This window comes from Burkholderia cepacia (assembly GCF_001718835.1).
GTDB lineage: Bacteria > Pseudomonadota > Gammaproteobacteria > Burkholderiales > Burkholderiaceae > Burkholderia > Burkholderia cepacia_F.
This window is the reverse complement of record NZ_CP013444.1, coordinates 1669568-1897838: the sequence shown is the minus strand read 5'-3', so window position 1 is coordinate 1897838 and position 228271 is coordinate 1669568. Positions and strand designations below refer to the sequence as shown.

Here is a 228271-nt window from a genome sequence, read left to right as displayed (position 1 = left end):
CAAGGCGGCCGGCAAGGCGCCGGGCATTCTCAGCGCGGATGAGGCGGCCGCGCGGCGTTATCTGGAAGCGGGAGCGCTGTTCGTCGCGGTCGGGGTCGATACGACGCTGCTGGCGAGGAGTGCGGAGCGGTTGGCGGGGCAGTTCAAGGGGAAACCGTCCGACGCCGCGAAGCAGGGCGACGGCACATACTGAAGGCGCGGCGAATCGAATGTCGCCGTGACGCGCTACGCGGCGTCGCCCCGGCGTCCGTCGTGTCCGGCTTCCATATACCGCCCCGGCGTCGTCCCCAACGCGCGCCGGAACATGTCGATGAACGCGCTCACGTTGTCGTAGCCGAGATCGAGCGCGATCGTCGTCACCGGCACGCCGTCGGCCACCTTCTCCAACGCGCGCAGCAGCCTCGCCTGCTGACGCCACTGCGCGAACGTCAGCCCCGTCTCGGCCACGAAGCGGCGGCTCAGCGTGCGCGGCGCGATGCCTGCCCACGCGGCCCATTCGTCGAGGCGGCGGTTGTCCGCGAGATCGGCGCTCAACGCGTCGGTGATCCGTCCGACCCGCGGATCGCGCGGGCGCGGCAGGCCGAGCGTGACCGGCGGCGATGCCGCGATCTCGTCGAGGATCACTTCCGCCACGCGCGTTTGCGCCGCGTCGAGCGCGCCGCCGCGCCAGCTTGCCGCGCGCCGTACCGCCTCGCGCAACAGCGCGGAGGTGCGGATCGCGCGCGGCGCCGGCGGCAGCGATTCGCAGCGCGGTTCCGCAACGAACACGCTCCAGCCGCAGAACGGCCCGAACGAGCGCAGCGAATGCACGCAATGCGGCGGAATCCAGATCGCATGGATCGCCGGCACGACCCAGTCCTGGTCGTCGAGGCCGATCGTCAGCAACCCGCTCAGCGCGCCGACGAGCTGGCCGCGCGCATGGCGATGCGGCGCGGTCACGCGTGCGTCGCGCTGCGTCAGCTCGGCGGCGGCGACAAACGGGCCGTCGGAAGAGCTCACGAGGCCGGCGGGAAGAAGCGGATCGTCAGGCATGGCTGGAATTCGGTATCGAATGGCCGTTATACCGGAGATCGGCCGTGTTCGCATCCGTACACTGGGTGCTCGCTCAACACTTCAGGAGGGCCGCGCGATGCGAGCCGACGAAATGCTTCCCGACCACCTCAATCAGCTCGACCTCAACGGCACGACGATCCGCAAGGGCAGCGTGGGCGCCTTTCTCGCGAATGCGCGGGTGCTCACCGACCCGCATGCGGACGAGGCCGAGCGCTCCCGCGCGGCGGCTGATGCCGCCGACGCGTTGCCCGCGCTGCGGGCGCTCGGCCTGTTCGACGTGTTCGAGATCCGCGACGCCGCGTTGCGGGCGTGGGTCGATGCGCGGTGATGGCGCGGGTCATCTGAAGGAGCACCCATGAAAGCAGCAGTCGTCAACGGGGCGGGCGAGCGCCCCGTTCATGCCGAGTTCGAATCGCCGCACGCGTTACCCGGCCACCGGCTGGTCGACGTGACGGCGTCCGCGCTTAGCCGGATCGCGCAGGCCCGCGCGTCCGGTTCGCACTATTCGTCGGCGGGCGGCTTTCCGTTCGTCGCGGGCGTCGATGGCACGGGGCGCCTCGAAGACGGCCGGCGCGTCTATTTCCTCGGCCCGCTTGCGCCGTTCGGCGCGATGGCCGAACGCACGATCGCGCCCGATACGCGGTGCGTGCCGCTGCCGGATACGCTCGACGATGTCACGGCGGCGGCGATCGCGATTCCCGGGATGTCGTCGTGGGCGGCGCTGACCGAGCGTGCGCGCCTCGCGGCCGGGGAGACGGTGCTCGTCAACGGTGCGACGGGCACATCCGGGCGGCTGGCGGTGCGGATTGCGAAGCATCTCGGCGCCGCGAAGGTGATCGCGACGGGCCGCAACGCGGCGGTGCTGACGGCGTTGCAATCGGCCGGCGCGGATGCCGTCGTGTCGCTGCAGCAGGACGACACGCATCTGGCGCGTGCGCTCGAACCGCATTTCCGCGCGGGCGTGGATGTCGTGCTCGACTATCTGTGGGGCGCCAGCGCATGTGCACTGCTGGTGACGGCGGCGAAGGCGACGCCCGAGGGCCGCCGGCTGCGTTTCGTGCAGATCGGCTCGATCGGCGGCGCGGACGTGCTGCTGCCGGGTGCCGTGCTGCGGGCGACCGCGATCGAACTGATGGGCAGCGGCATCGGCAGCATTGCGCTGCCGCGCCTGCTGGACGCGGCGCGTGCGGTGTTCGACGCGGTCGAGCCGGCGCGCCTGCATATCGACGTGCAAGCCGTCCCGCTGGCGGATGTCGACCGGTATTGGGATGACGTGAACGCGCTCGTCCGTCCGGTGTTCGTGATGCGCAGGGATGCGTGACGAAGCGGCGCAGCCGGTTCGCGATGTTGCCGACCGGCTGCGCCGTCAAGCTCAGAACCGCTGCTGAATCCCCGCCGTGACGCCGACCTGCGTGGTGCCGTAGCCCACGAAATCGCGCGACACGCCGACCTTCTGGTCGTGCTTCGCGATCGCGAACGCGCCGGCCGCGTACAGCACGGTGCGCTTCGACAGCGCGTAGTTCGCGCGCAACGACACGAGTGTCGGATCGGCATCGCTGCCGCCCTTGATGTTCTGGTGATAGACGGCCGCGATCAGCGAGAACGCCGGCGTGAACTGGTACGAGCCGCCGAGCCAGTACGTGTCGCTCAACTGGTTCGCCGCCGTGGTGCGGAACGTGCGCTTGTAGTTGCGATAGCCGGCCATCGTCTTCAGGTTGCCGAAGTCGTAGCTCAGGCCCGCGTGGATGCCCTGGATGTAGTTGACGGTATCGGCCGGCGTGACGCTGTCGGCCGCGCCGTTCTGCCGGTCGAACGTGACCACCGCCGCGAACGGGCCTTTCTCGTAGCCGACCGCGAAATCGTATTTGGAGCTGGTCTTCACGCTGCCCGGCACATTGCCGAAGCCGTACAGCGCGCCGAACTTGAACCCGCTGAATTCGCCGTCGTAGCGCACCGCGTTCGACGAGCGCGTGAACATGCCGTCCTTGCGGCCGCCCGTCGCCGTCGACGCCGACGCCCACGAGTAGTTCTGCGCGTACCCCATCGGGTCGAAGGGCAGCATGTAATCGTAGGTGACGGTGTAGTTGCGGCCGAGCGTCAGTTCGCCCCATTTGCTTTTCAGGCCGACCGTCGCGCGGCGCGCGAAGATCGAGTCGGGGCCGTCGTCGAGCGCGCCGTTCGCGAGATCGATCCCGCTTTCGAGGCGGAACACGGCCTTCAGCCCGCCGCCGAGATCCTCGACGCCGCGCAGGCCCCAGCGCGACGTGTTCTTGTTGCCCGACTTCAGCTTGACCGAGCTGCCGCCCTCCGGCGCCGCGTGGTTCGTGTATTCGATGCCGGCATCCATGATCCCGTACATCGTGACCGACGACTGCGCGTGCGCGGCGGATGCGGCGATGCAGGCCGCGGCGGCCGATCCCGTGAGGACTACTGTGCGAATCGAACGTTCTGCGCGTGACTTCATTGACGGTGTCTCCTTGGTTCTTGTGGGTGAGGGAAATCGTGGCGCGCACGGCGCCTCGGCGGATGCCGGGCGACATCCGCCGAGGTCGGCCGCCGCGCTCGGGTCAGCCCGCTTTCGCGAACGCCCAGCAGTCGTTGGTCGGGAATTCGATCCAGTGCTTGCCCGCTGCACGCGGCACGTGGCCGAAGGCGCGCAAGCGCATCTCGCCGCAATGGAACAGGTATTCCCAGCGATCGCCGAGATACATCGACGTGACGAGGTCGGCCTGCAGCCGGTTCGCGCCCGGGCCGTCGGCGACCTGCACGCGTTCGAGGCGGATCACGGCCTGCGCGTCCTGGCCCGGCGCGAACGTGTCGCGGGCGAGGGCCTGCAGTTCCCAGCCGTCGCCGGCGAGCGTCACGCGTTCGCCGTCGACGGCCGCGACGCGCGCGTCGATCCGGTTGTTGCTGCCCATGAACTCGGCCGTGTACAGCGAGCGCGGCGCGCCGTACAGCTCGGCCGGCGTGCCTTCCTGCTCGATGCGGCCGTTGCGCAGCAGCAGGATGCGGTCGGACATCGCCATCGCCTCGGTCTGGTCGTGCGTCACGCACAGGGCCGACAGCCCGAGCGACACGATCAGCTCGCGCAGCCACGCGCGCGCTTCCTCGCGCAGCTTCGCGTCGAGGTTCGACAGCGGCTCGTCGAGCAGGATCACCGGCGGGTTGTAGACGAGCGCGCGCGCGATCGCGACGCGCTGCTGCTGGCCGCCCGACAGCTGATGCGGGAAGCGTTCCGCGAGATGGCCGAGGCCGAGCTGGTCGAGCGCGGTCTGCACGCGGCGCTTCTGTTCGGCCGGCGCGACGCGGCGCAGCTTCAGTCCGTAGCCGACGTTGTCGGCGACGGTGCGGTGCGGCCACAGCGCGTAGGACTGGAACACGAGGCCGAGCGAGCGCTGCTCGACGGGCAGGTCGACGCGCTGCGCGCCGTCGAAGAACACGCGGTCGTCGAGCTGGATGCGGCCGTCGGACGGCTGTTCGAGGCCGGCCACCGCGCGCAGCAGCGTGGTCTTGCCGCTGCCCGACGCGCCGAGCAGGCACACGACTTCGCCGGCCTTCAGTTCGAACGACACGCCCTTGAGGATCGGATTGGCGCCGTAGCTCAGATGCAGGTCGTCGACGATGAGCTTATCCATGAAGTTTCACTCCGAAGCGCAGGGCCACGCCGAGACCGGCGCCGACCATCGCGATGTTGATGACAGAAAGCGCGGCGACCTGGTCGACGGCGCCGGTCGCCCACAGCGACACGAGCAGCGCGCCGATCACTTCGGTGCCGGGCGACAGCAGATAGACGGCCGTCGAGTATTCGCGCTCGAAGATCATGAAGATCAGCAGCCACGCGGCGAGCAGGCCGAAGCGCACGAGCGGCAGCGTCACGTCGAGCGACACGCGGCTGCGGGTCGCGCCGACGCTGCGGCCGGCTTCCTCGAGTTCGGGGCCGACCTGCAGCAGCGCGCTCTGGATGAGCCGCATCCCGTACGCGAGCCACACGACCGTGTACGCGATCCAGATGCTCCACATCGAGTTCTTCAGCTCGCGCAGGCCGGGCACGAACAGGAAGATCCACAGGAACGCGAGGCCGGCGAGCAGGCCGGGCACCGCGCGCGGCAGCAGCACGAGGTAGTCGAGCAGCTTGGTCGCCCAGTCGGGGCGGCGGTGGCCGGCGAACGCGACGAGCGAGTAGAAACCGATCGCGAGCGCGCCGCCGATCACGCCGATGCCGAGCGTGTTGACGATCGCGCGCACCAGGTTGTCCTGCTCGAACAGCTCGATGAAGTTCGACAGCGTGAGCACCTCGGCGAGCGCGACGCCTTCGCCCCAGTTGGTCACGAACGCGCGCAGCACGATGCCCGAGATCGGGACGATCACGGTCAGCATCAGCCACAGCACGACGATCGCGAGCGCAACCCAGCGCCACACGCCGAGCGGCAGCACCGTCGTACGGCCGGCCTTGCCCTTCACGGTGACGAAGCGGTTCGCCGTCTTCAGCAGCCGGCGCTGCAGCAGCACGAGCGGGAACGTGATCGCGACGATGCACACCGCGACCGCGGCCATCAGGTGATACGACGGCACGCCGAGCTTGTTGGTCAGCTTGTACAGGTAGGTCGCGAGCACGAGGTGGCCTTCCGGGTCGCCGAGCACGAGCGGCAGCCCGAACACCTCGAAGCCGAGAAAGAACACGAGCACGCCGGCGAACAGCAGCGCGGGCATCGTCATCGGCAGGCTCACGTCGAGTGCGACGCGGAACGGGCGGGCGCCCGTCACGCGCGCGGCTTCCTCGACGTCCGAGCCGAGGTTGCGCAGCGCGGCCGACGAATACAGGTACACGTGCGGCACGTGCGTGAGGCCGACGATCACCGTGATCGCGAAGATCGAGTACACGTTCCAGGGCACGTTCTGCACCCCGAACAGTTCCTTGAACCACACCGAATAGAAGCCGACCGGGCCGGCCGCGACCACGTAGCCGAACGCGAGCACCATCGGCGACACGAACACGGGCGTGAGCAGCAGCGGTTCGAGCCAGCGGCGGCCGGGCAGGTCGGTGCGCACCATCAGGAACGCGAGGATGCCGCCGAGCGGGATCGAGATGAACAGCATCCCGCCGGCGATGATGAACGAGTTCTTCACGGCCGACCAGAAGTCGGGATCGCTGAAGACGAAGCGGAAACCGTCGATGCCGAGCGTCCTGTTCGCATCGAAGAACGGCGCGGACAGCAGGCTCTGGAACAGGATGAAGCCGAGCGGCAGCGCGACGGCGATGGTGAGTACCGCGACGACGATCCAGCGCAGCATGCCGGCGAGCGGCTGCAGGCTGCTGGCGCGCAGCGCGGGAATCGCGCCGCCGCCGGTCTGCGGTACGGCCGGCGGGGTGCCGGAGGTGCTGGTTGAAAGCATGAGTTCGCCCCTGCGGCCCGCGGGCCGCATCAAGAGAGTCGTCGGGAAGGGGGGCGCGTCGCCCGCGAAGCGGGGGCGACGCGCTATGCGGCGATCAGCTCTTGATCGCCTGCTGCCATTGCTTCAGGAACGCGAGCCGCTTCGACTGGTCCAGGTAGACGAGCAGGCCGGTGCCGATCTGGATCGGCTTCAGCGAATCGCCGAGTTCCTTCGTGAGGCTCGCGGCCGACGTCTCGCCGGTCACGTCGGTGCGGATCGCGTACAGGTTCGCCTGGTTCGCGATGATGGTCTGGCCGCGCTTCGACAGCAGGTAGTCCACCCACAGCTTCGCGGCGTTCGGGTTCTTCGCCTTCTTCGAGATGGTGGCGAGGCGGCTCACGATCTGCGTGTAGTCCTTCGGAAACACATAGCCGATCGATTTGTCCTTCTTCGCCTTCGCGTATGCATACGAACCGATGATGTTGTAGCCGATCAGGTTCTCGCCCGACGAGATGCGCTCCATCATCGCGCCGGTGCTCGACTGCAGCTTCGGGCCCGTCGCGCCGATCGCCTTCACGAGTTCCCACGTGACCTTCTCGTTCAGGTGCGCGTCCTGCGTCAGCGCGTTGAAGCCGACGCCGGATTTCTCGACGTCGTACGTCGTGAGCTTGCCCTTGAACCTGTCCGGTTGCGACCCGATCAGCTTGATCAGCTCGGCGCGCGTCTTCGGTACTTCGTTTTCGGGGATCAGGCGCTTGTTGTAGACGATCGCGAGCGGCTCGAACGTCGTGCCGTACGCCTGCTTCTGGTATTGGGCCCATTGCGGCACGTTCGGGCTTTCGGGCGAATCGTACGACGCCATCAGGCCGTCGTTGACGAGCTTGACCTGCAGGTCCATCGCCGAGCTCCACAGCACGTCGGCGCTGGTGCTGCTCGCCGCGTTCTCGCTGATGTAGCGGTTGTACAGCTCGGTGCTGTTCATGTCGTTGTACTCGACCTTCACGCCGTACAGGCTTTCGAAGTCCTTGATCAGCGGGCGCACGAGGCCCGTATCGGTCGTCGAGTAGACGATCAGCTTGCCTTCCTTCTTCGCGGCGTCGATCACGCCCTGGTAACTCCCCGGATACCCGGCCGGAACCTGCGCCCAGGCGGCGCCGGCAACGATCGACAGGATGGCGGCGAGGTGCTTCGGTGCAAACGGCATGTCTTCCTCCAGTTACGTCTAGGTGTTGTTCGAATGACGCGGATGTTAATTGCGGCGCACTTTCAGCCCGCTTTCATTTCGGTTCACAATCGCGTCGTTCGTGTCATGGATTTCCCGAGGTCGGCGCGAGCAGCCTGGCGAGCAGCCGGCCGCCATGCCGCGCCTGCGCGGCGGTCAACGCCGCGTAGCCGACGATCACGCCCGCCGCGAGTTCGGCGCTGCGGCAGAATCCGCGGATTGGCTGCAGCGACACGCCGGCAGCCTGGGCCCGCGCGACGTACGACGCGTCGTCCGTCCCGGGCGGCAGCCACAGCACGAAATGAAAGCCCGCGTGTTCGCCGGACACCGCGTACCGTCCGCCGGCGTGTTTCGCCAACTGGTCGAGCACGATGTCGCGCCGCTGGCGGTAGGCGTGACGCGCGGCGCGCAGGTGCTTCGCAAAATCGCCGTGCGCGATGAAGCGGGCCAGCGCCAGCTGGGGCGCCACGCCGACCGAGCGCGCGGTCGCGTGCCACACGGCCGACAGCGCCGGCCGCAGTGCCGCCGGCACGACCATGAAACCGATGCGCAGCCCCGAGAACAGCGTCTTGTTGAACGAGCCGCAGTAGATCACGCGATCGCACGCGTCGAGCGATTTCAGCGCGGGCAGCGGGGCGGTCTGGTAGCTGAATTCGCCGTCGTAGTCGTCTTCGACGATCCACGCGCGGTTGCGCTGCGCCCAGTCGAGCAGTTCGAGCCGGCGCGACACCGACATCGTGACGCCGAGCGGCGCCTGGTGGGCGGGCGTCACGTAGGCCGCGCGCGCATCGGGAAACCGGTCCAGCGACGCGGTGTCGATGCCTTCCCGATCGACCGGCACGTCGATCACGGTTGCGCCCGCGATCGTGAAGATCTGCCAGGCCGACGCGTAACCGGGGTCCTCCATCAGCACCGTCGAGCCGGGCGTGAGCAGCGTGCGCGCGACGAGGTCGATCGAATGCCGGATGCCGGTCGTGATGAAGATGTCGACGGCGCTGCACGGGATGCCGCGATATTCGCGCAGGTAGGCGGCGATTTCGTCGCGCAGGCTCTCGACGCCCTGCGCCGGCGTCGCCCCGAGGTCGTTCGCCGTCGCGGCAAGCAGGCTGGCCCCGAGCGCCTTCTTCCATTGCTGCATCGGCAGCAGGCCGGGGTCGGCAAGCCGCGCGACGAACGGGACGCCCGGGCGCACCGCATGTTCCGGCGCGGCCGTGTCGGCCGCTGCTGCCGGCTCGGGGGCCGCGACGGAGGGGCGGGGGCCGCTCTCCCGCGACTGCGCGGCCGCGCGCAGGTAGCTGTCCGGCACCACCGCGCATACCCGCGATCCCGACCCCTGCGCGCGGGCGATGTAGCCCTCCGAGCACAGCCGGTCGTACGCCGCTTCGACGGTTCCCCGGGCGACACCCCAGCGTGCCGCGAGGGTGCGGCTGGACGGGAGCGGGCTGTCGCCGGGGAGCAGGCGTTTCAGGATCGCTTCGCGCAGTGCGTCGGCGATGCACTCCTGCTTCGACTGCGGATTGCCCGTGGACAGCCCGGCAGGGCACGGCAGATCGAGCGGAATCGCGGCTTTGCCTCGCGCCATAGTGGTCCAGTCAGTGTCGAATTTAATGGCCCTTCAGCTTATATCACTTTCCCCCTAGATTCTTGCCGGTGACATTCCGAAACTGCTGGAGATGGATACGCCGTATGAAGACCCGCTCGTTGCCCCAGTGGGGCTGGCTGTTCCTGTTGATGCTCGTCGTGTGCCTGCCGCGCGTCACGATCGACGCGTACCTGCCGTCGCTGCCTGCGATGGCCGATGCGCTGCACGGCACCGACGCGCAGTTGCAGCTCACGCTGACCCTCTACATGGCCGGTTATGCGCTGTCGATGCTGGTGTCGGGGCCGTTGTCCGACCGTTACGGCCGTCGCCCCGTCCTGATCGGCGGCCTGTGCGTCTACGTGGTCGCGAGCGTCGCCTGCGCGTGCTCGACCGGCATCGCGGCGATCGTCGCCGCACGCATCTTCCAGGCATTGGGCGGCTGCTGCGGCACGGTGGTCGGGCGGGTGATCGTGCGCGAGCGCTTCCCGGCCGCGATGCAGGCCACGATGCTGGGCCGGATCTCGGCCGGCATGGCGCTGTCGCCCGTGATTGCGCCGCTGGCCGGCAGCGTGCTGGCCGAGTGGCTCGGATGGCGCGGCGTGTTCGCGTGGCTCGCGGCAGGGGGGCTCGTCGCGGCGGCGATGGTGCTGCGCTACCTGCCGGAGACCCGCGAAAGCGACGCGCGGCCGGCGCCGGGCACGGGGCTCCTGCGGACCTACGCGGGCCTGCTGCGCGAGCGCCGTTTCCTGCGCTACTCGCTCGCGATCAGTTTCGCGTACTGCACGTACTACCCGTTCATCGCGGAATCGTCGACGCTGTTCCAGCGGCAGCGAGGCGTATCCGGCCCGGTATATGCCGCGATCTTCGGCCTGACCGTGCTCGGCTACCTGATCGGATCGAGCGTGTTCCGGCGCAGCAGCGGCCGATGGAAAGCCGATTCAGTGATCGCGGCGGCGGCCTGCATCAACGTGGCCGGGGCCGTCATGCTGTGGGCCGGTGGCGCCATCGCGCCCGCGTCCGCCGCGGCCATCGTCGTCCCGATGTTCTTCGTGATGCTCGCCGTCGGGATCGCGATCCCGGCCTGCCAGTTCGCGGTGATGCAGCCGTACACGACGATCGCCGGGACGGCGTCCGGGCTGTTCTTCTTTATCCAGATGGCGATCACGGCCGCGTGCGGCGGCGTGCTGGCGTGGCTGTCGGACGGCACCGCGCGCCCGATGATCGTCGTCACGGCCGGGGCGAGCGTCGCGTTCCTGGCGGTGGTGGTCGGCCTGCGCGAGCGCAACGCCGGGCCGGCCGGCGGCGCCGATGCGGAGAAGGCGGAGGCGGCCGGCTGACGCGCGATACCGGTGTTTCCGCGAGGCGTCGCGATGGAAAGGATCATGTAATGTAGCGGCCTGTCGCTGACCTTACCGGAATCCCCATGCGTGTGCTGCTCGTCGAAGACAATCCGAACCTCGCCCAGTCGCTGAGCGACGCGCTGAGCGCGGCGCGCTTCGCGGTCGATCACATGGCCGACGGCGAGGCGGCCGACCACGTGCTGCGCACGCAGGATTACGCGCTGGTGATCCTCGATCTCGGGCTGCCGAAGCTCGACGGGCTGGAGGTGCTGCGGCGGCTGCGCGCGCGGCGCAATCCGGTGCCGGTGCTGATCCTGACCGCGCACGGATCGGTCGAGGATCGCGTGAAGGGGCTCGATCTCGGCGCCGACGACTATCTCGCGAAGCCGTTCGAGCTGACCGAACTGGAGGCGCGCGCCCGCGCGCTGATCCGCCGCAGCCTCGGCCACGAGCATTCGCGGGTCGAATGCGGGCCGCTTTCGTACGACAGCATCGACCGCAGCTTCCATCTCGCGGGCGAGCCGCTGTCGCTCACGCCGCGCGAGCGCTCGGTGCTCGAGGTGCTGATCCTGCGCAACGGCCGTGCGATCAACAAGGAAACGCTGTCGGAGAAGATTTTCGGGCTCGACGAGTCGGTCAACGCCGATGCGATCGAGATCTACGTATACCGGCTGCGCAAGAAGCTCGAGAACACGGGGGTCGCGATCGTCACGCTGCGCGGGCTCGGCTATCTGCTCGAGGCGAAGGCTGAATGACGCGGCCGAACCTGCGCACGCAGGTCGCGCTGTGGTTGCTGCTGCCGCTGCTCGGCCTGCTCGCGCTCGACTCGTGGCTCACGTACCAGCGCGCGATGAACGCCGCGCACGTCGCGTTCGACCGCACGCTGTCGTCGTCGCTGAAGTCGATCCGCGAAGGCGTGCGGCTCAACGACGGCGAGATCGAGGTCGACCTGCCGTATCTCGCGCTCGAAATGCTCGAATCGAGCGACGGCGGCAAGGTCTACTACCTGATCCGCGAGGACAACGGACACACGGTCACCGGCTACCCGGACCTGCCGCTGCCGCAAGGGCGGGACGCGGGTGACGGCGCGCTGTTCGTCACGCGCCACTACGACGTCATCTATCGCGGCGAGCAATTGCGGATGGCCGCGCTGCGCATCCCGGTGCACGACGTGCCGACCGCGCAGTCGCGCATCGTGTGGGTGATGGTCGGCGAGACGATCGAGGCGCGCCAGGCGCTCGCACGCGAGATCCTCGTCGGGTCGCTGCTGCAGGAAGGGCTGCTCGTCGTGCTGGCGCTCGGCATCGTGTGGCTCGGCGTCGGGCGCGGGCTGCGGCCGCTGAACCGGTTGTCGGCGACGGTCGCCGCGCGCAGCGAGGACGATACGACGCCGCTTGATACCGGCGCGATGCCGAGCGAACTCGCGCCGCTCGTCGAGTCGATCAACCAGTACATCGGCCGCACGCAGCGGATGCAGGTCGCGCGTCGCCGCTTCTTCGCGGACGCGGCCCATCAACTGAAGACGCCGCTCGCGGCCGTGCAGGCGGGCGTCGAGCTCGCGCTGCGGCCCGACGAGCAGCCGCGCGCGAGCGGGCACCTGCGGCGCGCGAACGGCGCGGTGCGGCAGGCCGCGAAGATCGTCCAGCAACTGCTGTCGCTGTCGCGGCTCGATTCGGACAGCGGCCACGCGGTTGCCCACCAGCCGGTCGCGCTGCACCGGCTCGCGCGCAGCGTGACGCTCGACTGGTCGCCGGTCGCACGCGCGCGCGACATCGATCTCGGCTTCGAGCACGAGGCCGACGTCGACGTGCACGGGCAACCCGACCTGCTCGGCGAGATGATCGGCAACCTGATCGACAACGCGATCCGTTATGCGGGCGATCGGGCGGTGATTACCGTACGCGTGTCGCGCGAAGGGGCGCATGCGCGGCTCGACGTGATCGACAACGGGCCGGGCGTGCCGGCGGACGAGCGCGACGCGGTGTTCGAGCGCTTCCATCGCGGCAGCAAGACGCAGACGGTCGAAGGGACGGGGCTCGGGCTGTCGATCGTGCGAGAGATCGCGCGCGTGCATCAGGGGAGGGTCGCGCTGAGTGATGCGGCGGGCGGCGGGTTGATCGTCACCGTGACGCTGCCCGTGCTGCGCGAGGTGGCGTAGCGGGGGGCCCGCCGGGCAGCATCCGCCTTCAGTCGCCGAACCCGATCTCCGCTTCCAGCGACTGGCCGACTTCGAGAAAACGCCCCGCGCCGCGCACGACGATCGCGTTGATGCCGAACGTCAGCTCGCCGCCGAAGTTCGGGTTCGCGCGATAGGTCTGCATCGTGTCGGTCGGCTCGTGCGGCCACGCGGGATCGGGCGCGCCGGTGACCTGGTCGATCGTCGGCATCGGGCAGCGCGTGCACGGCTTCACGAAACGCAGCCGCACCGGCGTGTCGCCGTCGGCGTCGAGGTGCTCGACGAAATCCTCTTCGTACGCATCGAGATCCGACACCACGATGTTCGGCCGGAAGCGGTTCATCGGAATCGCCGGTGCACCCTTGGCGGTGAGCCGCGCGTTCAGGTCGTCGAGCGACGACTGGCCGATCACGAGCAGCGGGTAGCCGTCCGCGAAGCGTGTGCGTATCGATCTCGCCGGTCCATTTACGGTTGCAGCCGCGGCGCGCGTCGGGCGCGAAGCGCGCGAGCTTCGCGGGCGTGGCGAGGAATTCGGTGAGCCAGACGGCCGTTTCAGCGCCCGTGTCGATCGCATCGACGGTGTCGCGCCACACGGTCGCGGCCATTTTCGGCGTTTGCGCCGACGCTTCGCCATCGAGCGGCGTGCGCAGCTCGGGCATGCCGGGTGCGTTCAGCACCAGCGCGTCGCCGTCGAATGCGGGCTGCACGAGCGCGAGGCGTGGGTGCGTGCGCTGCGTGATCATCTCGCCGGCCGGGTCGGTCACCATCCAGTGACGGTCGTATGCGAGCCCGGTGTCGAGCAGCAGCGCGCGGCGCAGCGCGATGCCGGCGCAGGATTTGATCGGATAGACGAAGAGTTCGGCGATGGCTGGCATGGTGCTGGCTTCGACCGACGGGGAAAGTCAAAGCGCGATTGTGCCAGATCGCTTTGTTGCACGTTGGCGCAACCTCGTCAGGCCGGCAGCGGAAAGCCGCGATCGAACGTGGTACGCACGTCGAGCGGCTGGCGCAGCAGCCCCGCCTTCAGGTAGAAGTCGGCGGTGCGCTGCTGTTCGGCGACGACCGTCGCGTCGATCGGCAACCAGCGCGTGTTGCGGCGCTCGAACTGCAGCTTCGCGGCTGCCGGCGGAATGCCGATGATGCGCGCGAGCGCCGCCGAATACGCGTCGGCATGCCGGTACGACCATGCCTGCGCGCGCACGACGCGCCGCAGGAAATCGTGCAGCACGTCGCGCCTGGACGCGATCGCCGCGTCGGTCGCCGCGATGTAGCTCAGGCCGGACCACAGCCCGCGGCCGCTGACGAGCACGCGCGCGCGCCCGCTCGTTTCCGCGAGTGCGGTATAGGGCTCCCAGGTCGCCCACGCATCGATCGAACCGGTTGCGAGCGCAAGCATCGTATCGGCCGGCGGCAGGAAGCGGAACGAAACGGCGTCGGGAGGCAGGCCGGCCGCGTCGAGCGCCTTCAGCGTGACGAAATGCCCGATCGAGCCGCGCGTGGTGCCGATGCGCCTGCCCTTGAGGTCGGCGGCGGTCTTCAGCGGCGCGTCCGGCCGCACGACGACGGCAGTGCCGTACGGGTCGGAGCGGTTCGCGCCGATCACCTTGATGCGTGCGCCCGACGCGAGCGCGAAGATCACCGGCGCGTCGCCGATCGGCCCGCAGTCGACGGCGGCCGCATTGAGCGCTTCGGCGAGCGGCGCGGCGGCCGGGAACTCGGTCCACGCGATGTCGTACGCCAGGCCGTTCAGTTCGCCGGCTGCTTCCAGCAGCGCGCGCAGCCCGCCTTTCTGGTCGCCCGCGCGCAGCAGCGGCCGCGTGCCCGATTGCGCGCGCAGGGTGGCCGGGGCCGCGGCGAGCGTTGCGCAGGCAGCGGCTTGGGTCAGGAAATGGCGTCGGGTCGGATTCATCGTGGGGCTCGGTCAGTCGGGAAGGAGTCCGGTCGCGGCGGTGGCGCGCTCGTCAATGCGGGAGTCCGGCCTGTACGTCGCGCACGGGCTCCGTGTCGACGCGCAGCAGCAGCGCGGTCAGCGGATCGCCGCCGGCGGCCGGCGCGGCGGAACGCGTGGGATCGGACGCGCTGCACAGCAGGTCGGCATCCGACCAGCCCGCGCTGCCCGGCAACGCGCGCGCCCGCAGCCAGCCGCGGCGATCGGCGAGGAGCTGCGTGCCGCCGAGCGCATCGGGCGGCGTCCCCGCGATCGTCGCGAAAGCCAGCCACGCGCCGGGCGTCGCGGCGACGCAATCCGCCCGCCCTGCGACGGCCGGGACGGCGGCCGGTTCCTGCGCGACCACGAGCGTCTGCCAGCGCGCGTCCTCGGCCGGCGGCGGCGCGCCGCGCGAGAGCGCGACGACCCGCACGCGCTGGCCTGCGCGCCAGCGATCGAGCGGCAGCGTCGCGGGCTGCCCGCCGCAGCGCACGTCGAGCGCCGGCAGCGGGACGGGCACGGGCCACGCGCCTTTCGCCTGCGCGCCGCTGCCCGCGGCGAGCGCTTTCAGGTAGCCGAGCACGGCCCAGGTGTCGCGGGGCCCGAGCGTCGCGGCGAAGCCGGGCATCGATTCGGCGCCGTGCGCATCGCGCATCCCGTGCCGCACGCGCCAGGCCAGCTCGCCGTCGAGGCGGCGGGCGAGCAGCGTGCCGGCGAAGGTCGGCGGCCAGTGCGCGAGCGACGCGGCGAGCGGCCCTTCGCCGCGCCCGTCGGCGCCGTGGCACGCCGCGCAATGACGGTCGTACAGTCGCGCGCCATGCACCACGCTCGCCACCGAAAACGGCGCGGGATCGCGCTGGAAACTCGTCGGCACGGCGGGCGAAAGCCACAGCGCGGCCGGCGGCCACGGCGCGCACCATGCGGCGAGCAGCGCCGCGCCCAGCGCGACGATGCGATGCCTGCGCGAAACAAGCGCGATGAACGCGAGCATTGCTGCGAGCGTTACCAGCCCGAACGCGATCGCGAGCTGCCGCGTCAGGCCCGCATCGATGCGCAGCGTCTCGATCGCGATCCGCCGCGTCCATGGCCACGCGGCCTGGCCGTCCGCATCGGCGCTCAGGCCGACGGCGTGCAGCAGCCGTGCGAAAGTCGATTGCAGTCGATACAGCGCTTGCAGGAACGCGAGCGACCATTCGGGGAACGGCGGCGCGCTCATCGGCGGCGCGCCCCGGGCAATGCGGCGCCGCGCATCTACCAGCTCGCATCGAGCCCGAGATGCCGCAACGCGTCGTGACGCAGCTCGGCGAGGCGCGGGTCGCCGCGATGGCGCGGATAGGGCAGCTCGACGCGCAACTCGGCGACGATCCGCGCGGGACGCGGCCCGAACACGATCACGCGCTGCGCGAGGAACAGCGCTTCCTCGACATCGTGCGTGACGAGCAACGCAGAGAAACCGTCGCGTTGCCACAGTGCGGTGAGTTCGGCCTGCATCGTGAGCCGGGTGAGCGAATCGAGCTTGCCGAGCGGCTCGTCGAGAATCAGCAGGCGCGGATCGTTGACGAGCGCGCGGGCCAGCGCGACCCGCTGCGCCATCCCGCCGGAAAGCTGATGCGGGAACACGTTCGAGAATTCCTGCAGGCCGACGCGCGCGAGCGCATCGTCGACGCGATGCTGCGACGACACCCGCGCCACGCCGCGCGCCTCGAGGCCGAGCGCGACGTTCGCGCGCACCCGCCGCCACGGGTACAGCGTCGGGTCCTGGAACACGACGATGCGCGACGGATCGGGTTGCTCGATCGGCACGCCGTCCTGCGCGATTCCGCCCTGCCGCGCGGCGTCGAGGCCCGCGACGAGGCGCAGCAGCGTCGATTTCCCGCAGCCGCTCGGGCCGAGCAGCGCGACGAATTCGCCGGCCGCGACCGACAGCGTGACGTCGTCGAGCACGGGCAGCGGGCCGCCGGGGCCGTCGAACGCATGGCTCACGCGGCGGATGTCGATGCGCGCGCCGCGCGGCGCCGTGACGGCAGACGCGGCGGGCGAAGCGGAAGCGGACGATTCGAGTACGGCGGCGCTCACCATTTGACGGTTCCTTTCTGCCACGCGAGCACGCGGTCGCGCACCGCGAACAGCAGCGCGATCAGCCCGGAAAACAGCAGCGCCATCACGATCAGCGCCGCATACATGTTCACGTACGATGCCCAGCCCTGCGCCCAGCTCAGGTACCAGCCGAGCCCGGACTTGACGCCCATCATCTCGGCGACGACCAGCACCGTGAACGATGCGCTCAGCCCCATGAAGATGCCGACGAACACGTGCGGCAGCGCGGCCGGAATCGCGACGCGCAGCACGAGGAAGCGCGCGTTCGCGCCGAGCGTGCGGGCGACGTCGTAATACTGCTTGTTGACGCTCGCGACGCCGGACCACGTCAGCACCGCGACCGGGAAGCCGGTGGCGAGCGCGATCAGGAACGCGGCGGCGGAATAGCTCGACGGGAAGAAGTAGAACGTGAGCGGCAACAGCGCGGTGGCCGGCACGGGGCCGAGCACGCGCAGCACCGGATGCACCCAGTAGCCGATCCGGCGCGACCAGCCGATCGACACGCCGACCGCGAAACCGACCGCGACGCCGTACGCAAAGCCGAGCGCGAGCAGCTTCAGCGTGTTGCCGGCGCTGCCGAGGAGGCGCGGCCAGTCGTCGACGTAGACCTCGATCAGGGCCTGCGGCGGCGCGAAGAACGGCGTCGGCAGCCAGCCGGTTTTCGCGGTGACGATTTCCCACGCGGCGAGCACGAGCGGCAGCGCGACGAGCCACGGGCCGGCCGGGCGCACGCGCGCGAGCGGCGCGCGCAGCGCGGCCAGGCGCGGGCCGAGCGCCGCCAGCGCGAGCAGCCACGCGGCGATCGTCCACGCGGCCGTGCCGAACGTGTCCGTGTACGCCCAGTCGCTGAAGCCGACGACGCGGTTCGGCCACAGCTGCGTGAGGGCGCCGAGCGCGGCCCAGGCGAGCGCGGCGGCGATGCCGGTCGGCCAGGTGCGCGCGCGGCGCGCTTCGGCCGCCGCCTGGGCGGTTTCGCACGTGGAGCAGGCGACGCGGGATGCCGGCGCAGCGACGTGCGTACCGGCCGGAGCCGACGTGGCGTGCGCCACGGAAACCTGTTCGATCGTCGACATCGCGTCACCCAAGCACGTTCGCATAGACCTGCTGCGCGAAGCGCTGCGGGTCGGTGCTCTTCTTCAGCACGCTGATGCGGCGGAAATCGTCCGCATAGAACGCGATCTCCTGCTGCAGGTCGACGTTGGTCGGGTGGTGCGTGTAGGTGAGCGTCGCGTAGAGCTTGCGCAGGTCCTCGGGGCTGATCTTCGGCGAATACTTCGCGAACACCTTCGCGGCTTCGTTCGGGTTGTCGTGCGTGGACTCGGTGGCCTGCACGATCGAGCGCGCGAGTGCGGCGGCGGACGGCCGGTCGTTGCGCACGAGGTCGCCGCGCGCGCCGATCACGCAGCAGACCTTGCGTGCGTATTCGCCGGACAGGTTCGTCGCGAGTTCGGTATACGCGCCGTTGCTGCGCTTTTCGAGCAGGTAGAGGTTCGGGTCGCCGTCGGCGATCGCGTGGATCTCGCCCTTGTCGACCGCGACGCCGAGCAGGTCGGCCGGATACTGCCGCCACGTGATGTCGCGCTCGGGATCGATCCCGTTCTTCGCGAGCAGGATCGAGAAGAAATGCTTGCCGGGCGCGGCCAGGTCGCTGACGCCGACCGTCTTGCCCTTCAGCGCCTGCAGCGTCGTGACGCCGGCTGCCTTCGCGCCGAGCAGCCGCACGCAGCCGCCGTGCGAGCTGCCGATGATCTTCACGTCGAAGCCGGCTTCGAGCGGCTTCAGCCAGCGGTGGATCATCCCGACCGCCGCATCGGCCTTGCCGGTCGCAATCGATTCGAGCAACTGGTCGGTCGAGCCGCTGTAGTTGATCAGTTCGACCTTCAGGCCGTTCTTCTCGAAGAAGCCGCGCTCCTGCGCGACGACGATCGGCGTCAGGCAGAACGCGTTCTGGTTCCACGCGAACGTGAGCTTCTTCAGCGGCGGCGCGGACCAGGCCTTGCGGCCAAGCGTGAGCGCGGGCGCGGCGAGCGCGGCGGCGCCGGCCGCGCGCAGCAGGCGGCGGCGCTGGTCGTCATGCGCATCGTGCGTCTTGGGCGCGGGGGCGGCGGGGTGTGTCATCGGCAGGTCTCCGGTCGTGCGGGGTGATGCGTGACGCTCAGTCGAGCAGGTCGGGTTCGTCGGCGACGACGCGCGCGAACAGGCTGTCGAACGCATGCAGCGCGCCCTCGGGGCCGCCGATCTGGCCGTGCGTGTGGCGCGCGGTGGCGTGATCGATCGGTTGCGGCGTGCCGGCCGCCTCGGCCAGCAACTGCGTGTGCGCGGCGTTGTCGAGCGCGATGTACCACCATGCGGCGGCCTCGACCGTCGGGCCGGCGGTCAGGATGCCGTGGTTCTTCAGGATCGCGCCCTTGTGCGTGGTGCCGTCCGGTTTCGCAAGCGCATCGGCGATCCGTGCGCCTTCGCTCGTGTCGACGACCATCCCCGTGAAGTCGTCGAACAGCGCGTGGTCTTCATAGAACACGCACGCGTCCTGCGTGAGCGGATCGAGCGGACGGCCGAGCGTCGACCACGCCTTGCCGTACGTCGAATGCGTATGCGCGGCGGCGACGATGTGCGGATGCGCGTCGTGGATTGCCGCATGGATCGCGAACGCGGCCTTGTTCAGCGGCCGCGTGCCGATCGCGGTTTCGCCGCGCGCGTTGACGAGCAGCAGGTCGGACACCTTGATCTGCGAGAAATGCACGCCGAGCGGGTTCACCCAGAAGTGGTCGGGCAGTTCGGGGTCGCGTGCGGTGATGTGGCCGGCGAGCCCCTGTGCGAAGCCCAAGCGTGCGAACACGCGGAACGCGGCCGCGAGCCGCTCCTGACGGTGACGGCGCTCGGCGGCGACGTCGATGCGCGGCGCGGGCGGATCGAACCAGAAATGCTGGCGCGGCGACGCGGCGAGCGCGAGGCCCGACGCAGTGCGTTCGAGTGCGGACGGAACGGCGGACATCGTCAGGGTCTCCCGGGTTGCGTCAGGCCGCGCGGCGCGCCGCGTCGCGTGCGGCGACGGCGCCGCGCACGCGCGGAATCAGTTCGCGGCCGTAGTCGATCGCATCTTCCAGCGGATCGAAGCCGCGGATCAGGAACGTCGTGACGCCGAGGTCGTAGTAGTCGAGCAGCGCATCGGCGACCTGTTCGGGCGTGCCGACCAGCGCCGTCGAATTCGAACGCGCGCCGGTGAGCTTCGCGATCTCGGTCCACAGCCGCTTGTCGACGCGCGAACCGCGTTCGGCCGCGGCCAGCAGGCGGCGCGCGCCTTCGCTTTGCTGCGGGCCGCCGGCGCCGAGGCCGGCCGCTTCGCGCAGCCGGCGTGTTTCGTCGAGGATGCGGTGCGCACGCGCCCACGCTTCGTCCTCGGTCGCGGCGAGGATCGGGCGGAACGACACGGAGAAACGCACCTGCCGGCCGTGCTTCGCGGCTTCGGCGCGCACGCGGGTCGTCAGGTCGCGCACCTGGTCGAGCGATTCGCCCCACAGCGCATAGACGTCCGCGTGCTTGCCGGCCACGGCGAGCGCGGCTTCCGATGCGCCGCCGAAATAGATCGGCACATGCGGCTTCTGGTGGGGCCGCACGTCGGAATAGCCCTGGCGGAAGCGGTAATGCGCGCCGTCGTGATCGAACGGCTGCGCCTCGGTCCAGATCCGCCGCAGGATGCCGAGGTACTCGTCGGTGCGCGCATAACGCGCGTCATGGTCGAGGAAATCGCCGTCGCGCTGCTGCTCGCTGTCCGAGCCGCCGGAGATGAAGTGCACGGCGAGCCGGCCGCGGCAGAACTGGTCGAGCGTCGCGATCTGCCGCGCGGCGAGCGTCGGCGCGGTGAAGCCCGGGCGATGCGCGAGCATGAAGTGGATGCGCTCGGTCGCGGCCGCCGCGAACGCGATCGTCAGCGTCGCCGACGGGCCGGTCGAGTGATGCGGCACGAGGATCCGGTCGAAGCCGGCCGTCTCGTGGGCGCGGGCAAAGTCGCGCACGTAGCCGGGATCGACCGCCGGGCCGGACGGCGGGTGGATTTCCGACTGCTTCTGGCTCTGGATCATGCCGATGAATTCGACGCTCATCTGGGTCTCCGCTGGGTCTTCCGGTACAGGGCTCCGGCAACGGGCCGGACTGGAGCGCAGATTAACGTCGCGATCATGCGGGATGGAAATAATCAATCCCGATTTGAATATCAGATTTGCATGGTTTGATCGATCGGGCGGCGCGCCTACGCTTGGCGTTCGCGCTCCGCTTGCGCCTTTTCCTTTTCGATGGAATCCGTTTCGATGCCTGCCCGCCTTGCCGTTTCCCCGCCACCGTTACAGCCGCAGCTGCAGCCGTTGTCGTTGCGGCACCTGCCCGCCGCCGACGGCTACGCCGACGCGCGCATTGCCGCGCTGCTCGAGCGCCTCGCGCCGGAACTTGCCGCCGATGCGGCGCGTAACGACGCCGACGGCCGTTTTCCGCACGAGAACTTCGCGCGGCTGCATCGCGCGGGGCTGATCGGGCAGGTCGTGCCGCGCGAGCATGGCGGTGCCGGTGCGACGCTCGCACAGGCGAGCCGGATCGTCGCCGCCGTCGCGCGGGCCGATCCGGCCACCGCGCTGGTGCTGACGATGACCTATCTGCAACATCGCGCGCTCGGCCGGGCCGACAACCGCTGGCCCGCGCAGGTGCGGCGCGCGGTGTTCGACAGCGCGGTCGCGCACGGTGCGCTGATCAACGCGCTGCGGGTCGAGCCCGCGCTCGGTTCGCCGTCGCGCGGCGGCCTGCCGGAAACGGTTGCACGGCGCGACGGCGACGGCTGGCGGCTGTCCGGCCACAAGCTGTACAGCACCGGGATTCCGGCGCTGCGCTGGCTGGCCGTGTGGGCGCGCACCGACGAACCGGCGCCGCGGGTCGGCGTGTTCCTGGTGCCGCGCGACCGCGATGCGGACGGCGATCGCATCCGCGTGATCGAAAGCTGGAATCACCTCGGCCTGCGTGCGTCGGGCAGCCACGAGGTCGTGTTCGACGACGTCCGGCTGCCGGCCGATTACGCGGTCGACGTACGCGCACCGGACGCATGGGCCGTGTCGGCGGCGAGCCACGTGGACCTCGACGCGCAGGCCGACCAGCAGGCGTGGATGGTCGCGCTGCTCGGCAGCCTGTATGACGCGGTGGCGCGCGCGTCGCGCGACTGGCTGGTCGGGTTCGTGACGACGCGTGCGCCGAGCGGGTTGGGCGCACCGCTCGCGACGCTGCCGCGCGTGCAGGAAGCGGTCGGCGAAATCGAGGGCTGGCTGCACGCGAATCGCGTGCTGCTCGACGACGCGATCGCGCGCGCCGACGCCGGCGCGCCGCTCTCACTGACGACGAGCGGACTGGTCAAGCGCACCGTGACCGAGCACGCGATCCGTGCGGTCGAGCAGGCGCTGAAGCTGTCGGGCAATCACGGGCTGAGCCGCGCCAATCCGCTCGAACGCCACTATCGCGACGTGCTGTGCAGTCGCGTGCATACGCCGCAGGACGACGCGATCGCGGTGGCGGCGGGGCGTGCGGTGCTCGACGCGGCGCGGGAGGCGGAAGGCGGTGCGCAACGGGAAGCGCGTGCGCGGCGGCGCGGCGGCGCGTAAGCCGCGCATGGCAGCCGTTGCCGGCGAGATGGCCGGGCCGGGCGTGAGCTTACGCAGCCTTGTCGTTCGCGTGCGCGGGCAGGCTGAACGCGGCGAGCGCCTGTTCGGCCACCGCTGCGAGCGGCGCGCCGAAGCGGGCCGCATCGTGCCGGCGCAGCAACCACAGATCGATGTGCGGCTTGAAATCGGCGAGCGGCACGATGTCGAGCGCGTCGCGCAGCGGGCTGCCTTCGACGAGCGGCAGCGGCATCAGCCCGATGCCGAAGCCGTTCGCGACGCTCTGCAGTTGCAGGTCGCGGCCGTAGGTGTCGAGCGTGACCGGCATCGGCAGGCCCTGCGCGTCGAGCGCGCGCCGCAGGCCCGCGCGAAAGCCGCAGCCGTCGGGATTGAGCACCCAGCCATGTGCGTGGCAATCGGCGAGCCGGTAGCTGCGGCGCGGCCAGTCGCCCTTGCGGCCGACCGCGACGAGCCGCGTGGCCAGCAGCCGTTCGCCGTCGACCTGTGCCGGCAGCACCATCTCGCGCGCGAGGAACACGAGCGCCGCATCGAGTTCGCGGCGGGCGACGCGCTCGACGAGCATGCCGCCCCACGCGGTCGTGACCTGCGTCGCGAGCGCGGGCCACTGCGCGGCGAGTTCGGCGATCAGCGCGGGCAGCATCAGTTCGCCGAGGCCCTGCGTGAGCCCGATCCGGAACTCGCCGGCGGGCGGCTGCTCGCCGGCCGTCAGCTCGCGCAGCGCATCGACTTCGCGCAGGATCGCGCGACACTGCTCGAAGACCTGCCGGCCGATGTCGGTCGGGCGCGGCGGCTTCGTGTTGCGATCGAGCAGGGTCACGCCGAGCGCTTCCTCGAGATTCTGGACGCGCCGCGTGATCGCGGGCTGCGTCATCCCGAGCTCGGCCGCGGCCTGGCTCAGGGTCTGGCAGCGGACGACCGCTGCAAAAGCGTCGATATCGCTAATTTTCATGTTTGTTCTGCATGGTCTTTCGGGTGCATCATGACGATCCATCATATTCGAGGAGCCAGCCGATGAGTACGCTTTCGTTGCATCAGACGCCGCTGCGTCCGTTCGTCGACGGACTGGGCGCGCTGCTCGCGTCCGGCGCGGACGAAGCGCGCATCCTCGACGAGGGCGGTGCGCTGCTCGCCGCCCTCGTCGAACACGACGACTGGTTGCCCGACGCGTTCGCGCAGCCCGACCCCGCGCGCTACCGGCAGTACCTGCTGCATCTCGACCCGGACGAGCGGTTCTCGGTCGTCAGCTTCGTGTGGGGGCCCGGCCAGACGACGCCGATCCACAACCACACGGTGTGGGGGCTGATCGGGATGCTGCGCGGCGGCGAATTCTCGCAGCCGTACCGGTTCGACGCGCAGGGGCGGCCGGCGCCGGCAGGCGACGCGGTCCGGCTCGCGCCGGGCGAGATCGAGGCCGTGTCGCCGCGCATCGGCGACGTCCATCGCGTGACCAACGCGTTCGCCGATCAGGTATCGATCAGCATCCACGTGTACGGCGCGAACATCGGCAAGGTCGAGCGTGCGGTGTACCTGGACGACGGCACCGTGAAACCCTTCGTGTCGGGCTATTCGAATGCGTGACGCGCCGCGTGGCCGAGGATTCCATTCACTTCTTTCACCGACTTCATCCGACATCGTGACGCAACCCGCTGATTCCCCCCAATGCTTCGCCGCCGCGTCGTACCAGGATGTGCGCGCGCGCCTGCTTGCCCGCGACGAGATCGCACTGATCGACGTACGCGAGGAAGATCCGTACGCGCAGGGCCATCCGCTGTGGGCCGCCAACTTTCCGCTGTCGAAACTCGAACTCGACGCGTGGACGCGGATTCCGCGCCGCGACACGCCGATCGTCGTATTCGGCGAAGCGGGCGGCGAGGATCTCGCGCCGCGCGCGGCCGCGAAGCTCGCGCAACTCGGCTACACCGACGTGCGGCTGCTCGACGGCGGCCTCGCGGGCTGGCTCGCGGCGGGCGGCGAACTGTTCATCGACGTGAACGTGCCGAGCAAGTCGTTCGGCGAATGGGTCGAGGCCGAGCGGCATACGCCGTCGCTGTCCGCGCAGGAGGTGCAGGCGCTGATCGACGCGCAGGCCGATGTCGTGATCGTCGACGCGCGCCGTTTCGACGAATACCAGACGATGAACATCCCGACCTCGACGAGCGTGCCCGGCGCGGAACTCGTGCTGCGCGTGCGCGCGCTCGCGCCGAACCCGGCGACGCAGGTCGTCGTCAACTGCGCGGGCCGCACGCGCAGCATCATCGGCACGCAGTCGCTCGTCAACGCGGGGCTGCCGAATCCGGTCGCGGCGCTGCGCAACGGCACGATCGGCTGGACGCTCGCGGGCCAGACGCTCGAGCGGGGTGCCGCGCGGCGCTTTCCGGACGACATCGACGCGACGCAGCGCGACGAAGCGCGCCGCGCCGCGCGCGCGGTGGCCGAACGCGCGGGCGTGCCGCGCATCGCGCTCGCCGACGTCGCCGCGCTCGACGAACCGGGCCGCACGCTGTACCGCTTCGACGTGCGCACGCCGGAGGAATACGAAGCCGGCCACCTGCCGGGTTTCCTGAGCACGCCGGGCGGCCAGCTCGTGCAGGAGACCGACCATCATGCGGCCGTGCGCGGCGCGCGGATCGTGCTCGCCGACGACGACGGCGTGCGCGCCGACATGACCGCGTCGTGGCTCGCGCAGATGGGCTGGGACGTGCGTGTCGTCGAGCCGGCCGGCGCGGCCGCTTTCGGCGAGCGCGGCCAGCCGCCGCGCGACGTGCCGGCGACGCCGGCCGTGGCGGAGGTATCGCCCGCGACGCTCGCGGGCTGGCTGAAGGAGGCGGCGCCCGGCGAGCTGGCGATCGTCGACGTGACGGCCAGCGCGAACTACGTGAAGCGCCATATCCCGGGCGCGTGGTTCGCCGTGCGTGCGCAGCTGCGCGACGCGCTCGCGGCGATTCCGGCCGCGAAGCGTTATGTGTTCACGTGCGGGTCGAGCCTGCTCGCGCGTTTTGCGGCGGACGACGCGCGTGCGCTGCTGCCCGCGTCGGCGCAGATCGTGGTGCTGGCCGGCGGCACCGCGGCGTGGATCGACGCCGGGCTGCCGCTCGAAAGCGGCGAGACGCATCTCGCCTCGCCGCGCGTCGACCGCTACCGGCGCCCGTACGAAGGCACCGACAACGCGGCGGCCGCGATGCAGGCGTATCTCGACTGGGAATACGGGCTGGTCGACCAGTTGAAGCGGGACGGCACGCACCACTTCAACGTGATCTGACGCACGGTGGCGCGGCGTTCAACGCTGGAACGTATCGACGGCCGTGCGGCCGACGGCCGGATCGTCGGTGAAGAAGCCGTCGATGCCCGCGCGCAGGTACGCCTGGATCTCGCGCACCGAGCCTGCCGTGTTGCGCGTGGCCGGCGTGCCGCCGTCCTTCAGCGACGCGGGCAGGAAGTTGTTCTCCGGGCGGAACGTATACGGATGCACGACGAGGCCGGCCTCGTGCGCGTAGCGCACGTACGGCGTCGGCTGCTGCAGCGTGCCGTCCGCGGCGACCGCGATGATCGACGTCTTGTACGGGCCGACGCCGTTCGCATAGGTCGCGACCTCGCGCATGCCGTCGCGCGTCGACAGGTCGCCGTAGGTGCGCTTGTCGTTCGCCTTCACGAAGTCGTACGGGCGCTGGCCGGCTTCGTCCATCAGCTGCACGAGCTTCCAGTTCGGCTGGCTCGACTTGATCCGGTTGCGGATCGCCTTCAGGTTCGCGACCTCGAACGACTGGATGTAGACGGTCGCGGTGCGGGCCGTGTACGAATCCTTCAGCAGTGCATCGACGAGGCGGTCCTCGAGCGGCAGGCCGATCGACTGGAAGTAGGTCGGGTGCTTGGTTTCCGGATACAGGTGGATCGTGCGGCCGGTCTGTGCGGACATCTGCTTCGCGAGCGCGACGATTTCGTCGAACGTCGGAATCTCGAACTGGTCGTTGTACGCGGTGTTCGCGGGGCGGACCTGCGGAATGCGCTCGCGGGCGCGCAGCGTCTTCAGCTCGGCGAGCGTGAAATCCTCGGTGAACCAGCCCGTCAGCTGCGCGCCGTCGATCGTCTTGGTCGCCTTGCGGCTCGCGAATTGCGGCAGCGTCGACACGTTCGTCGTGCCCGAGATTTCGTTCTCGTGCCGCGCGACGAGCACGCCGTCGCGGGTCGACACGAGATCGGGCTCGATCACGTCCGCGCCGTCCTCGATCGCCTTGCGGTACGACGCGAGCGTGTGTTCGGGGCGCAGCGCGCTCGCGCCGCGATGGCCGACCACCTGGACCTTCGCGGCAATCGGCTGGGTGGGGTCCCGGGTGATTTCGTCGCCGCCGCAGCCGGCGAGCACGAACGTGGCGGCGCAGGCAACGGGGACGCAGCGGAGGGCGAACGAGCGCTTGAAGAGCATGTCGGTGAACCTTCGAAACGGAAATGACGGATGTCGGGGCGCCCCGCGCGCGATGTGCGCGGGCGTGCACACGATGCCGAACGGGACGCGATCGTCTCATCGGATCATTACATCTATATTACTCGTCGCTTTCTGGCCGATTCGTGCCGCGCCGGCTGGCCGGTGGGCAGGTCTTGCGCCGGATGCACTAAACTTGCGGGAATTTTGCATCGCCGTGCCGGGCGGACCGCCGGCCGCGCCGGGCGATGCGGCGACTCGCGGACGGGGGCGGGCGCCGGCCGCCGTGCGCGTCCGGCCCGCGCTCCGGCCGAATTTCCCGGACCCATGACGACTCGAACCGATTCCGCCTACCTGCTCGGCGACCTGCTGAAGAACGTTTCCCGCTCCTTCTACCTGACGCTGCGCGTGCTGCCCGACGGCATGCGCGACCCGGTCGGCCTCGCGTACCTGCTCGCGCGCGCGGCCGACACGATCGCCGATACGGCGCTCGTCGCGCCCGATCGCCGGGCGGCGCTGCTGACGCAGCTGCGGGAGAACATCGAGCAGCTCGGCGACGGCGTCGCGCTGTCGCGTGCGCTCGAGGACGTGACGCGGATGCAGACCGATTCGCACGAGCACGTGCTGCTCGGCTCGATGGTGCCGATGCTCGCGCTGCTGCGCGCGCAGCCGGACGCCGATCGCGCGTCGATCCGCAAGGTCGTCGCGACGCTGACGGCGGGGATGGTATTCGACCTGCGCACGTTCCCCGACGAGCAGTCGGGGCGGGTCGCGTCGCTGCGGACGCGCGAGCTGCTCGACCGCTACACCTACCTCGTCGCCGGCTGCGTGGGCGAGTTCTGGACCGACATGACGGGCATGCACACGCCGGCCGCGCGCGGCTGGAACCTGCCGGACATGGTCGGGAAGGGCATCCGCTTCGGCAAGGCGCTGCAGATGACCAACATCCTGCGCGACTGCGCGAAAGACCTGCGCATCGGCCGCTGCTACCTGCCGCAAGAGGTGCTGGATGCGCATGGGCTCCGCGTGCCGGACCTGCTTGCGCCGGACGCGTCGGCGCGCGCGCGCGGCGTGCTGGTCGACCTGCTGCGCGTGACGCTGGATCAGTACCGCGACGCGTGCCTGTATGCCGTTGCGATCCCGCGCCGCTTCGTGCGGCTGCGGCTGGCATGCCTGTGGCCGATCATGATCGGCCTCGAAACGCTCGAGCTGCTGGCCGGCCATGACGCGTGGCTCGATCCGGCGAAGCCGGCCAAGGTGCCGAGAAAGCGCGTCTACCGGATCATGGCGTCGTCGCTCGCGCTGGTCGGCTCGAACACGGCGATTCGCGCGCGGGTGACGCGCCTCATCGACGCGGTCGACGCGTCGATCAGGACGGCGGCCCGTTCCTGATCAATGGGGAAGGCGCCGGCGCGAGGTCACGCCGGCGTTTCCATTCGCCCCGGTGCAATGCCGGGCGCCAGCGCTTCGCCATCCGCAGCATTCCGACTCACGCAACACCGCAGTGCAACGTTTCGGTTGTCGAAATACGTTTGCCACATTCGTCAGCCATCCTGCGCGGCCATGCGAAACGCAATGAAAGCCTGCGTCGGCCGATTCGTCAGACGAGCCGGGCACGCAGGCGTCTGACGACGTGAGACGTGCGCGGCGCGCACGTAAAAATGTAAAGCTAGGGTTTTCACCGGGAAACGCCTGAAACCGGTGCCAGTCGTGCCGTTGCCGGCGATTCCTAACTGTTTGGTGAACCCGTGCGTTGCGTCGATCATACGATGACCGACTGCACATGTTGGGAAATGATTGGTAATCCGTCAGAATCGCGTCGGCATGTACTCGCACATGTGTCACTCATAAAACCACACCAGAAAAGAAATCATTCTTTGAGGACGGAGAATCAATGAAAAAGCGCGTCGCTTTCGCCATGACGGCAGCGGGCCTTGCAGCCGCTACCGCCGCCCACGCCCAGAGCAGCGTGACCCTGTACGGTATCGTCGATAACGGTATCGCGTACCAAAACAACGCAGCGGCGAAGACCGGCGATACGTCGGGCGGCCACTCGAAAGTGTCGATGTCCACCGGCGTGTGGGCAGGCAGCCGCTTCGGCCTGAAGGGCAGCGAAGATCTCGGCGGCGGCACGAAGGCGGTGTTCCAGCTCGAAGCAGGCGTGAAGACCACCGACGGTACGTCTACGTTCTCGAACGGCATCTTCACGCGCCAGGCGTGGGTTGGCCTGACCAACAGCACGTACGGTACGCTGACGGCCGGCCGTCAGTACACCGCGTACTACACGCTGCTGTCGCCGTACAGCCCGACGACCTGGCTGACCGGCTATTACGGCGCGCACCCGGGCGATATCGATTCGCTGGATACCAGCTACCGCGCGAACAATTCGCTCGTCTACATGTCGCCGAAGTTCTACGGCTTCACGGTCGGCGGTTCGTACTCGTTCGGCGGCGTCGCAGGCGCGACGAACCGCGGCTCGACGTGGAGCGCGGCGATCCAGTACCTGAACGGCCCGGCAGGCATCGCGGTCGGCTACCAGCGAGTCAACAACTCGGCGCTGGGCGGTGGGGTCTGGGGTAAGGACTCGACGGCCCAGAACGGCCTGACGGCGGCTGGTGACGGCAACGAGCCGGCCCAGTCGGCGATCAACAATGGCTACCAGTTCGCACAGTCGCAACAGCGCCTGGCCGTCACGGCTGGCTACCAGTTCTCGCCGGCGTGGGACATTTCGGCGTCGTACTCGAATGTTCAATACATTCCGGGCACCAATTCGTTCTTCCACAACACGGCGATCTTCAACACGGCTGGCGCCGTGCTGCACTGGAAGCCGGTCGCTCAGTGGGACTTCGCGGCAGGCTACTCGTACACGGCGGCAACGCAGTCGAACGGCATCACGAGCTCGGCCAAGTACCACCAGGTCACGGTGTCGCAGTACTACAGCCTGTCGAAGCGCACGGGCCTGTACGCAGTTGAGGCTTACCAGCACTCCAGCGGTAACACGCTCAACGCCAAGGGCACCGCGATCGTCCAGGCAACGACCGCGATCGGCGACGGTGTTGCTGCTGGCGCAGGCCAGAACCAGATCGGCGTCGGCGTCGGCATGATCCACCGCTTCTGATGTCGCGCGGCGCGCGAGCGCCGCTTGCGGCATGCGGTATGAAAACCGGCCTGCGGGCCGGTTTTTTTTCGTGCGTCCGGCAGGGCGCACTCGCTCCGGCCATGCGCGCCGTCATCGCGCATCATCCTCCATCCGGCTTCCCCCCAGCGCCTGAAACAGCGCCGCCGTATCGGCAAGCCGGTCGGCCTGCGCGCGCGTACGGTCGAGCGCCGTCTGCAGTGCCTGCCGCTGTGCATCGAGCCAGCCGAATTCGCTGAGCCCGCCCGCAGCATAGCGGTCGGCCGAAATCGCATTGCCGGCTTCGGCTTCACGCGCGGCCACGTCGCGCGACTGCAGCGCGGCCGCGTCGTGCTCGACTGCGCGCATTGCGTCGGCCACCTGCTGCAGCGCCTCGAGCACGGTTTCCCGGTAACTCGCGAACGCGGCGTCGTAGGCCGCTTCGGCCGCCCGTTTCTTCGCGCGCAGTTCACCGCCGTGAAAGAGCGGTTGCGTCAGGTTCAGCCCGATGTTCCAGATGTTCAGGCCGTTCACGATGTCTGCGATGCGCGTGCGCTCCGAGCCCGCGCCGGCCGAGATCGCGAAGCGCGGATACAGGTTCGCGGTGGCCACGCCGACATTCGCGCTCGCCTGGTGCAGCACGGCTTCGGCGGCGCGGATGTCGGGCCGTTCGCGCGCGAGCGTCGACGGCAGCGCGACGGGCAGCGTGCGAGGCAGCGCGAGCGCGTCGAGCGGCACGTCGGGCAGGTCCGCGTCGGACGGCGGCGCGCCGAGCAGGATCGCGAGCCGGTGGCCGGACTGCGCGAGGCGGGTCGCGAGCGATGGCAGCGACGCCTGTGTCTGTGCGAGCAGCGCACGCTGCGCATGCACGTCTGCGAGCGGCACGCCGCCCGCTGCGTGGCGCGCTTCGACGATGCGCAACTGCCGCGTCTGCGCGTCGATCAGCTGCCGCGTGAGCGCAACCTGCTGCGCGAGCGACGCGCGCAGGATCGCGGTGGCGACGACGTTGCCCGCGAGCGTCAGGCGTGCGGCGTCGAGCGTATAGGCCTGGTAGTCGACCTGCGCGCGCAGCGCCTCGAGCGCGCGCCGGTTGCCGCCGAACACGTCGAGCACGTACGACACGCTCACCGACGCGTCATACAGCGTGAACGGCCCCGGCGACGGCACATTGGCCGGCAGCCCGAACGCCGCGATGTCGACTTGCTCGCGCGTGCCGGACAGCTTCGCGTCGATGCTCGGCAGCCGTGTCGCGCCGGCTTCGGCGACGTAGCTCTGCCGCGCCTCGTCGAGCCGCGCGCGGGCTTCGGCAAGCGTCGGGCTGTGCCGCAGCGCGTCGTCGACGAGCCGGTTCAACGCCGCGGAGCCGAATTGCGTCCACCACCGCGGCGGCGCGTGCGCGGCGTTCGAGAAGGTCTGCGCGGTGCCGGCCGCGCCGCTCGCGGCGGCCGTCGTCGCCGGCGGTTCGCCGCGCGTGTAGCGCTGCGTCGGCGGCGCGGCCGGCGGGTTGAAGTCGGGGCCGACCGCGCATCCGGCGAGCAGCGAAACGGCGATGGAGGCGGCAACGGCGACGCCGCATGCGGCAGGACGGGCGCGGCGCGGGGCGGGCGGCGTCGTCATGCTTCTAGTCGAGCGTGCGCCGGTAGAAGCGCAACGCGATGCCCATCACGACGACGGTGAACAGCGCGACCGGCCACACGGATGGCCACAGGTCGCTCCAGCCGTTCCCTTTCAGCAGGATGCCGCGCACGAGGCGGTTGAAGTAGGTGAGCGGCAGCAGGTTGCCGATGAATTGCGCCCACTTCGGCATCCCGGCGAACGGGAACATGAAGCCCGACAGCAGGATGTTCGGCAGGAAGTAGAACACGGCGAGCTGCATCGCCTGCAACTGGTTCTGCGCGAGCGACGACAGCGTGATGCCGACGGTCAGGTTCGCGGCGATGAACAGCAGCGCGGACAGGTAGATCGCGAATGCGCCGCCGACGAACGGCACCTCGAACACGAAGCGCGCGGCCGCGAGAATGATCGACACCTGGATCAGCCCGATCAGCACGTACGGAACGATCTTGCCCGTCATCACCTCGAGCGGCCGCACGGGCGTCGCGAGCAGGTTTTCCATCGTGCCGCGCTCGCGTTCGCGCGTGATCGCGAGGCCCGTCATCATCACCATCGTCATCGTCAGGATCACGCCCATCAGGCCCGGCACGACGTTGTACTGCGTGATGCCCTCGGGGTTGTAGAGCCGGTGCAGCACGACGTCGAAGGCGGCCGGCCGGCCGTTCAGGTGCGCGAGCGGGCCGGTCAGGTCCTTGTCCGCGACCGGCTGCACGAGGCCGGCGAGCGCGCCGATCGCCGAAGCGGTCGCGACGGGATCGGTCGCGTCCGCCTCGACGAGCAGCGACGGACGCTCGCCGCGCAGCAGCCGGCGCGAGAAGTCTGCCGGCACGTTCAATACGAACAGCACGTCGCCGCGCGCGAGCGCACGATGGCCGGCCGCTTCGTCGGGCAGCGTCCCGACGATGTCGAAGTACGCGGAATTGCGCATCGCGGCGACGAAGCTGCGCGCGAACGGGCTCGCGTCGGCGACGATCACCGCGGTCGGCAGGTGCTTCGGATCGGTGTTGATCGCGAAGCCGAACAGCGCGAGCTGGATGATCGGCACGCCGACGATCATCGCGAACGTCACGCGGTCGCGGCGCAGCTGCAGGAACTCCTTCAGCACGATGCTCCACCAGCGCGCGACCGAGAACGCATCGCGCAAGCGCGCCCACGCGTTCATGACGACGCTCCGCCGGGCGGCGCGGATGCGCGGCCCATCATGTAGATGAACACGTCCTCGAGGCCGGTGTCGATCGGCGCGACCTGCAGCGCGGCGGGCCCGCCGGCCTGCGCCGCGACCTGCGCGAGCGTCGCGTCGAGCCGCGCGCGATCGCGGCCGCTCACGTGCAGCGCCGAACCGAACACGACCGTCTGGTCGACGCCCGGCATCGTGCGCAGTCGCGCGGACAGTTCGGCCAGGTGCCCGCCGGTGATCGCGCGGGTCGCGAGCCCCTGCGACGCGACGATCTCCGCCGACGTGCCCTGCGCGAGCAGCTCGCCGTACGCGATGTACGCGAGCTTGTGGCAGCGTTCGGCTTCGTCCATGTAGTGCGTGCTGACGAGCACCGAGATCCCCTGTGCGGCCAGCCGGTGCAGTTCTTCCCAGAAGTCGCGGCGCGCGGCCGGGTCGACGCCGGCCGTGGGCTCGTCGAGCAGCAGCAGGGCCGGCTCGTGCAGCATGCAGGCGGCCAGCGCGAGGCGCTGCTTCCAGCCGCCCGACAGCGCGCCCGTGAGCTGGTCGGCGCGGCTCGCGAGGCCGAGCCCGTCGAGGGCGCGCGCGACGGCCGCCTTGCGGTCGGGCATCCCGTACACGCGCGCGACGAAGTCGAGGTTCTCGCGGATCGACAGGTCTTCCCAGTACGAGAAGCGCTGCGTCATGTAACCGACGCGCCGCTTGATCTGCGCGCTGTCGCGCACGATGTCGTAGCCGAGGCAGGTGCCGCTGCCCGAGTCGGGCGTGAGCAACCCGCACATCATCCGGATCGACGTGGTCTTGCCGCTGCCGTTCGGCCCGAGAAAGCCGAAGATCTCGCCGCGCGCGACGCGCAGCGACACGTCCTTCACGACATGCTTGTCGCCGAAACGCTTGTTCAGGCGATCGACGTCGATCGCGTACGGGGCGGAGGGCGCGTTCACGGCACCCTCACGGCGACGGGCTGGCCCGGATGCAGCTTCGGCGCGTCGGCCACGGCCGGGCGCGCCTCGATCATGAACACGAGCTTGCTCCGGCTCTCGTTGCTGTAGATCACGGGCGGCGTGTATTCGGCTTCGCTCGACACGTAGGTGATGCGCGCGGGCACGTCGGCCGCGCAGCCGTCGCAGCGGATCGCGACGGTGCGCCCCGCAGCGAGCGATGCGATGGCGGCCTCGGGCACGAAGAAGCGCACCTTCAGGTTTTGCGGCGGCAGCATCTGCACGACCGGATTGCCGGCCTGCACCCATTCGCCGACACGGTACAGCGTGTCGTACACGCGTCCGGCGACGGGGGCGGCGACGCGCTTCTGGTCGAGTTTCCATTGCGCTTCGGCCACGGCCGCCTGCGCGGCATCGACCTGCGCGGCCTGCGCGGCGACCTGCTGCGCGCGGCCCGGCAGGCGCGCGACGTCGACCTGGCTGCGCAGCTCGCGCACCTGGGCGGCGCTCGTGCGCGCCGCCGTGCGGGAATCGTCGAGCTGCTGCGCCGAAATGCCGCCGGCCCGGTATTGCCGTTCGTCGCGCGCGAGCTGGTCGGCGGCCTTGCCGGCCTGCGCGAGGGCCTGGGCCAGCTGCGCTTTCGTGACGTTCACTTCCGGCGGGCGTTTGCCCGTCCGCAGGTCGGCAAGCTGCGCGCGGGCGGCCGCGAGCTGGTGCTGCGCCTGCAGCAGCGCGGCGGTTTCGCTGACGGCCTCGAGCGCGAACGCGGGCGTGTTCGCGGCGACGCTCTGGCCGCGCTGCACGGCGAGCTGCGTCAGCGTGCCCGATTGCGACGACGACAGGTACACGAATTCGCCTTCGACGTAGCCCTGGTAAGTAGCGCGCTCGTCGGCGCGCTGCCCGCAGGCGGCGAGCGCGATGCCGGCGGCCAGCAGGAGCGACGTGGCGCGCATCGCGTTCACGATCGCCTTCCTGAGCGGGGTGGCGGCTGCATGCCCGAACCGAGCAGCGCGCGGACGTGCCGGTGCAGCACGTCGCGGTCGATCGGCGGCATGCCGCGTGCGCTTTGCCACAGTTTCGCGGTCGCGAGCGGCAGCATCACCAGCGCGACGATCGAATGGAACAGGAATGCGGGTTCGAGCGCGGGGTTCAGCGTGCCGGCCTGCTGCGCGCCGCGGATGCGTTCGGCGAAGCGCCCGACATGATCGAGCGGAATGCGCCGGACCATCCGTTCGCGCAGCAGCCCGCCTTCGTGGACGATCTCCCGCAGCCAGATCGACGGCAGCCACGGCATGCGGTGCGTGACGTCGAAGAAGCGGTCGACGAGTTCGCCGACGAGCGCGAACGGATCGTCGTCGATCTGCGGCGCGGTCGGTCGCCACACGAACGCGATCGCCTGTGCGAGCCGTTCCTCGACGATCGCGTCGAGCAACCGCTCCCGATTCGTGAAGTAGTAGTGGACCATCGCCGACGTGACGCCCGCGGCGGCGGCGATCTGCGCGACGGTCGTCGCGGCGATGCCGCGCTCGGCGAACAGCTGCATCGCCACGTCGAGCATGTGGTCGCGCAGGTCGAAATCGTGGACCGACGGGCGGCGCCCGCGCGGCCTGGCGACGGTGGATTTCGCGTTCATGAAGTCGACGCTAATTGATGAGTTAGTTAATTTCAAGGAAGGGTTTTCGACGAAGTTGACGGTCGTCAGGCGGAGTGCGAAGCGGGGCGCGGGTGTGCGGGGCGGGGGCGGGGCGGTGTGGTGGGGGACGGTGTGGGAATGAAGGGAGCGGCTACGGAAATGTGGCGGTTCCGGTTCCGGCGGGTCAGCGACATCCGTTGACGATCCAGCCGCTGAACGTCATCGGTGCGGCTCCTTGCCATCGGCGCGGATTCTTTGCGCGGTGCGAGGCATGCCGTGGGTGACGATGCGGCCGGGATTCTGCCAAGCCCGTCGTCCGATCGTGAACTGCCCCAGGCGGGTCGCTTCAAAGCGGCAGTCGAACGGTATCGACGACCGCGATCGTGTGCAGTATTCACGATTGGCACCTTGTCTAAAACCACGTCGCACCTATCCCAATAAAGTCACGTCCTGCTTCGAATTGACATTCTGAATACATTATGAAAATTTTAATTCGGGAGTGTTTTTTTAATATATTCCTTGGCTTGATTGTGGGAAATTGAGACTTCGCTCATCGATTTGATCATCTCTGACAATACGCAGTACCTCGCGTCTGCTACGATCGCGTCACGGATAGAGGAAATCGATTGCACGCGGTGCGTCTGAAGCGTGCAATCGCGACGTGCATGAGAAAAAATATCGTCGTCCTAATTCTCATCGCGATCCAGATTAACGGCGTCCGGCGAAATGGACGTTGAATCCAATCGAAATCTGAAGCAGAGGCGCGATCCGCGTCGAACGAAGAATGAACAAGAATCGCTATCGGGTGGTGTTCAATCGCGCGCGGGGTGCGATGATTGTCGTTCAAGAAAACGGTAATGCGCCACGTGCGGCCGGAATTGCGCATGGATCGATTGCCTTGCTCGAATCGCGACGATTTCGCGTCGTATGTGGGCCCATCGCGATGGCCGCTGCATTGCTGTTTGGTGTGCCGCTGCCGAGTATCGCGCAAATCGCGCCGACGCCGGGCACCAACACGCACGTCATCCAGACGCAAAATGGCCTGCCGCAGGTGAATATCGCTGCGCCTTCGGGAGCTGGCGTGTCCGTGAATACGTACAACCAGTTCGATGTCCAGAAAAACGGCGCGATTCTGAACAACTCATCGACGATTGTTCAAACGCAGCAGGCGGGCTATATCAACGGCAACCCGAACTTTGGCCCGGGCCAGTCTGCGCGGATCATCGTCAACCAGGTCAACAGCCCGAACCCCTCTCAATTGCGAGGCTATGTCGAGGTCGCGGGTAGCCGCGCCGAAGTTGTCCTGGCGAACCCGTCCGGCATCGTCGTCGATGGCGGGGGATTCATCAATACAAGCCGTGCGACGTTGACGACAGGCCAGCCGTACTACGGCGCCGATGGTTCGCTCGGCGGGTTCAACGTAACCCGTGGCCTGATTTCCGTGCAAGGGGCGGGTCTCAATGCCGCAAATGTCGATCAGGTCGACCTGATTTCCCGTGCCGTGCAAGCGAACGCGGCAATTTACGCGAAAAACCTGAACGTGATCGCAGGCGCGGCTCAGGTCAATCACGACACGCTTGCCGCGATGCCGATCGCCGGCGATGGCGCTGCACCCGCCATTGCGATCGACGTGAGCCAACTCGGCGGGATGTATAGCAACCGCATCCTCCTCGTATCGAACGAGAACGGGGTGGGTGTCGCAAACGCCGGAACGATTGCCGCACAAGCGGGCGATCTGACGCTGCAGTCGAATGGCCAACTGGTATTGACTGGCAAGACGACTGCCAGCGGTAACCTTACCGCAACCGCGAACAGTATTCAAAATTCCGGCACGACGTACGCACAGCAGAACGTCAATGTATCGACCGGCGGCGCGTTGTCGAACAGCGGCACGCTTGCGGCGCAGGAAAATACGACGGTCAACGCGGGCAGCGTCAATTCGACGGGAACGCTCGGCGCAGGCGTCAATAACGACGGTTCCGTCGGAAAGGGCGGCGACCTGAATTTGTCGAGCACGGGCCAGCTGACGGCGACCGGTCAGAACGTCGCAGGCGGCAACGCGTCGATTTCTGGTGGCGTTGTCAATCTTTCCGGCAGTCAAACGGCTGCAAACGGCCATCTCTCGCTGAACGCGAACGCGGGCGACCTAAACCTTTCCAATGCGACGACGAGCGCACAGGGTGCGGTCAATGCCAATGCGGCGGGTGCGTTGATCAATGATCACGGCAGCCTGTCAAGCGGCAGTCATGCAACGCTCGCTGCGGGCAGCATTTCGAACCAAGGCGGCAAGGTATCGACGCAAGGTCCGCTGACTGTGCAGTCGTCCGGCCAATTCGACAATCGGGGCGGCACGCTCGTATCGGAAGACTCGATGCAGGTGCACGGCGGCGCGCTCGCGAATAACCAAGGGACGATACAAAGCGCAGGCGGAGTGAATATTTCCGGAGCGTCGTTGGACAATTCGGCGGGGCGCGTCACGTCGTTGAACGGCGACGGCCTGTCGATCACAACGACCGGGCAACTGATCAACGCGAGCGGTACGACCTCAACCGGCGCGCAAGGCGGAGTGATCGGCGGTAACGGTGGCGTCAACGTACAAGGCGGCACCATCGTCAATCAAGGCGTCATCACGGCCAATACGGACCTGCACGTGACCGGGCAAGCCGTTGACAACTCGGGCGGCTCGCTGAAGGCAGCACAATCCGTGACGGTCGATGCGGGCGCGCGGTTGTCGAACGCGAACGGCACGATCGTCGGTCAGTCGGCGACCGTGAATGGCACCACGATCGACAACAGCGGTGGCACGGTACAAGCGACGCAGGTTGCGTTGAATGGTATCGATCTTGTCAATCACAACGGCGTCATCACGCAGACCGGGACCGGTCCGATCGCGGTTAATGTCTCCGGTACGCTCGATAATTCGCAAGGCGGCACGCTGCAGACCAACAGCACGGACTTGACGCTCGCATCGGCTACGTTGCTGAACGATGGCGGCACGATCACGCATGGCGGATCAGGCGTGCTGATGGTGAAGCCGGGCAACCGCACAGGTGCTTTCAGCAATGTCGGTGGCTCCGTCGTTACCAATGGGCAGGCCGCTGTTCAAGCAGATTCATGGAACAACGCGCAAGGGACTTTCGCGGCGCGTCACGGCATTGTCGCGAACATCGCGGGCGATCTGGCGAACTCGCAAGGCTTGATTCGCTCGCAAGCGGGTATGTCGTTGACGAGCGGCGGCAGGCTGGACAACCAGAACGGGAAAATTGCAGCGGGCACCGATGCTCGTCCGGATACGAGCATGCTGAATGTACACGCAGCAACGATTCAGAATTCGGGCGGGCTGATTGCGGATTTTGGGACCGGCGCGACATCGGTACAAGGCGGCAGTCAACTGCTCAACAGCGCAGGCACGATCACCGGTAACGGTGACGTGACCGCGCAAGCTGCTTCGATCGTCAATACGAATGGAGCGCAGATGAGCGGGGCGAACGTTCAGGTGCGTAGCGATACGCTCGACAACACCGATAGCAAAATCGGCAACGTCGCCGATGGCAATGTCGACATCGCAACGACCGGCGCGATTACGAACACGAACGGGAAAATCGGTGCGACGCACGACTTGTCGGTATCGGCCAGCACGCTGCTTGGTGGCGGCACGTACAGTGCGGCCCATGATGCGTCGCTGAATCTGCAGGGCGATTTTTCGAGCACGCCGGCATACCAATTCAGCGCGGGTCATGATCTCGCGTTCACGTTGCCCGGCACGTTCACCAACAGTGCGGGCCTGCAATCGGTCAACAACCTGTCCATCCACGCAGGCGATATCGTGAACAGCGGCGCAATCGCGGCCGGGAATCTGCTGAAAACGCATTCGAATACGCTGACGAATACCGGCGTGATGGTCGGGGGCAGTGCTTCGCTCGTTGCCGACAGCACACTGTCGAACATCGGTCCGACCGCGTTGATTGGCGCATCGGATAGCAACGGCACGCTCGAACTGCTATCGCGGGATATCGAAAACCGTGACGATACGACTGCGGCGGACGCGATGGCGCAGACGGCCATTTACGGCTTGGGCAAGGTCGTGTTGGCCGGTGGCAAGGATGCGAACGGGAATTACACGCATGCAGCACTGATCCGTAACCAGTCTGCGTTGATCCAATCCGGCGGTGATATGGAATTGCATGCCGATCAGGTGACGAACACGCGTCGCGTGATGACGACGACCGGCTATACCAACAACGTCGATCCGGCGTGGCTGCAACAGCTTGGCATCAGCATGTCCGGTTGCGCGGCCTATTTCACGGACGCATGCAACGGCGCATATGATGTTCCGGGGATTGATCTTGCAAAGGCTGATCCTTCTGTCATCGAACAATTGAGGAAGCAAATCGGCGGAATCTTTATTGATCCGCCCCATGAAGGCCAATGGAATAGCAGGTATCAACGCACGACCTATACAGGTGTCGCGACTGCGAATACGGTAAAAGACATCAGTCCTGCTGGCCAAATTGTTTCGGGCGGAAAACTCGGAGCATCGTCGGTTGGCACGCTTCAAAACTATTGGAGCAATATTGCCGCTGTCAATGGCATCGAAATGCCTGCGAATTACGATGCGGACGGCTGGAAAGCATCGGGGCAGCAAGCGCCAGGTCTGACAGTCACTTATTCGGGGCATTATCACTACAACAACTACGACAACAGTGAACACGACTGGACCTATTCATTCTGCGATAAAGGATGTAATGGTCCGGCCGATGTGAAGGAATTCAAGATTCCCGATTATCAATCGACGCTCGTCACGAATGGCACGTTGTCTGGTACGGGCGTGAGCATCAACAACACCGCAGGCAACGCGTCGATTCCGTCGCTTGGATTGGTGGCCGGTCAGTCGTTGCCCGTCAATTCCGGCGCGGTGCACGGCACCACGCCGACGATGGTCAATCCGGTGATCGCGAGTGCGACTGCGCTCAACGTCCTGAACAATCTCACCCTTGCGCAAGGCGGGCTGTTCAAGCCAACCATTGCGCCGAATGCACCGTACGTCATCGAGACCAATCCGGCGTTCACGAACCAAAAGAATTTCATTTCGAGCGATTATTTCTTCCAGCAGATCGGCGTTGACCTGACGCACATTCCGAAGCGGCTCGGCGACGGCTTTTACGAGCAGCAGTTGGTACGCAATGAAATTACGTCGTTGACGGGCAAGGCCGTGTTGGGACCGTACACGGATACGCAGTCGATGTACGAATCGCTGATGGCGGCCGGTGCATCGCTGTCGAAGTCGCTCAGCCTTCCGCTCGGCATGAGCCTGTCGCCTGAACAGGTTTCGCAACTGACGAGCAACGTGATCCTGATGGAGACGCGCGTCGTTGGCGGACAGTCGGTCTTGGTGCCGGTCGTCTATCTGGCAAAAGCCAGTCAGGAAAACTGGCATGGTCCGCTGATCGCGGCGAACGACATCGATCTCAAGAACGCACAAACGTTCACGAACAGCGGCACGATGAAGGCGGCGAATACGCTGTCGGTGGAAGGCAAGCAGATCGACAACGCATTCGGCGCGCTGCAAAGCGGCGGCTTGATGAAGCTGACGACGACGGGCGACGTCGATCTGACATCCGCGAACGTGAAGGCCGGCAGTTTGCAGCTCGACGCCGGCAAGGACCTGATTCTCGATACCGCAGCAAAAACCGTCAAGCAAGTCAACGACACGGGCGCAACGCGCATCACGACGACGCTCGGGCCGCAGGCGAAAATCGATGTAGCAGGCAATGCGGCGATCGTGACTGGAGGGAATTTCCAGCAGAACGCGGGAGACCTGAACGTCGGCGGCAATTTGGGGATGCAGGTCGGGGGCAACTGGAATCTCGGTGCGCAGCAGACTGGCGAGCACACGGTCGTGCATCGCGCCAATGGTGTGTCGGACGTGGACGTCAATCAGGCGGTCGGCAGTTCCGTGAAGGTCGGCGGCGTGTCGCAAATCGGCGTCGGCGGCGACCTGACGGCGAAGGGCGCGCAGATCGATCTTGGGCAAGGTGGCACGGTGGCCGTGAAGGGCGATGTGTCGCTTGGTGCGGCGAGCGCAACGTCCACCATCAACAGCAATAGTTCCAGCAGCAGTCGTGGCCGCAGTTCGGCCGCGACCCTGCATGCGGTGAATGAAACCGTGACCGGGACGACGCTCAAGGGCGGCGACACGGTCAATATCGTGTCGGGCAAGGATATAACGCTCTCCGGTAGCACGCTCAGCCTCGACAAGGGCAACGCGAACCTGCTGGCGGCCGGCGATGTGAACGTCGGCGCGGCAACCGAGACGCACGAATACAGTTCGCATGAAACGCATAGCCGTAGCGGCGTGTTGAGCGGAACGAAGATCGCAAGCGGGATCGATCAGACGATGACGCTCAATCGCGGCAGTCTGGTATCGGCGGACGGCGTGAACATTGTCAGCGGAAAGGACGTCAATGTTCAGGGCAGCACCATCGTCGGAACGAACGACGTGACGCTCACGGCAGCGCGTAACGTGACGGTTACGACGTCGCAGGACACCTTGCAGTCATCGAGCTATTACAACAAGAAGGAATCCGGGCTGATGTCGGGCGGCGGACTGTCGGTGTCGGTGGGCAGCAGTTCGCTGAAGACGACCAGCCAGACGACCGAGGTGTCGAACAACGCCAGCACGATCGGTTCGCTGAAGGGTAACCTGAGCATCACGGCTGGCAACGATCTGCACGTGACGGGCAGCGACCTGATCGCAGCGAAGAATCTCAGTGGGGCAGGCGCGAACGTGACGATTGACTCGGCGCAGGACAAGAACCACCGCGGTGAAACGCAGGAAGTCTCCAAGAGCGGCCTGACGCTGGCACTGAAGGCACCGGTGATCGACGCGATATCGAACGCTGTGGGTCAATCGCGTGCGTCCAGCAATAGCCAGGACGGCCGGGCAGCCGCGCTGCACGGGATGGCCGCGGCCAGCGCGGCATGGGACGCGAACGTTGCCGCGGGCGATGTGGTCCGGGCGCTGGGGGCGGGAGAGACACCTCAGTTCAAGGTCGAAGTCAGCGTCGGCAGCAGTCACAGCAAGAGCGCATTCTCCGAAGACAGCGTGACGAATCGCGGCTCCAGCGTCGCCGCGGGTGGAACGGCGGCGTTTGCGGCGACCGGCAATGGTCAGCCGGGCAGCGGCAATGTGATGATCGTTGGTTCGAACGTGAACGCAAACGACGTGATCCTGGCAGCGAAGAATCAGGTCAATATCGTCAATACGACCGATACGGATTCGACGCGCAGCACGAACGAGTCGAAGAGCGCGAGCGTGGGGGTGTCCGTCGGCACGGGCGGGTTCGGTGTTTCCGCGGCGATGTCGAAGGCCAACGGCGACGGCAACAGCGATCTGGCCACGCAGAACAATAGCCATGTAAGCGCAGCAAACAATGTGACGATCATCTCGGGCGGCGATACGAACATCATCGGCTCGAACGTGAAGGGCAATCAGGTGAACGCCGATGTGGGCGGGAATCTGAACATCGTCAGCGTGCAGGATACGCTGTCGAGCGCGGCGCATCAGTCGAGTTCGGGCGGCGGCTTCAGCGTCAGTCAGGGCGGCGCAAGTGCGAACTTCAGCCAGAGCAAGGGCAATGCGTCGGGCAGCTATGCGGGCGTCAACGAACAGGCCGGGATTCACGCGGGCGATGGCGGTTTCAATATCAACGTCACCGGTAATACCGACCTGAAAGGCGGACTGATCGCGAGCGACGCGGACGCGTCGAAGAACTCGCTGACGACAGGTTCGCTGTCCTTCTCGGACGTCCAGAACCAGTCGCACTACGATGCGAGCTCGAGCGGCTTCAGTGCGGGCGCGACGACCGGCGACGGTGGAATGAACTACAGCACGCACGGCAGCGCGTCGGGCAAGAATGCCGGCGGCGCCGCGCCCATGCTTGGGCAGAACGACAGCGGCAGTGATAGCGCGACGACGAAGAGCGGCGTGAGTGCGGGGACGGTGACGATCACGGACTCGGCGAACCAGAAGCAGGACGTCGCCAGCTTGAATCGCGATACGACGAACACGAACGGAGCGGTCGCCAAACTTCCGGACATGCAGAATCTCTTGAGCAATCAAGCGGACATGATGGCTGCGGCCAGCGCGGCGGGTGAAGTGGTGTCGCGCCGGATCGGGGACTATGCGGACAAGATGATGAAAGATGCCGCGGCGAATGGCGACCAGGCAGGTGTTGACGCGTGGAAGGAAGGCGGAGCGAACCGCGCGCTGATGCAAGGTGCCGGCGCGGCGCTGGTGACTGGACTGGCGGGCGGTAATGCAGTAGGTGGCGCAGCCGGTGCGGCAATTGCGTCGATCGCGTCCGGCAAGCTGAACGAGCTGAGCAGCGGGATTGCAGGCAGCGATCCGACCGGCAATGCCAATATGAATCAGGCGCTGGGTAACATCGTGGCGAACGCGCTTGCGACGGGGGCTGGAGTGGCTGTGGGTGGGGAATCGGGGGCGTTCTCGGGATACAACGTGGATCGGTTTAATCGGCAGTTGCACGATAATGAGAAGGACGCGATCGCGGAGAAAGCAGGTAAGGACAAGGCCGAGCAAGAGAAGCTGACGCGCGCGGCGTGCTACGTGGTGAAGTGCTGGTCGGAGTATCCGGAGGGGAGCGAGGCACGGAACAAGAACTTCGTGAGCGAGGTCGAGGCATCGCAATTGAAGCCGCAACTGGATTGGGTGAATCAGCAGAAGGAAGCGGGGTTGTTCGAGTACACGCCGTGGCAGAAGGCTGGTGATGCGTTGAAGAACGATCCGGTTGGTGTGGCGAAGGATACGGCGAAGATCGTTGTTGGTGGTGTGACGGTAAAGACGGGAGCGGGACTTTGTACAAGCGGTCTGGGTTGTGCTCTCGGCGGTGGAGGAATGATCGTTTTTGGATTGGGTGATATGGCAGAAGGTGCGGATGGTCTTTACAACCGTTACAACGGCATCAGTTCTCCTGGAGTGAATCCTTTGCGGTATGGGTTTAATGAGGCATTGCCTGCTGGTTGGGGGGATGTCGCATATGATGGGTTGAATCTGGTAGCCGCGATTGTGGCCTTGAAAGCGCCAGTCCCGCTCAAGATGGGTAATGCTGATGGTCTGAATCGTCCGGGGGCGATGTTTGGCGTGACCGTGCCGCGTATCAATAACAACACCTTGATTCCATTCATTAACCAAGCGGCGCCCTACGGGACGACGCAGGGCATTCTTCTGTTTGGAGTTGGTTCGAAGGGAGCAACGGTCATCAATGACATTCGCCACGCAGGAGAGCAGAAATGAATTGGCGACGACTCTATGCGACGGCTCAAATATGGTTCATGGTTTTCCTAGTATCGGTTTTTAGTACGGGGTGCTATACGGTCATCGTGATTGGTATCTGTCGGAAACTGATGGGGCTGAGTGATGGCATCTCTGTATTTGCTATAGGCCTTCCATTCTTTATTGTTCTTCTGGTTTTACATATTCGATTGTTGCCGAAGCCGTTGCGCAAGGTCGGGATGCTGAGCGACGATCCGGAGAAATTCGGTCCCTGGTTCAAGTCTGACCGCAAGATCTGAACGACCGAGGCCGGCTGTTGCCGGGCTCGGTGTTTATGAACGCTTGGAATGAAGGCGACGTCGAGGCCGTCGTTCAGCGGCGAATTGTTCGTCGTGGTGGATGCGATCCTGTGAGCTCGCCCCCGAAAAACGAATTCCTTGCTGAGCGTTTAAACTCAAGCAAGGAGAGTCAAGAAGATGAACAAGACGAAGCGAGCGGATGACCAATTCGATTTCAACGGGCAAGACGAGCGCGGACGACCGGTCGCGCCGGTTGCCGGTCAAGCCGCCGGCGCCCGGCACGCCGGGCCCGGCGCCAGCCCCTACTGATCCATCGCCGACTTGAGCGGCATATTCTCCCCCGTCAACCCGAACACGACGATCTGCGCGGGTTCGGTCGCGCTTGCGTTGCGCGACACCTGGTGGCGCGAGCCGGGCGCCTCGTACCAGCCTTCGCCGGCGCGATAACGGTGCAGCGGGCCGCCGTTCACCTGCGACAGCACTTCGCCCTTCGACACGACCGCGAACACCGAGCCGAGGTGCCGGTGGGCTTCCGAAGCCTGGCCGGGCGCATAGTCGACGGTCGCGACGACCGCGAGCTTGCCGGGCGCTTCCGGCACGGCCTGCTGCATGACGGAGCGCACATTGTCGCCGCCGTCGTGCGCGTGCGCGGCCGGCATCGTCGCGCCCAGCACGAGCGCGGCGCACGCGGCGGCGCGCATGAAAACGTTGCGAGTCATGGCCGCCTCCTTACTCGGGCATCTTGCGGAACGCGATCGCGAAGCGGTTCCACGAGTTGATCGTCGCGATCAGCATCGACAGGTCGAACAGCTCCTCGTCGGTGAAGTGCGGCTTCACGGCCTCCCAGACGGCGTCGGGCACGTGGTTGTCGGCCACCAGCGTCAACGCCTCGGTCCATTCCAGCGCCGCGCGTTCGCGCTCGGTGAAGAACGGCGTTTCGCGCCACACGACGACGGTCGCGAGACGGCGGTCGGTTTCGCCGCCCTTGCGTGCGTCGGTCGTGTGCATGTCGACGCAGAACGCGCAGCCGTTGATCTGCGACGCGCGCAGGCGGACGAGTTCGGCGAGCGGCTTCTCGATCGAGCTTTTTGCGATGAAGTCCTCGGCGTTGCGCATCACCTTGATGGCGTTCGGGCTGGCGGTATAGAAGTTCAGGCGCGGTTGCATGGCAGGTCCTTTTTCGGTTGGAGCGCACGGTGGCGCGACAGGACCCAGATTAACGAGTGGACTGGCCTGCTGGAATAACCAATTTTAGGTAAATCGAGGTAGCCAATGACGCCTGGTTACCCGGCCGCGCGCAGCAGCGCGGCGAGCTTCGCAAGCGCCGTGTCGATGCGCAGCGCGTCGATCCCGCCATAGCCGAACAGCAGGCCGGCCTGGCGCGGCGCGTCGACGTGGAAGGCGGCGATGCCGTACAGCCCGATGTCGTGCGCGCGCGCCGCGGCGATCAGCGCGGCTTCGTCGACACCGGCCCTGAGGCGCGCGGCGAGGTGGATGCCGGCGGTCGGCACGATCGCATCGAACCACGGCGCGAGTTCGCCGCGCAGATGCGCGATCAGCACCTTGCGACGCGCGTCGTAGTGCTTCTGCACGCGCTTGAGGTGCCGTGCGAAGTCGCCTTCGAGCATGAAGCGGGCGAGCGCCGCCTGCGTCAGCGTGCAGGTGTGCCAGTCGACGATCTGCTTCGCCTTGGCCAGCGCGCCGCGCAGCGCGCGCGGCGGAATCGCGTAGCCGATCCGCAGCTCCGGAAAGATCGTCTTCGAGAACGTGCCGACATACGCGACGAGCCCGGTGCGGTCGAGGCTCTTCAGCGACTCCACCGGCCGGCCCTCGAAGCGGAACTCGCCGTCGTAATCGTCCTCGATGATCACGGCGCGGCGGCGCTGCGCCCATTCGAGCAGCGCAACGCGCCGGTCGAGCGTCATCGGCATCCCGAGCGGGAACTGGTGCGACGGCGTCACGTAGACGAGGCGCGCGTCGTCGGGCAACCGTTCCGTGACGAGGCCGTGCGCGTCGACCGGCACGCCGATCACCGTCGCACCGAGCGACGCGAACGCGGCACGCGCGGGCGGATAGCCGGGATCCTCGACCGCGACCACATCGCCGGGCCGCACGACGACGCGGGCGATCAGGTCGAGCGCCTGTTGCGCGCCTTGCGTGACGAGCACGTCGTCCCAGCCGCACGCGACCGCGCGGCTGAACGCGACGTAGCGCGCGATCGCCCCGCGCAACTGCGGATCGCCGGCCGGGTCGTGATATTGGGCCGGGCCGCGCATCTGTTGGCGCAGCGCGTGATGCAGGCAGCGCCGCCATGCGTCGAACGGGAACAGCGTCTTGTCGGTCACGCCGCCGCGGAAGTCGAAGCCGGGCGCATCCTGCGGCGTGGGCATCGCGAGCGCGTCGGGCAGGTCGTTCCATATCGCGCGCGCGGTCGGCGCGTCGGCCGGCCGGCGGTCCGCGGCGATCGCCGGCACGGCCGCGGCCGGCTCGTGCGGCACGCGCGCGAGGCCGTCGGCGACGAACGTGCCGTCGCCTGCGCGCGTATTCAGGTAGCCCTCGGCCACCAGGCGCTCGAACGCGTCGAGCGTCGTCTTGCGCGAGACGCCGAGCTGTTTCGCGAGGTCGCGCGTCGACGGCAGCCGCGCGCCGCCGGCGAGGCGCCCGTCGACAATCGCGGTGCGCAGTTGCCGGAAGATCTGCCCCGTCAGGTCGTGACGGCCTTCGATGCGGATCGCGATGTCCATCGCAGTGGATACCTCGTTCGGGGTGGTTTTGCCTGAATCGGCATGCCGCCAGTATGCCGGCTGAAGGGCCGCGCGTCGCGGATTGGACCGGCATGCACGGCTGCCTTACGATCACGATTCCGATCACGACGTCCCCAGGCCGGAGCGTGTCCATGTTGTCTGAAGAAGAATTCGCGCTGCTCGACGCGATCCGCGCCACCGGCAGCCTGTCGCGTGCGGCCGCGCGGCTCGGCAAGGCGCCGTCGACGGTGTCGCACGCGGCGCGCCAGCTCGAAACACGCTTCGACGCGCTGCTGTTCGACCGGCGCGGCTACCGGCTGCAGCTCACGCCGGCCGGACAGCTGCTGACCGACGAGGCGGCGCGGCTGGCGCTGGACGTCGCGCGGCTGACGCAGCGCGTGCGGCAGGTCGCGAGCGGCTGGGAAGACCGGCTGTGGATCGTCAGCGACGAGGTGCTGGAGTTCGACACGCTGTTGCCCGTCGTCCACGCGTTCGATGCGCTCGATTCGGGCGTGTCGTTGCGTTTCACGCACGAAGTGCTCGGCGGTACCTGGGAAGCGCTGCGCGACGGCCGCGCGGACCTGGTGGTCGGCGCGACCAACGAGCCGCCGGCGATTCCCGGCTTCAAGTGGTTCGAGCTGGGGGCGATGGAGTGGGTGTTCGCGGTATCGCCGCGCCATCCGCTGGCCGCCGTGAGCGGTGCGCTGACGCGGGATGCGATCGGCGCGCACCGGGCGGTCGTCGTCGCCGATTCGTCGCGGCGCGCGGCCGGCCGCGCGTATGGCCTGCTCGGCGGGCAGGCCGTGCTGGCGGTGCCGTCGATGCGCGCGAAGATCCTCGCGCAGCGCGATGGCCTGGGCGTCGGCTGGGTGCCGCGACGGCGCGTGGCGTCGCTGCTCGCACGCGGCGAGCTCGTCGAAAGACAGACGGCCGATCCGCGCGAGCCGAACCGGCTGTATGTCGCGTGGCACGGCGACCGGGACGGCCGGGCGCTGCAATGGTGGCTCGAGCAGCTCCGTGCGCCGCGCCTCGCGCAGCGGCTGCTCGACGGCATCGACGTCGTGCCGTGACGGCGTGCGGCGCCGGCCGGAACACGTTCGATGGATTCGAACGTTTTCGTCGCGCGAGTCGTACGGCAGCGGGCGGCTTCACGCGCACCATGCGTTCACGGTCATTCACCGAAATCACTGGAGAACATCATGCAACGCTTCGAAGGAAAGACGGTCCTCGTCACGGGCGGCAACAGCGGCATCGGCCTGGCGGCCGCCACGGCATTCGCGGCCGAAGGCGCGCGGGTCATCATCACCGGGCGCGACGTGGAGGCGCTCGCCGCCGCGCAACGCACGCTCGGCGACGGTGCGCTCGCGATCCGCAACGAGGCCGGCAGCGTCGCGTCGGCCCGCGCGCTGGCCGATGCGATCGCGTCGGCGGGGGCGCGGCTCGACACCGTGTTCATCAACGCGGGCGTCGCGAAACTCGCGCCGCTCGCCGACAGCGACGAGGCCATGTGGGATCTCGTGTTCAACACCAACGTGAAGGGCGCGTATTTCCAGATCCAGTCGCTGGTGCCGCTGCTGAACCGTGGCGCGTCGATCGTGATCAACGGCTCGATCAACGCGCACATCGGGATGCCCGGCTCGTCGGTGTATGCGGCGAGCAAGGCGGCCGTCAATTCGTTCGCGAAGACGTTGTCGACGGAACTGCTGCCGCACGGCGTGCGCGTGAACGTCGTGAGCCCGGGGCCCGTGCAGACGCCGCTCTACGGCAAGCTCGGGCTCGATGCGGCCACGCTCGACGAGACGGCCGACAAGATCAAGGGGCTCGTTCCGATCGGCCGGTTCGGCACGCCGGACGAGATCGCGTCGACGGTGCTGCATCTCAGCGCGCCGGAATCCGCGTTCATCGTCGGCGCGGAGATCATCGCGTCGGGCGGGATGGGCCTGCTTTGAGCGGCTGACGGCGGGCGCCCGCCGTCAGCCGGCGCGTTCGCGCGGCTAGCGCGGCGCGTCGCAAGCACGGCCGGCATCGTCCGGCCCCGCGAGGTTCGTCACCGTCAGCCCGCCGAACGTCGCGCGGCCGTGCTCGGCGAACACGGCGACACGGTCGGCATCGCCGGGCGGGAAGATCAGGTCGGTGAGCGCCACGCGGCCGCCGTTCGCGAACACTTCGACCGAGCCGCGATCGACGACGATCTCGAGCCGCAACAGCCCGTGCTCGAGCGGCAGGTTCACGATGTGCTGCCGGCTGAATGCGTTGGAGAAATTCGCTTCGCCGGATTGCGACCGGTCGAGCGTCAGCGTGCGCTTCGCGGTGTCGTACACGATCCGGGTGCCGACCGAGCCGTCCGCCGAGCGCCGCACGACGAGCCCCGCGCGCGCGGCCGACCGCGGCGTGAGCGTCAGCGTGATCCGCTGCACCGTGCCGCGCGTCGCGGCCGGCAGTTCACGCGTCGCCGACGCGACGCTCACGTCGCCGAGATGCGTCGCGGGCCGGCCGTCCGCCCATGCGTCGAACGCGGCGGCCGGCGCGACGACGAGCGTCGGTTCGCCGTCGATCGTTTTCAGCGCGAACGCGCGCGGCAGCGTCATCGCGCCGCGCCACGGCGCGGTCGGCACTTTCGCCGCGTAGTCCCAGTTGTTCATCCACGCGATCGCGACCGGTCGTGAGCCGGGCGCGCCCGAGAAGGTGCCGGCTGCGTAAAAGTCCGCGCCATGGTCGACCCAGCGGAACTGCGCGGGATCGGAGCCGGCGGGAGCGACGCGATCCGGCGTAAACGTGCGGCCGTCGAAGTGGCCGACGAAATACATCGCGCCCGAGCCGCCGGCGATCGACCACGGGTTGACGTTGACGATCATGACCCACCGTGTTCGTGCGGGGTCGCCGTCGAGCGGCAGCGGCACGAGGTCGGGCATTTCCCACAGCGCGCCGTCGTGCGGCACGCCCGGCAGCGTGAAGTCGCTCAGGAAATTCCAGTGGATCAGGTCGTCCGAGCGATAGAGCTTCACGACGTGCGCATCGGCGACGACCGTCGTCATCAGCCAGTAGCCGCCCGGCGCATACCACGACACTTTCGGATCGCGAAATTGTTTCGATTCCGGGGCGAGCGTCAGCACCGGATTGCGTGCGTAAGGTTGCCACGTCGTGCCGTGATCGAGGCTGTACGCGAGCGACTGCGCCTGAGTGCCCGGCGCGTGTCCGGAGCCCGCCTTGTACACGCTTGTATAAAGCGCAACGAGCGGCGTGCGGCCGGGCGTGCCCAGGCCGGACGTATTGCGGGTGTCGGCGACGATCGAGCCGGAGAAGATTTCCTCCGTCGCGTTCGCGCGCATCGCGACCGGCTGCTCGCGCCAGTGGACGAGATCGGTGCTCGTCGCGTGGCCCCACGACATGTTGCCCCAGTCGTTGCCGAGCGGATTGTGTTGGTAGAACAGGTGATAGCGTCCGTTGTCGTAGACGAGCCCGTTCGGGTCGTTCATCCAGTTGCGCTGCGGCGTGTAATGGAGCGCGGGTCGCCATTGCGGCGTGCCGTCGGCGACGGGCGCGGTGCAGGGGGCGACGTAGGGCGCGGCGGCGTGCGCGCCGGCCGTGCACGCGAGCAGCAGCGCCGCGTGGAAGGGAAAACGGGGTAGCGTGAATCTCATGCGTGGTTCCAGGCTGCGTCCGGCGAAGCGGACCGCCGCGCGCTGCGGGCCGGATGCGGATTGGCGGCGCGGCGCGCGGCAGGCAGAGGGTGACGGCACGCGCGCGCACGGGACACGCCCGATACGCGCGCGCTGCGCGTGACTGCGCGCGGCCGTCGTCAGTGGCCGGGGCCCTGCGCGGGCAGGTTCGCCGGAATGTCGCCGTAGCCGCCGAGTCCGCCGCGCCCATACGTGCGATCGACCGCCGTCGACGTTCCGTTGATGCCGATCTTCACCGTCGGCGCGAGCGTGCCGCCGCGACGCGGGCCGATCGCATCGATGAACGACTCGACGAGGCCGCCCGGCATCACGTAGTGCGAATACGACTGGAATTCGCGCGGGTTCTGGTTCGGATCCTGCGAATACGGCGCGCCGGCCGGCGCGGAGAAGTCGGTCGGGTTGCCGAGCACGAGGCCGCTGCCGCCGTTCAGCGGCAGGAAGTCGCTGCGGATGCCGTTGCCGACGAAGCCGTACACGCCGTCCGGGCCGTCGACGCCGGCCGCCATCGTCGTGCGGTGGCTGATCGTGAACAGGTAGTATTTGCCGTCCTTCAGGTAGATCTGCGGGCGCTCGGTCTGGTCGTCGACGCAGTTCGCCGACAGGATCGGCGGCAGGAACTTCCACTCGGTCAATTGCGGGTTCGTCGCGACCGCCAGGCCGACATTGGCCTTTTGATACACTGCGCCCGCATTCATCACGGCGTTGAGATCTTCCCGGTACGGATCGTTCGGCGCGTAGCCGAGATCGGCTTCGGTGCAGGACCGTGCGCCGCGCGGGCCGCCCGTGTTGCCCTCGAAGACCATGTAGGTCTTGCCCGGGTGCGCGGGATCGGTGAACACGAACGGATCGCGGAACGAGAAGTAGGTGTTCTGCTGGCCGGTCTGGTAGTAGTTGCCGTCCGGTTGCAGCAGCGCCTTGTGGTCGTCGAAGCCGGAGAACCACACATGCTTGTCGTCGGCGTGGATGTGGCCGTCGGCGCGCGTGATGATCGCCTGCGGCGGCGTGATGTCCGCGCCGCCGGGTGCCGAGCGGTTGAACGACGTCGCGGTGTAGTACAGGCTGACGTTGTCGCCCTGCGTGAGGCGCGCGGAGCCCGACCATTCGGCGTTGTTGGTCATCGGTGCGGTGCCGAACACCTTGACGCTGGCGCCGTCGGGGAACAGGTGGCCGCCCCAGGTCCAGCCGCCGTTCGCGGGACGCTGCGACGCGGGGATGCCGGCACGGCGATAGAAGAAGCCGATGCGCGCATGGACGTGACGGTCGTCGAACGTGTAGCCCGCGTGCGGATCGGCGGTGAGCGAGAAGATCACCTCCCAGCCCTTGTAGCTGAGCTGGTTCGCGCGCAGGTCGGCCAGCGGCCAGGTATCCCAGACCCACACGTTCGAATTGATCAGCGGGAAATCCTGCGGGATGTCCGGCATCGTCAGCGCCTGCGGCAGCGAGTTTCTGTCGGCGCCGGCGGTGTGCGACTGCGCGACGATCTGGCGGATGTCCGCACGCGTCCAGCGCATCGTGAAGTTGCCTTCGGGATCGTAGGCCTGCTGCGTATGGGGCGTGGGCTGAGGGGCGCCGGCGGTCTGCGCGTGTGCAACGACGGCGAAGGCCGCGAAGGCGGCAAGTGCGCCGCCAGCGAGGAGCAAACGTTTGCCCTGGGGCGAGCGAAAAAAGGGAAAGTATGTCATCTCGGCGTTGTTTCGTTTCGTTTGACGGTGAAAGGGAACGGCTGAAGGTGGCATCGATGTCCAAACCGGTTTGGATGCTATTTCAAACCGGTTTGGAACGCAAAAGATATTTATTTGACGGTAATCGTTACCAATTGGAAATAATTACCCGGCCGGAGGCGGCCGGGTGGACTGGCGAATGCGAGGAGTGACGGTGAAGGTGAATCTGAAGGCGCTGTCGGACGCGCTCGGGCTGTCGCGGACGACGGTCAGCCGCGCGCTGAACGGTTATGACGACGTCAGCGAGGCAACGCGCGAACGGGTGATGAAGGCCGCGCGCGAGATGGGCTATGTGGCGGATCCGACCGCGCGCCGGCTGGCGACCGGTCGGGCCGACATGATCGGGATCGTCTATCCGTTCGGCGCGGGCGATCTCGGCGATCCGCGTTTCGGCGAGGTCGTCGCGGGCATTACCGAGCGGCTTGCGGAACGCAATCTCGATTTCATCATCGCGTCGGCGCGGCCGAACGCGGAACTGGACACCTATCGGCGCATCGTCGACGGCAAACTCGTCGACGGCCTGATCGTCGCGCGTACGCGGGTCGACGATCCGCGCCTCGCGTTCCTGGCGTCGCGCGGGTTTCCGTATGTCGCGTACGGCCGCACCGAGCGCACGGAACCGTACGCGTGGTTCGACTTCGACAACGCGGCCGGCGCGAAGGCGGCCGTCGAGCGGCTGATCGGGTTCGGGCACCGGCGCATTGCGATGATCAGCGCGCCGCTTGCCCTGAATTTCGCCGCGCAGCGCCGCGCGGGCTTCGACGCCGCGCTGCGCGAAGCCGGCATCGAGCCGGATCCGGCGCTGCTCGTCGAGTGCCCGTTCACGCACGACGGCGGGCTGCAGGCGGTGCGGGCGCTGCTCGCGCGTGCCGAGCGGCCGACGGCGCTGCTGGTCGACAACAACATCGCGGGCGGCGGCGCGTTTCGGGCGCTCGTGGACAGCGGGCTGCGCCTGGGCGAGGACATGTCGCTGATCGTCTACGACGGCGTGCCGCCGGACCTCGCGCACCCGCATCGCGTGACGGCGGTCGTGCAGCCGACCGGCCACGCGTCGGGGCGCTCGCTCGCGGAACTGATGCTCGGGATGATCGACGGCGGCGGCCGCGGACAGCGGCTCGAAATGCCGGTCGTCGAAGCAGGGGACACGGACGGGCCGCCGCGCGGAAATCCATGACGACCATAAGGTCGTATCTCCATTTTTCTAGACGACTGGTCTAATCGGCGGCTATCATCCAGCCTGTCGAATGCAGCGGCGCCCGTTCGGCGCGGCTGCCGAGGTGAGGCACCGGGGCGCAGGCGGACTTGCGCGATGTCATCGGGCTTCATTGCGGGACGCGCCGAGACGACTGGTCTAATAGAGAGTTCGCATGCAGGCCCTCGCTGACGCGGACCGCACGTCGACGTGCCATATTTGATTGACGGGCAGGCGCACGATGCGCGGCCCTGTTTCCACCCTTTCGAAGGAGTGTCCGATCATGAAGATTCTGGTTGTCCTGACCTCGCACGACACGCTCGGCGACACCGGCAAGAAGACCGGCTTCTGGCTCGAGGAACTGGCCGCGCCGTACTACGCGTTCAAGGATGCAGGCGTCGAGCTGACGCTCGCATCGCCGAAGGGCGGCCAGCCGCCGCTCGACCCGAAAAGCAGCGATCCGGCCGCCCAGACCGACGCGACGCGCCGCTTCGAAGCGGACGCGGCCGCGAAAGCCGAGCTGGCCGCCACGCGCAAGCTGGCCGACGTGTCCGTGGACGACTACGACGCCGTGTTCTACCCGGGCGGCCATGGCCCGCTGTGGGATCTCGCCGAGGACCTGCATTCGATCGGCCTGATCGAGCGCGCGCTGGCGGCCGGCAAGCCGGTGGCGGCCGTCTGCCACGCGCCGGGCGTGCTGCGTCACGTGAAGAATCCGCAGACCGGCGAATCGGTCGTGCGCGGCAAGCGCGTGACGGGCTTCACCAACAGCGAGGAAGCGGCCGTCGAACTGACGGAAGTCGTGCCGTTCCTCGTCGAGGACATGCTGAAGACCAACGGCGCGCAATTCGAGCGCAGCGCCGACTGGGTGCCGCATGTCGTCACCGACGGGCTGCTGATCACGGGGCAGAACCCCGCGTCGTCGGAGCCTGCCGCCGAGGCGCTGCTCGCGCAGCTCAAGCGCGCGTAGCCTCCCGCGCGGCGCCGAACGTTGCGGCGCCGCCCGTTTTCGTCGCCCGCCGGCCCGCGCCGGCGGGCATCCCGGATCGTTTCGCCGCGCGTTGCGCGGCGGGCCGTACCCGTGCTGTCGTTTTGCAGAACCAAGCAAAGGAGCCGTGGATGTCTGCCCTGTTCGAACCGTTCAAACTCAAGGATGTCACGCTGCGCAACCGCGTCGCGGTGCCGCCGATGTGCCAGTACGTCGCCGAGGACGGCGTCGTCAACGACTGGCATCACGTGCATCTGGCCGGCATCGCGCGCGGCGGCGCGGGCCTCGTGATCGCCGAGGCGACGGCCGTGTCGCCGGAAGGGCGCATCACGCCGGGTTGCGCGGGGTTGTGGACCGATGCGCAGGCCGAAGCGTTCGCGCCGTCGGTCGCGGCGATCAAGGCGGCCGGCGCGGTGCCGGGCATCCAGATCGCGCACGCGGGCCGCAAGGCGAGCGCGAACCGCCCATGGGAAGGCGACGACCATATCGCCGACGGCGATCCGCGCGGCTGGCAGACCATCGCGCCGTCGGCCGTGCCGTTCGGCGCGCACCTGGCGAAAGTGCCGCGTGAAATGACGCACGACGACATCGCCCGCGTGCAGGCCGATTTCGTCGCATCGGCGAAGCGTGCGCGCGATCTCGGCTTCGAATGGCTCGAGTTGCACTTTGCGCACGGTTATCTCGGCCAGAGCTTCTTCTCGGTGCATTCGAACCACCGCACCGACGAATATGGCGGTTCGGCCGAGAATCGCGGCCGCTTCCTCGTCGACACGCTGGCGGCCGTGCGCAAGGTCTGGCCCGAGCACCTGCCGCTGACCGCGCGCCTGGGCGTGATCGAATACGACGGCCGCGACGAACAGACGCTCGCCGAGTCGATCGCGCTCACGCAGCGGCTGAAGCAGGAAGGGCTCGACATGCTGAGCGTGTCGGTCGGTTTCTCGACGCCGGACGCGCAGATTCCATGGGGCCCGGCATTCCTCGCGCCGGTCGCGGAACGCGTGCGCCGCGAGGCCGGGCTGCCGGTGTCGTCCGCATGGGGGATCGACACGCCGCAACTCGCGAACCGCGTGGTGGCGGAAGAGCAGCTCGATCTCGTGATGGTCGGCCGCGCGCACCTCGCCGACCCGCACTGGCCGTACTACGCGGCCAAGCAACTCGGCGTCGAGCGTCCGTCGTGGACGCTGCCCGCGCCGTACGCACACTGGCTCGAACGCTACAAGCTCGCGGCCAAGGCGGCCTGACCCCGGGCGCGCCGCCGCGCGGCGGGCCGGTACGATCGGCCGGCCGCTTGCGATGGCTGATCCGGCACCGACGCCGATAGAATGGCGGTTCGCGCGACGCACGTCGCCTGCGCGAACCGCCGTTTTTCTTTCGACCGAGGGCTCATGGGCGCAAACGTACCGCCGTCTTCCGATTCCGCCGCGCGTCCGGGCGCGCAACAGATCGCGCGGGTGGTCCTCTATGCGGGACTGCTGGCGCTCGCGCTGTGGGTGATCCGCGATTTCATTCCCGCCATCGCATGGGCCTGCGTGATCGCCATCTCGATGTGGCCGATGCTGAAGCGCTTCGAATCGCACCGGCTGTTCCGCGAGCGGCCGACCGTCGTCGCGACCGTCATCACGGCGGCGATCTCGTTGCTGGTCGTGCTGCCGGTGGCCGTCGCGGCGACCCAGGCGATCGGGCAGGCGCACGACCTGCGCGAGTGGTTGCGCACGATCCAGGACAACGGCATCCCGGTGCCGGACGTGGTCGCCCGGCTGCCGGTCGGCGCGCCGCAGGTCGCCGCGTGGTGGCAGGCCCATCTCGGGCATCCGCTGCATGCGGCGAGCGCGATGCACGGCGTCAACAGCGAGAAATTCCTCGCGTTCGGGCGGCAGTTCGGCACGAAGCTCGCGCACGGGCTGCTCGAATTCGGCTTCATGCTCGTCACGCTGTTCGTGATCCTGCGCGCCGGCCACAAGCTGTCGGGGAGCTTGCTGCAGGGCGCGCGGCGCGCATTCGGGCGCAACGGCGCGGAGCTGATCGAGCGGATGGTCGCGGCCGTGTTCGGCACGGTGACGGGGCTCGTCGTCGTCGGGCTCGGCGAGGGCGCGCTGCTCGGCATCGCGTATGCGCTGGCGGGCGTGCCGCATGCGGCGTTGCTCGGCCTCGTCACGGCGATCGCCGCGATGCTGCCGTTCTGCGCGCCGGTCGTGTTCTGCGGCGCGGCGCTCTGGCTGTTCGTGCAGGGCGCGACCATGTGGGCCGTCGTGGTGGCCGTGCTCGGGTTCGTCGTCGTGTTCGTCGCCGAGCACTTCGTGCGGCCGGTGCTGATCGGCAGCTCCGCGCGGCTGCCGTTCCTGCTCGTGCTGTTCGGCATCCTCGGCGGCGCCGAGACATTCGGCCTGATCGGGCTGTTCGTCGGCCCCGCGCTGATGACGGTGCTGACGATGTTGTGGGCCGAGTGGATCGCGTGACGAGCGGCGGGCCGCGTCGTGCGGCCGCAACGGCGCCGCAACATTGCTTCACGATTCGCGCGGGCGGCGAGCCGCGCCGTTGCGGGCTCTGGCACGCATCTTCAAAAAAGTTTTTCGATCCGGACCCAAAGGTCGAGTAGCATGAGGCTTTCGATCGCGCCGGCGCGGCGCAGCAGATTTCCTCGAGCATGCGATTGATTTCGATGGCCCGTCCCGCAGCGACGCTGTCCCTGGCGGCGGGCTGCCTGATGATCAGCGGCTGCGCGTGGTTTGAAGCGCTGCTGCCGTTTTCGTATTCGCGCCTGCCGGTGCCGAGGGCCGCGTCCGCGCGCGGCGCGACGCGCGCCGATGTCGTTCGCGCCGGCGGCAATCCGCGCAGCGTGTGGATGGTCCGCAACGGCAGCGGCGTCTGCTACAACTACCGGCTCGACCACGGCGACCAGTATCGGTCGTATTTCGTCGTGTTCGACAGGGCCGGCGTCGTCACGCAACACGGCTTCGATTCGTGCATGAACGCCGACCGCAAGGGGCTGCTGCAGACGAAGAAGGTCGGCGCGCGGTAGCGCGCCCGGCGGCCGTCACGCGATCGTGTCGACCACGCCGCCGTCCACCCGCAACGCGGCGCCCGTCGTCGCAGAAGCGAGCGGCGAGCACACGTAGACGACCAGGTTCGCGACTTCCTCGGGCGTCGCCGGCCGCTGGATGATCGAGCTCGAGCGATGGTTGCGCACGAATTCCACGGCCACGTCTTCGACGCTGCGGCCGGTTTCGTCGGCCGTTTCCTTCAGCAGCGCCCGCACGCCGTCCGACATCGTCGGCCCCGGCAGCACCGAATTGACGGTCACGCGGGTGCCGGCCGCGAGCTTCGCGAGGCCGCGCGCGATCGACAGCTGTGCGGTTTTCGTGAATCCGTAATGGATCATGTCGACTGGGATGTTCAAGCCCGATTCCGACGAAATGAACACGACGCGCCCCCAGTCGCGCTCGAGCATCCCCTTCAGGTAATGCCGCGCGAGACGCACGCCGGACATCACGTTGGTCTGGAAATAGTGGTCCCACTCGGCGTCGTCGATGTCGAAGAACGCCTTCAGGCCGTAGATGCCCGCGTTGTTGACGAGGATGTCGGCCTGCGGCATGGCGCGCGTCACGCGTGCGGCGCCGTCCGCGTCGGACAGGTCGGCGGCGACGCCTTCGACGGTCGCGCCCGGCGCTGCGCGGCGCAGGTGCGCGAGCGCGGACTGCACCGACGCGTCGCTGCGGCCGTTGACGACGACGCGCGCACCGGCGCGCGCGAGCCCTTCGGCAATCGCGAGCCCGATGCCGGCGGTGGAGGCGGTGACGACCGCGGTCTTGCCTTTCAGATCGATATGCATACGTGTGAAGTGCGATGGGTGGAAGGAAGCCGCCGGGCCTGCCGCGGCGGGCGGAATTCAAAGCTTAGGCGAAACCGCGCGATTCGGTAGGGCCTGGTCACGCGATTGCTTCGGCCGGGGCGGTCCTGTACCGTATGCGCTCGCCGTCCGAACCGGGAGCCCGCCGCGTGAGCCGTACCGCCAACCGATCCGTCGTACCGTCGCCGTTCTGGCGCGATGCCGCGCTGCCGTTCATCGAGGCGCGTACCGTCGACGACGGCCGCGCGATCTGCTACGCGAAGCACACGCACGACACGTTTTCGGTGGGCGCGATCGTCGGCGGCACGAGCACCTACGTGAACGGCGCGACGAACGAGCACGTCGGGCGCGGCGTGCTGGTGATCATCGATCCGGAACAGGTGCATGCGTGCAATCCGTACGGCCCCGATGCGTGGGCGTACCGGATGGTCTATGTCGACGTGCCGTGGCTCGCGCGGCTGCAGCATTCGCTGGGCCGCGATCCGAACCGCGATTTTCACGGCTTTTCGCCGAAGTTGACCGAACGGCGCGACCTGTTCGCGCAATTCGGCGGCTTCTACCGGACGCTCGTCGCGCCCGGCATCGATCCGCTCGGCAAGGAGAGCGCGGCGGTCGAATTCTTCACGACGCTGCACGACGCGCTCGACCCGGCCGCGCCGCGCGCGCCGTGCGCCGCCGACAATGCGAAGCTCGCGCGCGCGGCGGATTACATTGCCGCGCATTGCCGCGAGGGCGTCACGCTCGATGCGATCTGCGCGGCCGCCGATTTGTCGCCGTCGTACCTGATCCGCGCGTTCAACGCGCGCTACGGCATGACGCCGCATGCGTTCCTGATCGACCGTCGCGTGCAGTACGGCCGCACGGAGCTGCGCCGCGGCCGGCCGATCGCCGACGTCGCACTCGACGCGGGCTTTGCCGACCAGGCGCATTTCCAGCGCGCGTTCCGGCGGATCGCGGCCGCGACGCCTGGGCAGTATCGCGGCGCGGTCGGCGCTTCGCGAACAGCTGGCTAGGCGCGGCCGGCTAGGCGTCGAGCAGAAAGAGCGCGCTGCCCGCGAGCAGCAGCGCCATCAGCCGGTTGAACACGCGCATGCGCCGCGCGTTCGCGAGCCGGTGCCGCAGCGACGCGCCCGCATATGCCCAGCACGCGATCGACGCGAAACAGATCACGAGATACAGCGCGGCGAACTGCCAGACCTGCGCGCGGTCGCCGTCGGCCGCATACGCGCCCATCGCGGCCACGCACGCGAGCCACGCCTTCGGGTTCAGCCACTGCATCGCCGCGCCGGCCGCCGCCGACGGGCCGGCAATCTGCGCGCCCGGCGCGTCCGGCGCGAGCCGGCCATCGTCGAGCGCGAGCCGCAGCGCCATGTACAGCAGGAACGCGATCCCCGACCACTGCGTGGCGGTCGTCAGCACGGGCCAGCGCGCGAGCGCCGCGTGCAGCCCGAGGCCGATCAGCAGGAACAGCGCGACGAAGCCGAGCGTCGCGCCGGCCGCATAGCGCAGGCTCGCGCCGAGGCCGTGGCGCGCGCCCGCGCTGAGCGCGACGATGTTGACGGGACCGGGGGTGATCGACGAGGCGAGCGCGAATGCCGCCATCGAAACCAGCATGCTCATCGGATGTCTCCATGCGAAATGTCGAAAGTCGCATCGAGGCTAAAGGAGCGGGGCGGGCAGGTATTGAAGAAAACTGCCCTCGGCGGATGGCGCGACGTTCCCGACGGCCGTCAGTGCAATGCGCGCGGCGCGTGCGCCGTGGGTATGCCGGTCGCGCGGGCCGGCTCCGCGGCGAGCGGTTCGCCGGCCGCGCACGGCTGCGCCGCGACGGAAAACCCGAACGTGTTGATGCCGCCCGAACACGCGACGAATACGCTGCCGCCGTGCATCTCGGCGACGGCCTTGACGATCGACAGCCCGAGCCCGTGGTTCTCCTTGCTGTTCGCGCGGGCTTCCTCGAGCCGGTAGAAGCGCTCGAACACGTGCGAACGCCGGGCGGGGTCGATCGGCTCGCCGGGGTTCGCGACGGCCATCTCGACGAGCGTGTCGCGGCGCACGATCGTCACGCTGACCGTCGCGCCGGGCGACGAATGCTGGATCGCGTTGATCAGCAGGTTCGTCATCGCGCGGCGGAACAGCGACGGATCGACGGCCGCGCGCGCATCGCCGTGCAGTTCGGCGCGCAACTGCGCCTCGTCGAGCGGGATTTCGAGGAAGTCGAGCATGCGCCGCACCTCGTCGGCGAGCGACACGTCCTTCAGGTCGGTCGCCCGTTCGCCGCGGTCGCTGCGCGACAGGAACAGCATGTCGTTGATGATCACGCGCAGCCGCTCGAATTCCTCGAGGTTCGACTGCAGCGTCTGCTGCATCCGCTCGACCGTGCGGTCGCGGCTGGTCAGCGCGACCTGGGTCTGGCCGATCAGGATGCTGATCGGCGTGCGCAGTTCGTGCGCGACGTCCGCGTTGAAGGCCTCGAGCCGCGCGTAGGTCTGCTGGATGCGATCGAGCGCGCCGTTGAACGACGTGGCGAGGTCGCGCAGCTCGGCCGGCAGCGCGTCGGTGTGCAGCCGCTGGCGGCGGTTCGCGAGGCTGATGGCCGATGCATCCTGCGACAGCCGGTCGAGCGGCGCGAGCCCGAAGCGGGCCACCGCGCGGCTCAGCAGCAGCGTGATGATCGTCGCGATCGCGATCAGCCCGGCGAGCGTCCAGCCGAAGCGGCGCAGCATCCGCTGCGTGCGCTCGCACGAACTGGCGACGATCAGCCTCAGCGTCGGCCGCTCGCCGTTGCCGGCCACCGTCACGGTCTTCGTCATCACGTCGTAGCTGCTGTCGTTCAGCGCGTAGCGCTGGAATGCGCCGAACGGCGCGCCGACGGGCACGCCGTCGACCGGCTTGCCGAAGCGGAAATCCGGATTCGTGCTGTCGACCTGATAGCGCGTCGAGCCGTCGGGCGGTTCGAGATCGGCGAGTTTTTCCTGCATGAGGCGCCCGCGCTCGGGCGTGAGCGCGTGCGACACGATCATCTCGGCGACCTTGGTGCGCGTATCGAGCGTCGCGCGCAGCTCGGCGAACAGCTGCCGCTCCATCATCACGAACAGCCCGCAGCCCACCAGCGTGAACACGAGCAGCGACACGATGCCGAACATCGCCGACAGCCGCAGGACGATCGAGCGTTTCATGCCGGCCTCTCGGTATCGCCGTCCTCGCGCGCCTCGAGCACGTAACCCATGCCGCGGATCGTGTGCAGCAGCTTGTCCGTGAACGGGCCGTCGAGCTTCGCGCGCAGGCGCTTGATCGCCGTCTCGACGACGTTCGCGTTGCTGTCGAAGTTCACGTCCCACACGAGTTCGGCGATGGTCGTCTTCGACAGCACCTCGCCGCTGCGCCGCGCGAGCACGCCGAGCAGCTGGAATTCCTGCGCGGTCAGGTCGAGCCGCGCGCCGTCGCGGGTCGCGCGGCGGCCGATCAGGTCGACCCGCAGGTCGCCGATCGAGATCAGCGTCGATTCCTGCACGCGCGCGCGGCGCGTCAGCGCGCGCAGCCGTTCGATCAGCTCGAGGAACGAGAACGGCTTGGTCAGGTAGTCGTCGGCGCCGCCGCGCAAGCCCCGCACGCGGTCGTCGACGCGGTCGCGCGCGGTCAGCATGATGACGGGCGTCTGCTTCTGCGCGCGCAACGCGCGCAGCACGCCGAAGCCGTCCAGCTTCGGCAGCATCACGTCGAGCACGACCACGTCGTAGTCGAATTCGACGGCTTTCCACGCGCCGTCCTCGCCGTCGAGCGCGGTATCGACGACCCAGCCTTCCTCGGTCAGGCCGCTCTTCAGGTATTCGACGACTTTCGGTTCGTCTTCGACGATCAGGACTTTCATGTCAGGGTCCGTTGTCTGGTTAGTGTGAGCCCGCCGCCGGGGCTGCAGCCTCGACCGCGGCCGCCGCGTCGCCGTCCCAGCCGCCGCCGAGCGCCTTCGCGAGAAACACGACGAGCGCCGCGCGCTGGCCCTGGATCTGCACGGCCTGGCGCTCGCTCGTCAGCAACTGCTGCTCGGCCGTCAGCACGTCGATGAACGGCGTCAGGCCGCCCGCGTAGCGATCCTGCGCGAGCGACACGAGCTTGCGCGCGTCGTCGACGGCCGCGGAGGCCTGCTGCGCGGCCTCGGCGAGCACCGACAATCCCGTGACCGCATTCTGCACCTCCTGGAACGCGGTGAGTACGGCCTGCCGGTAGCCGGCCTGCGCGGCGACATAACCGGCCTGCGCGAAATCGACGCCGGCCTTCAGCTTGCCGCCTTCGAACAGCGGCTGGGCGAGCGACCCGCCGACCGACCACAGCAACGCCGGCACGGTGAACAGGCCGGCGAAGCGCGTCGCGTCCCAGCCGATGTCGGGCGACAGCATGATGCGCGGGAAATACGCGGCGCGCGCGACGCCGATCTGCGCATTCGCGGCGGCCATCGCGCGCTCGGCCGACGCGACGTCGGGGCGCCGCTGCAGCACGTCGCTCGGCAGGCCGGTCGGCAGCGCCGGCGCGTTGATCGGCACGACGCGCGGCGCGATCGAGAAGGTGGGGGCCGGCGTGCCGACCAGCGTCGCGATCGCGGTTTCGACCTGCGCGCGCTGCTGGAGCAGCAACTGCGCCTGGGTGCGCGTCGCGTCGAGCTGCGCGCGCTGCTGCAGCAGGTCGAGGCCCGACACCGCGCCGAGGTCGTGGCGCGCGCTCACGTAGTCGAGCGCCTTCTGCTGCAGGTCGATCGAGCGCCTGACGACGTCGATCTCGGTGTCGAATTCGCGCAGCGCGAAATAGCTCGACGCGAGATCGGCGGTCAGCACGAGCCGCGCGTTCGCGAAATCGTCGCGCGCCTGTTCGGTGGTGGCCTGCGCGGATTCGACGCTGCGCCGCACGCGGCCGAAAAGGTCGAGCTCGTAGCTGACGCTCGCGCCGACCTGCACGTCGTTCTGCACGGTCGACATGCTCTGCGTCGCGTAGCTGGTCTGCGGTCGGTCGGCCGAGATCTTGAAGCGCTGGCCGCTCGCGTTCAGGCCGACGGCCGGATACTGCGCCGAGGCGACCGACGCGAGCGTCGCCTTCGCCTGGTCGTAGCGCGCGGCGACGGCCTTCAGGTTCTGGTTGTTGCGCAGCGCTTCGGCTTCCAGCGCATCGAGCTGGGGATCGCCGAACGCGGTCCACCATGCCGGGTCGAGCGGCGCGCGGGCCGGCGCGGCCGGATGCCAGTACGCGTCGGCCGGATCGAGCCGCCACGCGGCCGGCGTGGCGACGTCGGGCCGCTGGTAGTCGGGGCCGACCGTGCAGCCGGCGAGGGCGGCGAGCGCGACGGCGAGGGCGACCGCGCGGGCGGCCGGCCGCGGCGCGAGGCGGGCGCGCATCACGCGTTCGCTCCCGCCGCGGCGCCGGACGCGGGCTTCGGCGCCGGCTTCACGACGACGACCTGGTCGCCGTTCGCGAGCGAATCGCTCGGGTTCACGACGAGGCGATCGTCGGGCGTCACGCCGCCGTCGATCTCGAGCGTCTGCCCGATCGTGCGCACGACCGTCACCTGTTTCAGGCGCACCTGGCCGTTCGCATCGACCGTCGCGACCGTCGGGCCTTCGGCGCGGAACAGCAACGTGTTGGCCGGCACCTGCAGGCGGCCGACCGGCGTCATCGGCAACGTGGCCTGCACGTAGGCGCCGGGCAGCAGCCGCCCGTCCGGGTTCGGCAGCGTGATCTCGATCTGCAGCGAACGCGTCGCGACGTCGATCGCCTCGGACGTGCGCGTGATCGTTCCGTCGAACGTCCGGCCCGGCAGCTCGGCCTGCGCGACGCTCACGTGCTGGCCGACCTTCACCTGCTGCGCGTACGCCTGCGGCACCTGCACGTAGAGCCGCAGCCGGTCGGCCTGCACGACCGTGAACAGCGAACGGCCCGCGTTGCCGGAACTGACGAGATCGCCGACGTCGACGTTGCGCTGCGTGACGATCCCGTCGATCGGCGCGACGATCCGCTGGAAGCCTTTCAGCTCGGTGAGACGGCGCATGTTCGCGTCGGCCGCGGCGAGGTTCGCGGTGCCCTGGTTGAACGCGCCTTGCCGGTCGTCGAGTTCCTGCTGCGAGACGGCATCGCGCTGGCGCAACTGCTGCGCGCGGTCGAACGACGTCTTCGCGAGCGCGAGCGCGGCTTGCGCCTGCTGGCGCTGCGCGGTGGCCTGCGCGAGTTCCTGGTTCAGCTCGGGCGTGTCGAGTTCGGCCAGCAGCTGGCCCTGCTTCACGTGCGCGCCGATGTCGGCCTGCCAGCGCAGCACGTAGCCGCTCGCGCGCGCGTAGATCGGCGCCTCGACGAAGCCGCGCAGCGTGCCGGGCAGCGACAGCTTGCCGCCGGTGGCCGCATCGACCGGATGCGCGACGGTCACGTACTGGCGCGCGTTCTGCGCGGTCAGCGCATCGAGCCGGTTGCGGTTCATGACGTCGGTGAAGATCGTGCGCGCCGCGCCGGCCGCGAGCAGCGCGCCGACGACGATCAGCACGATCCGCGCGCGTCGCCACACGCCGGCCCGCGCGGGCAGGTCGAGCCCGTGTTCGTCCACCTGGATGCCGACGGTGCTGTGATGTTTCTCTTCCATGAATTCAACCGGTCAATAAGCGGGAATCAGTGTCCGGCGGCCTGGCGCGCGCGCCGGCGGGCCAGCCGCGCATGCACGCCGCCGAACACGAGCGGCACGAACAGCAGCGTCGAAACCGTCGCGAACAGCAGGCCGCCGATCACCGCGCGGCCGAGCGGCGCGTTCTGCTCGGCGCCTTCGCCGAGACCGAGCGCCATCGGCACCATGCCGATGATCATCGCGAGCGCGGTCATCAGCACCGGCCGGATCCGCGTCGCGCCGGCTTCCAGCGCGGCCGTGAGCGGCGGCGCGCCGTCCGCGAGACGCTGGCGCGCGAACGACACGACGAGAATGCTGTTCGCGGTCGCGACGCCCACCGTCATGATCGCGCCCGTCAGCGCGGGCACGCTCAGGTGCGTGCCGGTGATGAACAGCATCCATGCGATGCCGGCGAGCGCGGCCGGCATCGCGCTGATGATGATCAGCGGGTCGAGCCACGACTGGAAGTTGACGACGATCAGCAGGTAGACGAGCACGATCGCCATCGCGACGCCCGCGCCGAGGCCGATATACGACGTGCGCATCGTCTCGATCTGGCCGCGCATCGTCAGCTCGGTGCCGCGCGGCAGCGTCGCGCGCGCATCCGACACGATGCGGTCGATCTCGCCCGCGACCGCGCCGAGGTCGCGGCCTTCGACGCTCACGTACACGTCGATCGCCGGACGGATGTTGTAGTGCGTGATCACGGCCGGGTTCGCGGTGCTGCGCACCTGCACGAGGTTGCCGAGCAGTTGCAGCGGCATGCCCGTGCGGCCGCTCGCCGAGATCGGCGTGCCGAGCAGGTCGTCGACCGACGAGATGCTGTATTGCGGGGTCTGGATCTGCAGCGGGTACTGGACGCCGGTACGCGGGTTGATCCAGAACGACGGTGTCGTCTGCGAACTGCCGGACAGCGAGATCAGCATGTTCTGCGCGACGTTCTGCGCGGAGAGATTGAGCTGCTGCATGCGCGTACGGTCCATGTCGGCCAGCAGGGTCGGCTCGTCGTTGCGTTGCAGCACGTGCACGTCGACGGCGCCGGGGATTTGCCTGAACTTTTTCATCAGGCTGCTCGCGATAGTCATGTTACTCGCGAGATCGTTGCCGAGCACCTGCAGGTCGATCGCGGCCGGTTGGCCGAAGTTGAGGATCTGCGTGATGATGTCCGACGGCTGGAAGAAGAACTCGACGCCCGGGAAGCGCTCGGGCAGCACCGTGCGCAATGCCTGCACGTAGTGCTGGGTCGCGCGGTGGCCGGGTTTCAGCGCGATCAGCAACTCGCCGTCGAGCGTGCCGATCGTGCCGGCGTTGCTGTACGACAGGTTGATGCCGCTCACCGGCAGCCCGAGGTTGTCGACGATCGCGCCGAGTTCGTCGGGCGGCACGGTTTCGCGGATCACGCGCTCGACCTGGTCGGCGAGGCGCGCGGTTTCCTCGATCCGGTAGCCGGTCGGCGCGCGCATGTGCAGGCGGATGTTGCCCGAATCGGCGTTCGGGAAGAAGTCGCGGCCGAGCACGAAAACCAGGCCGGTCGACAGCACGCAGAAGCCGAGGAAGCACATCGCGTAGAAGCGGCGGCGCACCAGCAGGATGCTGAGCAGCACGATGTACCACGCGCGCAGTCGCTCGAACGCTGCGTTGAATGCGTGATGGATGCGCGCGAAGCGCGACGTCGAACGATCCGGGCCGGTGCTCGCCTGCTGCGGGCGGAACAGCAGCATCGCGAGCGTCGGCACCAGCGTGCGCGACAGCACGTACGACGCGAGCATCGCGAACACGACGGCTTCCGCGAGCGGCACGAACAGGAAACGCGCGACGCCTGTCAGGAAGAACATCGGCACGAACACGATGCAGATGCACAGCGTCGACACGAACGCGGGCACCGCGATCTCGCCGGCGCCTTCGAGAATCGCGTCGTGCAGGTTCGTACCGAGATGCAGGTGGCGCTCGATGTTCTCGATCGTCACCGTCGCATCGTCGACCAGGATCCCGACCGCGAGCGCGAGCCCGCCGAGCGTCATGATGTTGATGGTCTCGCCGAGCGCGGACAGCGCGATCAGCGACGTGAAGATCGACAGCGGAATCGAGATCGCGATGATCAGCGTGCTGCGCCAGTTGCCGAGGAACAGCAGGATCATCATCGCGGTCAGCACGGCGGCGATCAGCGCTTCGTGGATCACGCCTTGCACGGCCGCGTCGACGAACACCGACTGGTCGAACAGCGGCGTGATCGTGAGCCCCTCGGGCAGCGTCGGGATCACCTTCGGCAGCAGTGCCTTCAGGTCCGACACGACCTTGAGCGTCGACGCGTCGCCGCTTTTCAGGATCGAGATGAGCACGCCGCGCTGGCCGTTCTGGCGCACGACGTTGGTCTGCGGCGCAAAGCCGTCGCGTACCGATGCGACCTCGCGCAGATAGGTCGTCGCGCCGTTGACGGTCTGGACCGGCAGGTTGTTGATGTCGGCGACCGTATCGGCCGACGCGTTGGTGTCGATCCGGTATTCGGTCTGGCCCATCTTCGCGGTGCCGGTCGGCAGCACGAGGTTCTGCGCGTTGACCGCGTTGACGATGTCGGCGGGCGTGAGCCCTTTCGCGAGCAGCGCCTGCGGATCGAGGTCGATCGCGACCACGCGCGTGCGGCCGCCGTACGGGAACGGGATCTGCACGCCAGGCACCGTGATCAGCTGCGGGCGCAGGAAGTTGAGCGCGATGTCGGCGAGCGACTGTTCGCTGAGCGTCTTGCTCGACAGTCCGAGCTGGATCACCGGAATGCTCGAGGCCGAATAGGTGATCACGAGCGGCGGCGTCGCGCCCTGCGGCATCTGCCGCACGATCGCCTGCGCGGACGAGACGGTCTGCGCGATCGCCGTCTGCACGTTCGCGCCCGGCTGCAGGAACACCTTCACGACCGCGATGCCGGGCAGCGACGTCGATTCGACGTGCTGGATGTTGTTGACGGTCGTCGTCAGGATCCGTTCATGCACGGACGTGATGCGGTTCGTCATCTCCGTCGCGGAGAAGCCGCTGTAATTCCAGATGACGCTGATCACGGGGATGTTGATCGCGGGCAGCACGTCGACCGGCGTGCGCATCAGCGCAAGCGGGGTGGCCAGCACGATCGTGATGGCCATGACGATGAACGTGTAGGGGCGCCTGAGCGCGAGATTGACGATCCACATGGAGGCAGCGGGACAGGCGGCGGTCGGGCGTTGATGAAGAACGGCACTCGAATGATAGGCGGGCGCCCGGCACGGGTTACTGTCGCGAAACTGGCGGAATTGTCAGGTTGGCCCGCACGCGCGTCGCATTGAATTCGTCAGATGTAAGGCGCGCTGCCGCCGCGCGCTTCAGATCTGCTCGATCCCGACACGCGCGAGCGCCCCGAGGTCGACGACGTCGATCTGGTTGTACGCGAGCCGCAGCGCGCCGAGTTTCTCGAGCTGCTGCAGCGCCTGGTTGATTCGCTGCCGCGACACGCCGACGAGCATCCCCAGTTCCTCCTGCGAGATCGACAGCGACGGGCCGGTGTCCGGGTACAGGTCGGGATTGAACAGCTGCGCGAGCGCCTGCGCGACGCGTGCGTCGACGTCCAGCAGCCGGCTGTTCTGGATCGACGCGATGAACTCGCCCATCCGGTTGTTCAACTGGTGAATCACGAAGCGCGTGAACGGCAGGCTCGTGTCGAGCAGCGCGTGGAACGTGTCGACCGGCACGAACAGCACGGTCGAGCGCTGGATCGCGACGACCTCGTACTTGCGCAGTTCGCGCTTGATCACGCTGCCTTCGCCGAACCAGCCGCCCGACGGCACGCCCGAGAACGTGCAGCCGCGCCCGGACGCATTGAAGATCGCGAGCTTCAGCAGCCCGCGATGCACGCCGATCCAGTATTCGGACGGCGCGAGCCGATGGGCGATCACGTCGCCGGCCTCGCACTGCTCGACGCGCGATTGCGCGAGCACGAGCGCCTGGTGTTCGGGCGCGAGCGTGCGGAACCACGCGCACTGGCCGAACAGCGCGGACAGCGCCGGCAGCGGGCCCGGTGCGGAAAGGGCGTCGGCCGGGTGGGCGGGCGCGTCGGGCGATGCGGCGAGAGGGTCGTGCATGGGTGCGGGTTTGCGAGGATAGGGATAACGCGCAGCGCGTGAAAGGCACTCTGTCGTTTCGATGACAGACGGCTCACAATAGCGCCCGTTAGGCTGTCGGCAATTGAACCACATCAAAACGATCCGGGGTGGAAGCGCTCCGGTCGACAGGACACGGGAGACAGGATCATGACGCAGATGTTCGAGGCAGGGCTCGGCCGCCGCGACGCCAATTACGTGCCGCTCACCCCGATCGACTTCCTGGTCAGGACGGCCGAAGTCTACGGCGAGCGCCTCGCGATCGTGCACGGCGACGTGCGGCGCACCTGGGGCGAGACCTACACGCGCGCGAAGCGGCTGGCGAGCGCGCTCGCGCGGCTCGGCGTCGGCCGCGGCGACACGGTTGCGGCGATGCTGCCGAACATCCCGGCGATGGTCGAGGCGCACTTCGGCGTGCCGATGGCCGGCGCCGTGCTGAACACGATCAACACGCGGCTCGACGTGTCGTCGGTGCTGTTCATGCTGCGCCATGGCGAGGCGAAGGTGCTGATCGTCGACACCGAGTATGCGGAATTCGCGCATCGCGCGGCGCTCGAGGTGCCGGGCCTGAAGATCGTCAGCGTGGCCGATGCGATGCCGGCGGACCCCACGCGCTTCGCGGGCGCGACCGACTACGAGGCGCTCGTCGCGAGCGGCGACGCCGACTACGCGTGGACGCCGCCCGCCGACGAATGGGACGCGATCGCGCTGAACTACACGTCCGGCACGACCGGCGATCCGAAGGGCGTCGTCTACCACCATCGCGGCGCGTATCTCGCGGCGATCAGCAACATCCTCGAATGGGACATGCCGAAGCATGCCGTCTACCTGTGGACGCTGCCGATGTTCCACTGCAACGGCTGGTGCTTCCCGTGGGCCGTCGCGGCGCGCGCGGGCGTGAACGTCTGCCTGCGCAAGTTCGATGCGAAGACGGTGTTCGACCTGATCCGCCGCGAACGCATCACGCACTACTGCGGTGCGCCGATCGTGCAGAGCGCGATCGCGAACGCGCCGGCCGAATTCCGCGCAGGCATCGACCACACGGTGCACGCGATGGTGGCGGGCGCGGCGCCCGCGCCGGCCGTGATCGCGAAGATGAAGGAGATCGGCTTCGACCTGCTGCACGTGTACGGGCTGACCGAGGTCTACGGCCCGGCGACCGTGTGCGCGAAGCAGGCGCATTGGGAGGAACTGCCCGATGAGGAGCGTGCGCGGCTCAATGCGCGCCAGGGCGTGCGCTATCACCTGGAAGCGGGCGCGACGGTGCTCGATCCCGACACGATGGCGCCGGTGCCGGCCGACGGCGAGACGCTCGGCGAGATCATGTTCCGCGGCAACATCTGCATGAAGGGCTACCTGAAGAACCCGAAGGCGACCGACGACGCGTTCCACGGCGGCTGGTTCCATACCGGCGATCTCGCGGTGCTGACGCCGGACGGCTATATCCGGATCAAGGACCGCAAGAAGGACATCATCATCTCGGGCGGCGAGAACATCTCGAGCATCGAGGTCGAGGATGCGCTGTACCGGCATCCGGCCGTGGCGGTCGCCGCCGTCGTCGCGATGCCCGACCCGAAATGGGGCGAGGTGCCGTGCGCGTTCGTCGAGCTGCGCGAAGGCGCGAGCGCGACCGAGGAGGAGATCGTCGCGCATTGCCGGCAGTTGCTCGCGGGCTTCAAGGTGCCGAAGGCCGTGCGGTTCGGCGAGCTGCCGAAGACGTCCACCGGCAAGATCCAGAAATTCCAGCTGCGCAACGCGGTCGGCTCGGACAAGGCGATCGACCTGGCCGGCGACAAGAAGTAGGCGAGCCGCCCGGCCCCGGCCGATCGTCCGCCATCCGTCTGCCGTCTGCCGTCACGCGGCTCGCTCGAGCCGGAACACGCTGACCGCATCCGCCAGTTGCGCGGCCTGGTCGCGCAGCGCGACGGCCGCGCGTTCGGCGTCCGAGATCAGCGTGGCATTCTGCTGCGTCGCGTCGCCGATCTGCGTGACGGCCAGGTTCACCTGTTCGATGCCGGTCGATTGTTCGCGCGCCGCGGCGCTGATCTCGCCGATCAGCGTGCTGACCTGGTCGACGCGCGCGACGATGTCGCGCATCGTGCCGCGCGCGGCGTCGGCGATCCGGTAACCCTGTTCGACGGTCGTCGACGATTCGGCGCTCAGCGCGTCGATCTCCTTCACGGCAGCCGCGCTGCGCTGCGCGAGCGTGCGCACCTCGGCCGCGACCACCGCGAAGCCCTTGCCGTGTTCGCCCGCGCGTGCAGCCTCGACGGCCGCGTTCAGCGCGAGGATGTTGGTCTGGAACGCGATGCCCTCGATCGTGCCCGTGATCTCGGCGATCCGGCGCGTTGCGCGGCCGATGTCGTCCATCGTCGCGACCACGCGCTGCACCGCGGCGTCGCCGTTCGTCGCGGCGGCCGACGCGTGGGCGACCAGCGCGTTGGCTTGCGCCGCGTGCTCGGCGCTCTGCTGCACGGCGGCGGTGATCTGCTCCATGCTGGCCGCGGTCTGTTCGACGCTGCTCGCCTGCGTCGCGATCCGCGCGGCCATGTCGCCGCTGCCGGCCGCGATGTCGACCGTGCCGCGCGCGATGTCGGCCGAGCTGTTGCGCACCTGCTCGACGATCCGGGCGAGGCCGTCGCCGATCCCGTCGACGGCCTGCACGAGCCGGCCGATCTCGTCCGCGCCGCGCGGCACGGCGCCGTCGTCGCGGACGCGCACGCTCAGGTCGCCGGCGGCGAAGCGTTCCGACGCGCGTGCCGCCGCATCGAGCGGCCGGCTCACGACACGGCGGACCACGATGACGAACAGCACCGCGAACGCGAGCACGAGCGCCGCGGCGATCATCAGGAAGCGGTTGCGGGTGGCGCGCATGCCGGCGAGCAGTTCGTCGTCGAGCGCGATGCCGCCGACGAGCCATTGCCACTGCGGAATCGTCGTGAACGACACGAATTTCGCGGTGGGCCCGCTGTCGTGCGCGGCCGGGTCGGTCGACGTGTACGCGAGCCGTCCGTCGCCGGCCGCGAGCATCTGCGCGTAGGGCGCGGCGCCGTCGCGGGCCGGTTTGCCGGCCGCCTCGGGGTGGACGACGAAGGTGCCGCGCGACGGGCCCTGCGATGCGTCGAGCACGAAGTAGTAGCCGTTGCTGCCGATCTTCAGCTCGCGAATGCCGGCTTCGACGAGGCGGATTTCGTCCGCGACGTCGATCCCGACGAACAGCGCGCCGATCACGCGGCCGGTCGCGTCGGTCACCGGCTTGTATTGCGTGATGTACGGCCGCCCGAACAGCTTCGCGAGGCCCGTGTAGCTGCGGCCCGCGACGAGCGGCGCGTAGGCGGGGCTGTTGCGGTCGAGGCGCGTGCCGACGGCGCGCGCGCCGTCCTGCTTCTTCAGCGAGGTCGTGATCCGCACGAAATCGTCGCCGTCGCGCGCGAAGATCGTCGCGATCGCGCCGCTTTTCTTCAGGAACTGGTCGGGAATCGAATAGTCGAGGTCGAGCGGCCTGCTGCCCGCGGACAGCGTCGGCGCCATCACGCCGCCGCCGAGGTCCTGGGTGCGCGCCGGGTCGAGCGAGAACTCGGCCGGCAGGAAGCTCGCGAACAGCGACATCGAGCGATCGGCTTCGGCGGTCAGCGCCTTGTCGAACAGGTCGACCATCGCGGCGATCGAGCGTTCCTTCTCGGCGATGCGCGCGTGCGCCTGGTCGGCGATCTGTTCGCCGGCCAGGTGCGCGAGGGTCCACGCGAAGGCGGCAAACAGCAATGCGACGGTTGCGCACGACAATGCGGCCAGACGAGCGCCAACGCTCACCCGGCCCAGGGACGTCAATCTCATAGTGCTTCCTGCGTGGGGGAGGGAGAGGGGCGGAACGCACGCGTCACCGCAATTTCGTCACAGGAATTACGGCAGCGCGTGCGGAATCTTTAGCGCGGAGGTTTCGGCGGATCGAGCGACGGGGATTCAGGGGGAAGGTTGCGTGGGCAGCCAGTCAGTTCCAGCCGACCATGATCGCGCCCATCCCGACGAGCAGCCCGCCCGTGACGCGGTTCATCGCACGCATCCGCGCGGGCCGCTGCAGTGCGCGGCTCAGCCGGTGCGAGAACAGCGCCATCGACGCGACGCCGCCCGCGAACAGCACCGCGAACGTCGCCGAGAGCAGCAGGAACTGCTGGTTCAGGCTCCAGTCGGTGCCCGCGACGATGAATTGCGGGAAGAACGACGGGAAGAACAGCAGCGTCTTCGGATTCAGCCCCGAGGTCGCAAGGCCGCGCCAGAACAGTTCACGTCCCGTATCGGCTGCCGGCTGGGCGACCTCGGCCGATGATGCGGCCGGCGCATGGGCCGGCGCACGGCTGAGCCATTGCTTGCAGCCGAGCCAGACGAGGTAGGCTGCGCCGGCCCAGCGCAGCACGGTCAGCGCGCGCTCGTCGAGATGCACGAGCGAATTCAGGCACAGCGCGGTCAGCGCGAGTTGCAGCAGCACGGCGAGCGTGCCGCCCCAGACACACGGCAGCGCGCGGCGCCAGCCGGCGCGCAGTGCGTGGTTCATCGTGAGGAGGTTGACGGGGCCGGGAGCGTAGACGAGAACGGCGGAAGCAGCGAGAAACGAGAGGTAAAGCCTGAACGACATGACGGGTAGGGCAGGAACAGGAACACGGGCGCCGGCGCCGCGCACGGTCGGTTGGGGTGCGCGGGCGGCGGGTTTCGAATGCCTGGGTGCCCGGCACCGCAACTCGTGATTGCGGCCGTGCGTCCCGGTGCGAAGGGGTTGTCGCGGGGAGCGTGCCGGACAACAGGCATGGGGAAAAATATATCAAGGGGCCGGATTAAAAGGCTTCCTGTTTTCCAGTGAAACAGGTCGAAATCCGGAATGTCGTTCAGATAGAATCCCGCTTTTCAGTAGAAGATTCTTCTTGCCATGGCCACACGTGAACGCTCGCCGAAAACGCTCGACAGCCAGGATCGCAAGATCCTGGGTGCACTGCAAAAAAATGCGCGCCTGTCGAACGCCGAACTGGCCGAACAGATCGGCATGTCGACCACCGCGTGCTGGAACCGCACGCGGCAGCTCGAGGTGGACGGCTACATCGACGGTTATGTCGCGCTCGTCAACCAGCGGAAGCTGGGCTACGCGGACATCGTGATCCTCGAAGTCACGCTCGATCGCCACGAGGACGACGCGCTCGCCCGCTTCGGAGAGGAGCTCGCCGCGCTGCCCGAGGTGCTCGAGGCGTATCTGGTGTCGGGCGAGTACGACTACTGGATCAAGGTCGCGGTGGACGGCACGGCCGGCTACGAGCGCTTCCTGCGCGAAAAGCTGTACAGGATTTCGAGCATCCGTCACAGCCGCTCGATGTTTGCGCTGCGCTGCATGAAGGACGTGCCGTCGATTCAGGTGTGAGCGCGCGGAGGGAGGGCAGCCGGTCTTCGTCGAAGAGCCGGCGCGCGCGGCCGCGTGATTGCGCGATTGCGCAGCGCAGGCGCGCAAGTGGAAACGGAACAAGGCCGGGGGCCAGCTCAGGGCCGCCGGCCGGCGTCTGGTCGTTCCGTTCAGCGCGGCAGGCGCGCGTGTGCTTCAGCGATGACTTCGCAGTTCTCGAGGTGGAGTGCCCAAGCTTCTGCAATCAGCTCGCCCACACGTGCGAGCCAGCCAGCGGATTCGGTGGAACGGTCGGAGACATTAGACGTTTGCATGACGAAGCCCCATATAGGTGGCGAGTTAGGGATAACCCTAATCATAGATGAGGCCCACCGCGTTGTGAAATGAGATTTTGTAATATGGTAATTCTTTGAGGGTTCTGTTGCCGCAGCGCAACAGGATTCATCGTGATCGTCACTGCCCGCCGATCCACCCGAACCGCCACGACAGCCGCCGCGTCGCGGCGAGCAAGGCCTGCGCGAGATCGCTGTCCGGCCCGCGCGGGAAGCCGCGCGACGAACCGATGATTGCGATCACGAGCCGGATGCTGCCGGTGTGATCGAACACGGGCGCGGCGACCGTCCCGATGCCCGGCACCGGCGCGTCGAACGCGAAGTCGACGCCTTCCGCGCGGATCTGCGCGAGGTGCGCGCGGAACGCAGCGTCGGCCGCCGCCGTCGGGCGCCCCGCGAGGCGCACGGGCTCGTCGGCGAGCAGGTCGGCCAGCACGTCGTCGGACATGCCGGCTGCGAAGATCCGGCCGATCGCCGTATTGACGAGCGACATCACGGTGCCGACCTGGAGGCTCACGTGCTGCGGCCGCGCCGATTCCTCGAGGCGGATCACCGTCGGGCCGAGCGGCCCGAGCGTCGCGGCCGCCACGCTCATGTCGGTCGCGCCCGCCAGCGCGACGATCTCGGCTTCCGCGTCGCGCGTCGGCGACACGCGCTGCATCGCGATCAGGCCGAGCGCCTGCCCGAGCGGGCCGCCGCCGAAGCAGCCGGCGTCGTCGCGGCTCAGCAGGCCGATCTTCTGCAAGCTGACGAGATGCGGAAAGGCCTTCGCGGCCGGCATGCCGGCCGCCGCCGCGAGGTCGCGCAGCGGCAGCGCGCGGCCCGCCGACACCAGCGCGAGCAGCAGCTCGCCGGTGCTGTCGAGCGCGTTGATCCCGCGCTGCGCCTTCGCATCGTCGGCCAGTGCGGGCGGCACGCGCGGGGCGGCCGGGGCCGCGCCGGGTGCGGGCGGCGGGGCATCGTGCGCCGCGCCGAGCGATGCGCTCGCCTGCTGGGCCGCGTCGCGCAGTGCCGCCGCGATCGGGCCGTCCCACGCGACGTCGATCGAGCCCGTCGAACCGATCACCGTCAACGCGAGCTGCAGCGCGCCCGCCGCGTCGAACACCGGCACGCACATCGCGCTGACGCCGGGGCTCGGCAGGTCGACGCCGCGTTCGATCCCACGTGCGCGGATCGCGTCGAGTTCGGCCTGCGGCACGCCGGTGTCCGGCACGGGCTGCTCGGCGCCCGCGAGCGTGTCGCCCGCGCCGGCCTGGCTGGCGGCCATCGCGCGAAGTTGCGCGGGGTCGCCGAACGCGCGGAACACGCGGCCGGTGGCTGTCGTGTCGAGCGACATCACCGAACCGACATGCAGGTTCACGTGCAGCGGATAGCCGCCGTGCTCGATGCGCACGATCGTCGGCCCGAGCACGCCCGGCACCGACAGCGCGACGCTCAGGCCGACCGCTTCCGCGAGCCGCGCAGCGTGCGGCAGCGCCGCGCGATAAGCCGGCTGGCGCTCGATCGACATCAGCCCGAGCCGCAGCGACAACGGGCCCGGCTCGTAGTTGCCGGTGAGCGCGTCGCGCTTCACGAGCGCGAGCCGCGTCAGGCTGACGAGATAGGTGTGCGCCTGCGCGGTCGACAGGTCGGCCGCCGCGGCCAGCTCGGACAGCCCGAGCGGCTTGCGCCGGCGCGCGAGCGCGTCGAGCAGCCGGCCGCCGACCTCGACGCTCTGGATCCCGCGCTGCGCCTTGGGCGGCGCATCGTCTGCGCTGACTTCGTGATTCTGCACGCGATGATTCTTCCGATGACGAAACCCCGCATGGTATCCGACGCCATTTATCGCGCCAGCCCGCAGGTTTACCCGTATTAGACAATAGCAAGCGACTTTGTCATTGACAAATATTCGATGCGGGAAGATGATCCGCTCAACCCCTCAACACATGGCTCGCAGCCACGGAACGCAACATGGCCAAAGCATTCGCCTCCCAAGCCGATCTGGAAGAGAAGAAAGTCACCTGGACGAAGCTGTCCGAGAACGCGTACGCGTACACCGCCGAAGGCGACCCGAACTCGGGCGTGATCATCGGCGACGACAGCGTGCTGATCGTCGACACGACCGCGACGCCCGCGATGGCGCAGGACCTGATCGCGAAGATCCGCAGCGTGACCGACAAGCCAATCAAGCACGTGGTGCTGTCGCACTACCACGCGGTGCGCGTGCTCGGCGCGTCCGCGTATTTCGACGAAGGCGCGCAGCACGTGATTGCGAGCCGCGGCACGTACGAGATGATCGTCGAGCGCGGCGAGGCCGACATGAAGTCGGAGATCGAGCGTTTCCCGCGCCTGTTCGCCGGCGTCGAGACGGTGCCCGGCCTGACCTGGCCGACGCTCGTGTTCGAGCGCGAGATCACGCTGTTCCTCGGCAAGCTCGAGGTGAAGATCATGCACGTCGGCTCGGGCCACACGAAGGGCGACACGATCGTCTGGATCCCGTCGCAGAAAGTGCTGTTCTCCGGTGACCTCGTCGAATACGACGCCGCGTGCTACTGCGGCGATGCGCAGCTCGAGCAGTGGCCGGCCACGCTCGAGGCGCTGCGCGCGCTGAACGCCGAGAAGCTGGTGCCGGGCCGTGGCCCCGCGCTGCTGAACCCGGCCGAAGTGAACAAGGGCCTCGACTACACGAAGGATTTCGTGACGACGCTGCTCGCGCAGGGCCGCAAGGCCGTCGAGCGGAAGCTCGACCTGAAGGCGTCGATGGCGCTCACGCGCGAAGCGATGGACCCGAAGTTCGGCCACGTGTTCATCTACGAGCACTGCCTGCCGTTCGACGTGTCGCGTGCGTTCGACGAAGCGAGCGGCATCACGCATCCGCGCATCTGGACGGCGCAGCGCGACAAGGAAATGTGGGCCGCGCTGCAGGACTGAGCGGCCCATGACGGCGGGGCGTCCGTAGTCCCGCCGCGTTTCTTCGATCTCACAAGAAAGCCGGGCGCACGCACGCCCTGGGAGACGGCTGCGCGCCCGAATCGTGCAGCCTGTTTGGAGAGAGACATGCCCCAATCGCTTCCCGCCGAAGCGGCGGTCGCGTCCGCGTCGGCTTCCGACGACCAACTGCTGTTCCGCAAGATCGCGTGGCGGATCGTGCCGTTCCTGTTCCTCTGCTACGTCGTATCGTTCCTCGACCGCATCAACATCGGCTTCGCGCAGTTGCAGATGAAGCACGATCTCGGCTTCAGCGACGCGATGTACGGCCTCGGCGCCGCGGTGTTCTACGTCGGCTACGTGTTCTGCGAAGTGCCGAGCAACATGCTGCTCGCGCGTTTCGGCGCGCGTCGCACCTTCACGCGGATCATGCTGCTGTGGGGCATCGCGTCGACCGGGATGATGTTCGTGTCGCAGCCGTCGCATTTCTATGTGCTGCGGTTCCTGCTCGGCGTGTTCGAAGCAGGCTTCTTTCCCGGCATCGTGCTGTATCTCACCTACTGGTTCCCCGCGAACCGGCGCGCGGCCGCGATCTCGGTGTTCTTCGCGGGCGTCGCGGTGGCCGGCGTGCTCGGCGGCCTGATGTCGGGCTGGATCATGCGCGACATGGGCGGCGTGCTCGGCCTGCACGGCTGGCAGTGGATGTTCGCGATCGAAGGCGCGCCGGCGATCCTGCTCGCGTTCGCCGCGTTCACGTTCCTGGTCGACCGGCCGCAGGACGCCGCGTGGCTGACGTCCGATGAAAAGGCGCGGGTCGCGGCGCTCTGCGCGCACGGGCAGGGCCGCGAGGGGGCACACGGCGCACACGGTCCGGGCAGCTTCGCCGCCGCGCTGCTGAATCCGCGCGTGTACCTGTTCGCGTTCATCTATTTCTCGCTGACCTGCGCGTCGCTGACGCTCAACTTCTGGATGCCGCTGATGATCCGCGATTTCGGCGTGACCGACGTCGTGGCCGTGAGCCTCTACACGGTCGTGCCGAACGCGGTGGGCGCGGTGGGGCTGGTGCTGATCGCGCGCCGCTCCGACCGCACCGGCGAGCGCCGCAAGCACTTCGCGTGCTGCACGATCGGCGGCGGGATCGCGCTCGCGGCGCTGACGCTGCACCTGCACAGCTTCGCGGCGATGCTCGCGTGCCTGTCGATCGCGGCGACGCTGGTCTTCGCCGCGCTGCCGATCTTCTGGGCCGTGCCGACCCGCTACCTGTCGGGCAATGCGGCCGCGGCCGGGATCGCGCTGATCAGCAGCATCGGGATCACGAGCGGCATCGTCAGCCCGTGGGTGATCGGGATGATCCGCACGCGCACGGGCAGCATGGATCTCGCCGTGTATCTGCTGGCCGCGTTGCTGGTGGCGAGCGGTGTCGCGCTGATGCTCGGCGTGAAAGGCGAGCCGCAGCGGCGGGTTTGGGCTTGAGTCGAGCGCTGCGCCGTGGCCGTCCGCTGTCCGCTGACGGCCGCGCCACGTCAGATGCCGTTCCCCGGCAACCGATCGAATGCGATCAAGGAGACAAGCGATGTCTGCTCCTCTTCGAGCGGAGGCGGCGCGCGGCGTCGCCTCCGGCGCCGGCGCGGGCGATGATGCGCCGGACGACGACGCGCTGTACCGGCGCATCGGCATGCGGATCGTGCCGTTCCTGTTCATCTGCTACATCGTGTCGATCCTCGATCGCAGCAACATCGGCTTCGCGCAGTTGCAGATGCGGCAGGATCTCGGCCTGACCGACGCGATGTACAGCCTCGGCGCCGTGCTGTTCTTCGTCGGCTACGTGCTGTTCGAGGTGCCGAGCAACGCGCTGCTGCGCCGCTTCGGCGCGCGCCGCACGTTCGCGCGGATCATGTGCCTGTGGGGCGCGGTGTCGGTCGCGATGATCGCCGTCGACAGCGCAAAGCATTTCTACGTGCTGCGCTTCCTGCTCGGGCTGTTCGAGGCCGGGTTCTTTCCGGGCGTGGTGTTCTACCTGACGTACTGGTATCCGGCGCGGCGGCGGGCGTCGGTGCTGTCGATCTTCTACGCGGGCGTCGCGGTGGCGGGGATGGTCGGCGGGCTGCTGTCGGGCTGGCTGATGCGCGGAATGTCGGGCGTGCTCGGGCTGCACGGCTGGCAATGGATGTTCGCGATCGAGGGCGCGCCCGCGATCCTGCTCGGCGTGATCGCGTGGTTCTGGCTGTGCGACGGTCCCGAACAGGCCGCGTGGCTGACGCCGGACGACCGGCGGCGGCTTGCCGACGATCTCGCGGCCGACCGCGCCCGGGCGCCCGCCCATACGGCCGCGTCGCTGCGCGAGGCGCTCGCGGCGCCGCGCACGTACCTGTTCGCGTTCATCTATTTCTCGCTGACCACCGCGCTGCTGATGCTGCTGTTCTGGATGCCGCTGATGATCCGCGAATTCGGCATCCACGACGTCGTGCAGATCAGCCTGCTGTCGGTCGTGCCGAACGCGGTCGGCGCGGCCGGCCTGATCGCGATCGCGCGGCGCTCCGACCGCAAGCGCGAGCGGCGCCGGCACTTCGCGGCATGCGCGTTCGGCGGCGCGGTGGCGCTTGCGCTGCTGACGCTGCACCTGCCGAGCATCGTCGCGATGATGGCGCTGCTGTCGGTCGCGGCGATGCTGATCTTCGCCGCGCACCCGGTGTTCTGGGCCGTGCCGTCCGCGTATTTCTCCGGCGCGGGCGCGGCCGGCGGGATCGCGCTGATCAGCAGCATCGGCGTGTCGAGCGGCATGATCACCCCCTGGCTCGTCGGGCTGATCCGCACGCGCACCGGCAGCATGGATCCGGCGATGCTGATGATCGCCGCGCTGTTGGCCGCGTGCGCGGTCGCGATGCTGCTGGGGACGCGGGGGGAGCGGCCGACGGAGCCGGCGCGATGACGCTCAATCCCCGGGAACGAAGGCCGGATTGAAAACCACCTCCCGCAGATGGCCGTCCGGATCCTGAAAGTATCCGGAATAGCCGCCCCAGAAGGTCTTGCTTGCGGGCTTCACGAGCCGCGCGCGCCAGCTTCAGGCCGCTCTGGAGATCGAGGAATGCGACTGCGTCAGGTTCGAACGATGCCTTCCGTTTCCAGCCCCAGGCCATCGCGGTAGAAGCGCATTGCCGTGTCCAGATCGTCGACGCCGATTGTCAGTACGCTGATTCCTGGTCGCATGTGATGGCCTTCAAGATCCGATAAGGGAAGCGCACCGATCACGCCAGCAGCGTCGCGCCGGCCCACGCGATCAATACGATGCCCAGCGCGCGGCCGATGCGCTCGCCGCCGGGCAGGATTTTTTCCGCGAACACGAACACCGACAGCGCGGCGATCCACACGACGTTCATCACGCCGCCGACGAACAGCAGCGCCATCAGCAACCCGCAGCAACCGACGCAGTAAAGGCCGTGGTGCAATCCGAGCAGGAAACTGCCGGCGACGCCGGGCCGCCAATGCGTGGTGAGGAACTGCACCGGCGAGCGGCATTGCGTGAGGCAAGCGCGCTTGAACGGCGAAAGCTGATAAATCCCGGCCGCGGCCAGCACGATTGCGGAAAGGAGCGCGCTCTTCGACCACAGCATCATTGCCGAAATGAGGCCGGTTGGCTGCAGCACTTTCTGCAGCGATGCCGCGGCGATCGAAAACGCCAGCCAGATAGTCAGGTAGCCGGCCAGCAGCGCCAGCGACGACGCGGACGACGCCCCGTCGGCCGCGCCGTAATGTCGCAAGACGCGCCGGTACAGCATCACGAGCGGCGCCGCGCTGGGCGTCATCATCGCGATCATCATCACCCACCACATCGCGATCACGGTCGGCAGCGACGGATCCATGCTGCCGATGCCGTGCGGCAGCCGATGCGGGAAGAGCGTAGCGGCCGTCATGTCGAGCGCCGACATGCCGGTGCCCGCGCCGGTCCACAGGTAGAACCAGCACACGCCGACGAGCGCGGCCATGCCGAGCAGCGTGACGACGCGCTCGTGCCTGAAGAGCGGGTCGATGCCGATCATGCGGCAGTGCGATGCCGGATCAGCCCGTGATTGTTCAGGTGCAGCCGCGCGAACTGCGCATAGGTATCCTTGAGATCCAGTGCGATGTTGCCGCGCGAACGGCTGGTGCCCGAGCCGATCTCGGCGAGTTCGTACTCGAACCCGTTCGGCAGGTCGATCCGCACTCGATGCTCGTCGCCCGTCACCGGGTTGCGGATCGGATCCCCCGCGACGTCGAACACGCCGTCGACGTGGATCCGGCCGCGCCGCGCATCGACATCGACGTCGAACTCGATCTTCGTGAAGATCGGCTCGAACGCATGCTCGAGCGTCGACGCGAATACCGCGAACATCGTCGCAAACGGATCGGTATCCTGGCCGGTCATGATCTTCAGCACCGCTTCGCGCTGCGCCGGACTCGCGCGCTCGTCGACGATCGGCTGGCACCTGCCCCTGCCTTCGTGAATGGGACCCGGCCACTGAAACACGACCGCGATCCTGACGCCGTCGAGCACCACGTCGCCAAAGTGGCCGCTGTCGATCGAAATCGCGCCCATTGCTTCGCATCCGCCATGGGTCGGCGGTGCATTGAACTGGCAAGGGCATCCGTATGAGCAATTGCAGCTCATCATTTCGGTACCCTGAATCTCCCACGGCGTCATGGCAGTGCTCCTTGCGCGCCGCGTCGAGTCGCGTGGTTCGAATCTAGTGCACGCGTTGGGGGAAGTCAAAGCAAGCGCCTGCCGCCGTTCGTAGCTGCGCGAACGGCAGTGGCGGTGGTTGTGCGGGCAAGGTTCCGATGCTGAGCGGGACTCAGCGCGTGACGAACGGCGCGGCGTCGTCCGGCGCCGTGCGCGCATGCTTGCGCTGGCGCAGCAGCGCGACGCGGCAGTTCTCGCGCGCGGTTTCGCGGCCTGCGTCGTCGAGCAGCACCAGATCGCCGCGCATCACGTTCAGCGTGATCACGTCCTCGCCCGGCGCGCCGAGCGTTTCCGGCGTATGCACCGAGCCGGCCGGTTCGAGTACCGTCGAGCCGGCGTGCGCAATCCAGTCGTATTCGAGGTAGCGCCACGCACCCTGCAGCGTATGGACGAATACCTCGCCGTCGTGGCGGTGGCGCGGCAGCGTGCCGCCGGCCGGCATCTTCAGCAGCGCGGTGAGTGTGTCCTCGGCCGCGTTGATGTGCAGGTACTTGATTGCGAGCCCCGGCAGGTCGGCGCTCATCGGCAGCCATGGCAGCGATTCGCCGGGCAGGCACGAAATCGGCGGCAGGTCGGTGGAGAGCGGAGCGGACGGGGGTGTCATGGCGGGAGCGGAGGCGGGAGATGACAGGGAAGGCGGCATTATCGCAGAGGGAGGGGGCGCGAGCGCTTGCCCACCATCAACGCTGCGCATGCGCCGCCTCGAGACAATTCTGAAACAACAACGCCGCCCGCGACGGCCGCGGCGAGCGTCGCAGCAGGCTCACGAACCGGCACCGGTAATTGAACCGGTGCGGCGCGATCGGCTGCATCAGCCCCTTGTTTTCGAAGCTTTCCGCGTAATGGTCGGGCAGGAAGCCGAGATAACGACCGGACAGGATCAGCGTCGCGATCGATTCCTGGTCCGACGCGGTCGCGCTGCGCGTGAGCTTCGCGCGGTGGCTCAGCTCCATGTTCGGCGAATGGAAGCCGAGGCCCGCGAACGCATGGTTGCGGATCGTCGTCCACGTGAGCTTGCCGTGCGGCGCGTCGTAAAGCGGATGCTGGCGGCCGCAGTACAGCAGCATCCGTTCGTCGAACAGCTCCGAATACACGAGGCTGCCCGAGTTGCGGTGGGCGGGAATGATCCCGACCTGGTAGCTGCCGTCGATGATCCCGCGCTCGACCTCGTTGATCGACGCGACATGCAGGTTCAGCGCGACGTCCGGCGCCTCGTCGGCGAACTGGCGGATCGCGTCGCCGAGGCGTGCGTTCGCGTTGGTGGCCGTCTTGTCGAACACCGCGACGTGCAATTCGCCGCCCATCCGGTCGTGAATGCCGTCTATCCTGCTTCTGAATGCTTCCATCGACGCGAGCAGCCGCAGCGTTTCCTCGTATACGGTCTGCCCCTCGGGCGTGAGCGTGAAGCCCGCGCGGCCGCGCCGGCACAGCACGAGGCCGACGCGCGTTTCCAGGTCCTTCACGTGCCGGCTGATCGTCGAGATGCCGATATTCAGTTCCAGTTCGGCCGCCGCCATCCCGCCGCACTGCACGACGCCCTTGAAGACCCGCAGCAGGCGGAGATCCATGTCGCTGAGCTGCCCGAGCAGCGCGCGGCTCTTCGGTTTCTTTGCTTGCATAGTTGCGCAAGTGAACATTGATATTGCGATATTGAAGAGACTAATCGGCCTCCCGACAATGCGCAACATCATCACAAGAAGGAGGGGCGCGCCGCGCCGACCGACATGACCGACATCACCACCGCCGCGCAGCAGGACGACACGACCATCCGCACCGATGCCGCGTGGCTCGACGCGCACTGGATGCCGTTCACGGCCAACCGCCAGTTCAAGGCCGACCCGCGCATGATCGTATCGGGCAAGGGTGCGTATTACACGGACGCCGAAGGCCGCAAGATCTTCGACGGCCTGTCGGGCCTCTGGTGCACGGGCCTCGGCCATGGCCGGACGGAAATCGTCGAAGCCGTGAGCCGCCAGGTCGCGCAGCTCGACTACGCGCCGGCGTTCCAGTTCGGCCACCCGAAATCGTTCGAGCTCGCCAACAAGATCAAGGAACTGACGCCGGCCGGCCTCGACTACGTGTTCTTCACGGGGTCGGGCTCGGAAGCGGCCGACACCTCGCTGAAGCTGGCCCGTGCGTACTGGCGCGCGAAGGGCAAGGGCACGAAGACGCGCCTGATCGGCCGCGAGAAGGGTTATCACGGCGTGAACTTCGGCGGTATCTCGGTCGGCGGGATCGGGCCGAACCGCAAGCTGTTCGGCCAGGGCCTCGACGCCGATTTCCTGCCGCACACGCAACTCGCCGAGAACAAGTTCTCGCGCGGGATGCCCGAGCACGGCGCCGAGCTGGCCGACCGCCTGCTCGAACTGATCGCGCTGCACGACGCATCGAACATCGCCGCCGTGATCGTCGAGCCGTTCTCCGGCTCGGCGGGCGTGGTCGTGCCGCCGAAGGGCTATCTGAAGCGCCTGCGCGACATCTGTACCGCGCACGACATCCTGCTGATTTTCGACGAAGTCATCACCGGCTTCGGCCGTGCCGGCGCGATGACGGGCGCCGACGCGTTCGGCGTGGTGCCGGACATCCTGAACTTCGCGAAGCAGGTGACGAACGGCGCGCAGCCGCTCGGCGGCGTGGTCGCGACGAAGGAAATCTACGACACGTTCATGGCCGCGGGTGGCCCCGAGTACATGCTCGAGTTCCCGCACGGCTACACGTATTCGGCGCATCCGGTCGCGTGCGCGGCCGGCGTCGCGGCGCTCGACCTGCTGGTGAAGGAAGACGCGGTGGCCCGCGTGCGCGATCTCGCGCCGCATTTCGAGGCGGCCGTGCACGGGCTGAAGGGCCAGCGCCATATCGCCGACATCCGCAACTACGGGCTGGCTGCCGGCCTGACGATCGCGGCGCTGCCGGGCGAGCCGGCACGGCGCCCGTACGAGATCGCGATGCGCTGCTGGGCGAAGGGCTTCTACGTGCGCTACGGCGGCGACACGATCCAGCTGGCGCCCCCGTTCATCTCGGAGAAGCGCGAGATCGACAACCTGGTCAACGCGCTGTCCGACGCACTGAACGAAGTGGACTGATGCGCGGCGCGCACCGACCGATAACCGAATTCACGAAAGAGCCTCAACGATGAAACACGACAGCACTGTGACCTCCACCGTCGGCCACCTGATCGACGGCAAGCGCGTCGACGGCGGCAGCCGCGTCCAGCCGGTGTTCGACCCGGCGACCGGCGAATCGCACAAGAGCGTCGCGCTCGCCGACAAGCTGACCGTCGAAGCCGCGATCGCATCCGCGCAGGCCGCGTTCCCGGCCTGGCGCAACACGCCGCCGCTGAAGCGCGCCCGCGTGATGAGCCGCTTCAAGACGCTGCTCGAGGAACACGCCGACGAGCTGTGCGCGCTGATCACGGCCGAGCACGGCAAGGTGCTCGCGGATGCGATGGGCGAACTGCAGCGCGGGATCGAGAACGTCGAATACGCGACCTACGTGCCCGAGCTGCTGAAGGGCGAGCACAGCAAGAACGTCGGCCCCGCGATCGATTCGTGGAGCGAGTTCCAGGCGCTCGGCGTCGCGGCCGGCATCACGCCGTTCAACTTCCCGGTGATGGTGCCGCTGTGGATGTGGCCGATGGCCGTCGCGTGCGGCAACACGTTCGTGCTGAAGCCGTCCGAACGCACGCCGTCGTCGACGCTGCGCATGGCGGAGCTCGCGCTCGAGGCCGGCTTGCCGCCGGGCGTGCTGAACGTCGTGAACGGCGACAAGGAAGCGGTCGACACGCTGCTGACCGACCCGCGCGTGAAGGCCGTGAGCTTCGTCGGCTCGACGCCGATCGCCGAATACATCTATTCGACCGGCTGCGCGCACGGCAAGCGCGTGCAGGCGCTCGGCGGCGCGAAGAATTTCGCGGTCGTGATGCCGGACGCCGACATCGGCAACGCGGTGAACGCGCTGATGGGCGCCGCGTATGGTTCGTGCGGCGAACGCTGCATGGCGATTCCGCTGGTCGTCGCGATCGGCGACGAGACGGGCGACAAGGTGGTCGCGGGCCTGAAGGCCGAGATCGAGAAGATGAAGGTCGGCCCGGGCAACGGCGCGGGCGTCGACATGGGCCCGCTGGTCACGCAGCAGCATTTCGAGAAGGTGACGGGCTTCGTCGAAGCCGGCGTGGCGGCGGGTGCGACGCTCGTCGTCGACGGCCGCAGCGTCAAGGTGGACGGCCACGACGGCGGCTACTACCTCGGCCCGTGCCTGTTCGACAACGTGAAGCCCGGCATGCCGATCTACCAGCACGAGATCTTCGGGCCCGTGCTCGGCGTGATCCGTCTGAAGTCGCTCGACGAGGCGATGGCGCTGATCGACGCGCACGAGTACGGCAACGGCACGTGCCTGTTCACGCGCGACGGCGAGGCCGCGCGCTACTTCAGCGACAACATCCAGATCGGCATGGTCGGCATCAACGTGCCGCTGCCGGTGCCGGTTGCCTACCACTCGTTCGGCGGCTGGAAGCGTTCGCTGTTCGGCGACCTGCATGCGTACGGCCCGGACGCCGTGCGCTTCTACACGAAGCGCAAGACGATCACGCAGCGCTGGCCGTCGGCCGGCGTGCGCGAAGGGACGGTGTTCAGCTTCCCGTCGAACCGCTGACGCACGTGACGCCTGCCGGTGCGGCGGGCGGCGCAGGGCAGCCCGTGAAGGCCCGGCCGGAGTCGTTCCGGCCGGGCTTTTTTGCGCCGCGCGAGCCTACGGCGTGACGACGTGCCACATCTTGTTGTAGTTGTCGCCGTTGCGGTCGCCCTGTTTCATGTCCTTCGAGAAGAAGTACAGCGGCTTGCCCTTGTATGCCCATTGCGGGCTTCCGTCGTCGCGCTTGACGATCGTATAGGGCCCGACCGGAACGTCGGTCGCGCTGGCCTTGTAGGGCGGCCAGAAGGATTCGCACTGGCCCGTGCACGCGCTGGTGCCGGCGTTGGCCTTGTCCTTGTCGAACGTATAGACGGTCATCCCGTTCGCGGCGACGAGCGAACCGTTTTCGACGCTCGTGATGGCGCCCTGCGCCAACGCCGACGCCGATACGACGGCGAGCAGGGCGGAGCTGACGAGCAGCGCGGCTTTCTTGATCATGATTGCCTCCTTGTTGTCCGGTGGGCGGTCGCGATCGCTCGCGCGTGGCGGCTGGGCGGTCCGGGATCGCGATGCGGCAAGCCTCGACGCAGCAGCCCGCGGCGGGCGGCGTGATCGGCAGCGGATCGGACGGCGGGCCGCGGGGGCGCTTAATTCACGATAGGCGGTTTTTGGCTGGGACGTGAGCTCGCGCACCGACAAATATTCCCAATTGATCCATAAAAATACTAGAATGCAGGGCAATAGGGAATATTTCAGAGGGCCAACTGGCGTGCAGGACGTCTTTTACACAGTCGACGAAGCGGCGCAAAAACTCCGTCTTCATCCGAAGACCATTCTTCGCTTCATACGGGACGGGAAGCTGAACGCGAGCCGCGTCGGCAAGGCCTATCGGATCCGGCATGCGGACCTCGCGGCCGTTACCGGGGACGCGGTCGAGCCGGAGCCCGTTCGCGTCACCACGGTCGTCGACGTGCCCGACGCGCGCTCCGAGCTGCACCAGTACGTGGCAAGGAGCTTGCAGGCCGTGCTGAACACCCCGACGGCGCGCGACAGCGCCGTGCATCTCGAAACGATCTTCGATCCGGAGCGACGCCGGATCAGGGTCGTCGTCATCGCGTCGCTCGGCGATACCGCCGCGCTGCTTCAGACGCTGGACACCTTGCTGCAGTCGTTTCGCGGTTGAGCGGCGGGGCGTCGGAAACCACGCGGGCGTGAGGCCCGATTCTGTCAACGGAACACGGAGTAACGGCGATGTCCTCGAATGTGGTCAAACTCGGCGATCAATGCGTGCTGGTATGCGCGGACCACGGCACCGTCCTCGCGAGCGAAGCGGACGCGATCACCCTGATCGGGGACGCATGGTCGCACGAAGCGGGTTGGGTTGCCGTGCCGGTCGCGACCCTGCATGACGACCTGTTTCGGCTCGAAACCCGCCTGCTCGGCAACATCGCACAGAAGTTCACGAACTACGGCATCGGCCTTGCGATCGTCGGCGACATCGACGCTTGGCTGGCGCGCAGCCAGGCGCTGCGTGCGTTCGTCCACGAAAGCAATCGCGGGCGCACGATCCTGTTCGTCCCGCATGTGTCTGCGCTCGAACAGAAGCTCGCAATCGGGGCATGACGCGTTCGCCGCGTGGGCAATGACCCCGCGCGGCGCGTCAGCGACCGATGCGATTCGTCAGCATGACGCCCGCGATCACGAGCACGCCGCCGGCGAGCATCGAGCGGGTCAGCGATTCGCCGAGCAGGATCACGGACAGCAGGACCCCGAACACCGGCACGAGATTGGTGAACACTGCAGTGCGCGCCGGCCCTGGCGCGCGGAAGCCCTGCGAGTACCAGACGAACGCGACGACGGTGCCGACCGCGCCGAGATACGCGATCGCGCCGGCAGCATGCCAGGTGAACGGTGCAGTCGCGCCCGCGTGCGTGTCCCGCTTGAACGCCGACGCGACGCAGACCGGCTGCGTCCACGCGCGCGTGGCGTCGAACGTCAAAGCAGCCCGGCCGGCATCGACGCGGCGCCGAGCGCGCGCATGGCCGGCTCGACGGCCGCCGGGAACGTGACGCCGCCGGCCTGCATCGCGATCCCGAGCGCGCACGCGACGACGAGCGGATTCGACAGGATCTGGCGCGCGAGCGCGACGATTCCAAGCCGCGTCGATCCGTAGCGTGCGGACGAACACGAGCACGCACATCAGGTTGACGGTCGGGACGATCGCCGCGACGCACACGGCCGCGAGCGCGATGCCCTGGGCGCCGAAGAGGCCCACGGCCAGCGATGCGCGCACATAGTTGTTGAAGCGCACGGCACCCTGGAACACCGACGTGAAGCCGGCGCCGTCGACCCGCACGAACGGGCGGATCAGCAGCAGCGCCGCTGCCGCGGCGTCCGTCGAGCCGACCAGCGCGAGCGCGAGCGGTCGAACAACTGGACGTTGAATTCGCTTTCGAGCGTCTTGATCTGCAGGCTCACCGCCGATTGCGTGAGCCCGATGGCTTCGCCGGCCCGGGCGAAGGTCCGATGGCGGGCGATCGCCACCAGCGTTCTGAATGCGCGTAAGGACATGGACATGCGGACGTGGGCAGCCGGATCGATCGACGCCGACGGACGCGCCAAACGGATCGGGCTGCGATCGATCCGCCTGCCGGCCGAACGCCCGACGGAAAAAGGGGCGGCAGCGTGCCGGCTCGGACTCATCATGCCCGCGCGCCATCAATCGGGCAACCGACGCGCTGCCGCGGCCTCAAATTTATACCCGGATAATATTGACAGATGATTTATACCCGGGTATAAAGTCAATCTTCAACTTCACAATGGATAGGAAGGGCAGCATGCAATCCGGTTCGTATACCGCTTTCGAAGGTTATCGGCGGCTCGCCACAGGTCCGCTTGCCACGGTCGCGCTCACGGTCAGACGGGCGATCGACGCGGGCCCCGCCGCCACGGTGCTGATCTTCGACGACGCGACCGGCCGCTCGATCGACATCGATACGCGCGGCTCTGACGATGAAATCCGCGCGCGCTTCGAACCGTCGCGTGAAGACGCGTCCGCGCCCGCGGATGCGCAGGCCCGCGCGGACGAGCCGCGCGGCCGCGGCCGGCCGAAGCTCGGCGTCGTGTCGCGCGAGGTCACGCTGCTGCCGCGTCACTGGGAATGGCTTGCCGCGCAGCCGGGCGGCGCGTCCGTCGCATTGCGCAAGCTCGTCGAGGACGCGCGGCGCGCACGGGCGACCGAAGACCGCAGCCGCGCGGCGAAGGATCGGACCTATCACTTCATGTCGGCGATCGGGGGTGATCTGGCGGGCTTCGAGGAGGCGACCCGCGCGCTTTACGCGAACGATCACGCCCGGATGGAAGAGCTGATCGCGGCGTGGCCCGACGACGTGCGCGATCACGCGCTCGCACTCGTGCTCGGCAAGATCCCGCCGGGCGCGGCCGACGAACATCCGCTGGAGTCCTGACGACATGACCACGTTCGACCTGAATAGCGGCGCGGTGGCGCCGGTCGCCGACGAAGTCGATCTTCATGATCTCCGCGTCACCGGGCGCATCCCGCGCGACCTCGACGGAACGTTGCTGCGCAACGGCCCGAATCCGTTGGGCGGCTGCTTCGAAGGGAACGACATGTTGTCGTGGTGGCCGGAAGCCGCGATGCTGCATGCACTTTCGTTCGACGCCGGCCGCGCGACCGGCTACCGCAACCGCTGGGCACGCACGCAGCGCTGGGCGGACGTGTTCGCGCCGGAGCGGGCGGTGTCGCTGCCGGACACGAATCCGAACGTGAACGTGCTGCAGCATGCGGGCGAATTGCTCGCGCTGGCCGAGGGCGGCATGCCGCTGGCGATCGACGGCGACCTCGGCGCGTTCGACGTTCCAGCGCGGCATGCGGGGCTGGCGGGCGGCATGACCGCGCATCCGAAGGTCGATCCGCGCACCGGCGAGCTGATGTCGTTCCGCGCGCACTGGGAGGCGCCGTGGCTGCGTTACAGCGTCCATGACGCGCAGGGCAGGCAGACCGTCGACGTCGAAATCGACGTGCCGGCGCCGTCGATGATGCACGACCTCGCGATCACCGAAACCCGCAGCCTGCTGCTCGACCTGAACGTCGGCTACGACTTCTCGCTGCTGAAGCAGGGCCACCGGATGCCGCTGCGCTGGCACGACGACCGGCCCGCGCGCATCGGCGTGATTCCGCGCCACGGCGGCGCGGTGCGCTGGTTCGGCATCGAGCCGTGCTTCATCCAGCACGTCGTGAACGCGTACGACTGCGACGCATCGTGCATCGTGCTCGATGCGGTGCGTTATCCGTGGTTCCTGCGGGTCGGCCGGCACTCCGGCGCGTTCGAGGACAACCCGGTCGGCGAGCTGTGGCGCTACGTGATCGACCTCGACAAAGGAACGGTCGCCGAGACGCAGATCGGGGAAGCGGGCATCGAAATGCCGCGCATCAATGAAGACCGGACGGGCGACGCATACCGATTCTTCTATGCGGCCGAACAGCCGACCAATGCCGAACTTCGCGGCATCGTCCGCTACGACCTCGAGCAAGGCGTGCTCACACGTTTCGACGTGCCCGAAGGCGACCAGAACAGCGAGCCGGTGTTCGTGTCCCGTGCCGGATCGTCCGCCGAAGACGACGGCTGGGTGCTCGCATGGGTGTACCGTCGCGCGACCGATACCAGCGACCTCGTCATACTCGACGCGCGCTGCATCGAGCGCGGGCCGGTCGCGACCGTGCACCTGCCGCGCCGCGTGCCGGCCGGGTTCCACGGCGCGTGGGTGCCCGGCAGGCGCTGACCCGTGGTCCGGCCGCGTGGGTCGCGCCCGTCACACCCACAGCCGATACAGCCAGAACGATTCGTCGTCGGCGAAGCGCTGCGTGAATTCGCTCGGCGAGAATCCCGTGATGCGCTTGGACGCGCGGCTCAGGTGCGCCTGGTCGGCGAATCCTTCGTCGAGCGCGAGCGTCGCCCAATCGTAGGGCCGACCCGCGTCGTACCGCTCGCGCGCCGCGAAGAACGTGCTTTCCGTCCTGACGAGCGCCTGCCATTCGCGCAGCGATCGGCCGCTGTAGGTCTTGATGCGCCGTTCGACCTGGCGCGGGCTGTGCGTGCCGCGCCACTCGCGCGCCTGCCACGCAAGGCGTCCGACCCAGTGCCGGCCTGCGTCGCGCAGAGACGACAGGCCTGAGCGCTCGCCCTGAAGCGCGCGCCAGCGCGGCGCGAGATGCCGCTCCAGCGCGGCCAGCGTGGCCGCATCGTCATCGGCGCCGGACAGTGCATCGCAGAGCGGCCGCCAGTCGCTGCCGAGCAGTTCGCGCGCATCGAGAAAGCGGTCGTGGATGTCGGGCAGCGCGAGGCCGAACAGCGCTTGCGCGGCATCGGCGGTGAAACACGCGATGCCGCCGCGTCCGGTCGTCGGCGCCCAGCTCGTCAGCGGCCGCGACTGGCTGCCGGAAAGCATCACGGCGGCGCCGAACGGCTGCCAGCGCGGGCCGTCCGCCGTGCGTTCGACGAGCCCCACGCCGAGATCCCGAAACCAGGACAGGCACACGAACGGCGAAGCCGCGAAGTGGGTCAGGATTTGCGCGTCGCTCGACGCGACGCCGCGCGTGTCGCGGCAGACGATCGCGACGACCGCGCCGTGCAACGCCGGTGGCGCGGGATACAGCCGGCCGTGAGGCGGCCGGCCGCCGTTCAGCGCGCGGGGCGCGCGCGCGAACGGATCGGGGCACGGCGGCAAGGCCGGCAGCGGGTCAGAGGACATGACGGGGCAGTATAGGGAGGCGCGACACGCGTGTCGATGTCGTTTGCGTTCAAGACCGGGGACCCAGGCGCGCGGACAATGCGCCGCATGAACACGCCATCACCTACCCAATGCCCGTTCCACGCGGCCGCGCCGTCGCCCGCGCCCGTGCTTCACCCGCCCGGCGTATGGCCGCCGGGGCCGCCCGCCGGCCTGACGGGCTGGGGGCTGCTGCGCACGATGTCGCGCGACCTGGTCGGCACGCTGGCCGGATGGCGGCAGACGTACGGCGACGTCGTGCACTTGCGCGTGCGGCCCGAGCATGTCGTGGTCGTGACCGATCCGGCGCTCGTGCGCGAACTGCTGGTCACGCACCACGACGCGCTGGTGCGGTGGGAGCGCGGCATTCGGGTATTCGGGGAAGTCCACGGCCACAGCGTGCTGGTCGCCGAGGGCGACGCGTGGCGCGACAAGCGGCAGGCGCTGCAGCCGAACTTCATGCCGAAGCCGGTTCAGGCGTTCGTTCCGGCGATCGCGGCGACGGCCGGTCATGCGCTCGCGCAATGGCCCGCGCATGATCCGGACTGGCCGATCGAAAGCGCGCTGACGTCGCTGGCGATGGACGTGATCATGCGCACGATGTTCTCCGATGCCATCGGCGACGACACGCGTGACGCCGAGGCGGCCGTGCGTACGGTGAGCGCGGCGGCCAATGCCGAGTTCTACCAGCCGTGGAGCGCACCGGACTGGATGCCGTGGAAGCGGCGCAAGGCACGGGCGTCGGCGGTGCTGAACGGCTTGATCGATCGCCAGTTGCACGCGCGTCTCGACGTGCCGGACAGCGCGTGGCCCGACGACCTGCTGTCGCGGCTGTTGCGCCTGCACCGCGCGGACGCGCGTACCTGGCCGCTGCGGGCCGTGCACGACGAATGCGTGACGGCGTTCCTGGCCGGCCACGAGACGACCGCCGGGGCGCTGACCTGGTGGGCATGGTGCATGGCCGCGAATCCGGCCGTGCAAGCCGCCGCGCGCGACGAGGTCGAGCGCGTGCTGGGCGGCCGCGCGCCGACGGCGCAGACGCGGCCGTTGCTGCGCTATCTGACGCAGACGCTCGACGAAACGCTGCGCCTGTACCCGTCCGCGCCGATCCTGATCAGCCGTCGCGCAGCGCGGCCGATCGCGCTGGGCGCGTGGCAGTTTCCCGCGCGCACGCTGTTCATGCTGCCGCTGCAACTGATGCAGCGCGATCCTCGATGGTTCCCCGAGCCGCACGCATTCCGGCCGGAGCGCTTCGACGAGGCTGCGCCGGCGCTGCCGCGCGGCGCCTGGATGCCGTTCGGCACGGGCCCGCGCGTGTGCCTCGGGCAGCATCTGGCGATGACGGAGATGACCGTCATTGCCGCGATGCTGCTGCAGCGCTTCGAGTTGACGGTCCCGGCGGGGGTGGCCGCGCCACGGCCGGTGCTGAACGTGACGCTGCGGCCGGACCGGGCGTTGCAGCTTGGGATCGCAGCGATCTCGCCCGATCCTGCGAAGGTCCCCGCCGACCGATCCGTCACGGCGAGTCCTGCTTCCCCAACGCCTGAATAAACCGCGAGAACAGCTCGGGCTGCGAAGCAATCCCGAGCTTCGCGTACAGGTGCCGCCGGTGCACCTTCACCGTTTCCGGTGAAATCGCGAGCCGCTCGGCGATCGCCTTCGATGAATTGCCGCGCAGCACCATTCTTGCGATCGACATCTCGCGGTCGGTCAGCACGCCCGCGCCGAAGCGGGCGAGCGCCTGCTCGACCCGCGCGCCGAGATCGGCGTCGGGCGTCGCGCGCGCCGCGTCGCCCACCAGCCGCCAGTGCTGCCGGATCGCCGCGAGCACCCACGGCATCGCGGCCGTCAGCTTGCCGAGCGGCTCGACGTCGAAGCGGCTTGCCGCACCAAGCGACAACGACAGCAGCAGGTCCGGCTGCGGCCTGAGCAGAATCTGGATCTCGTCGTCGCCCACCGCGTCGCGGAAATAGCTCAGGAAATACTCGCTCTGCCGGAACAGGTCGGGCGCGACTTCCTCGAGCCGGTAACAGCCGTCGGCAAGCCCGTCGTGCGCGGCCTGCAGGAACGGGTCGAGCAGATATAACCCGTTGAGGTAAAGCGGCACCGGCGACGGCTTGTCGGTGCCGCCCGTGTCGTATTCCTCGAGCACGAGCGGCACCCCGTCGGGGCCGATCGCGGTCGCGAGCGCATTGTCGAACGGCGCCATTTCATTGAGCAGCAGCACCAGGAAGCGCCAGAAGCGCGGCTGGCCGAGGTGATCGATGGCGCGGCCGAGCGCCTGGTGCATCGCGATTTCGGAAAAGAGACGATCCATACCACCACCGGAAGGGCGTAACACGAAGGGGGAATAGCGGTCCTGAAATTGGCTTCCTAGACTGCCACGCAATCAGTCGGGCCCGAGTATGGGCGTTCAAAAAAGCGCGGAACAGGAGGAACGAAATGGCGATGATGTCGGAATCGACGGGCACGCTGCAAGCGGCGCCTGCAACGGAGGACGCGCCGCGCGCGCTGTCGCAGACGCTCAGCGTGCGCGATGCGGTGATGATCACCGTATCGGGCGTGACGCCCGCGAGCTCGATCTTCGTGATCGCGCCGTTCGCGATCCAGCAGGCCGGCAGCGGCGCCGTGCTGTCGTTCCTGCTCGGCGGCGTGCTCGCGCTCGCGTTCGCGCTCTGCTATGCGGAGCTCAGCGCCGCGCACCGCAGCGCGGGCGGCGAGTACGTGATGGCCAAGCGCGTGTTCGGCACGCTGCCCGGCTACCTGACCTTCATCACGGTGCTGTCCGTCAGCGTGTTCATCCCGGCCGTGCTCGCGAGCGGCGCCGCGCCTTACCTGAACAACGCGCTCGGCACGCACTTCAGCAACCAGTCGGTCGCGTTGACGATCGTGCTGCTCAGCTACCTGCTCGGCATGCTGAACATCAAGACGAACGCGTGGATCACGGGCGCGTTCCTGGTGGTCGAGATCGGCGTGCTGATGCTGATCGCGGGCCTCGGCTTCGGCTCCCCGCATCGCGGCGCCGCCGCGCTGGTCGCGCCGGTCGTCGCGAGCGGCAACGCGCTCGTGCCGGCGACGCTGGCCGCGATCGTGCCGGCGATCGGCACGGCGATCTTCTGCTACAACGGCTTCGGATCGGCCGCGTACCTCGCGGAAGACCTGCGCGGCGGCAACCGCAATGTCGCGAAGGCGGTGATCTACTCGCTGCTCGTGATCCTCGTCGTCGAACTGATTCCGCTCACCGCGATCGTGCTCGGCGCGCCGTCGCTGATCGAGCTGACGAAGAGTGCCGACCCGATCGGCTATGTCGTGCGTTCGCTCAGCAACCCGGCCGTGTCGCGTGTGGTCAGCGGCGGGATCTTCCTGTCGGTGTTCAACGCGATCATCGCGATCGTCATCACGATGGGCCGGCTGCTGTACAGCAGCGGCCGGCACGCGCTCTGGTCGCGCACCTGCAACCGTGCCTTCTCGACGATCCACCCGCGTCTCGAATCGCCGTGGCTCGCGACCATCGCGCTCGCGGTGCCGTCGGCGGGGCTCGTATTCGTGTCGAGCCTCGACGAGCTGACCGCGTTCACGGTCGACCTGCTGCTGCTGATCTACCTGGTCGTCGGGCTGGCCGCGCTCGCGAGCCGGTTCGTGCGCCGGGACGTCGAGCATCATTACCGGATGCCGCTGTGGCCCGTGACGCCGCTCGTCGCGGTGGCGGGCGCCGCGTACACGCTCTACACGACGCTGGCGACGGCCACGAAGCCGACCGACCTCATCATCATCGCCGGGCTGCTGATTGCCGCGCTCGCGATGTACGCGGTCTGGGCACGCCACAGCGAAGCATTCCGCGCGCTCTGAGCGACGGATCGAAGCCTTGCCGCACCGAAACACCGAACCATTGAAAGACTGGAGGAATGGCATCATGCGCACGAGGGATCTCGGCATCCGCATCGGACTCGGCACGCCGGGCCGCTTCAACGCGATCACGGACGTTCCGGGCGTGCGGGTCGGACATTGCACGCTGAACGTGGACAACGGCGACGCGTCGATCCGCACCGGCGTCACCGTCATCGAGCCGCGCGCGGGCGCCGCGCACGATGCGCCCTGTTTCGCGGGCGTGCACGTGCTGAACGGCAACGGCGATGCAACGGGGCTCGAATGGATCCGCGAAGCCGGCCTGCTCACCACGCCGATCGCCTATACGAACACGCACAGCGTCGGCGCGGTGCGCGATGCACTCGTCGCGAACGAGCGCGAGGCGGCGGCGGGCCGCGTGTACTGGTGCATGCCGGTCGTGATGGAAACCTACGACGGCCTGCTGAACGACATCTGGGGGCAGCACGTGAGTGCCGCGCACGTGTTGCGCGCGCTGGCCGCCGCGCAGACGGGGCCGGTTGCCGAAGGCGGCGTGGGCGGCGGCACGGGCATGATCTGCCACGAGTTCAAGGGCGGCATCGGCACCGCGTCGCGCGTGCTCGCGGCCGATGATGCGGGCGGCTGGACCGTCGGCGCGCTCGTCCAGGCGAACTACGGTGTGCGCGAGATGCTGCGCGTGGCCGGTTACCCGGTCGGCGAAGTGCTGCGGCACGTGCCTTCGCCGTTCCGCGCGCCGGACGCGCAAGGCGAGGCCGGGATGGGCTCGATCGTCGTGACGATCGCGACCGACGCGCCGTTGCTGCCGCATCAATGCACGCGGCTCGCGCAGCGCGCCAGTGTCGGGCTCGCGCGGGTTGGCGGCGGCACGGAGGATTCGAGCGGCGACATCTTCCTTGCGTTCGCCACCGGCAACGACGGCCTGCCGGCGGCGAACTACGGCAGCAAGGGGGCGCCGACCACCGGCGTGAAGATGGTCAACAACGACCATATTTCCGCGCTGTTCGTCGCGGCGGCGGAAGCGGTGGAGGAAGCGATCGTGAACGCGCTCGTCGCGGGCGGCGACGTCGAGTCGCGCGGTGCGCGGGTCGAAGGGCTGGGGCAGGCGCGCTTGCTGGACGCGTTGCGCGAGGTGGGGTGGCGGCCGGGGCGGGAGACGTAAACGCGATGCGCGCCGGTTCAGGCGAAGCGGCGCGGACAGGTGATGCGGGTGATGCGGGTGAGGCGAAGCGGCGATCCGGCGTTCGGGCGCATGCCCGCGCGCCGGCCAAGGGCGCTGCGGGCACGGCCGTCGCGACGCGGCGTCATGCTCAGCTGCCGAAGTAGATGTTGCAGAAGCTGACGGGGCCGACACAGGCGTTCGGGTCTTCCTGCTTCGATTGCGCACGATCGACGCGGCCGGCAGCCTTCACGGCTTCGACGCGGTTCGCCTGTTGCCGGGCCTGTTCGGCCGGTGCCGGCTGTGCGTGAGCGACAGCAGCGGTGAGCGACAGGGCAACGAGGGCGAGGTGCAGCGGCTTCATTTCGGTTTCTCCTGGGGGGTTACCAGCGTGGCTGGCGTGATCGAACTATAGGCTCGCACTGCTTAAAGATTAATCACCCGGCCAGGAGAGCTTATTTGCATTCCGAACAAGGATGGCGTGTCGCGCGCGATCAATGGCGATGCCGGTTGAACGGCGCGTCCTTGTCCAGCAGCGCGCTGCGCATGAAGTGCAGGCAGCCGACGATGCGCTGCATCCGGTGCCGCTCGTTGGGCACCGCATACCACGCCTGCAGCGTGTGCTGCGCGGCGCGGATCGCGAGATTCACCGATTTCAGCGTGCGCGCGTGACGGCCGGGCGTCGGATCGTCGAAGAAGCGCGGCAGCGCGTGCAGCACCGCGTCGATCGAGCCGGTCCAGCGCAGCGTTTGCGGCGGTTTCGATGCGCGGAACGCGTTCATTTCGTCGCGCAGGTCGATCACCGCATGGCCGACTTCGAGCGTCGACAGCATCCAGCGCAGCGCGTCGCGATGCTGCCGCGTGCGCCGCACGAGCAGCGTGCGCAGCTGCGCCATCAGGTCGTGGGTGCTCGACTGGAAGCGCTGCGCGAGGCCGTCCGGTGCGCCTTCGCACGCCAGCGTGACCTGGCGGCGCAGGTCGTGCGCGATGCGGCCGGTGAGCCACGGCATCCGGGTCGGGAACACGACCGCGAACACGAGCGAACACGCGAGCATCGCGATGACGATGGCCAGGCCGTTGTTGATCAGCACCTCGGGCGTATACGCGATCACGTTGTCGGGCCCCGCGAGCAGGCAGAAGAACACCGCGAAGCCGATCCCGTAGCCGGACAGCCCGGGCCGCATCGCGAGAAACGCGCCGAGGCCGAGCACCGGCGCGAGCGCCGCGCACAGCAGCGGAAAGCCGTCGATGTTCGGATACACGTAGCACAGGAACAGGTAGCCGACGGCGGTCGCGAACGCCGCGCCGACGCTCATCTGCGCGACGAACTTCGGCGCGCGCGGCGACGTCGAGCTGAGCGCGCACGCGATCGCGGTGGCGATCACGGCAAGCGGGCCGCTCGGCCATTCGGACGCGATCCAGAACACGCTCATCGCACCGACGGCGACGACCGTGCGCAGGAACGCGAAGCCGACGAAGAACGTATTGGTCTTTACCGCGTAATGCGTGACCGAGCGCTCGAACGCATGGTCGTCCTGGTCGAGCGACGCATAGGTGTCGGCGTAGCCGAGGTATTCGCCGATGAAGCGGTACAGCAGCTCGATCGCGGTATCGAAGTCGAGCAGGCCGCCGGCCGCATGTTCCTCGATGTTTCGCCGCGACGCGCGCGCGGCTTTCGGCAACGCGCTGTGGAAGCGGCGCAGATCGAGCAACGCGCCGGTCGCGCGCGCCGGCCCGCGTTTCAGCTCGCCGTCGAGCGCGGCGAGCCGCCGCGCGAGCGCGTCGAGATGCGGCGCCAGCGCCGCGAGCACCGCGTCCGCACGGCTCTCGCGCAGGCGCTTGACGAGCTGATGCAGCGCATGCAGCCGCGTGCACGCGTTCATGAACTCGCTGTTCAGCCGCGCGAGCCGGCGGCTGCGCGCGCGGATGTGCGGATCCTCGAACGATGCGAACGCGCGATTGGCCTCGAAGCCGACGATGTCGTCGACGAAATCCGCGAAGCGCCGCTCGAAATCGCCGCGCGCGACGTCGCCCGCGAGCGCGGCCGATGCGAACGCAACGAACTTCGCGTGACGCGCGTTCAGCGAGCGCATCAGCGCCTTCGCGGAGCTGAGCGGCAGGATCAGCGCGCTGACCGCGCCCGAGCAGGCGATGCCGAGCGCCACTTCCGCGGCGCGCGTGAGCGCGGACTGGAACAGCGTCTGCGGCGTCATCACGGCCGGCAGGCCGATCAGCGCGGCCGTATAGCCGGCGAGCACGAAGCCGTACCAGCGGAAGTGGCGATTGCGCACCGCGAGCGCGATGCAGGTGCCGATCCACAGCGTGATGCCGGCCATGTACAGCTCGGGCTGCTGCGCGAACAGCCCGCCGAGCGCGAGCGCGGCGACGAGGCCGGCCGCCGTGCCGAGCATGCGGTAGAAACTCTTCGCGAACACCATCCCCGACAGCGGCTGCATCAGCACGAACACGGTCGTCATCGCGGTGCGCGGCTGCGACATCTCCAGGCGCATCGCGATACCCATCGCGAGCAGCGCCGCGAACACGGTTTTCGCGAGGTGCAGCCAGATCAGCCCGTCGCTCGCGGCCCAGTCGCGCGCCGCGTCGCCGAGCGGATCGAGCCAGCGTCCCGCTCGTTGGTAGCCGGCGGCAGGGGGCTCGATCGCAGGTTGTGGCTTCATGGCAAGAGAGGGCGCGCACCGGCCGGGCGGCATGCCGCGGCCCGGTCGAACACGCCCGTTGGACTGGTGAGGCGCCGATTGTAGGAGTGCGGCGCACGCGCATTAACGCAGCTGCGGGGAAACGATAGTTGCAGCCGGAGTAACAATCTGTCGCATCCAGTGGAGGAAAATAACGCCTCCGCTACAGGTTGCTCACAGGAATGGATACCCTACAAAACATGCGGGTGTTTTCGCGTGTCGTCGAGACGGGCAGTTTCACCGCCGCCGCGCAATCGCTGAATTCGACGACGGGCGCGATGTCGCGCGCGGTGTCGGAGCTCGAGGCGCGCCTGCGTACCCGTCTGATGAATCGTTCGACGCGCCGTCTCGCGCTCACGTCGGCCGGCGAAAGCTATCTGCGGCGCTGCCGCCAGATTCTCGCCGACGTCGACCGCGCGGAAGAAGAGGCGAGCTGCGCGCACGAACGGCCGGCCGGCGTGCTGCGCATGCACAGCTTCGCGAGCGTCGGTCATCACTATGTATTGCCCGCACTGACGCGCTATCACGCGCAGTTTCCGGACGTGTCGATCGAGCTGTCGCTGTCGCAGCGCATGCCCGACCTGTTCGACGGGACGAGCGACATGGCCGTCGTGACCGCGTCGTCGCTGCCCGATTCGGAACTCGTGTCGCACCTGCTCGGCTCGACCTTCAGCATCCTGTGCGCGTCGCCCGACTACGTGAAACGCCACGGCGCGCCGGCCCGTCCGCAGGATCTTGCCGCACACGCGTGCCTGACGCTGTGCACGCCCGCGTTCCCGACCCACGAATGGGTGCTCGAAGGGCCCGAAGGCGTCGAGCAGATCCACGTCGCGGGCCCGGTGCAGACCAATACGGCCGAATCGCTCGCGCTCGCGATCCGCGACGGCATCGGGATCGGCATGCTGCCGCTGTACTCGGCGATCGACGCGCTGCGCGACGGTACGCTCGTGCGCGTGCTGCCCGCGCACATCCTGCAGAAGATGAACGTGTACGCGCTGTATCCGTCGCGCCGCTTCGTCGATGCGAAGGTGCGGACATGGGTCGAGATGCTGCGTGCCCAGGTGCCGGGGATGATCGCGCGCGACGTCGAGATGCTGGCGGCGCTCGGCCGGGAGCAGCAGGCCGCTTGACCGGCGGCGTAGCGCTGCATGCGCGCGCAACCGGCGCGCGCTTTCGCGATTTCCGTCGCGATCGTTCAGTTTCGTTCAGTTCAAGCGTTCCGCCCCGCATGCGCACTGCGGCGCATGCGGGGCGGCGTGCGTGGTGCTTACAGCGCCGGCTTCGCGACCGCGCCCGATTCCGCGCCCGCCGCGCCGGCCGGGCCGTATGCGGCTGCGCCGGCCTTGCGTTCGGCGAGGCGCTTGGCCGCAAGACGCTCCTGCGCCGCCAGGATGTCGTCCGGATAATTGACGGATTCGCCGCGCGCCGGGTTGTAGCCGACCGATTCGAGGTCGATCAGCTCCTGCAGCACTTGCGCGCGCGTGACGGGCGACTTTGCCGACTGGGCGAACGACAGGGCCGGTGCAGCGAGCAGGACGGCAGCGGCGGCGGTAACGACGAGCGATTTCACGATTTCCTCCTGGATATGCGATCGATGCGGTCCGGCAATTAGCGAGTGATCCGAACCGTTGACCGAAGTCTACGCAGCGCGGGCGTGCGCAAAAACCCCGATTCCAGGCAGGCTGCCTTCCAGAACGAGCAACATTGCGGGCCCGCGTCGCGCTTCGTTCTGCATGCCGAAAAAGAAAAAACCCGCCTTCGCAGGCGGGTTTCGCGTGTCGCGAGCGTATCGCGACGGCGCTCAGAAGCGCGTGCGCATGCCGATCGTGCCGACGATCTGGTTCGCGGTGCTCGATGCGCCGCCCGAGCCGTCGATGAACGCCTGGTAGCCGCGGCCCGATGCATGCTGATACATCGCTTCCGCGTACACGTCCGTGCGGCGCGACAGCTTGTAGACGGCCTGCAGGTCGACCTGGTGCCACTTCGGATCGGTGCCGTGCCTGCTGTCCGGGTTCGACACGCTGGCGTCCGTGTACACGTAGGCCGCGCCGACGCTGAAGGCCGGCGTCACCGCGTAGCGCACGTTCACGTCGTAGTTGTTGAACGCGACCTGGCCGGTCGAGCCGAACGAGCCCGTGTTGTCGTACTGCGCGCGCGTATAGACGAAACCGACGGTGGCCGGCCCGAACCCGTAGCTGATGCCGCCGCCGTACGAACGCATGCGGTCCGAGCCGATCGACCAGCCGCCCTGGTTCAGGCTTTTCGCTTCGGCCGCGTCGGTCGCGCCCGGGCTCGCGCTGGTCGAGCCCTTCGTGCCGTTCATCTGCAGGTACGCGCCCGCCAGCTTCAGCGGGCCGTTCGTGTAGCTCGCCGCGACGCTGTATGCGCGGTTCGCGCCGAAGCTGGTCGCGTTCGAGAACGCGTACATCGCACCGACCTTGAAGCCCGCGTAGGTTTCGCTCGTGTACTTGACCGCGTTGTTGATGCGCAGCGAGTGGTTCAGGTTGTCGTTGTCGAACGGATGCGCGAAGCTCGTGTCGCCGAAGTCGCCGGCCGTGGCGGACAGCGGCGCGACGAAGTCGACCATCGTGTCGTACTGGCGGCCGAGCGTCAGCGTGCCATAGCCGCTCTGGCTCAGGCCGACGTACGCGTGGCGGCCGAACAGCTTGCCGTCCTGCCCGAGCCCGCCGTTGTTCACGTTGAAGCCGTTCTCGAGCACGAACAGCGCCTTCAGGCCGCCGCCGAGATCCTCGGTGCCGCGAAACCCGACCCGACTGCCGTTGACGGTGCCGCTGTTCAGGCGCCACAGCGACGCACCGTTGGCGTTGTTGGTGTAGACGATGCCGGCATCGATCAGGCCGTATAGCGTGACCGAGCTCTGTGCGTGAGCGAGCGGGGCGAACAGCGCGGCGGTGCATGCGCCGGCGACGAGGGTTTTTTTCAAGGCAAGACTCCTGCGTGTGGGAGGGGGAACAAAAGTTCGGCGCAAGTATAGGAACGCAGGCGCCGGGATTTCGGTGGCCCGGCGCGACAGCTCCGTTGCAGATCCAGCAAGAGTGCTTCACAAAACTGCCATGTATCGTCGCGCATGTCGGCAGGCTGGCCGTGTGCGCACGGTGGCACGAGCGCGGCCCGGTGCGTGCGCCGCCGGCTTGTCGCGTGCGTGCAACACGCGCATTCGATTGGACGGCGGTTGATCGGCGCGGCGCTCGCGCGGAGAATGGGCGTCTCACGCCCTCGATCGGGAGACTGAAGATGACCACGCCCAGCCGCCGCCCCTCCGTCAGTCCAGCGGTGTTCTATCGCGATCCGTGGGCCGCGCTCGACTGGCTCGAGCAGGCGTTCGGCTTCGCGCGCAGCGTCGTCGTCAGCGCGCCGGACGGCAAGCTCGCGCATGCCGAGCTGACGTGCGCCGGCGGCACGCTGATGGTCGGCGGCGAATGGGCCGAGTTCGTCACGAGCCCGCTGGGCGTCGGCGGCAGGAACACGCAGTGCGTGCATGTGCAGCTCGCCGACGGCATCGACGCACATTGCGAACGCGCGCGGCAGGCCGGCGCGGTGATACTGCAGGAGCCGGCCGACCAGTTCTGGGGCGACCGCACCTATCGCGCGCGCGATCCCGAGCAGCACGTGTGGACGTTCGGGCAGCAGGTGCGCGCGGTATCGGCGGAGGAAGCCGCCGCCGCGACCGGGCTTAAGGTCGAAGGCTGGTCGTGACGGGCGGCGCCGGCGCGCATCCGGTCGTTCCTTTCCATTCACGCGTCCGTCGCGCGCGCCGCGCGGCCGCTTCTTTCTGCCGGGACCCAGCATGAACCTGTTCAACGTACGCCTGCGCGGCCGCGACGGCCTGTTCACGATCGGCATCGACGCGGGCCGGATCGCTCGCATCGACGCCCAGCCGGCGGCGCTCACGCCTGCGAGCGCCGCCGACATCGACGCGGGCGGGCGGCTCGCGATTCCGCCGCTGGTCGAGCCGCATATCCATCTCGATGCCACGCTGACCGCCGGCGAACCCGAATGGAACATGAGCGGCACGCTGTTCGAAGGCATCGAGCGATGGGGCCAGCGCAAGGCCACGATCACGCACGACGATACGAAAGCCCGCGCGCACACGACGATCGGGATGCTGCGCGACAACGGCATCCAGCACGTGCGCACGCACGTGGACGTCACCGATCCCACGCTCGCCGCGTTGAAGGCGATGGTCGAAGTCCGGGAAGAGGCGCGCGATCTCATCGACCTGCAGATCGTCGCGTTTCCGCAGGAAGGCATCGAATCGTTCGACAACGGCCGCGCGTTGATGGAGCGCGCGATCGAGATGGGCGCCGACGTCGTCGGCGGAATTCCGCATTTCGAGAACACGCGCGACCAGGGCGTGAGCTCCATCAAGTTCCTGATGGAGCTCGCGGAGCGCAAGGGCTGCCTCGTCGACGTCCATTGCGACGAAACCGACGATCCGCAATCGCGCTTCCTGGAAGTGCTCGCCGAGGAAGCGCGGGTTCGCGGGATGGGCAAGCGCGTCACCGCGAGCCACACGACCGCGATGGGCTCCTACGACAACGCGTATTGTTCGAAGCTGTTTCGCTTGCTCAAGCGCGCGGGGCTCAACTTCATCTCGTGCCCGACCGAAAGCATTCACCTGCAGGGGCGTTTCGACACCTACCCGAAACGGCGCGGCATCACGCGCGTGGCGGAACTCGACCGCGCCGGCATCAACGTGTGCTTCGGACAGGATTCGATCAAGGACCCGTGGTACCCCGTCGGCAACGGCAACATCCTGCGCATTCTCGACGTCGGCCTGCACGTGTGCCACATGCTCGGTTACGAGGACCTGCAGCGCTGCCTCGATTTCGTCACCGAGCACAGCGCGACGGCGCTGCAGCTCGGCGAACGGTACGGGCTCGAAGTCGGCCGGCCGGCGAACCTCGTCGTGCTCGACGCGGACAGTGACTACGACGCGCTGCGCCGGCAGGCGAAAGCGGCGCTGTCGATCCGGGGCGGGCGGGTGATCATGCGGCGCGAGCCGGAGCGGATCGACTATCCGGGGTGAGGAAGGGATACCCCGCGCCGCGCATCGATACAGCAGGTATTCGCAAAATGCATGAGTCGATTCGAAAAATACGTTTGTCTCATGAGCGTGGCCAACCTAGGATGCGGGCTGACGACGGCATGCGCGACGCATGCCGTTTCCCCGATTCCAGCCAGCCGATCCGATGCGCGCCGACCTCCCGCCCGTTCCTCCATCCTCGTTGCCGCCGAGCGGCGCTTCGCTCACCCGCTTCACCCGGCTCGCCGCGGTCGCGCTGCTGACCGGCGTCGGCGCGGGCCTCGGCGGCATGCTGCTCGCGTTGCTGCTGCATGCGATCCAGCATCTCGCCTACGGCTACAGCACCGCGCGGGTGATCGGCGACGAGAGCTTCCTGGCCGGCGTGACCGGCGCCGATCCGCTGCGCCGGCTCGCAGTGCTGATCGTCTGCGGGATCGTCGCCGGCGGCGGCTGGTGGGCGCTGTACCGGTACGGCCGGCCGCTCGTCAGCATCCGCCGCGCGGTGCGCGCGGCCGATCCGCGGATGCCGGTCGTCAGCACGACGATTCACGCGCTGCTGCAGATCGTCACCGTCGCGCTCGGCTCGCCGCTCGGCCGCGAAGTCGCTCCGCGCGAGATCGGCGCGCTGCTCGCCGGCCGGCTCGCGCACCGCGCGGGGCTGACGCCGGCCGACTGCCGGCTGATGGTCGCGTGCGGTGCGGGCGCGGGCCTCGCGGCCGTCTACAACGTGCCGCTCGGCGGCGCGATCTTCGTGCTCGAAGTGCTGCTCGGCACGTTCGAACTGCGTGCGCTGGTCGCGGCGGTCGCGACGTCGGCGATCGCGGCCGCGATCGCGTGGATCGGCCTCGGCAACGAACACCAGTACACGGTGCCGCCGTTCGTGCTGAGCACGCCGCTGGTCGCATGGTCGATCGTCTGCGGGCCGCTGTTCGGCTTCGCCGCGTACGGCTTCGTGCGACTCACGGCCCGGGCGCGCGCGGCCGCGCCGAGGGACTGGCGGCTACTGCTGCTCGCCCTCGTCAACTTCGCGGTGATCGGCGTGCTCGCGATGCGGTTTCCGCAACTGCTCGGCAACGGCAAGGGCCCGGCGTCGCTGGGTTTCGACGGCACGCTGACGATCGGCGTCGCGGCGACACTGCTTGCACTGAAGGTGCTGATCACCGCAAGCAGCCTGCGCGCCGGCGCGGAAGGCGGCCTGCTGACGCCGGGCCTCGCGAACGGCGCGCTGCTCGGCGTCGTGCTCGGTGGTCTGTGGAGCCTCGTGTGGCCAGGTGCGTCGATCGGCGCTTGCGCGCTCGTCGGCGCGACCGCGTTTCTCGCCGCGTCGATGCAGATGCCGATCACGGCAGTCGTGCTGCTGCTCGAGTTCACCCGCGCGGATCACGACAGCCTCGTGCCGATGCTGCTTGCCGTGGCCGGGTCGCTTGTCGCGTACCGGTTCGCCGAACGGCTGGCCGAACGCCGTGCCGCGCAACGCGTGACGGCGGAACAGCCGGCGGTCGCGGTTCGCCAGTCGTGACGTTTCGACGGGGTGTATTGATGGCGGGGTTTCTCGGAGCAAAGTCCGACGAAGATATGGCGGCCGGGCGCTTTCGGCGGCGTTACGCGCGAATATCGGGTGTCTTACTGCGCGGCGAGACGGAGCGTAGAAGCGGGGCGCGCCGGCCGGGCCGGCGCGCCGTCGCGGCGGGCGTCAGAACGGGCTGCGTGTCGTATCGCCGTTGGTGAAGACCGCGTCGACGACCTGATAGAAGCCCATCGAGGTGTCGGCCACTTCCCACACGGCGAGGATCACGTGATAGCCGGTGCGGACCGGCAGCCGGCATTGATGGATCGTCGGCTGCGACGGAACGAGGTTCGCGTTCGGATCCCAGTATGGCTGGCCGGGATTCTGGATCGTGCAGAACGGCGTGGGCTCGAACTGCGCACGCGTCAGCTTTTCCGACGGGTTCCAGTCGGCGCGTGTGATGAAGTAGTTCCAGCGACGCGTCTTGTGCACGGCGCTGAATTCCCATTTGAAATTCTGCAATGCACCCGGCCGTAGCGGAATCTTCTGCCAGCGGCCCGGCGATTGCTCGTTCAGCACGGGCAACGGGCCATTCGTGCTGGCGCCGGCGATTTCGCCGTCCTTCGGCGGTGCGGCATTCTTCGCGTCGTCCGGTGCGAACGGATCCGACAGGCCGCTTTGCGTCGCGGGAAAGAACTTGCCGTTCTCCATCGCGTTCGCGTGCCAGGCGTCGACAGGGCAGTTCGGATTCTGGCCTTGCGTGCACAGCACGATGCGCGAAGGCGGTTCGGTCAAACGGCCGTGCGCGTGCGCACCGGCCATTACGGTCAGCAGCGCCGCACCGGCCAGCGCGCGCATCATGACGGAAGAAACGGATCTTCGGATGGTCTGTTTCATGGGCCCTCACTGCGTTGAAGTCGGAATGGTTGTGCGCGCAACGGCCAGGACGCGATGCCGCCGGATCGCGCGATGACAATCGGCTTTCGCCGACTCGAACCATAGTCGTAAAAAGCGGAAAAGAAAATTGAAAACGGATTAATCCGTTGACTAAATGAAATCAATTTCAATTTTCGTATATATGGCGATGAATGTGGTTGATTTGAAAATAGTATTCATGAAGATGCGTGAAAGCCATGCTTGATGCTGCTGGTCACTAATCCGATATGAAAATCGGCGAATGATGTCGCGATTTGTTTCGATGGCGGATGGCAATTAACGACGCGAAATTCACCGCGCATACGTCGCCTGGGGGTTTCACGCGTCTGCTGCGGAGCGGCCGGGGGGCGTATGCCATAATCCGGCGCGGCCCGTATGGATGCCTGCCGATGACTGCGGCAGTGCCTGCCAGAAAGCGACTCAAATGAACGAGGGAAAAGGATGACGACGAAGACGATGGCCGAGCGCACGATGCAGGCGCTTGGGATGCTGGCACTGGCGGGGTGCGCGGCGCAGGGCGGCACGCCGGGCGCTTATGACGCGGCGAAGGACGCGCGGATTCGCGCCTACTGGGGGCCGGTCGTGTATTTCCATTTCAACCGTGCGTGCCGGCCGCCGGAATCGGTGCTGACCGGCTACCCGGATACGATCGTTGCGACGAAACCGGGCCTGTCGGCGCTCGTCAACAAGACGGTCGGGATGCCGGTGCCGGACGATGCGGCGAAGTATTTCCACGAGTACGTCGTGCCGGCCGGGAAGCCGGTCACGATCACGTCGGAGTCAAACTACCAGGACTTTCGGAACGGCAAGGTGGTTCGCGTGACGGAGGCGCCGGTATCCGGCACGTTCGTTCCGGCCGCCGGACATGACTATGAAGTGCGGGGCTCGGCCGGAAGCGCACCAAATCATCTGACGCTGCGCGAATTGCGCGTGGACAACGGGCGTGTCACCGCGACGCCGGTTCCGATTGCGCCCGCACCCGCCTGCGAGTGACGGACCGCTACGCGCGAACGCGCGTCAATCTTCGACCGGCATCGCGCTCGTGCACTTGATCTCGTCGAGGCACACGCTCGAATGCACGCCGCTCACGCCGGGAATGCGCATCAGCGTCTCGAGCAGGAACGTGGACAGCCCCTTCAGGTCGCGCGCGACGACCTTCAGCACGTAGTCGATATCGCCCGTTACCGAAAAACACTCCTGGATCTGCGCGAGATCCGACACCAGTTTCTGGAACTTCGACAGGTCGCGGATATGCCCGCGCTCCATCGTCACGTGCACGAAGGCGGTGACGCCAAACCCGAGCGTGTCGGGGCACAGCCGGGTTTCGTAGCGGCGGATCGCGCCGATTTCCTCCAGCCGCCGGTGGCGGCGTAGTGTCTGCGCGGGCGACAGGCCGACCGCCTTCGCCAGGTCGAGGTTCGACGCGCGGCCGTTCTCCTGCAGGATCGCGAGCAAGTGGCGATCGAGGCGATCCAGAACCGGTTCATGCATTTTTATTTCCTCATCCGTCTCCTGGGTGCAATCTTATCTCATAATGTAGGGTTTGCATGAACGGGTTACGAAACCCGATTTCGCCGTCGCGACGCTAAACTGACGCCGGATTTTCGTGTGCGAACGCAGCAAGGCGGGCGCGGCGACGGTCGGCGGCCGGTCTGGCGGGCACGCCGACGCGAATCGGGCGCCGCCACGCGAAGATTGCAGTCCCCAACCCGGCGGCTCCACGAACGGCCCCGGCACAGCAAAACAGCGCCCGGCACACCGAGGCGCGCCGCACCCCGCACCCCGCTTCAGGCGGAGGCGGACAAAGTGGAGAAGACATGGTTTCTGGAAACGAGAGCGACGGCCTGAAGCGCGGGCTGAAGAACCGGCACATCCAGCTGATTGCGCTCGGCGGCGCGCTCGGCACGGGGCTGTTCCTCGGCATCGCGCAGACGATCAAGATGGCGGGCCCGTCCGTGCTGCTCGGTTACGCGGTAGCCGGCATCGTCGCGTTCTTCATCATGCGACAGCTCGGCGAGATGGTCGTCGACGAGCCCGTCGCCGGCTCGTTCAGCTACTTCGCCAACAAGTACGTCGGCCACTTCACCGGCTTCCTGTCGGGCTGGAACTACTGGGTGCTGTACATCCTCGTCAGCATGGCCGAGCTGTCGGCCGTCGGGATCTACGTGCAGTACTGGTGGCCCGGCGTGCCGACCTGGGTGTCGGCGCTGGTGTTCTTCGTCGCGATCAACCTGCTCAACCTGGCGAGCGTGAAGTCGTACGGCGAGACGGAATTCTGGTTCTCGATCGTCAAGGTTGCCGCGATCGTCGGGATGATCGGCTTCGGCGGCTGGCTGCTCGCGAGCGGCCATGCGGGGCCGGAGGCGAGCGTCCGGAACCTGTGGCAGCACGGCGGCTTCTTCCCGAACGGCGTGTCGGGGCTCGTGATGTCGATGGCCGCGATCATGTTCTCGTTCGGCGGGCTGGAGCTGATCGGCATCACCGCGGCCGAGGCCGACGATCCGAAGCGCAGCATTCCGCGCGCGACCAACCAGGTGATCTACCGGATCCTGATTTTCTACATCGGCGCGCTCGCCGTGCTGCTGTCGCTGTATCCGTGGGAAAAGGTCGTCACCGGCGGCAGCCCGTTCGTGCTGATCTTCCACGCGCTGAGCAGCAACGTGGTGGCCAACGTGCTGAACGTTGTCGTGCTGACGGCCGCGCTGTCGGTCTACAACAGCGGCGTGTACAGCAACAGCCGGATGCTGTTCGGCCTCGCGCAGCAGGGCAATGCGCCTAAGGTGCTGTGCTCGGTGAACAGGCGCGGCATTCCGCTCGCCGCGCTCGGTGCGTCGGCGCTCGCGACCGGCGTGTGCGTGCTGGTCAACTACTTCATGCCGGGCAAGGCGTTCGAGGTGCTGATGGGCCTCGTCGTGTCGGCGCTGATCATCAACTGGGCGATGATCACGCTGATCCACCTGAAGTTCCGCCAGGCGAAGCGTGCGGCCCGGGAGGAGACTTCCTTCCGCAGTCTGGGCTATCCTTTCACGAATTACCTGTGCCTGGCATTCATGGCCGGCATTCTCGTCGTGATGTACCTGACGCCGGATCTCCGCCTGTCGGTGTACCTGATCCCGGTATGGCTCGCGGTGCTCGCGGTCGGGTATCGCTTCCGTCAGAAGAATGCAGGCTATGCGGTGCACGACGGCGCATCCGCACGCTGACGCAGGCCGGCCCGATCATTCTTCCAAACGAGACAGACTCAAGCCATGTTCGAACACATCGACGCGTACCCGGGCGACCCGATCCTGACGCTCAACGAGAACTTCCAGAAAGATCCGCGCGACCAGAAGGTCAACCTGAGCATCGGCATCTACTTCGACGCCGAAGGCCGGATTCCGGTGATGGGCGCCGTGCGCGAAGCCGAAACCGCGCTGCAGCGCGACCTCGGCGCGAAGCCGTACCTGCCGATGGTCGGCCTCGCCGCGTATCGCGACGCCGTGCAGGCGCTCGTGTTCGGCGCCGATCACCCGGCCCGCGCGGCCGGCCGCATCGCGACGCTGCAGACGCTCGGCGGCTCCGGCGCGCTGAAGGTGGGCGCCGATTTCCTGAAGCGCTACTTCCCGGATGCGCAGGTGTGGCTCAGCGATCCGAGCTGGGAAAACCACCGCTTCATCTTCGAGCGCGCCGGCTTCACGGTGAACACGTATCCGTACTACGACGAGGCGACGGGTGGCCTGAAGTTCGACGCGATGCTCGCGGCGATCGACGCGCTGCCGGCGCGCAGCATCGTGCTGCTGCACGCGTGCTGCCATAACCCGACCGGTGTCGACCTCGACGAAGGCCAGTGGGAGAAGCTGATCGACGTGATCGAGGCGCGCGGGCTGCTGCCGTTCGTCGACATGGCCTACCAGGGCTTCGGCGCGGGCCTCGACGCGGACGCGTTCGCGGTGCGCGAACTGGCCCGCCGCGGCGTGCCGGCGCTGGTCGCGAACTCGTTCTCGAAGAACTTCTCGCTGTACGGCGAGCGCGTGGGCGGCCTGAGCGTCGTCTGCGAGGATGCCGCCGCGGCCGACCGCGTGCTCGGCCAGCTGGCCGGCGCCGTGCGCTCGAACTACAGCAACCCGCCGATCCACGGCGCGAAGATCGTGTCGACGGTGCTCACCACGCCGGCGCTGCGCAAGCAGTGGGAAGAGGAACTGGCGGCGATGTGCCGCCGCATCGCGCGGATGCGCCAGTCGATCCATGACGGCCTGCGCGACCACGTGAGCGGCGAGGCACTGACGCGCTACGTGAAGCAGCGCGGGATGTTCACGTACACGGGCCTGACCGAATCGCAGGTCGATGCGCTGCGCGAGGTGCACGGCGTGTACATCCTGCGTTCGGGCCGGATGTGCGTCGCGGGCCTGAACGATTCGAACGTCGCGATCGTCGCCGATGCGATCGGCAAGGTGCTGAAGAGCAGCGTTTGAGGACGTTAGCGCTTGCAGGTGCGAAACCGGCTGTTCCTGTTGAGGGGGCAGCCGGTTTTTTTCGTGGTTCTCTGTGGGGGGCGCTTGCCTACCCGGAGCGGTCCGTCAAGTTTGCCGATAGCAGCGGGTTTCGGCGCTGGCAGGATTCACATCTGGTCGAGAGGAATCGAGATAAATTCAGCCAATGAAATTCGACATCGAGGGCAAAGCGGCATTCATTGCGCCGACTCCCATACAGATTGCTCGTGGGCTCAAATCCCTACGAAGCTACGGCAAGTCGTCTTATGCGTCGTTGACTAACGGTGCGGGCAACTATGTGCAGGTAGCCGGCGGTGGCGCCAGCTGCATGATTGAGCGCTTCGAGTTCGGCGCACAACGTTGGAGAGCGTTTCACGACAAACTTTCTCCGGCGCGCCCGGATGGCACGATCCTGGTCTTCCGAGCGGGCAACATTCCGATGCGCTCGGATGAATGGTTCATAGCCGACCAGGTTGTGGAAGTATTTCTCGCCTTCCTCAGCGGTGCGCCGTATCCGCCATTCGTTCACTGGCGGCCAGCGGCGAGCTTTTGATGTTGGGCTGCGAGCCGAGAATCGCGCTGATCGGCTTCTGGAACTCGAATTTTCGACGATTCGAAGCGTCCGTGCGACTGACCAATCGTGGCCGAACGCCGCCGATCCGCCCCGCGCCCCAATAAACCACGACTGACCTGTTTCCGCGACGCGCGATCCCACGTCGCACATCTGTCACCACCACGCACACGGCGGTACGATGTGCGCGTCGAAATCATCGAACCGAAGGAGCAATGCACGCATGAGCATCCGGATCGTACAGCTGGGGTCGCCGCGCGCGGCCGGCGAGGGCCTGCGGATCGGCACGGTGCGGCGGCCGCCGCGCGGCGTGCCGAAGGCGGAATTCGCGTCGCGCAACTACTATGATGTATGGCTGCCGACGTTGTCGCCGAGCGCGGAACTCGTCGCGCAGGCGCAGGCCGCCGGGACCGACGCCGATTGGCGGGCCTTCGCCCGCAAGTTCCGCGCGGAGATGGCGCATGGCGATGCGCCGAAGGTGCTCGACCTGCTGGCTGCCCTGTCGGCGACCACCGCGTTCTCGATCGGCTGCTATTGCGACGACGAACGCCGTTGCCACCGCAGCGTGCTGCGCGAGCTGCTCGCGGAACGTGGCGCGACGATCGAGCCCGACGCATCCTGAGCGGCGCGGACTGTCACCGCGATTCAGCTCACCGCCACATCAGGCGCATCAGGTGCCGCCCACGGCGGCAGCTCGGCCCGGCCGAGCGTGTCGGGTCCTGCCTCCTTTGACCACGCCGAGCCCACGGCGTCGAGCAGTGCCTCGGGGGACTCGCTTGACGTGGGTCAAGCGTGCGGGCGCGTGCGCCTCTATGCTCACGTCATGGACATGTCGCAGCAATGACGGACAAGCCAATGCCGATGCAGATCGATTTCCCGCCGGAACCGCCCGAATATTGCGCACGCGACCTGGTCGTGGCGTTTTCGGCGATCGTCGATGACAGCTGTGTGCAATGTGCGATCACGGCCGAGGCGCTGGAAGATCATTTCGGCGCGCCGTCGCTGCTCGAACGCGACCTGCTGGCCGCATTCGACGCGCACCGGCCGGCGATCGAGGCGATGGCACGCCGCATGCTCGAGGAAATCGGCGGCCGGCCGGTGCTGCTGCACAGCGGTCACTTCCGATTCGGCGGCTGACGCTGCGTAACGGTCTCGGGAGGGGACATGACACTGTCGGGCAATATCCGCGAGGACGACTGGTCGGTCGAGGTCGAGACGCGGCCGGACGCCGCCGGCGGCGGGTTCCGCTGCCGCGTGCAGGTCGAGCACGGCGTCGGCCCCGCCCGGTTTCACCATGCGTTCGAGCACAGCCATGCGTATCCGACCGAGCGGGAGGCGATGATCGAAGGGCTGCGGGCGGGCATGACGTGGATCGAGATGAAGGCGTCGCAGACCTTCAACGTATAAGAGAAAGGGGAGCCGCACGCGGGGGCGTGCGGGCAACGCGCGGCGGGGCCGCGCACGCTGCCGGCCAGACTGCGGCCGGCAAGGACGGACAGCGCAGGCAGTCACTACAGATGAATCTTCGCCGTCTCGCGGCCACGCGGGCGGCGCATATCAGGCGATCGGCACGAGGGCGGCCCCGTCAGGAGACACGACATGGGCGTGGGCATGCAGATCGCCTACTTCGGATTCGCCGGTTCGGCCGCACTGGAGGCGGAAGCCGGCGAGCAACTGGTGCGCCTCGAACGGTTCCGCACATTGATCAGCGGCTGCCACCTGGCGATCGAGTCGCGCGCGTCGGGCGCCGGCCAGCGCGCGTACGACGTGCGGCTCGACCTGATCACCCGCAACAACGAGCTGAGGCCGATTCCGCATTGCGTCGGCGAAGACCCGCACGAAGCGGTGCGCCGCGCGTTCGCGGCAGCCGAGCGGACGCTGATGGCGTGGGTCGGGCAGGGGACGGGAACGCCGGGCACGGCCGGACAGGGTTCGCATGCGCTGCGTTGAGCGCGAAGGGCGGCACGACGGGCGCAACAACGGGCGCGACCCGCGCGCGCCGGTTCGTGTCGACGGGTGCGTGCGGCGAGTCGCGCGGCTTGCCGGCCGCTCAGACCCGGGCGAGCGCTTGCGAGTCGATGATGCGCACGCGCTTGCCGCGCGTTTCGACCAGCGCTTCGCGCTGGAACCGCGAGAACATCCGGCTGACGGTTTCGAGCTTCATCCCGAGATAGCAGCCGATTTCCTCGCGCGTCATCCGCAGGTTGAATTCCGTCGCCGAATAGCCGCGCGCCTCGAAGCGCGACGACAGGTTCAGCAGAAATTGCGCGACGCGCTGTTCGGCCGACATCGTGCCGAGCAGCAGCATCTGGCTCGATTCGCGGACGATCTCGCTGCTCAGCATCTGGTAGAGGAAGTGCTGCATCGGCTTGATCTCGCGGCACGCCGCTTCGAGCGCGCCGAACGGGATGATGCACACGACGCTGTCTTCGAGCGCGATCGCGTCGCAACAGTGCTGGCCGCCGCCGATGCCGTCCATCCCGAGCGTTTCACCGGCAATCTGGAAGCCCGTCACGTGCTCGCGGCCGTCGCGATGCATCATCACCGTCTTGAACGAACCCGCGCGCACCGCGTAGATGCTCTGGAACGGATCGTCGGTGCGGAACAGCGCGTCGCCCTGGCGCACCTGCCGGGTCGTGCAGATGATCGCGTCGAGGCGGCCGTATTCGGCGGCCGTCAGTTGCGGCGGCAGGCACATCGAGCGCATCGCGCACGCCGAGCAGCGCGCGGCGGGATGTTTGGCGGCGTCGGCCCGGGCAATCGCGTGAAGCGGCGTCGCAAGCCGCCGCGCGACGGGCACGGCAGCAGCGCTGACGGATGCTGATGACATGATGCACTCCGGCACTTTCAGGTGCGGTGCGCGCGACGCGAGCGCACCAGGGATTCGATGACGCGGCATGCGGCGTCGAATTCGACGGTCTTGTCGAAGAAGTAGTCGGCTCCGGCCGACGCGCATGCCTCTCTGAATGCCGGCGCCGAGTGATTCGTCAGCACGATCGTGACGATGCGCGGCGCGGCCTTCGACAGCGTCCCGATCAGGTCGAGGCCGCTGCCGTCCGCCAGCCGCAGGTCGACGATCACGACATCCGCCTGGCTGCTGCGGATATGCGTCCACGCGTCCTGGCCGTCTTCCGCCTCGCCCACGACGGCGACACCGCGGATCGCGCCGACGAGCAGCGCGATCCGCTGCCGGACGGCGACGGCGTGATCGACGAGAAACACCCGGAGCGCAACGGATGACAGGCTGGCATTCATGAAAGCCAGTATCCGGTTGCGACGCCAAAAAGGAAATCGGCCGAATTGGAAGTTGGTGTAGGCCGCTGCGACGCGTTGTAGGGTTTTTCCTACATGCGCCGCGGCGATGGGGCCGAAACGCAGTGGGGCCGAAACCCGTGCCGCACCGGCCGGATCAGCCGGCCCGGCGCGCGTCCAGCGCATCGCGCGCGGTGCGGCACGCGGCCAGATCCCACGCCGCACAGCCGACGCTCTTGAACAGCAGCGGCCCGGTGCGGTCGAATGCGCCGGCCAGCACGTCGGCGAGCGACGCGACGTGCTGCCAGTCGACCTGCGCGACGATCAGGTCGCCGGCTTCGTGGCGCGCGCCGGCCGGATCGTCGACGACCAGCCGGCTGGCGCGCACGGTGTTCGCGTCGATTTCCGCGGCGTCCGCGGTGAACGCGCCGACGCCGACCACGAGCCGGCCTTCGCGCGCGGCTTCGCGGTAGACGGGCGTGCGGCTCGTCGTCAGCGTCACGACGACGTCAACGGTGCCCGGAATGTCGTCGCCTTCGAGCGGTGCGAGCTGCGGCGCATGGACGCGCTGGGCGTCGCAGAACGCGGCGGCGCTTGCGGCGCTTGTGCCACGCACGAAGAGGCGCGCACCGGGAAAGATCGCCGCGAGCGCTTCCGCGTGATTCGCCGCCTGCTTGCCGGTGCCGATCAACAGGATGTCGCGCGGCGCGGCGCCGTGCAGCGCCTGGATGCCGAGCGCGGTGATGGCCGCCGTGCGGCGTCCGGTGACCGTCGGGCCGTCGAGCGCGAAGCGCATCTCGCCGGTGGTCGCGTCGTACGCGGTCACCTGGCCGAGGATCGTCGGCAGCCCGCGCGCGCCGTTGCCCGGACACACGTTCACGAGCTTGTGGGTCGCGAGGTCACGCGCGCTCGACGGCATCGACAGCATCACGCCGCCGGCCTGCAGCGGCACGACCAGGCGCTCGGGGCTGACGATCTCGCCCGCCGCGTAGTCGGCGACGGCCTGCCTGAGCGTGGCGAGCAGCGCCGGGTAGTCGAGCAGCGCGGCCGTGTCGGCCGCATCGAAAACGGGAATCGGGGAAAGCGCGGTCATCGTGTGCGTCGGTTGAGCGTGGACGCCGGGCGGACAGCGCGCCCGGTGCTGGGTTGCCGGATACCGCGAGACGGGCAGTGTGGATCGAATCTATACCAATTTCCGGCGGGGTGACAAGCCGGAAAATAAAACGCCCGGGTGCTTTTGGTTCTAATATCTGTCCAGAAGCGGGCGCGGCGGCGCCCCGCTCCGGTATAGTGCGAACCCGTCCACGATCCCGAACATCCGGCAGGAGCTCCCACGATGTCGTCCGCGCGCCTCGAAATCCTCGAAAACGGCTTCCGGCCGCTGCAGATCTACGAGCAGGTGGCCGAGAAGATCCGCGACGAGATCCGCGCGGGGCGCTACGCCGCCGAGTCGCGGCTGCCGTCCGAGCGCGAGCTCGCAGGGCTGTTCCAGGTCGGCCGGCCGGCCGTGCGCGAAGCGCTCGGCGCGCTGCAGAACGAAGGGCTCGTGTTCACGAAGCGCAATTCGGGCACCTACGTCGTCGCGGCGCCGCTCGACGTGCTCGCGCAGCGCGGCGACACGCACAAGGCGTCCGAAGCCGATTTCAGCCCGACGTCGACGCTCGACGTGCGGTTGATCCTCGAGCCGGCGATCGCGCGCCTCGCGGCCGCGCATCGCAAGCCGGACCCGGTCGCCGAGCGCTACCTGGCGCAGATGGAAACCATTACCGACGTAGACGATCCGCATCAGCGGGCGCTGTGGAACGAGAGCGACCGGTTGTTCCACCGGCAACTCGCGTTGATGACGGGCGACCCGCTGATCGTGAAGATCGCGGACGAAGTCGCGAAGACGATGGACCAGCCGCTGTGGAAGCGGCTGAAGGACGACGGCATCTACGACGCGGGCCGGATCCGGCTCTACGTGTCCGAGCATCGGCTGATCTACGAGGCGATCGTGTCGGGCGACGCCGATGCGGCGGCGTTCTATGTCGAACAGCACATCCGCCGCGTGCGGCGCGATATCGCGCCGAAGTAAGCGGGGCAAGCGGGGCGTCTTTGCTCTGTTGCTCTGGTCTGATTTTTGACCAGAAGATGGGATCGCTTTTTTAAACTGCTTGAATAATGACCAGTTGTGTCCTACATTGGTTCGACTAAAACCAATCAGGAGACATCATGCGACACCTCGTTACTGCGCTCTCGGTGGCCATCGCCGCCGGCGCGCTGACTTCCGCGCACGCGCAGGAAGTCGTGATGATCGGCCATTCGGCGCCGCTGACCGGCCCGCAGGCCGCGAACGGCAAGGACAATGAAAACGGCGCGCGCCTGGCCGTCGACGAACTCAACAAGGCCGGCATCAAGGTCGCCGGCAAGACCGTCACGTTCAAACTGGTTTCCGACGACGACCAGGCCGACCCGAAAGCGGGCGTGCAGGTGGCGCAGAACCTCGTCGACAAGGGTGTCGTCGCGGTGCTCGGCCCGTACAACTCGGGCGTCGCGATTCCCGCATCGCGCGTGTACTCGAATGCCGGCGTGCCGATGCTGCCGGTCGCATCGAACCCGGCGCTGACCAGGCAGGGCTTCAGGAACATCTTCCGGATCGGCGCGAGCGACGAGCAGCTCGGCGGCACGATGGCCACGTTCGCCGCGAAGACGCTGAACGCGAAAACGGCCGCCGTGATCGACGATCGCACCGCGTACGGGCAGGGCGTCGCCGAGCAGTTCATGAACGTCGCGAAGGCGAACGGGATCAGGATCGTCGACCAGGAATTCACGAATTCGTCGGCCACCGATTTCCTCGGCATCCTCACCAAGATCAAGGCCAGCAACCCCGACGTGATCTTCCTCGGCGGCTATGCGGCACAGGGCGCGCCGATGGCCAAGCAGATGAAGCAGCGCGGCCTGCGCGCGAAGCTGCTCGGCGGCGACGGCATCTGCTCCGCCGACATGGGCAAGGTCGCGGGCGACGCGGCATCGATCGTCTACTGCGCGCAGGGCGGCGTCGCGCTCGAGAAGACGGCGGCCGGCCGCGAATTCCTGAAGAAGTACCACGACACGTACCACACCGATACGCAGGTCTACGGCGTGAACTACTACGACGGGATGAAGCTGCTCGCCGACGCGATGGTCAAGGCCGGCACGACCACCGACAAGGCGAAGCTGATCGCGCAGCTCGCGAAGTCGAACTACGCGGGCGTCGCGGGCACCTATTCGTTCGACGCGAACGGCGACCTGAAGGGCGCGCCGACAACCGTCTATGTGATCCGCAACGGCCTGCCGGAGCCGTACGGCAATTGATTGACGCGCTCGAGCGGCTCGCGCGCCCGGCGTGCGCGCCGGCCGCGGCCGCGTTTCCGATTCAAATCCCCTGAGCAACCGATGAAAATTTCCCGATCCCTTTCCACCGTCGAAGTGCATACGGGCGGCGAAGCATTCCGCATCGTCACGAGCGGGCTGCCGAGACTGCCGGGCGACACGATCGTCCAGCGCCGCGCGTGGCTCAAGGAGAACGCCGACGAGATCCGCCGCGCGCTGATGTTCGAACCGCGCGGCCACGCCGACATGTACGGCGGCTACCTCACCGAGCCGGTGTCGCCGAATGCCGATTTCGGCGTGATCTTCGTGCACAACGAAGGCTACAGCGACCATTGCGGACACGGCGTGATCGCGCTGTCGACCGCCGCCGTCGAGCTCGGCTGGGTGCAGCGCACGGTGCCGGAAACGCGGGTCGGCATCGACGCGCCGTGCGGCTTCATCGAGGCATTCGTGAAGTGGGACGGCGAGCATGCGGGGCCGGTGCGCTTCGTCAACGTGCCGTCGTTCATCTGGCAACGCGACGTGTCGGTCGAGACCCCGTCGTTCGGCACCGTGACCGGCGACATCGCGTACGGCGGCGCGTTCTACTTCTACGTCGACGGCGCGCCGTTCGACCTGCCGGTGCGCGAAGCGGCAGTGGAAAGGCTGATCCGCTTCGGCGCGGAAGCGAAGGCCGCCGCGAACGCGAAGTACCCGGTCGTGCATCCGGAAATCCCGGAGATCAACCACATCTACGGCACGATCATCGCGAACGCGCCGCGCCATCCGGGCTCGACACAGGCGAACTGCTGCGTGTTCGCGGATCGCGAGGTCGACCGCTCGCCGACGGGCTCCGGCACCGGCGGCCGGGTCGCGCAGCTCTACCTGCGCGGGTTGCTCGCGGCCGGCGACACGCTCGTCAACGAATCGATCGTCGGCACGGTCTTCAAGGGGCGCGTGCTGCGCGAAACGACGGTCGGCGGGATGCCGGCCGTGATTCCGGAAGTGGAAGGCAGCGCGCATATCTGCGGGTTCGCGAACTGGATCGTCGACGAACGCGATCCGCTGACCTACGGTTTTCTCGTGCGCTGAGCGCGCAGCCCGGCTGCCGGGCACGGGTCGAACCGGTTGCAGTACCAGGCTTGGCGCGCGGTTCCGGTTGCCGGACGCGCGCTTTTTTTGCGCGCGTCGCCGGCCCGGCGGCCGGCGCGCGAACGAGCGCCGCCGAGGCGCTGCGCCGTCCGCCGGACGGCGGGCCGCGCGAGTTTGGTACGATGCAGCCTTTTCAGCCGAGCTCCACCCGCGTGAATCGCCGAAACGTGTCGTCAGTGCGTGACTTTTGTGCCAGATGGGTCGCGCGCGCCCAACCCGTCGCGGCTGCCGCCGCCGCGTTGCTCAAGCGTCTCCTCGCCGCCGCCTGGCTGCACCTGCGTCATCCGACGCGCCGCGGCGTGCTGCTCGCGGGCGCCGCCGTGCCGGCGCTGTTCGCGGCGTACGTGGTCGTGCTCATTCCGTTCACGCCGGGCATCGGCGACATCCGCAAGGCGCGCGTCGACCAGCCCGCGCAGGTGCTGTCCGCCGACGGCAAGCTGCTGGCCGAATTCAAGCCGTCGAACCGGGAATGGGTGCCGCTCAAGCAGATCTCGCCGCACATGGTCGACGCACTGATCGCGACCGAGGATCACCGCTTCTACGAGCACCACGGCCTCGACTGGAAGCGCACGGCGTCGGCCGCGCTCCATACGTTCTCGGGCAGCCGCCAGGGCGGCTCGACGATCACGCAGCAGCTCGCGCGCAACCTGTACCCGGACGAGATCGGCCGAGCGCCGACGCTCACGCGCAAGGTGAAGGAGGCGATCACCGCGCTGAAGATCGAGGCCGTCTACAGCAAGGACCAGATCCTCGAGACCTACCTGAACACGGTGCCGTTCCTGTACAACGCGTACGGCGTCGAGATGGCCGCGCGCACCTATTTCGACAAGTCCGCCGACGAGCTCGACGTGCTCGACAGCGCGACGCTCGTCGGGATGCTGAAGGGCAACAGCTACTACAACCCGGTGCTGAACCCCGAACGCGCGCTGCAGCGGCGCAATACGGTGCTCGGCCAGATGGTGAAGTACGGCAGGCTGTCACCGGCGCAGTTCGCGCAATTGCAGCGCCGGCCGTTGCGGATCGATTTCGAGCGCCAGAAGGAGCCGCCGGGGCCGGCGCCGCATTTCGCGCAGCAACTGCGCAAATGGCTGATCGCGTGGGCCGACCGCAACGACTACAACATCTACGCGGACGGGCTGATCGTGCGCACGACGATCGACTCGCGGCTGCAGCAGATGGCGACGCAGGCGCTCACGCTGCAGGGCAACCAGCTGCAGGGGATCGCGAACAACGCGTGGAGCGGCCGCGACGGCTGCGGCACCGACAACGAGGTATTCCGCGCCTTCATGCGCGAGTCGCCCGAGTACAAGGCCGCGCAGGACGCCGGCAAGGACGACGCGGCCGCGATGAAGCTGCTCGCGGCCGACCGCGGCTTCATGCGTGCGCTGTGCAAGACCAAGACCGACGTGCAGGCCGGCTTCCTCGCGATCGATCCGCGCAACGGGCAGATCCGCGCGTGGGTCGGCAGCCGCGACTTCACCCACGAGCCGTTCGACCACGTCGCGCAGGCGCGGCGCCAGCCGGGCTCGACGTTCAAGCCGTTCGTCTATGGCGTCGCGTTCGCGAACGGGATGAAGCCGGACGACACGTTCATCGACCAGCCGGTCGAGATCCCGTTGAAGGGCGGCGAGATCTGGCGGCCGAACGACGACGTGCCGCCGACGGGCAAGCCGATGACGCTGCGCGACGCGGTCGCGCTGTCGCGCAACCGGATCACCGCGCAGGTGATGGAGAAGGTCGGGCCCGCGAAGGTCGCGCGGCTTGCCTACGCGATGGGCGTGCGGGAAAGCCCGCTCGAACGCGTGCCGTCGCTCGCGCTCGGCACGAGCCCGGTCACGCTGAAGGAGATGGTCGCGTCGTACGCGACGATCGCCAACGGCGGGCTGTACGTCGAGCCGCAGATGGTGACGCGCATCGAGAACCGCCAGGGCGACGTGCTCGCCGAATACGCGCCGGCCCCGCCCGAGCGCGCGCTCGACGCCGAAACCGACAAGACGCTGCTCAGCGTGATGCGCGACGTCGTGACCGCGGCACCGGCACGAGCATCCGCACGCGCTTCGGAATCCGCGGCGACGTGGCCGGCAAGACGGGCACGACGCAGGACAACGCGGACGGCTGGTTCATCCTGATGCAGCCCGGCCTCGTTGCCGGCGCGTGGGTCGGTTTCGACGACGGCCGCGTGACGTTGCGCAGCGATTACTGGGGGCAGGGCGCGCACAGCGCGCTGCCGATCGTCGGCGATTTCTTCCAGCGTGCGCAGCGCGCGCGGCTGATCGACGGCAAGGCGAAGTTCGATACCGAGCCCGCGCCGGACTGGCTCGAATCGCTGCAGGATCGGATGACGGGCCTGTTCGGCGGCTGGTTCAAGTCCGACACGAAGACGCCGCCGCCTGCACCGAAGGCGCCGCGTGCGCCGCAGCCGGCCGAGCCGGAGGCGAGTGCGGCGTCGGAGGCGTCCGCGCAGGAAGCCGCGTCCGGCGGCATCGTCGAGGAATGGGTACCGGCATCCGAAGTGGCCGCGTCGGCGGCAGCGCTGGCGGGCAGCGCCGCCAGTGCGCCGCAGGCGCCGTCGAACGGGGCGGGCGGCGGCAGCAACGGCGCGTCGCCGGCCGCACCGACGTCTCCGGCGTCACCGTCGCCGGCTCCCGCGCCGGCTGCGCCCGACACGCAAGCGCCCGCCGGGGCGAGCGGCGCGGAGTGATCCCCGGGTAATCCTCCGATTCAGGTTTCGCGCAGGCTGCCGTAATACCGCCATCACGACAGCCTCGCGCGGCTCGTCCGCGTCCCCCCGATGCGCACTTCTTACAATTTCGTCGCGCTCGAGCACGACGATTTCCTGGCCGGCGCGCCGCTCGGCTTCGATCTCTACGATGCCGACGGCGCCGCGCTGCTGCCTGCGGGCACGACGCTGCACGATGCCGCGCAGCATGCGTTCCTGTTCGACCATTTCCAGCCAGCGAGAAGAGACGCGGCCGGCCTGGGCGTGGCCGGCTTGGCCCCAGCAGCCGCCCCGGCGGAACCGCCGAAAGGCGACGTGCCGTCGGTCGCGCACATGGGCCTGTGGATGGGCGCGCCGATCGGCCTGCGGCGGCGGGTCGGCGCGACGCGCGCGATGCTGCGCTGCCGGCTGATCGGCCAGCGGGCGTCGCAGTCGCTGCTCATCGAGCCTCAGCATGCGACGGCGCTTGAATTCAGGCCGGGCGACGGCGTCGAGGCGATCGTGATCGGGCGTGCCGCGGCGTACCGCTTCGCGGCGACCGTCGACATGGTGCAGCCCGGCCCGGTGCCGTTCATGGCCCTGTCGCCGCCGGGCTTCATCGAATGCCTGCGGGTGCGCGCGGAGCCGCGCGTGCCGGCGCGGCTCGCGGCCCGCTGCTGCAGCGGGCAGGACGGTGTGGGGAGCTTCGGGATCGTTCGCGACATCAGCGTGAGCGGGCTGTCGGTGGCGGCGAGCCGGACGATCGCCGCGGCGGGCGAGCCGCTGCGGATCCGGCTGCCTTACGAGGTTGGCGGCAATGTTGCGTTGCTGACACTGGACGGCACGGTGCGCCACACGCACGCCGACCCGGCCGCGCCGCAACTCGTGCTGCATCACGTCGCGTATGGCGACGACATCGAGGCGGCCAATGTCGTGCGCCTCAAGGCGTTGCTGTTCGACCGGCTGATGGCGTCGGCGGAATTGGGCGGGGTGAATTGAATGACGTCGCGTCCCGCGCTCGTTTTGTGCGGGACATTCGTTGCCGCCAGCTCGATAATCATCTGATTAATTGGCTGGGCAGACGGTGATTGTATGTTTTCCGTCAACAGTGAATTCGTGATTTAAGTATTTACCCTGATTGTGGGGGCTCCTAGACTTCCACTCATCCGCACCGAACCATGAGTCCGATGCGTTTGAAAACAATCTCGGAGGTTCCAAATCATGAAATCGCTGATCAAGGCAGTTGCACTGGCCGCCCTGGTGGCCGCACCGGTCGTTTCGTTCGCCCAGAGCCAGCAGCCGCTGACGCGCGCGCAAGTGCGCGCCGAACTGGTCCAGCTCGAAAAGGCCGGCTACAACCCGAACGACTGGATCAACTACCCGGAAAATATCCAGGCCGCGCAGGCAAAGATCGCCGCCGCCCGCAACCCGGGCGCGCAGGCCGATACGACGGGCTACGGCGCGAATGCTGCCGCAGCGTCGCAAGCCGGCCAGCGCGTGGTCGTGCCGGTGTCCGGCGACACGTCGTCGGTCTACCGCGGCCGCTGAACCGGCGCCCGCGAGGGCGGTCGGATCGCCCCGGAATGACGGAAAGCCCGCACTCGGTTCGGTGCGGGCTTTCTCACGTAAAGGGGGCCGCGCCCGGCGTTCATTACCGCGTGTCGGGCGGACGCTGCGCCTGCGGCGCGGTTTTCCCGTGCGCGCGGCTGGCGAGCACGAGCGCGATGCCGCCGAGGATCGCGGCCGATGCGAGCGCGAGCCGCCAGGTCGGCTGTTCCGACAGGAACAGCACGGCGCCGCACGCGGCGATCGGCGGCACCGACAGTTGAACCGCCGCCGCGCGCATCGCGGCGAGGTGTTTCAACGCCGCATACCAGACCACGTAACCGATGCCGGACGTCAGCGCGCCCGACGCGACCGCGAGCAGCGCGCCGCGCGTCGTCGGATGAAAACGCCCGGCGAACACCGCGCTCAAGGCCAGCGCCATCGGCGCGGCGCGCAGGAAATTGCCGGCGGTCGCCGCGACCGGATCGACGGGCCGACGGCCGCGTACCGAATAGATTCCCCATGCGATGCCCGCGGCCGTCATCAGCGCGGCGCCGCGCGGCGTCGGCGCGGACACGCCGGGCGACACGAGGTACAGCAGCCCCGCGACCGCGGCGGCCATCCCGACCCAGCCCGGCGCGGTGAACCGCTCGCCGGCGTGCAGGCCGGCCGCGAACATCGTCAGCTGCACCGCGCCGAACAGGATCAGCGCGCCGGTGGCCGCGCTGACGGTCAGATACGCAAACGAGAAGCACGCGACGTACACGAACAGCATCGCCGCGGCCAGCCAGTCCGCGCGCGGCGGCGGCCGGCCGGCGCCTGCGCGGACGACGATCGCGAGCATCAGTGCGCCGGATACGAGACGCAGGCTGCCGAAGCTGGCCGCGTCGATCCGTCCGGCCTGCAGCGCGAGCCGGCACAGCAGCGAATTCGATGCGAACGCGAGCATCGCGACGGCCGTCAGCAGCACGGTGCGCGCGGCCGGCCGCAGGCGCTCGACGGAACCGGACGTGACGAGCGGGAGCATCGCGGCCTAACCTCACAGAAGATGCCCGGCGGCGATCAGCACCGCGCCGCCGAGCAGCGCGAAGCCGAGCGGCGCGGTGACGCGGCGCTCCCACGCGGCATTCTTCTCGATCGCCATCGCGGCCGCGAGCGCCAGCATCCAGCCGAGACTGCCCGCGCCGACCACGAACATCAGCAGCATCAGCGCCCAGCAGCAGCCGACGCGACGTCGCGCGCGTGTCGACGATGCGAACGCGGATTGCGCCGAGGAATGCAGCAGTTGCGGGGAGCGGAATGGATGCGCTAGCGGGATCGAAACGGGGTTTCGGTTTTCCGGTGTAGGCGGACGAGGGGCAGATGCAAGCGCGGCACTATGCGGCTGACAATTGCGCGCTCGTGCGCTAGCATCGCGATCGGTGTCGCCGCGCCGAGGCGGCCGCAGCGCGTCGACCCGCGCCGGCCCGGCGCGCGGCGCCGTGCTCCGAGGCGCGGCAGGGCGGCCGCCCGGCACCGGGTTCCACGACTTCAACGAACAACAAGGAGCATCCATGCGTGTCTTGACCGGTTTGCTGTTGCTGCTGGCGGTGGCGGCGAATGCCCATGCGCAGGCGAATTGCGCGAATGCCGCCGACCAGGCGTCGATGAGTGCGTGCGCCGATCGCGCGTACAGGAAATCGGACGGGGAACTGAACCGGACCTACCAGGCCGTCACCGCGCGGGTGCGGGCCAACCGGCCGCTGGCGGAGAAGCTCGTCTCCGCGCAGCGTGCGTGGATCGCGTACCGCGATGCCGAATGCGGTTTCTCGAGCGCGGGCGCGGAGGGTGGCAGCGTCCACCCGATGGTCGTGTCGACCTGCCTCGACGATCTGACGAAAGCGCGCACCGAAACGCTGAAGGGCTATCTGTCGTGCGAGGAAGGCGATCTCGCGTGCCCGGTGCCGGCGAAGTGACGGCGGCGGAACGCGTGCCGCCGGCGCGCGTCCGTTACACGTCGCCCGTTACACGTCGTCCGTTTCGTCGAGCAGCTTGTGCCGCATCGCATAGCGCACCAGCGCCGCTTCGTGCGGCATCTGCATCTTTTCGAGAATCCGCGTCTTGTACGTGCTGACCGTCTTCGCGCTCACGCACAGCGCGTTGGCGATCTCGGTCAGCGTCTGGCCCGCCGCGATCCGCCGGAACACGTCGAATTCGCGATCGGACAGCCGTTGGTGGGGCAACGTCTCGGCCGGCTCGTTCAGGCTCTGCGCGAACTGCTCGGCCATCGCGAGGCTCACGTAGACGCCGCCCGACGCGACCTTCGTCACCGCGCCGACCAGCTCGGCGCTCGCGCTTTCCTTCGTCAGGTAGCCGGACGCGCCGGCGCGGAACGCGCGCACCGCGTACTGCTGCTCCGCGTGCATGGTCAGCACGAGCACGCGCAGCGCCGGCTTCTCGTCCTTGATCTGCTTGATGAGTTCGACGCCGTTGCGGCCGGGCATCGACAGGTCGAGCACCAGCACCTGCGCGGGGGTGGCGCGCACGAGCGCGATCGTCGACGGGCCGTCGCAGGCTTCGCCGGCCACTTCGAATCCGGTGGCGTTCTGGAGGATGTGCCGCAGACCGTCGCGTACGAGCGTATGGTCGTCGGCGATGAGCACCTTGATCATGTGATTGAGGTTTCCTGTTGAATCGTGGTCAGCGGCAAGGCGACGGTGATCGAGAAACCGCGCGCGAGCGCGGTGTCGATCGTCACGGTGCCGCCGAGCATGTGGGCGCGCTCGCGGATGCCGATCAGGCCGAACGATTTGTCTTCGTGGGCCGGGCCGCCGGGTGCCGAGCCGCGGCCGTTGTCCGCGACGCGCAACACGCAGAAGCCGCTTTCGACGCCGAGCGTCAGCGTGACCCGGGTCGCGTCCGCGTGGCGGGCGACGTTGGTCAGCGCTTCCTGGACGATGCGGAACAGCGTGGTCGCGCCGGCGCTGGTGAACGCGAGGCCGCCCGTTTCGATGTGCCGCTCGACGTCGATCCCGTAGCGGTTCGTGAAATCGTTCGCGAGCCATTCGATCGCCGGCACGAGGCCGAGATCGTCGAGCATCACCGGCCGCAGGTCGGCCGCGATGCGCCGCACCGACGCGACCGTCGCGTCGATCAGCCGCCGCATGCCCTGCAGGTGGGTGAGCACGTCTTCGCCGGCCCGTCCGCTGTCGGGCGCGCGCAGCGTATGCTCGACCACCGACAGATCCATCTTCAGCGCGGTGAGCTGCTGGCCGAGGTCGTCGTGCAGCTCGCGCGCGATGCGGGTCTTTTCTTCCTCGCGCACGTTCTGCAGGTTCGCCGACAGCTCGCGCAGTTCCTCGCGCGACTGCTTCAGCGCATTCTCGGCGCGCACGCGCTCGGTGATGTCGCGCAGCATCACCGTGTAGAGCTTGCCCGACGCGTCGCGGATCTGCGAGATCGACGCCTCGATCGGGAACTCCTCGCCGTTGCCGCGCAGCCCGAACAGCACGCGCTGGCGGCCCATCTGACGTTCGGACACGCCCGTCACGCCGAACTGGTCGACGTGCTTCGCGTGCGCGGCGCGGAACCGTTCGGGGATGAAGCGTGACAGCGGCGCACCGATCGCTTCCATCGCGGACACGCCGAACACCTGCTCGGCCATCGGATTGAAGATCACGACCGTCTGTTTTTCGTCGATCGTGATGATCGCTTCCATCGACGAACGGATGATGCCCATCATCCGCGCCTCGTTGAGGATGCCGCGGCTGCGGGCGCCGACGTCCGCGGCGGACCCCGGCCGGCCGCGCACCAGCGCATACGCGAGCGCGGCGAACGCGATCGACGCGATCAGCCCGGCGGCGAGCACGGTGCCGGCCGCGCGTTGCGCGCCGGTTGCGCTCGGGCGGCCGTCCGCGGAATAGGCGAGCGTCAGCACGGTGCCGCCGAAGTTCAGCGCGTCGGTGCGCCGCATCAGGTCGGGCGACGCCGACGCCTCGTCGGTGATGGTCTCCGCGCTGACGATCGGCCGCGGGTCGCCGTCGACGCTGATTCGCAGGTCGATCCCGCGCTCCGAGTCGAGCGCGCGTTCGACGAGCCGCCGCGGGCTGAGCTCGGCGAACAGCACGCCGTCGATGCCGCCTTCCCGCGCGACCGGGTGCTGCGGGTCGGCGACGGGCAGGAACAGCGTGACGGTGCGGGCGGCATCGTCGTCGGCCGCCCGGATGCCGAGCGCGGCGTTGCCGGTCTGCACGGCGCGCCGCAGCGACACGGCGTCGGCCGCACCAAAGCGCGCGGCGGGCGCCGACGACGCGGGCGCGCTGAGCGCGGCGACCGCGAGCGGCACGGCCGACGAAGGCGCGGCGGCGCCGGCGAGCTGGCCGCGCACGGCGGGCGGCAGCGGCGCATAGCCGATCTGGCTGATCGGCGAACGGCTGTTGTCGATGGCGAGCGCGTCGACATACTGGCGCCACTGCACGGGCGTCATCTGCGGCGCGAGGCCGAGCGCGCCGCGCGCGCCTTCGAGCACGCCGACGCTGTCCTGCAGCTCGTGGAGCAGCATTGCCGTCACGTGCGTGACGCGGCGTTCGAAACGCGTATGGACGGCGCCTTGCCACTGCTCGCGCACGAGCAGCGCGACGCCGAGCGACAGCGCCGCGCCGGCGCATAGCGCAACGACGCCGGCCGCGAGCGGCTGGCGTAACATGGTTTGAAAGCGCATGCGCACCGGGGCGTCGCGCGTCGGGGTTCCACTGGCGGTCATCTACGGGCCACTCTGTCCGAGGCCGCCCTGGCACCGGGGCGACAAAGGAAAAATCGGGCGCGGTTGGCGCCCGATGCTTGGCGGTATCTGTTATCGAGACGAAATTGTGCGCGTTTTATGACTTTTTTGTAATGGGGGCAGCGGAAATTCAGACAAAAGATCGGGGGCCGGGGGGAGTGACCGTATTTGATGCGCGTCAACGGGCGTCCGGGAGCGTGGGGCCAGACTAAGAAGTCTAGGGGCCGGCGGAGCCGCCGGCGATCTGATTCGAACCTGCCTTGCGCAACGCGCAAGGCTGTCCGGTGAGAGGTGCGGAACATGTACAAGCGGATTTTCGTCGGGCTCGACGGCAGCCCGAGCGCGCGTCTCGCGCTGAACGAGGCGATCCGGATCGCGGTCGCGTCCGGCGGCGCGATCACCTGTGCGTCCGTCGTCGAGCACAAGACGCAACTCGTCGACGTCGACGCGGGCTTCGCGGACACACGGGAACCCGAGCCGTCGGCGCTGGACGCCGCGACGCTCGTGCTCGACGACGCGAAGGCCGCGCTCGATGCGCACCACGTGCCGGGCACGGTGCGCGCGCTGACAGCATATGGCGAGGACATCGCGGCCGTGCTGATGCGTACGGCGGCCGAAACCGATGCCGACCTGATCGTGATGGGCACGAGCGGGCGGCACGGCCTGCGCAGGCTGCTGCTCGGCAGCGTCGCCGAGTCGCTGCTGCGCGCGGCGGACCGGCCGGTGCTGCTGGTGCGGCACGACGAGAAAACGGTAACGAAGCCCGCCTGAGCCGCGCGTGCATGAACCGGGCCGCGTGCGAGCGCGGCGTTTGACGGCGCGCCGCGCAATGCGTCGTGCCGGCGCCGCATGCGCTGAGCGGCGCACCTGCCGCGGCGCTGAAGTTGCGCCGCGCGGCGCACATCTGGCAGCATCCTTGACGTAGCCCCTTTTTTCGCTCATCGCCGGGCGCGCGTCACGCCGACGCGCGACGGGGCCGGCGTCCATGGAGCCCATCACGCATGACAATATCGACCAAGGGACTGCGGCTGGCCGAAGTGTGGTTCCAGCGCGCGCTGTGGATCATCGCCGTCGTGTTCGCCGGCTTCCTGATCGGACTCGGCGGCCTGATCGTCGGCGATTTGCCGCGCGTCGAGGTGACGCTGGACCGCGACGCGTTCATCGACCGGCAGGCGGCCGCGCCGCTGCGCCAGACGCTCGCGAAGCTGTCGGCGGACCTGACCGCGAATCGCGACGCAACCGAACAGGCGTCGATGCTGCTGACCGCGGCCGAGCAGGATACGCAGCAGGCACGCGAATCGTTTCGCACGACGATCGCGAGCCGCCATGCGACCGAGCGCGCGGAACAGGATCCGGCCGTGCTCGCGCATGCGCGCGCGCTCGAGGCGGCGACGCAGCGCGAACGCGACGCGCAGGCCCGCATCGGCACGCTGAAGCAGGCCGCGCAGGCGCTCGAGCGTGAGCAGGGCGCAACCCGGCTCGCGCTCGGCGAACTCGAAGCGCAGGCCGACCGCAAGCTCGAAGCGGCCCAGCGCGAGCAGGAACTGCGCGTGTTCGGCATCCGGCTGCTGTTCACGCTGCCGCTGCTGCTGGTCGCAGGCTGGCTGTTCGCGAAGAAGCGCGGCAGCCGCTACTGGCCGTTTGTATGGGGCTTCATCTTTTTCGCGCTGTACGGATTCTTCGTCGAACTGGTGCCGTACCTGCCGAGCTATGGCGGCTACGTGCGCTATCTCGTCGGCATCGTGCTGACGGTCGCGGTCGGGCAGTACGCGATCCGCGCGCTGTCGCGCTATCTCGAGCAGAAGCGCCGTGAGGAGCAGCAGCCGGACGTGTCGCGGCGCGAGGCGATCGATTTCGTGACCGCGTACGCGCGCATCGCGAAGAAGGTCTGCCCCGGCTGCGAGCGGCCGCTCGACACCGCCGATCCGAACGCGAATTTCTGCCCGCATTGCGGCATCTGCGTGTTCAACGCATGCGGGCAGTGCCGCACGCGCAAGAATGCGTTCAGCCGCTTCTGCCCGTCGTGCGGCACGTTCGCCGGCACGACCGCGCCAGCCACGCCGTCCACCCCAGCCGCGTGACGCGCGCGGCGTCCGGCGCACCGTACAGCGCGGCGTTCGTCAATCCCGTTTAGAATGCCGGACATGCCGTCCCGGCTGCGCAACTGTCGCAGCGATCGTTGCACGGCCGGACGCCGGCGTCGGTCCGGCCCGCATGTCTTCCAGGAGCGCCGCCGTGTGGCACTTTCCCATCGCTATTCCATCGTCGCTCGGCCCGTGGGCCGTGTTCGCGAGCGTGTTGATCACGCAGCTCGGCGTGCCGGTGCCGGCCGTGCCGATGCTGATTCTCGGCGGCACGATGGCGGCAATGGGGCAGGCATCCTGGGTCAGCATGTTCGCGGCGGCGATCGGCGCGACGATGCTGGCCGATTCGCTGTGGTTCTTCATGGGCCGCACGCGCGGCCGGCGCCTGCTGAACGGCCTCGTGCGCTTCTCGCTGTCGCTCGACACCACGCTGCGTTTCGCACGCAATCTGTTCGAACGCCACGGTGCGCCGCTGCTCGTGCTGTCCAAGTTCCTGCCGGGCCTCGGCCTCGTGTCGGCGCCGCTGCTCGGCACGACCGCGATCGGTGTCGGCGTGTTCCTGTTCTGGGATCTGGCCGGCGCGTCGCTGTGGGCCGCGTTCTGGCTGGTCGGCGGTGCGGCCATTCACGACCAGATCGTCCAGTTCGTGCTGTGGGTGCGCGCGAGCGGCGGCACGATCCTCGACGCGTTCCTCGCGATCTTCATCACGTTCCTGCTGTACCGCTGGGTGCGTCGCGTGCAGTTCCGCCGTTATCTCGCGCAGGTGCGCATCTCGCCGCCGCAACTCGTCGAGATGATGACGTCGGACGAGCCGCCGCTGATTTTCGACGCGCGGCCGAAGGCGATTCGCGAGCGCGAACCGTACCGGATCGCCGGCGCGGTGCCGGTCGATCTCGATTCGCCGGACCTGCTCGACCCCGAAGTGCTGAAACGGCCGATCGTCGTCTATTGCGTGTGCCCGAACGAAGCGACCGCGAAGCGCCTGATCGCGAAGATGCAGCGCAAGAAGATGGCGCATCACATCAAGGCGCTGAAGGGCGGGCTCGATGCGTGGGAAAAGCACGGCTACCCGGTCGAGCCGCTGCCGGCGGATCTCGATGCGTCGCGGTATTTCGTGCGGCCCGAACACGGGGCGCTCGAAGGCGAATATACGGTGCGGGCGACGTTGTCCAAATAAATACGTCGAGCCGGTTCCTGACGGAAAGTGTCCAAAAAGTGTGCCAAATTTTGCGGTGTCAACTTTCGTCAAGTCGGTAAATATTCCTCAGATTTTTAGCTACAATCGCGCGAGAGCGACCTTTCGTCGCCGCTGGCTGACCGTCCTTGTGTCGCTTTCTCTGACGGTAGCTCGAACCTGAGAGAAGGACGACAAGAAATGGTACTCAGACCACCCGTGCCCGGGGACCTGAAAAATCGCGACCTGTACGAAGCCGTCCATCGCGGTTTGTTGCAGCACGACCGGCTGTTGATGCTGGATACCCCGCTCGGCAAGAACGCGTTGACCCCGTTGCGGGCGCGCGGATCGTCGGGAATCGGCGGTGACTACCATTGGATGGTCGATGTTGCATCGCTGCACGACGATACAGCGCTGCTGTCGCTGATGCATCAGCCTGTCACCCTGTGGATTCAGCAGCGGACGACACTCTACGCCGACTCGATCTATCGCCCCGTGCATGGCTTCGTGCATCAAGTCGGGTATTTTGGCAGCGACGGTAGTGTGTCAACCTTTCAGCTCGAATTTTCCTCCGCCCTGATTTTCCTGAGCAAGACCCGCAACGATGAAGGCTGGCTCGAAAAAGACGCCCGCGAAATTATCTCGGAAATACTCAACCGATATCCGCAGCTTCAGGGGCGGTTCCGCTTCAACCTGACGCGCGACCCTGCCGTGCGCTCATGGTGCCGTCAGAGCGAGTCCGATCTTCATTTCGTACACCGCCTTCTCGAAGATGAGGGCTGGTATTTCTATTGGGTCCACGAACAGACAAAAGACGGTGAGCCGCCAAAAACAACGCTCATCATTCTGGATCGCGTGGCGTCGCTGCCGGAAGCAAAATCGGCCGAATACTATCGCGGCAACACAGATCACGAAGCGGACGGGTTCACACAATGGGCGGTCAGGCAGACGATGCAAAGTCTGCGCTACATGTCGCGCGCGTTTGATTACAAGAGGCCGACCGCGACGTTTGAAGTAGACAGCGCTTTGCAATCTACGAGCTATGTAGAGGACGATGGGCGACACAGGGAAGCGCACGGCATCCCACGCGCTCCGATGATGGTTTACGAGCCGACCGCGTACGGCTACCCCGACTCGGAGAGCGGCGCGGCTCGCGCACGTCGGCGCGTACAGGAATGGGATTCGCGCGCACGTCGATATTTCGGCGTCGGTGGGTTGCGCTGGTTGGATGCCGGATTGCGGTTCACGCTGAACAACCATCCGCGACATCCCGACAGCGATCCGAAGAAGCGCGAATTTCTCGTCATCGAGGCGCGTTGGTTTATCGAAAACAACGTGTCGATTGGTCGGCAGGCGACTGAATATCCGCTCAGCCTGCGTGCGACGTTGGCCGAGCAGCAGGCGGCACACGGGGCACGCTTCAAGACTCCGGAGCATCCGCAAGACGGGACGGCCGGATATTTCGTCATCGAGATTGAAGCACAAGAAGCGAGCGTTGAATATCGCAGCCCGCTCACGCATCCCAGGCCGAACATGACCATCGAACACGCGATCGTCGTGACGCAGCAAGGATCGGAAGCGTGGACGAACGAGCGAAATCAAGTCCGCGTACATTTCGCTTGGGACCGCAAGAACCAGGATGGCACGTTTGCTTCGTCGCCGCTGCTGTCGACCATGCAGGCCGATACCGGCAATGGCTACGGATCGGTACACGTGCCACGTGCCGGTGAATGGGTTTTAGTCGCCTATTGGGCAAACGATTGCGACAAGCCATTCATTTTGGGGCGCGTCAACGGCGGCACGACGCCTTCGCAGTGGCACTCAAATGTCCTGCTGTCGGGGTTCCAGTCGCGTGGGTTCGGCGGGACGGGCGCGTTCAATTCGTTCGTCCACGATGACGCCACGAATCAAAGCGGTACACGGCTCGTCAGCTATACGGGCAGCAGCTACGCATCGATCGCGCAGGGTTATTTGATTCAACAGAGCGGCAACACGCGCGGGCGATATCTCGGTTCGGGGTTGCTATTGCACGCCGACCATTACGCATCGGTACGCGGTAGCAGGGGCGTGTCGATCAGCGCGCATCCCGTGTCGCGCGACAGTGATCAACTCGACGTTGACGAAGCGCGCGAGCAGCTTACGCGCTCGAAAAACCTGCTCGGCAGCATTTCGGATGCAAGCGAACAGCATCAAGCCGAGAGCCTGAAATCCGGCGTTGATGCACTGACGACGTTCACCGATGCAACGAAGCAATCCGCGTCCGGTGAAGCTACCGGCGGACGTACAGCAGGTGGCGGCACGGGTAACGCGAATGCGTTCGCTGCGCCGCTGCTGCTGCTCGGCAGTCCGGCCGGTATCGGCTTGTCCACCCATCAGTCGCTACATGCCAGCGCCGACCAACAGGCGAACTGGATCAGCGGCCAGGATTCATATTTCGCTGCGGGCGGATCGATGCACGCGGCTGCGGTAAATCATCTCAGCCTGTTCGCGCGGAATCAGGGCATCAAAGCCGTTGCGGGTAAGGGAAAGGTCGAAATTCAGGCGCAGGACGGCGATCTGGAAATGATCGCGCAGCAGCTTGTGAAACTGCTGTCGGTGGCCGGACGGATGGAAATCGCAGCCGATCAGGAACTGGTCCTGTACTGCGGTGGTGCGACGATCCGTGTTAAGGGCGGCAACGTCTCGATACACGCACCCGGTAGCGTCGATTTCAAAGGAGCGTCGTTTAGTTTCTCCGGGCCGGTCAGTGAGTCGTACGCGATGCCGCAGTTCAAACCGTCGTATCAGGCGCAATACGTCTTGAAGAACGAAGCGGACGGCACGCCGATGATTCGACATGCGTACGAAATGAAGCTGCCTTCAGGACGAACCGTGCTCGGTCACACGAACGACCTTGGCGAAACGGTGCCGATTTTTACACCGAGCGCGCAGAGCGTGAGCCTCAAGGCGTACGAACAGGAAAAGCAGGATGTGGAGCCGTGGAAGTATGCGGGCGGTGGGGAGCCTGACATTTTTGCTGACTACGTGAAGGTTGACCCCGACGAGCGCGCGTGAGCGCCGACGATACTTGGAGAACACAATGGGCGGATCACTTCAACCGGCGGGCGCGTGCGAGACGATCAAAGAGCGTGTACCTGAGTACGCGTATCTGCCGCCAAATACCAAGGGATATTTGCAGGAAAAGGTCGAGACTGCGCTGAAAACGGCGAAATACGTGCCTGTCAAGTTGCGCGATGGATCGATCGTTTATCGGTTGCTCATGCAGGCCGCAATGAGTGCGCCGATGATTTTTGAGGAACGGGTCAAATGGAAGTGGCTATCCAAGTACAAGGCCGAAGTCAGCTTTGATATGACACCGGCTGATGCAATGATTGGTGGTATTCCAATTCCATTCCTCAGTAACGAGAACCCCTATGGGACGGAGCGCCGCCGCAGTCTAAATCCATTTCCTCCCGGGGCGACGGTGGGTTTGCTACGGCGTCCCGATGTGATCATCGTAGATAAAGAGGCGATTCTCTGGCCCGGTCGTGGGACGTTCGATCGAGAGGGCGGCCGTCATGTTCCGAATTTGTTGCGGCTTGTCGAGGTGAAGTTTCCCGGTGACTCTCTAGGTGAAGCTCAGCAAGAAGCCTATAAGCTGATCGCCGGTGATTACAAAAACCGCATGTCGGTGATCGATGTGACCGATTGCAACGGTGATCTGCAGAGAATCCCCAAACCCGCCCCTATTCCCGCGCCGAAAGCCCAAGAGGAAAAGGAGCGCCAGCGCGTGCCTATTCGTAGCGTCCCTGCTGTCCCGCATCACGTCTGGTATGAGGACTGGTGGCAAAAGGCGCATGAGTTCGGCGAAGAGGTTGAACATGCTGTCGCCCCTGTGTGGGATGCCGTACATCGTGGGTATTCGTACCTGTCTGCTGAAACCAGCGCGTTCCTGCATCAGCATGCGGCATGGATGTTTACGGCAGGTCAGTGGATCGCCGATAAGGCGCATAGCGCTTGGGTGTGGGTGGATGAGAAAGGTCACGAAATATTTCGCTACACGGCTGCGCAACTCAAGGCTGGATGGGAGGCAATTGTGCAAATGACCGATATGACGTGGGATGTGCTCACGCATATCGATTGGGCGCAGGTCGGCGTGACGCTGCTGAAGGGAGCCGCGATAGCGGTAGCCATTGTCATCGGCGTTGCGATCGTGATCCTGTTGTTGCCTGAGTTGATCGCGATCTTTGCTGCACTGTGTGCGATTATCTCGGCTGGTGCGGAAGCCGCAGCGGCATTGGCTGCAACCCTTGGTGTAGTCGTCGGCGGTGGGGGCACAGTTGCGGCACTGTCCGCAAGCTGAGTGAATTCATGTGCGACTGATCAATAGATGATCTGATTATGACTTTGAGTGATCCGAAACCCGTCTTGACGCCGTTGCAGGCGCTTTCCCGCTATCAGGAAGATTTGAGCGTGCGCCTTGCCGACAACTCAATGGGCGTGTTGCCGGGAGTCATCGGTACGGTGTTTTTCGAGCGTGGCTCGCAGCCTGAGGTGCGAAAGGCGATTCTTGACTGTTTTGATCGCTTCGCCGAAATGTTCGGCGAGCATCTGAAGGGCGGCAAGGACTCCGACCTTGGTAAATTCTCGAAGCGGAACGAGAAAGGCGTTGAGAAGATTCGACGGGCGATTATCGATTCACCGTCACATTTGAAAGTGAGTGTTGTTTTGTCTAGTGCGACTGATCAAGACACTGCGGCTGAATATAGCATCAAGACGCTCACGGGTTCGGCACTTGCACAAGACTATGTTCATCCCAACGGGTTGCTGCGCGTGGCAAAGGGGAGAGAATCTGGATTGTCATATTTGAAGTTCAATGTGCCGCTGAACTTGATGACAACTAGTGAAGGAATCGTGCAATACGAGAATTTTTTGAAGTATGTTTGCGGTAAACTCGTTGTGCGTGCTGGTTATGGCGGATTGGCGCCAATACTCGCATTTAATTATAGTAAGTACATGCCGCAGGAATGGGCGCTTGCGGAACGTTTCAGCGGACTAGAGATTGATAGCACCGCTCACCTGCAGAAATCTGATTACGAGGCAAATTCGTATGTGGGTGAGTCACTAGAAGAAATGACGGCTCAGTATGATTACCTGCATCCCGGTGCAAAGGTCGGGCGATGGGGTTTCATCAAGGGCGTGAACTGGTACACGATCCTAGGCGAACTGTTCATCGAGCGCTTGGGCGGCGAGGCGGCGATCCGGGAAAAACTTGATCGTCCTGACATCCACATCGAGCGTGCGAATGCGTGTCTGATGATCCGCGCGGGCGACTTCCCGCGCCTTGGTGCTCCTGAAGAAGGCTTGCCTGAGCCGTACGTGTTTGTGAACAGTGTCTTGCGTGTGCTGCGCGATCCGAAGCCTGACGCACTGCACACATACATCCCCGATCTGCCGAGCGCGGACGTAAAAAATGCGCGGAAATGGGTGGCTCGTTTTGACTTGCCCGATGCGCCGCCGATTCCTGAGCCGCCGACTGTCGTTCCGCCGCCCGCGAATCGCGAACCGGTCCGCCAAAGCGTACGGGGCGGCAACCCGTGTCCCGAAGCTGGATGGTGGCATACGCCCGCCAAGGCAGGCAGTCGCCGTTATTTCGAAGCAGGCGAAATCATGCCTGTGATCGAGGGCAGTTCTTGGGGTACGACGAACTGGCATTGGTCGCCGAGTCAGAAGCAGGATGGGTAGCGTGGCATATTCGATGTTGGGGGGGGAATGACGGATGAGATTGAAGCGATCGTCAGGAAAAATATTTCGGGCGTATGCGATTCGTTTGTCTTGAATACAGTGTGTGTCGCGCTTCAGGACAATGGCTTTATTGAGGCTGCAGGACAGAATTTGTCCAGTGTTCAAGCAATTCATCGGGCAAGCGAGCGAATTTGCCCTGAAATTATTAAAAAAGACTTGCGGTTTCAAGACTTTCTGGTTGAGCGCATCATGGTTGCGAGTGTAAGGCCGCAGCGACACTGGCTTATCGAGGCGCTTGGAAATTTAGACTCGTGTGTTGATCGTGGGAATATTTTAAAGCATGCGATTACACCTAAAACGTCTCTGCTAACGTTAATTTGGGGGATTCCGGTTCTCCTTGCTGATGTTGCCTTGGGGATTGGGCCTGACTATATTCGTAAATTTACTGCACATGGGAAGTTAGACAAGCTGCTGCAAGAGCATGTGAATCCAGAGAAAATTAACGTGCGCGTGATATTTGAAGAACTATTGGTTGGAAATGATGGAGTGCCCGCAAAATACCGTCAAGGAGTCGAAGAGGCTTTGAATAGGTGTTGATGCGAGTGGAGTCTCGGCCCGGAGATTACGACGTCTGAGGAAAAATGAGGCGGCTAACGATCATGACTCGATACCTGATTCTCGACGGAGATCACACGACGGTGGCCGGAACGGTCCAAGCCAAGGCTACACCGTTCGCGCTCGACGGCAGGCACATCGCGCACGAGGATGACGATGTGTTTTGCCCGGTGTGTAAGACGATCGGCAAGATTCAATGTGTCGGCCCGCGAATCCCAATGACCGGGCCTGATGGTCGCCGCGTAGCGCTGAGCGACGATCTGTGCGTTTGCAAATGCCCGGTGCCGCCGTTGCTCGTTGCTTCGCAGCATGTCATGTCGATCGATGTCTGATTTTTTGTGATTTAGTATTAGTGGCGATGGCGGTGCCGAACAATAGATCTTAAAAAAACATGAGCGTGTGCGGTGACGGAAAGCACCGGCAGCGTTCACGAGCGGCGTCGGCGCTTGCCACGCAAAATCGACTGGCGCGAATCGTCTGATCATTCATATAATCCCGCCTGCATATTGCAGGCGCATCAAGGCGCACACAGGAGGCGCGGCATGCCGCGCCGAATTCGATTGAATTCCCGTTGAACGCGATGCCAGGCACGGCGCGCTTTGACACGCCGCGTCCGGCGTGTCGGCGTGTTCCCGAACCGGCACGCGCCGCTTTCCGGATTGTTCCGGAAAATACGGTTAATCCGCGGCGATTCCGAACGGTTTCGCTCAATATCCGTTTCATTTCCAATCCGGAAATAAGCGGCGGGAATCATTTCGTTTTCGGCGGTCTGAGCAGCACCGGCAAGCCGTGCGCTGATATCGACACAGTGACGGCGGTCGCCCACGGCTGCCAGGAGACGGACTTGAAACAACCAGAAGACCAGTTGCACCGCGGGCTGGAAGAGCGGCACATCAACCTGATGGCGCTCGGCGCGACGATCGGCGTCGGCCTGTTCCTCGGCTCGGCCACCGCGATCCGCGTCGCGGGCCCGGCCATCCTGCTGACCTACCTGCTGGGCGGCATCGCGATTTTCCTGATCATGCGCGCACTCGGCGAGATGGCGATCGCCAATCCCGTCGCCGGCGCATTCAGCCGCTACGCGCGCGACTACCTCGGGCCGCTCGCCGGCTACCTGACCGGCTGGACCTACTGGTTCGTGTGGATCGTCACCTGCATGGCCGAAATCACGGCGGTCGGCGTCTACATGCACATGTGGTTCCCCTCCGTGCCGAACTGGATCTGGGCGCTCGCGGCGCTCATGGCGATGGGCTCGGTGAACTTCATCGCGGTCAAGCTGTACGGTGAATTCGAGTTCTGGTTCGCGCTGATCAAGATCGTCACGATCGTGCTGATGATCATCGGCGGCGGGTTGATGATCGCGTTCGGGATCGGCAACGGCGGTGTCGCGATCGGCCTGTCGAACCTGTGGGCGCACGGCGGCTTCATGCCGAACGGCATCAACGGCGTGATCGCCGCGCTGCCGATCGTGATGTTCGCGTATCTCGGCGTCGAGATGCTCGGTCTCACGGCCGGCGAGGCGCGCAACCCGGAGAAGTCGCTGACGAAGGCCGTGAACTCGGTGTTCTGGCGCGTGCTGATTTTCTACATCGGCGCGCTGTTCGTGATCATGTCGCTCTATCCGTGGGACCAGATCGGCACGCAGGGCAGCCCGTTCGTGATGACGTTCTCGCGGCTCGGCATCCCGGCTGCCGCCGGCATCATCAACTTCGTCGTCTTAACCGCGGCGCTGTCGTCGTGCAACAGCGGGCTGTTCAGCACCGCGCGGATGCTCTACAACCTCGCGCAGCAGGGCCAGGCGCCGAGCAAGCTCGGCAAGGTCAACCGCAACGGCGTGCCGGTGTACGGCGTGATCGTATCGGTCGCGCTGCTGCTGATCGGCGTGCTGCTCAACTATCTCGCGCCGCAGCACGTGTTCACGTGGCTCACGTCGGTGTCGACGTTCGGCGCGATCTGGACGTGGTGCGTGATCCTGATCGCACAGATGCGCTTTCGCCGCACGCTGTCGGCCGACAGGATCGCGCGCCTGCCGATCCGCGTGCCGTTCTATCCGCTCGGTTCGTTCGTCGCCCTCGGTTTTCTGGTGCTGGTCGTCGTGCTGATGGCGTTCACGCCCGACACGCGCGTCGCGCTCGTGATCGGCCCGGTGTGGATCGTGCTGCTCGGCGTCGCGTATGCGCTGTTCTACGCGAACCGCCCGGTGGCGTCGGTCTCGACGGAATCGTAGGCCGCGCGCCTCTCGTCCGGCCTGCCGCTTGATTTTCATCATGCACGCGCGGGCCGGACGTCCTATGCTGAACGCATCGATTGTCCGCGCTTCGCGTGGCAGCCCGCCGATGCCTGCGATCGTGCGTCAGCGGCCCGATCCGCCGCGCGAAGCCCCGGCGCCGTCCCGCCAAGGACGGCGCGCACGCACGGAGGCCTTCGCCATGCAGCCTGACTCATCCGTCCCGCCGCTCTCGCGACTCGTGCTGGCTGTCGATCCGACGCCCGAATCGCTTCGCGCCGCGCAGTACGTGCGCACGCTGCTGCGTCCCGGCATGCAGCTGCGCGTCGTCAGCGTGATCGACAATCCCCGCCTGCTGCTGCCCGACATCCCGCGCATCGATGCGCTGCTGACGTCCGCGCGCGAGGAAATGGCGCACGATGCGCAGGCCGTGCTCGACCGCATTACGCCGCTGTTCGCCGGATGCGGCGCGGACGTCGAGCAGGCCATCGTCGATACGTCGGTCGCGGGCGGCACGATCGCCAACGCGCTCGTCGGCGACACCGTCGCGTGGCAGGCCGATGCGCTCGTGGTCGGCGCGAGCGCGCATCACGGGCTGCTGCGGCTCGTCGAAGGCGCGATGTCGGACACGCTGACGACGCGCGCGCGCTGCGCGCTGCTGATCGTGCCGGCGAGCTACGAGCGGCCGATGGACGGCCCGCCGCAGCGGCTGATGTTCGCGGTCGACGGCAGCGAGCCGTCGCTGCACGCGTTGCAGGCCGGCATGGCGCTCGCGACGCCGACGACGCTGCTCTACGCGGTGTACGTCGTCGATCGCGCGGTTCGTCTGACGGATATCGTGCCGGTGCGCGCGCTCGAGGACGCGTACCGCGCCGAAGGCGAGGGCGCGCTCGCGCGGGTGGCGGCGCTGTTCGACGGATGCGCGAATCCGACCAAGCGCGGCATCATCGAAACGCACGCAACGAGCGATGACGTCGCGCACGCGCTGATGCGCGACGCCGTGCACTGGCGTGCCGAACTGCTGGTGGTGGGGACGCACGGCCGGCGCGGGCTGGCGGCGCTGCTGATCGGCAGCGTCGCGCGTCGCGTGGCGCATCTCGCCCAGGTGCCCGTGCTGCTCGTGCGCGGCACGGACTGACGCCGCCGGACGGGCCCATTCGGGAGCGTGCGATGAAAACCGACAAGCAACTGAAGCAGGACGTCGAGGAAGAGCTCGCGTGGGATCCGGCGGTCGATTCGACCCGCATCGGCGTCGAGGTCGAAGACCGGGTCGTCACGCTGTCGGGACATCCGTCGAGCGTCGCGGAGAAGGTCGCGGCGGAACACGCCGCGCATCGCGTTGCGGGCGTGAGGGCCGTCGTCGTCGACATGACCGTGCATTTGCCGCATGACGAGCGCCATACCGACGAAGACATCGCGAAAGCGGTGCGCGCCGTGCTGCACTGGACGGCCGGCCTGCGCGACGACGCGATCCACGTGCAGATCGAGAAAGGCTGGATCACGCTGAGCGGCAAGGTCGACTGGGGCTACCAGCGGCAGCGCGCGTTGCGCGCGGTGTCGCAGATGCGCGGGATCGTCGGCGTATCCGATGCGATCGAGGTGGCTGGCGACGTGGTCGCCGGCGACATTGGCGCGACGATCCGCAAGGCGATGCAGCGGCACGCGGAACGCGAAGCGAACCATATCGACGTGATCGTGCAGGACGGCACGGTCACGCTCAACGGCAAGGTCGACTCGTATGCGGAGCGCGAAGTCGCGCGCGGTGCGGCCTGGTCTGCGCCCGGCGTGCGCGTGGTGATCGACAACCTGGTGGTCGAGTAGGCGCGCGCACGCGGATGCCGCCGGCACCGGACACGAACTCTCTGGCACGAGGGTAGGCAGCCGTCGGCTGCCTTGGAGGACGGGCGGGGTGGTTGACCCCGCCCGTTTTCCTGGCCCCGCGCCGACGCTTTTCCTCGTATGTAAACCGGTGACGGCCGAACGCCGCCACGGCGTGCGCATGGCCGCGCGCACGCCTGTCGGCATGACGTCCGCCGTCGATGATGCCGCGCCGCGCGCCGGACCGGCCGGGCCGGTTCGTCAGCGCGGCAGCGGCGGCGTGCGCGATGTCAGGACACGCAGCCCGGACGGGCGCTACGCCGCTGGCGCCCGCCGTGTCGCGCATGCGCGCGGTGGCGCGCCGTCTCGAGGGGGCAGGCGCGGCACGGTGAAAAGCGGCGCGTCCTGCTCACGCGCACGTGCCCGCGGCGCGACGCGCGCCGCACCGGCGACGGCGCGGGCGCAGCCACGGCCGCCTGCTGGCGCAGCGCGGCCGCGAACCGCTGCAACGCGGCCACCGACCCGACGATGCTCTGGTACTTCTCGCGGCCGATCTGTCCGTCGAGCGTCACGAGCAGCCCGGCCTGGCGGGCGAGCGCGAGCAGCGCATCGAGATCGTCGCGGGGCGCCGGCGCGGGTTCCGCGATCGCGCGCGTCGCGCGCCGCTGTCCGTCGCCGTTGGGAAAGTTGCCGAAAGCCATGGGTGGTCTCCTCCGCCTGACCCGCGTGCCCGCTCGACGGCCGGCTGCGCGATGGCCCTGCATGAACGATGTGTCCATGGCATCAGTATCGTGTGGCGGAAGAACGCTTCCAATCAGGGCGCGCTGAAGTCTGCGTCAGGAATTCCGCCGCGCCATAGGAATTTCCTGACACGCGCGCGTCGCGTTCGGCGCGCGATCGCGCGGTTTTAAGCGGGCGATTCACGGCGCAAGCGCCTTGACGCGCCTTTTAGTCCGGTCTAACTTGGTCTTTACGCCGACCGCCGATGCCTGTCCACGACAGGCTCACGCGTCGGCGCCGCGCTTTCGGGGAAGCGTGGTTTCTCATCGGACGATCCGTGCGGCACAAGCCCGCACCGGCCAGGTTGCAGGCGATCCGCCGTCGGATCGCGGCGCTCGACACCCGCGTGACGCCGCCCGCGTCGCTCAGGGTTGTTGATGCCGCGCAAGGGCACGATCGCGCGTCGCGCGCGACGTCGCTGTTCAGTCTTTAGGCTAGGAATACATCCATCTTTATTTGCCTCGACAGTAAGGAGTCCGTCGATGTCACGGGACACTTTGTTGGAAGCGCTAGCGGAAGTTGCCGCGCAGCGGTCGATCAATGCAGACCAGTTGCGCGCCATGATCGACGACGAGGTGCGCGCACTGTCCTCCGACGCACGCGTGCACGACTACATCCACGTGTTTGCGGTCCGGCATCTGCGCGAGCGGATGCGGCAGCTCGACGAGCAGGCGGCGGACGGGCCGCCGGCGCGGCAGCCCGCGGAGCCGGACGTTCAGGCGAGCCGTCGCCTATGACGGGAGGCCGCCTGCATTGCTGACCGAACGGCCGTGACGAGTCGCGCGCGGCCGTCCGCCTGACGATACGCTGACGCAATACGGCCACGCCTTTTCACGAGGGCAGGCAGATCCATGCGCGCACGCGCTGCGCGCGCGTGCGCGCGGATTTCCCCAATCCGGGACCGTATCCGCGCACCCATGCCGCCCGCAATCGCCGGGCACCGGGTTTTTCCCCAATTGATCGATTCGACGCCTGCATGCAAGGCGCGTGCCGTCGCGCGTCAAACAACGAATGGTCTGACGAATTCCACCCTTAAGTAATCGAGAACGCCGCCGTTTACCCGGTGAATTCGTCCACCGGGCGTTCGCGCTCCCTTACCGAGTCGTTGCCATGTTCTCGTCCATCCGCGCCCGCATCCTCGCCGCGTGCGTCGCCATCGTCGTATTCGCGCTCGTCGCCACCACGCTCATCAACTACTTCATCGCGCGCTCGTACAACGACGACGCGATCGACCGCAACCTGACCTCCGTCGCAAGCGGGCACGTGGTCGGGATCGCCGACTGGGTCGCCACCCGGAGCCGGATGATCGCGTCGCTGCAGGATGCCGCGCTGACGCCCGATCCGCTGCCGGTGTTCAAGCAGATGGCCTCGGCCGGCGGCTTCACGAACGTCTACGCAGGCTACGCCGACAAGGCGTTCCACTTCTCCGACCCGACCGGCATCCCGCCCGACTACGATCCGACCGGCCGCCCGTGGTACAAGCAGGCCGCGCAGGCCGGCAAGCCGGTCGTCACGCCCCCTTACGTCGATGCCGGTACGGGCAACCTCGTCGTCACGTTCGCGGTGCCGATCCTGCGCGACGGTACGCTGAAGGGCGTCGTCGCCGCGGACGTCGCGATGGACACCGTGATCGCGAACGTGAAGTCGATCCACCCGACGCCCGCGAGCTTCGGGATGTTGATCGACAGCAGCGGCCATGTGGTCGCGCACCCGGACCCGAAGCTCACGCTGAAGCCGGTCGCCGACGTGTCGCCGGAACTCGGCGCGATCGCGCCCGCGTCGATCGTGAACGCGACCGCGCCGGTCGAGGTGAGCGTCGGCGGCGACGCGAAGCTGGTGCGCGCGCGCCCCGTGCCGGGCACCGACTGGTACGCGCTGGTGCTGCTCGACAAAAACGAGGCGACGGCCGGGATGCGCTCGCTGCTGACCGCTTCGCTGATCACGCTGCTCGTGATCGTCGGCGTCGCGTCGCTGATCATCGGCGCGATCACCGCGACCGCGTTCCGCCGCCTGTCGCAAGTGCGCCAGGCCATGGCCGCGATCGGCTCGGGCGCCGGCGACCTGACGCAGCGCCTGCCGGCCGACGGCCGTGACGAAGTGGCCGACATCGCACGCTCGTTCAACAGCTTCGTCGACAAGCTGAACGACGTGATGCGCGAGATCCGCGATGCGAGCGAATCGGTGCGCACGGCCGCGAACGAGATCGCGGCGGGCAACCAGGACCTGTCGTCGCGCACGGAATCGGCGGCGGCGAGCCTCGAGGAAACGGCCGCGTCGATGGAAGAGATCACCGCGACCGTCGGCCAGTCGGCGGCGGCCGCCGGCCAGGCCGACGAACGTGCGGCTGCCGCGTCGCGGATCGCATCGCACGGCGGTGTGGTCGTGTCGGACGTCGTCGCGACGATGGAGAAGATCGAGGAAGCGTCGGGCCGGATCGGCGACATCATCGGCGTGATCGACGGGATCGCGTTCCAGACCAACATCCTCGCGCTGAACGCGGCCGTCGAAGCGGCGCGCGCGGGCGAGCAGGGCCGCGGCTTCGCGGTCGTCGCACAGGAAGTGCGCAGCCTCGCGCAGCGCAGCGCGCAGGCCGCGCGCGAAGTGAAGGTGCTGGTCGAATCGACGGTCGCGAGCGTGTCGGCCGGGTCCGGGCAGGTGCGTCAGGCCGGCGATACGATGCGCGAGATCGTCTCCAACGTGTCGAACGTGACGACGATCATCTCCGAGATCACGCACGCGGCGAACGAGCAGACGCGCGGCATCCAGGAAGTGAATCGCGCCGTTACGCAGCTCGACGAAATGGTGCAGCAGAACGCGGCGCTCGTCGAACAGTCGACCGCCGCTGCGACCGCGTTGCAGTCGCAGGCGAACGCGCTCGCGACCACGGTCGGGCGGTTCAAGGTCTCCTGACGCGGCGCCTGTCGGACCGGGGCCGGCCGCTCGGCCGGCGCCCGGGGGCGAGCGATCGGCGCGCCCCCTGAGCGCGCCGATCGCACCCGCGATTTCAGCGTGGTGAAATACGCGGCGCAATCCTTTTGCACGGCTGATGGGCCAGTGCGAATAAAGCACCGCCGGCATTGAGCGGTGCGTGAAACAGCAATTGACGCGATCACTGTTTCACTCATGTCAATCGATTCGAAGCCCATTGTCCGTCTGTTCGACGGAACTCGCGGATCATAAAAAAGCGCCTTGGAAACAACGGGCGAATTCCTATACTTCGCGATATTCATCAGTCGCAGCGACGTTCACCCGATCGCATGAGGCGGCACATGGACACGGCTTCCAGAGGCTTATCCATCTTCGCAGACGACGACGCGCAGCGCGTTCCCGATGCATCGAATCTTCCCAGTCGTCTTCATTTCGCACAAACCATTTCCCGTTGCGGTTGACGCACAAGACCATCGACAACACGAGGTCGAGGCCGCCGGGCGTGTTCGGCTGAAACTGAAAAAGGAGGTCAGCGATGAATGCAACTACAAGCAATGATGCTGCACCCGATCAACCGCTCATCGACACAACGCCATACGGATACGGTCCGAACGATTCAATCAGCGACGTCACCGAAATTGCCGCGATTACGCATCACACGTTGAACCTCAACGGAAGGTCGATCGACTATACGGCGCGAGCAGGCCACCTGGTCACGACCGACCCGTACAGCTCACGGCCGGGCGCAAAACTGTTCTATGTCGCGTTCACCGCCGATGAATCGACGCCATCCACGCGCCCGGTCACGTTCTTCTATAACGGCGGCCCCGGATCATCATCGGTTTTCCTGCTGCTGGGGTCGTTCGGCCCGAGGCGGATCAGGACGAGCATGCCGAACTTCACGCCCCCGTCTCCGTATGCGCTGGAAGACAACGCGGACAGTTTGCTCGACCAGACCGACCTCGTGTTCATCGACCCGCCCGGCACCGGTTACTCCACCGCGGTCGCGCCTCACACCAACCAGGATTTCTGGGGCGTGGACCAGGACGCAGGCTGCATCAAGCAATTCATCAAGCGTTACCTGACGGTCTTCAACCGCTGGAACTCTCCCAAGTATCTGTTCGGGGAATCCTACGGAACGCCGCGCACCAGCGTGCTCACGTGGATGCTGCACGAGGACGGCGTGGACTTGAACGGAATCGTGCTGCAGTCGTCGATTCTCGATTATTCGCAGGCGGGCAGCGCGGTCGGCGTCCTTCCGACGTTTGCGGCCGACGCGTGGTACCACAAGAAAGTCACGGTGTCCCCGGAGCCGACCGATCTGCCCGCATTCATGGACAAGGTGTCTGCGTTCGCGAGCGGTCCGTATGCGGACGCATTGGCCGCCTACCCCCAGATCGATGACGGGGTTCTGCGGCATCTGAGCGAGATTCTCGGCATTCCGTCCACGGTCCTCAAGTACTGGCAGCTCAATCCTTCAACGGGAAATGGCGCGTCGTTCCTGACGAGTCTGTTGCTGGACGCCGGTTTGGCTGTCGGCGCCTATGACGGGCGCGTCACCGGGATCGACACCGGCATCGCCCAATTCGTCGCGCCGGATTCGGGCGGCAACGATCCGACGATGGCTGCCGTGAGCGGCGTATACACCGCCATGTGGAACGTCTACCTCAACGACGAATTGCAATACACGTCGGTCGCGCCCTTCATGGACCTGAACGACAAGGCGTTCGCCCATTGGGATTTCAGTCATATCGACCCGACCGGCGCCGAAAGAGGAGGGAGCGGAAGTCTCTACACGGCGGGCGACCTTGCTGCCGCGATGTCCGTCAATCCGTACCTGAGGGTGTTTTCGGCAAACGGCTATTACGACTCGGTGACGCCGTTCTTCCAGACCTTGATCACGTTCCAGGAGATGCCGCTTGCCAGCGCGCAGATCGACAGCAACCTGACGGTCCGCAATTATCCGTCGGGTCACATGATCTACCTCGACAATGAATCGAGAACCGCGATGAAGGCAGATCTCGCGTCGTTCTATGGCGGGGCGGAAACGCATGCCGCGACAATAAGGGCAGCCGGTCTGCCCGCGAGGGCGGCAATCGAGGGCGTTGCGCGATATCGCAGGCGTTCGACCCGCACGCCGTACTGAGCTTCTGACGGAAGCCGCGCGCGGACGCTGGACCGCACAGCGTCCGCCGCGGCGGCTTGCGCGTGCCGCGCCTGTGCAATCGCCGCGTCAGCCCTGATCGTGCGGTTTCGAAGGCGTGTGCGGCGGGCGCTTTTCACGTTCGCCGGACGGCTTCGACGGGTCGATGCGGGAAGCGCCGCCGATCGCCGGCGGGTCGCTGGCGGGAAACGATTCTTCGAGCCCTTCGTCGATGCGTTCTTCCGTCTTGTCTGCGGGCGGCTTGCGCTGCGACGCGAGCAGGCGGGACAGGCCGGCGGCCGTCAGTACGGTGCTGCGGCTGCCGGTGGGATGGACGATCATGGTCGAACCTCCTTCGGTCGATGGACGAATGTTCGCAGGCATCATGCCGAGCCTTCGTCGCGGCGACGGCGTCCAGCCGCGCGGATCGTGACGAAGGCCTCCACACAAAGTCTACGTTACCGGGAGGACCTCTGCTGCGGCGCATGAAAGCCGCGCGGAAAAACCTGCGTCGAAGTGCACGCAGCGCATCGGCAGTTCATGAATTCAGCGTACACTGCATTTCATGCATGCCGCCTGCGGCTTGCCGGTACGGCAAGCGGTGCGCGGCGTTCCCCGGTTTTCATGCAGCCGTCGGATACCGCCTATGGTCATCGCTCGCCAGTTGCTGTCGCCCGGCGCACGCCGGTTCCTTTCCGGTGTGTCGACGGTCGCGGTGCTCATGGCGACCGGCCCGCAAGCCGCACGCGCGCAGACGCCTTCGCCGCTCGGCGAATGGCAATACTCGGCGGGGGTGCCGCTGATGAAGCTGTTCGAGCCGAACACGCCGGACTGGCAAGTCAGTGTCGGCGCCGCGATGACGCTGCAGCCGCGTTATGCGGGCTCCGACCGCTATCGCGTGATGGGCGGCCCGAACCTCGACATCCGCTATCGCGACCTGTTCTTCCTGTCGACGGGCGAAGGGCTCGGCGCGAACGTGCTGCGCGGGCCGAACTGGCGCGTGAGCCTATCCGTCGGTTACGACCTCGGGCGCCGCAGCGCGGACGACCTCGACCACCTGCGCGGCTTCGACAACATCAACGCGGCACCGGTGATGAAACTGGCGGCCGATTACGTGATCTCGAAGGCGTTTCCGCTCGTGCTGCGCGCGGACATCCGGCGCAGCATCGGCGGCTCGAACGGCTGGGTCGGCGATTTTTCCGCGTACATGCCGCTGCCGGGCAGCAACGAGCATTTCTTCTGGTTCGCGGGGCCGACCGTTTCGTTCGCCGATTCGCGCTACATGAACAGCTGGTTCGGCGTGAACCAGGGGGCCGCCGCGCGTTCCGGGCTGCCGCGCTATTCGTCGGGAGCGGGAATCCGGTCGGTGGGCGCGGGTGTGACCATGGCCTGGTTCGTGAACAAGCACTGGTTCGTCACGATCGACGGCGCGATCGAGCAGCTCGTCGGCCGCGCCGCGCGCAGCCCGATCACGCAGCAGTCGACCAACGGCGTGTTCGACATGTCGGTGAATTACCAGTTCTGAACCGGACCGCTTGGGCGGAAGGGGGCCGGAAGGCGATCGGTGCTCTGCGCAAGCGCGGGATGCGTGTCACGACCCGCGGCCGAACGCTTCGCGCAGCTTCTGCTTCGCGCGTTCGAGCGTGTCGCGGCGGTCTTGCGGCAGATGCGCGCCGGCCCGGTTGATATAGAAATTGAGCATCGACATCGCGGACTGGTACGGCGTGCCCTTGCGGCGCGTGCTGCGTTCGGCCGCGCGTTTCAGCGCCTGCGCGACTTCGTCGGGATCGTCGTGCGAGAACGTGCCCGGTTCGAGGTCGAGCGCGTCGCTGTGCTCGGTCACGCGTTGCGACCAACGCTGCGCGGCTGACGGTGCGGTAGTGTCGCGGGCAGGGCGCCGCGTCGCGGAACGGCCGTCTTCACGGGAACTGACAGGCGGGCGGCGGGTAGTCATGGCGAACTCCTTCGGCGCGGTGCGCCGATGTGCGCCGGACGATCCGCGTGCTTCTTGGGTGCGCTGGCCGAAGCCCGTGGGCCGTGGCGCGGTGTGATGCTTTCGATTGTGCGCGCGTGCGATCGGACGAGGCAACCGCGCCACACCCACCGCCAGTTTCACATTTGATATGATACCGACCTGTACAAATGTACAGTGATCGATTCCCGTGACGCCTGCTTCGCCGACGCCCCCGGCGTTTTACTACCTGACCAATTTCGAACGCGCGCTGGCCTGGCTCGGCGCGCGTTACGACGACCTGTTCGACGACAGTGAGCGGGCATTCCTGCAGGCCTTCCCGTCGCTGCCGCAGGCGTCGCGCGCGCTGCTCGTCCGGATGCTGATGCGCAACGGGTCCGATTTCCGCGCGAGCAAGCTCGTGTACGACGAAATCGGCTGCGCGCTCGCCGCGGCCGCGCCGCTCGTCGAACTCGGCTGGGTCGATCCGGCCCCCGCGCTGACGCTCGATGAAATCTTTGCGTTGTGCACCAAGGCCGATCTGCTGCGTATCTTCCCGGCACTCGCCGCGCATGCGGGCGAGCGCAAGCCCGAATGGCTCGAACGGCTGCGGCCCGCGCACGACATGGCCCAGCCGTTCGACGTGTGGTTTTCTGGGGCCGGCCAACCGGGGGCCGGCCATCCGGGGGCCGGCCAACCGCCGCGCGACGACCGCGTGCTGCGCGTGACGGTCGGCGCGCTGTGCGACCGGCTGCGCCTGATGTTCTTCGGCAATCTCCACCAGGACTGGAGCGAATTCGTGCTCGCCGATCTCGGCGTGTTCCAGTACGAAAGCGTGGCGATCGCACCGTCGTCGCGCGCGTTCCAGCAGCGCGGCGACGTCGACGCGTATCTCGCGCTGCAGACGTGCCGCGATGCACTCGATGCATGGCCCGACGATGCGCCGCTCGAAGCCCTCGTCGACGCAATCGGCACGGTCGCCTGCGCGCAGCCCTGGCTCGCGACGCGTCGCGCGAAACTGCTGTTCGCGGTGGGCCAGGCCGGCGAACGCCGTGGCGCATGGCCGCTCGCGCTCGACGCGTATGCGCGCAGCGCCTGGCCCGGCAGCCGCCATCGACGCATCCGCGTGCTCGAGCGCTGCGGGCGTGACGACGATGCGCTCGCGCTGGCGCTCGAGGCGCGCGGCGGTTTCGAGAGCGACGAGGAGCGCCAGCGTGTCGAGCGCATGCTGCCGCGCCTGCAGCGCCGGCTCGGCCGGCGCGTCGAACGCGCGGCCCCGGCGGCGGACGTGCCGCGCGAAACGCTCGTGCTCGCGCGCCCCGATGCGTTCGTCAGTGTCGAATTCGCGGTGCGCGACCATCTCGCGCAACCGGCTTCGCCGGTCCATTACGTCGAAAACACGCTGATCAATTCGCTGTTCGGGCTGCTGTGCTGGGAACCCGTGTTCGCCGCGGTACCCGGCGCGTTCTTCCATCCGTTCCAGCGCGGCCCGGCCGACCTGCACGCGCCCGATTTCGCCGCGCGCCGTGCGGACGCGTTCGCCGCGTGCTTCGCGCAACTTGATTCGGGCGCCTATCGCGACACGATCCGCCGGCATTTCGCGACGAAGGCGGGGCTGCAATCCCCGTTCGTGTTCTGGGGCGTGCTGAGCGACGCACTGCTCGACGAGGCGCTGGCGTGCCTGCCGCCTGCGCATCTGCGGCTGTGGTTCACGCGCCTGCTCGCGGATATCCGCAGCAACCGTTCGGGGCTGCCCGATCTCGTCCGCTTCTGGCCCGGCGAGCGCCGCTACGAACTCGTCGAGGTGAAAGGCCCCGGCGACCGCCTGCAGGACAACCAGACGCGCTGGCTCGCGTACTGCGTCGCGCACGGCATGCCGGTGCGCGTGATCGACGTCGAATGGGCGGGCGACGTCGTCGTGCCCGCCGCCGCCTCGGGGCACTGCGCATGAGCTACGTCGTCGCGGTGCGGGCGATGTGCGAGTTCACCGCGCGGCGCGGCGATCTCGACCTGCGCTTCACGCCCGCGCCCACCGCGCTCGAAGGCATCGCCGGCCACGGCGCCGTCACGTCGAACCGCGGCGCACGCTACGAAACCGAGATCGCGCTGACGGGCACGTGGGGCACGCTCACCGTGCGCGGCCGCGCGGACGGCTACGATCCGGTGGCGAACCGCCTCGAGGAAATCAAGACCTTCCGCGGCAGCCTCGACGCGATGCCGGCCAACCACCGCGCACTGCACTGGGCGCAGGCGAAGGTCTACGCGCACCTGATGTGCGACGCGCGCGGCCTCCCGGAGATCGACGTCGCGCTCGTCTATTTCGACATCGTGTCCGAACGCGAGACGGTGCTGACGCAAACGCTGGGGGGGGCGGCAGACCTCGCGGCGTTCTTCGCCGAGCAGTGCGCCTGCTTCGTCGGCTGGGCCGAACGCGAAACGGCGCACCGCGCGGCGCGTGACGCGGCGCTGCGCGCGCTCGCGTTTCCGCACGGGCAGTTCCGCAGCGGCCAGCGCGAGCTGGCAGTGGCCGTCTATCGCGCGGCCCGCGACGATCGCTGCCTGATGGCGCAGGCGCCGACCGGCATCGGCAAGACGCTCGGCACCGTGTTTCCGCTGCTGAAGGCCTGCGGCGAGGGCGAGCTCGACCACGTGTACTTCCTGACCGCGAAAACGCCCGGCCGCGCGCTCGCGCTCGAAGCGGCGGCGACGCTCGGCGCCGGCACGCCCGCGCTGCCGTTGCGCGTGCTGGAACTCGTCGCGCGCGACAAGGCGTGCGAGCATCCCGACCGAGCATGCCACGGCGAGTCGTGCCCGCTCGCGAAAGGTTTCTACGACCGGCTGCCGGCCGCGCGCGACGCGGCGATCGAGGCCGCCGGGCTGCTCGACCGCGACACGGTGCGCGCGGCGGCGCTCGCGCACGACGTCTGCCCGTATTACCTGTCGCAGGAGCTCGCGCGCTGGTCCGACCTGGTGATCGGCGACTACAACTACTACTACGACGGCAGCGCAATGCTGCACACGCTCGCGCAGCAGAACCAGTGGCGCGTCGGCGTGCTCGTCGACGAAGCGCACAACCTGCTCGATCGTGCGCGCAAGATGTACAGCGCATCGCTCGATCCGTTCGCATTCGCGGCCGCGCGCGAGGCCGCGCCCGCCGCGCTGCGCAAGGCCTTCGACCGGCTCGCCCGCGCGTGGGGCGCGCTGAATCGCGCGCAGCAGACGCGCTACGCGGCGTACCCCGACATCCCCGGTCCGCTCGTGTCGGCGTTGCAGAACCTCGTCGCGACGGTCGGCGAGCACCTGGCCGACGCGCCTCGCGCGAACGGCGACGCGCTGCTGCGGTTCCATTTCGAGGCGATCCAGTTCGGCGTGCTTGCCGAAGCGTTCGACAGCGCGTCGATCTTCGACGCGACGCTGCACGGCGAACCGATGCCGCGCCAGCCGGCGCTCGACGGCGTTGCGTCGGCCGGCCGCCGGCGCCGCGTCCAGTCGACGCTCTGTGTGCGCAACGTGATTCCGGCCGGCTTTCTCGCGCCGCGCTTCTCGGCCGCCCGCGCGACCGTGCTGTTTTCCGGGACGCTGCGCCCGTTCCACTTTTATCGCGACACGCTCGGGTTGCCCGGCGACACGGGCTGGCTCGACGTCGACGGCCCGTTCCGCGCCGAGCAGCTGACGGTGCGCGTCGCGAGTCACGTGTCGACGCGCTGGCGCGACCGCGACCGGTCGCTCGAACCGATCGTGGACCTGATCGCCGCGCAATACGCGACGCGGCCCGGCAACTACCTCGGTTTCCTGAGCAGCTTCGACTATCTGGGGCGCGTGGTCGCGCTGATGCAGGCGCGGCACCCGGACGTGCCCGTCTGGGCGCAGGCGCCCGGCATGACCGAAGGCGAGCGCGACGCGTTTCTCGCGCGCTTCGACGCGGGCGGGCGCGGCGTCGGCTTCGCGGTGCTGGGCGGGGCGTTCTCGGAAGGCGTGGATCTGGTCGGGGAGCGGCTGATCGGCGCGTTCATCGCGACGCTCGGGCTGCCGCAGGTCAACGACGTCAACGAGCAGATGCGGCGCGCGATGGACGCGCGCTTCGGCAACGGCTACGACTACATGTACCTGTATCCGGGCTTGCAGAAGGTCGTGCAGGCGGCCGGGCGCGTGATCCGCACCGAGCACGACGAAGGCGTCGTGCATCTGATCGACGACCGTTATCGGCGGCGTGAAGTGCGCGATCTGCTGCCGCGGTGGTGGCGGATCGGTTGAGCCGCGCTCGGCTCAGAGGACGTTGAGCATTGCGAGCGCGGCTTCCTGCAGGTGCGGCAGGACGCGCCGCACGGCCGCGTCGGTCGTCTCCGCGCCGATCGGCATGTTCGTGCTCAGCGCCGCGACCACTTCGCCGTGACGGTTCTTCAGGGGCACCGCGATGCCGCGCACGCCGACCTGCAGTTGCTGTTCGATCGCCGCGAAGCCGGCCTCGCGAGCCTGGTCGACCTGTTCGAGCAGGCGCGCCTTGTTGGTGACCGTGTGCGGCGTGAACGGCGGCAGTTCGGTGTCGTCGAGCCATGCGCGCACGGCGTCGCGATCCGGATGGTGGGCGAGCAGCACGACGCCCGGCGACGTGAGCGGGGCCGGCACGCGCGCGCCGAGCACGAAGCCGGTCGTCATCACGCGCGACACGCCGTTGCGCGCGATGAACACGAGTTCCCAGCCGTCGAGCACGCTCACATACGCCGATTCGTTCAGCGACGCGCTCAGTTGCTGCAGATAGGGCTGGACCGTGCGCGGCAGGCGCGCCGAATCGAAGTACGACCAGCCGACCCGCAGCACGCGCGGCGTGAGGCCGTACAGCTTGCCGTCGGTGTACACGTAGCCGAGCGATTCGAGCGTCAGCAGGTAGCGTCGCGCGGCCGTGCGCGTGAGGCCGGTACGCGCGGCGGCCTGGGTGGGCGTCATGCGTGCGTGCTGGCTGTCGAACGCCTCGAGGATCGCCAGGCCTTTTTCGAGGCCGGCAATCCAGTCGCGCTTGTCGAGGTCGGCCTTGTTCATGGATGCGGAAACGTCGGGTGGGGCGGTGAGCCCGCGGGTATGGGCGATTATCGCGCATATCGGGCAGGGATGGCCGCTTCTGTCAGTCAGGCGTTGGCGTCGTCGATCTCTTCGTGTTCGAAGCAGAACGCCGCGATCTGCCAGCGGGCGTCGCAGACGAGCCACAGCTCCAGGAACGCGTGCAGGGCGCATAGCCTGCCGTGCTTGCGCATCGCGCTGATCCCCGACACGGGGTTGCCCATTCGTCAAGTTCTACGACAAGCCAGATTTCATCTTCGTACGTCATGCCTGGGTTAGAGCGATCCACGTGCGACAAGGGTTATCGGTTCACCTCATAATAATATTCAATATAATCATATGGTTGTCGTCTGGTCTTTTTGTGTTATCTGAGAAACTGTCTGGTGAGGCTTATCAGGGTTCGCGTGCCGTAATTCCGCCGCGCTACCAAGCCTGCCAGAAAATGCCCGACATAATCTAGAATAATTTTTTAGTTGACGATCAAACGTCTGATGGATACTGTTTTCAAGCGTGCACGCATTCCCTTAAAGATTAAGTACTCATGGAGTGAAAAATGGAAGACAAGTTCGTCATTGAACTCGACGCAGAAACGCTTGCAAAATTCGACAAAGTGCTGAACGATGACAGTGTCATGCACGCAGCCAGCGTCGCCCATCAAGCAAACAATATCAATAACGGCACGGACGAAAATCCGGACTTCTAAGTCGGGTTCGGCTTTGTTGTATTGAGAGACACTGAGGGCCGTGGCCCCCGGTGTTTCCCCAAAATGTCTCACTTTCCAGGTTTCGTATGGTTATGCACACGATGAGCTCAAGCCTTCGAGCGAGATCGGCACATGAGACGCTGGAGCTTGTAAAACCTCTGGCAAAGCGACTGGGTATTACTCGAGTTACGGATACGACTTGGCTTGACCGAGTCGGCATTCCTGTCTTTGCAAGCATACGGCCGAAAGCGCTAAGCGGGTCCCTGTGTGTAAATGCGGGAAAGGGGTGCCATCCCGACGAAGCAAAAATCGGTGCCTACATGGAGGCGATCGAGTTCGCGTACGCGGAATATGGGCGTACTGAACTCCAGGCGGTCCCCAGTACTCCACGTGAAATGGCAGGCACTTTTCCCTCCGGAGTCACCTTCGCCTCGCTTTGCCCGCGCTACGGACATCCGCTCGATCCGGACGGATTGATGTACGCGGTTGATGCTCATAGCGTTTTAGATGACCATTTGGTGAGAATTCCATCCGAGCTCGTTTTCATTCCGGACTCGAGGAACGATGGTCAAAAGCCCTTCGGAGAAAGCTCGAATGGACTTTCCTCCGGTAATAGTGTGCTTGAGGCAAGCGTCCATGGGCTATATGAGCTTATGGAACGGGACGTTCAATCCTTTGATTTTTTGCACGACCAGTCTGCGCTGGTCAATCTCGATAATGTGCCGGAAGGCGTCGAAAAACTCGTCTGTTTGATTCATGGGGCCGGATTGCAACTTGTGGTTCGGTATACTCAAAATGAATTCAGATTGCCATATTTTCAGGCATTTTTGACTGAGCAGGTGCCTGAAATGCCTGTATCGATTGCTACCGGTACGGGGTTTCACTGTTCAAAATCCATTGCATTAGTTCGAGCCATCTGTGAAGCCGCCCAAAGTCGCCTAAGCCACATTCATGGAGGTCGCGATGACATTATTCGACGGGTGCAGTATTTCGATAAGGTTGGTCGTGATGCAGAGATTAAGGCCATCAACGAACTGCGAACAAAAGCCTTTTCATCTGCGGCAGCAATCAACTATTCCGAAATCTTTGAGCCGTCAACTCCACGCACGCTCGACGACGCGTGGACGCACGCGCTATCAGCCCTAGAGAGGGTTGATGTTCGAGCGATATTCCGAGTCACTTTTACCAATCCGTCCGACCAACTTCAAGTGGTTCGCATCCTCGCTCCAGGGCTCGAATCATTCGATCCGAACTTGAAGCGCCTAGGACCTCGCCTCGCCTCGTATGCTCAAAAACACCTTTAACGAGTGCATTGTTTTTACCGGCCCGACTCGAGCCACATCAAGATCGATGGCGAATGATTCGTCTGTTCAATGGCGCGGTCCGATAAGACGAGGTGATTTGGCAGAACTTGTCTCAACATACGCGCCGACGAATGTCGCTATTGTTGATGGAATTTTTCATTCCTATCCTGCTGTTGGGCATTCCGAGATAGATGAAGCACTTCAGAAAGGCTGGAGGATTTGGGGTCTTTCATCGATGGGCGCCATTCGTGCTGCCGAGATGGCAGAATTCGGGATGCGTGGCTATGGAAAGGTATACAAAATGTTTGTGGATGATGAAGACTTTTCCGACGATGAAGTTACCCTTGTTCATAATTCGGATGCGCCGTATGAGGCACTTTCTGAGCCTTTGGTGCATTTCAGGGTTTTTCTCTCCAGTTTGGTTGAGCAAGGTATCGCAAATTTTCAAGAGCATGATGTAATTCTGCAAAGTCTCAAATCGAGATGGTACGGATATCGGACGATTGAATTGATGGAGCGACTTCTTGAGCGGCATTTGGCGAATTCGGCAGATGCTTTGCGGCAAATGGTAAATTTCGATCATTTTAGATTTAAGGCGCATGATTTAATGCAATTTATATCGGAAAAGCCATGGATGGAAAAAGATGAATCAAACAATTTCGAGCGACAAATTGCTATCTGAAATCGGCGGCCTGCCATTTATAGATAGAGAATTTTCTGCGCGTAAATTGCTGACCTTCGTGGCAATGCTGCGGCGGGATATAGACGATGCTCGGCACCCGCCTCAAGCGTATCTCGATCCACATTTGTCTGCAGAACTATACAGAGAGAAGGGGCGTGGGTCGGTAATTTATCCGTTATCGAGTGAACTCACACAAATGGATTCGGCTACAGTGCAGGAGATTGTTGGTCGAATCGTCAAGCAACGACCCGATTGGAAATCGTTATTCGAGATTCCGCTAATATTTCGGAGACTCGACACTGATCAAGTCAGCTTGACTAACCCCCTGATTCCTCAACAGGTGTTCTTGGGAACTCGAGCACTGAGCGACGAGTTTCTCCTCCCAGAGACTATCGTTCACGAGCTGTCTCATGTATGGAGCGGCTTTATCCTTGAGATTTTCGATTATCAGCATGACGGTTGTCCGGAAAACTATGTTTTGCCCTCTGGCACTCCAAACAAAGACATACGCGGCGTAGTTCTCGCGGCGCTCTTTGCGGCGGCAGTGTTGGATTTTTACGTATCAAATCCCAATTGCGCTCAGCATGCTCGAATTTCTGCACGCATTAGCTATCTCAGGTCATATTTAGATGGGTGTATTGACACCGTCTTTCATTCGCATCATACGTCGTCGATGGGGCGCGCGGTAACGGAACGTCTCGCAGCATACACGTCGCGCCTATTTGCTACGCAGCCTATTTGATTTGTTGATCAAAATGCCTACGGTCATTTTTCCTCGCCAGTTGCGCCAGTTCACTGCAGGTAACGCAAAGCATGAGACCAAAACTACCGCGTTTCGAACCATACTCGACGAGATATTCGCGCTTTACCCAGGCCTGGTTGGTCCCGTCGCGTTGCCGAACGGAGAGATCCAGCCTTTTATCGGCATTTTCGTATCGGGGCGTCGCGTGTCGTCGGAAGACATGAGCACTCTTTCCATCGCTAGCGATGCAGAGGTCGCTATTATTAGTGCTGTTGCCGGAGGCTAATTGAAATGTCGAAACGATTTAGCAGGCAGATACTCCTCTCTGAAGTCGGCGACGTTGGTCAAGCTAAGATACAAGCGGCTCGGGTGGTCGTCATTGGCGCAGGAGGGTTGGGCTGTCCCGTGCTGACTTATCTCGCCGCCGCCGGTGTTGGTACGATAGGTATCGTCGACGATGATGTCGTGGACGAAAGCAACCTGCATAGGCAAGTCCTGTATGCGGCAAGTGACGTGGGCTACAAGAAGGTCGACGTGGCCGCGCGTCGATTACAAGCGATGGCTCCAGACCTGATTGTGCTTCGGCATACAGTCCGTGTATCGGCGAGCAACATCCTGCCGCTGCTTTCGGAATACGACATTGTCGTGGATGGTACAGACAATTTTGCAGCAAAATACCTTGCCAACGACGCTTGCTACAAGCTTGGAAAGCCACTTGTCTACGCGTCAATCAGTCAGTTCGAGGGACAGTTAGCGGTCTTCAACGTAACAAGGGAGAAGGAGAGGACGCCGAATTATCGCGACCTCTTTCCATCTCCTCCTCCGGCGCACCTTGCACCGAACTGCCAAGAAGCTGGCGTGCTTGGGGTACTGCCGGGAATTATGGGATGTCTGCAGGCTACCGAAGTATTGAAATTAATTCTTGACGTTGGTGACTGCCTTGCCGGAAAGCTACTCTGTGTGGATGCTTTGACAATGGATTTTAGAAGATTCGATCTATCACGGCGCGCAGACAATCCGCTCTATGTGGGAGTCCCTTCGGACGCCGCCGTCGTCGAAATTGAAGATCCGGCAACCTGCGCCGCGCCTGGAGATCGTATTGACCAGGTCTCACGGGGAACGTATCTCGGATGGAGACACGACGACCAGTCGATGCTGACGGTGGACGTCCGAAACGCCCACGAGCGGCAGCGAGTGATCGACGGAGCCATTCACATTCCGCTTAGTGAACTACCTTTCAAGCTTGGTCTTTTGGAAGGAGCATCCAAGATCGTGTTTTACTGCCAATCCGGTATCCGGAGCCAGACAGCTGCGAGACTTGTGCAAAGTGGCCTTCCTGAAGTGGCAGTTTTCAGCCTGGAAGGTGGGATGAACAAATTCTCTCAAGAAGCTGGCGATGCAACTGTTTAATAAAATAGGCGAATCTTGGAAATCATAAATTTTCTGAAATCCATTGCATCCACGTTTTGTTTTTGCAATCATGCTCATTCATCGATATGAAATTGTTCGCCAATCTAAACGACTTGCGCGGTAATTGGAATCTTTGTTTTTTTCAGACCGGCTTTTTGTTTATTAATTTAGGTGATCGATGCACACAGCTGGCAGTGGCGTGGTGGTCCCTTCGTGTGACAAAGTCGACGGCGATCTTTGCTTCGATGTTAGCTTTCGCTGCGTGTGCAGAGCTAGTCACGAGACTATTCCTTGGCTTTGTGGGAGATCGATATAACAAGGCAGTGCTTATCATTGCTTGTAATCTAGTATCCGCGATCGCATGCGCCGTCCTCGCTGGTTTGGCTTTTCTAGGCGTTTTTTATCCCGTCGTTGTTGCTCTTATGATGGCTGTGATAGCCGTAGCAACGGGAATTCGAGATCCCCTTCAATCAAGTATCATTCCCACATTGGTTGTGGCCGATAAAGTGTCGGCGGCCTTCGGCACCAAGGGTATGTTGTACTCTCTTGCATTACTGGCAGGCCCTCCTTTGGCCGGATTCCTTATCACAGGCTCTGGAGAAGCGATTACGTTGCTAGTGGATTTAATAGGCATGGGCGTGGGCTCGATATTGATTGGGTTCGTGTTAGCTAAGACATTTTCGACGCCAAACGCAAGCAACGCATACTCGACGCGCGGACGACCAAACCCATTTTCCGGGTTGCGAATGCTGTTCATCGTAAAGGTAGAATTCTACCTGGCTGTACTCGCCATGGGAATCAATTTCTCGCTTTATCCATTTTTTTCGATGTTGATGCCTTACTATATCCAACATGAGGCTCATCTATCCGCTTCAATTCTCGGTGTCCTTGAGGCGATATTCGCGGTCGGAATTTTTTGTGGAAGCGCGTGGCTGGTAAAGCATAGCAATACCCTGATCGGACGAGATCGCTCCGTGGCTCTGGGATTCGGCCTGCTCGCCTGTAATATGGGGGCGGTCTATTTCTCGAATTATCTTTATGTTTTGCTGGTGGCATTTTTTCTCGGTGGTCTCGGGCTTATGTTGATTAACATAAACACATCGTCTGTCCGAGCCTTGGCTACGCCAGCGTCGCATCTTAATCAAATGATGTCCGCAGTCTCATTTCTTTCGATGGCAATCAATCCGGTGGGCAGTCTGGTTGCCGGCGGCCTCGTTGTCGCCATCGGTTTCAAGGCGACTCTGGCCGGATTGATCGCAATGACGGCAGCTTCGGCGCTGGCGATCCCGCTCGTCACTCCGGTTCGGTACTTCTTGAGCAAACCGGACACGGAGCTTCGCGAGAGCTATGGTTCCGTGTACCCAGATGCGTTTCGATAACGCGATTAGCCTGCTAGGGCTCAAAGGTGAAAAATTTGACCGATGACATAGTCCATCAGCCGTTAGGCGAGCTCTACGATACGGCATATCTGCATCTTTGTAACAGCAAGTCTTTCTTTACGGCCCTCAAAGTAACCTTTGGTGACGAATATTGTGATGTTGAAGAGCAACTTTCGTACGTTCGGCGGTCGGACATTCAAAAGTGCAACGAAGTGATATACACCGCATTTCGCGAGGAATCAGCCGTGCTGGATATAGGCTGCGGTGCAGGCGGATTCACTCGTATTTTTTCAAAATATGCGGATCATGCTGTAGGGCTGGACATTTCCGAGGTTGCGGTGCGGTCAGCGTGTGATCGATCAAACCTGCTTGGATTCAAAAATACGAGCTTTGTCAATGGTTCATTCTTGGCCTTACCTTTTGAGGATGGCGCGTTCTCGGTCGTTATAGCTCTCGACTCGATTCAGCACGCTCGACCGTTTCATGCGTCCTCGCGCGAAATAGCGCGAGTCCTAAAACCGGGAGGGACGTTGATCTTCACCAATTGGCTACGGCTTGCGCCGCTATCTGATCTTAAAAAAGGTGATCCGCTCTATGTCGCGCTTGAAAGAGAGGGACTAGAGGTTATCAGCATAGAAGACACAGACCCTGGTCTAGCGCGACAAGTTAGGTTTTATATTGAGCTGGCCAATCGAAAGGCTGAAATCGAAAGTGAGGTTGGCTCACATCTTTTGCAAATATTTCTCGCAGATGCGAGACACATAGGTAGTATGCGAAAAATCATTCAGCGTGGATTGTCGGTTGCCGTCAAGCAATCATAATTTGGTAAAGCACCGCTGTTGTTGAGATTCGCAAATTCTGCTAGCCATGATCATGAAAGACGAAGACGCTTCGCGGGAGCTTTTTTCTGGTTCTTCACGGATTACCGGGATACGCGGCCTTGATCTTGATGAAGAAGTGCGGGCTTTCGACGAAGTTCAGTTGATCGACTTCGCCATTGCGCCACGCATTGAGCCAGACATCGAGCATCTGCATCAGGTCGCATTTTGTCTTCATGCGTCGTGAACGTACGGGTTGAATCGTCGTGTTTCGACCGATCAATTCCGTGCAAGCCGAAAGAAGGGCAGGCTAGGGTTCGGGGCGCGCTCGCGCAATAGGACAAGTTTGGAATGGAGATTTTCGCCGCGTATTTTGCGTCGCGATGATGTGGACGCATGCGGCGCATGCCCGGCCACGCATGGGCGCGGCCGGGCAGCGATGCGGCAGAAGGCACGGCGTAAGGGGCTTCGGGAGCGGCGTTATTCGCTGCTCGTCCATTCGACGTTCGCGCCGACCGAGCGCAGGTTCTCGACGAAATGCGGATGCGCGCGGCGGATCGGCAGCGCGTTCATGATTTCCGAGCGGCCTTCGATGCTCGCGGCCACCATCAGCAGCGCGATCGCGACGCGGATGATGTACGGGCTCTCGACGCGGGCCGGCGTCAGTTGCAGCCCGCCGAACGTGATCAGCCGGTGCGGATCGGACAGCAGCACGTGCGCGCCGAACTTCGACAGTTCGCCGGACCAGCCGAGCGCACCGTCGTAGACCTTGTTCCAGAACATCGCGCTGCCTTCCGCGCGCACGCCGAGCGCGATGAAGATCGGCAGCAGGTCGACCGGCAGGTACGGCCACGGCGCGGCTTCGACCTTGGTGAGGATGTTCTGCGTAAACGGCCGGCGCACGCGCAGCGGACCGTCGCGTTCCGCGCGCGACCAGCCGTCGCGGTGCGTGACGTTGACGCCGAATTTCGCGAACGTGCGGTCGATCAGCGGGAAGTGTTCGGGCGACGAGTTGCGTACCGTGATGTCGCCGCCCGTGATCGCGCCGAGCGCGAGGAACGTCGCGATTTCGTGGAAATCCTCGGCGAAGCGGAACTCGCCGCCGCCGAGCTTGCGGCCGCCCGTCACGCAGAGCCGCGACGTGCCGATCCCCTCGATCGCGACGCCGATCATCGCGAGGAACTGGCAGAACTCCTGCACGTGCGGCTCGGACGCGGCGTTCATCAGCGTCGACGTGCCGTTCGCGCTCGTCGCGCACAGCGCGAAGTTTTCGGTGGTCGTCACCGATGCGTAGTCGAGCCAGTGATCGTTGGCCGTCAGCGGGCCGTCGGTGCGGACGATCAGCGAATCGGGCGTGCGCTCGATGTGCGCGCCGAAGCGCTCGAACACCTCGACGTGCGGATCGATCTCGCGCACGCCGAGCGTGCAGCCCTTCACGTCGTTCTCGAGGCGCGCGACGCCGAAGCGCGCGAGCAGCGGCGGGATCAGCATGATCGACGAGCGCATCGCTTCCGGCAGCCGGTGGACGGCCGGATCGAATTTCGTGTTGCGATGGTGGAGTTCGAGCAGGCCCGTCGTGAAGTCGACCGACACGTCGCTGCCGAGCGTGCGGAAGATGTCGAGGATCTTGCGCACGTCGGTGATGTCCGGCACGCCGATGAGGCGCAACGGCTGGTCGGTCAACAGGGTGGCGCACAGAATCGGCAGGACGGCGTTCTTGTTCGCGGACGGCTTGATGTCCCCGCGCAGCGGAGTGCCGCCGTGGACGATGAGATTCGACATGATATGGGGGCGTATCGGTGACTGACGTAGGCCCATATGATGCCATCGCTCGGGATGCCGGTGGAAAGTGCAAGCGGGAAAAGGGGAAATCAGGGCAGCGCTTGACAGCGTCTGACGCTGCGCGGCGCAGCTTGCACGTGCCCGACGCTTGCGCGCGGCCGGCCGTCGCTGCGGCCGGCCGCGGACAGTCAGCCCGCCGCCCGCATCCGCGCGGCGACGACCAGCGAGATCAGGCAGCCCACCGCGAGGTAACCGGCGACGAGATGCCACGAACCGCCGGCCACGCTGACGAGGCCGACCGCGATGAACGGCGTGAACCCGCCGCCGACCACGCTCGCGAACTGGTAGCCGACGCCCGCGCCGCTATAGCGGTATTCGGCGCCGAACAGCTCGGTGAACAGCGGCTGCTGGACGCTCACGACCATGTCGTGCGCGGCGTTCGCGAGCAGGATCGAGAAGATCACGATCCACGCGATCGACCGCGCTTCCAGCGCGAGGAAGAACGGCACCGCGGACGCGACGCCGATCAGCGCGCCGATCAGGTAGATGCGGCGCAGGCCGTAGCGGTCGGCCAGCCACGCGAAACACGGGATCGTCACGCAGCTCACCGCGCCCACCAGCAGGCCGATGTTCAGGAACAGGTCGCGCGACATGCCGAGGTTCGTCGTCGAATAGCTGAGCGCGAACGCGGTGACGATGTACATCGTGAACAGTTCGGCGAGCCGCAGCGCAATGATCAGCAGGAACGCCTTCGGATGGCGCGTCAGTGCCTCCAGCACCGGCAGGCGCAGCTTGCGGTTGCCGTGTTCGACCTTCTCGACGAACTCCTGCGATTCGTCCATGTTCTTGCGCACCCACAGCCCGATCAGCACGAGCACGATGCTGAACACGAACGGCAGGCGCCAGCCCCACGACTTGAACGCGGCCTCGCCGAGCGTGTGGCTCAGGATCGACACGATGCCCGTGGCCAGCACGAGGCCGACGCCGTAGCCGACCTGCACGCCGCTGCTGTAGAACGCCTTCTTCTGCTTCGGCGCGCTCTCGACGGCCATCAGCGCCGCGCCGCCCCATTCGCCGCCGACCGCGAAACCCTGGATCGCGCGCATCAGCACCAGCAGCACGGGTGCCCACCAGCCGATCGTCGAGAACGCCGGCAGCAGGCCGATCGCGACCGTCGACAGCCCCATCAGCATCACCGTCAGGACCAGCATCCGCTTGCGGCCGAGCCGGTCGCCGTAGTGGCCGAACACGACGCCGCCGAGCGGCCGGAACAGGAAACCGACACCGAAGGTCGCGAACGCCGCGAGCGTGCCCATCGTCGGGCTGACTTTCGGGAAGAACTCGGAATTGAATACCAGCGCGGCGACGATCCCGTACAGCAGGAAGTCGTACCAGTCGACCACGGCGCCGACGAAGCTGCCGATCGCGGCCTTGCGGGCCTGGCTGCGTACGCGGGCGCTGGCGGCGGCGTCGAGGGTGTCGAAGGTCGGGGTCATGGCGGTGTCTCCTGGCACGGCGCATCGTGGAATCGTGGCGGCGCCGCGTCCGATGCTGCATTGAAGTCGATGGGTGAACGGAGAATAGGGCGCGCATCGCGGCGCGGCAATTGGCCATATGGCCAAAGTGCGCGATTATCGTTCAAGTCCGTGCGATTATCGAACGCTTTTCGGGTTTGCACTAGGCGGATGCCGCGCAGTCCGTTCGGCCAGGGTGTGCCGCCGTGAACGATCTGGTTAAAATCTGCACCATTGACGACATCGCGCGGAACAGTCGCAGGCCCGGACGCCGGGCCGCGCTGCGGCCCGGCGCAACACCTCATCGACCCCGCTTGCCTTCGGAGACTGGAATGCCTGGCACTCATCCCCCCCTGTCCAGCGATACGCCGCCCGTTGCCGATCCGGCTGCCAATCCGCTCGGGATGGCCGGCCTCGAATTCGTCGAATTCGCGGCGCCCGTGCCCGAGGCGCTCGCGCAGCGCTTCGAGCAGCTCGGTTTCAAGGCGATCGCGCGGCATGTCAGCAAGAACGTCACGCTCTACCGGCAAGGTCAGATGCATTTCCTGATCAACGCCGAGCCCGATTCGTTCGCCGCGCGCTACGCGGAGGAATACGGGATGGGTGTCTGCGCGATCGGGCTGCGCGTGGCCAGCGCCCGGCGCGCGTTCGAACGGGCGATCGAGCTCGGTGCGTGGGCGTTCGAAGGCGAGAAGGTCGGGGTCGGCGAGCTGAAGATCCCGGCGATCCAGGGCATCGGCGATTCTCACCTCTATTTCGTCGACCGCTGGCGCGGGCGTAACGGCCAGCGCGGCGGTGTCGGCGACATCTCGATCTTCGACATCGATTTCCGGCCGATCGACATCGCGACCGCGCATACCGATCTCGACTGCGCGGGCGTCGGGCTGCAGCAGGTCGATCATTTCACGCAGACCGTCGGCGCGGGGCGCATGCGGGAGTGGCTGGATTTCTATCACGACCTGCTGCATTTTCGCGAGATCCACGAAATCGACGCGCACTGGCATGTGTCGGAGGAATCGCGTGTGATGGTGTCGCCGTGCGGCGCGGTGCGGATTCCGGTCTACGAGGAAGGCACGCGGCGCACCGAGCTGATGCACGCGTATCTGCCCGACCATCCGGGCGAGGGCGTGCAGCACGTCGCGCTGGCTACCGACGACATCCTGTCCTGCGTCGACGCGCTGCGGGCGAACGGCGTCGAATTCATCGAGCCGCCCGCACGCTACTACGACACGGTCGATGCGCGGCTGCCGGGGCACGGTGTCGATCTCGACGCGCTGCGCCGTCGCGCGGTGCTGGTCGACGGCGAGATCGGCGGCGACGGCGTGCCGAGGCTGTTCTTCCAGACGTTCGTCAAGCGCCGGCCCGGCGAGATCTTCTTCGAAATCGTGCAGCGCAAGGGGCACCACGGGTTCGGCGAAGGGAATCTCGCGGCGCTCGCCCGCGCGCGCGACGCCGGCTGAATGGCCGACTGCCTTGCATCGGGCGCCGACCGGGGCAATCCGGTTTGGGGATTGCGATGATATCAATGCTTGCATCCTGCTGACGAGACGCTATCATTGATAGCAAATCTGACTGGAGGGATGTATGGCAAATCTACTGGTGCGTAACGTGGATGACAATATCGTTCAGAGCCTGCGCGAGCGGGCTGCGGCAAATGGCCGGAGTGCCGAGGCCGAACATCGGGCCATTCTGGCCGATGCGCTCGGCCGGCCGAAGCGAAAGACATTTGCGCAAGTGCTGATGAGCATGCCCGATGTCGGCGAAGACGCGGATTTCGAGCGCGTGCAGGATTCCGGCGAGGCAAGGCGTGTATTTGATTGACACCAACGTCATCAGTGAAATCAGGAAGGGCAAGCGAACCAACCGTGGCGTGCGGGCGTTCTTCCGGCAGGCCGCGGCGGACGCCAGCCCGCTTTACCTGTCCGTCGTGACGGTGTCCGAGCTGCGGCGCGGCGTCGAGATGATCCGTCATCGCGGCGACGTCCGGCAGGCGTCGACTCTCGAAGCGTGGCTGGAGACGCTCCTGTCCGACTATGCACCGAACATCCTGCCGGTCGACATCGAGATCAGCCAGACGTGGGGGCATTTGCGCGTGCCCGATCCGACGCACGAACTCGACAAGCTGATCGCGGCCACCGCGCTGATCAACGATCTCACCGTGGTTACGCGCAACGTCGCGGATTTCGCCCGCACCGGCGTCAGGTTGCTGAATCCGTTCGACTAAGGGGCGGCGCAGCGATCCGGCCCGTCTTTGCGGCGCCCGCCGCGGCTGGCCTGGCGACGCCATACGACGCCACATCGCATCGAAAGAACTTGACGCAACGGCCTGTACCGCGTAGTGTCCGACAGCGAAGTCTTCAAGAAGTCCGATTGCTCATCATTGGCCGCTGCCCGCGGCATTCGTTGGTCTCTCCCTCTTCAATTCTTTGTCCGTTGCCGTCAACAGGCACGACCATTCATTCGTTTTAAGGAAGTATTTGTGGATACCGGTACCGTCAAGTGGTTCAACGAAACCAAGGGTTTTGGCTTCATCACGCCCGACAAGGGCGGCGATGACCTGTTCGCCCATTTCTCTGAAATTCGCGGCACGGGCTTCAAGACCCTGGCCGAAGGCCAGAAGGTCAGCTTCGAAGTGAAGCGCGGCCCGAAGGGTCTGCAAGCGTCGAACATCACGCCGCAGTAAGCCGCATCGGCAGCGGCCGCCTGCAGGGGGCCGGTGCAGCAGGGATGCTTCGCGCGGCACCTGCCGCCATGGCGGACACCGTCGATTCACGACGGCAATCGCCTCCCTTTCAAGCGTCCTGCCTCATGGACGCACACGTATCGCCGGCGAAAGAGACGGCACGTCCCGACCTTTGCGACGCGCCCGTCGTCAGGCGCTCCATTCATCGCGCGCTCGCACGACGCGCAACGCAACACCCCGCGAAGCGTCAGTCGCATCGCATCGAGACAATCGAAGCAACTCAAGCACGCAGAGGCCATGCCGAAGCCGGCGCGGCCTTGATCCTGGCGGCACCCATGGCACCGCCTTCCTGATCGCACCAAGTAGCGACGCGTCGGGCTCCGATCATGAGCCGGATTTACCGCGCGTTTGCATGAACGCATACGCTCGACATCGAGCCCCCCTTGCTAGGGGAACAGCGCTCGACGGACCGTTGCTGCTGCGGTCAATTACCTTGTCTGGAGGAATTGGTTTGGCAAAAGAAGAACTGCTGGAACTGGACGGAATCGTCGACGAAGTGCTGCCGGACAGCAAGTACCGCGTCACGCTGGAAAATGGCGTGGTGGTCGGCGCATATGCGTCGGGCCGCATGCGCAAGAACCATATCCGCATTCTCGCGGGCGACCGCGTGACGCTGGAATTGTCGGTCTACGACCTGACGAAGGGGCGCATCAATTTCCGGCACAAGGATGACCGCTCGCCGGCCCGGCCGCCCCGCAGCGGGCAGCCGCGCCGCTGATCGGCCGCAGCCGGACGGATGCGGCGGGGAGGCCCGCCGCGTCGCGACGTCGTCACGGTCAAATCCGTGACGGCAAATCGACTGATCTTTACGCGAGTGCCGGCCGAACAGTACACTCGTCGTCACTCCGCGACCGACACGCTTTGCAACACTTTCAACGATCGGCCACGCAGCCCGGCGAATCCAGCTGTCCCTCGAACGACGGAAGGAGGCGCCATGAGTGCAGACGCAGCGGCCGCATCAACATCAGTCCAGTCGCCGATCCAGCATGTATTCGTGCTGATGCTGGAGAACCGGTCGTTCGACCATCTGTTTGCGTTGTCGGGCATAGCCGGCATCGTTGCCGCCACACCCGCGAACACCAATACCTACTCCGGCAACGTCTATCCGTTCGGCGGCGGCGCACCCGCGCAGATGCCCACCGATCCCGGTCATGAGTTCACGGACGTCGTCGTACAGCTGTGCGGCACGGGCGTCGAATTCCGGAAGGGCGAGCCGTATCCGCCGATCGACAATTCCGGCTTCGCGTCGAACTACGCGACGTCGCATTCCGAAGGCACGCCGCCGCAGCCGGCCGATGCGGGCAAGATCATGCAGGCGGTCGATACCCGCACCCAGACTCCATCGCTGTACCAGCTGGCCACGTCCTTCGTGCTGTGCGACGCGTGGCACGCATCGATGCCGGGGCCGACCTGGCCGAACCGCTTTTTCCTGCACGGTGCGTCGTCGGCCGGGCTCGATCATTCGCCGACCAAGGAGGAAATGGGCGGCTGGGAAACCGTCGGCGGCTTCCCGTACCCGAAAGGCTCGATCTTCGATGCGCTGGGCGACGGCAGATACCGGCTCTACCAGGATCAGTCGGGATCACCGTTCGGACACGTGCCGCAGGTGGCGTCGCTGAAGGGCATCAGCTTCTTCGACATCGACGACCTCGCGCATTTCGAGGCCGATCTCGCGGCGGGCTATACCGCGCGCTATACGTTCATCGAGCCCGGTTACGGCGACATCGTGCACGGCACCTACCAGAACGGCAGCTCGCAACATCCGATGGACGGCCTCGCCGGCGGCGACCAGCTCGCCGCGCGCGTGTATGACGCGATCCGCAATTCGCCGGTGTGGAACAGCAGCCTGCTCGTGATCTGCTACGACGAGCACGGCGGCTTCTACGATTCGGTCAGGCCGGGCGCTGCGCCGCCGCCGAACGATGGCGCGGCGGCGACGCTGAACGCGAGCGGCTTCGGGTTCGACGTGTACGGCGTGCGGGTGCCGGCGATCGTGATTTCGCCGTGGGTCGCGCGCGGCCACGTCGACCACACCGTGTACGACCACAGTTCGGTGCCCGCGACCGTCGAGCGCCTGTTCGGTCTTCAACCGCTGACCGACCGCGACCGTCTCGCGAACGACCTGCTGCCGCTGATCACGTCGACCTGCCGCGCGGATTGCCCGCCGAGGATCGGATCATGACCCGCGAAGCCGCCCGTCAGAACCCGAGCGACAACGAACCGCTGCGCGACGGCACGAGCCTGATCGCGTACCTGCACATCCTGAAGAAAGCGCATGCGGCGCTGGTCGGCCATGACAAGGCCCATCAGCGCTTCAGCGAGATCGTGACGCGCGGGCAGGCGCGGCAATACATCGAGGAACTGATGCCGCAATTGAAGCAGGAGCGCGACGTGCACCGGCGACGGCGCGGCTGATCGGCCCGGCGGCCGGACGCGACCGACGGTGCGCTGCGGCGGCATCGGGATGACGACCTTGCAATATGCAATCCGATGCCGCCATCGCCCCGCTCAAATCGATCAGCAGGACGAAAAGAACGCGCGATCCGACGCGCGACGTTCAAAATCTGCCACCCGCGCGGCGGCCTGCCGGATCGCCACCGCGGTCCGGCGGCGTATTGTTCTGATCGATCTTCGCGAGCACGAGACCGTGAGTGGAGGGCAGGGTGCCCGGCATGCGAGACGCCGTGTGCGCGATTCCGGCCTGCGCCGCGGCGCGTGGGGAACTGTATGACGTTGCGCCCGGTTGAGCGAGCGCCGAAACGGAAACGGCCGCCAGGGCGGCGGCGATCGCGTGCGTGTTCATGGCAACTCCTTTCGCGACGAAACTGCGTAACGACGCATTCAGTCTAGGGCGCGAAACTTAACGTCACGCCCTTGCGTGATGACGCAAGGCCCCGCTCCAAAAGCGTCCCGTTTCAGCCATTCCTAAGTCGAAACCCGAAGCACGTTGCGAGAAAGGAAACGATTCTGCGCGCGGCTCACACGACACGCGCGCACACGTACTACTCCCGATTGCCGTACGCGCATTTTTGCGCCGTAACGTGCCGTGGTCAGATGTTTGTGTACGCAACCTAATTCAGGGTTTGCCGCACTGGCGAAAACGGGAATGTGCTCGAGATGCCGGCGCGCTCGTTGCATGCATCCGGCGCACGCCGGCCTTACCGTATCCGCGCAACCCTTGCGGGGCGAGGCTGTGCCGCGAGCATGGCAATGCAGCGCACGAATCGCGCCAGTAAAAATTACGCACACGCAACGCACGTGCCCGCCCGCCGGCGCATGACTTCCTTGCTGCAACGCAATGCCGACGCGAGGTCGGCGATGGTATGCTGGTCGCCATGGAGTTGTACGGCAGGTTGCTTGTATGGCGAAACTCGCGTTCGCATATTCCAACGAGACATCCAGCCCTCTCGCCCGCGTCACGGCCCAGACACGCGCACCGCTCGCGCGATTCGTCCTGCGCGCCGTGTTCGCGGCAACCTGCCGCCCGATCATCCTCCCCATCTCGCGGGCTCGCCCCGCCTCCCCCATCCTCGCCCAATAATCTGGAGACAATCTCATGGACCGAAACGCCACGGACGAAGCAATGCATGGCGCGAAAATCGCTCCGCCGGCTTTCGTCAAACATCGCAAGCTGATCGACTGGGTGTCGCGCATCGCAGAGCTCACCGAACCCGAACGTGTCGTGTGGTGCGACGGCTCGCAAGCCGAGTACGACGCGCTGTGCCAGGCGATGGTCGACCAGGGCACGCTCAAGCGCCTGAACCCGGCGAAGCGCCCGAACTCGTATCTCGCGCAATCCGATCCGTCCGACGTCGCGCGCGTCGAGGATCGCACGTTCATCTGCGCGGCATCGCGCGACGACGTCGGCCCGACCAACAACTGGGTCCCGCCCGCCGAAATGCGCGAGACGCTCAACGGCCTGTTCCGCGGCTCGATGCGCGGCCGCACGCTGTACGTCGTGCCGTTCTCGATGGGCCCGCTCGGCTCGCCGATCGCGCACGTGGGCGTCGAGCTGTCCGACAGCCCGTATGTCGTCGTGAACATGCGGATCATGACGCGCATGGGCCGCGAGGTGTACGACGTGCTGGGCGAGGACGGCGATTTCGTGCCGTGCGTGCACAGCGTCGGTCATCCGCTCGAAGCCGGCCAGCAGGACGTTCCGTGGCCGTGCAACCCGGTCAAGTACATCGTTCACTTTCCCGAGACGCGCGAGATCTGGAGCTTCGGCTCGGGCTACGGCGGCAACGCGCTGCTCGGCAAGAAGTGTTTCGCGCTGCGTATCGCATCGACGATGGGGCGCGACCAGGGCTGGCTCGCCGAACACATGCTGATCCTCGGCGTGACGTCGCCGGCCGGCAGGAAGTATCACGTCGCGGCCGCATTCCCGTCCGCGTGCGGCAAGACGAACTTCGCGATGCTGATTCCGCCGCAGGGCTTCGATGGCTGGAAGGTCACGACGATCGGCGACGACATCGCGTGGCTGAAGCCGGGCCGCGACGGCCGGCTGTATGCGATCAACCCGGAAGCCGGCTTCTTCGGCGTCGCACCGGGCACGGGCGTGAAGACCAACCCGAACGCAATCTCGACGCTCACCGAAAACGTGATCTTCACGAACGTCGCGCTGACGGAAGACGGCGACGTGTGGTGGGAAGGGCTGACCGACACGCCGCCCGCGAAGCTGACCGACTGGCAGGGCAACCCGTGGACGCCGGAGATCGGCAAGGAGACGGGCCGCAAGGCGGCGCATCCGAATTCGCGCTTCACGGCGCCGGCCGCGCAGTGCCCGTCGATCGACGGCGACTGGGAGAACCCGGCCGGCGTGCCGATCGACGCGTTCATCTTCGGCGGCCGCCGTTCGACGACCGTGCCGCTCGTGACCGAGGCGCGCGACTGGGTCGAAGGCGTGTACATGGCCGCGACGATGGGCTCGGAGACGACCGCCGCGGCGGTCGGCCAGCAGGGCATCGTGCGCCGCGATCCGTTCGCGATGCTGCCGTTCTGTGGTTACAACGTCAGCGATTATTTCGCGCACTGGCTGGCGCTGGGCGAACGGCTCGCCGCGAGCGGCGCGAAGCTGCCGAAGATCTACTGCGTGAACTGGTTCCGCAAGGACGCGAACGGCAAGTTCGTGTGGCCGGGCTTCGGCGAGAACATGCGCGTGCTGAAGTGGATGCTCGACCGTCTCGAAGGCACGGGTGGCGGCGGCGAGCATGCGTTCGGCGTGTCGCCGGCGTATGAGGACCTGCACTGGGACGGCCTCGATTTCACGCGCGAGCAGTTCGACGCGGTGACGTCGATGAACGCCGACGAATGGCGCGAGGAGCTGAAGCTGCATGCGGCGCTGTTCGACATGCTGAAGCTGCGCCTGCCGGCCGCGCTGCTCGATACGATGAAGCGGATCGAACAGCGCATCGGCGCGTAACGCACAGCGCATCGCGCGTCGCGCCGGCTCGTCCGGCGCAATCGCGGACAAGGTCCCGCGTCGGCCACCGGTGCCGACGCGGGATTTTTTTGCGCGCGCGGTCAGCGCACGCGCGTCAGCCGAGGTCGAGCGCGTTCGTGAGATCGCCCGGCGGCGTCGCGCCGCGCGCGGCGAATGCCTGGTTGCGCGCGACCACGCCGTCGAGCGGCGCGAGCCCGTGCACGCGGCTGATGAAGCGCAGGATCGAGTTCGTGTCGTACAGCGTGTGATCGACGAAACCCTTCTTCGCGAACGGCGAGATCACGAGCGCCGGAATCCGTGAACCGGGGCCCCAGCGGTCGCCCACCGGCGGCGCGACGTGATCCCACCAGCCGCCGTTCTCGTCGTGCGTCATCACGATCACGGTGTGGTCCCATTGCGGCCCGCGCCGGATATGGTCGATCACGGTCGCGATGTGACGGTCGCCCGATTCGATGTCCGCGTAGCCCGCGTGCATGTTCAGGTTGCCCTGCGGCTTGTAGAACGTGACGGCCGGCAGGCGGCCCGCGTCGATGTCGGCGATGAAGCGGTTGGTCGACGGCTCGTCGCCGAGCCCGGCGTCGCGCAGGTGCTTGCTGCGCGCGTCGGTGCCGGGTGCGTAGTTCGCGAAATAGTTGAACGGCTGGTGGTGGTACTGGAAATCGGGCACGGTGCCCGTGTCGCGATGCTCGAGCGCATACTGCCACGCGCCGCTGTACCACGCCCAGTCGATGTTCTTTTCCGACAGGCGGTCGCCGATCGTCGCATGACCCTGCGGCGGCATCACGCGATGGTCGGCCGGGTCTGCATACGCGGCATTGCCCGGGTCCGGCGGCGGCACGTAGCTCGGCTGGTACGGCGGCGCCATCGTGTTCACGCCGTAGCCGTCCGGCGTCAGCGGGCCGTCGCCTGCGAACTTCGGCGGGCCGTCGAGCGCGGACGCGGGCGAATCGTCGGCGAGCTTCAGGCGCGTGCCGGCCGGATCGTCGCCTTCGACCTTCGACAGCAGTTTCGCCGCATGCGGATGCTTGTGCGCGTCCGGATACAGCGGCGGCTGCGCGGAGATCAGGAACATGTGGTTCATCCACGAACCGCCGAAGGCCGCCATGAAGAAGTTGTCGCACAGCGTGTATTGCCGCGCGAGGCTCCACAGCCGCAGCGTGTCGGCCGAATTGCGGTAATGCCCCATGACGAGGCCGCCCGAATCGGCCCACGCGGCGAACTGGTCGTTGCGTCCGCCGGCGATCTGCATCTGGTTCTGGTAGAAGCGGTGCCACAGGTCGCGCGTGATCACGCCATTCGGCAGCGGCTTGCCCTGCGCGTCGCGGATCAGGAACGGCGCGTTCGGCAGCTTGTCGATGTCGCGCTCGGCGATCGCGTAGCGCTTGCCGTCCACTTCCTGCGCCTGCGGCACGAGCCCGCCCCAGATCTTCGGCAGCACGGGCAGCGGCGTCTTGCCGTCGCGATCGAGCTGCTGCGCGTGCTCGGGCCGCACCTCGCTCAGCGGATGGCTCACGCCCGGGAAATCGCCGTACAGGTTCGCGAAGCTGCGGTTTTCCGCATAGATCACGACGATGTGGCGCACGCGCTGGCGCAACGCTTCGTCGAGCCGGAGATCGGCGGCCGAGCGCGGCGGCGAGGTTTCGCAGCCGGTCAGCGCAACGCCGGCGACGCTCGCGCCGAGCGCGGCAAGGCCGCCGAGCACGCGGCGGCGGTCGGGATCGGCGGGAAGGTCGTCGGGGCGATCGGGGGTGTCGTTCACGTCGTGGGTTCCTCGAATGGGCGGATGGATGTTGTCATTCGATGCACGGCTGCGCGCCGGAACCGCCGCGGCGCGCCGCATTGTCATAAAAATGTCACGAACGCGACTATAACGCGACGAGGGTCGGAGTTGAAAGGTCAGGTCCGACGAATCGCGCCGCGGCGCCCGCGTTCGCGTGACCCGCGACCGCGAACTAGACTGGATTTACGAGCTGCATGCAATTGCGGACCGGCATCGCCGGCCGCGCGGACGAAACCGCGGCATGCGGCGCGACAGAGTCGGTCAAGGGCGCGCGATCGCCGGCCGGTGCAGGGTCGCGCGAACGCGCAAGCGCCCATTCATTTGACGAAACGAGGCGACGATGAACCACTCGAACTCCACTCCCGGACAGTCGGCGATGCGGCACGACCAGCGGCCGCCCGCGCATACCGACGACAGCTATCACGCGCCGAAGCGGCTCAAGACCGCGACCCGTTGCACCACGTGCGGCGCATCCTACGACGACGGCCGCTGGACGTGGCACGACGCGCCCGTCGACGCAAAGGCGCAGCAGTGCCCGGCCTGCAAGCGCACCGAGGACCATGCGCCGGCCGGCGAACTGATCCTGAGCGGCGCGTACCTGAACCCTCGCCGCGCGGACATTCTCGCGCTCCTCAATCATCAGGCGGATGACGAAACCCGCCAGCATCCGCTCGAGCGGATCATGGAAATCGACGACGGCGATGCGTCGCTGACGGTCCGCACCACCGGCGTGCACCTGCTGCGGCGCCTGGGCAAGGCGATGCTGCGCGCCCACCACGGCAAGCTGACGCTGCATTACCCGGACGGCGAAGGCATGCTGCGGGCCGAATGGATCCGCGCGGACGCGTAGGAGAAACGACACGCCGCGCACGCGCGGCCGGCCCGATGCCATGGACAGGAAATTCGACTATCCCGGCCTGCTGATCGCGATCGGATTCTTCATCCTGTTCGCCGCGCAGTTGCTGATGCTGCACCCGTCGTCGGCGTCGATCGCGTACAGCGACTTCCACCGGCTCGTCGCCGCGCGGCTCGTCGACGATCTCGAAATCGGCCAGGCGTCGATCTCGGGCACGCTGAAGATGCCGCAGGCCGGCGCGATGCTGCCGGCGTCCGAAGCCTCGGCCGTGCAGCAGGCCGGTGCGCCGTGGCGGTTCACGACCAACCGCGTGAGCGACGAACGCCTGACCGACACGCTGACCGAGGCCGGCATCCGCTATCACGGCGCGCCCGACACGAGCTGGATCGCATCGCTTGCCTCGTGGCTGCTGCCGCTCGTGCTTCGTGTTCATCTGGAACATGATGCTGCGCAAGCGCGGCGGGCTGCAGGATTTCAGCGGCATGGGCAAGAGCCAGGCGCGCGTGTACGTGCAGCAGGAAACCGGCATCACGTTCGACGACATCGCGGGCATCGACGAGGCGAAGGCCGAACTGCAGCAGCTCGTCGCGTTCCTGCGCAACCCCGAACGCTACCAGCGGCTCGGCGGCAAGATCCCGAAGGGCGTGCTGATCGTCGGCGCGCCGGGCACCGGCAAGACGCTGCTCGCGCGCGCGGTGGCCGGCGAGGCGGCCGTGCCGTTCTTCTCGATCAGCGGCTCGGCATTCGTCGAGATGTTCGTCGGCGTCGGCGCGGCGCGCGTGCGCGACCTGTTCGAGCAGGCGCAGCAGAAGGCGCCGTGCATCGTGTTCGTCGACGAGCTCGATGCGCTCGGCAAGGTGCGCGGCGTCGGCCTGATGTCGGGCAACGACGAGCGCGAGCAGACGCTCAACCAGCTGCTCGTCGAGATGGACGGCTTCCAGGCCAATTCCGGCGTGATCATCATGGCCGCGACCAACCGGCCGGAGATCCTCGATCCCGCGTTGCTGCGGCCGGGCCGCTTCGATCGCCACATCGCGATCGACCGGCCCGACCTGAACGGCCGCAGGCAGATCCTCGGCGTGCACGTGAAGCGCGTGAAGCTCGCGGCCGACGTCGATCTCGGCGAGCTTGCATCGCGCACGCCGGGCTTCGTCGGCGCGGATCTCGCGAACGTCGTCAACGAGGCCGCGCTGCATGCGGCCGAACTCGGCAAGCCGGCGATCGGGATGGCCGACTTCGACGAGGCGATCGATCGCGCGATGACGGGCATGGAGCGCAAGAGCCGCGTGATGAACGAGCAGGAGAAGCTGACCATCGCGTATCACGAGGCCGGGCATGCGCTCGTCGCGCAAAGCCGCGCGCATTGCGATCCGGTGAAGAAGGTGTCGATCATCCCGCGCGGCGTCGCGGCGCTCGGCTACACGCAGCAGGTGCCGACCGAGGATCGCTACGTGCTGCGCAAGAGCGAGCTGCTCGACCGGCTCGACGCGCTGCTCGGCGGGCGCGTCGCCGAGGAGCTCGTGTTCGGCGACGTGTCGACGGGCGCGCAGAACGATCTCGAACGCGCGACCGCGATGGCGCGGCACATGGTCATGCAGTACGGGATGAGCGAGAAGATCGGGCTCGCGACGTTCGACGACGGCGACGCGCGCCAGGGCATGCCCGGCGCATGGCATGCGGGCGACGGGCGCTGCAGCGAGCACACCGCGCGGATGATCGACGACGAGGTGCGCGCGCTGCTCGCCGACGCGCACGCGCGGGTCGCGGCGACGCTCGGCGAGCATCGCGACGCGCTCGAGCGGATCGCGCGGCGCCTGCTGCAATCCGAGGTGCTCGAGCGCGAAGCGCTGCAGGCGCTGATCGCACCGCCCGACGCCACGCCGCCGCGCACGGCGCCCGGCGCCGAAGCGGAACCGGGCGCCGCGAACGGCCCCGGTGACGCGACCGCCGACGTGCACGATTTCATGACGTACGGCGCGCCGCATAAACCCGATCATTGACCGTCGGCGCGCCGGTCCGACGCCGGAATGCGCCGATCGCCCGTCAGGGCGCTCGTCGGCATCCGGCGCGAGCGGCGCGCCGATCCTTACGATTTCGACGGAGTCGCCATGAGCGAAGAGCGTGTGTCGGTCGACGTCGCGCAACGCGAACGCTTCCATTTCGAGGTCCGGTTTACCGGCACGGACCTGCCCGTGATGCTGACCGACGAGCCGCCGCCGCTCGGCGAAGGCCGCGGGCCGAACCCGATCCGCCTGCTGGCCGCGGCGGTCGCGACCTGCCTCGCGGCGAGCCTGCTGTTCGCGCTGGAAAAGCAGCATGTCGATCCGCAGCCGATCGCCGCACACATCGATGTCGACATGGTGCAGAACGAAACCGGGCGCGTGCGGGTCGGCTCGATGGCGGTGCAGTTGACGATCGGCAGGACGTGGGCCGACCTCGCGGCGGCGACACGCGTGCTCGATCAGTTCGATGCGTATTGCGTGCTGACGGAGAGCCTGCGCGAAGGCATTCCGGTGTCGGTCGACCTGTGCGATGTGAGCGGCGCGGCGCTCGCGGACGTGCAGACGAGCCTGTAACGTCGGACATGCCGCACGGCATGCGGTCGCATCACGGCTGGGCCGCGGCCGCGACTTCCGCCGCTTCGGCGAGCGCGTCGAGAAAGCGCGTGCGCCACCAGTGCACGTCGGTCTTGCGGACGATCGCCATCAGCGCCGCATGACGCTGGCGGCGCTCTTCGAGCGGCATCGCGAGCGCGCGCTGGATCGCCTGCGCGGTGCCTTGCGTGTCGTACGGATTGACCAGCAGCGCCGACTTCAGCTGCTCGGCCGCGCCGGCAAAACGCGACAGCACGAGCACGCCCGGATCGGCCGCGTCCTGCGCGGCGAGAAATTCCTTCGCGACGAGGTTCATCCCGTCGCGCAGCGGCGTGACGAGCGCGACGCGGCTCGCGCGATAGAGGCCCGGCAAGCGCTTGCGCGCGACGGTGCGGTGAATGTAGCGCATCGGCATCCACTCGAGTTCGCCGTAGTCGCCGTTGATCGCGCCGCACAGGCTGTCCATCTCGCGCCGCAGGTCGTCGTACGCGCCGAGATCCTCGCGACTCGGCGCGGCGATCTGGATCAGCGTCGCGCGGTTGCGGTTCTCCGGATATTGCTCGAGCAGCTGGCGGAACGCGTGCACGCGCTGCGGCAGCCCCTTCGTGTAGTCGAGCCGGTCGACGCCGACCAGGAGCTGACGGCGCGAATACTCGTCGCGCATCCGTTCGAACATGTCGAGCCCGTCGCGATCGCGCGCGAGCGATTCGAACTCGTCGACGTTGATGCCGATCGGGAATGCGCCGGCCGACAGCGTGCGGCCGAACGCGCGCAGGCGGCCGTCGGGCAGCCGCGCGGCGCCGGCTTCCGCTTCGACGTAGTGCTCGAAGTGGAGCAGATCCGACTCGGTCTGGAAGCCGACGAGATCGTAGGCGAACAGCGAGCGCATCAGCCATTCGTGTTCCGGGATCGCGGCCATGATCGGCGGGGGCGGCATCGGGATGTGCAGGAAGAAACCGATCGGATTCGTACAGCCCATCGCGCGCAGCTCGGCGGCGAGCGGAATCAGCTGGTAGTCGTGGACCCACACGACGTCGTCGGCGCGCAGCAGCGGGTGGAGCTTGCGCGCAAAGAACTGGTTCACGCGCCGGTAGCCGTCGGCGAAGCGACGGTCGAACTGCGCGAGATCGAGCCGGTAGTGAAACACCGGCCACAGCACGTTGTTCGAATAACCGAGGTAGTACGCGTCGTAATCCTGCGGGTCGAGATCGATCGTCGCGAGCTGGATGCCGCCGACGTTCTGGATCTGCACGTCGTCGCCGCGCGGGTTGGTCGTCGCCGCCGCGCAGCCTCCCGCTCCAGCCGAACCACACGCCGCCGGATTCCTGCAGGCTGTCTTTCACGGCGACGGCGAGCCCGCCGGCCGCGGCTTTACGGGGATCTGCAATGCGATTGGATACGACGACGAGTCGGCTCACCAGCTCTCCTGACGAATGATGGGGAACATGCCTGTGCGGCCACGGCGCGCGACAACCGCCGCCATCGGCTCGATGCGCGCGATGGGGCCGCGTCGGCCGGGCTGGTGTCGAGGGATGCGACTCGTCGCCCGGCCGGAGGTGCTTTTTTTAGGATACTCGGCATTCATCGGTTTTAAAAGTCTGCATGTACGCCGGTGCGGCGCGCGGCGTCAGCACGGATGCGCATCCGTCTGCCCGAACGCGCCGCCGGGGAACACCGACGGGAACGTCGGATCGGGGCGGAAGATCCTGATGCTTTTCAGGCGTTCGCGCCACGCCGCGAAGAACAGCGCGTCGATTTGCGCGAGCGAGCAGCGCCGATCGACGTTGACCGTTTTCGAGATCGCCGCGTCGACGCAGGGCTGCAGCGCGGCGAGCATCGACACGTGATCGGCCGGCGCGATGTCCGCCGCCTTCACGAAATAGTCGGGCAGCGGCGCGTGCTCGCCATGCAGCTGACGAAACAGCCGGTACGCGTGATTCTCCGCACGAATCGCATGCAGGTGGTTGTCGCCGGTGCGCACTTCGCGGCGCTCGACCCAGTCGATCGCGGGCTCGATGCCGTTCGAGCAGTTGTCGCAGAACGCGAGACTCACGCTGCCGGCCGGCGCGAACGACAGCAGATGACTGTTGCGCAGCCCGTGACGCGCGATCGTCTCGCGCACGGTGACCGGCAGCGGCGCGCGATGCGCGGCGCCGTCGAGATAGTCGGCGGCGTCGTAGGCGGGAAACGCGCCGCGCTCGGCGGCCAGCGCGGCCGATGCGGCAAACGCGTGCTCGCGCATCGTCAGCGCGATCTCGCGCGCGACCATGCGCGCGGCGCCGCAGTCGTAGCGCAGGCGCAGCATCGTCAGCGCATCGGCGAGCCCCGTCACGCCGACGCCGATGCGCCGTTTCTCATGCGCTTCGCGCGCATGCGCGGCGAGCGGCCACACGGTCAGGTCGATCGCGTTGTCGAGCAATCGCACCTGCACGCGCACCGCGTCGGCGAACGCCACGAAATCGAATTGCGGCTCGCCGCCGATGCCGAACGGATGGTGCACGAACCGCGACAGGTCGATCGGCCCGAGCACGCAGCTGCCGTACGCGGGCAAAGGCTGCTCGCTGCATGGGTCCGTCGCATCGATGCGCTCGCGCGCGCGCAGCGAATCGGCCGCGTCGATCGTGTCGAGAAACAGCAGCCGCGGCTCGGAGCTGTCGCGCGCTTCGTTGACGATCACATGCCACAGCGCACGCGCGGGCACCGTCGCGTAGGTCCAGCTGCCGTCCGGCAGCGCGGTCTGCGTGCAGTCGGGCGAGCAGGGCGGCACGCGGTGCCGCAACGTCCACGGCAGGTTGCCGGCGACCGCTTCCATGAACGCGTCCGTGATGCCGACCGACAGGTTGAAGGTCGGCCAGCGCCGCCGGCCATGCTTTGCTTCGACGAATTCGACGATGTCGGGATGATCGCAGCGCAGGACGCCCATCTGCGCGCCGCGGCGCGGGCCCGCGTAAGGCAGCGCGCGGCACACGATGTCGAAGCGGTCGATCGCCGCGCAGACGTCCGGCGTATCGGCGCCGCGCCGCTCATAGGCCGTGGCCGGCGGCAGCGGGGAAAAATCGTAGCCGATCCCGCCGCCCATCAGCAGCGTGAGCCGCGCGTCGTCGAGCGCCTGCGCGAGCGCCGCATGCACGGCGGCGAGCGAGGCGACGCCGGGCATCGCGACCGGATGCACGAAGCAGTTGACCATCGTCCCTTCCGCGCCGGTGCCCGCGTTGGCCATGATGCGGCCGGCGCCGATCGCGCCGCGCTGCATGTTGCGATAGAACAGCTGCTCGACGCGCGCGCGCGACGCCATCGGCTCGGCGAGCGCGAGCGCATGCGCGACCCGCCGGAAAATCGCCGCGCGCGTCGTCTCGCCGGCGCGCGCATAGCGATCGGCGAGCACGGCGGCGGATAGCGGTTGTTCGTCCATGGCGGCGCTTTCGTTCCGGCAATGAGGACACTTTATGAAGCGCGCGGAGATTGATTTTGATCAAACGCAATTCGTCCACGGTAGGACGAATGCATGCAGCGCGACATGAACGGCGAAAGGGCGCGTGACAGTCCATGCGCAAGGGGTTTGCGAAACGCGAGGCTTCTACGCAGGCGCGTTTACGTGTACGCCGTGCGCAAAGATTCTCCTTGCGACACGTCGTTCGTCCGACGTAACGGGCACGCCGGCGGACGCGGCCGCGATCTCGCCCATGATGTCCGTCACGCGCGCGACGGCCTGCGTGACGTCCGACATCGTCTTGCCGGCTTCGCCGGCGAGCGTCGAGCCGTCGCGAATCGTCTGTACCGACGCGGTGATCAGTTCCTTGATTTCCTTTGCCGCGCTTGACGAGCGTTGCGCGAGACTGCGCACCTCGCTCGCCACGACCGCGAAGCCGCGGCCCTGTTCGCCCGCCCGCGCGGCTTCGACGGCCGCATTCAGCGCGAGGATGTTGGTCTGGAACGCGATGCCTTCGATGATGCCCGTGATGTCGGCGATCTTCGACGAGCCGTCTGTCGATCAGCCGCCCGTTCGTCGTACGCAGCGCGTCTCGTCGTTGCCGCTGACGTGGATGCGGCTGCCGAGATCGCCGTTCGCGACCGTGCGCGCGACGTCGACCGCCGTGACGTCAGAACGTGGTGCGCAACCCGGCCATCACGCTGCGGCCGCCTTCCGGCGCGAAACCGCGCACGACCGAGGTCGAATAGCGGATTTCCTGGTTCGTCAGGTTGTCGCCGCGCAGGTACGCGAGCCAGTGCGTCGCACCGACGCGGAACTTGTAGGTCAGCATCACGCCGAGCGACGTGTAGCCGTCCGTCGAAAAGTCGTTGTCGGGCACGCGATGCTGCGACCACGCATGCGTAACCTGCGCGCGTGCGCCGAACGGGCCGTAGCCGTAGTCGGCCGCGAGCGTCGCGCGCAGCGGCGCGATGCGCGGCAGCGGCTGGCCCGTGTCGACGTTGCGTGCGTGCGTGTAGTCGGCCGTCAGCTCCAGGTCGACCGTATGGCCGCGCCGCGCGAACGCGCGCCACTTGCCGTCCAGCTCGATGCCGTAGAACTCGGCGCGCACGCCACGGTAGATCGCCTCGGACAGCGCGCCGTCCGTGCCCGGCGCGACCGGGTCGCCGTCGCTGTCGACGATGCGGCCCGTGTTGTACTCGGTCAGGTAGTTCGAGAAGCGGTTGTAGAACACGCCGACGCTGCCGCGATTCGGGCCGCTCGCGTAGCGCAGCGACAGGTCGGTCGACACGGCCTTTTCCTTCGACGCGTTCGGGTTGCCGATCAGGAACTGGCCGGTCGCATCGTGCGGGCCGTTCGAATACAGCTCGTAGAAGGTCGGCGCGCGTTCGGTGTACGCGACGTTGGCCGCCACCGACCATACGGGCGTCAGCGAGAACAGCGCGCCGGCCGACAGGCTGCCGGCATTGAATTCGCGCGGCTGCGCTGCCGCGAACTTCTCGACGCCGGCCGGATCGGGCTGCAGCTTGACGTGCTCGTAGCGGCCGCCGACGCTCAGCTTCAGCGCGTCCGACACCTTCCATTCCTCGAGCCCGAACAGCGCGACGCTCGTCGTGCGCGTGCTCGGCACGAGCGTTTCGTCGCCGAGCGCGGAGAAGCGGTTCTGGCCGAACTGCACGCCGATCGCGCCTTCGAACGGGCCGATCCTGCGATGCCGCGCCTCGATGCGCGCCTCGTAGCCGCGGTTGCGGAAGGTGGTGGCCGTCTCGCCGTTGTCGACTTCCTTGTGGCGATAGTCGGTGTACGCGAAGTCGAACTTCAGCTTCGTGAACGGGCCGCTCAGGTTGCGTATCTCGGAGGCGAGCGCGAGCCGTTCCTGGCGCATCCGCAGGCGCACGTCGTCCTCGGCGACGGAGCCGTAGTTCGACTCGTAGCCGCTGTACGACAGGCCCGCGAAACCGTCGGCCCACGTGTACGACGCGCCGACCGCGCCGCCATGCACGCGGCCGTCGCTGTTCGGCACGTTGCCGTAGGGCTGCGGCCGGTCCGGACCGTCGAGCGCGCGCTGTGCGTCGCTGCGCGCGTAGCCGGGAATCCGCAGCTTGCTCGTTTCGCGGTCGAACGCATCGACATGGAATGCGAAGCGGCCGTTGCCGCCTTCGACCTGCGCGGCGCCCGCGCGCACCGAATTGGCGCCGCCGTAGCGCGCGTCGAGCGCGCCCGTCACGCCTTCGATCGCCTCGCGCGGAATCCGGTTGTCGATCGTGTTGACGACGCCGCCGACCGCGTTGCCGCCGTACAGCAGCGCGGCCGGCCCGCGCACGATCTCGACGCGCTCGATCGACAGCGGATCCTGCGGCACCGCGTGGTCGTAAGACAGCGACGACGCGTCGTACGCCGCGACGCCGTTCTGCAGCAGCCGGATCCGGTCGCCGTCCATCCCGCGGATGATCGGGCGGCCGACCATCGGCCCGTAGGTGGTGGTCGACACGCCGGGCAACCCGTTCAGCGTCTCGCCGAGCGAATCGGCCTGGCGGCGCGTCAGCGCGTCGCCGGACAGTTGCGCGGTCGGCGAGATCAGGTCGGTGTCGCCGAGCGGGTTCGCGGTCACGAAGATCGGCGCGAGCGGGCGATCGCCGGACTGGCCGGGCGCTGCGGGCCGCGTATCGGCCTGGCCGTGGGCCAAGCCGGCGAGCAGCATCAGGGAAAGCGGGGAGAGCGGGCGAAGCGGTAGACGAGGGAGGTCGCGCATGGTCGATGTGTGTCGGATTGAGGCAAGCGGAAGTCGGTGCGCGCACATCGGATACGATATATTATTGCATCTACTGCGCGCAATGACCCGCCGAAGCGAGATGCGACGGCGCCTGCCCGGTCGGTCAGGCAGCCCGGCAGGCGTCACGCAGGCGAAATGATATGTTATATCATTTCGGATTGACAACCCGACTCTGCGGCGCAGGGCAGACATACTGCTGGTCGAGCCAGCCGACGCCATTGGCTTCCGATCGCGGGACGCAAGGTCACGGCCATGCGCGCTCCTTTCAAGTCGAGGCAAGACACGGTTCGCCGCCGCCCGGCTAGTCGCGCTCGGGCGCGCCCAACGGGAAGAAGCGCCGATACGGCCGCGCCTCGTCGACGACGCGGGCGGGACAGCAGCCGCGCCCGGTATGCGGCGAGCGCGGCATGACGCTCCGCAATCGGATGAACCCAGTCCGCATAGAACAGCGCCGGCGCGGCGGCGCAATCCGCAATCGTGAAGCGGCCGCACGCGGCCCATTCCTTCGCCCGCAGACGCGCGTCCAGCCATGCGTAGCTGCGATCGAGCAGCGCATGCGCGTCGGCAACGCCGCGCGGGTCCCGCTCGTCTTCCGCGCGCAACGCGTCGCCGACGATTCGCTGCATCGGCGCGTTGACGTAATCGTCGAACACGTCGGCCATCATCCGCGCGTCCAGCGCCTCGCGCGGGTCCGCCGGCACCATCGGCCCGCCGTTGCCATGAAACAGGTCGAGATACTCGATCACGGCGTTGCTCTGCGTGATCGCCGTGTCCCCGTCGACCAGCGCCGGAAATTGCCCAGTGGGCGAGAGCGCCGCCATGCGCGCCTGGTTGTCCGGATGATCGGGATCGACGATCCGGAACGTGAAGGCCACCTCGCGCTCGTAGAGCGCGATCAGCGGTTTCCAGACGAACGACGCGAACGGGTGCCCGTAAAGTTCGACCGTCATAGCATGGCTCCCGATGATCGAAGGACGTTCTCGATTGCGTCGTACATGAGTGCGCTCCCTTGGCGGCGATCGGCGGTGCCGTCCTTGCCGTCCAGGAACACGATCTGCTCGGTGTACGAGACGCGCGTCCCGTCTCCTTGAGGTTCGAGCTCGAGACTCGACAACGTGACCGAATGAAAGCGCCCCGAGTGATGGAGATCGTAGCTGTAGACGAGGCGCCGGGCCGGCTCGATCAGGTGATAGCGGGCCTCGAACAGCGTCTCCATGCCGCTTTCGTCGAAGCGGCCTTCCAGCACCTCGGCGCCGCCCACCCGAAAATCCATCGAGCGGCGCAGCAGCGTCCAGCGCTCGGCCGGGCCGGTGAACCACTGGGCCTTGAGGTCCGGATCGGACCACGCGGCGAACACCCGGTCGGGCCGGGCCGCCCACACGCGGCTCAGCGTAAACGTGCCGTGGAAAAACGGGGTTTCCGTCATCATTCGTCTCCTTTGCGTTCGTCGTTTTCAAGCAGTTTGCCAAGGCGGTCGAAGCGGCTCTCCCAGAGGAGGCGACGCTCGCTCAGCCAGTTTTCCACGCGCTGGACCGCCTCGCTGGAGATCCGGCATTCGCGCACGCGCCCGCGCTTTTCCGTCACGACGAGCCCGCTCGCCTCGAGCACCTGCACGTGCTGATGGATCGCGGCGAGGGACGTGCCGTAAGGCTCGGCCAGTTCGCTCACCGACGCCGGCCCGCGCGACAGGCGCTCGAGCATCCCCCGGCGCGTCGCATCCGCGAGCGCGTGGAAGGCCTTGTCAAGTTGTTGTTCCGAATACTCAATCATTTGCTTAAGTTATGGTGGGCTCCCGAAAAAGTCAAGTCATCGCTTAAGTATCGTTGCGCGACCGGGTGCCGCGTCCGCGCCGCGCCTTTCCGCCTCGTTGACACACGTCAACCGTCCCCGATTCCGCGTGCGGATACTGGTTCGCTCATTGATCCATCAGGAGCGACGCATGACTCAAACCATGAAAGCGGCCGTGGTGCACGCGTTCGGCGAACCGTTGCGCATCGAGGAAGTGCCGATCCCGACGCCGGGCCCTGGCCAGATCCTCGTCAACATCAAGGCGTCGGGCGTCTGCCATACCGATCTGCACGCAGCCGACGGCGACTGGCCCGTGAAGCCGTCGTTGCCGTTCATTCCCGGACACGAAGGCGTGGGCGTCGTCGCGGCGGTCGGGGCGGGCGTCACGCACGTGCGCGAGGGCGACCGCGTCGGCGTGCCCTGGCTCTATACGGCGTGCGGACATTGCGAACACTGCTATTCGGGCTGGGAGACGCTCTGCCACGAACAGCAGAACACCGGCTATTCGGTCAACGGCAGCTATGCGGAATACGTGCTGGCCGATCCCGACTACGTCGGCCATCTGCCGGCGCAGGTCGCGTTCGACGAGATCGCGCCGATCCTGTGCGCGGGCGTGACCGTCTACAAGGGCATTCGCGTCACCGACACGCGCCCGGGCCAGTGGCTCGCGATTTCAGGCATCGGCGGGCTCGGCCATGTGGCCGTGCAATACGCGCGCGCGATGGGCCTGCACGTCGCGGCGATCGACATCTCGCCCGACAAGCTCGCACTCGCGAAGCAGCTTGGCGCGGAGCTGACCGTCGATGCGTCGAGCGCCGATCCGGCCGCGGTGCTTCAGAAGGAGATCGGCGGCGCGCACGGCGTGCTGGTCACGGCCGTGTCGCGCAGTGCGTTCGCGCAGGCGCTCGGGATGGTGCGGCGCGGCGGCACGGTGGCGCTCAACGGTTTGCCGCCGGGCGATTTCCCGTTGCCGATCTTCTCGACCGTGCTGAACGGCATCACCGTGCGCGGGTCGATCGTCGGCACGCGGCGCGATCTGCATGAGTCGCTCGATTTCGCGGCGGACGGGCTGGTGCGCGCGCATATCCATCGCGACCGGCTCGGCAACATCAACGACATATTCGCGCGGCTGCGCGACGGGAAAGTCGACGGTCGCATCGTCCTCACCGACATGCACTGACGCCCGCGCCCGCCCGGGGCGACCACCACGGGCGGGCGGTCCGTCACGCCATCCGGCTGATGGTCAGGCGGAACCGCTTCAGCGACAGCAGGAACAGCACGCCGCCGATCGCGGCCGCGCGCAACTGGTGCTCGGCAGCGATCACGTCCGGACGGTTTTCGAGCAGCGCGAACGGCAGCCCGGGCGCGAGCGCCGGCATCACGGCCTCGTCGTCGAGCGTGGGCGGCGTAGCGGGCAGATCGGGCGACGCGCCGACCAGCATCATCAGCGCGTCCGCGGCGCTCGCGCGCGCCTGGCCCAGCTGCGCGCCGAGCGATTCGGCCTGCTGCAGCAGGATTTCCGATTGCGTCAGGTCCAGCCGCGAGATCGCGCCTTCGTCATGGCGCCGCCGGAAAATCCGCAGCGACTCGCGCCGGCTGTCGATCGTCGCGCGCGTCAGCGCAATGGTCAGTGCGACCGCAACGCGCGCGGCCCGTGCGAGGGCTGTGCGCGCCCGGGCAGGCGGCGGGTCGGAAAGCGCAACGTGGCGCATGGGATTCCTCGTTATCGGTTGGCAACCGTGCGTGACGTTGCCATTGCTGGGGCGCCCGGCGAGGGCCGGGCCGCGCATCACCGATGCGCTCGCCCGTTCGCCGGAACGCGTCCAGTTACAGCCGATGATTGCAGTGACAACCGTTGATCTGGGTCAGAGGCGAATGGAAGCGCGTGTCGAGCGATTCCTCGCTTGACACGCGCGCGGCGCCGGGCGGCTGCGGCCAGGGGATGCGCCGACGAGCGTCGGCGCGAGGCGATGAAGAAGATCCTGACCGGCCGCCGCGAAGCGGCCGGTCGGCCGTCACGGCGCGAAGAACACGTCGGTGCGGTTCGTCAGGTTGCCTGCGTTGGTCTGCACGAAGAACGGGTGGAACGACGATGACGGCATCACGTCGAGCCCCTGGTAGTCGCCGACGAAGAAGCCTTCCGCGTTGGGCGCGAGCTTCATGTCGAACGGGCCGCCGACGCGCCGCTCGTCGGCGAACGTCGCGCCGCCGTCATGCGAGATCTTGCGCCAGAAACCGGTCGGCAGCGTCGTCGTGTTGCCGGCCTGCAGGTCGCGGAAGTCGTAGTAGGTGACCATCACCGCACCGCCTTCGTTGACGCGCACCGATGGATTGAACGCGGGGCGCCCGGTCGGCGTGTTCAACTGCTGCGGCGTGCTCCACGTCGCGCCGCCGTCCTTCGACGTCGATACGGCGATCTCGTCGTACGTGCCGCCGTTGAAGCGGCTGTCCTGCCATACCACGTAGAGCTGCCCCGATGCCGGATCGATCGCGGGTTCCGGAATGACGTCGCCGGTGCGCACGGGCTCGCCGGTGTTCGGATCGGTGACGCCGACCGTCTGCAGCCCCGCGATCACCTGCGGCTTCGTCCACGTCGCGCCGTCGTCGGTCGACTTGATGAACGCGACCTTGCCGGCCGCCTTGCTGAACGGCGGCTGGATCAGGTCGAAGAAGTCGTAGAGCGTGCCGCTCTTCGGATCGACGACGATCTGGTTGCCGATCGTCTGCTGCCGCGACGGCACGTCGACGATGACTTTCGCGGCGCTCCACGTCTTGCCGCCGTCGGTCGTCTTCGAGAACAGCGTCGGCCCGCGGGACGCCTGCGTATGCAGGTTCGCGTACGGGTTGCCGTTCGGCAGCTCGAGGCGGTCCCATACCGCGTAGGCCGTGCCGGCCTTCACGGGGTTCGCCGTCACCGATTCCTTGTCGTTGAAGAACTGCGTCGTCGGTTCGTCGTTCGCGATCAGCACGGCCGGGCTGCTCCAGGTCTGCCCGCCGTCGGTCGACACCGACGCGGCCACCGCGTTGGCATTGTTCGACTGGTTGAACGAGATCGATACCGAATACGCGGTGCCGTCCGGCCCGAACGATACCCACGGATCGGACGCGCGCTCGTACTTCAGCCCGCCCGGCGCGCATGCGCTGAACGGCTGCGGCGTGCGGGCCCAGGTCGCGCCCGCGTCGAACGTGTAGCCGGCGACGAGCCCGTGGGCGCCGCCGTTCGACCAGCGGTCCTGCTGCCACACGCCGATCATGTTCGTCGGGTTCGCCGGGTTGACCGACAGCCACGGTTCGACCTCGGCGTTCACGTAGACCGTGCCGGGGCCGCCGATGGTGCAGGCGGCGAACGGGCTCGGGCCGGACACGCGCACGGGCTCCGCGTGCGCGGCGGCCGTGAACGCGAGCGCGGCGGCAATGGTCAGCCGGGTAACGAGCGGGTGAGGCAGGGTATTGCGTCGCATGGACTGCTCCTCGTTGACGTGCGGAAGCAGTGGCCTGACAGGCTGCGGCCTCGCGCGTCGTCGCGCGGGGCGTGCGCCTGGACTTCAACGCAGCGCGTCGACGCTTCGGATCTCGCGCCGGTGCGTGCCGGACAGTACGCCGCTTCTGCCATCGCAATCCGCCTTCGCTGGGTTCCGCCAGCGCATCGGTCAAGACTCCTTGTGATTCTTGTTGCTGTCGCGGCCGCTGTGCGTCTCATTCGACGATTGCCGTGAGGTGGAAGCAATGTAGGCCAACAAAACCCCGGAAAGCAGGCGATTTTTTGTAACAGGTCGTAGCCGGAAAGCGTTGCCGGAATCGCATGCGTGCGGGCAGAAAAAATTGCGGGAAAGTTCGCGGTATCGCGAGTGGAGAATCGAATCGAAGCGCGAATCGAAATCGCTGCGGAAATCGATTCGCGTTCAGCGATCCGCCGGAAAGCGCGCCTGCAGCATGCGCAGCCACCGCGCGACGACGTCGAGTTCGGCGTCGGAAAACCCGTCGCACAGCTTGCCGTTCAGCTCGCGCAGCAGCACGCGCGCCTTCTTCAGCGCGGCGTGGCCGTCGTCGGTGAGGAACAGGCGGGTCGCGCGGCCGTCGTCCGAATCGGCGTGGCGCGTGATGAGGCCGGCCTTTGCCATGCGGTCGGCGAGGCCCGTCATCGCGGACGGCGCGAGCTGCAGCGCCGCGCCGACCTCGCCGATCAGCGCGCCGTCCTGCTTCGCGAGACAGAACAGCACGCCGGCCTGCGCGGCGCTCGCGCGCGTCTCGGTTTCGGCCTTGCGGTCGATCCAGCGCTGCACGCGCCGCTGGCCGATGTTCAACAGGAAAAACAGTCGTCGGTCTTCGCTCAAGCTCGGTTTCCTGCTGGCGTGGAGGAGGGCGCGCGGTCCGCATCGCGCGGCCGGTCGAGTGCCCGCGCGAGCCAGTCGGCCACGTCGGGCCACAGCACGGTGCCGGGCCGGCTGCGAAAGAAGCCCATGTGCCCGACCGGGCCGCTGCCCGCCGCGCGCGGATCGATCTGGCGGCGTTCGACCTGCGCGTGGGCCAGATAGCTTACCAGCAGGCCGATCGCGGCCGGGTTCGCCCACGGATCGTCGTCGAAGCCGAGCGCGAGAATCGGCAACCGCTGCTTCGCGAAACGCTCGGCCGCGCCGAGCGTCGGATCGTCGAAGAAATAATGCGGCAGCGTCGTCCAGCGGCTCCATTCGCGGAACACGCCGGCCGGCATGTCCTCGCCGAGCCCGAGCCGCCTGCCGGGCACGTAGCCGAGCAGCGCCGACGTCAACGGGCCGAGCACACGCAGGATCAGCCGCACCTTCAGGCGTTCGGCCGCCTGGGTGATCAGTCGCGTGCTGCCCGCGTGCGATGCGACCATCACCGCCGCCCGCAGGTGGCGCGACCCGGCCGACAGCCCGATCGCGTGCCCGCCGACGCTGTGCCCGACCGCCAGCAGCGGCACGCCGGCGAACGCGCGCCGCGCCCACGCGGTCGCCGCCTCGACGTCGAGGTCGACCCAGTCGCGCATGCGCGCACGCAGGCGGTTCAGGCGCGCCGGACGCGACGCGCCGATGCCGCGATAGTTGTAGGTGAGCGCCGCGAAACCGCGCTCGGTCAGGAAGCGTGCGAAGCCCGCGTACAGCCGCTCCGGCACGGCCGTCGCCGGATGGATCAGCACCAGCGCGCGCGGCGCCGCGTCCGGCGACCACAGGGTGCCGCGCAGCGTGTAGCCGTCGGCGGCGGAAAACTCGATCGACTGGGTAGTCATGATGCCCTCGGTTCGATGGATATTTCGGATGCGAAATATAGTGCGAAAACTATTTCGCGCACGAAATATCTGTCGAGGGATGACTCGAAATACGCGGCGTGCCGCATGCGATGCGGCGCATCGAATTCATAAAACATTTGCATCTTTGCATAGAAGAATATTGCGTTTGTTTTATGGCTACGGGAAACGTATCGTCTGCGGTTCAACCCCGCCCGACCATTCATCCAGGAGATCACGTTGCTGAGCCGAATCGTCACGGCACTCTTGCTGGCGCTTGCCGCGCAGCCGGGCATGGCCAAAGACACCGTCACGCTGCGCGTCGGTGAACAGAACTACTTCAACATCCAGGCGTCGATGGAGGCGTCCGGCGTGCTGAAGGACCTGCCTTACACGATCGAGTGGAAGCATTTCCAGGCCGCCGCGCCCGTCGCCGAAAGCCTGAACGGCAATGCGATCGACGTCGGCTTCCTCGGCGATTCCGCGCTGCTCACGCTGGCCGCGCGCGGCGCGCCGGTGAAAGTGGTCGCGGTGTCGCGGCAGAGCCTCGACGGCGTTGCGATCCTCGTGCCGAAGAACTCGCCGGTGCGCACCGTTGCCGACCTGCAGGGCAAGACCATTGCCGTCTGGCGCGGCGCGTGGAGCCAGCAGCTCGTGCTGCGCGCGCTCGAGCACGCCGGCCTGCGCGCGGATTCCGTCAAGTACGCGTACCTGATGCCGATCGACGCAACCAACGCGCTCGCGAACGGCTCGGTCGACGCCGTATCGCTGTGGGAGCCGTTCGTCAGCACGCTCGCGCTGCGGCAGGGCGCACGGCCCGTGACGACCGCGCAGGGGCTGATGCCGGCGCTGAGTTTCGTCGCCGCGAACGAGCAGGCCGCCACGGGCAAACGCGCCGAGATCGCCGATTTCCTGCGGCGCGTCGTTGCCGCGCGCCAGTGGGTCGACAGCCATCCGCGCGAGTACGCCGACCTGTGGGCGAAGCGCGCGAAGCTCGAGCCGGACGTCGCGTACCGCTGGCTCAACAATGCGCACCAGCGCGTGGGCCCCGTCGACGACAGGGCCGCGAAGGATGCGCAGAACACCGCCGACTTCCTGCACAAGGCCGGCGTGATTCCGACCGCGTACGACACGGCGAAGCTGCTCGACCGCTCGTATGCGGGCGCGTTCGCCGCGCCCGCGCAGAAGACGGCCGCCGCGCAATAAGCGCCTTTCCCATCTTCGAAGGACATTCCGACATGCCCGTCGACATCATCGGCATGATCACCGCGACGCCCGGCGCGGAGGTCGACGTACCGGGCGGCGGCGCCGTCCAGCCCGACTACGTGCGGCGCTTCGCGCAGGCGCACGAGGCCGCCGGCTTCGACCAGATCCTGGTCGGCCATTTCAGCAACGCGGCTGACGGTTTCATCGTCGCGTCGTTCGCGGCCGCCGCGACCGAACGCATCCGCATCCTGCTCGCGCACCGGCCGGGCGTGATCGTGCCGTCGGCGGCCGCCCGGCAGATCGCGACGCTCGACGTGTTCAGCGGCGGCCGGCTCGCGCTGAACGTCGTGTCGGGCGGCGACGATGCCGATCTTCAGCGCGACGGCGATTTCGTGCCGCACGACGCGCGCTATCGCCGCACCGGCGAGTATCTCGACGTGCTGAAACGGATCTGGCAGGCCGACGCGCCGGTCGACCACGATGGCGCGTTCTACCGGCTGCGCGGCGCGTCGCCGCTCGTGAAGGGCGCGCAACGGCCGCATGTGCCGATCTATTTCGGCGGCTCGTCGCCGGCCGCGCTGGCGGTGGCGGGCGAGCATGCCGATGTCTACATGACGTGGGGCGAGCCGCTCGCGTCGGTGCGCGAGCAGATCGCGCGCGTGCGTGCGGCCGCCGCGCCGTTCGGGCGTGCGCCGCGCATCAGCGTGTCGTTCCGGCCGATCGTCGCCGATACCGAGGCGGCCGCATGGGAGAAGGCCGAGGCGATCCGCGCGCGCGTGCGCGCGGCGCGGCTCGCGAACGGCCAGCCGATCGACGGCCATGCGCCGCAAAACGCGGGCTCGCAACGGTTGATGGCCGCCGCCGCGCAGGGTGACGTGCTCGACGAGCGGCTGTGGATGGGCGTCGCGCACCTGACCGGCGCGCGCTGGAATTCGACCGCGCTGGTCGGCACGCCCGAGCAGGTCGCGCGTGCGCTCGGGGCGTATTACCGGCTCGGCGTGTCGACGTTCCTGATTCGCGGGTTCGATCCGCTCGACGATGCGCTCGCGTATGGCGATGCGCTGATTCCGGCGATTCATGCGCAGGTCGCGGAGCTCGACCGGCAGGGCGCGGCGGTTACCGCATAAGAGCGCGCGGCAGTCACGGGGTGCCGCGCGATGGCACCGCGTTGTTGCTGCGCCCGTCACCCCGGCTCAGAACGACGGCAATCCCGGCGGATTGGTTTGCGCACGCGCGATCGCCTCGCTCTGCAAACCCCAGCGCGCGAGCGCCTGTCCGTAGCGGCCATTGGCGATCAGCGTATTGGTGGCGAGCGTCAACGCATCGGCCAGGCCGCTGCCCTTGCGCGTCGCGATCGCCACGTCGGCGTTGGCCGGCCAGCCCGCGTTGACGAGCCCGACGCGCCGCAGCTTGCGGTCCCGCGCCGCTTCATGGGCGAGCGACGCGTTCGGGTTCAGTTCGGCATCGGCGCGGCCCGACAGCAGCGCGACGCGCGACGTCGCATCGTCGTCGAAATATTGCAGCTCGGCCGGCTTCAGCCCCTGCGCCACGTTGCGCTTGTTCCACTCGAGCAGGATGCGCTCCTGGCTCGTCCCCGCGCCCGTGATGATGCGCAGGCCGGCGATGTCCTTCGGCTCGGCGATCTTCGCGATCGGGCTGCCGGTGCGCACGTAGAAGCCGTGCAGCCCGAGCCGGTAGGTCGTGAAATCGTATTTCTCCTTGCGCTTCTCGGTCACGCCGACGTTCGAGATCACCGCGTCGTACTTGCCGGATGTCAGCCCGAGCGGCCAGTCGGCCCATGCGATCGGCACCAGCGCGAGCGTGCGGCCGAGCGCGTCGGCGACGAGCTGCGCATAGTCGGGATCGGCGCCGACCACGGTGCGCGCGTCGGTCGCGTAGGTCGACACGGGCGGCGCGTGCGGTGAAATCGCGACCGTGAATGCGCCGTCGCGCACCCAGCGGTAGCCGCTCGCCGCGCGAATCGCGGCCGGATCGCGCGGCGCGCGCACGCGGCCCGCCTGGCGCGGGTCGAGATCCGCGAGCGCGGCGGCGGCGAACGCCGTGCGCAGCGGCAGGCACGCCGTCGCGGCGAAGGCGGCGGTGAGGAACAGGCGTCGGTCGATCATCGGCATGTGTCTCGCTGGTCCGGAGAGGAAAGCGGGCGTCACAGCACCCGCGACAGGAACGCGCGCGTGCGCGCATGCGTCGGCGCGTCGAGCACGACGGCCGGCGGCCCGGATTCGACGATGCGCCCGCGCTCCATGAACAGCACGTTGTCCGCGACTTCGCGCGCGAAGCCGATCTCGTGCGTGACGATCACGAGCGTCGTGCCCGAGCGCGCGAGTTCCTTGATCACGTCGAGCACCTCGTTCACGAGTTCCGGGTCGAGCGCGGAAGTCGGTTCGTCGAACAGCAGCACCTTCGGGCGCAACGCGAGCGCCCGCGCGATCGCGACGCGCTGCTGCTGGCCGCCGGAAAGCTGGCGCGGATACGCATCGGCCTTGTCCGCGAGACCGACGCGCGCGAGCAGCGTGCGGGCGATGCGCTCGGCGGCGTCGCGCGTGGCGCCGCTGACGGCGACCGGCGCCTCGATCAGGTTCTCGAGCACCGTCAGGTGCGGGAACAGGTTGAAGTTCTGGAACACCATCCCGACGGCCGTGCGGCGCGTCAGCACGTCGCGTTCCTTCAGTTCGTAGAGCACGTCGCCGTCGCGGCGATAGCCGATCAGTTCGCCGTCGATGTCGATGAAGCCGTCGTCGACGCGTTCGAGATGGTTGATCGTGCGCAGCAGCGTCGACTTGCCCGAGCCCGACGGCCCGACGATCACGGTCACGCTGCCGCGCGGCGCGACGAACGAGACGTTGTCGAGCACACGCTGCATGCCGAACTGCTTCGACACCGCGTGCACCGCGACCTCGCCGCCCCGTTGCGGCGCGGCCGCCTCGGTGGCGGCCGGCGCCGCCGCGGCGGGCTTGCGTGCCGCGAGCCGCCGCCACAGCGCGCCGGCGCGAGCAAGTACGAAGGTGAGGGCGGACGGCGGCGGGTTGCGCAGCGCGCCGCGCGCATAGTGCCGCTCGACCTGCACCTGGATCGCCGACAGCACGGTCAGGATGATCAGATACCAGACGGTCGCGACCATCAGCAGCGGAATCACTTCGAGATTGCGGCGATAGATCACCTGCACCGTATAGAACAGCTCGGGCATCGCGAGCACGTAGACCATCGACGTGCCTTTCGCGAGCGAGATCAGGTCGTTGAACGCGGTCGGCAGGATCGCGCGCATCGCCTGCGGCAGCACGATCCGCGTGGTCTGGCGGCCGCGCGGCAGGCCGAGCGCGGCCGCCGCTTCGAGCTGGCCCTGATCGACCGCGAGAATGCCGCCGCGAATCACTTCCGCGGAAAACGCCGCGTGGTTCAGCGTGAGGCCGAGCACGGCCGCGAGGAACGGGCTGATCAGGTCGGTCGTCGCGACGTCGACGAACGTGATGCCGGTGAACGGCACGCCGAGCCGCACGTGTTCGTACAGGTAGCCGAGGTTGTTCAGGATCAGCAGCAGCACGATCAGCGGAATCGACCGGAACAGCCACACGAAGGCCCACGCGCTTGCCGACAGCAGCCGCGAACGCGACAGCCGGGCCAGCGCGACGAACGCGCCGAGCACGAAGCCGAACACCGCGCCGAGCAGCGTCAGCACCAGCGTGCGCGCGAGCCCCGACAGCACCGGCGGCGACAGGAACCATTCGGCGAACACCGGCCAGCCCCATTGCGGGTTGCCGATGACCGAAACCAGCACGAGCGCGATCAGCGCGACGGCGAGCACGGTGCCGGCCACGCTCGAACGATGCCGCGCGGGCACGATCCGGAAACGCGTGCCGGCGTCGCGCGCGGCGGGAGCAACGGGTGAAAGATGCGGCGAGGCCGCGCCGAGGTGGGTCGTGTCGCTCATGTCGGTACGGGCTCCGGTACGGTTCCTGTGGTTCCGCCTATCAGTCGGCCGGCGGCCGGCCGACTGGTCGTCAGGCCTGCGCGTCGGCCACGGTGGCGCGCTCCGCCTCGGCCGCCGCATAGCGGCTTGCCTTGCGCGGCAGGCCGAGATGGTCGCGCAGCGTCGCGCCGGGCAGGTCGCGGCTGTAACGGCCGCGCGCCTCGAGCACCGGGATCACGAGTTCGACGAAATCGTCGACGCCTTGCGCCTGCACCGGGAAGCCGAGGATGAAGCCGTCGCCGGCGCCCGCGTCGTGCCAGCGGATCAGCTCGTTGGCGACGTGCTCGGCCGTGCCGATGAAGTTCGGGCGCGGCGTCGCGACCGCGAGCGCCGTCTCGCGCAGCGACAGGCCTTTCTGTTTCGCGTCGGCCTTGATCCGGTCGGTGGTCGAGCGGAAGCTGTTGCGGCCGAGCTCGCCGAGTTCCGGGAACGGCGCGTCGAGCGCGTACTGCGTGAAATCGTGATGATCGAAATAGCGGCCCAGATAGGCGAGCGCCTCGTCGATCGTCAGCAGATCGCGGATCGCCTGGTATTTGTCCTCGGCCTCGGCGGCCGTGCGGCCGACGATCGGCCCGATGCCGGGGAAGATCTTCACGTCGTCGGCGCGGCGGCCGTGCTCGATCGCGCTCTGCTTCACGCGGCGCGTGAACGCGGCCGTTTCGTCGAGCGACGGCGAATGCGTGAACACGGCATCCGCATACTTGCCGGCGAGCCCGATGCCGGTGTCGGAGGAGCCGGCCTGGAAGATCACCGGCTGCCCCTGCGGGGACCGCTGGATGTTCAGCGGGCCCGCGACCTGGAAGAAGCGGCCGTGGTGATCGAGCGTGTGGAGCTTGTCGCGATCGAAGAAGCGGCCGGTCGCGCGGTCGCGCACGAAGGCGTCGTCGTCCCAGCTGTCCCACAGGCCCTGCACGACGTCGAGGTATTCGTCGGCGATCTCGTAGCGCAACGCATGATCGGGATGCGCCTTGCCGAAATTCTTCGCGGTGCCTTCGAGCGGCGTCGTCACGACGTTCCAGCCCGCGCGCCCGCCGCTGATCGCATCGAGCGACGCCAGTTGGCGGGCGACCGTGAACGGCTCGCTGTACGACGTCGAGATCGTGCCCGCGAGCCCGATCTTCTTCGTCGCGACCGCGAGCGCCGACAGCACGGTCAGCGGCTCGAAGCGGTTCAGGAAGTGCGGGATCGACTTCTCGTTGATGTAGAGGCCGTCCGCGACGAACGCGAACGCGACGCCGTGGTCCTCGGCCTTGCGTGCGATGCGCGTGATGAAGTCGAGGTTGATGCTTGCGTCCGGCGGGTTGCTCGGGTGCCGCCATGCGTTCATGTGGCTGCCTGCGCCTTGCAGCATCAGGCCGAATGGGATCGATCGTCGGGTCATGGGCGGGTCACGGATGAGTGTCGGTGAGAAGGGGGAAAGCCTGCGGCAACCGTGTTGGCAACGGCATCGGCGTCGCCCACGGGCGTAGCCGCGAGCGCGCCGCCGAGCCATTCGGCCGATGCGAGCCGCGCCGCATAGTCGGTCACCGGCGAATCGATCACGAACGCGTCGACGTCGAGCCGCCGGCTCAGTGCATCGAGCGCCTGGTGCACGCGCTCGGGGGTATCGGCCAGCACCGTCGGGCGCAGCTCGTCGATGCGGTAGTCGGACGCGCCGCTCTGCCGCGCGAATTCGGCGGCCGCCTGCGCGCTGGGGAGGTTGAAGCTCTGGCCGCCCGCGAGTTGCAGCTTGAAGATCTTCAGCGGCCCGATCAGTTGCTCGGCCTCGTCGCGCGTCGGCGCGGCCACCGCATACAGCGCGACCAGCGGCCGTGTGCCGCCCGCGCCGCGATACGCGTCGAGCGAGCGTTCGATGTTCGCGTCGTCGCCGTTGAAATGCCCCGCGTAGCAGAAGCGCCAGCCGTTGCGCGCGGCGAGCGCGCCGCTGTCCGGCGAGCCGCCGAGCAGGATGCGTTCGGGCGCCTGCGGCGGCGCGGGCAGCGCGACCGCGCCGGCGAGCGGGTGATCCTCGGCCACGCCCCAGCCGAGAAACGCGTCGAGTTCCGCGAGCTGGCCCGCGAAGTCCGGCTTGCGCGCCTTGTCGTGGAACCACTGCAGTGCGCGCGTGGTCAGCGGCAACCCGCCGGGCGCCTTGCCGACGCCGAGGTCGACACGGCCCGGCGCGAGCGCGGCCAGTACCTTGAACGTCTCGGCGACCTTGAACGGGCTGTAGTGCTGCAGCATCACGCCGCCCGAGCCGACGCGGATGCGTGACGTATGTGCGAGCAGGTGCGCGACGACGATCTCCGGCGCGGAGCTCGCGAAGGCCTGCGTGCCGTGATGCTCGGCGACCCAGAAGCGCTCGTAGCCGAGCTGTTCGGCGCGCTGCGCGAGCGTCGTGGTGAAGCGCAGCGCGTCGGCGGCGCTCGCGCCGTCGGCGATCGGACTCTTGTCCAGCAACGAAAGCGAGTAAGACATGGTGGGCGGCGAATCCTGCGGATGACGTTGACGATGGCGGGCGGATCAGGACTTCGGCAGCCCGGGCGGATTCGTGCGCGACTGGTCGATGGCCTCGGACGCGAGGTTCCAGCGCTCGAGGATCCGCTGGTACAGGCCGTTGCGGATCAACCCGTTCAGCGCGACCGTCAGCGGCTCGGCGAGGCCGCTGCCCTTGCGCGTCGCGATCGCGATGTCGGCGGTGCGCGGCCAGCCGCCGCTGATGGCGCCGACGAGCCGCGTCTTGCCTTGCTGCGCGCTCTGGTACGCGAGCACCGAGTTCACGCTGAACACGGCATCGGCGCGGCCCGACTGCACGGCGACGATGCGCATCGCCTGGTCGTCGTAGTACTGGATCTGCACGGGTTTCAGCCCGTGCGCGACGTTCTCGCGATCCCACGCGAGCAGGATCTTTTCCTGGTTGGTGCCCGCGTCGGTCACGACGCGCAGCCCCGCGACGTCCTTCGGCTCGCGGATCGACGGGATCCTGCTGTCGTTGCGCACGTAGAAGCCGACCTGGTCCTTGCGGTAGGTCGAGAAGTCGAATTTCTGCTTGCGCTCCTCGGTGACCGTGACGTTCGAGATCACCGCGTCGACCTTGCCGGACTCGAGCGCGAGCGGCCAGTCGGCCCACGCGAGCGCGACGATCTTCAGCTTGCGGCCGAGGCTGTCGGACACGAGCTGGCCGACGTCGGCGTCGAAGCCGATCACGGTGCGCGCGTCGGTCGCATACGAGCTGATCGGCGGCAGGCTCGGCGCGATGCCGATGGTCAGCGTGCCCGCCTCGGCGAACCGGAAGCCGGCCGGCAACGCCTGCTCGACCGCCGGGTTCACGGCGCCGCGCGGGCGGCCGCGCTGCTCGGGGCTCAGGTCGAACGTCGCGGCGGCCGCGACTGCGGCCGCGGCGAACGCGGTCAGGCCGATCAACGCGGTGGCCAGCGTGCGGATGACGTGGGAAGCGAAGGGAGCGGCTCGTTGCATGAAAGCGTCCTGTTTCTATCGTGGAGGGCGGAGTCGGATGGGAAGGCAGGCGGCTCAGCGCGGCAGCGCCGGCTCAGGCGCCCACAGGTCGGCCAGCGTCGACGTGCACGACGGATCGGCGAGATCCTTGCCGAACCGCAGGTGGTAATGCACCTCGGGGGCGATCGACGAATCGAACAGCCGCGTATAGCCGGTGCGGTCGTACAGCGCCCATGCTTCGGGCTGGCGAAAACCGGTAGTCAGGTAGATGCGGCGATAGCCCTGCTGCGCGGCGCGCGCTTCGAGCGCTTCGACGATGCGCCGCGCGAGGCCCTGGCGGCGCAGGTCCGCGCGGGTCCAGATGCGTTTGAGCTCGGCGGTCTGCGCGTCGTAGCGCTTGAACGCGCCGCCGCCGATCGTCTCGCCGTCGCGCAGCAGCAGCACGAACGCGCCTTCGGGCGGCGCGAACAGTTCGGCCGGGTAGCGCGCGAGCTCTTCGCGTGCGGACGCGTGGCTGTCGGGGCGATATGCGTTGTAACGGGTCGAATACTCGTCGATCAGGGCGTCGATCAGCGGTTGCGCGCGGACGTCGAGCGGCGTCGTGTCGATGATGCGGTCGGTCGTGGCCATGGGCATCGCGAAGGGCGCGCGATGCGGACGTTCGTTGCGGGCCTAGGGCACATGGCCTGTCCGTTATCTTCCGTTATCGCGACGCGGTTGTCGTGATGGCGGCGGCCGGTGCGCATCGTGCGGTGATGCGGATGGCGGGCCGCCGCCGTTTTGAACACGTTAGCGGCGCGGCCGGCAAAGGCGAACGAAGCAATTTCGATAAGGATTTCGCGGCGGACGTCAGAAGGCTCGCAGCGGAAGTGGGGTAGACGGGCGAAGGGGGCGCGTCTACGCCGCGCGTACTTCGGCAAGCAGGTCCGGATGACGGTCGAGGATCTTCAGCAGTTTCACGAGGGCGAGCGGCGGGTTCGTCTTGCCTGTTTCGTAACGGGAGAACGCGTTGACGCCGCCGCCGAAAAGCTCGGCCGCCTCGCGCTGGTCGAGCCGCAGCTTCTTGCGCACCTTCGCGATGTAATTCGGGTCGACGATGGTGGCGTTCACCTGCTTGTTGAACGCGCTGATCGCTTCGCCGAGACGGGTCGCCTCGTCGAGATCCAGTACCGATTCCCCGCAGGCCGGACAAAAATCGCCCGTTATGCCGGGGACGACCGTTGATCGACCCTTGTAGGTATAAGGGATGTCGCGCGTGTCGCGGACGAGCTTCGCGGCACCGCATGCAGGACACTTCATTTTCATCGCTCCTTGAAAGACACGATCAGCACATCGTCGATCACGGTCAGTTTCAGGTACACGTCGCCACGCACGGTGCGGCGCCGATACACGTCTTGCCATATTGTGTGGTCGGCGTACGTCGTCATGCTCTTGTGAAAGTCGAGGTCGGTCAGCGACATCACGACACCGATCGCGTCCATTTCGGTTAAGCCAAGTTGCCGAGCGCCGATTACCGCACTCGCGGTCAAACGCACCTTGCCGGTCTCGACGAGCGCTTTGACTCGGGACAGCTTGCAATGAGGCCTTCTCTTTTCCATTTGCGATCATAACCAAGTAAGTTAATTTGTCAAGTTGGTTAATGGCGAGCGCATGCGGTCCGCCATGACTGGCAGACAGCATGGGAAAAGGATGGATCCGGTTTTGGCCTATCGGCCGATGCTGGGCGGTTCGGCCGGCTCGGCAAGCTGGAACAGGCAATCGCCGCGCTGCACCTGCGCGGGCACGCGCTTGCATACCACTTCGCCGTCGCCCTTGAAGCGGTGCAGCACCGGCTCGCGCAGCGGCGTATCGGGGAAGTGCACCCACGCGGCCGGCTGCCCGGCCTTCACCTGGTCGCCGAGTTCGACGAGCGGCTCGTACAGCCCGCGCTCGTACGCATAGACGAAGTGGCGATCGCCGTCGACACGCATGAAGCGCGTGACGGTGGGCGGCGCGTCGGGCACGAGCGCGCCGCGCAGCAGGCCGATGTAGCCGAGGTAGTGCAGCAGCCCGTGGCGACCGAGCCGGATCAGCGACGGGTCGGCCATGCCGGCACCGCCGAGTTCGGTCACGATCGAGATCGCGCCCTGGCGGCGCGCGGCCGAGGCCGAGTGCACGGGATTCGGCGCGTGCAGCAGCGCGTTCTGCAACCCGAACGCGACCAGCAGCCCGTTGAGCTTCGCGGCTTCGTCGGCGTCGAGCGGGTCGATCGCGAGCATGTTGCCGCCCTGGTACAGCAGCGAGCTGCCGCCCGAATGCAGGTCGACCAGATACTGCGAGCGCGCCAGCAGGACATGCTCGATGTAGTGGGCGATCATCTGCGTCGGCGTGCCGGCCGGATCGCCGGGGAAGCTGCGATTCAGGTTGCCCTGGTCGAGCGGCGATACGCGCAGGCCCGCGTCCGCCGCCGGGAAATTCGCCATCGGCAGCAGGATCAGCTGCCCGCTGACCATCCCGGGCTCGATCTCGCGCATCAGTTGCGACACGATGATCTGGCCTTCGTACTCGTCGCCGTGGTTGCCGGCCATCACGAGCGCGACCGGGCCGTCGCCGTTGCGAATCGACGCGATCGGGATCGGCAGCCAGCCGTACGCCGAGCGGTGTACGGAATGCGGCAGCCGCAGGTAGCCCGCGTGCTTGCCTGGTGCGTCGAGATCGATTTCGCAGTGGATGGGGTTGCTGGGCTGGTAAGTGGCGGTCATGTTCGTCGGAGCGGGCGTCGGGCGGAGCATGCGCCATCTTATCGGGAAACAGGCGGGGCGCGGCGGACGGACGGGCTGCGCGGAGCGGTCAGGACGCGGGATGCGCCGGTCGGCCGGACGACGCGCGCCGCTCACGCATCATAGGGCGCGGCTTCGCGTCGAAGTCCCGCGCGCGTCATTCGGCTACAAATTCGGCTACAAAAAATCGCGGGAAGAACCACTTCGCATAACGATCGCCGCGGTTGCATCGATGAAACCATCCGGCGTCACGCCGGCGGCAGTGCATGCGCCCCGCGTCGCGCGCTGCCGCCTGCTTCGGCGCGGCGCCGGCGCGCGCCTGGCGTCACCGCGCGTCGGTTTCAGCTTCGAGACGTCCTTCTTCCCACAACGCCCAGAAACGGCTGCCGGCACGATATGGATTCGCGCGACGCGCGGCGTGATCGGCGATGCCCTGGCGAAACGCGCCGTACAGCGTCAGCGGCGGATTGTCCATGCACGCGGTGTCGCGCGGGTCGGGACTGCGGACGGTGGTCAGGCGGCGGATCAGCGCGGCGCCGTCGATCACGCTCTTTTCATTGATCGGCTCGCTGCTGCAGACGACTTCGACGGTATCCATGATTGCACTCCCCGAGTACGTTCGTTGTTACCCGTTGAACAGCAATAAGAATGCCAGGAGGGAATACCTGGCCGATGTGCCGATCGTGTGGGCTTCTGCAGCGAACTGCACGGCGCGTTCGGCCCGATGTTACGGAACATGTAACGTGACGCCGCGTGCGGCGCCTGATTCGTATCGCAGGTGAAACCGGCCGCGCCTGCGGATGCCGCGAAGCCGGGAGGAGGAACCGCGCGCGCCGTCAGCCCGCCGCAGCCGGCGCGACGCTTCGGCTGTCGTTCGAATAGAAGCGGTAGATGCCCTTGCCGGCCGATTTCGCGTCGTACAGCGCGCTGTCGGCCTGCCGGATCAGTTCGTCGGGCGCGTCGCAATCGCGGTCGAGTGCGATGCCGATGCTGATCCCCAGGATCACGGTCTCGCCGATCGACAGCGTGTACGGCGCCGAGATCTGCCGGATGATGCGCGCGGCGAGGAGCGAGCACGCGTGCATCGTCGCGTCGTCGATCGCGACGACGAATTCGTCGCCGCCGATGCGCGCGGCCAGCTCGCCGGGCGGCAGCGTCTTGCCGAGTCGCTCGGCGACCTGCGTCAGCACGTCGTCGCCGGCCTGGTGGCCGAACCGGTCGTTGATCGCCTTGAAGCCGTCGAGGTCGAGATACATGACGGCCGGCGCGAGGCCGTGACGGCGCGTGCGCCGCGCGAGCATCCGCTTGAGCTCCGCATGCAGTTCGTGGCGGTTCGGCAAACCCGTCAGCGCATCGTGCCGCGCCAGATGCCGGATGTGCTGCTCGGTCTGGCGGCGCGCGGTGACGTCCTCGACGATGATCACCGCGTTGCCGTCCGGCACCTGGCGGCGCGTCATCTCGAGCTGCCGCCCGTCGGCCAGCGTGATCTCGAACGGCGCGGGCTCGCGGCCAAGCCAGCCGGCGCAGCGCGCGGCCAGTTCGGCGCCGTCCGGGTCCGCGGCCGCGCCCGCGCCGAGCGCCGCCACGGCGTCCGGAAACGGCATGTTCAGCATGATCTGGCGCGGCGAGCCGAACAGTTGCGCGGTGCGCCGGTTCGCGACGATCACGCGGCGCTCGCCGTCGATCATGCACAGGCCGTGCGGCATGTAGGTGAGCGCGGCGTCGAAGCGCGCGACGAGTTCGGCGTTGCGCTGGCGCGCGGCGATCAGCGCGACGAGCACGCGATAGTGACGCTGGACGACCGTGCGCATCGCGGCGAGGTAGATCGCGAGCGGCGGCAGCAGCAGCCACGCGCCGCTGCGCGGCGCCAGCAACGCGCCGATGCCGATCGGCAGCACGCCGACCGTGACCTGCGTCATCGCGAGCCGGGGCAGCGCCGAATTGCGCGACGCGATCCCGCCGAACACGCCGCCCGCGACCATCACCGACAGCGTGCCGAGTTCGACGTCGACGGCCTGCACGCAGCCCATCACGCCGAGGCCGAGCACGAAGCACGCGACGAGCGACACGGGCGCATAGCACATCGCCCAGTATTCGGCGCGGTCGTCGCCGGCCTCCCGGCGCGCGACGCAGACGCGCGCGATCGCGACTCGCGCGGCGAGCAGGCCCACGTCGGCGATCAGCCAGATGAGACACCACGTCTGTTGCAGCCGGATCAGCGCGACGGCCGCGACGAAGCCGCTCGCGAGCCCGGACAGGAACATCGGCCGGATGTCTTCGAACAGGGGGGAAAGCAGGGACGGGCGCAGCGCGGCCGTCACACGGTGGTTGCCGGAGGGGGGAGTGGCGAGAACGGAGTGCAGGAGAGATGCCCTGACTGCCATGATCGACAACCTCGACACGAAGAGGGCTGGCGACGCCCACGCGGCACCGTTGCGGGCGAAACCGTTCGCCGGATGCGCACGACATTATCACGAAACATGGCAGTCCGGTCGGACGAATCCCGGGGCGATGACCGTTATAAGCATTCCAATAAGGAATACATGCGAGAAACGCTATAGCCGCCATCCTGTAAAAAATGACAGAATGCGCGCCGCTCCGAACGTCGCGACATCCGATCGCCGTCCGAGCCGTATCAGGAGGTTCCCCCCAATGAAAAACCACGGCCTGTCACGGCGGGGTTTTCTGAAAGCCAGCGTGCTGGCGGGCGTCGCGGTGTATGTCGCGCCCCTGGGCAGCCGCGCATTCGCGGCGCTCTTCGAAGAAAAACTCCTCACCCCCGTCAAATGGGATAGCGTCACCGGCATCCCCCAATTCCGCATCGACGGCATCGCGAAGGTCACGGGCTCGAAAGTGTTCGCCCGTGACGTGCGCGCAGCCGACATGCCGCACTGGCCGCAGCAGCAGTCGCATGCGCTGATCCTGCGCGTCACGCAGGCCGACCGCACGTACGAAGGCTTCGACCTTTCGCTGCTCGGCGACGAGCTGAAACCGGATCGCGTGGTCACGGCCGACGATCTCGTGCGCGACGGCGTCGCGTTCCCGGCGTTCTACGGCGACGACATGCTGCTGCCCGCCGGCAAGACGCCCGCGTATCTCGGCCATGCGGTCGCGATCCTCATCTACCACGACTTCGCGCGCTTCCGCTTCGCGAAGAACGCGCTCAAGTTCCGCGACGACGTGATCCGCTACGGCGCGGTCACGGGCCCGCTCGAGCGCGATCCGTGGGGCACCTTCCGCTACGTGCGCGTGGGCGGCAAGACGGCCTACGACGACGACGTCTATTCGAGCCTGAAGGACGCGCCGATCTTCCCGAGCATGATGCGCAAGCACCTGCCGGTATGGCCGGACGGCAAGGAGCACGGCAAGCTCGACGAGCAGGGCATGTTCCTGGCCGGGCAGATTGCCGACGAGCTCGACCATCCGTCGGCCGACTGGCTCGTGTTCGACCGCGAGTACAACACGCAGTCGGTCGATACGGCCGCACTCGAACCCGACAACGCGAACTGCTGGTACGACGCCGCGACGCAGTCGCTGCATCTCGTCGTGCCGACGCAGTCGCCGCTCGAAGTGTCGGAGAACGCGGCCGCGATGGTCGCGAAGTGCCGCTTCCCGGTGAAGAAGCTGTTCGTCCATCCGTGCTACACGGTCGGCTACGGCTCGAAAGATCACTTCAACGTGCCGTTCTACGGCCTCGTCTGCGCGCTGTACGCGGACGGCCGCCCGGTGCGTTTCGCGAACGACCGCTACGAACAGTTCCAGACGTCGCTGAAGCGTCACGCGTTCAAGATGCATTACCGGATCGCGGTGGACCGCAACACGGGCCTGCTGCAGTCGTTCAAGGGCGACTTCGAGGCGAACGGCGGCGGGCGCTCGAACTTCTCGCCGTCGGTCGCGATGGTCGGCGCGACCGCCGCGCAATCGATCTACTACTTCCCGAAGAGCGACCTGGCCGCCGTCGCGATCGCGTCGCGCGCGATCGACGCGGGTTCCGCGCGCGGCTACGGCACGCTGCAGAGCATGGCGGCGACCGAGATGGCGGTCGACGAGATCGCCGCGCAGCTGAACATCGACCCGATCGATTTCCGTCTGCGCAACGCGCTGCGTTCGGGGATGAAGAACACGCAAGGGGCGATTCCCGCCGGCGCGCTGCGCGTCGACGAGGTGCTCGAGCGCTCGAAGCAGCATCCGCTGTGGACGCGCCGCGCCGCGCGCAAGGCCGAATACGAGGCGGCGAACCCGGGCAAGCGCTACGGCGTCGGCTTCGCGTGCGTGCAGAAGGATTTCGGCACGGGCGCGGAAGCGTCGTTCGCGAAGGTCGAATTCGACGAGAACGGCAAGGTGTCGCTGCGGCACACGGCTGCCGAGATCGGCACCGGGATGTCGACGTCGCAGGCCGTGGCCGTCGCGAAGTGGCTCGGCCGTCCGGCGACGGACGTGCAGGTCGCCCTGACCGAATGGCCGGACCTGCCGGTCGAGACCAGCGGCGATCCGTACATCATGTCGCAGGCCGACCAGGACCGCCTGAGCGCGAACCCGCGCTGGTCGCCGAGCTATGCGTCGCCGTCGAGCGCGACGAACTCCGCGTACTACTTCACGCACAGCACGCGCGAAGCCGCGCGCGCGGTGTTCCGCTACGGCCTGTGGCCGGCGGCGATGTCGATCTGGACGCGCGGCCTCGGCGGCGGCCAGGCCGCGCCGTACACGATCCGCATCGAGGACGCGCGCTGGGTCGACGGCAAGCTGACCGCCGACGGCCTCGAGCCACTGTCGTTCGAACAGCTCGCGAAGCAGGCGCATGCGCTCGGCCTGCCGACCGGCGCCGTCGTGCACGTGTTCAACCGCTGGCAGTGGACCGACGCCGAGTTCGAGGTGGGCGGCGTGGTCGAACGTTTGCCGATCGACGGGTTGTCGCTGCGCGTCGGCGCGCCGAAGACGGGCGACAACGGCCCGGTGCCCGGCACCGCCGCGCCCGCCGGCGCGACCGCGATGCGCGGCACGCTGCCGCCCACCGCGAACGGCTACCGCGTGCTGGACCGCAAGCGCGTGTTCATCCCGCCGACGAGCCGCAACAACGCGGCCGTCACGTACTACACGGCGGTCGGCACGCTGGTCGAGCTGGCCGTGCACGAAGCGACCGGCAAGGTCGAGCTGCTCACGCATCATTCGGTCATGGAATGCGGCAACCAGATTTCGCCGCAGCTCGTGTCTGGGCAGTTGCAGGGCGGTCTCGCGATGGGTATCGGCCACGCGCTGCACGAATACCTGCCGCTGTATGAAGACGGCCCCGGCAACGGCACGTGGAACTTCAACCGTTACCAGCTGCCGCGCGCATCCGACGTCGCCGTCTGGACGCAGACGGGCGACGTGTTGCCGCCGCTGTCCGAGACCGATCCGCCGAAGGGCGTCGCCGAAGTGGTGATGATTCCCGTCGTCGGCGCGATCGTGAACGGCATCGCGCACGCGATCGGCCATCGTTTCACCGACCTGCCGGTGACCCCGCAAAAGATTCAGGAGGTGCTCGCATGACGACCGCCCAAACCGCCGCGTCGACTGCCAGCGCCACCAGCGCCGCCGGCGTCGTTCCCGCGGCTGCCGTCTCCACCGGCGCCGCCGGCGCGCCGGCTCCGGCATCCGCCGCTGTCCCGGCGCCGGCGGCCGCGCCAGCCGCGCCGGTCGAGCGCCCGCTCGTCCGCTATCGGCCGAAGCCGCTGTCGATCAACATCAACGGCAAGTCCGTCGGCCCGATGCAGGTGCCGGAAGGGCTGATGATGATCGAGTTCCTGCACGAATACGCGGGCCTCACCGGGTCGCGGCTCGGCTGCGGGCAGGGCATCTGCCACGCGTGCGTCGTGATCGTCGACAAGCCGGACGGCACGAGCGAGGAAATGCGCACCTGCATCACCGGCGCGCATTTCTTCCACGGCCGCTCGATCCGCACGATCGAAGGCCACGCGAAGCGCAACGATGCGGGCGAAGTGGTCGAGCTGTCGTCGATCCAGCAGAAGTTCCTCGAGCATTTCAGCTTCCAGTGCGGCTATTGCACGCCGGGCTTCGTCAACGCGGCGACCGTGCTGATCGAACGCCTGAAGCGCGAGCCGGTGGCGAAGGCCGACGTCGAGCGCACGATCACCGAGGCGCTCGATGCGCACCTCTGCCGCTGCACGGGCTATGTCCGTTACTACGAAGCCGTCAAGGACGTGGTGCTGACGACGCCGGGACTCGTGAAGGACGCCGCATGAAACGCACATTCGCCCAACGGGCCGCGCGCGTTGCCCGCGTGCCCGCGCTCGCGGCGGCTTGCGCGCTGCTGCTCGCCGCGTGCGGCGGCCACGACGCACCGGCCGCCGGCATTGCGCCGACGCCCGAGCAGATCGCGCGCGGTCGTTATCTCGTCAAGGCCGCCGACTGCGCTGCGTGCCACACCGCGAAGGACGGCGCGCCGTTCGCCGGCGGCGCACCCCTCGAATCGCCGTTCGGCACGTTCTACGGCTCGAACATCACGCCGGACAAGGATCACGGGATCGGCAGCTGGAGCGCGGACGATTTCTACGCCGCGCTGCATGACGGCAAGGCGCCGGGCAAGCGCCTGTATCCGTCGATGCCGTACACGTCGTACCGGCAGCTCACGCGTGCCGATTCCGACGCGATGTACGCGTACCTGAAGACCGTCAGGCCGGTCGCGCAGGAAAACCGCGAGCACGAGCTGAAGTTCCCGTACAACCTGCGTTTCGGGATGGTCTTCTGGGACATGGTGTTCCTGAAGGACAGCCTGCCCGACGCATCGACCGGCGAGTCCGCCGACTGGCGGCGCGGCCGTTATCTGGCGGGTGCGCTCGGCCACTGCGCGGAATGCCACACGCCGCGCGCGTTCACGGGCCAGCTCGACAGCGCGAAGCCGTTCGCGGGCGCGGCGCTCGGCCGCGTGGCCGCGCCCGACATCACGCCGGCCGGCCTGGCCGCGCGCGGCTGGACGGGCGCCGACCTGCAGACGTTCTTCGGCGTTGGCATCGCGCCGCAAGGCTCGGCATTCGGCGAGATGTACCCGGTCGTGCACCTGAGCACGCAGTACATGACGAAGGACGACCTGCGCGCGCTGTCCGTGTACCTGCTGGGCGATACGCCGCCCGCGCCGCAACCGGTGAAGCCGGTGTCGGCCGACGCCGCGCAGCTCGCGGCCGGCCGCTCGGTGTATCTCGCGGTCTGCGCGGGCTGTCACGGCTTCAACGGCGAAGGCAAGCCGCACGTGGCGGTGCCGATGAACGGCAATTCGACCCTGCGGCAGGGCGATCCGCGCAACCTGCTGGTCGCGATGCTCGACGGCATCGGCGAGCAGAAGTTCGCCGGGTTCGAGAACCTGCAGCCAATGCCCGGTTTCGCGCACACGCTGAGCGACGACGAACTCGCGCAGCTCGCGAACTACCTGCGTGCGACGTGGGGCGGCCAGCCCGCGAGCGTCACGCCGGCCGACGTGAAGGCCATGCGCTGACGGGGAAGGGCGGGGCGGCCGGTTGCCGGCAATTCCGCGCGCGTCAACGATAGACGAGATCCGCGCGCCGGTTCTGCGACCACGACGCCTCGTCGTGACCGAGCGCGACCGGCTTTTCCTTGCCGAAGCTGACCGCTTCGAGCTGGGTTTCAGGCACGCCCAGCGTCACGAGCGTGCTCATCACGGCCTGCGAACGGCGTTGGCCGAGCGCGAGGTTGTATTCGGACGTGCCGCGTTCGTCGGTGTTGCCCTGGATCAGCACGTGCCGCGCCGGATGGCTGCGCAGGTAGTCGGCGTGCGCCTGCAGCAGCGTCAGGTATTCCGATTTCACGTCGTAGGCGTCGAAATCGAAATAGATGCTGCGCTTCGCGAGCGGGCTGTTCGGATTGTTGAGCTCGTCGGTCGCGACCGACGGCGGCGTGCCGAGCGCCTGGCCGCCGGCGCCCTGGTTCACGCCGGCGTTCTCGGGCGTCTTGGCCGCGTGGCGGCAGCCCCCCAGCAGCGCCAGGACCACGATCACCGCAAATCGGTTCGTTTTGCTCATCGTTCGTCTCCTGCGGGGTTGCGCGTACCACTGCAAACAGATTAGGAAAAATGTCATGACGTGACCAGTTGCGCCGAGCGGCTTGCGGCCGGCGCCGGCGGAGAGAGCAGGGGACAGGATACGCGGCTCGCGGTTCGCGAAGCCGGTGGTGCGCCATGGTTCGGGCAGCCGGTCAGCGTGACGCCAGACGACCTGGAGCCGATGCGCTGCAAAGGAAGGCTAAGGCGCCGCGGCGCGACGCGGCCGGTTTCCGGCGCTCGCGCGACGCGGGCCATACGGTTGAAAGTGACGGGTCAGTATCCGCCGCCGCCCCCACCACCACCGCCGCTTCCACCGCCGCCCGCTCCACCGTAACGGCCGACCGCGTGGTTCTGCGAAGCGCCGTTGTCGGACATGCATCCCGCGGAAAGCAGGAGCGTCAGCGCCGCAACCACGGCTGCGACAAACGCTGTCGATTTCATCTCAACCTCCTGTCGACGTGCAGGCGGCCCGGCTCCGTCATCCGGCCGACCGGCCGGACAGGGCGCCCGCGCGATCACGTAACGTTCGGGGCGGCCGGCTTATTCCATGTCCGGGCCAGCCCCGCGCTCCCTTGTCCGGGCTTCCGGCCGGCTGAGCGGGAATCCGCCGATGCGTCGCACGCTCAGGCGTGCGGCGCATCGCCGGGGTCGTCTGGCGGCGCCAACCGCGCCAGCACCTGCGCGACCACCCGGTCGCACTGCGCCCCACGAAAATCGAACGCGTCGCGCCCGGCCATGTCGAGATCGAGCGTCAGCGACGCACGCAGCATCCGCCGTGCGCGATGATGCCGGCTGCGCACCGTCGCCTCGGGCAGCGCGAGGCATTGCGCGGTTTCCTCGACGCTCATTTCCTCCACCGAGCGCATCATGAACACGATCCGGAAGGCCGGCGGCAACGCATCGATCCGGCGCTCCAGCAGGTTGCGCAGTTCGGCGCACGCGGCCGACCGCTCAGGCGAATCGGACGAGAAATCGATCATGTCTGCCTCGTCGAATGCATCGCCGACGTCGCGCATCGGCAGCGCGCCGGCGCGCCGTCTCGCGCGCCGCACGCGGCCGAAGCATTCGTTCAGCACCAGCCGCGACAGCCACGTGCCGAGCGTCGCGTCGCCGCGGAATCGCGCGATCGACCGGTATGCGGACAGGTACGCGGCCTGCAGCGCGTCCTCGGCTTCCGCATCGTCGCGCAGCACCGCGCGGGCCAGCCGGTACAGGCGCCGGTTGTGCCGGCGCATCACCAGCTCGAACGCACCCGGGTCGCCGGCGGCGATCCGGCGGATCAGGTCGGGTTCGTCGCCGGGCGACGCAAGCACGCGCGAATCGGAAACCGTCGTCATGGCGACACCTCGTCGGCGAATCTAACGGACGATCAACGTGCCGTGCATCGTCGGATGAAACGTGCACGAGTAAGGGAGCCGGCCGCGCTCGCGCGCCACGTAACGCCACGACGCCTGCGGCGCGATGCTGCCGGAATCGAACCCATGGCCGTCCGCGCTCGCCGTATGCGGAAACAGGTCGCGGTTGACCCGCGTCACTTCGTCGCCGCGATGCACGGTCAGCGTGGCCGGCGTGAAGCGCATCTGCTCGATCACGACCACGTGCGAGTCCGCGCTCGCCGCAGACGCCGCGAACAGCGCGCACAGCAGCGCTGCCGCCAACGCAGATCGCGCACCGATGCCGCGCCGCGACGGCGCCGTCGGCGCATCATTGCGCGCCGCCACCGCCTTTCCCCAGCGTCGACTGCAGACGCCGCGCATGTTCGAGGTGCGCGACGAACGCCGGCTCGCTCTTCACGAGCAGCGCCTTCAGCTCGGCATTCTTCGCCGACGGGATCAGCGTGTGATCGATCGCGTCGAGCACCGCTTCATGATAGGTCACCTCATGATCGATGTACGCGCGGTCGAAACGCGCGCCGTCGAGCTTGCCGAGGTTCTGCAGATTGGTATCGCCGCCCTGCTTGAGATTCATGCTGGTCGGGTTCTCTTCGGGCGTCACGCCCAGCTTGTGCACGAGGTCGGTCGCCGCCTTGTTGACCCCGGTGTGGTCGGTCACCATGCGGTCGGCGAATGCCTTGACGTCCTTGTTACGGGTTTTCGATTCCGCCAGCTTTCCCGCGTCGATGTCGACCTGGTTGGCGGTGACGACGATCGCCGCGATCTGCGGGTCGGTCGGGGCGGCCTGCTGCGCGGACACGGGGACGGCGACGGCGAGCAGCGCGCTGCATAGCGCGGCATCGAGGACAGTGTTCATCTGGATTCCTCCGGACATTGGCTGACGGGATCACGCCGTCACGCGGACGCGGTTCGGGGCCGCTCAGTCGATTGGATGTCGCGTGCCGCGCGCCCGTTTCCGGCGCGCGGCCGGGAGGGCTCGATACGCGCGAGCTTGATACACTTCGGCGGGCCGCCATTCCGACCACCGACAAGAACATGAAGACCGCCGCTCGACGCCAGCCGCGCCACCGCCATAGCCCCCTCGACCGCGTCGTGCTCGGCGTCGCCGCATTCGCGATCGGCGGGCCGCTCGTTGCCGCGCTCGTTGCACCGACGATTGCGTTGATCATCTGGTCGGCGTTCGGCCTGCCTTTCCTGGACACCCTGAAGATTTGCGCCGGCATGGCGCTGCTAGTGCTGTTCGCCTCGTTCCGGTTCGGCTATTTCATGCCGATTGCCGTGGCCGGCGGCATCATGGGCGCGCTCGGCACGCACGTGCGGCGCCGGTGGTTCGTGCTGCTCGGCATGCTCATCGGCACGGCGATGATGATCGGCTACGTCGTTCTGGACGCTCACCAGATGCGCGCGCCAGACGAAGAGATCAGCGGCCTCGACGTGATCGTGATCGCCGACGCGTTCATCACGTCGGGCGTGCTGTCGGGATGGCTGCACCGTCGGCTCGCACGGCGGGCGAAAGCCAACGAAGCGGTTCAACAGAATGGGGGCGACGATCCCGACGCGGCGCATCTGTCGCCGCCTGCGCCGGACCAAGCCGCGGCCGACGCCCAGCCGGGACCGGCACCGACAGATCGCGCGTCGCTATAGAGCCACTGCGAAGCAATTGCAGTGCCGCGTGGCGCCACGGCGCCCGTCACATGTTCCAGACGAACACTTCGTGAACGTGCGACGACGCCTGCACCTGCACGTTGCGCCGCTGGGTCTGACCGTTGTAGGTCGCGGTCACCGAATAGCGTCCGGCCGGCAGCGCGGCCAGCAGGAACGGACCCTCGGTCACCGTCGACAGGACCTGACGGCCGTGCGCATCGGTGACGTTCACCGGGATGTCCGCCAGATATTCGTTGTTGCCGCTGCCGGTTCGTCCGGCGAACTCGAGCACCAGCGAATAGTCGGGCATCTGTTGCTTGAGCGCGGCCGACTGATCGGTGCCGATGCCGCCCGACACATAGGCGACCTGGCCCTCGTGATTTTGCGGCGGCAGCGACGACGCATCGGCGGCCAGCACGGTTTGGCCGGCCAGGCCGATCGCCACGGCGGCGACCCCCAGTTTCAAGGTGGATAAGCGTTTCATCGTGACCTCCCTCCGTTGGCGCCATGCAAAACCGCACATGAAGGCGTTCGCGATGGCATCGAACGCACGGCAATGGCGCGACGGCGCGCGCTGCGCCGGATGGCATCACGGCAGACATCAGGTCGGGACCGGCTATGGACTGGCGTTCGGGATAGCGCGCCGGGTCAGGCGTGGGGGAACGCCGCCGGCTCGTCATGTTCCGGGCGGGTTCTGGTGTCGATGCCCGCCTTTCGACGCTGCGCCGTGACGTTTGCCGTACCGTCAAGCAGACCGTGGCGGCTGAAGCGCGGCAGCGGGCGCGGGGAAAGGGGCGGTGAAACCGCGCCGCGCCAGCCGCAGCGCAGGCGAGGTGGTCACATCGAAGAGTGCAACGCGTGTTCTGCACGTTGCGTGCCATGCCTGGCTCCTGTCGCATGGCGTGGCCGCGAGCCTACGCGTGACGCGCCGGGCCGCAATGGCCGCTTCACGGTACGACAATTTCAGCCTAGATCGAAAGGATTAAGACAGGCTTAAGCGCGCACTTTTAATCGGCACGCTTTAAGCTGACGAACGACACGTTGCGCGGATGCGATACGCGACAATCGGGAATGTGCCGGACCATTCCGGCTTTCAACGAACCGAGTGGAGGGCAACATGCGCTACGAACTGTATTACTGGCCCGAGATCCAGGGCCGAGGCGAATATGTGCGGCTCGCGCTCGAAGCGGCGCAAGCCGACTACGTCGACGTCGCCCGCCGATCCGGGCGCGGCATGGGAGTGCCGGCGATGATGCGCATGATGGACAGCGCGACCGAGGCTTGCCTGCCGTTTGCGCCGCCGTTCCTGAAAGCCGGCGAACTGGTGGTCGGGCAGACCGCGAACATCCTGCTGTTTCTCGGCGCGCGGCTCGGGCTCGCGCCGGAAGACGAAGCCGGCCGGCTGTGGGTGCACCAGCTTCAGTTGACCGTGGCCGATTTCGTGACCGAGATCCACGACACGCACCATCCGATCGCCGCCAGCCTCTATTACGAGGATCAGAAGGCGGAGGCAGCGATGCGGGCGGAGGATTTCCTCAAGCATCGCGTGCCCAAGTTCCTCGGCTACTTCGGCAAGGTGCTCGCGCACAACCCGCACAAGAGCGGCTATATGGCAGGCGGCGAACTCAGCTATGCGGACCTGTCGATGTTCCAGTTGATCGAGGGGCTGCGATATGCGTTTCCGAAAGCGATGGCCCGCATCGCGCCGAAGCATCTCGGGTTGATCGACCTGCATGACCGGGTCGCGCAGCATCCGCCGGTCGCGCGTTACCTCGCGTCCGACCGACGGATTCCGTTCAACGAAGAGGGGATCTTCCGGCATTACCCGGAACTGGACGCGTAGCGCGGCGGGCCGGAACTCAGGCGACCAGTTCCACCGCGAGACTCCCGAGCGCGCCGAATCGCACGGTCAGCGTCTGGCCGAGCGGGGTTTCGATCGCGCCCGCATACGAACCGGTCGTCACGATCTGCCCGGCCCGAACGGATTCGCCGCGCGATGCGAGGAAGTTGACGAGCCACACCAGCGGCCTGAGCGGATGTCCGTCCGGGTGCCGGCCGTCGATCGACCGGTTCACGCCGCCGTGCAGCTCGAGCGCAAGCGTCTCGAGCGGCACGTTCAGCCCGTCGGGCACGACCGGGCCGACGCACAGCCCCTGGTTGAATTGCCCGTCCGCGAGCAGCTCCGGCACGGTCGCGCGCGACGGCTCCGCGTAGCGGCAGCCGAGCACCTCGAGCACGATGCGCACTTCGCGGATCGCGCCGCGCACGTCCTGTTCGTCGTACGGCCGTTCGCGCGCGGGCAGCTCGCGATCGAGCACGAACGCGATCTCCGGTTCGATCCGGACGGTCGGCGCATCGGCAACGACCCGGAACCGGCCGCCTGACGCATGAATCGTCGACGCGAAGATCGGCGCGACGACGACGCGCCCCGGCGGCGGCAGCGCGCATTTCCATCCGCCGACCGGCTCGCCCGACAGTTCGACGACGCGGCGCTGGACCGCGAGGGCCGTCTCGATGTCGTCGGGCCGGCAATCATCCGGCAGCAGGGGGCCGGCGACGCCGGCGCGGCGTGCTGCAAGCAGATGGCGGGCGGCGCGTTCCACGCGTTCGGGGGTGTTCGTCATGTCGTATCCGGGAGTTGGCGGCGCCTCGCGGCGGGATGCGGGGCGTGAGGCGAAGGGGTCGATGATAGCGGGTTTGGACTGATAACCGCTGCTGCTCGCCAACGTCTGGGACGTCGCAAGCGCCCGTGCAGCGAAAGCCGCGGGCCATGCCGCCGTTGGCACGTCCAGCGCGGCCATCGCCGATATGTCGGGCCATGCAGACGGCGAGGGTCGGAAAGATCGATTCCCGGCACCGATGGCTCGTTTCGAAACTGAAACAGCTTCCGCATTTTTTCTCGGCCTTGTGCGCCAAGGGAACGGCGAACCGCAATCAAATCATTCGGTTATCCGCGCATGGCATGAACGATGCGTGCTCGCGCAGACGGAGCCGGAACCCGACGTGCTCCGGCCAGCCTCGCAGGGACATCCAACGACGCAGGCACACGACGGGCAGTCGGCTTCCCGGAGAAGATCATGCTCAAGAAACTGAAATCGAAAATCCTGATACCGCTTCTCGGCATTCTGCTCGTCATCGTTCCTGGCTTGCCCCAGGCAAGGACGGTTTCGCCTTCGCGACTCGTCACCCAGGTCATCGACGAACGCCAGACCGTGGAATTGCCCGGCAATATCCGTCAGGAGGCAACCGCCGGCAATGATCGCGGCCGGGTTGACGACAGCCTCGTTCTGGAACACATGCAGCTGCTCCTCAATCGTCCCGCGGAAACCGAAGCCGCGCTCGATCGCTTCATCGATCAGCTCTACGATCCGACTTCTTCCAATTCCCACCGCTGGCTCACCCCGGAACAGCTTGGGGCCGAGTTCGGTCCCGCCAAGGAGGACGTGTCGGCGGTCACGGATTGGCTCGGCCGGCATGGCTTTACCGTCAACAACGTGCAAAAGAGCGCGATGGTGATTGATTTCTCGGGAACGGCCGAGCAGGTTCGCCGCACGTTTCAGACCGAAATCCACAAGCTCGATATCAACGGCGTGGCCCACATCGCGAACATGAGCAATCCGCGCGTTCCGCAGGCGCTCGCCGGTATCGTGCGCGGCGTCGTGTCCTTGCATGACTTCCGCCCCCACGCGAGCTTCAAGCCAAGGCGGGCCTATACGATCCCATCGCTGTTCGCGACGTACAACGCCGTCGTCCCGGCCGATCTTGCGACCATCTACAATCTGCAGCCGCTGTTCGCGGCCGGAATCACCGGCAAGGGGCAGACGATCGGCGTCATCGAAAACACGAACATGTACGACGTTGCGGACTGGACCGCATTCCGTTCGACCTTTGGCTTGTCCGGCTATGCGACAGGCTCGTTGTCGCAGATCCACCCCGGCAATTGCGCCGACCCCGGTGTCGTTGCCGGCAACGAGATGGAAGCCGAACTCGATGCCGAATGGGCCAGCGCGGCAGCCCCGGGCGCAGCCATCGTGGTTGCGTCGTGCAAGGACACCAGCACCACGTTCGGTGGGCTGATCGCACTTCAGAACCTGCTCAACAGCGGGAGCGCGCCGGCTATCGTCAGCATCAGCTACAGCGAATGCGAGGCGGAAAATGGCGCGGCCGCCAACGCGGCCTACAACGCCGCGTATCAGCAGGCGGCCAGTCAGGGCGTTTCCGTGTTCGTGGCGGCCGGCGACGAGGGGGCTGCCGGCTGCGACCCGAACGTCACGAGCGCGACGCACGGCATCGGCGTCAACGGCCTTGCGTCGACACCCTACAACGTGGCTGTCGGCGGCACCGACTTCGGCGACACCTACGCAGGGACGAACTCGACCTACTGGAGTTCGACCAACAGCTCGACTTACGGCTCGGCGCTGTCGTACGTCAACGAAATTCCATGGAACGACTCCTGCGCGAGCACGCTGCTCGCCGCAGCAAACGGCTACTCGACGACATACGGACGCGGGGGCTTTTGCAACAGCTTGTACGGCCTGCTGTTCTACCAGACCACGGCAAGCGGCAGCGGAGGACCGAGCGGTTGCGCCACGGGTGTCCCGCGCCAGCAGGGCATCGTCGGCGGCACGTGCAAGGGCTACGCCAAGCCGTCCTGGCAGATGTCGCTCGTCGGCAATCCGTCCGACCTGGTGCGCGACCTTCCCGACGTTTCGCTGTTCGCCGCCGACGGCGCGTGGGGACACTTCTACGTGTTCTGCGACTCCGACGCCGCGGATGGCGGCGCAGCCTGCACCGGCGAGCCGAGCGGCTGGGCGGGGGCGGGCGGGACGTCATTTGCGTCGCCGATCTGGGCGGGATTTCAGGCGCTCGTCAACGAGAAGAAGAACGCCAGTCAAGGGAATCCGAATCCGGTTCTCTACCGGCTCGCCAAGACGGAATACGGGGCTGGCGGCAGCAGCAGCTGCAATTCGAGCAACGGCAGGAATGTCGGCGGCAGCTGCATTTTCTATAACGTCACGCAGGGTGACATGGACGTGAACTGCACGGGTTCGATCAACTGCTATCGAGCGGGCGGCGTCAGCGGCGTGCTGTCGACGACGAGCAACAGCTACCGGAAAGCCTTTGGCGCCGGTGTCGGCTGGAATTTCGCGACCGGCATCGGGACGGTCAATGTGACGAACCTGGTGAACAGTTGGTGAGCCGGGGATCGTTGGCTGGTGGGGGGCCGGGTCGTGATTCCGGGCCAGTCGATCGTTGCCGGGCTTCGCGCGCCGACGCGATACGAGACCGTGCGGCCCGTGCTCGCGCAGTCGGGCGGCAGAAACTGGGCGCTGTCCGCTATCAATAAAATCAGGCGGGGCGATATAATTCGCGCTCCGAGGGCCTTCGAGCCCGACCGCGAATACAAGACAAGAAGAAGCAGACATGGCTCCGTCTCAACCGCATGCATTGCAGCGTCCGCCCGCTGAAGTCCTGTATGCCGATCAGCTCGCGCAGCTGAAGGCGCAGGATGGCGCCCAACCACGCCCGCCGGGCTGGCAACTGAGTCTGACGGCCGCCCGCGCATTCATTGCCGGCGACCGCTCGCTCGGCATCGCGCCGAAGGTGGTCGCGCCGATCGCGAGCATCGAGCGCATGCTCGTCACGCTCGCCACCGGGCGCGGGCTGATGCTGGTCGGCGAGCCGGGCACCGCGAAATCGATGCTGTCCGAGCTGCTGGCGGCCGCGATCAGCGGTACGTCGACGCTGACGATCCAGGGCGGCGCATCGATCACCGAAGACCAGATCAAGTACGGCTGGAACTACGCGTTGCTGATCAACGAAGGGCCGAGCCCGCGCGCGCTCGTGCCCGCGCCGCTGTATCAGGGCATGCACGACGGCCGGATCGTGCGCTTCGAGGAAATCACGCGTGCGCCGCTGGAAGTGCAGGACTGCCTGCTCGGCATGCTGTCGGATCGCGTGATGGCGGTACCCGAACTGCACGGCGAACACGGGATGCTGTACGCGCGCGAGGGCTTCAACATCATCGCGACCGCGAACACGCGCGACCGGGGCGTGAACGAGATGAGCGCGGCGCTCAAGCGGCGCTTCGATTTCGAAACCGTATTTCCGATTCTCGACTTCGACAGCGAACTCGCGCTCGTGCGCGAAGCCAGCGCGCGCCTGCTGGCCGGCAGCGGCATCCCGGCGGCCGTGCCGCAGCCGGTGCTGGAACTGCTGGTCACCACGTTTCGCGATCTGCGCGGCGGGGCCGGCGATGCGGCGGGCGGCGACGGCGCGATGGACCGGCTGACGGCGGTGATGTCGACGGCCGAAGCGGTGAACGTCGCGCATGCGGTCGGCGTGCGCGCATGGTTTCTCGAGCAGCGCGAAGGGTCGCCGCAGGATCTCGTCGACTGCATCGCCGGCACCGTGGTCAAGGACAACGCCGACGACCGCGCGAAGCTGCGCCGTTATTTCGAACAGAAGGCCGCCCGGCGCGAAGGGGCGCACTGGCGCGCGTATTACGCGGCACGCCACCGTCTGCCGTGACGCGCGACATGAGGACGACCGATCACGGACGCATGCCATGGCCGCGACGCGTTGCGGCCGGCGCGCGCGGCGGCTGCGCGGAGGTGTCGACCGCCGCCGGCGCCGCACACATCGACTTCGACTGACAGGCGCCGCATGCAGACCGTGACGCCCGGCCAACCGCACATCGTCGGCATCCGCCATCACAGCCCCGCGTGCGCGCGGCTGGTGGCCGGGCGCATCCGCGCACGGCGGCCGCGCTACGTGCTGATCGAAGGGCCGGCCGATTTCAACGGCCGGCTCGACGAACTGTATCGTCCGCACCGCCTGCCGATCGCGATCTACAGCTATCTGTCCGGCGATACCGCGCATTACGGCTCGTGGACCCCGTTCGCCGAGCATTCGCCGGAATGGCAGGCGTTGCAGGCGGGGCGCGAAGTCGGCGCGACGGTTCGGTTCATCGACCTGCCCGCGTGGCACGCGGCGTTCTCGCGGCTGGAGAACCGCTATGCCGATGTCGCGGACGCCGAACACGAGGCTCGCGCCGACGCATACGAGCGCGCGCTGGCGGACACGCTCGCGGTGCAAGGCCGCGATGCGCTGTGGGATCACCTGTTCGAGGACGTCGGCGATACGCCCGGCGCGCTGGACGAACTCGCGGCGCGCCTGTCGACCTACTTCACGCATCTGCGCGCCGACGATCCGGGCTCGCTCGGCAACCAGGCACGCGAACGGATGATGGCGCGCTGGATCGCGTGGGCCGTCGCCGAAGCCGGCGGGCAGGCGGACGACGTGCTGGTGGTCTGCGGCGGCTATCACGCGCCGGCGCTGGCGAGGCTCTGGCACACGCTGCCGGCCGCGTTGCCCGATACGCCCGAACCCGGCTCCGTCGACGGCGGCGCATGCGCCGTGCTCGATGCGCAGGCGGGCAGCGCCTGCGTGCCCGCGACGGACTCGAATACCGCCGACGCGGCCACGCGCAGCGTCCGCTACGGTTCCTATCTCGTGCCCTACACGTTCAAGCGTCTCGACGCGTTCGCGGGCTACGCGTCGGGGATGCCTTCGCCGGCGTATTACCAGTGGGTCTGGTCTGACGGCGCGGAAGCGGCGGCGCGGCGCGTGCTCGAGCACGTGATGCAGCGGCTGCGCGCGCGCAAGCTGCCGGTATCGACGGCCGACCTGATTGCCGTGCACGTGCGGGCCGAAGGGCTCGCACGCCTGCGCGGCCATGCGCGGCCGTTGCGCTGCGACTGGCTCGACGCGCTGGCCGGCGCGCTGGTGAAGGAGGCGCTCGACGCGCCGCTGCCGTGGACCTATCGCGGGCCGCTGCGGGCCGGCACCGATCCGGTGCTGGTCGAGGCGATGGATGCGCTGGCGGGCGACGCCGCCGGCGAGCTCGCGCCGGGCACGCCGCAACCGCCGCTCGTCGCCGCGGTGCGCGACGAACTGGCCGCGCTCGGCATCGTGCTGCACGGCACGCTGACGCTCGACCTGCTGACCGACCAGGGGCGTGCGCGCAGCCGGGTGCTGCACCGGCTGGCGCTGCTGCGCGTACCGGGCATCGTGCGCCGCCAGGGCGCACAGCTTGCGATGTCGGGCGAACGCGATGAAGTCTGGCAGCTCGGCGAGCCGCTCGAGCAGCAGGCGGCGCTGATCGAAGCCGGTGCGTGGGGCGCGACGCTGTCCGACGCGGCACGCGCGCGGCTCGAGGATGAACTGCGTGAGGCGGGCGGCCGCATCGCGCCGCTCGCGGATGGCCTGAACCGCGCCGCGTGGGCCGGGCTGGCAGCGCTGAGCACCGCGCTGCTGGACACGCTGCACGATGCGGTCGCGCGCGAGCAGCGCTTCGAGTCGCTCGCACCGGCGCTCGGCAACCTGCATACGCTGCTGCGTCATGGCCATCTGCTCGGCATGAACGATGCACCGGTGCTGCGGATCGTCGTCGAGGCCGGGTTCGATCGCGCGCTATGGTTGCTGGAGCCGGCCGCCGCGCTGCCGCCGGCCGATCTCGACGCCCACGTGCAGGGGCACGTCGCGCTGCGCCGGATCGTGGCCGACGTACTGGCCGGTGCCGGCGGCGTCGCCCACACGCCGCTCGCGATCGAGCCGTTGCGCGCGCTGGCCGTCTGGCGGCGCAAGGCGGCCGATACGGCGGCGGCGCCCGCGAGCCGCGGCGCGGCGCTCGGGGCGCTGCTCGGACTGGCGGGGCAGGCCGGCGTCGACGACGATCAACCCGTCGCCGGCATCGACGATGCGATGGCGCTGCTGCGCGCGATGCCGGCCGCCGCGCTCGGCGATGCGCTCGGCGGTTTGCTTGCGCTGGCGCGCGAGACACTGGCGAGCGCACCGGCCTTCGTCGCCGGCATGGATGCGACCGTGCGCGCGCTCGACGACGCCGATTTCGTGCTCGCGTTGCCGGGGCTGCGCAGCGCGTTCGCGTGGTTGCCGCCGCGGGAGCGCGGGCAGCTCGCGGACCAGGTGCTCGCGCTGCACGACGCGACACACCTGTCACGCCGCGTATTGACGGAGCGGCATGCGGACGATGCCTCGCCCGAGGAGGCCGCGCACGCCGCGCGCATCGAGGCGCAGGTGCTCGGCCGTCTGCGCCGCTGGGGGCTCACGCCCGATCCGGAGGCGTCGTGAAGTGCCGATCGACAGGCCGCCGCGCGCCCGGCTTCTGCTTCCTTCACCACGATGTCGTGTCGTCACGGTACGGTGCGGCGCGTTTTCCGCGAGTTCTGCCATGCCGTTGAACATTCCCGGCCCGCTCGAACGCTGGCGCCTGCTGCTCGGCGAACCGGCCGAAGCCGCGTGCGGCACGCCGGGGGCCGACGCGCGGGCCGCCGACGCGGCACTCGAATGGCTGTACGGTCGCGACGACGGCCGCGCGCAGCGCGGCGAGCGCGGGGCCGGCCTCGGGCCGTCCGCGCTGAGCACGCCGGACTGGATCGACACGATCCACACGCTGTTTCCGAAAGAGGTGATCGACCGGCTCGAGCGCGATGCGGTCGAGCGCTTCGGCATCGACGAAGTCGTCACGAACCTCGAGGTGCTGGAGCGGATCGAGCCGTCCGAATCGTTGCTGCGGGCCGTGCTGCACACGAAGCACCTGATGAATCCCGAGGTGCTGGCGGCCGCTCGGCGGCTGGTTGCCGAGGTGGTCAGGCGAATCATGGAGCGGCTGGCGACCGACGTGCGGCAGGCCTTCAGCGGCACGCGCGACCGGCGCCGCCGCTCGCGGATGAAGATCGCGCGCAATTTCGACTACACGCGCACGCTGGCCGCGAACCTGCGCCACTGGCATCCCGAGCGGCGCAAGCTGTATCTCGACACGCCGGTCTTCAGCAGCCGTACGCGTCGCCACGTCGAGCCGTGGGACATCGTGCTGCTCGTCGACCAGAGCGGGTCGATGGTCAACTCGGTGATCCACAGCGCGGTGATGGCCGCGTGCCTGTGGCAATTGCCGGGCATGCGCACGCGGCTCGTGGCCTTCGACACGTCGGTGGTCGACCTGACCGCCGACGTATCCGACCCGGTCGAGCTGTTGATGAAGGTCCAGCTCGGCGGCGGGACGGACATCGCGAAGGCCGTCGCGTATGCGCAATCGTGCGTCGCGAATCCCGCCCGCACGATCGTCGTGCTGGTCAGCGATTTCTATGAAGGCGGCAGCGGCTACGAACTCGTGCGCCGCGTGAAGGCGCTGGCCGAAAGCGGCGCGCGCGTGCTCGGGCTGGCCGCGCTCGATTCGGCTGCCGAACCCGCCTACGACCGCGAGATGGCCGCGCGGCTCGTGAACGCCGGTGCGCAAATCGGTGCGATGACGCCCGGGCAACTGGCCGCGTGGCTCGCCGAGAAGGTGCAGGGATGAGCGCGCCGATTCGTGACGACCTCCTCGAACTGACGCCCGAAGCGCTGACGGCGCTCGCCAACGCCGGGTTCGTCAAGCGTGCCCGGAAGGATGTCGCCGCCGGCGCGGTACCGGCGCTGGCCGTCGACGGCGACGGTACGGTGCACGCGTCGTTCGACGACGGCGTGCGTACCAGCCTGCCGCCGGGCCGGACCTTGCGCGACGCGGCTTGCAACTGCACCGCGAGCGGCATGTGCCGGCATCGCGTGATGCTGGTGTTCGCCTATCAGGCGAGCATGCAGGCAACCGAAGCGTCCAATGCGGCCGATGCGCGCGCGGACGGTGACGACGCGGCCGAGCAGATCGATACGCATGAAGAAGCGATCCGCAATCGGAACGATGTGGAAAGCGACGAAACGCGCGACAACACGGGCGACGACTCGGGCGATGCACCAGCAGATGACGATGCGAACGGCGTGCCGTCCGCGGATCGCGCATGGAGTCCCGCCGATTTCGACGATGCCGCGCTGGCGGCGAGTTTCGCGCCGTCGGTGCTCGAACAGGCCGCGCGCATCGCGGCCGCGCGGCCCGTCGTGACGGTGCAGCCGTGGTCCGGCGCGCAGTCGTCGCCGGTTGCGCGCCTGCCGATGTGCACCGTGCGGTTCTTCTCGCGACGCTCGCTCGCGCATGCGCGTTGTGACTGCCGGCAGGGCAGCGGCTGCGCGCACGTCGTGCTGGCCGTCTGGGCGTTTCGGCAGGCCGGTGCACCGGGCGACGGCGTATCGGAGACGATCGTCGAGGTGCGCCCGCCGGCCGGCGAAGGGGACGAACGTGGGGACGAACGTGGCGACGACCGGTCGCCGCTGCGCGACGACGCGGCGCACGCGTTGATCGCCGACCTCGACAGGCTGGTACACGCGCTGTGGCTGGACGGTTCGAGCCAGCCGCCGATCGCGCTGGCCGCGCGCGTGGAGTCGCTGCGCGGCCGCCTGCGCGAGCGCGGCTGGCAGTGGGTCGACGACGCACTCGACGAAGCCTGGCAGCTCGTGCACGCGCAGCATGCACGCAGCAGCCGTTTCGAGCCGCTGCGGCTCGTGCGCGTGCTGGCCGAACTGTGGGCGCGCCTGCGCGCGGCGTTGTCCGCCGCGACGCAGCGCGAGGATGCCGCCGTGCCGGCCCGCCAGATGCTCGGCATCGGCGTGAAGGGCGAGGTCGAACTCGATCATCTGCGGCTGGTGTCGCTCGGCGTCGAGCTGTGGGCCGACGACGCGGAAGAGGGGGCGAGCGTGCTGTTCGCCGATCCCGATACGCAGACCGTGATGGTGCTGACGCGCAACTGGCCGCGTGCCGCCGACGTCGCGGCCGGCGGCCGTG

Annotated in this window: 195 protein-coding genes and 11 pseudogenes (2 of these 206 cut by a window edge); 105 read left to right on the top strand and 101 right to left on the bottom strand. The window is 67.3% G+C overall.

From position 1 onward, the window contains the following. Window positions 1-193, top strand: partial view of a 4-hydroxy-2-oxoheptanedioate aldolase gene (hpaI, locus tag WT26_RS28485; protein ID WP_069274514.1) — the 3' portion only. It extends 614 nt beyond the left edge of the window; 193 of the gene's 807 nt are visible here — the last part of the coding sequence; the start codon falls outside the window, past its left edge; its stop codon occupies window positions 191-193. Window positions 194-225: 32 nt separating this feature from the next. On the opposite strand, the gene WT26_RS28480 is transcribed toward hpaI, so the two are convergent. Beyond that, window positions 226-1032 (bottom strand): AraC family transcriptional regulator, encoded by an 807-nt coding sequence (locus tag WT26_RS28480; protein WP_069274513.1) that lies wholly within the window; start codon window positions 1030-1032, stop codon window positions 226-228. Between the two features lie 97 nt (window positions 1033-1129). Here WT26_RS28480 and WT26_RS28475 point away from each other — a divergent pair, with 97 nt between their 5' ends. Both WT26_RS28475 and WT26_RS28470 read left to right on the top strand, forming a co-directional pair. Then, window positions 1130-1381, top strand: a complete 252-nt coding sequence (locus WT26_RS28475; protein WP_010089777.1) for a hypothetical protein — start codon at window positions 1130-1132, stop codon at window positions 1379-1381. A 27-nt stretch (window positions 1382-1408) separates the two neighbouring features. Beyond that, entirely contained in the window at window positions 1409-2374 is a 966-nt protein-coding gene (locus WT26_RS28470; RefSeq protein ID WP_069274512.1) for a quinone oxidoreductase family protein, read from the top strand. Between the two features lie 51 nt (window positions 2375-2425). Here WT26_RS28470 and WT26_RS28465 read toward each other — a convergent pair whose 3' ends face one another. From WT26_RS28465 to WT26_RS28445, 5 genes are all read right to left on the bottom strand, one after another. Further along, window positions 2426-3517, bottom strand: a complete 1092-nt coding sequence (locus WT26_RS28465; protein WP_069274511.1) for a porin — start codon at window positions 3515-3517, stop codon at window positions 2426-2428. A gap of 103 nt (window positions 3518-3620) precedes the next feature. Further along, window positions 3621-4688, bottom strand: a complete 1068-nt coding sequence (locus tag WT26_RS28460) for an ABC transporter ATP-binding protein (RefSeq protein ID WP_021164062.1) — start codon at window positions 4686-4688, stop codon at window positions 3621-3623. Next, a complete protein-coding gene (locus tag WT26_RS28455) occupies window positions 4681-6447 on the bottom strand; it encodes an ABC transporter permease (RefSeq protein ID WP_069275176.1) in 1767 nt (588 codons plus the stop codon). Before WT26_RS28455 ends, WT26_RS28460 begins: the two co-directional genes overlap by 8 nt. Before the next feature lie 94 nt (window positions 6448-6541). Then, window positions 6542-7630, bottom strand: a complete 1089-nt coding sequence (locus tag WT26_RS28450) for an ABC transporter substrate-binding protein (protein ID WP_069274510.1) — start codon at window positions 7628-7630, stop codon at window positions 6542-6544. A 103-nt stretch (window positions 7631-7733) separates the two neighbouring features. Continuing rightward, window positions 7734-9230 carry a PLP-dependent aminotransferase family protein gene (locus tag WT26_RS28445; protein WP_069274509.1) on the bottom strand — a complete coding sequence of 499 codons (1497 nt, stop codon included), beginning with the start codon at window positions 9228-9230 and terminating at the stop codon, window positions 7734-7736. Window positions 9231-9334: 104 nt separating this feature from the next. Here WT26_RS28445 and WT26_RS28440 point away from each other — a divergent pair, with 104 nt between their 5' ends. The 3 genes from WT26_RS28440 to WT26_RS28430 all read left to right on the top strand — a co-directional run bounded on the left by WT26_RS28440 (window position 9335) and on the right by WT26_RS28430 (window position 12728). Beyond that, complete coding sequence (locus tag WT26_RS28440; protein WP_069274508.1) at window positions 9335-10567, top strand: multidrug effflux MFS transporter; 1233 nt, start codon at window positions 9335-9337, stop codon at window positions 10565-10567. A gap of 86 nt (window positions 10568-10653) precedes the next feature. Next, the gene (locus tag WT26_RS28435) at window positions 10654-11325 is read left to right on the top strand and encodes a response regulator (RefSeq protein WP_069274507.1); all 672 of its coding nucleotides are present in this window, start codon (window positions 10654-10656) and stop codon (window positions 11323-11325) included. Next, entirely contained in the window at window positions 11322-12728 is a 1407-nt protein-coding gene (locus WT26_RS28430) for a sensor histidine kinase (RefSeq protein WP_069274506.1), read from the top strand. The genes WT26_RS28435 and WT26_RS28430 overlap by 4 nt, the downstream gene beginning before the upstream one ends. Before the next feature lie 28 nt (window positions 12729-12756). Here the strand turns inward: WT26_RS28430 and WT26_RS28425 are convergent. The 8 genes and pseudogenes from WT26_RS28425 to WT26_RS28390 form a co-directional block, all read right to left on the bottom strand. Further along, window positions 12757-13621 (bottom strand): annotated as a pseudogene (locus tag WT26_RS28425) (MOSC domain-containing protein). A gap of 77 nt (window positions 13622-13698) precedes the next feature. After that, window positions 13699-14655, bottom strand: a complete 957-nt coding sequence (locus tag WT26_RS28420; RefSeq protein ID WP_069274505.1) for an ABC transporter substrate-binding protein — start codon at window positions 14653-14655, stop codon at window positions 13699-13701. A 52-nt stretch (window positions 14656-14707) separates the two neighbouring features. Then, the gene (locus WT26_RS28415; protein WP_069274504.1) at window positions 14708-15889 is read right to left on the bottom strand and encodes a c-type cytochrome; all 1182 of its coding nucleotides are present in this window, start codon (window positions 15887-15889) and stop codon (window positions 14708-14710) included. 35 nt (window positions 15890-15924) lie between these two features. Continuing rightward, complete coding sequence (locus WT26_RS28410; protein ID WP_069274503.1) at window positions 15925-16752, bottom strand: ABC transporter ATP-binding protein; 828 nt, start codon at window positions 16750-16752, stop codon at window positions 15925-15927. Beyond that, window positions 16746-17843, bottom strand: coding sequence for an ABC transporter permease (locus WT26_RS28405; RefSeq protein WP_069275175.1), 1098 nt, complete (start codon window positions 17841-17843; stop codon window positions 16746-16748). Before WT26_RS28405 ends, WT26_RS28410 begins: the two co-directional genes overlap by 7 nt. Window positions 17844-17847: 4 nt before the next feature. After that, window positions 17848-18888, bottom strand: coding sequence for an ABC transporter substrate-binding protein (locus WT26_RS28400; RefSeq protein WP_069274502.1), 1041 nt, complete (start codon window positions 18886-18888; stop codon window positions 17848-17850). A gap of 37 nt (window positions 18889-18925) precedes the next feature. Continuing rightward, window positions 18926-19765 (bottom strand): class II aldolase/adducin family protein, encoded by an 840-nt coding sequence (locus WT26_RS28395; protein WP_059666679.1) that lies wholly within the window; start codon window positions 19763-19765, stop codon window positions 18926-18928. 22 nt (window positions 19766-19787) lie between these two features. After that, window positions 19788-20873, bottom strand: a complete 1086-nt coding sequence (locus WT26_RS28390) for an LLM class flavin-dependent oxidoreductase (protein WP_069274501.1) — start codon at window positions 20871-20873, stop codon at window positions 19788-19790. A gap of 204 nt (window positions 20874-21077) precedes the next feature. Here WT26_RS28390 and WT26_RS28385 point away from each other — a divergent pair, with 204 nt between their 5' ends. Then, the gene (locus WT26_RS28385) at window positions 21078-22406 is read left to right on the top strand and encodes an acyl-CoA dehydrogenase family protein (RefSeq protein ID WP_069275174.1); all 1329 of its coding nucleotides are present in this window, start codon (window positions 21078-21080) and stop codon (window positions 22404-22406) included. A gap of 49 nt (window positions 22407-22455) precedes the next feature. Here the strand turns inward: WT26_RS28385 and WT26_RS28380 are convergent, their stop codons facing one another. Continuing rightward, window positions 22456-23373: a LysR family transcriptional regulator gene (locus WT26_RS28380; RefSeq protein WP_069274500.1), complete on the bottom strand. Its 918-nt coding sequence runs from the start codon at window positions 23371-23373 to the stop codon at window positions 22456-22458. A gap of 62 nt (window positions 23374-23435) precedes the next feature. On the opposite strand from WT26_RS28380, the gene WT26_RS28375 reads away from it, so the two are divergent. Together WT26_RS28375 and WT26_RS28370 are read left to right on the top strand one after the other, a co-directional pair. Continuing rightward, window positions 23436-24002, top strand: coding sequence for a cysteine dioxygenase (locus tag WT26_RS28375; RefSeq protein ID WP_069274499.1), 567 nt, complete (start codon window positions 23436-23438; stop codon window positions 24000-24002). Between the two features lie 55 nt (window positions 24003-24057). After that, window positions 24058-25683, top strand: coding sequence for a rhodanese-related sulfurtransferase (locus WT26_RS28370; RefSeq protein ID WP_069274498.1), 1626 nt, complete (start codon window positions 24058-24060; stop codon window positions 25681-25683). A gap of 18 nt (window positions 25684-25701) precedes the next feature. Here the strand turns inward: WT26_RS28370 and WT26_RS28365 are convergent, their stop codons facing one another. Then, on the bottom strand, window positions 25702-26844 hold the full coding sequence (locus tag WT26_RS28365; RefSeq protein ID WP_069274497.1) for a glycerophosphodiester phosphodiesterase: 1143 nt from the start codon (window positions 26842-26844) through the stop codon (window positions 25702-25704). A 324-nt stretch (window positions 26845-27168) separates the two neighbouring features. On the opposite strand from WT26_RS28365, the gene WT26_RS28360 reads away from it, so the two are divergent. After that, window positions 27169-28233, top strand: a complete 1065-nt coding sequence (locus WT26_RS28360) for a phytoene/squalene synthase family protein (RefSeq protein WP_069274496.1) — start codon at window positions 27169-27171, stop codon at window positions 28231-28233. Window positions 28234-28385: 152 nt separating this feature from the next. Here WT26_RS28360 and WT26_RS37735 read toward each other — a convergent pair whose 3' ends face one another. Beyond that, the gene (locus WT26_RS37735) at window positions 28386-28607 is read right to left on the bottom strand and encodes a hypothetical protein (protein WP_155774702.1); all 222 of its coding nucleotides are present in this window, start codon (window positions 28605-28607) and stop codon (window positions 28386-28388) included. 128 nt (window positions 28608-28735) lie between these two features. Between WT26_RS37735 and WT26_RS28355 the strand changes: the two genes are divergently transcribed. Continuing rightward, window positions 28736-29959, top strand: coding sequence for a porin (locus WT26_RS28355; RefSeq protein WP_069274495.1), 1224 nt, complete (start codon window positions 28736-28738; stop codon window positions 29957-29959). Between the two features lie 111 nt (window positions 29960-30070). Here WT26_RS28355 and WT26_RS28350 read toward each other — a convergent pair whose 3' ends face one another. From WT26_RS28350 to WT26_RS28330, 5 genes are read right to left on the bottom strand one after another with little or no spacing between them, the layout of a single operon-like run. Further along, window positions 30071-31573: an efflux transporter outer membrane subunit gene (locus WT26_RS28350; RefSeq protein WP_081333775.1), complete on the bottom strand. Its 1503-nt coding sequence runs from the start codon at window positions 31571-31573 to the stop codon at window positions 30071-30073. 4 nt (window positions 31574-31577) lie between these two features. Next, window positions 31578-32732: an ABC transporter permease gene (locus tag WT26_RS28345; protein ID WP_059732745.1), complete on the bottom strand. Its 1155-nt coding sequence runs from the start codon at window positions 32730-32732 to the stop codon at window positions 31578-31580. Beyond that, window positions 32729-33688, bottom strand: a complete 960-nt coding sequence (locus WT26_RS28340; RefSeq protein ID WP_059666671.1) for an ABC transporter ATP-binding protein — start codon at window positions 33686-33688, stop codon at window positions 32729-32731. Before WT26_RS28340 ends, WT26_RS28345 begins: the two co-directional genes overlap by 4 nt. Next, a complete protein-coding gene (locus WT26_RS28335) occupies window positions 33685-34638 on the bottom strand; it encodes an HlyD family secretion protein (RefSeq protein ID WP_069275172.1) in 954 nt (317 codons plus the stop codon). Before WT26_RS28335 ends, WT26_RS28340 begins: the two co-directional genes overlap by 4 nt. Before the next feature lie 5 nt (window positions 34639-34643). Next, window positions 34644-35318: a TetR/AcrR family transcriptional regulator gene (locus WT26_RS28330; protein ID WP_069274494.1), complete on the bottom strand. Its 675-nt coding sequence runs from the start codon at window positions 35316-35318 to the stop codon at window positions 34644-34646. 784 nt (window positions 35319-36102) lie between these two features. On the opposite strand from WT26_RS28330, the gene WT26_RS28325 reads away from it, so the two are divergent. The 3 genes from WT26_RS28325 to WT26_RS38855 all read left to right on the top strand — a co-directional run bounded on the left by WT26_RS28325 (window position 36103) and on the right by WT26_RS38855 (window position 45221). Continuing rightward, window positions 36103-44634 (top strand): hemagglutinin repeat-containing protein, encoded by an 8532-nt coding sequence (locus WT26_RS28325; RefSeq protein WP_069274493.1) that lies wholly within the window; start codon window positions 36103-36105, stop codon window positions 44632-44634. Further along, on the top strand, window positions 44631-44912 hold the full coding sequence (locus WT26_RS37730) for a hypothetical protein (RefSeq protein ID WP_155123242.1): 282 nt from the start codon (window positions 44631-44633) through the stop codon (window positions 44910-44912). The genes WT26_RS28325 and WT26_RS37730 overlap by 4 nt, the downstream gene beginning before the upstream one ends. Before the next feature lie 177 nt (window positions 44913-45089). Further along, on the top strand, window positions 45090-45221 hold the full coding sequence (locus WT26_RS38855) for a hypothetical protein (RefSeq protein ID WP_257785707.1): 132 nt from the start codon (window positions 45090-45092) through the stop codon (window positions 45219-45221). Here WT26_RS38855 and WT26_RS28320 read toward each other — a convergent pair. The 3 genes from WT26_RS28320 to WT26_RS28310 form a co-directional block, all read right to left on the bottom strand. Then, window positions 45215-45631: a cupin domain-containing protein gene (locus WT26_RS28320; protein ID WP_069274492.1), complete on the bottom strand. Its 417-nt coding sequence runs from the start codon at window positions 45629-45631 to the stop codon at window positions 45215-45217. The genes WT26_RS38855 and WT26_RS28320 overlap by 7 nt on opposite strands. Before the next feature lie 10 nt (window positions 45632-45641). Next, window positions 45642-46079, bottom strand: coding sequence for a carboxymuconolactone decarboxylase family protein (locus WT26_RS28315; protein WP_059530635.1), 438 nt, complete (start codon window positions 46077-46079; stop codon window positions 45642-45644). Window positions 46080-46195: 116 nt separating this feature from the next. Next, window positions 46196-47656, bottom strand: a complete 1461-nt coding sequence (locus tag WT26_RS28310; protein WP_069274491.1) for a PLP-dependent aminotransferase family protein — start codon at window positions 47654-47656, stop codon at window positions 46196-46198. Window positions 47657-47808: 152 nt separating this feature from the next. Here WT26_RS28310 and WT26_RS28305 point away from each other — a divergent pair, with 152 nt between their 5' ends. Next, the gene (locus WT26_RS28305) at window positions 47809-48726 is read left to right on the top strand and encodes a LysR family transcriptional regulator (RefSeq protein ID WP_069275171.1); all 918 of its coding nucleotides are present in this window, start codon (window positions 47809-47811) and stop codon (window positions 48724-48726) included. Between the two features lie 129 nt (window positions 48727-48855). Next, on the top strand, window positions 48856-49605 hold the full coding sequence (locus tag WT26_RS28300; protein WP_069274490.1) for an SDR family oxidoreductase: 750 nt from the start codon (window positions 48856-48858) through the stop codon (window positions 49603-49605). Window positions 49606-49650: 45 nt separating this feature from the next. On the opposite strand, the gene WT26_RS28295 is transcribed toward WT26_RS28300, so the two are convergent. Both WT26_RS28295 and WT26_RS28290 read right to left on the bottom strand, forming a co-directional pair. Further along, a complete protein-coding gene (locus WT26_RS28295) occupies window positions 49651-51297 on the bottom strand; it encodes a glycoside hydrolase family 32 protein (RefSeq protein WP_069274489.1) in 1647 nt (548 codons plus the stop codon). A 158-nt stretch (window positions 51298-51455) separates the two neighbouring features. Continuing rightward, window positions 51456-53018 carry a glycoside hydrolase family 68 protein gene (locus WT26_RS28290; RefSeq protein ID WP_069274488.1) on the bottom strand — a complete coding sequence of 521 codons (1563 nt, stop codon included), beginning with the start codon at window positions 53016-53018 and terminating at the stop codon, window positions 51456-51458. A gap of 178 nt (window positions 53019-53196) precedes the next feature. Between WT26_RS28290 and WT26_RS28285 the strand changes: the two genes are divergently transcribed. The 5 genes from WT26_RS28285 to WT26_RS28265 all read left to right on the top strand — a co-directional run bounded on the left by WT26_RS28285 (window position 53197) and on the right by WT26_RS28265 (window position 58256). Beyond that, window positions 53197-54231, top strand: a complete 1035-nt coding sequence (locus WT26_RS28285; protein ID WP_069274487.1) for a substrate-binding domain-containing protein — start codon at window positions 53197-53199, stop codon at window positions 54229-54231. Window positions 54232-54532: 301 nt separating this feature from the next. Continuing rightward, complete coding sequence (locus WT26_RS28280) at window positions 54533-55219, top strand: type 1 glutamine amidotransferase domain-containing protein (RefSeq protein WP_069274486.1); 687 nt, start codon at window positions 54533-54535, stop codon at window positions 55217-55219. A gap of 149 nt (window positions 55220-55368) precedes the next feature. Continuing rightward, a complete protein-coding gene (locus tag WT26_RS28275; RefSeq protein ID WP_069274485.1) occupies window positions 55369-56478 on the top strand; it encodes an NADH:flavin oxidoreductase/NADH oxidase in 1110 nt (369 codons plus the stop codon). 144 nt (window positions 56479-56622) lie between these two features. Continuing rightward, the gene (locus tag WT26_RS28270) at window positions 56623-57693 is read left to right on the top strand and encodes an AI-2E family transporter (protein WP_069274484.1); all 1071 of its coding nucleotides are present in this window, start codon (window positions 56623-56625) and stop codon (window positions 57691-57693) included. Window positions 57694-57881: 188 nt separating this feature from the next. Next, window positions 57882-58256, top strand: coding sequence for a hypothetical protein (locus tag WT26_RS28265; RefSeq protein ID WP_069274483.1), 375 nt, complete (start codon window positions 57882-57884; stop codon window positions 58254-58256). 15 nt (window positions 58257-58271) lie between these two features. Here the strand turns inward: WT26_RS28265 and WT26_RS28260 are convergent, their stop codons facing one another. Next, window positions 58272-59066 (bottom strand): SDR family NAD(P)-dependent oxidoreductase, encoded by a 795-nt coding sequence (locus WT26_RS28260; RefSeq protein WP_069274482.1) that lies wholly within the window; start codon window positions 59064-59066, stop codon window positions 58272-58274. A 167-nt stretch (window positions 59067-59233) separates the two neighbouring features. Between WT26_RS28260 and WT26_RS28255 the strand changes: the two genes are divergently transcribed. Continuing rightward, window positions 59234-60097 (top strand): AraC family transcriptional regulator, encoded by an 864-nt coding sequence (locus tag WT26_RS28255; RefSeq protein ID WP_069275170.1) that lies wholly within the window; start codon window positions 59234-59236, stop codon window positions 60095-60097. Between the two features lie 10 nt (window positions 60098-60107). Here WT26_RS28255 and WT26_RS28250 read toward each other — a convergent pair whose 3' ends face one another. The 7 genes from WT26_RS28250 to WT26_RS28220 form a co-directional block, all read right to left on the bottom strand. Beyond that, entirely contained in the window at window positions 60108-60704 is a 597-nt protein-coding gene (locus WT26_RS28250; RefSeq protein WP_069274481.1) for a LysE family translocator, read from the bottom strand. 110 nt (window positions 60705-60814) lie between these two features. Beyond that, window positions 60815-62263: a heavy metal sensor histidine kinase gene (locus tag WT26_RS28245; protein ID WP_069274480.1), complete on the bottom strand. Its 1449-nt coding sequence runs from the start codon at window positions 62261-62263 to the stop codon at window positions 60815-60817. Beyond that, window positions 62260-62955: a heavy metal response regulator transcription factor gene (locus tag WT26_RS28240; protein WP_059522187.1), complete on the bottom strand. Its 696-nt coding sequence runs from the start codon at window positions 62953-62955 to the stop codon at window positions 62260-62262. The genes WT26_RS28245 and WT26_RS28240 overlap by 4 nt, the downstream gene beginning before the upstream one ends. Window positions 62956-62974: 19 nt before the next feature. Next, window positions 62975-64468: an efflux transporter outer membrane subunit gene (locus WT26_RS28235; protein ID WP_069274479.1), complete on the bottom strand. Its 1494-nt coding sequence runs from the start codon at window positions 64466-64468 to the stop codon at window positions 62975-62977. Continuing rightward, on the bottom strand, window positions 64468-65700 hold the full coding sequence (locus WT26_RS28230) for an efflux RND transporter periplasmic adaptor subunit (RefSeq protein ID WP_069274478.1): 1233 nt from the start codon (window positions 65698-65700) through the stop codon (window positions 64468-64470). The genes WT26_RS28235 and WT26_RS28230 overlap by 1 nt, the downstream gene beginning before the upstream one ends. A 26-nt stretch (window positions 65701-65726) precedes the next feature. Further along, window positions 65727-68897 carry an efflux RND transporter permease subunit gene (locus tag WT26_RS28225; protein WP_069274477.1) on the bottom strand — a complete coding sequence of 1057 codons (3171 nt, stop codon included), beginning with the start codon at window positions 68895-68897 and terminating at the stop codon, window positions 65727-65729. A 168-nt stretch (window positions 68898-69065) separates the two neighbouring features. Then, complete coding sequence (locus tag WT26_RS28220) at window positions 69066-69821, bottom strand: Crp/Fnr family transcriptional regulator (RefSeq protein WP_069274476.1); 756 nt, start codon at window positions 69819-69821, stop codon at window positions 69066-69068. A gap of 168 nt (window positions 69822-69989) precedes the next feature. Between WT26_RS28220 and WT26_RS28215 the strand changes: the two genes are divergently transcribed. After that, window positions 69990-71642 (top strand): acyl-CoA synthetase, encoded by a 1653-nt coding sequence (locus tag WT26_RS28215; protein WP_069274475.1) that lies wholly within the window; start codon window positions 69990-69992, stop codon window positions 71640-71642. A 51-nt stretch (window positions 71643-71693) separates the two neighbouring features. On the opposite strand, the gene WT26_RS28210 is transcribed toward WT26_RS28215, so the two are convergent. Both WT26_RS28210 and WT26_RS28205 read right to left on the bottom strand, forming a co-directional pair. Beyond that, on the bottom strand, window positions 71694-73673 hold the full coding sequence (locus tag WT26_RS28210) for a methyl-accepting chemotaxis protein (RefSeq protein ID WP_069274474.1): 1980 nt from the start codon (window positions 73671-73673) through the stop codon (window positions 71694-71696). A gap of 154 nt (window positions 73674-73827) precedes the next feature. After that, on the bottom strand, window positions 73828-74469 hold the full coding sequence (locus WT26_RS28205; RefSeq protein ID WP_069274473.1) for a LysE family translocator: 642 nt from the start codon (window positions 74467-74469) through the stop codon (window positions 73828-73830). A 288-nt stretch (window positions 74470-74757) separates the two neighbouring features. Between WT26_RS28205 and WT26_RS28200 the strand changes: the two genes are divergently transcribed. Continuing rightward, complete coding sequence (locus WT26_RS28200; protein WP_059522177.1) at window positions 74758-75240, top strand: Lrp/AsnC family transcriptional regulator; 483 nt, start codon at window positions 74758-74760, stop codon at window positions 75238-75240. 432 nt (window positions 75241-75672) lie between these two features. On the opposite strand, the gene WT26_RS28195 is transcribed toward WT26_RS28200, so the two are convergent. Beyond that, window positions 75673-77325 carry an IclR family transcriptional regulator gene (locus tag WT26_RS28195; RefSeq protein WP_069274472.1) on the bottom strand — a complete coding sequence of 551 codons (1653 nt, stop codon included), beginning with the start codon at window positions 77323-77325 and terminating at the stop codon, window positions 75673-75675. A gap of 176 nt (window positions 77326-77501) precedes the next feature. Between WT26_RS28195 and WT26_RS28190 the strand changes: the two genes are divergently transcribed. The 3 genes from WT26_RS28190 (at window position 77502) to WT26_RS28180 (ending at window position 81387) form a co-directional block, all read left to right on the top strand. After that, window positions 77502-78461 carry an MBL fold metallo-hydrolase gene (locus tag WT26_RS28190; protein ID WP_059522175.1) on the top strand — a complete coding sequence of 320 codons (960 nt, stop codon included), beginning with the start codon at window positions 77502-77504 and terminating at the stop codon, window positions 78459-78461. Window positions 78462-78587: 126 nt separating this feature from the next. After that, on the top strand, window positions 78588-79931 hold the full coding sequence (locus tag WT26_RS28185; RefSeq protein ID WP_069274471.1) for an MFS transporter: 1344 nt from the start codon (window positions 78588-78590) through the stop codon (window positions 79929-79931). Between the two features lie 100 nt (window positions 79932-80031). Beyond that, the gene (locus tag WT26_RS28180) at window positions 80032-81387 is read left to right on the top strand and encodes an MFS transporter (RefSeq protein ID WP_069274470.1); all 1356 of its coding nucleotides are present in this window, start codon (window positions 80032-80034) and stop codon (window positions 81385-81387) included. A 3-nt stretch (window positions 81388-81390) separates the two neighbouring features. Here the strand turns inward: WT26_RS28180 and WT26_RS38640 are convergent. The 5 genes and pseudogenes from WT26_RS38640 to WT26_RS28155 form a co-directional block, all read right to left on the bottom strand. After that, a pseudogene (locus WT26_RS38640) lies at window positions 81391-81665 on the bottom strand (hypothetical protein). A 38-nt stretch (window positions 81666-81703) separates the two neighbouring features. Beyond that, window positions 81704-82495 carry a DUF2182 domain-containing protein gene (locus tag WT26_RS28170; RefSeq protein WP_069274469.1) on the bottom strand — a complete coding sequence of 264 codons (792 nt, stop codon included), beginning with the start codon at window positions 82493-82495 and terminating at the stop codon, window positions 81704-81706. Then, window positions 82492-83136: a DUF1326 domain-containing protein gene (locus WT26_RS28165; RefSeq protein ID WP_069274468.1), complete on the bottom strand. Its 645-nt coding sequence runs from the start codon at window positions 83134-83136 to the stop codon at window positions 82492-82494. Before WT26_RS28165 ends, WT26_RS28170 begins: the two co-directional genes overlap by 4 nt. Window positions 83137-83287: 151 nt before the next feature. Then, a complete protein-coding gene (locus WT26_RS28160; RefSeq protein ID WP_069274467.1) occupies window positions 83288-83779 on the bottom strand; it encodes a 2,4'-dihydroxyacetophenone dioxygenase family protein in 492 nt (163 codons plus the stop codon). A 76-nt stretch (window positions 83780-83855) separates the two neighbouring features. After that, on the bottom strand, window positions 83856-84794 hold the full coding sequence (locus WT26_RS28155; protein ID WP_069274466.1) for a LysR family transcriptional regulator: 939 nt from the start codon (window positions 84792-84794) through the stop codon (window positions 83856-83858). 105 nt (window positions 84795-84899) lie between these two features. On the opposite strand from WT26_RS28155, the gene WT26_RS28150 reads away from it, so the two are divergent. Together WT26_RS28150 and WT26_RS28145 are read left to right on the top strand one after the other, a co-directional pair. Then, on the top strand, window positions 84900-86258 hold the full coding sequence (locus WT26_RS28150; protein ID WP_059522164.1) for an aspartate aminotransferase family protein: 1359 nt from the start codon (window positions 84900-84902) through the stop codon (window positions 86256-86258). A gap of 49 nt (window positions 86259-86307) precedes the next feature. Further along, window positions 86308-87825, top strand: a complete 1518-nt coding sequence (locus tag WT26_RS28145; protein ID WP_059522163.1) for a CoA-acylating methylmalonate-semialdehyde dehydrogenase — start codon at window positions 86308-86310, stop codon at window positions 87823-87825. Between the two features lie 96 nt (window positions 87826-87921). Here WT26_RS28145 and WT26_RS28140 read toward each other — a convergent pair whose 3' ends face one another. Beyond that, window positions 87922-88302, bottom strand: coding sequence for a hypothetical protein (locus WT26_RS28140; RefSeq protein WP_069274465.1), 381 nt, complete (start codon window positions 88300-88302; stop codon window positions 87922-87924). Between the two features lie 181 nt (window positions 88303-88483). On the opposite strand from WT26_RS28140, the gene WT26_RS28135 reads away from it, so the two are divergent. Both WT26_RS28135 and WT26_RS28130 read left to right on the top strand, forming a co-directional pair. Then, the gene (locus tag WT26_RS28135) at window positions 88484-88987 is read left to right on the top strand and encodes a helix-turn-helix domain-containing protein (protein ID WP_230461641.1); all 504 of its coding nucleotides are present in this window, start codon (window positions 88484-88486) and stop codon (window positions 88985-88987) included. Between the two features lie 68 nt (window positions 88988-89055). Next, window positions 89056-89427: a DUF4180 domain-containing protein gene (locus WT26_RS28130; protein ID WP_059852928.1), complete on the top strand. Its 372-nt coding sequence runs from the start codon at window positions 89056-89058 to the stop codon at window positions 89425-89427. A gap of 37 nt (window positions 89428-89464) precedes the next feature. Here WT26_RS28130 and WT26_RS39175 read toward each other — a convergent pair. Further along, a pseudogene (locus WT26_RS39175) lies at window positions 89465-90289 on the bottom strand (EamA family transporter). Further along, window positions 90220-90375 (bottom strand): annotated as a pseudogene (locus tag WT26_RS36560) (LysR family transcriptional regulator); the annotation flags it as partial. The pseudogenes WT26_RS39175 and WT26_RS36560, both read right to left, overlap by 70 nt. Before the next feature lie 266 nt (window positions 90376-90641). On the opposite strand from WT26_RS36560, the gene WT26_RS28120 reads away from it, so the two are divergent. Continuing rightward, window positions 90642-91271 (top strand): DUF2239 family protein, encoded by a 630-nt coding sequence (locus WT26_RS28120; protein WP_069274464.1) that lies wholly within the window; start codon window positions 90642-90644, stop codon window positions 91269-91271. A gap of 4 nt (window positions 91272-91275) precedes the next feature. Continuing rightward, the gene (locus tag WT26_RS28115; RefSeq protein ID WP_069274463.1) at window positions 91276-92607 is read left to right on the top strand and encodes a carotenoid oxygenase family protein; all 1332 of its coding nucleotides are present in this window, start codon (window positions 91276-91278) and stop codon (window positions 92605-92607) included. A gap of 30 nt (window positions 92608-92637) precedes the next feature. On the opposite strand, the gene WT26_RS28110 is transcribed toward WT26_RS28115, so the two are convergent. Further along, window positions 92638-93576: a helix-turn-helix domain-containing protein gene (locus WT26_RS28110; RefSeq protein WP_069274462.1), complete on the bottom strand. Its 939-nt coding sequence runs from the start codon at window positions 93574-93576 to the stop codon at window positions 92638-92640. Between the two features lie 87 nt (window positions 93577-93663). Between WT26_RS28110 and WT26_RS28105 the strand changes: the two genes are divergently transcribed. Then, on the top strand, window positions 93664-95145 hold the full coding sequence (locus tag WT26_RS28105) for a cytochrome P450 (protein WP_081333800.1): 1482 nt from the start codon (window positions 93664-93666) through the stop codon (window positions 95143-95145). Here the strand turns inward: WT26_RS28105 and WT26_RS28100 are convergent. Next, window positions 95111-95911, bottom strand: a complete 801-nt coding sequence (locus tag WT26_RS28100) for a helix-turn-helix transcriptional regulator (RefSeq protein ID WP_069274461.1) — start codon at window positions 95909-95911, stop codon at window positions 95111-95113. The genes WT26_RS28105 and WT26_RS28100 overlap by 35 nt on opposite strands. A 125-nt stretch (window positions 95912-96036) precedes the next feature. Between WT26_RS28100 and WT26_RS28095 the strand changes: the two genes are divergently transcribed. Both WT26_RS28095 and WT26_RS28090 read left to right on the top strand, forming a co-directional pair. Beyond that, the gene (locus WT26_RS28095) at window positions 96037-97443 is read left to right on the top strand and encodes an APC family permease (protein ID WP_059903908.1); all 1407 of its coding nucleotides are present in this window, start codon (window positions 96037-96039) and stop codon (window positions 97441-97443) included. A gap of 64 nt (window positions 97444-97507) precedes the next feature. Further along, the gene (locus WT26_RS28090) at window positions 97508-98620 is read left to right on the top strand and encodes a P1 family peptidase (protein ID WP_069274460.1); all 1113 of its coding nucleotides are present in this window, start codon (window positions 97508-97510) and stop codon (window positions 98618-98620) included. 148 nt (window positions 98621-98768) lie between these two features. On the opposite strand, the gene WT26_RS28085 is transcribed toward WT26_RS28090, so the two are convergent. Further along, the gene (locus tag WT26_RS28085) at window positions 98769-98981 is read right to left on the bottom strand and encodes a hypothetical protein (RefSeq protein ID WP_069274459.1); all 213 of its coding nucleotides are present in this window, start codon (window positions 98979-98981) and stop codon (window positions 98769-98771) included. A gap of 130 nt (window positions 98982-99111) precedes the next feature. Beyond that, a complete protein-coding gene (locus tag WT26_RS28080; protein WP_069274458.1) occupies window positions 99112-101295 on the bottom strand; it encodes an FUSC family protein in 2184 nt (727 codons plus the stop codon). A 200-nt stretch (window positions 101296-101495) separates the two neighbouring features. Between WT26_RS28080 and WT26_RS28075 the strand changes: the two genes are divergently transcribed. Beyond that, window positions 101496-102443: a LysR family transcriptional regulator gene (locus WT26_RS28075; RefSeq protein WP_069274457.1), complete on the top strand. Its 948-nt coding sequence runs from the start codon at window positions 101496-101498 to the stop codon at window positions 102441-102443. Window positions 102444-102580: 137 nt separating this feature from the next. Here WT26_RS28075 and WT26_RS28070 read toward each other — a convergent pair whose 3' ends face one another. Continuing rightward, window positions 102581-102883 carry a DUF4148 domain-containing protein gene (locus tag WT26_RS28070; protein WP_069274456.1) on the bottom strand — a complete coding sequence of 101 codons (303 nt, stop codon included), beginning with the start codon at window positions 102881-102883 and terminating at the stop codon, window positions 102581-102583. Window positions 102884-103114: 231 nt separating this feature from the next. Next, complete coding sequence (locus WT26_RS28065; protein WP_059522151.1) at window positions 103115-104257, bottom strand: porin; 1143 nt, start codon at window positions 104255-104257, stop codon at window positions 103115-103117. A gap of 311 nt (window positions 104258-104568) precedes the next feature. Between WT26_RS28065 and WT26_RS28060 the strand changes: the two genes are divergently transcribed. From WT26_RS28060 to WT26_RS28050, 3 genes are all read left to right on the top strand, one after another. Then, the gene (locus tag WT26_RS28060; RefSeq protein ID WP_069271287.1) at window positions 104569-105030 is read left to right on the top strand and encodes a VOC family protein; all 462 of its coding nucleotides are present in this window, start codon (window positions 104569-104571) and stop codon (window positions 105028-105030) included. Between the two features lie 91 nt (window positions 105031-105121). Then, window positions 105122-106363: a cytosine deaminase gene (gene codA / locus WT26_RS28055; RefSeq protein WP_069274455.1), complete on the top strand. Its 1242-nt coding sequence runs from the start codon at window positions 105122-105124 to the stop codon at window positions 106361-106363. A gap of 163 nt (window positions 106364-106526) precedes the next feature. Continuing rightward, a complete protein-coding gene (locus tag WT26_RS28050) occupies window positions 106527-107879 on the top strand; it encodes a chloride channel protein (protein WP_069274454.1) in 1353 nt (450 codons plus the stop codon). Window positions 107880-108053: 174 nt separating this feature from the next. On the opposite strand, the gene WT26_RS28045 is transcribed toward WT26_RS28050, so the two are convergent. Continuing rightward, window positions 108054-108764 (bottom strand): lytic polysaccharide monooxygenase, encoded by a 711-nt coding sequence (locus WT26_RS28045; RefSeq protein WP_231130483.1) that lies wholly within the window; start codon window positions 108762-108764, stop codon window positions 108054-108056. Between the two features lie 480 nt (window positions 108765-109244). Here WT26_RS28045 and WT26_RS28040 point away from each other — a divergent pair, with 480 nt between their 5' ends. Beyond that, the gene (locus tag WT26_RS28040; protein WP_059955276.1) at window positions 109245-109796 is read left to right on the top strand and encodes a hypothetical protein; all 552 of its coding nucleotides are present in this window, start codon (window positions 109245-109247) and stop codon (window positions 109794-109796) included. 24 nt (window positions 109797-109820) lie between these two features. Here WT26_RS28040 and WT26_RS28035 read toward each other — a convergent pair whose 3' ends face one another. Next, window positions 109821-110294: an Lrp/AsnC family transcriptional regulator gene (locus WT26_RS28035; RefSeq protein WP_069274452.1), complete on the bottom strand. Its 474-nt coding sequence runs from the start codon at window positions 110292-110294 to the stop codon at window positions 109821-109823. Between the two features lie 326 nt (window positions 110295-110620). On the opposite strand from WT26_RS28035, the gene WT26_RS28030 reads away from it, so the two are divergent. From WT26_RS28030 to WT26_RS28000, 7 genes are all read left to right on the top strand, one after another. Then, window positions 110621-112006, top strand: a complete 1386-nt coding sequence (locus WT26_RS28030) for an amino acid permease (RefSeq protein ID WP_059522136.1) — start codon at window positions 110621-110623, stop codon at window positions 112004-112006. A gap of 45 nt (window positions 112007-112051) precedes the next feature. After that, complete coding sequence (locus WT26_RS28025; protein ID WP_069274451.1) at window positions 112052-113254, top strand: amino acid aminotransferase; 1203 nt, start codon at window positions 112052-112054, stop codon at window positions 113252-113254. 184 nt (window positions 113255-113438) lie between these two features. Continuing rightward, a complete protein-coding gene (locus WT26_RS28020) occupies window positions 113439-113825 on the top strand; it encodes a hypothetical protein (RefSeq protein WP_069271284.1) in 387 nt (128 codons plus the stop codon). A gap of 241 nt (window positions 113826-114066) precedes the next feature. Further along, entirely contained in the window at window positions 114067-114465 is a 399-nt protein-coding gene (locus tag WT26_RS28015; protein ID WP_069274450.1) for a DUF488 domain-containing protein, read from the top strand. 239 nt (window positions 114466-114704) lie between these two features. After that, window positions 114705-114980, top strand: coding sequence for a DUF1488 domain-containing protein (locus WT26_RS28010; protein WP_155774723.1), 276 nt, complete (start codon window positions 114705-114707; stop codon window positions 114978-114980). A 27-nt stretch (window positions 114981-115007) separates the two neighbouring features. Beyond that, window positions 115008-115250: a UDP-glucose 4-epimerase gene (locus WT26_RS28005; protein WP_069274448.1), complete on the top strand. Its 243-nt coding sequence runs from the start codon at window positions 115008-115010 to the stop codon at window positions 115248-115250. Between the two features lie 192 nt (window positions 115251-115442). Continuing rightward, window positions 115443-115793 carry a hypothetical protein gene (locus tag WT26_RS28000; RefSeq protein WP_060018854.1) on the top strand — a complete coding sequence of 117 codons (351 nt, stop codon included), beginning with the start codon at window positions 115443-115445 and terminating at the stop codon, window positions 115791-115793. A gap of 100 nt (window positions 115794-115893) precedes the next feature. On the opposite strand, the gene WT26_RS27995 is transcribed toward WT26_RS28000, so the two are convergent. From WT26_RS27995 to lhpI, 3 genes are all read right to left on the bottom strand, one after another. Next, complete coding sequence (locus WT26_RS27995; protein ID WP_069275169.1) at window positions 115894-116673, bottom strand: helix-turn-helix domain-containing protein; 780 nt, start codon at window positions 116671-116673, stop codon at window positions 115894-115896. Between the two features lie 17 nt (window positions 116674-116690). Further along, window positions 116691-117098: a response regulator transcription factor gene (locus WT26_RS27990; protein WP_069274447.1), complete on the bottom strand. Its 408-nt coding sequence runs from the start codon at window positions 117096-117098 to the stop codon at window positions 116691-116693. Window positions 117099-117252: 154 nt separating this feature from the next. Next, window positions 117253-118188 carry a bifunctional Delta(1)-pyrroline-2-carboxylate/Delta(1)-piperideine-2-carboxylate reductase gene (lhpI, locus tag WT26_RS27985; RefSeq protein WP_069274446.1) on the bottom strand — a complete coding sequence of 312 codons (936 nt, stop codon included), beginning with the start codon at window positions 118186-118188 and terminating at the stop codon, window positions 117253-117255. Between the two features lie 243 nt (window positions 118189-118431). On the opposite strand from lhpI, the gene WT26_RS27980 reads away from it, so the two are divergent. The 6 genes and pseudogenes from WT26_RS27980 to WT26_RS27955 all read left to right on the top strand — a co-directional run bounded on the left by WT26_RS27980 (window position 118432) and on the right by WT26_RS27955 (window position 125823). Continuing rightward, the gene (locus WT26_RS27980; protein WP_069274445.1) at window positions 118432-119169 is read left to right on the top strand and encodes a FadR/GntR family transcriptional regulator; all 738 of its coding nucleotides are present in this window, start codon (window positions 118432-118434) and stop codon (window positions 119167-119169) included. A 137-nt stretch (window positions 119170-119306) separates the two neighbouring features. Beyond that, window positions 119307-120428: a branched-chain amino acid ABC transporter substrate-binding protein gene (locus tag WT26_RS27975; RefSeq protein ID WP_069274444.1), complete on the top strand. Its 1122-nt coding sequence runs from the start codon at window positions 119307-119309 to the stop codon at window positions 120426-120428. A gap of 81 nt (window positions 120429-120509) precedes the next feature. Beyond that, window positions 120510-121517 (top strand): trans-3-hydroxy-L-proline dehydratase, encoded by a 1008-nt coding sequence (gene lhpH, locus WT26_RS27970; RefSeq protein ID WP_069274443.1) that lies wholly within the window; start codon window positions 120510-120512, stop codon window positions 121515-121517. Window positions 121518-121699: 182 nt separating this feature from the next. Further along, a pseudogene (locus WT26_RS27965) lies at window positions 121700-124278 on the top strand (penicillin-binding protein 1A). A 90-nt stretch (window positions 124279-124368) separates the two neighbouring features. Then, window positions 124369-125274 carry a PilZ domain-containing protein gene (locus tag WT26_RS27960; protein WP_069274442.1) on the top strand — a complete coding sequence of 302 codons (906 nt, stop codon included), beginning with the start codon at window positions 124369-124371 and terminating at the stop codon, window positions 125272-125274. A 222-nt stretch (window positions 125275-125496) separates the two neighbouring features. Further along, window positions 125497-125823 (top strand): DUF4148 domain-containing protein, encoded by a 327-nt coding sequence (locus WT26_RS27955; protein WP_069274441.1) that lies wholly within the window; start codon window positions 125497-125499, stop codon window positions 125821-125823. Between the two features lie 103 nt (window positions 125824-125926). On the opposite strand, the gene WT26_RS27950 is transcribed toward WT26_RS27955, so the two are convergent. Beyond that, window positions 125927-126847 carry a DMT family transporter gene (locus tag WT26_RS27950; RefSeq protein ID WP_069274440.1) on the bottom strand — a complete coding sequence of 307 codons (921 nt, stop codon included), beginning with the start codon at window positions 126845-126847 and terminating at the stop codon, window positions 125927-125929. A 12-nt stretch (window positions 126848-126859) separates the two neighbouring features. After that, window positions 126860-127048: pseudogene (locus WT26_RS37715) on the bottom strand (DUF2182 domain-containing protein); the annotation flags it as partial. A gap of 325 nt (window positions 127049-127373) precedes the next feature. On the opposite strand from WT26_RS37715, the gene WT26_RS27945 reads away from it, so the two are divergent. Then, window positions 127374-127775 carry a lysozyme inhibitor LprI family protein gene (locus tag WT26_RS27945; protein ID WP_069274439.1) on the top strand — a complete coding sequence of 134 codons (402 nt, stop codon included), beginning with the start codon at window positions 127374-127376 and terminating at the stop codon, window positions 127773-127775. A gap of 48 nt (window positions 127776-127823) precedes the next feature. Here the strand turns inward: WT26_RS27945 and WT26_RS27940 are convergent, their stop codons facing one another. After that, complete coding sequence (locus tag WT26_RS27940; RefSeq protein WP_006483707.1) at window positions 127824-128471, bottom strand: response regulator transcription factor; 648 nt, start codon at window positions 128469-128471, stop codon at window positions 127824-127826. Next, window positions 128468-130561 (bottom strand): PAS domain S-box protein, encoded by a 2094-nt coding sequence (locus WT26_RS27935; protein ID WP_069274438.1) that lies wholly within the window; start codon window positions 130559-130561, stop codon window positions 128468-128470. Before WT26_RS27935 ends, WT26_RS27940 begins: the two co-directional genes overlap by 4 nt. A gap of 318 nt (window positions 130562-130879) precedes the next feature. Here WT26_RS27935 and WT26_RS27930 point away from each other — a divergent pair, with 318 nt between their 5' ends. The 8 genes from WT26_RS27930 (at window position 130880) to WT26_RS27900 (ending at window position 140508) form a co-directional block, all read left to right on the top strand. Beyond that, the gene (locus tag WT26_RS27930) at window positions 130880-131350 is read left to right on the top strand and encodes a universal stress protein (protein WP_069274437.1); all 471 of its coding nucleotides are present in this window, start codon (window positions 130880-130882) and stop codon (window positions 131348-131350) included. 230 nt (window positions 131351-131580) lie between these two features. After that, complete coding sequence (locus tag WT26_RS27925) at window positions 131581-132660, top strand: zinc ribbon domain-containing protein (RefSeq protein WP_059884747.1); 1080 nt, start codon at window positions 131581-131583, stop codon at window positions 132658-132660. A gap of 154 nt (window positions 132661-132814) precedes the next feature. Continuing rightward, a complete protein-coding gene (locus tag WT26_RS27920) occupies window positions 132815-133840 on the top strand; it encodes a VTT domain-containing protein (RefSeq protein ID WP_069274436.1) in 1026 nt (341 codons plus the stop codon). Between the two features lie 198 nt (window positions 133841-134038). Continuing rightward, window positions 134039-136891: a type VI secretion system Vgr family protein gene (locus WT26_RS27915; protein ID WP_069271280.1), complete on the top strand. Its 2853-nt coding sequence runs from the start codon at window positions 134039-134041 to the stop codon at window positions 136889-136891. A gap of 25 nt (window positions 136892-136916) precedes the next feature. Further along, the gene (locus tag WT26_RS27910) at window positions 136917-138179 is read left to right on the top strand and encodes a VRR-NUC domain-containing protein (protein ID WP_069271871.1); all 1263 of its coding nucleotides are present in this window, start codon (window positions 136917-136919) and stop codon (window positions 138177-138179) included. Window positions 138180-138217: 38 nt separating this feature from the next. Then, complete coding sequence (locus WT26_RS27905; protein WP_069274435.1) at window positions 138218-139561, top strand: type VI immunity family protein; 1344 nt, start codon at window positions 138218-138220, stop codon at window positions 139559-139561. Between the two features lie 27 nt (window positions 139562-139588). Continuing rightward, a complete protein-coding gene (locus WT26_RS37710; RefSeq protein ID WP_155123241.1) occupies window positions 139589-140158 on the top strand; it encodes a hypothetical protein in 570 nt (189 codons plus the stop codon). 62 nt (window positions 140159-140220) lie between these two features. Continuing rightward, window positions 140221-140508 (top strand): PAAR domain-containing protein, encoded by a 288-nt coding sequence (locus WT26_RS27900; RefSeq protein WP_059880436.1) that lies wholly within the window; start codon window positions 140221-140223, stop codon window positions 140506-140508. A 185-nt stretch (window positions 140509-140693) separates the two neighbouring features. On the opposite strand, the gene WT26_RS37705 is transcribed toward WT26_RS27900, so the two are convergent. Next, complete coding sequence (locus tag WT26_RS37705; protein ID WP_155774701.1) at window positions 140694-141047, bottom strand: hypothetical protein; 354 nt, start codon at window positions 141045-141047, stop codon at window positions 140694-140696. Between WT26_RS37705 and WT26_RS27895 the strand changes: the two genes are divergently transcribed. From WT26_RS27895 to WT26_RS27885, 3 genes are all read left to right on the top strand, one after another. After that, window positions 141021-142403: an amino acid permease gene (locus tag WT26_RS27895; RefSeq protein WP_069275168.1), complete on the top strand. Its 1383-nt coding sequence runs from the start codon at window positions 141021-141023 to the stop codon at window positions 142401-142403. The two genes, WT26_RS37705 and WT26_RS27895, sit on opposite strands and share 27 nt — an antisense overlap. Before the next feature lie 202 nt (window positions 142404-142605). Beyond that, window positions 142606-143541: a universal stress protein gene (locus tag WT26_RS27890; protein WP_069275167.1), complete on the top strand. Its 936-nt coding sequence runs from the start codon at window positions 142606-142608 to the stop codon at window positions 143539-143541. A gap of 32 nt (window positions 143542-143573) precedes the next feature. Next, on the top strand, window positions 143574-144224 hold the full coding sequence (locus WT26_RS27885; protein ID WP_069274434.1) for a BON domain-containing protein: 651 nt from the start codon (window positions 143574-143576) through the stop codon (window positions 144222-144224). 287 nt (window positions 144225-144511) lie between these two features. Here WT26_RS27885 and WT26_RS37700 read toward each other — a convergent pair whose 3' ends face one another. Next, window positions 144512-144922, bottom strand: a complete 411-nt coding sequence (locus tag WT26_RS37700) for a hypothetical protein (protein ID WP_063801306.1) — start codon at window positions 144920-144922, stop codon at window positions 144512-144514. Window positions 144923-145278: 356 nt separating this feature from the next. On the opposite strand from WT26_RS37700, the gene WT26_RS37695 reads away from it, so the two are divergent. The 4 genes from WT26_RS37695 to WT26_RS27865 all read left to right on the top strand — a co-directional run bounded on the left by WT26_RS37695 (window position 145279) and on the right by WT26_RS27865 (window position 150075). After that, on the top strand, window positions 145279-145434 hold the full coding sequence (locus WT26_RS37695; RefSeq protein WP_155123239.1) for a hypothetical protein: 156 nt from the start codon (window positions 145279-145281) through the stop codon (window positions 145432-145434). Window positions 145435-145483: 49 nt separating this feature from the next. Next, complete coding sequence (locus tag WT26_RS27875; RefSeq protein ID WP_042587858.1) at window positions 145484-145738, top strand: DUF3562 domain-containing protein; 255 nt, start codon at window positions 145484-145486, stop codon at window positions 145736-145738. A 373-nt stretch (window positions 145739-146111) separates the two neighbouring features. Next, on the top strand, window positions 146112-147911 hold the full coding sequence (locus WT26_RS27870) for a methyl-accepting chemotaxis protein (RefSeq protein ID WP_069274433.1): 1800 nt from the start codon (window positions 146112-146114) through the stop codon (window positions 147909-147911). A gap of 553 nt (window positions 147912-148464) precedes the next feature. After that, a complete protein-coding gene (locus tag WT26_RS27865) occupies window positions 148465-150075 on the top strand; it encodes a S10 family peptidase (RefSeq protein ID WP_069274432.1) in 1611 nt (536 codons plus the stop codon). A gap of 87 nt (window positions 150076-150162) precedes the next feature. On the opposite strand, the gene WT26_RS27860 is transcribed toward WT26_RS27865, so the two are convergent. Continuing rightward, the gene (locus tag WT26_RS27860) at window positions 150163-150414 is read right to left on the bottom strand and encodes a hypothetical protein (RefSeq protein WP_042587861.1); all 252 of its coding nucleotides are present in this window, start codon (window positions 150412-150414) and stop codon (window positions 150163-150165) included. Between the two features lie 304 nt (window positions 150415-150718). Between WT26_RS27860 and WT26_RS27855 the strand changes: the two genes are divergently transcribed. Beyond that, window positions 150719-151597, top strand: coding sequence for a MipA/OmpV family protein (locus WT26_RS27855; protein ID WP_069274431.1), 879 nt, complete (start codon window positions 150719-150721; stop codon window positions 151595-151597). Between the two features lie 66 nt (window positions 151598-151663). Here the strand turns inward: WT26_RS27855 and WT26_RS27850 are convergent, their stop codons facing one another. Beyond that, window positions 151664-152026: a DUF3175 domain-containing protein gene (locus WT26_RS27850; RefSeq protein ID WP_059490449.1), complete on the bottom strand. Its 363-nt coding sequence runs from the start codon at window positions 152024-152026 to the stop codon at window positions 151664-151666. 208 nt (window positions 152027-152234) lie between these two features. On the opposite strand from WT26_RS27850, the gene WT26_RS27845 reads away from it, so the two are divergent. Together WT26_RS27845 and WT26_RS27840 are read left to right on the top strand one after the other, a co-directional pair. Further along, window positions 152235-153974: a VRR-NUC domain-containing protein gene (locus WT26_RS27845; RefSeq protein ID WP_069274430.1), complete on the top strand. Its 1740-nt coding sequence runs from the start codon at window positions 152235-152237 to the stop codon at window positions 153972-153974. Beyond that, complete coding sequence (locus WT26_RS27840; protein WP_069275166.1) at window positions 153971-156277, top strand: ATP-dependent DNA helicase; 2307 nt, start codon at window positions 153971-153973, stop codon at window positions 156275-156277. The genes WT26_RS27845 and WT26_RS27840 overlap by 4 nt, the downstream gene beginning before the upstream one ends. A 12-nt stretch (window positions 156278-156289) precedes the next feature. Here WT26_RS27840 and WT26_RS27835 read toward each other — a convergent pair whose 3' ends face one another. Together WT26_RS27835 and WT26_RS37690 are read right to left on the bottom strand one after the other, a co-directional pair. After that, window positions 156290-157060: an IclR family transcriptional regulator domain-containing protein gene (locus WT26_RS27835; protein WP_069274429.1), complete on the bottom strand. Its 771-nt coding sequence runs from the start codon at window positions 157058-157060 to the stop codon at window positions 156290-156292. An 86-nt stretch (window positions 157061-157146) separates the two neighbouring features. Further along, window positions 157147-157302 carry a hypothetical protein gene (locus WT26_RS37690; RefSeq protein WP_155123238.1) on the bottom strand — a complete coding sequence of 52 codons (156 nt, stop codon included), beginning with the start codon at window positions 157300-157302 and terminating at the stop codon, window positions 157147-157149. Window positions 157303-157631: 329 nt separating this feature from the next. On the opposite strand from WT26_RS37690, the gene WT26_RS37685 reads away from it, so the two are divergent. From WT26_RS37685 to WT26_RS36530, 7 genes are all read left to right on the top strand, one after another. Further along, window positions 157632-157781, top strand: a complete 150-nt coding sequence (locus tag WT26_RS37685; RefSeq protein ID WP_155123237.1) for a hypothetical protein — start codon at window positions 157632-157634, stop codon at window positions 157779-157781. An 86-nt stretch (window positions 157782-157867) separates the two neighbouring features. Beyond that, complete coding sequence (locus WT26_RS36545; RefSeq protein WP_335622464.1) at window positions 157868-159085, top strand: YcaO-like family protein; 1218 nt, start codon at window positions 157868-157870, stop codon at window positions 159083-159085. Between the two features lie 97 nt (window positions 159086-159182). Then, window positions 159183-159767, top strand: coding sequence for a TfuA-like protein (locus WT26_RS36540; protein ID WP_231130482.1), 585 nt, complete (start codon window positions 159183-159185; stop codon window positions 159765-159767). Continuing rightward, the gene (locus WT26_RS37680; RefSeq protein WP_155123236.1) at window positions 159730-160509 is read left to right on the top strand and encodes a hypothetical protein; all 780 of its coding nucleotides are present in this window, start codon (window positions 159730-159732) and stop codon (window positions 160507-160509) included. The genes WT26_RS36540 and WT26_RS37680 overlap by 38 nt, the downstream gene beginning before the upstream one ends. Before the next feature lie 291 nt (window positions 160510-160800). Continuing rightward, window positions 160801-161919, top strand: coding sequence for a ThiF family adenylyltransferase (locus tag WT26_RS36535; RefSeq protein ID WP_080485752.1), 1119 nt, complete (start codon window positions 160801-160803; stop codon window positions 161917-161919). Between the two features lie 92 nt (window positions 161920-162011). Then, window positions 162012-163298 carry an MFS transporter gene (locus tag WT26_RS27820; protein ID WP_196774804.1) on the top strand — a complete coding sequence of 429 codons (1287 nt, stop codon included), beginning with the start codon at window positions 162012-162014 and terminating at the stop codon, window positions 163296-163298. A gap of 26 nt (window positions 163299-163324) precedes the next feature. Then, a complete protein-coding gene (locus tag WT26_RS36530; protein WP_080485751.1) occupies window positions 163325-164119 on the top strand; it encodes a class I SAM-dependent methyltransferase in 795 nt (264 codons plus the stop codon). A gap of 94 nt (window positions 164120-164213) precedes the next feature. Here the strand turns inward: WT26_RS36530 and WT26_RS37675 are convergent, their stop codons facing one another. The 3 genes from WT26_RS37675 to shiA form a co-directional block, all read right to left on the bottom strand. Beyond that, entirely contained in the window at window positions 164214-164354 is a 141-nt protein-coding gene (locus WT26_RS37675; RefSeq protein WP_155123235.1) for a hypothetical protein, read from the bottom strand. Between the two features lie 242 nt (window positions 164355-164596). Beyond that, entirely contained in the window at window positions 164597-165898 is a 1302-nt protein-coding gene (locus tag WT26_RS27815) for a UDP-N-acetylglucosamine 1-carboxyvinyltransferase (protein WP_059522103.1), read from the bottom strand. Window positions 165899-166086: 188 nt separating this feature from the next. After that, a complete protein-coding gene (gene shiA, locus WT26_RS27810) occupies window positions 166087-167394 on the bottom strand; it encodes a shikimate transporter (protein WP_069274428.1) in 1308 nt (435 codons plus the stop codon). A 350-nt stretch (window positions 167395-167744) separates the two neighbouring features. Between shiA and WT26_RS27805 the strand changes: the two genes are divergently transcribed. The 7 genes from WT26_RS27805 (at window position 167745) to WT26_RS27775 (ending at window position 172570) form a co-directional block, all read left to right on the top strand. Continuing rightward, window positions 167745-168872 (top strand): 4-hydroxyphenylpyruvate dioxygenase family protein, encoded by a 1128-nt coding sequence (locus WT26_RS27805; RefSeq protein WP_069274427.1) that lies wholly within the window; start codon window positions 167745-167747, stop codon window positions 168870-168872. A gap of 124 nt (window positions 168873-168996) precedes the next feature. Beyond that, window positions 168997-169233 carry a FitA-like ribbon-helix-helix domain-containing protein gene (locus tag WT26_RS27800; RefSeq protein ID WP_069274426.1) on the top strand — a complete coding sequence of 79 codons (237 nt, stop codon included), beginning with the start codon at window positions 168997-168999 and terminating at the stop codon, window positions 169231-169233. Continuing rightward, complete coding sequence (locus tag WT26_RS27795; RefSeq protein ID WP_231130481.1) at window positions 169220-169636, top strand: type II toxin-antitoxin system VapC family toxin; 417 nt, start codon at window positions 169220-169222, stop codon at window positions 169634-169636. The genes WT26_RS27800 and WT26_RS27795 overlap by 14 nt, the downstream gene beginning before the upstream one ends. A 255-nt stretch (window positions 169637-169891) precedes the next feature. Further along, a complete protein-coding gene (locus WT26_RS27790) occupies window positions 169892-170095 on the top strand; it encodes a cold-shock protein (protein ID WP_069274425.1) in 204 nt (67 codons plus the stop codon). 511 nt (window positions 170096-170606) lie between these two features. Next, the gene (gene infA, locus WT26_RS27785) at window positions 170607-170873 is read left to right on the top strand and encodes a translation initiation factor IF-1 (RefSeq protein ID WP_010089473.1); all 267 of its coding nucleotides are present in this window, start codon (window positions 170607-170609) and stop codon (window positions 170871-170873) included. A gap of 216 nt (window positions 170874-171089) precedes the next feature. Further along, window positions 171090-172337 (top strand): alkaline phosphatase family protein, encoded by a 1248-nt coding sequence (locus WT26_RS27780; protein WP_069274424.1) that lies wholly within the window; start codon window positions 171090-171092, stop codon window positions 172335-172337. Then, a complete protein-coding gene (locus WT26_RS27775) occupies window positions 172334-172570 on the top strand; it encodes a hypothetical protein (RefSeq protein ID WP_069274423.1) in 237 nt (78 codons plus the stop codon). Before WT26_RS27780 ends, WT26_RS27775 begins: the two co-directional genes overlap by 4 nt. A 142-nt stretch (window positions 172571-172712) precedes the next feature. Here the strand turns inward: WT26_RS27775 and WT26_RS36525 are convergent, their stop codons facing one another. Next, window positions 172713-172958: a hypothetical protein gene (locus WT26_RS36525; protein WP_080426120.1), complete on the bottom strand. Its 246-nt coding sequence runs from the start codon at window positions 172956-172958 to the stop codon at window positions 172713-172715. A gap of 753 nt (window positions 172959-173711) precedes the next feature. On the opposite strand from WT26_RS36525, the gene WT26_RS27770 reads away from it, so the two are divergent. Then, window positions 173712-175577 carry a phosphoenolpyruvate carboxykinase (GTP) gene (locus WT26_RS27770; protein ID WP_069274422.1) on the top strand — a complete coding sequence of 622 codons (1866 nt, stop codon included), beginning with the start codon at window positions 173712-173714 and terminating at the stop codon, window positions 175575-175577. Between the two features lie 115 nt (window positions 175578-175692). Here the strand turns inward: WT26_RS27770 and WT26_RS27765 are convergent, their stop codons facing one another. Further along, entirely contained in the window at window positions 175693-177357 is a 1665-nt protein-coding gene (locus WT26_RS27765) for an acid phosphatase (protein ID WP_069274421.1), read from the bottom strand. A gap of 361 nt (window positions 177358-177718) precedes the next feature. Between WT26_RS27765 and WT26_RS27760 the strand changes: the two genes are divergently transcribed. The 3 genes and pseudogenes from WT26_RS27760 (at window position 177719) to WT26_RS27750 (ending at window position 180810) form a co-directional block, all read left to right on the top strand. After that, the gene (locus tag WT26_RS27760) at window positions 177719-178228 is read left to right on the top strand and encodes a BCAM0308 family protein (protein WP_059537841.1); all 510 of its coding nucleotides are present in this window, start codon (window positions 177719-177721) and stop codon (window positions 178226-178228) included. Between the two features lie 40 nt (window positions 178229-178268). Beyond that, window positions 178269-180234 (top strand): annotated as a pseudogene (ftsH, locus tag WT26_RS27755) (ATP-dependent zinc metalloprotease FtsH). Between the two features lie 108 nt (window positions 180235-180342). Then, window positions 180343-180810: an OsmC family protein gene (locus WT26_RS27750; RefSeq protein ID WP_069275164.1), complete on the top strand. Its 468-nt coding sequence runs from the start codon at window positions 180343-180345 to the stop codon at window positions 180808-180810. A 31-nt stretch (window positions 180811-180841) separates the two neighbouring features. Here the strand turns inward: WT26_RS27750 and otsA are convergent. The 7 genes and pseudogenes from otsA to WT26_RS27715 form a co-directional block, all read right to left on the bottom strand. After that, window positions 180842-182246, bottom strand: a pseudogene (gene otsA, locus WT26_RS27745) (alpha,alpha-trehalose-phosphate synthase (UDP-forming)). 209 nt (window positions 182247-182455) lie between these two features. After that, entirely contained in the window at window positions 182456-184240 is a 1785-nt protein-coding gene (locus tag WT26_RS27740; RefSeq protein ID WP_069274420.1) for an adenosylcobalamin-dependent ribonucleoside-diphosphate reductase, read from the bottom strand. A 165-nt stretch (window positions 184241-184405) separates the two neighbouring features. Continuing rightward, window positions 184406-184807 (bottom strand): annotated as a pseudogene (locus tag WT26_RS36515) (methyl-accepting chemotaxis protein); the annotation flags it as partial. Between the two features lie 121 nt (window positions 184808-184928). Beyond that, window positions 184929-186959 (bottom strand): TonB-dependent receptor, encoded by a 2031-nt coding sequence (locus WT26_RS27730; RefSeq protein WP_069274418.1) that lies wholly within the window; start codon window positions 186957-186959, stop codon window positions 184929-184931. A 373-nt stretch (window positions 186960-187332) separates the two neighbouring features. Beyond that, window positions 187333-187981 (bottom strand): annotated as a pseudogene (locus WT26_RS27725) (glutathione S-transferase family protein). Beyond that, a complete protein-coding gene (locus WT26_RS27720; RefSeq protein ID WP_231130480.1) occupies window positions 187978-188460 on the bottom strand; it encodes an SRPBCC family protein in 483 nt (160 codons plus the stop codon). The pseudogene WT26_RS27725 and the gene WT26_RS27720 overlap by 4 nt, the downstream one beginning before the upstream one ends. Next, window positions 188457-188732 carry a helix-turn-helix domain-containing protein gene (locus WT26_RS27715; protein WP_010096197.1) on the bottom strand — a complete coding sequence of 92 codons (276 nt, stop codon included), beginning with the start codon at window positions 188730-188732 and terminating at the stop codon, window positions 188457-188459. The genes WT26_RS27720 and WT26_RS27715 overlap by 4 nt, the downstream gene beginning before the upstream one ends. Before the next feature lie 238 nt (window positions 188733-188970). Here WT26_RS27715 and adhP point away from each other — a divergent pair, with 238 nt between their 5' ends. Next, on the top strand, window positions 188971-189999 hold the full coding sequence (gene adhP, locus WT26_RS27710) for an alcohol dehydrogenase AdhP (protein ID WP_069274417.1): 1029 nt from the start codon (window positions 188971-188973) through the stop codon (window positions 189997-189999). Between the two features lie 115 nt (window positions 190000-190114). Here the strand turns inward: adhP and WT26_RS27705 are convergent. The 4 genes and pseudogenes from WT26_RS27705 to WT26_RS27690 all read right to left on the bottom strand — a co-directional run. After that, window positions 190115-190444 (bottom strand): annotated as a pseudogene (locus WT26_RS27705) (TolC family protein); the annotation flags it as partial. 390 nt (window positions 190445-190834) lie between these two features. Continuing rightward, complete coding sequence (locus WT26_RS27700) at window positions 190835-192280, bottom strand: sialidase family protein (RefSeq protein ID WP_069274416.1); 1446 nt, start codon at window positions 192278-192280, stop codon at window positions 190835-190837. A 441-nt stretch (window positions 192281-192721) separates the two neighbouring features. Further along, window positions 192722-193153, bottom strand: a complete 432-nt coding sequence (locus tag WT26_RS27695) for a MarR family winged helix-turn-helix transcriptional regulator (protein WP_069274415.1) — start codon at window positions 193151-193153, stop codon at window positions 192722-192724. Then, on the bottom strand, window positions 193150-194067 hold the full coding sequence (locus tag WT26_RS27690) for a serine aminopeptidase domain-containing protein (protein WP_069274414.1): 918 nt from the start codon (window positions 194065-194067) through the stop codon (window positions 193150-193152). The genes WT26_RS27695 and WT26_RS27690 overlap by 4 nt, the downstream gene beginning before the upstream one ends. A 237-nt stretch (window positions 194068-194304) precedes the next feature. Between WT26_RS27690 and WT26_RS27685 the strand changes: the two genes are divergently transcribed. Then, the gene (locus WT26_RS27685; RefSeq protein ID WP_196487615.1) at window positions 194305-195270 is read left to right on the top strand and encodes an ABC transporter substrate-binding protein; all 966 of its coding nucleotides are present in this window, start codon (window positions 194305-194307) and stop codon (window positions 195268-195270) included. A 32-nt stretch (window positions 195271-195302) separates the two neighbouring features. Continuing rightward, entirely contained in the window at window positions 195303-196397 is a 1095-nt protein-coding gene (locus WT26_RS27680; RefSeq protein ID WP_069274413.1) for an LLM class flavin-dependent oxidoreductase, read from the top strand. A 66-nt stretch (window positions 196398-196463) separates the two neighbouring features. Here WT26_RS27680 and WT26_RS27675 read toward each other — a convergent pair whose 3' ends face one another. The 11 genes from WT26_RS27675 to WT26_RS27620 form a co-directional block, all read right to left on the bottom strand. After that, complete coding sequence (locus WT26_RS27675) at window positions 196464-197396, bottom strand: ABC transporter substrate-binding protein (protein WP_069275163.1); 933 nt, start codon at window positions 197394-197396, stop codon at window positions 196464-196466. A gap of 38 nt (window positions 197397-197434) precedes the next feature. Then, complete coding sequence (locus WT26_RS36510) at window positions 197435-199216, bottom strand: amino acid ABC transporter permease/ATP-binding protein (protein WP_081333772.1); 1782 nt, start codon at window positions 199214-199216, stop codon at window positions 197435-197437. Between the two features lie 70 nt (window positions 199217-199286). Beyond that, complete coding sequence (locus WT26_RS27660) at window positions 199287-200636, bottom strand: LLM class flavin-dependent oxidoreductase (protein WP_069274412.1); 1350 nt, start codon at window positions 200634-200636, stop codon at window positions 199287-199289. Next, window positions 200633-201712, bottom strand: a complete 1080-nt coding sequence (locus WT26_RS27655) for an LLM class flavin-dependent oxidoreductase (protein WP_069274411.1) — start codon at window positions 201710-201712, stop codon at window positions 200633-200635. Before WT26_RS27655 ends, WT26_RS27660 begins: the two co-directional genes overlap by 4 nt. 45 nt (window positions 201713-201757) lie before the next feature. Continuing rightward, window positions 201758-202711 (bottom strand): ABC transporter substrate-binding protein, encoded by a 954-nt coding sequence (locus tag WT26_RS27650; protein WP_069274410.1) that lies wholly within the window; start codon window positions 202709-202711, stop codon window positions 201758-201760. A 54-nt stretch (window positions 202712-202765) separates the two neighbouring features. Beyond that, window positions 202766-203320 (bottom strand): GNAT family N-acetyltransferase, encoded by a 555-nt coding sequence (locus tag WT26_RS27645; protein ID WP_069274409.1) that lies wholly within the window; start codon window positions 203318-203320, stop codon window positions 202766-202768. 267 nt (window positions 203321-203587) lie between these two features. Then, complete coding sequence (locus tag WT26_RS27640) at window positions 203588-203989, bottom strand: type II toxin-antitoxin system MqsA family antitoxin (protein ID WP_069274408.1); 402 nt, start codon at window positions 203987-203989, stop codon at window positions 203588-203590. 2 nt (window positions 203990-203991) lie between these two features. Beyond that, window positions 203992-204288 (bottom strand): type II toxin-antitoxin system MqsR family toxin, encoded by a 297-nt coding sequence (locus tag WT26_RS27635; RefSeq protein WP_069274407.1) that lies wholly within the window; start codon window positions 204286-204288, stop codon window positions 203992-203994. A gap of 108 nt (window positions 204289-204396) precedes the next feature. After that, window positions 204397-205431 carry a succinylglutamate desuccinylase/aspartoacylase family protein gene (locus WT26_RS27630; RefSeq protein ID WP_069275162.1) on the bottom strand — a complete coding sequence of 345 codons (1035 nt, stop codon included), beginning with the start codon at window positions 205429-205431 and terminating at the stop codon, window positions 204397-204399. 343 nt (window positions 205432-205774) lie between these two features. Continuing rightward, complete coding sequence (locus WT26_RS27625; RefSeq protein WP_069274406.1) at window positions 205775-206047, bottom strand: hypothetical protein; 273 nt, start codon at window positions 206045-206047, stop codon at window positions 205775-205777. A gap of 238 nt (window positions 206048-206285) precedes the next feature. Then, window positions 206286-207833, bottom strand: coding sequence for a sensor domain-containing diguanylate cyclase (locus tag WT26_RS27620; RefSeq protein ID WP_069274405.1), 1548 nt, complete (start codon window positions 207831-207833; stop codon window positions 206286-206288). Window positions 207834-208101: 268 nt separating this feature from the next. On the opposite strand from WT26_RS27620, the gene WT26_RS27615 reads away from it, so the two are divergent. From WT26_RS27615 to WT26_RS27605, 3 genes are read left to right on the top strand one after another with little or no spacing between them, the layout of a single operon-like run. Beyond that, the gene (locus WT26_RS27615; RefSeq protein WP_059667526.1) at window positions 208102-210978 is read left to right on the top strand and encodes a xanthine dehydrogenase family protein molybdopterin-binding subunit; all 2877 of its coding nucleotides are present in this window, start codon (window positions 208102-208104) and stop codon (window positions 210976-210978) included. Then, on the top strand, window positions 210975-211691 hold the full coding sequence (locus tag WT26_RS27610) for a (2Fe-2S)-binding protein (RefSeq protein ID WP_069274404.1): 717 nt from the start codon (window positions 210975-210977) through the stop codon (window positions 211689-211691). The genes WT26_RS27615 and WT26_RS27610 overlap by 4 nt, the downstream gene beginning before the upstream one ends. Continuing rightward, window positions 211688-212938, top strand: coding sequence for a cytochrome c (locus tag WT26_RS27605; protein ID WP_069274403.1), 1251 nt, complete (start codon window positions 211688-211690; stop codon window positions 212936-212938). The genes WT26_RS27610 and WT26_RS27605 overlap by 4 nt, the downstream gene beginning before the upstream one ends. A 43-nt stretch (window positions 212939-212981) precedes the next feature. On the opposite strand, the gene pal is transcribed toward WT26_RS27605, so the two are convergent. The 5 genes from pal to WT26_RS27585 form a co-directional block, all read right to left on the bottom strand. After that, a complete protein-coding gene (gene pal / locus WT26_RS27600) occupies window positions 212982-213482 on the bottom strand; it encodes a peptidoglycan-associated lipoprotein Pal (protein WP_069274402.1) in 501 nt (166 codons plus the stop codon). Window positions 213483-213775: 293 nt separating this feature from the next. Then, window positions 213776-213943: a hypothetical protein gene (locus tag WT26_RS38635; RefSeq protein ID WP_175550705.1), complete on the bottom strand. Its 168-nt coding sequence runs from the start codon at window positions 213941-213943 to the stop codon at window positions 213776-213778. Window positions 213944-214125: 182 nt separating this feature from the next. After that, complete coding sequence (locus WT26_RS27595) at window positions 214126-214839, bottom strand: RNA polymerase sigma factor (RefSeq protein WP_069271265.1); 714 nt, start codon at window positions 214837-214839, stop codon at window positions 214126-214128. Between the two features lie 21 nt (window positions 214840-214860). Next, complete coding sequence (locus WT26_RS27590; protein ID WP_059880212.1) at window positions 214861-215223, bottom strand: cupredoxin domain-containing protein; 363 nt, start codon at window positions 215221-215223, stop codon at window positions 214861-214863. Then, the gene (locus WT26_RS27585) at window positions 215207-215752 is read right to left on the bottom strand and encodes a DUF4142 domain-containing protein (protein ID WP_060292585.1); all 546 of its coding nucleotides are present in this window, start codon (window positions 215750-215752) and stop codon (window positions 215207-215209) included. Before WT26_RS27585 ends, WT26_RS27590 begins: the two co-directional genes overlap by 17 nt. Window positions 215753-215931: 179 nt before the next feature. Between WT26_RS27585 and WT26_RS27580 the strand changes: the two genes are divergently transcribed. Then, entirely contained in the window at window positions 215932-216540 is a 609-nt protein-coding gene (locus WT26_RS27580) for a hypothetical protein (protein WP_069271264.1), read from the top strand. A gap of 46 nt (window positions 216541-216586) precedes the next feature. Here the strand turns inward: WT26_RS27580 and WT26_RS27575 are convergent, their stop codons facing one another. Continuing rightward, window positions 216587-217024: a carboxypeptidase-like regulatory domain-containing protein gene (locus WT26_RS27575; RefSeq protein ID WP_069271263.1), complete on the bottom strand. Its 438-nt coding sequence runs from the start codon at window positions 217022-217024 to the stop codon at window positions 216587-216589. 633 nt (window positions 217025-217657) lie between these two features. On the opposite strand from WT26_RS27575, the gene WT26_RS27570 reads away from it, so the two are divergent. Further along, complete coding sequence (locus tag WT26_RS27570) at window positions 217658-218383, top strand: glutathione S-transferase family protein (RefSeq protein ID WP_069275161.1); 726 nt, start codon at window positions 217658-217660, stop codon at window positions 218381-218383. Window positions 218384-218399: 16 nt separating this feature from the next. Here WT26_RS27570 and WT26_RS27565 read toward each other — a convergent pair whose 3' ends face one another. Then, window positions 218400-219164 carry a 2-keto-4-pentenoate hydratase gene (locus WT26_RS27565; protein WP_069274401.1) on the bottom strand — a complete coding sequence of 255 codons (765 nt, stop codon included), beginning with the start codon at window positions 219162-219164 and terminating at the stop codon, window positions 218400-218402. A gap of 88 nt (window positions 219165-219252) precedes the next feature. Between WT26_RS27565 and WT26_RS39170 the strand changes: the two genes are divergently transcribed. The 6 genes from WT26_RS39170 to WT26_RS27540 form a co-directional block, all read left to right on the top strand. Then, entirely contained in the window at window positions 219253-219633 is a 381-nt protein-coding gene (locus WT26_RS39170; RefSeq protein ID WP_080414763.1) for an isocitrate lyase/phosphoenolpyruvate mutase family protein, read from the top strand. Further along, window positions 219618-221738, top strand: a complete 2121-nt coding sequence (locus WT26_RS27560) for a S53 family peptidase (protein WP_069271261.1) — start codon at window positions 219618-219620, stop codon at window positions 221736-221738. Before WT26_RS39170 ends, WT26_RS27560 begins: the two co-directional genes overlap by 16 nt. A 226-nt stretch (window positions 221739-221964) precedes the next feature. Next, complete coding sequence (locus WT26_RS27555) at window positions 221965-223071, top strand: ATP-binding protein (protein ID WP_059522753.1); 1107 nt, start codon at window positions 221965-221967, stop codon at window positions 223069-223071. 135 nt (window positions 223072-223206) lie between these two features. Continuing rightward, entirely contained in the window at window positions 223207-225693 is a 2487-nt protein-coding gene (locus WT26_RS27550) for a DUF5682 family protein (protein WP_069274400.1), read from the top strand. 100 nt (window positions 225694-225793) lie between these two features. After that, window positions 225794-226918 (top strand): vWA domain-containing protein, encoded by a 1125-nt coding sequence (locus WT26_RS27545; RefSeq protein ID WP_069274399.1) that lies wholly within the window; start codon window positions 225794-225796, stop codon window positions 226916-226918. Continuing rightward, window positions 226915-228271: the 5' portion of a hypothetical protein gene (locus WT26_RS27540; protein WP_069274398.1), read on the top strand. The gene runs 905 nt beyond the window's last position; 1357 of the gene's 2262 nt are visible here — the first part of the coding sequence; its start codon is at window positions 226915-226917; the stop codon falls past the right edge of the window. Before WT26_RS27545 ends, WT26_RS27540 begins: the two co-directional genes overlap by 4 nt.

What these genes read in the sequence shown, in the direction of transcription:
- WT26_RS28105 (WP_081333800.1), top strand. Translation starts at nt 93,664, where the DNA reads ATGAACACGCCATCACCTACCCAATGCCCGTTCCACGCGGCCGCGCCG.
- WT26_RS27870 (WP_069274433.1), top strand. Translation starts at nt 146,112, where the DNA reads ATGTTCTCGTCCATCCGCGCCCGCATCCTCGCCGCGTGCGTCGCCATC.
- WT26_RS27955 (WP_069274441.1), top strand. Translation starts at nt 125,497, where the DNA reads ATGAAATCGCTGATCAAGGCAGTTGCACTGGCCGCCCTGGTGGCCGCA.
- WT26_RS27625 (WP_069274406.1), bottom strand. Translation starts at nt 206,047, where the DNA reads ATGGATACCGTCGAAGTCGTCTGCAGCAGCGAGCCGATCAATGAAAAG.
- WT26_RS27715 (WP_010096197.1), bottom strand. Translation starts at nt 188,732, where the DNA reads ATGCTCGAGCGCCTGTCGCGCGGGCCGGCGTCGGTGAGCGAACTGGCC.
- WT26_RS28205 (WP_069274473.1), bottom strand. Translation starts at nt 74,469, where the DNA reads ATGTCGTTCAGGCTTTACCTCTCGTTTCTCGCTGCTTCCGCCGTTCTC.
- WT26_RS27780 (WP_069274424.1), top strand. Translation starts at nt 171,090, where the DNA reads ATGAGTGCAGACGCAGCGGCCGCATCAACATCAGTCCAGTCGCCGATC.
- WT26_RS27630 (WP_069275162.1), bottom strand. Translation starts at nt 205,431, where the DNA reads ATGACCGCCACTTACCAGCCCAGCAACCCCATCCACTGCGAAATCGAT.
- WT26_RS27650 (WP_069274410.1), bottom strand. Translation starts at nt 202,711, where the DNA reads ATGCAACGAGCCGCTCCCTTCGCTTCCCACGTCATCCGCACGCTGGCC.
- WT26_RS27545 (WP_069274399.1), top strand. Translation starts at nt 225,794, where the DNA reads ATGCCGTTGAACATTCCCGGCCCGCTCGAACGCTGGCGCCTGCTGCTC.
- WT26_RS28400 (WP_069274502.1), bottom strand. Translation starts at nt 18,888, where the DNA reads ATGACACACCCCGCCGCCCCCGCGCCCAAGACGCACGATGCGCATGAC.
- WT26_RS37680 (WP_155123236.1), top strand. Translation starts at nt 159,730, where the DNA reads ATGAATCAAACAATTTCGAGCGACAAATTGCTATCTGAAATCGGCGGC.
- WT26_RS27915 (WP_069271280.1), top strand. Translation starts at nt 134,039, where the DNA reads ATGGTACTCAGACCACCCGTGCCCGGGGACCTGAAAAATCGCGACCTG.
- WT26_RS28355 (WP_069274495.1), top strand. Translation starts at nt 28,736, where the DNA reads ATGAAAAAGCGCGTCGCTTTCGCCATGACGGCAGCGGGCCTTGCAGCC.
- WT26_RS28005 (WP_069274448.1), top strand. Translation starts at nt 115,008, where the DNA reads ATGACACTGTCGGGCAATATCCGCGAGGACGACTGGTCGGTCGAGGTC.
- WT26_RS28180 (WP_069274470.1), top strand. Translation starts at nt 80,032, where the DNA reads ATGTCTGCTCCTCTTCGAGCGGAGGCGGCGCGCGGCGTCGCCTCCGGC.
- WT26_RS27700 (WP_069274416.1), bottom strand. Translation starts at nt 192,280, where the DNA reads ATGCGACGCAATACCCTGCCTCACCCGCTCGTTACCCGGCTGACCATT.
- WT26_RS28470 (WP_069274512.1), top strand. Translation starts at nt 1,409, where the DNA reads ATGAAAGCAGCAGTCGTCAACGGGGCGGGCGAGCGCCCCGTTCATGCC.
- WT26_RS28010 (WP_155774723.1), top strand. Translation starts at nt 114,705, where the DNA reads ATGCAGATCGATTTCCCGCCGGAACCGCCCGAATATTGCGCACGCGAC.
- WT26_RS27660 (WP_069274412.1), bottom strand. Translation starts at nt 200,636, where the DNA reads ATGACCCGACGATCGATCCCATTCGGCCTGATGCTGCAAGGCGCAGGC.
- adhP (WP_069274417.1), top strand. Translation starts at nt 188,971, where the DNA reads ATGACTCAAACCATGAAAGCGGCCGTGGTGCACGCGTTCGGCGAACCG.
- WT26_RS28020 (WP_069271284.1), top strand. Translation starts at nt 113,439, where the DNA reads ATGAAATTCGACATCGAGGGCAAAGCGGCATTCATTGCGCCGACTCCC.
- WT26_RS28110 (WP_069274462.1), bottom strand. Translation starts at nt 93,576, where the DNA reads ATGTCCTCTGACCCGCTGCCGGCCTTGCCGCCGTGCCCCGATCCGTTC.
- WT26_RS28220 (WP_069274476.1), bottom strand. Translation starts at nt 69,821, where the DNA reads ATGCACGACCCTCTCGCCGCATCGCCCGACGCGCCCGCCCACCCGGCC.
- WT26_RS28395 (WP_059666679.1), bottom strand. Translation starts at nt 19,765, where the DNA reads ATGTCCGCCGTTCCGTCCGCACTCGAACGCACTGCGTCGGGCCTCGCG.
- WT26_RS28150 (WP_059522164.1), top strand. Translation starts at nt 84,900, where the DNA reads ATGACCGACATCACCACCGCCGCGCAGCAGGACGACACGACCATCCGC.
- WT26_RS27865 (WP_069274432.1), top strand. Translation starts at nt 148,465, where the DNA reads ATGAATGCAACTACAAGCAATGATGCTGCACCCGATCAACCGCTCATC.
- WT26_RS27560 (WP_069271261.1), top strand. Translation starts at nt 219,618, where the DNA reads ATGCTCAAGAAACTGAAATCGAAAATCCTGATACCGCTTCTCGGCATT.
- WT26_RS28435 (WP_069274507.1), top strand. Translation starts at nt 10,654, where the DNA reads ATGCGTGTGCTGCTCGTCGAAGACAATCCGAACCTCGCCCAGTCGCTG.
- WT26_RS28155 (WP_069274466.1), bottom strand. Translation starts at nt 84,794, where the DNA reads ATGCAAGCAAAGAAACCGAAGAGCCGCGCGCTGCTCGGGCAGCTCAGC.
- WT26_RS28405 (WP_069275175.1), bottom strand. Translation starts at nt 17,843, where the DNA reads ATGTCGACGATCGAACAGGTTTCCGTGGCGCACGCCACGTCGGCTCCG.
- WT26_RS28360 (WP_069274496.1), top strand. Translation starts at nt 27,169, where the DNA reads ATGACGACTCGAACCGATTCCGCCTACCTGCTCGGCGACCTGCTGAAG.
- WT26_RS28200 (WP_059522177.1), top strand. Translation starts at nt 74,758, where the DNA reads ATGGCCACACGTGAACGCTCGCCGAAAACGCTCGACAGCCAGGATCGC.
- WT26_RS27935 (WP_069274438.1), bottom strand. Translation starts at nt 130,561, where the DNA reads ATGACCGCCAGTGGAACCCCGACGCGCGACGCCCCGGTGCGCATGCGC.
- WT26_RS28410 (WP_069274503.1), bottom strand. Translation starts at nt 16,752, where the DNA reads ATGGTGAGCGCCGCCGTACTCGAATCGTCCGCTTCCGCTTCGCCCGCC.
- WT26_RS37710 (WP_155123241.1), top strand. Translation starts at nt 139,589, where the DNA reads ATGACGGATGAGATTGAAGCGATCGTCAGGAAAAATATTTCGGGCGTA.
- pal (WP_069274402.1), bottom strand. Translation starts at nt 213,482, where the DNA reads ATGAGCAAAACGAACCGATTTGCGGTGATCGTGGTCCTGGCGCTGCTG.
- WT26_RS27855 (WP_069274431.1), top strand. Translation starts at nt 150,719, where the DNA reads ATGGTCATCGCTCGCCAGTTGCTGTCGCCCGGCGCACGCCGGTTCCTT.
- WT26_RS27940 (WP_006483707.1), bottom strand. Translation starts at nt 128,471, where the DNA reads ATGATCAAGGTGCTCATCGCCGACGACCATACGCTCGTACGCGACGGT.
- WT26_RS27575 (WP_069271263.1), bottom strand. Translation starts at nt 217,024, where the DNA reads ATGAAACGCTTATCCACCTTGAAACTGGGGGTCGCCGCCGTGGCGATC.
- WT26_RS27805 (WP_069274427.1), top strand. Translation starts at nt 167,745, where the DNA reads ATGCCTGGCACTCATCCCCCCCTGTCCAGCGATACGCCGCCCGTTGCC.
- WT26_RS28120 (WP_069274464.1), top strand. Translation starts at nt 90,642, where the DNA reads ATGCAATCCGGTTCGTATACCGCTTTCGAAGGTTATCGGCGGCTCGCC.
- WT26_RS27775 (WP_069274423.1), top strand. Translation starts at nt 172,334, where the DNA reads ATGACCCGCGAAGCCGCCCGTCAGAACCCGAGCGACAACGAACCGCTG.
- WT26_RS27900 (WP_059880436.1), top strand. Translation starts at nt 140,221, where the DNA reads ATGACTCGATACCTGATTCTCGACGGAGATCACACGACGGTGGCCGGA.
- WT26_RS27615 (WP_059667526.1), top strand. Translation starts at nt 208,102, where the DNA reads ATGAAAAACCACGGCCTGTCACGGCGGGGTTTTCTGAAAGCCAGCGTG.
- WT26_RS28185 (WP_069274471.1), top strand. Translation starts at nt 78,588, where the DNA reads ATGCCCCAATCGCTTCCCGCCGAAGCGGCGGTCGCGTCCGCGTCGGCT.
- WT26_RS27635 (WP_069274407.1), bottom strand. Translation starts at nt 204,288, where the DNA reads ATGGAAAAGAGAAGGCCTCATTGCAAGCTGTCCCGAGTCAAAGCGCTC.
- WT26_RS27945 (WP_069274439.1), top strand. Translation starts at nt 127,374, where the DNA reads ATGCGTGTCTTGACCGGTTTGCTGTTGCTGCTGGCGGTGGCGGCGAAT.
- WT26_RS28250 (WP_069274481.1), bottom strand. Translation starts at nt 60,704, where the DNA reads ATGAGCATGCTGGTTTCGATGGCGGCATTCGCGCTCGCCTCGTCGATC.
- WT26_RS27890 (WP_069275167.1), top strand. Translation starts at nt 142,606, where the DNA reads ATGCAGCCTGACTCATCCGTCCCGCCGCTCTCGCGACTCGTGCTGGCT.
- WT26_RS28100 (WP_069274461.1), bottom strand. Translation starts at nt 95,911, where the DNA reads ATGGATCGTCTCTTTTCCGAAATCGCGATGCACCAGGCGCTCGGCCGC.
- WT26_RS28330 (WP_069274494.1), bottom strand. Translation starts at nt 35,318, where the DNA reads ATGAACGCGAAATCCACCGTCGCCAGGCCGCGCGGGCGCCGCCCGTCG.
- WT26_RS28440 (WP_069274508.1), top strand. Translation starts at nt 9,335, where the DNA reads ATGAAGACCCGCTCGTTGCCCCAGTGGGGCTGGCTGTTCCTGTTGATG.
- WT26_RS27980 (WP_069274445.1), top strand. Translation starts at nt 118,432, where the DNA reads ATGTCGTCCGCGCGCCTCGAAATCCTCGAAAACGGCTTCCGGCCGCTG.
- WT26_RS28290 (WP_069274488.1), bottom strand. Translation starts at nt 53,018, where the DNA reads ATGACATACTTTCCCTTTTTTCGCTCGCCCCAGGGCAAACGTTTGCTC.
- WT26_RS28145 (WP_059522163.1), top strand. Translation starts at nt 86,308, where the DNA reads ATGAAACACGACAGCACTGTGACCTCCACCGTCGGCCACCTGATCGAC.
- WT26_RS38855 (WP_257785707.1), top strand. Translation starts at nt 45,090, where the DNA reads ATGAACAAGACGAAGCGAGCGGATGACCAATTCGATTTCAACGGGCAA.
- WT26_RS28320 (WP_069274492.1), bottom strand. Translation starts at nt 45,631, where the DNA reads ATGACTCGCAACGTTTTCATGCGCGCCGCCGCGTGCGCCGCGCTCGTG.
- WT26_RS27760 (WP_059537841.1), top strand. Translation starts at nt 177,719, where the DNA reads ATGAACCACTCGAACTCCACTCCCGGACAGTCGGCGATGCGGCACGAC.
- WT26_RS27690 (WP_069274414.1), bottom strand. Translation starts at nt 194,067, where the DNA reads ATGACTACCCAGTCGATCGAGTTTTCCGCCGCCGACGGCTACACGCTG.
- WT26_RS27835 (WP_069274429.1), bottom strand. Translation starts at nt 157,060, where the DNA reads ATGAACAAGGCCGACCTCGACAAGCGCGACTGGATTGCCGGCCTCGAA.
- WT26_RS27580 (WP_069271264.1), top strand. Translation starts at nt 215,932, where the DNA reads ATGAAGACCGCCGCTCGACGCCAGCCGCGCCACCGCCATAGCCCCCTC.
- WT26_RS27585 (WP_060292585.1), bottom strand. Translation starts at nt 215,752, where the DNA reads ATGAACACTGTCCTCGATGCCGCGCTATGCAGCGCGCTGCTCGCCGTC.
- WT26_RS38635 (WP_175550705.1), bottom strand. Translation starts at nt 213,943, where the DNA reads ATGAAATCGACAGCGTTTGTCGCAGCCGTGGTTGCGGCGCTGACGCTC.
- WT26_RS28060 (WP_069271287.1), top strand. Translation starts at nt 104,569, where the DNA reads ATGACCACGCCCAGCCGCCGCCCCTCCGTCAGTCCAGCGGTGTTCTAT.
- WT26_RS37690 (WP_155123238.1), bottom strand. Translation starts at nt 157,302, where the DNA reads ATGGGCAACCCCGTGTCGGGGATCAGCGCGATGCGCAAGCACGGCAGG.
- WT26_RS28450 (WP_069274510.1), bottom strand. Translation starts at nt 7,630, where the DNA reads ATGCCGTTTGCACCGAAGCACCTCGCCGCCATCCTGTCGATCGTTGCC.
- WT26_RS28235 (WP_069274479.1), bottom strand. Translation starts at nt 64,468, where the DNA reads ATGCGCGCCCGCCTCGCGCCGCGGCCGGCCGCCCGCGCGGTCGCCCTC.
- WT26_RS28140 (WP_069274465.1), bottom strand. Translation starts at nt 88,302, where the DNA reads ATGATCAAGAAAGCCGCGCTGCTCGTCAGCTCCGCCCTGCTCGCCGTC.
- WT26_RS27730 (WP_069274418.1), bottom strand. Translation starts at nt 186,959, where the DNA reads ATGCTGCTCGCCGGCTTGGCCCACGGCCAGGCCGATACGCGGCCCGCA.
- WT26_RS28380 (WP_069274500.1), bottom strand. Translation starts at nt 23,373, where the DNA reads ATGAAAATTAGCGATATCGACGCTTTTGCAGCGGTCGTCCGCTGCCAG.
- WT26_RS28275 (WP_069274485.1), top strand. Translation starts at nt 55,369, where the DNA reads ATGTCTGCCCTGTTCGAACCGTTCAAACTCAAGGATGTCACGCTGCGC.
- WT26_RS27840 (WP_069275166.1), top strand. Translation starts at nt 153,971, where the DNA reads ATGAGCTACGTCGTCGCGGTGCGGGCGATGTGCGAGTTCACCGCGCGG.
- WT26_RS28040 (WP_059955276.1), top strand. Translation starts at nt 109,245, where the DNA reads ATGACGACGAAGACGATGGCCGAGCGCACGATGCAGGCGCTTGGGATG.
- WT26_RS28465 (WP_069274511.1), bottom strand. Translation starts at nt 3,517, where the DNA reads ATGAAGTCACGCGCAGAACGTTCGATTCGCACAGTAGTCCTCACGGGA.
- WT26_RS28365 (WP_069274497.1), bottom strand. Translation starts at nt 26,844, where the DNA reads ATGCTCTTCAAGCGCTCGTTCGCCCTCCGCTGCGTCCCCGTTGCCTGC.
- WT26_RS28165 (WP_069274468.1), bottom strand. Translation starts at nt 83,136, where the DNA reads ATGACGCCGTGGGAGATTCAGGGTACCGAAATGATGAGCTGCAATTGC.
- WT26_RS27950 (WP_069274440.1), bottom strand. Translation starts at nt 126,847, where the DNA reads ATGCTCCCGCTCGTCACGTCCGGTTCCGTCGAGCGCCTGCGGCCGGCC.
- WT26_RS37735 (WP_155774702.1), bottom strand. Translation starts at nt 28,607, where the DNA reads ATGATCGACGCAACGCACGGGTTCACCAAACAGTTAGGAATCGCCGGC.
- WT26_RS28030 (WP_059522136.1), top strand. Translation starts at nt 110,621, where the DNA reads ATGGTTTCTGGAAACGAGAGCGACGGCCTGAAGCGCGGGCTGAAGAAC.
- WT26_RS28455 (WP_069275176.1), bottom strand. Translation starts at nt 6,447, where the DNA reads ATGCTTTCAACCAGCACCTCCGGCACCCCGCCGGCCGTACCGCAGACC.
- WT26_RS28130 (WP_059852928.1), top strand. Translation starts at nt 89,056, where the DNA reads ATGTCCTCGAATGTGGTCAAACTCGGCGATCAATGCGTGCTGGTATGC.
- WT26_RS27640 (WP_069274408.1), bottom strand. Translation starts at nt 203,989, where the DNA reads ATGAAGTGTCCTGCATGCGGTGCCGCGAAGCTCGTCCGCGACACGCGC.
- WT26_RS28090 (WP_069274460.1), top strand. Translation starts at nt 97,508, where the DNA reads ATGCGCACGAGGGATCTCGGCATCCGCATCGGACTCGGCACGCCGGGC.
- WT26_RS27885 (WP_069274434.1), top strand. Translation starts at nt 143,574, where the DNA reads ATGAAAACCGACAAGCAACTGAAGCAGGACGTCGAGGAAGAGCTCGCG.
- WT26_RS27770 (WP_069274422.1), top strand. Translation starts at nt 173,712, where the DNA reads ATGGACCGAAACGCCACGGACGAAGCAATGCATGGCGCGAAAATCGCT.
- WT26_RS28260 (WP_069274482.1), bottom strand. Translation starts at nt 59,066, where the DNA reads ATGCATATCGATCTGAAAGGCAAGACCGCGGTCGTCACCGCCTCCACC.
- WT26_RS28245 (WP_069274480.1), bottom strand. Translation starts at nt 62,263, where the DNA reads ATGAAACGCTCGATCGTCCTGCGGCTGTCGGCGATGTTCGGCATCGTG.
- WT26_RS27595 (WP_069271265.1), bottom strand. Translation starts at nt 214,839, where the DNA reads ATGACGACGGTTTCCGATTCGCGCGTGCTTGCGTCGCCCGGCGACGAA.
- WT26_RS28035 (WP_069274452.1), bottom strand. Translation starts at nt 110,294, where the DNA reads ATGCATGAACCGGTTCTGGATCGCCTCGATCGCCACTTGCTCGCGATC.
- WT26_RS27815 (WP_059522103.1), bottom strand. Translation starts at nt 165,898, where the DNA reads ATGTCGAATCTCATCGTCCACGGCGGCACTCCGCTGCGCGGGGACATC.
- WT26_RS27925 (WP_059884747.1), top strand. Translation starts at nt 131,581, where the DNA reads ATGACAATATCGACCAAGGGACTGCGGCTGGCCGAAGTGTGGTTCCAG.
- WT26_RS28445 (WP_069274509.1), bottom strand. Translation starts at nt 9,230, where the DNA reads ATGGCGCGAGGCAAAGCCGCGATTCCGCTCGATCTGCCGTGCCCTGCC.
- WT26_RS28295 (WP_069274489.1), bottom strand. Translation starts at nt 51,297, where the DNA reads ATGAGATTCACGCTACCCCGTTTTCCCTTCCACGCGGCGCTGCTGCTC.
- WT26_RS27680 (WP_069274413.1), top strand. Translation starts at nt 195,303, where the DNA reads ATGCCCGTCGACATCATCGGCATGATCACCGCGACGCCCGGCGCGGAG.
- WT26_RS27860 (WP_042587861.1), bottom strand. Translation starts at nt 150,414, where the DNA reads ATGATCGTCCATCCCACCGGCAGCCGCAGCACCGTACTGACGGCCGCC.
- WT26_RS28230 (WP_069274478.1), bottom strand. Translation starts at nt 65,700, where the DNA reads ATGGAAGAGAAACATCACAGCACCGTCGGCATCCAGGTGGACGAACAC.
- WT26_RS27675 (WP_069275163.1), bottom strand. Translation starts at nt 197,396, where the DNA reads ATGATCGACCGACGCCTGTTCCTCACCGCCGCCTTCGCCGCGACGGCG.
- WT26_RS28025 (WP_069274451.1), top strand. Translation starts at nt 112,052, where the DNA reads ATGTTCGAACACATCGACGCGTACCCGGGCGACCCGATCCTGACGCTC.
- codA (WP_069274455.1), top strand. Translation starts at nt 105,122, where the DNA reads ATGAACCTGTTCAACGTACGCCTGCGCGGCCGCGACGGCCTGTTCACG.
- WT26_RS28300 (WP_069274490.1), top strand. Translation starts at nt 48,856, where the DNA reads ATGCAACGCTTCGAAGGAAAGACGGTCCTCGTCACGGGCGGCAACAGC.
- WT26_RS28325 (WP_069274493.1), top strand. Translation starts at nt 36,103, where the DNA reads ATGAACAAGAATCGCTATCGGGTGGTGTTCAATCGCGCGCGGGGTGCG.
- WT26_RS27875 (WP_042587858.1), top strand. Translation starts at nt 145,484, where the DNA reads ATGTCACGGGACACTTTGTTGGAAGCGCTAGCGGAAGTTGCCGCGCAG.
- WT26_RS28225 (WP_069274477.1), bottom strand. Translation starts at nt 68,897, where the DNA reads ATGTGGATCGTCAATCTCGCGCTCAGGCGCCCCTACACGTTCATCGTC.
- WT26_RS27995 (WP_069275169.1), bottom strand. Translation starts at nt 116,673, where the DNA reads ATGTCATCAGCATCCGTCAGCGCTGCTGCCGTGCCCGTCGCGCGGCGG.
- WT26_RS27720 (WP_231130480.1), bottom strand. Translation starts at nt 188,460, where the DNA reads ATGATGACGGAAACCCCGTTTTTCCACGGCACGTTTACGCTGAGCCGC.
- WT26_RS27750 (WP_069275164.1), top strand. Translation starts at nt 180,343, where the DNA reads ATGAGCGAAGAGCGTGTGTCGGTCGACGTCGCGCAACGCGAACGCTTC.
- WT26_RS28285 (WP_069274487.1), top strand. Translation starts at nt 53,197, where the DNA reads ATGCGAGGAGTGACGGTGAAGGTGAATCTGAAGGCGCTGTCGGACGCG.
- WT26_RS36525 (WP_080426120.1), bottom strand. Translation starts at nt 172,958, where the DNA reads ATGAACACGCACGCGATCGCCGCCGCCCTGGCGGCCGTTTCCGTTTCG.
- WT26_RS28085 (WP_069274459.1), bottom strand. Translation starts at nt 98,981, where the DNA reads ATGAAGCCGCTGCACCTCGCCCTCGTTGCCCTGTCGCTCACCGCTGCT.
- WT26_RS28015 (WP_069274450.1), top strand. Translation starts at nt 114,067, where the DNA reads ATGAGCATCCGGATCGTACAGCTGGGGTCGCCGCGCGCGGCCGGCGAG.
- WT26_RS28280 (WP_069274486.1), top strand. Translation starts at nt 54,533, where the DNA reads ATGAAGATTCTGGTTGTCCTGACCTCGCACGACACGCTCGGCGACACC.
- WT26_RS28350 (WP_081333775.1), bottom strand. Translation starts at nt 31,573, where the DNA reads ATGACGACGCCGCCCGCCCCGCGCCGCGCCCGTCCTGCCGCATGCGGC.
- WT26_RS28000 (WP_060018854.1), top strand. Translation starts at nt 115,443, where the DNA reads ATGGGCGTGGGCATGCAGATCGCCTACTTCGGATTCGCCGGTTCGGCC.
- WT26_RS28270 (WP_069274484.1), top strand. Translation starts at nt 56,623, where the DNA reads ATGGGCGCAAACGTACCGCCGTCTTCCGATTCCGCCGCGCGTCCGGGC.
- WT26_RS28335 (WP_069275172.1), bottom strand. Translation starts at nt 34,638, where the DNA reads ATGCGCGCCACGTCGCTCCTGCTGGCCGCCGGCATCGCGCTCGCCGCC.
- WT26_RS28345 (WP_059732745.1), bottom strand. Translation starts at nt 32,732, where the DNA reads ATGAACGCGTGGGCGCGCTTGCGCGATGCGTTCTCGGTCGCGCGCTGG.
- WT26_RS27565 (WP_069274401.1), bottom strand. Translation starts at nt 219,164, where the DNA reads ATGACGAACACCCCCGAACGCGTGGAACGCGCCGCCCGCCATCTGCTT.
- WT26_RS28480 (WP_069274513.1), bottom strand. Translation starts at nt 1,032, where the DNA reads ATGCCTGACGATCCGCTTCTTCCCGCCGGCCTCGTGAGCTCTTCCGAC.
- WT26_RS28170 (WP_069274469.1), bottom strand. Translation starts at nt 82,495, where the DNA reads ATGATCGGCATCGACCCGCTCTTCAGGCACGAGCGCGTCGTCACGCTG.
- WT26_RS28210 (WP_069274474.1), bottom strand. Translation starts at nt 73,673, where the DNA reads ATGAGATTGACGTCCCTGGGCCGGGTGAGCGTTGGCGCTCGTCTGGCC.
- WT26_RS27990 (WP_069274447.1), bottom strand. Translation starts at nt 117,098, where the DNA reads ATGAATGCCAGCCTGTCATCCGTTGCGCTCCGGGTGTTTCTCGTCGAT.
- WT26_RS27655 (WP_069274411.1), bottom strand. Translation starts at nt 201,712, where the DNA reads ATGTCTTACTCGCTTTCGTTGCTGGACAAGAGTCCGATCGCCGACGGC.
- WT26_RS28385 (WP_069275174.1), top strand. Translation starts at nt 21,078, where the DNA reads ATGCCTGCCCGCCTTGCCGTTTCCCCGCCACCGTTACAGCCGCAGCTG.
- WT26_RS37730 (WP_155123242.1), top strand. Translation starts at nt 44,631, where the DNA reads ATGAATTGGCGACGACTCTATGCGACGGCTCAAATATGGTTCATGGTT.
- WT26_RS28190 (WP_059522175.1), top strand. Translation starts at nt 77,502, where the DNA reads ATGGCCAAAGCATTCGCCTCCCAAGCCGATCTGGAAGAGAAGAAAGTC.
- WT26_RS28305 (WP_069275171.1), top strand. Translation starts at nt 47,809, where the DNA reads ATGTTGTCTGAAGAAGAATTCGCGCTGCTCGACGCGATCCGCGCCACC.
- WT26_RS28045 (WP_231130483.1), bottom strand. Translation starts at nt 108,764, where the DNA reads ATGAAACAGACCATCCGAAGATCCGTTTCTTCCGTCATGATGCGCGCG.
- WT26_RS27850 (WP_059490449.1), bottom strand. Translation starts at nt 152,026, where the DNA reads ATGACTACCCGCCGCCCGCCTGTCAGTTCCCGTGAAGACGGCCGTTCC.
- WT26_RS28420 (WP_069274505.1), bottom strand. Translation starts at nt 14,655, where the DNA reads ATGAATCCGACCCGACGCCATTTCCTGACCCAAGCCGCTGCCTGCGCA.
- WT26_RS37675 (WP_155123235.1), bottom strand. Translation starts at nt 164,354, where the DNA reads ATGAAGACAAAATGCGACCTGATGCAGATGCTCGATGTCTGGCTCAAT.
- WT26_RS27550 (WP_069274400.1), top strand. Translation starts at nt 223,207, where the DNA reads ATGCAGACCGTGACGCCCGGCCAACCGCACATCGTCGGCATCCGCCAT.
- WT26_RS27975 (WP_069274444.1), top strand. Translation starts at nt 119,307, where the DNA reads ATGCGACACCTCGTTACTGCGCTCTCGGTGGCCATCGCCGCCGGCGCG.
- WT26_RS28310 (WP_069274491.1), bottom strand. Translation starts at nt 47,656, where the DNA reads ATGGACATCGCGATCCGCATCGAAGGCCGTCACGACCTGACGGGGCAG.
- WT26_RS28115 (WP_069274463.1), top strand. Translation starts at nt 91,276, where the DNA reads ATGACCACGTTCGACCTGAATAGCGGCGCGGTGGCGCCGGTCGCCGAC.
- WT26_RS28075 (WP_069274457.1), top strand. Translation starts at nt 101,496, where the DNA reads ATGGATACCCTACAAAACATGCGGGTGTTTTCGCGTGTCGTCGAGACG.
- WT26_RS27605 (WP_069274403.1), top strand. Translation starts at nt 211,688, where the DNA reads ATGAAACGCACATTCGCCCAACGGGCCGCGCGCGTTGCCCGCGTGCCC.
- WT26_RS27740 (WP_069274420.1), bottom strand. Translation starts at nt 184,240, where the DNA reads ATGGACGAACAACCGCTATCCGCCGCCGTGCTCGCCGATCGCTATGCG.
- WT26_RS28240 (WP_059522187.1), bottom strand. Translation starts at nt 62,955, where the DNA reads ATGAAAGTCCTGATCGTCGAAGACGAACCGAAAGTCGTCGAATACCTG.
- WT26_RS28430 (WP_069274506.1), top strand. Translation starts at nt 11,322, where the DNA reads ATGACGCGGCCGAACCTGCGCACGCAGGTCGCGCTGTGGTTGCTGCTG.
- WT26_RS28390 (WP_069274501.1), bottom strand. Translation starts at nt 20,873, where the DNA reads ATGAGCGTCGAATTCATCGGCATGATCCAGAGCCAGAAGCAGTCGGAA.
- WT26_RS28475 (WP_010089777.1), top strand. Translation starts at nt 1,130, where the DNA reads ATGCGAGCCGACGAAATGCTTCCCGACCACCTCAATCAGCTCGACCTC.
- WT26_RS28375 (WP_069274499.1), top strand. Translation starts at nt 23,436, where the DNA reads ATGAGTACGCTTTCGTTGCATCAGACGCCGCTGCGTCCGTTCGTCGAC.
- WT26_RS28050 (WP_069274454.1), top strand. Translation starts at nt 106,527, where the DNA reads ATGCGCGCCGACCTCCCGCCCGTTCCTCCATCCTCGTTGCCGCCGAGC.
- WT26_RS27645 (WP_069274409.1), bottom strand. Translation starts at nt 203,320, where the DNA reads ATGGCCACGACCGACCGCATCATCGACACGACGCCGCTCGACGTCCGC.
- WT26_RS27620 (WP_069274405.1), bottom strand. Translation starts at nt 207,833, where the DNA reads ATGGCAGTCAGGGCATCTCTCCTGCACTCCGTTCTCGCCACTCCCCCC.
- WT26_RS36535 (WP_080485752.1), top strand. Translation starts at nt 160,801, where the DNA reads ATGTCGAAACGATTTAGCAGGCAGATACTCCTCTCTGAAGTCGGCGAC.
- WT26_RS36545 (WP_335622464.1), top strand. Translation starts at nt 157,868, where the DNA reads ATGGTTATGCACACGATGAGCTCAAGCCTTCGAGCGAGATCGGCACAT.
- WT26_RS37685 (WP_155123237.1), top strand. Translation starts at nt 157,632, where the DNA reads ATGGAAGACAAGTTCGTCATTGAACTCGACGCAGAAACGCTTGCAAAA.
- WT26_RS27960 (WP_069274442.1), top strand. Translation starts at nt 124,369, where the DNA reads ATGCGCACTTCTTACAATTTCGTCGCGCTCGAGCACGACGATTTCCTG.
- WT26_RS27930 (WP_069274437.1), top strand. Translation starts at nt 130,880, where the DNA reads ATGTACAAGCGGATTTTCGTCGGGCTCGACGGCAGCCCGAGCGCGCGT.
- WT26_RS28460 (WP_021164062.1), bottom strand. Translation starts at nt 4,688, where the DNA reads ATGGATAAGCTCATCGTCGACGACCTGCATCTGAGCTACGGCGCCAAT.
- WT26_RS27905 (WP_069274435.1), top strand. Translation starts at nt 138,218, where the DNA reads ATGACTTTGAGTGATCCGAAACCCGTCTTGACGCCGTTGCAGGCGCTT.
- WT26_RS28095 (WP_059903908.1), top strand. Translation starts at nt 96,037, where the DNA reads ATGGCGATGATGTCGGAATCGACGGGCACGCTGCAAGCGGCGCCTGCA.
- WT26_RS28265 (WP_069274483.1), top strand. Translation starts at nt 57,882, where the DNA reads ATGCGATTGATTTCGATGGCCCGTCCCGCAGCGACGCTGTCCCTGGCG.
- WT26_RS27555 (WP_059522753.1), top strand. Translation starts at nt 221,965, where the DNA reads ATGGCTCCGTCTCAACCGCATGCATTGCAGCGTCCGCCCGCTGAAGTC.
- lhpH (WP_069274443.1), top strand. Translation starts at nt 120,510, where the DNA reads ATGAAAATTTCCCGATCCCTTTCCACCGTCGAAGTGCATACGGGCGGC.
- WT26_RS28160 (WP_069274467.1), bottom strand. Translation starts at nt 83,779, where the DNA reads ATGACACCCCCGTCCGCTCCGCTCTCCACCGACCTGCCGCCGATTTCG.
- WT26_RS37700 (WP_063801306.1), bottom strand. Translation starts at nt 144,922, where the DNA reads ATGGCTTTCGGCAACTTTCCCAACGGCGACGGACAGCGGCGCGCGACG.
- WT26_RS27800 (WP_069274426.1), top strand. Translation starts at nt 168,997, where the DNA reads ATGGCAAATCTACTGGTGCGTAACGTGGATGACAATATCGTTCAGAGC.
- WT26_RS28415 (WP_069274504.1), bottom strand. Translation starts at nt 15,889, where the DNA reads ATGAGCGCGCCGCCGTTCCCCGAATGGTCGCTCGCGTTCCTGCAAGCG.
- WT26_RS27910 (WP_069271871.1), top strand. Translation starts at nt 136,917, where the DNA reads ATGGGCGGATCACTTCAACCGGCGGGCGCGTGCGAGACGATCAAAGAG.
- WT26_RS27570 (WP_069275161.1), top strand. Translation starts at nt 217,658, where the DNA reads ATGCGCTACGAACTGTATTACTGGCCCGAGATCCAGGGCCGAGGCGAA.
- WT26_RS36510 (WP_081333772.1), bottom strand. Translation starts at nt 199,216, where the DNA reads ATGAGCGACACGACCCACCTCGGCGCGGCCTCGCCGCATCTTTCACCC.
- WT26_RS28215 (WP_069274475.1), top strand. Translation starts at nt 69,990, where the DNA reads ATGACGCAGATGTTCGAGGCAGGGCTCGGCCGCCGCGACGCCAATTAC.
- WT26_RS27610 (WP_069274404.1), top strand. Translation starts at nt 210,975, where the DNA reads ATGACGACCGCCCAAACCGCCGCGTCGACTGCCAGCGCCACCAGCGCC.
- lhpI (WP_069274446.1), bottom strand. Translation starts at nt 118,188, where the DNA reads ATGACCGCGCTTTCCCCGATTCCCGTTTTCGATGCGGCCGACACGGCC.
- WT26_RS28080 (WP_069274458.1), bottom strand. Translation starts at nt 101,295, where the DNA reads ATGAAGCCACAACCTGCGATCGAGCCCCCTGCCGCCGGCTACCAACGA.
- WT26_RS28315 (WP_059530635.1), bottom strand. Translation starts at nt 46,079, where the DNA reads ATGCAACCGCGCCTGAACTTCTATACCGCCAGCCCGAACGCCATCAAG.
- shiA (WP_069274428.1), bottom strand. Translation starts at nt 167,394, where the DNA reads ATGACCCCGACCTTCGACACCCTCGACGCCGCCGCCAGCGCCCGCGTA.